Origin of the sequence: Caproicibacterium argilliputei (genome assembly GCF_029211325.2) — a bacterium.
Classification (GTDB): domain Bacteria; phylum Bacillota; class Clostridia; order Oscillospirales; family Acutalibacteraceae; genus Caproicibacterium; species Caproicibacterium argilliputei.
This window is the reverse complement of record NZ_CP135996.1, coordinates 288,356-516,601: the sequence shown is the minus strand read 5'-3', so window position 1 is coordinate 516,601 and position 228,246 is coordinate 288,356. Positions and strand designations below refer to the sequence as shown.

Here is a 228,246-nt window from a genome sequence, read left to right as displayed (position 1 = left end):
GGATGGAAAAGAATATCACAATTATCCGGACAACCACGAATTCCCCGCGCCGGATTTTTTTAACGCGCTGCGCAGCGGAAAGTGGGTCACCACCTCCCAGATTACAGAAGCGGAGTTTGAAGAAATGTTCCGCCCTTATCTGGAAGCGGGGCAGGATATCCTTTACATCGGTTTTTCCAGCGGACTTTCCGGCACTTGGGCCCGTGCCTGCGAGGCCATGGAAGCACTGCGCACGCAGTACCCGCAGCGCTGTATCGAGGGGGTAGACAGTCTGACCGCCACACTGGGCGAGGGACTTCTGGTGTATCTGGCCTGCTGCAAGCAGCAGGAGGAAAGCTACACGCTGCACGAGCTCAAAGCATGGCTGGAGTTGTACCGCTTCTGCATTTCCGGCTGGTTCATGGTCGATGACCTGAACCACCTCAAACGCGGTGGGCGTGTCGGCAGCGCAGCCGCGCTGGTTGGAACCATGCTCGGCATCAAGCCGATTCTACAGATTGACCGTGAGGGGCATCTGGTCGTACGCGAAAAAGTGCGCGGACGTAAACAGGCCATGAGCAATCTCTTAGACAAAATGGAAAGCCGTCTGACACAGGACACCACTCTGCAGACTGTTTTTATTGTACACGGTGACTGCCCGGCAGACGCAAAATACTTGGAAAAAGAAGTGAAGTCCCGCTGCAGACCACAGAAAATTTTTATTAATCAGTTGGGTCCTGTCATTGGGGCACACACAGGGGCAAATGCCCTGTCAATTTTCTACGTTGCAAAGAATCGGGAATGAGATATACACAAAAAAGCGAACCCCCTCGCGGTATCGGTTAACCGCAGTGGGTTCGCTTTTGTCCATTCTATTCGTCTCCGTTCGGATTGTCCGTAATCGCGCTGCTGTCTTGGCGCGGGACTGCATCCTTCGAGAAAATCTTTGTTAAAGTTTTGGAGTCTGCCACACCGGTGGTATCCAATCCGTTATACAGTTGGAAATCCTTCACGCACTGCACCGTACCATCCCCGTACAGACCAGTTGCGTTGACAAACAGATAGCCCAGTTCTTTCAGGCGGTCCTGCATGGCTTTCACGTAATCATTCTGGTCATTTTTTTTCAGCGTAGTTCCTGCTGGAATTGTGCTGTTCGGAATCACCGCACTGCTTGTGGAGGAACTTTCGGAAGCCGCAGAGGTTGTCTTCAGCAGCTGCGGGTAGGCGGTGCCGGCCATGAATGTCACGGCGTTGAGCATCCCCTCCCCCTGCGTTTTCATCAGAAGCGGGTCCATCTCATAAATCTTCTGACTTTTGACTGCCGAGAGGTCTTGATAGTCCGCCGACTTCAGCAGGGTGTCTTTGACACCCTTGGCACAGAAGATCAGCTTGGGGTCTGCTGTTTTCAGTGCGGACAGTTCGATTTTTCCTCCGGTGCTGCTTTCCGCCACATTGGTGATGCCCGCAGCGGGCAGCAGTGTTCCGGCAAAGGTGTCGCCGGTCGCGGCGCCCCCCTGCGCATCATACAGATAAACACCCGTTGTCACCGTCTTGGATTTGGGAACCAACCGCGTGATTTCGTCCATGGTCAGCAGCGCGCTTTGCGCTGCCTTTTTGCCGTGGTCCGCACCGGTCACTTTCCCTCTCAGTGCAGTGCCCACCGCGGTGTAAAGTGTCGCCAAATCTGCCCGGCTGGCAGCGGCGGGAATGGTGACTGCCTGCACACCGGCGCTGTCCAGTGCCTGCTGCTGGACTTCCGTTGGTTTCTGGTCTGTCAGCACCAGCGACGCGCCTTGGCTCTTGATTTGCTGTGCGTCGTCCAGCGTGACATCCGCCAGTGTGGAAAGCGCGCTTTGTGTGCAGGCTTTGCTTTTGCCTTTTAGCTGTGCCTCATAACCCAGCGAAAGCACCACGTCTGCAAGATTCGGGGAAACAACCGCCACGCCGGCAGGCTGCCCGCTGATTTTCACGCCATTCACCTGCGCGGGCCAGTCTTCCGGATTTGCGGTACTGGTGACGGAATCACCGGTTCCTAAGCCGCACCCCGAAAAAGACAGCACCGTGAGAACGGCGCACAAAAGTGCAGCCGTCAGTTTTTTCAGCATAATGATGGATTACTCCTTCCTAAGCAAAAACCTTTTCTCCGGTCGAAATGCCGGAGAAGCTCACACCTCGTCCAAGGACTGCCCCAGACGAACCTTAGCCTGCGCATCACGGATATACTGCTGCGCCACGCGTGGGGAACGGCCGCCGTGCACGGTTGCCCAACGCTCCGCGCCGATTTCCAGCTGCGGCAGGTACGCATCCAGTTGGCGCTGATGTGCCAGCTGTGCAATAATATCCAGAAAATGCGCCTTGTCCGGATTCATAAAATTCACCGCCAGACCAAAGCGATCTGAAAGCGAAAGCGACTCCTGCACTGTATCGTTGCGGTGCACATCATCGCCCTCACGGTCTGAAAAGCTCTCCCGCAGCAAGTGGCGGCGGTTGGATGTCGCGTAAATCAAGGCATTGGCAGGCTTTGCCGCCAAGCCGCCCTGTAACACCGACTTCAGCGCCGCATACGTGCCGTCCTGCTGCGAAAACGAAAGGTCATCGATGAAAATAATGAAATGCATCGGAATGGAGGCAATCTGGTCTACCAAATACGGAAAGTCCATCAGATACTCCTTGGGCATTTCAATCACGCGCAGCCCCTGCGCATCGTATTCGTTGAGAAGTGCCTTCACCGTAGAGGACTTTCCTGTACCACGGTCGCCGTACAGCAGACAGTTGTTGGCAGGCAAGTCATGCAGAAACGCCACCGTATTGTTTTCCACCAGACCACGCTGCACGTCGTATCCTTTCAGATCCGCCATTTTCTGCGGGTCTGGGTGCGCCACCGGCAGAATTTTCTTTTCGCGCCAGATAAACGCACGGTACCGGGCATACATTCCGCAGCCGTTTTTCCGATAGTATGCGGTCATACGCGCCAAATACGCGTTGGGGGCGCCTTCCAATATTGAAATTGGCTTTCCGCAGTTCCAGCGGGGCAGCTCCGGCAAGTTTTCATAGCCACAGTTGTCGAGCAGGTCATCCGGCGTCATGCGCGCCAGTTTCAGAATAATCTGCAGGTCGCGCTGCACCGCCTGCATCATGGAGGGCGCAAAGTTCGTTTCGCCTGCCGCAGCGGCCAGCGAAAAGCCGTTTTCGTCATATAGTGCCGTACCGGTCAGATGTTCCGCGAAACTCTCGCTGCATTCGCGCTCGCAGAGGGCGGCGAAAAAGTCGCCCCACGCACGCAAAAAAGTTTCCCGGTCTTTCGCCCACAGCAGCCGGTACAGTGCCTTTGGCACCGTACGCTGCAAAATGCCCCTGTAAATCGAAAGGGACGCCATTTCTTCCGCTGCCTGCCGCATTTGATTCATGCCCAATCCCTCATTCCCTGTGGTATGGATACTGTTATTGTACATAAATCGGCGGAAATCGTCAAGCGTTTGGTAAAATCCCCCGCTTCAGCCACGGCAAAAGCAGAATTACAGAAGGGCACGTTGGCATTTCGTTTTCCTATACCAAAAATAATTTTGCAGCAGCTTCCTGAAATTTGCCTTTGCCGGCGTTTTAAAACAAGCCCTTGACATTTGTCTGCTTTTTCTATAAAATAGTACTGTTCTGTGCATGGTACAGGCAATCGAAAATTTGGAAGCGTATCGAAGTGGTCATAACGGGCCTGACTCGAAATCAGGTAGCCCGCAAGGGCTCGTGGGTTCGAATCCCACCGCTTCCGCCAGTCGGGTTAACCCGACAATTTTTCGCGCACCCACAATGTGGGTGCGCTTTTCGTTTTCTCATACTGCAGAAAACAGTGACACGGACTTTTGACAGTAAAAAAATGCATCGGCTGAACAGCAGAAATACTGTTAAGCCGATGCACTTACAATTTGGTTGCGGGAGCAGGATTTGAACCTACGACCTTCGGGTTATGAGCCCGACGAGCTACCGGACTGCTCCATCCCGCGATATCTTTGCTCCTCAAAAGGTGCTCATATATAATAGCACGCGGAGCAAAAAAAGTCAACTGTTTTTTTAAAATTTTTCTTCTGCGGCAAAAAGGGCTTCTGTCGTCACTTGATACGCTCCTGCACAGCGGCCATCAGCGGCGGAATCAACTGCTTCTTGCGGCTCATCACGCCGGGCAGCACCGCCGTCTGCCCCTCCGGCTGGACGTGAAACGCGCTGGCAACAATTTCACCTGCGTCCGTTCCGGCAAACATTAAGTCGGTAAATTCGTTCGGCACATCAGTAAACATATAGAAAATCAGCGGCAGCCCCTGCTGCACGGAAACTCTCTGCAGGTACGGGCCAATAAGCTTTTTTGCCGCAGCACGGGACTTTTCTGTCATATAGATACTCTGTCCCACGCCAAAACGAACCTCTCCACTGCTGAAAATCTTAAAGTCAGAAAGGAAAACTTCCTCCGGTGTCTTGCCGGTCAGGTCGCCGCCCGCCTCAAACATCTGCTGCGCATAGGCGGGAATGTCCACCTGCGCGGTTTTGGAAAGCGCGGCAGCCGCCGCTTCATCTGCCGGCGTGCAGGTTGGGCTGCGGAACATCAGCGTATCGGACAGAATCGCGGAAAGCAGCAGCCCGGCAATTCTCTTAGGGATTTCCACCTGATTCTCCAAGAACATCTGATACACAATGGTGCAGGTGCAGCCCATCGGCACATTGCGAAAGTAAATTGGATTCACGGTTTCCACCGCGTTGAGCCGATGGTGGTCGATAATCTCCAAAATCTCCGCTTCGTCCAGCCCATCCACCGCCTGCGTCTTTTCGTTGTGATCCACCAGAATGACACGCTTCCGGTGCACATTGAGCAGGTTGCGGCGGCTGATGACACCGCAGTACAGTCCCTCCTCATCCAGAATCGGAAAGTAGCGCAGCCGCACGCTTGCCATCACCTTTTGCGCTTCCTCAACGGGTGTGTTCAGGTTAAACTTCAGGATATGCTCTGTTTTCATATAATGCCGAATGGGTGCCGCCTGGCTTAGCAGCTTTGCAACGTCATACAGCAGATACGGTGTCGTAATGACGCGGCAGCCCTTTTCCTGCGCCCGTGTCAAAATGGTCTGCGGCACGGTAACCCCGCCGCAGATGATAATGCACCCGGCGCCGCACTCCACCGCGTAAAGCTGGCTTTCAATGCGGTTGGACAGAATCACAATGTCGCCGGCGTGCACATACGCTTCCATTGCATCTGAAGATGCCGCGCCGATGTAAATCCGACCCTTGTCAATCACACCGCTGTCACTGCCGGTCAGCAGTTTGCCGTTCAGTGCGGAAAGCACATTTCGATAAGGTGTGCGCGCTTTCGCCAGCACCGCTGTGTCCAGCAAATCCATGTTGGCTGTTGCAATATCTTTAATGGTAATCACGCCGAGCAGTTCCTTCTGCTCGCTGGTTACACAGAGCGTGTCAATTTCCACACTGCGCATCAGTTCCCACGCCGCCTTTAGGGACATATCGCCATCCACACCCGGCTGACGGCGGATATCAATATCCTTAACCTGTGGGCGAACATCGGTGCACAGCCGCGGCGGCTGCGCGCCGAAATACTGCAGAACAAACTCCGTTTCGCGGTTCAGCTGCCCTGCGCGGCGCGCTTCGCAGTTGCCGCCAAGCTGATTTTTCAGGTATGTGTAGGCAATCGCCGAGCAGACAGAGTCGGTATCCGGGTGCCGGTGTCCAATGACATTGACCTTGCGCTGCATATCTATATGGGGCATACAAAGCCCTCCTTTTCACGAGATTCGCGCGAAACCGCTTCGCCGCAGTTCTGCGTTTCTTTACTATACAGAATAGCAAACCTGCGCGCGCGGCGCAACCCTTCCGCAAAATTCCATTAAACATTTAAAATCAGCAGCCAGGACGCCAAAATAATCAAGTCACCGCCGAACAAAACCTTTTTGGCTTTGCCGCAGCCCTGCCATTCGCCGGTTTTTAACCCCCACAGGTTGCTGATAATCAGTGCAAGCGCATTGAAAATCAGCCAGCAGACGCTGCTGCCGGAGCTGCCAATCATTTTCGCAGAAACGCCGTACAGCGCCAGTGCTGCCAGCCAAACCACAGAAGTCAGGAACAGAATCCCCGTGCGGCGGGCCGCCCCCTTCACCCGAAACGTATGCCACGTTTTCCGGCGAAAAATCATAACCGTGCAGCACACCATAGAAGCTGCCATACCGCCCACCAGCACCGGCAGCCACTGCACCGCCGCCGCAGCTGTCGGATTTGTCGCGTGCGCACCGAGCGGCGCCGCTTTGTCAAACCCGACATTCATAATGCCGGAGCACAGGCCGGAAAGAACCGCCAGACCAATGCCCGCCTTGGCATTTGCGGTTTTCTGCGCCTGTTCTTTCATCAGTCCGGCTTTGGTAATAACGCCGATGCCTGCCAGCGTTACCGCCAGACCACCCAGCAGAAAACCGACCGAAGCAGCAGACGGCTGTTTGCCGGAAAAGAAAAACGGAATCACCGAGCCGACCGCAGCGGAGGTACCCATATTGATACCGAAGCACAACGACATCCCAATCAACAGCACCGACTTGGAAAACGCAATGGTCGAAAGCCCCCAGACCACGCCGCAAAGAACCGGCAGCCAAAGGTCAGAAAAGCCTGCCTGCGCCAGAATGACGCCAAAGTCCGGCTGTGCAAATGCCGCCCACAGAACCGAAACCACAATACAGCAAAGGGAATACACCCACCAGAAGGCTTCCCAGGAAAACGGAGAATATTTTTTATACCCCAATCCGAAACTTCCCTGACAGATTCCCGATACCAAAAGTAATGCATACGCCGCACCCATTTTATAACCCCATTCCTCTCATTCCCGTCTGCCCAGTGGGCAGCAACTTTTATTATACACGCTTCACGCGGGACAGAAAAGGGGATTTTTTTCGCCTTTTCGTAATTTTAAGCGTAAAAAAACTGTGCCTGCACAGAATGGAACGCTGCAGACACAGTTTTTACCGAGCTTTTAATCTAAGAACGCTTCGTTCAGCGTTACGCCGAAGTCCCGTGCAATGGCACGCAGGTCATCGTCCGTAATGGTCTGACGGATTTTTCCCTGCCCGCCGGCCAAGACCTTCCAATAAATTTCCGCACTCTTCTCAATTGTGTGTGCCAGCCCGAATGCCGTATCAAAATCCGGCCCGGAAACAAACAGACCGTGCTGTGCCCAGACAGCAGCGTCATAGGTTTCCATTTTCTTGCTGGTTGCCAACGCAATTTCGCGCCCGCCAGGAACCATCCACGGCACCACACCCACGCCTGCCGGGAAAACCACCGGACACTCAGTCGCGCTTTGCCACAAAGCACGGGTAAAGTCACGGTCGGTCAGCGGCAAAAGATACGTCAGCGCAATCACATTGGTTGCGTGGCAGTGATAAATCACGCGGTTGGTTCCGCCGGAAGCGGTTTTGCGGACACTGTGGTTCAGAAAATGCGTTGGGAATTCGCTGGTCGGCTTCGCGCCGTTTTCCAATCCCCAGACAATACGGTAGCCGTTGCCGGCCGCGTTAATCTCCACAATACCGATATTTTCCGCCGGACTTAAAACAACATTGCGCAAGTACTTGCCGCTGCCGGTGGTCACAAAGAATTCGCCTGCCAGGTTCTTCGCCTGCACATCCATCTCCACCCACTCGCGCGGAGCGCCGAAAAACGGTCGGGCAGCCTCTGCTTCTTTAGCAGTCATGCGGTAAGTCAAGTTGCCGCCGTTGCGTTCGTGCCACCCCTGCAGCCAGCCGTCGTTGCACATCCGAATATATCCCTGCATAAATTTTAAATCTGTCATTTCCATCTTTTTATTCCCTCGATTTTGAAAAATTCGTTGGTTACCCACGCTTACTCTGGACTTCGTCTTCGTACCGCTGAACCTCGGCAAACCAGCTTTCATCCGCCGGCACGCCTTCGCGGCGGCAGTACTCTGCCCACACGTCTGAGAAAGGCATAATTTTGGCCTGCTCCATCAGCATCATTTTTTTGGTAAACGCCCCGGTGTCCTGCAGGCGCTTAAGTTCCTCGTCCGGCTGCAGAAGGGCATTGAGCAGCGCTTGCTCAAAGGCGCGCGTGCCGATGACCCACGCAGCCACACGGTTGATGGACGCATCAAAGAAGTCAAGCCCCACCAGCACTTTATCCAGCGCGCCGCAGCGGACAATCTCCTTGCAGATTTCACGGATTTCATCTGTGTAATTCACCACATGGTCGCTGTCCCAGTTCACTGGCCGGGTAACGTGCAGCGGCACTTTGTCAAAGAAGCAAAGCAGCGCCGGAATCTTGTCGCTGATGTACTCGGACGGGTGAAAGTGCCCGGCATCCAGCAGATTGTACACCCCGGGATGACGCGCCGCGTAGCTCATATAAAATTCATTGGAACCGGTGGTGTACGACTCCACGCCGATGGCGAAAAATTTGCTTTCCACAGAGTCGATGACGTGCGGGCACGGCTCTGCAAAAATTTCATCCAGCGCAGCCTTCAGCCGCATACGCGGCCCCAAGCGGTCGGCGGGCACGTCCTTAAAGCCGTCCGGAATCCAGACGTTGTTCAGCACCTGGTCGTTCAGTTCCGCACCCATGCGCTCCGCAATCCGGCGGCAGGCAATGCAGTGCGCAATCCAGAACCGGCGGACGGTTTCGTCCGGGCTGGAAAGTGTCAGCCCCTCCTTGACCATCGGATGGCTGAAAATGGTGGGGTTAAAGTCAATGCCGAAACCGTGTTCTTTAGCAAACGCGACCCACGGCGCAAAGTGGTCATAGGTGATTTGATCGCGGTCAACCCACGGGTGTGCTTCGGTAAAGACCGCGTAGCAGGCGTGCAGGTTGATACGTTTTTTGCCCGGAATCAGCCGGACCGCCTGCAGAAAATCCGCCTTGAGTTCCTCAAAATTCCGCGCGCGGCCGGGGTAGTTGCCGGTGGTCTGAATCCCGTTTCCCGCACCGCCGTCCTTGTTGTCAAATCCAACAACATCATCACCCTGCCAGCAGTGGATGCTGACCGCCTTGTCGGCGCACGCCGCCAGCGCCGCCTCCGTGTCGACTCCCAGTGCGGCATAGCGTTCTTTTGCTTCCTGATAGCTCATAACCTGGCTCCTTTCATTCCGTTCCTTCTTATGATTTGGACTGCTCTGCAAACGGTGCCGGAGCAAAACGCTGTATGGGGAAGCTTTCGGCAATCGCCGTGCGTGCTTCCACCAGCGAGGGGTACTCCCCTGCCGCAATCATCTGTACCAGCAGGTTCCCCAGTGCGGTTCCCTCCACCGGCCCTGCAAGCACCGGCAGACCGGACGCGTCTGCAGTCAGCTGATTTAGATATCCGTCCTTGCAGCCGCCCCCGACCACGTGAATCGTGCGATAGGTTTTTCCGGTCAGCTGCTCCAGTTGCCGGATGCTCTGCGCGTAGCAGCGGGCAAGGCTGCGGTAAACGCAGCGCATCAGGTCGCCCACCTGCTCCGGCACCGGCTGCCCGCCGGTGCGGCAGACTTCCCGAACCGCCTCGCACATACTCTGTGGGGCAAGAAAGCGCTCGTCATCCACATCCACCAAGCCGGAAAACGTGGAAGCCTGCGCCGCGGCAAGCAGGTCGTCAAAGCTCCATTTTTTCTCTGCCGCGCGGGTCTGTACGCCGCTGCCCTCCACATAGGAAACGCCGTTAAGCTCCCGGCGAATGGACTGAATCATCCACAGACCCATGATGTTTTTGAGGTAACGGAAGCGGTACCACGCGCCGCCTTCATTGGTAAAGTTCGCCGCGCGGGACGCTTCGTCGGTAATCGGCCGGGTGTTTTCCACCCCCAATAGGCTCCAGGTACCGGAAGAAAGGAACACCGAGCAGTCGTCCTGTGCCGGAACTGCCAGAAACGCGGAGCCGGTGTCGTGCGTCGCAGGCAGCACCACGGTACAGTCGAAGCCCACTTCCTGCTGAACCGCTTCGGTCAGGGAGCCGAGCCGCGTACCCGGCATGGCAAGCGGCCCGAAAATCCGCACGGGCAGCCGGTACGCCGCCAGCAGGTCACGGTCCCAGGTCTTGGTGCGCGCATTGACCAGATTGGTGCTAGTCGCATTGGTGTACTCATTCTGCAGGATTCCGGTTAAGCGCGCATGAAAATATTCCGGCAGCATGGCAAAATGCACAGCCTGCTCCAGCTGCTCCGGATGCTCCTTTTTCTGTGCCAGCAGTTGATAAAGCGTGTTGAACGGTTGCTTCTGAATGCCGGTTCTGCTGTAAAGCTGTTCGGCAGGTACCAGTGCTTCCGCCGCGCGGTCCACCCCAGCAGTGCGCTTATCGCGGTAAGCCACCGCGTCCCCCAGAATCTGGTTGTCGCAGTCCAGCAGAACATAATCCACTGCCCAGGTGTCAATGCCCATGGTCGCGGGCACCTTTCCCAGCTTTTTGCACGCCTGCATTCCCGCCAGAATGTGCTGCCAGAGTGCCGTCAGGTTCCAGCAGTCGTGACCGTTTCTGCGAATCTGCGTATTGTCAAAGCGGTAAACCTCCTCCAACACCATTTTGCCGTTTTCCACATGACCCAGAATGTGCCGGCCGCTGGAGGCGCCGATGTCCACCGCCAAATAATAGGTTTGCATACCCTGCTCCTTTTTGCTAAAATGACATTGTAAAAACGAATGAATTTTTTTGCTTTTTTGAGTATAACACAGGGCTTTTCGCCCATCCATCCGTATAATTCTTCTGTTCTTTTGCAAAATTCTATTTTTTCGGGAGGAACCCAAAATGCTCTCCTGCAATCTGGACTTTGAGCCGCGCAGCGTCTGGCTGCGCACCACGCCGGGCGCCGCCGCACTGGCGCAGCCCTACCGCTGCACAGAAGCCGGGCTTTTTTACGGCAACGCGCATTTTTCCACTGCACGTTCGGAAAAAAACAGTTTTCTGCTGTTTTTCACGCTGCGCGGTGCGGGGCTGATTGAGCAGGGCGACACCACCGTGCTGCTGCCGCCCGGACAGGCGCTGCTGCTTAACTGCCGACAGCCGCAAAGCTACTGCACCGCGCCGGAGGCAAGCTGCTGGCACCATTACTGGGCGCACATCGACGGCAGCGGTGTGCAGGCGATAGAGCCGGTTTTAAATCCACTGCACATCACCGCAGTGCCGCTTTCCGCGCTGACTGCGCGCGAGCCGTTTGAGCAGCTGCTTGCCTGCATTCCCACAGAAACCATGCCCTCCATCCTGCGGCAGGGGCTGGCGATTCACACCCTGCTTTCCGCCATGGCGGTGCAAACACTGGAAAATGACACGGCCGCCTCCAACCGTGCGCTGGTGCAGCGCGCGGCGGAGCACATTCGCACCTACTATGATGAACCGCTGGCACTGGACGACTTGGTTTCCGCCGCGCACATCAGCAAATCCTATTTTCTGCGTTTGTTCCGCCAGTACATTGGCACCACCCCGTACAATTTCCTGCTGCGCTGCCGGATTACACGCGCCAAGGAACTTCTGGTTACAACTGACCTGCCGGTCGGGGAGATTGCCCGCCGCACCGGCTTCGTAAATGAAGCGAACTTTTCCACACGTTTTTCCGCAATGGCCGCGCAAAGCCCCCTGCAGTACCGCAAGGCCGCGCGCCGTGCCCCCTGAACGCAAAAAGCCGCCGCAGAGCCTTTTCTCCGCAGCGGCCGAAAAGCCGGAGTCTGACGAAACCGTCAGTTCCTTTTCAATTTTCAGGTTCTTGCCATGCCGTCTACGTGCAGGACGGTGCCTGTCACATAGCTGGCCTTTTCGCTCGCAAGGAATACAAATGCATTCGCAATGTCTTCCGGTGTGCCGATCCGGCGCAGCGGAATGGTGGCAATCAGGGTCTGCATATACTCCGCAGGCACCGCGCGCATCATGTCCGTGTCGGTAATGCCGGGTGCAACCGCGTTGACACGAATACCGCAGGGGCCAAGCTCCCGCGCCAGAGAAAGCGTCAGACCGTTGACCGCGAACTTGCTGGCCGGATAAGCAATGCCGCCCGGCTGCCCGCAGACCGAAACCATGGAGCTGGTGTTCAGAATAACCCCCTTGCCGGCTGCCTGCATCATGGGCACCACGGCGCGCACGCAGTACATCACGCCCTTTACGTTTAAATCCAGAACGTTATCAATCTGCTCTGCGGTGTACTTTGCAGTCGGTGTTGAATCCGAAACGCCTGCGTTATTGACCAGAATGTCGATGGTGCCGTATTTCTTCTGCACTTCCGCAAACGCAGCCTCCACGCTTGCAAGGTCGGTCAGGTTCGGTGCGATGCCCTCCACTTTTGCGGCGGGATTTTCCGCTTTGAGCTTTGCCACCGCACGGTCTGCGCTTTCCTGCCGGGAACCGCACAGTACCACGGTGGCGCCTTCTGCCAGAAAGGCTCGTACGGTTGCAAGACCGATGCCGCGTGTGCCGCCGGTAACAACTGCCAGTTTGTTGTCCAGTAACATGATTATTTCTCCTTTAATTCCTCTTCGATTTTCTTTGTAATGTCATATGCGCTGTACTGCATCGGAATGCAGTAATCATCGTCCGCGTCATGCTGCGGATTCCAAACCTGCGCATAGAACGGATTGACCTTTGCCATGGCTGCGTAGTTCCACTCATGCGCCAAGCACTCCGGGCACCAGTGGCCGCCGTTGAGCACCGCGTTGACGCTGGAATGGAAAGTATGCCCGTCGGCGCACTTCCATGCGATTGGCTTGTAGATATCGCCGTGGTTGTCCTCCAGGCATTCGCCGCCGCGGAACGCCGCCGCTTTGTCCAAATCTGCCTTGGTAAGCTGTTCCAGCGGCTTGCTTTCATCGTAGCCGTGGTCCAAATACGTCGGGTGCTGATCATCCGGATGGTACAGCTTGAAGCCCTCTTCAAAACTCGGGATAGCTGCCTGCTTCTCGCGACTGCCGAAGAACGCGTGAATCCAGTCCTCCTGGTTTGTGTCGAACATCCAGCTGAAGCCCATCGGCTTTTTGGCAACCTGCGCGTTCCCCTGCTTCATCTGCTCTGCCGTGGGCATCATAGCGCGGATCATCGGGTTTGCCATCATCGCCTCCACCTCTGCATTCACGTTGGCCCAGTACTGGTCGAAATCGACGCAGCGGAAATGCAGAATGTCGTCCAGTGCCTGCGAATCGGTGTAGTAGTGCCCGTGGAAGTTGAAGCGTGACATTTGGCGCGGGTCAAACACATCCTCAAACTTCATGCCGAGCGGCTCCATGGATTTGTTGGAAAACTCCCAGCAGGTCAGGCGCCACTTCGGGCCGCTGGAAAGGTTGTAGCCCTTGCACCAGAAGCTTTCGGGCACCCAGTCCTCGACACATTTGCCATGCAGATGCCGGACTCCACCGCGGTGCTCCACTCCAGCACATTGTTCACCGGCTGATGGAAGATGATTGGCTCCTGTCCGGCGCTCTGGGCCGGCGGGTGCTGCCCGGTCTGCCGAATAGAAACCCAGTGCTTCAGACCGGAATCATAAACCGCGCGCTCGCTGAACACCTTGGAAAGCGCGTAGTAATCGAAAATAGAGGGATTCATCGGGTCACCCACACGGCCCCAATGCACCGGTGGCATTCGGCTGCCGGTCATGGCAACCGTACCGATGTAGCACAGGTGTACCTTGTCCGGGTCGGGCTGCGCCTTGATGGCCTTGATGATGGCCAGCGTAGAGCCAATGTTGGTGTACAGCGTTTTCTCCGGGTCTTTGTCCGCCGCCGGAGAAACCATGGCGCCGATGTGCAGCACGTAATCTGCACCAGTCACACCGCGCAGGATATCCTCATAGCTGGTCAGGTCGCCCCAGATGACCTGCAGGGCAGGGTGATTGTACTTTTTCATCAGCGCGCGGTTTTCTGGCTCGGCCGCACCAGCGCCCGCACACGGAAGCGCGAGGAGCGCGCCAGCAGCTGCTTCAGGGTTTCCTGCCCCATTGTGCCGGAAGCACCGGTCAGGAACACCACTTTTTTCGGCTTGCAGGCGTCGCGGTAAACCTCCGGCTTGTCAAAGGTCAGCGCCGCGTCAAACGCCTCGCGGGTTGCGTTCAGTGCTCTGCGCGCTTTCGCCGCGTCGCCGATGGCGAAATACGCAACGCCATTGTCATAGCATGCCTGCTCCAGCGCACTGCTGTCCAGAGAGCGCACCCCGATTGCCAGCACTGCGTAATCACAGGGGAATTCCACGGCTTTGCCGTCTTTCTCGCCCACAACCCTGCCCGGCTCAATCGCAGTCACTTTCACTTCCGTGACCGGGTTGATACCGTCTTTGAAAATATTTTCCGTTACGAAGATTTTACGCGGCGCGCCCAAATCCGCGCAGAATTCCTTCATCATTTCCAAGTCGGTCACTTTGCAGCCGCGCTCGCTCAGGTACTCTGCCACTTCCATGCCGACCATGCCGCCGCCGATGACGACCACATTGCCGGAAAGCTTGGCGCCGCCGCCCGCAATGAGCACCGTGCGCGGCGTTTCGGTCGGTTTCAGCTCGCACTCCGCCTCCCTGCCGACCGCAGGGTTGCGCAGGCAGGTGATGAACGGGGTATTTTCGTCGGCAAAGCCGTCGTAGCAGCCCTGGTTGCAGCCCACGCAGTAGTCGATATCCTCTGTTTTTCCTGCCTTGCACTTGTTGCAAAATTCCGGATCCGCGATTTGTGCCCGGCCCATCACGACCAGGTCTACCTTGTCTTCATCCAGAATCTGCTCGGCAAGATTCGGCTCGTTAATGCGTCCAACGCCGATGGTTGGCACGCCGGTTTCCTTGCGGATACGGGCGGCGTTGTCCACATTAAAGCCCTTCGGCAGATCCACCGGCGGCACCTCGTACTTCAGACCGGCGGTCAGGATATTGCCGCGGGAAACATCCAGCACATCCACACCATTTTCATGCGCAAGCTTGCAGAACGCAATGACATCCTCAATGGTCAGGCCATTTTCCAGATAATCGTCCTGTGCGTCAATGCGCATAAACAGCGGCATGGTGTCCGGCAGGTTGGCACGGATTTCGCGGATACACTCCAGTGGGAAGCGTGCGCGGTTTTCAAAGCTGCCGCCGTACTCGTCCGTGCGGTGGTTGATGCCGCCGGAAAGGAAAGAATGCGGCAGGTAGTTATGTGCGCAGCCTTGCCGTAGCAAATCACGACTTCCGCAATCTGCTCTTTCGTGATGCCGGGCAGCGTGATTTCCGGGCTGACCGGCATATCGCTCGCCACCAGAACCATGGCGGCTTTGTCCATGCCGACTGCCAGGCTGCCCTGCCAAAGCTGGATGCCCGCTTTGCCGCCCGCCGCGTGGATGGCGTCGGTCAACCGGCGCAGGCCGGGAATGTAGGAATCCTCACTGATAGAGAGAAAGTGCCGCGGCGCGCTGGGGGTGTGCACACTGGCCACCTCTACAAGGTTCAGTCCGCTTCCCCCTTTTGCACGGGCAACTTGATACTGAATCAGCCGGTCGGTCACTTCACGTCCGTTGCCGGAAAGCTTCGTCCCCATGGCGGGCAGGACAATGCGGTTTTTCAGCTGCAAACCACGAATCTGAAACGGCGAAAATAATTTTTCGTACATAATTCTGCTTCCTTTCTTTCGTGTGTTGGTCTTTCTTGAAAGACAGACTGCTGTCTTTTGTTAAAATCGTAACATATTGCCCGCTGCAACAGTCAAGTCTGCATTTTTGACGAAAGGGGGGGGGACTTGTTTTTCAGTAAAATTCCATATATAGTATATCTATCAGCGCTATTTCAGCATGATTTTATGAAAGATTCCCTGAAATCCGAGCAAAATGCATTCCCCTGGGGAACACTTCTTTTAAGGAGGCCGCAGCTTTGCGTATTCATGAAGTGGTTAAAAAAACCGGACTGACAAAAAAAGCAATCTATTATTATATCCAAGCAGGCATCCTTGCACCTGCATCTGAAAGCAAAAACGGCTATCTGGACTTTTCTGCAGAGGATTTGCAGAAACTGCTGGCAGTACGCAAATTGCGCCAGCTGGATCTTTCTGTGGAGGATATCCGCAGTATGCTGACTTACCCACACACCGCCAATTACTACCTGATTCGCAGGCTGAAAGCCCTTTCTGAGCAGGAAGCAGATCTGCAGCAGCGCCGGTACTGTTTGGAAAGCATCCTGGACAGTCTGGACATGGAGTCTGCCCTAAGCGACCTGCTCGGTCAAATTAACGCCGCTTCCCTCTCTGCGCCGAACCCCGCAGATAAACCTATCGATATGACGGACGCCAGACTGGTGGTTACCTACTTCTGGGGGACATTCATGCGCGGTTTGGAAATGACAGAATACCGCCGCTTCCCTCTCTGCGCCGAACCCCGCAGATAAACCTATCGATATGGCGGACGCCAGACTGGTGGTTACCTACTTCTGGGGGACATTCATGCGCGGTTTGGAAATGACAGAATACCGCCGCTTCCTGCTGCACCGCCTGATGAAGCAGATGGTCACCCACCAGAACCGCGAGCTGCTCTCGCTGCGCAACTTCCTGTACACCCTTTCCCCAAAGGAAACGCAGATGCTGTTCAGCCAACGCGATGAGCTGATTGAAGAAGTGGCTGCTCTAAAGGAAAGCGAATACCCGGCTTTTATAGAAAAGATGATTGCCTCCATCCGCCGCAACCTGCAGAATTCAAACTTTGTCCGCGACTGGAAGGCCAATTATCAGACGTTTCTGCATCCCTCCGCCTGCTTTTACGGCAGCTCCGTGCGGCAGATTCTGCAGGAATTTGCCCCGCGCTTTTCCAACTACCAGAAAAACATCAACAACTGCTGTGAGGGAGTGCGCGCGTACCTGTTTCAGACAGACGGCATCGCGCTGCGCACCGAACTGCTGCAGAAACTCGGCGGAAACATCGACCTGACTGGCAACCACAGCGGCGAGCTGGCAGCGTTTGTTTCCTTTTACCGGTAATGTTCCTGCTGGCCGTCCAAAAACTCCTGCACGCGATACTGTGCCCGGTACTGCCGCAGCGTTATGCCGGTTCGTTTTTTAAACTGTGTACCCAAATGACTTTGCGAGGAAAAGCCAAGGTAAGCGGCAATTTCACTGAACGAATATGGAGAATACATGAGCAGATTTTTTGCCAAGTCCACCTTTTTGTCCAAGATGAAGTCGCGCATCGGCACTCCTTCGCAGGATTTAAACAGCGCTGATAAGGAGTTAGGGTGCATTTGCAGCTTTTCGGCAATTTGCGCAATACTGATTTTTTCATGCAGATGCGTGTAAATATAAGCCTTGCATTGTTCCACGCGCGGATCGGAAGTTTTCCGGTGCGCGTGATTTTTTTTGCGCTCTTTCACCGCGTGCACCATGCAGGTGTATTGATACTCCGCCTGTCTGCCCACCTGTGTCACAAGGTCAGGGCTTTGCAGCTCTTCAATCTTCCGAATGTAGCTGTCACTCAGAGAAAACGCATCCTCCGGCAATATCCCGCCTTCAATAGCCGCGCGGCTTGCAAGCGTCACCAGTACAATCGCCAGATTCTTAAAGCTGCGCAGGCGGTTCTTCGCCAGCACGCCGAGATTACCGACGTAATCTTCCGCCCAGCTTTTTTTCAGCCGCTGCATATCGCCGCTGCGCACGCTGGACATTTCCCGCACCTCCTGGTCGTAAGGGTTGTGCTTCGTACCCGTCTCCTGCTGTTCAAAGACCAGTTCAGAAAATTCCTTCTGCACCTCCCGCATCGTGTCGCCGCCGTAATTAACCGCCAAAATTTCCCGCGAGGAAATCGTCTGCGTATGGAACAAATTATACAGCAGCAGCACTTCGCAAAACAGTGCGTTGCACGAGCAGCGGTACACCTGCTCCAGCCACGCCGACGGACTTTCCGGCACAGACAGCGCAAAAAGGCTTTCCTGCCCATCACTGAGCTGAAGCGGGCCAATCAGCAGGCAGCTGCTGCCCGCATCCACTGCCGCGTAAGTAACGGCCGCGCCAGTGCTGTAAATCAGCGGAACCCCGCCGACGGCACGCAGCGCAGCTTTACGACCGGCAGGCTCATGCAGCCTGTCCTGAAAACCGACCCGCTCGCAGATACACCGCGCACGCTCTCCCCGGCTGCCATACTGCCGCACAATGGTGTGCAGCTGCTGCGAAACGCGCCGCAGCAAATATTCTATATTCACAAAAAAGCGTTCCGTTCGCAAGAATTTACAGCTCATTATAACATATTTTCGTGAAAACATGAAAAAAATATTTAAGGCAACATGGTTTCTTCCATTTTCTACACCGGCATCAACGTGCCGTACGCCTCCCTCAACGGGCTGATGACCACCAACCAGTATGAACGCGGTCTGCTGGGCAACTTCCGGATGCTGCTGGCTACCGCCGGTACCATGACCGTAAACACCGTTGTTCTGAAAATGGTCACCGGCCTCGGCAACGGCAATCAGTACGACCCCGCCGGCTGGACGAAGACCTATGTGATTCTGTCACTGATTACCATCGGTCTCAACTTCTTTACCTTTTTCTTCTGCAAAGAACGCGTGGTTGAAAACACCACACAGGACGGCTCCGCACAGAAGATTTCCTTCGGCAAATCTGTTAAAGGGCTTTTCAAAAACAAATACTGGGTGCTCATGGTCATTGTTCTGTTCTCCATGTATTTCATGATGTCGTGCTTCTTCGGCTCCGCCGCTTACTTTGCACAGTACAACATGAACGATATGAACACCTACGCTCCCATCTCCAATGCACTGTCGCTCGCGCAGATCATCACCATGTTCGTCACGCCGTTCCTGATGAAAAAAGTCAGCAAACGCTACACCATGCTGTTCGGCATGGTGGTTTCGGTGGTTGGCTTTGTGGGCACCGCGATGGTCGGCAGCAGTCTGACCGCGCAGGTGGTCTGCTCCGTGATTAAGGGTATCGGTTTTGGCTGCGGCGCGGCAACCATGTTCGGTTTGCTGCAGGATGCCATTACATACGGACAGTGGCTCAACGGCTTCGGTACCACCGGCATGGGCAACGCCGCTTCTTCGTTCTGCACCAAGGTTGGCTCCGGCATCGGCACCGCCGCACTGGGCTGGATTTTAAGCGCGGGTGGCTTTGAAGCATCCGCCAAAGTGCAGTCCGCGCAGGCGCTGTCTGCCATCAATGTTGCATTTACCGTGGTTCCGGTGATTTTGGTCATCGTGGTTGTAGTTTGCATGATTTTCTTCGACTTAGACAAATTCTACGCCAAAATCATCGATGACCTGGAAAATGGCAGACACAAAGGAGACTCTTCCGCAGCACAAACACTGAAAAACTGATTGCAGCCATTCTTTGGACACAGCAAAAAACGGAGTATCCGGAAAATTACCGAATACTCCGTTTTTTGCTGCTCATTTTCAGCGGCTGAGCCTTGCACCTGCACCTTTCTGCATGACGGCCGCCACTTCCTGCTCTTTTACCAGATTGAGGTCGCCGCCAATCATCAGCTTCAGTACGCTGGCACTCAAGGCAAAATCGATAACCTCCTGCGGCTGCTTCCGGTGCAGAAGTCCGTGCACCAGACCGGCGCCGAATGCATCCCCGGCACCGACACCCTCCATCACATGGATTTTACGCACAGCCGTTTCCGTAAACTGCCCGTCCTGCAGCAGAATGCCCATCCACTCGCTTTCGTCCACAGAATGAATATTGCGCAGCACGCTTGCCACCGTCTTGCAGGCAGGGTAACGCTTGGTAATCTCTTGCATGGAGCTGCGGAATTGCGCAATCTGCTCAATGCCGCGGCTCATATCGCCGTCAAACGCAGCAATGCCCAAACTCGCCTCAAAATCCTCGTCGTTGGCAATACAGACGGTCACGTACTGCATGAGCCGATTCATGACCGGCTGCGCCTGCTGCGGTGCCCACATTTTTCCGCGATAGTTCAGGTCACAAACAACGGGAATATTGTTTTCCCGGCAGCAGCGCAGGGCGTCCTCCAGCGCCGCTGCCAGCTCCGGTGATACCGCCGCGGTGATTCCCGAAAAATAGAAGCAGCCCACATTCTGCAGCAACCGGGGCCAGTCAAACTCGGCACGCCTTGCCGTGGCAAAGGAACTGCCCGCGCGGTCATAAACGACATTGGTCGGGCGAATATCCGTACCCTTTTCAAAAAAGTAAATGCCGAGGCGCGGCCCGCCGCGCAGCACACGCGAGGTATCCACGCCGTAACGGCGCAGGGTGTTGCGCGCCGCGTCGCCCAGCGGGTTCTGCGGCAGCTTCGTCACACAGCCGACCGCATCCCCAAACTGTGCCAGTGAAACCGCCACATTCATTTCCGCGCCGCCAAAGGTGGCTTCAAAGCTGTTCGCCTGCAAAATGCGGCTGTAACCCGGCGTTTTCAGCCGCATCAGCATTTCTCCAAATGTCAAAACCTGTTTCATCCCTGTTCCTCCCAATCCAAATGGCATCTGCGCCCACCGCTCAACCGCCGCGCACGCTTTTCAAAACATCTTCCGGCAGCTGTTTGGTTCTGCCGGATACCTTTCCTAGTATAAACTCCTTTTTCGCCCCCGTCCAGCCCTTTTCGCACACTTTCCGCAAAGCAAAACCGCACCCGCTGCCTTTTGTTGCAGCAGCAGGTGCGGTTTTGCTTTGCATAAAATCTGGCGGCTAAGCGCAGCCACCGGACGTTTCCGGCAGCGCCCGCACAGAGTCCCGTGCGACCAGTGTTCCTTTCAGCAAAATCCGGTTTTTCGGCTTTTTGCTGCCGATGTCCTTGACAATCGCCTTTGCTGCGAGGAACGCCATCTCCTCCAGATTTACGTGTACGGTGGTAATGGTCGGGACGCTCATCAGCGAGTGGCCGGAGTCGTCAAAGCCTGTAACGGAAACATCCTCCGGCACGCGATAGCCGTGTTCTTTCAGGTTCTGGATAAACAGCATCGCGACTTCGTCACAGTTGCAGACAAACGCCGTCGGCATTTTCTGCGGCAGCTTTGCCACCACATATGTGCCGTTGCTCTCACGGTCGTCCAAAAGCCAACTGCGGTTCAACGGAATGCCGTGCTCCAGCAGCGACTTGCAGTACCCCAGAAAGCGGTCCTGGATGCTGCTGGTGTAGCTTAAGTTGCCAACAAAGCCGATTTTCGTGTGGCCTGCCCGAATCAGCAGGTTGGTCATCTCATACATATTGAAAAAGTTGTCGGTGTTGATGCTGGTCACATCAAAGCCATCGTAATAAAAGTCCAGAAACACCAGCGGAATCTGCAGCGCCGTCAAACCGGCCACATAGCTTCGGGAAAGCTGACCCATGATAATCACGCCGTCCGCCTCGCGGTTTTTCACCTTTTCGGGAATCACCAGATTCTCCTCGCTGAACTGGTCAACAATGCTGAGAACCGCATCAATGCTCATCTTTTCCAGTGCTTCGGACAGGTATTTGTACAGCTTCACATAGAAGCAGTTGTTGCCGCCGAAAAAGTGCTCTGCGGTGAGCACCGCGATTTTTGAAACCCCGTTTGGCGCCGCCTTTTTACTGTAAACATATCCCAGTCGGTCGGCCTCGCTGAGAATTTTCTGACACATGGTTTCGCTGACGTCGTTTTTGCCGCGCAGCACTTTTGACACGGTCACTTTTGACACGCCTACGCTGTCGGCAATGTCCTGCATACTGACCTTTTTTTTCATAGATCCGCTTCTCCTTACAGATTCCGCTCAGGCAGCGCCGGCAAATCTTCCGCAGAAACCAACAATTTGCTTAAAATTTTCCGATTTCCGCCCTAGCCCTTATCGATAACGTCACTTCTTGCGAATTTACGTTACACAATAAGTATAATAGAACCTGCCGGTTTGTCAAGGTCTGCGCCTGCAAAAAAGAAACCGGTGCACCTTTTACCGGTAAAGCACATCGTCCCCCGGCAGCAAGCGCGAATTGGCTTTCAGCCAACCGACCAGCTCTTCCGCCGTTGTATAAGCCACTGAAACAAACGTGTCGGCACAGCCGTAATAAATGGCAATGCGGCCGGTTGCGGCATCCTGCAGCGTTGCGCAGGGAAATACCACATTGGGCACAAATCCGGTGGTTTCATAGGGTTCCTCCGGTGTCAGCAGGTAATCGCGGCTGCGGTACAGCACCTTGCTCGGTTGTTCCAAATCCAGCAGCGCCGCGCCAAAGCTGTACACAAAGCCGTTACAAGTGCCGGAAACCCCGTGGTACAGCAGCAGCCAACCCTCGCTGGTTTCAATCGGCACCGCGCCCGCGCCGATTTTTACATTCTGCCACCAACCGCCGCCTTTGGTCATGACCCGGCGGTGACGGCCCCAGTACACCAGATCCGGGCTTTCACTGAGAAAAATATCCCCAAACGGCGTGTGTCCGCTGTCGCTCGGCCGGCTCAGCAGCAAGTAGTTTCCGTTGACTTTATGCGGAAAGAGTACGCCGTTACGGTTAAACGGAATAAACGGATTTTCCAGACGGACAAATGTGTGAAAATCATCCGTCACGCCCATGCCAAGCGCCGCACCGCCAAAGTCAGTGCACCAGGTAAAGTAATACCGGCCATCCAGTTCCACCAAGCGCGGATCATAGGCATAGTTTGGCTGATACGGCTTGCCCGCCTCATCCACCCAGTGAATTTCCTCATCCTCAATTTCCCAATTGAGGCCGTCCGCACTTCTGCCGAGGTGGATCTGCGGAATTCCATCTTTGTGGTCCGCGCGGAACGCGCCGATGAAAGCCCCCCGGTACGGAACCACCGCGCTGTTAAAAATCCGCGCGGATTTCGGCGTCGGTTCCCAATGCAGAATCGGGTTGCCGCTGTGCCGCCAGATGACGCCCCTACAGGACGCCGGTTTTTCCTGCCACGGGATATTCGGCAGGTCTTTTCCGATAATTTGAACAGATTGCATACGTAATTACCCTCCTAAAAATTCGGTTTATCCTTTCACTCCGCCCAATGTAATGCCCTTTACAAAATATTTCTGCATGAAGGGGTACACACATAGGATGGGGATGATGGAAACGATGGTCATGGTCGCGCGTGTCGACTGCGGGGTCACCACGTTGCGCAGTTTTTCCGGCAGCAGCGCATTGGCAGAGGAGTTCTGCTGCGAAATGGTCATGGAAGACTGCAGCACCTTCTCCAGTTCATACGACAGCGTGCTGAGCGACTGGTTATTGGCGCAGTACAGCATGGTGTCAAACCAGGAGTTCCACTGCCCCACTGCCACAAACAGCAGAATGCAGGCAATCACCGGCATACTCAGCGGAACCACGATTCGGAAAATCACCTTCAGCTCATTGGCGCCGTCAATTTTGGCGGACTCAATCAAACTCGCCGGCAGGCCGGCAATATAGCTTCTGACCACCATGATGTTCCATGCGCTGACAATCGCCGGAAGAATGTAAACCAGAAAATTGTTCATCAGGTGCAGATCCCGAATCAAGAAGTAACTGGGAATCAAGCCGCCGCTGAAGTACATGGAAAAAATGAAAAAGTAGGAATAGAACCTACGGAAGACAAAGTCTTTTTTGGTCAGTGTGTAAGCCACCACCACGCTGCACAGCGCGTTGAGCAGACAGCCGATGAACGCCCGCAGCACAGAAACCAGAGCCGCTGTGTAAATGCTCGGCTGCTTTAAAATGACCGTGTAGTTATTGAGCGTAAAAACCCGCGGCCAAAGGTACAGGTTTCCCTTCACAGAATCCAGCGGGTCGTTGAGCGAATACACCAGCGTGTTTAAAAACGGATACAGCGTCACCACCACCAGAAGCAAAAGCAGGACTGCATTGACGGTGTCGAAAATCAAATCCCCGGTCGTCTTTCTGGAGGTGAACTTTTTCCTTTTCATAGAATCCTTCCTCCTTTCGCCGCTTAAAAGGCGCTTTCGCCGGTCACGACCCGCGAAAGCTTATTAAACGTGGTCACCAGCACCAGAGAAACCACCGAATTAAAAATACCCGCCGCCGTTGCAAACGAGTACCGGCCCATTTCCATGCCGTAATTGTAAACATACAGCTCCAGCGTTTGGGAGTAATCCAATGTCTGCGAATTGGACAGCAGCAGGGTCTGCTCAAACCCCACATTCAAAATGCTGCCGATGCTCAAAATCAGCAGGATCTTAACCGTTGGCAGAATGCCCGGCAGCGTGATGTGAAAAATCTTGCGCAGCCGGCCGGCACCATCCATATCCGCCGCCTCATAAAGCGAGCTGTCAATGCCGGACATGGCTGCTATGTAGATAATAGAGTTCCACCCGACCTCTTTCCACAAGTCAGACCCTGCCATGATACCCCAAAACAGATTGGCAGTTCCCATGAAAGAAATCGGCTTGGAAATCAAATGCAGGTGCAGCAGAACCGTGTTGACCACGCCGCCGTCCGTGGAAAGGCAGCTGTACACAATGCCGGAAACCACTACCCAGGAGACAAAATGCGGCAGGTAGGAAATGGTTTGCACCGTCCGCTTAAACCAGCTGACACGCACTTCGTTGATGAGCACTGCCAGCAGGATGGAGAAAGCATAACCGGTAACCAGCTTTAAGATGCTGATGCCCAGCGTGTTGCGGATACCAATGTAAAACTCGGAGTCCCCGAACAGAGCCTTAAAGTTTGCCAGCCCCACCCACTCCGACTGAAAGATGCCCAGCCCCGGCTTGTAGTTTTGAAACGCCATAATCCAGCCCCAGAGCGGCACATAATTAAAAACAAAGAGCAGAACAACGAACGGCAGTGTCAGCAAAATCAGTTCCTTCTGCTCAAACACCCGCTCGGAAAATCGCTTGTGAGAGCCGCCGCAGGAGGCGGCAAATCCTCCGTTTCCGTTCCGTTTTCTTCCCGACAGCTGAGATGCGGCTGCGCCTGATTTTCCCATCTTCAATCCCTCCAATTACAAATGCAGCACGCAGTGCTGCGCTGTTTTCAAAAAAGGTTTGGATCCTGCCTGGATTTTGTCTGAAAGCCAAGACGAAAACCAAGCAGAACTCAAACCCTGCGTCAAACTTGTTTCTCCGTTTTGCTCAGGAACAGGAAGCGTGCGCAGCGACGCCTTAATTCCAATCCTGAATGCGTTTCTTCGCCTGTTCGGTCAGGTAGGCATCGGAAGCGTCATAGTGGCAGGCGGTCATATCCTTTTTATAAGACTCCCAAACCGACTCAAACTCGCCGCTTTTTGCAAAGATTAGCTTTGGCAGATACCTCTGCGTCAGCTCGCTGGATTTCTGGGAAGCGGTCTTTACGTCTGTCATGGAATCCGGAATGGTAATGTCCCAGCCAAACCCGAATTTGGAGTCCTGTGAGGGCTTAAACATCTCATAAAAAGTTGGGATGTTGTACGCCTTCAGCACTTCTTTTTCATAGGATTTATACTTGGAACTAACATATGTTTCCGTATTCTGCGGCGAAATAGCGTTGCCGTCGCTGAACTTCGTGTCGGCATCCAGATTGGGATGCGGGAAAACCCACCAGTAGCCGACTCCTTGCTTCTGTGCATAGTCCGTGTCGTCCATGCGTGCAAGCTGTTTATCGGTCAGGGTCATCTTGCCGTCTTTCATTTCATAATCCTGCCCCTCAATACCCCAATTGACCAGCTTCATGATGTCCTCGCTGCACATGGCGTCCAAAAACTGAAACGCCGCGACCGGGTCTTTACAGCTTTTGGAAATGCAGACGCCCTGTGAAGCTGTAATGCTGGAAATGCCGTTGTAGGATTCGTTGGTAGAGCCGTCAAACGTCACGTTAATGGCAATCGGCACTTCATCGTACATTTTCTGCTGTTCCAGTGACTGAATTTGCTGGGTAATAGACCATCTCTCGTCATAAAACGCCAGTGCTCTGCCGTTTGCGATGTTGGCGTGCTCCTGATCCTGCGTCTGCGCAAAAATGTTCGAATCCACAATGCCTTTAAGCGCTTCCTCATTCAGCTTTTTCAGGTAGTCGTGCGTGCAGGACGCCAGCGCGAAGTTGTGCGCGGTGCCGTCCGCGTCAAAGTAGGAACCGCCGGTGTTTGGGCGGCCCGCCAGATAATTGCCGACATTGCTGATGAGGTACAGGCCGTCTTTGTCGCCGCGCGCCTCAAAAGGAATCACCTGCTTACCCTGATAGGTGGGGTTCTTCTTCACGAAATTTTCAAGCATGGTAAAGAACTGATCCAGGGTCATGTTACGCGGATAATTATTCGCGGCCAGCACGCGCTTCTGGACATAAAATCCTGCCGTTGCATACAGCGGCGTCACCGGCTTGCGCGAAGGCGACAGTGTGTAGATATGGCCGGTCTTCGGGTCTTTCAGTTTTTTCAAGTCATTGCCGTACCATTTCTTAATGTTTGTGCCGTATTTCTCTATGTAGTCTTCCAGCGGAACCAGTGCGCCCGCGTCGCGGTAAACATCGAATTCGTTTCCACAGTTGAGGAAGTCGTCATAGTCGCTGCTTGCGGTCTGCGTGGTGGCAATGGTTGCCTGGTCGCCGCCGACTTGATAGTCACACTTGAGCTTGACACCGGTCTTTTTGGTGATTTCCTTGCCCACCGTGGTGTTAGAAAGGTCAATTGCGGTGGTTGCCCCCAGCTGGTAAAACGAAAAGGTCTTGATGCCGTTGGCGTCGGTTTTTCCGGATTCCCCGCCGGCATTTCCCTGACAGCCGGTTGCCATGGTGGTAACGGCTGCCAGAATCAAAGCAATGGAAACAGACTGTTTGACTGGCTTTTTCAAAAAAAGCGCCTCCTCCGTTTAATAACGTTATAATTACGTCATTATTTTACGAGGTAAAGTATAAGTCTTATGCGCTATATTGTCAATACTTTTCTATAAAATTAAATATTTTTGTGATAAATTTTAATATAGTCCGGTACAAAGCAAAATCGCGCCTGTTTTCTCGCCCCAGACGTATGAAGTGCCATACGATGCTTTTCACGTCACATATAAATAAGTAACGTAATTATTAAGTCATAAATCATAGAACTTAGGCGATTCCTGTGCAGAAGCGCCCGCAAAATGCCGCGTTTGCACACCGCGCCGTCTGCGCATAAAAAAAGCGTATCCCCCACCCAACGCAGCAAGCGAAGGGAGAGAGATACGCCGGAGGGAAATGCCCTCCTGTTTCTATTTTCTTTTTCTTGTGGTCAGCTCATGTCTTTCTTGCAGAAGAGAACGGTTCCCGCCACGTAAAACAGCACCAGCGTCGCCAGAGAAATCAGCACCGGCCGCAGCAGTTGATTCACCGGATTTCCGCTGACGGAGAGAATCTGCGTTTTCAGCAAATATGCCGTACCGCCGTCCAAACGCAGCAGCTTTAGCAGCAGGTCAGAAAACAGGAACGCGCCGTAAAACAGGAACAGCCACAGCGTATTGCGGCTGCACAGCGTACTGAAGAAAGCCGCCATGCCCAGACACGCCGCATAAACCACACAGGACGCGGCGATGCGGATAAAGAACTCGCCAAGCAGCGCGCCGGTCAGCGCTGTGTCGTGCTGCAGCAGAACCATGGAAGCAGCAAAATACAGACCCAGCACCACAGCCATCATGAGCACACCCAGCAAAAATGCCGTAATCAGCTTGGCACTGTAAAGCATCACCCGGTTGGTGCCATAGGCCATGGTGTTTTTTGCCGTGTGCTCGCGGTACTCCTCATTCAAAACAATATCCGTCAAGCATGGCAAGACCATGACCGGCATCACCAAATACTGCAAAGCCAGCTGCAGCGCCACACTGACCGTATCCGCCTGCGGTGAGCCAGTATGCAGCGATACCACCACGAAAACAGCGAGCGCAGCGAGCACCAGTGTCAAAACATAAAAATAAGTGCGGTGAAACACTTTATAAAAATCCGCAAAAATGAGTTTAAGCATTCGTTGTTCCCCCAATCAGCTGAATGAAGTATTCTTCCAGATTGATACCCGCGCGGTACACTTGCGAAACCGTGATGCCGTTTTCCACCAGTTCCTTGACAAACATACCCGCATCATCCATCCGTTCCCCGACGTGCAGCGTGTGTGCATTCACGATTTCCAAGTTGCGACAGCCGCACCGGCTTTGCAGCAGGTTTGCGGCGGTCTGCGCATTGTCGGTGTCAATCCGCAGATAACTGCGGCATTTTTCCTGCAGATTTTGCGCGCTGATGTGCTCCACCATCTCGCCGTGGCTGATGAACCCATAGGTCGTGGCAATCTGCGAAAGTTCACCGAGAATATGGCTGGAAATGAGAATGGTGGTTTTCCGTTCTCGATTCAGCTTGCGGATAATTTCACGAAACTCCTTAATCCCCATGGGGTCCAGACCATTAATCGGCTCATCCAGAACCAAAACATCCGGGCTGTCCACAATGGCGGACGCAAGGCCGAGGCGCTGCTTCATGCCCAACGAAAAGTCGCGGAACTTTTTGCTGCCCGCGTCCGCCAGCCCAACAAATTCCAGCACCTCGCCGATGGCAGCCTTGTTTTTACTGCCGCGCTGCATCTGGTAATACGCCAGGTTGTCTTTTGCGGAAAGATACGGGTAAAAGCCGGGCGTTTCAATCATCGTGCCCATGTGCGCGCGCGCCGCCGCCAGACTGTGGGGCGTGGTCTGGCTGAAAAGCTCCAGACTGCCGGAAGTCGGCGGGGTCAGGCCGCAGATCATTTTCAGCAGGGTGGTTTTGCCCGCGCCGTTCTGCCCAACCAGCGCGTAAATGTCCCCCTGTGTCACCTGAAGGTTCAGATTGGAAACCGCGGCGGTCTTTTTATAAACTTTTGTGATGTTGTTCGCTGTAATAACTGCTTCCGTCATGCTTCTCTCCTCACGTTTCCTGTTTAATTGTTCTACTGTACTAAGTGCGTAATACAATAATACATTCATACAGATGGCTTGTCAAGTCTTTTTTCTATTTTTTCCGGACAGCAAAAAAACCGGCACCCCGCCGCAAAGCAGGGTGCCGGTTTCATCGTTTCATTTTTAAGCCGTCTTACCGAAGCAGCGGCAGCATTTCCAGTGCAATCGGGCGCAGCTCCCCGGCAAAGTACAGGGAGCCGCAGACCACCACGGCGCCGTCCGCCCCCGCAAGCTGCACCGCATACGCCAGTGCCTGCGCCGCATAGCTGCCGGTATGTGTTTCCACACCGGCCCGCCGCCAAAGCGCCGCCAGCGCCTCTGCCTGCAGGGTGCGGGGATTTTGAATCGACAGTGTGACCGCCTGCGCGAACAGCGGCGCCAGCGTCTGCACAAAGTGTGCCGTGTCTTTGTCCGCGCACATACCGGTCAGCGCCACCAGATGCTTTCCAGGCAGATAGCGGCGCAGACTTTCCGCAAGTGCCCGCGCGCCGTCCGGGTTGTGCGCGCCGTCAATCACCACAAGCGGGCGGCGGCTGACCACCTCAAAGCGGGCAGGCATCCGCGCGGCGGCAAGTCCGGCGGCGACAGATGCCTTGGTCATGCGGCACAGCCCTTTTCGAGTACGCAGCACCTGCGCGCAGGTCAGTGCAGCCGCGGCGTTAGTCACCTGATACGCCCCCAGCAGGCTCATCTCCAGCAGTTCTGTGCCGTACAGCATCCGCGTTCCGGTAAGCGTTTCTTGCGCCACCTGCAGCAGCGCGGGGTCGGTTTCCGTCAGGCGGCAGTGCCTCTCCTGCGCCGTGCGGCGAATCACCGCCAGCGCCTCCGAATCCTGTCCGGCGGCTGTAACCACCTCGCAGCCCTCCTTGAGAATCCCGCATTTCTCCGTGGCAATCTGCGTCAGCGTATTTCCCAGAATCTCCGTATGGTCATAGGAAATATGCGTCAGCACCGCGCAGAGCGGCGCGCGGATGACATTGGTGGCATCCAGCCGGCCGCCAAGACCGACCTCCAGCACAACCACCTCGCAGGCCTGCTGTGCAAACCAATACAGTGCCAGTGCGGTAATCGCTTCAAACTCGGAAATTTCCTGCCCGCTCTGTTCCAGTTTCAGCAGCGGCGGAAAAACTTCCTCTGCCGCCTGGGCAAGATTCCTGTGGGAAATCGGGCGGTTGTTAAGCTGTATGCGTTCACAGAAATCCGTAACAAACGGTGAAACAAACAGACCGGTTCGGTACCCGGATTTGCGCAGCATGGACGCAATCATTGTACTGGTGGAACCCTTGCCGTTTGTTCCGGCAACGTGCACAAAGGAAAGCCGCTCCTGCGGGTCGCCCAGAATGTGCAGCAGGCTGCGCAGATGTGCAAGACCCGGCACCTTTTGAAAGCGGTGCAGCGCAAAAATCTTTGCAAGCGTTTCCTCGTACGTCATTTCAGTGCGTCCAGGCTGGATGCAATCAGTTCGATGTGTGCTTTCAGCTTTTCCGCATTGGCACGCACGCCCGCAACGACTTTTTCGGGCGCTTTGCTCATGAATTTTTCATTCTGCAGCTTCGCCTGCGCGTTTTGGTAGCCCTTCTGCGCGGTTTCCAATTCTTTGGTCAGCCGCTTGCGCTCGGCTTCCTTGTCGACCAGTTCATCCATCTGGATGAAAATCTTCGCATCCGGCGTCACAATGGTCACCGCACCCGAAAGGTCAAAGGCAGCCGCTGTTTCAATGCCGGTTGCATACGCAAGCCGCTTGAAGATTTCTTCCCCTGCGCGGAAGGTATCCGCTTTGTCCGAAGCAATGTACAGCTTCGTCTTGCGGGACGGCTCCACGTTCATTTCCGCACGGCGGTTGCGCACGCCGCGCACCGCCGCCATGATGGCCTCCATCTTTTCCGCATCCTGCACAAAGGTCAGCGACGTGTCGTACTGCGGGTACAGCGCAACCATCAGCGCTTCGCCGGTATGCGGCAGCGTCTGCCAGATTTCCTCCGTGATGTACGGCATGAAGGGGTGCAGCAGCGCCAGCGTGCGGTTCATCACCCACACCAGTACCTGGCGCACCTGCTGCGCCGCTTCTTCATCGCTGCCGTTCAGACGAATCTTGGCAATTTCAATGTACCAGTCGCAGAACTGCTCCCACAGGAAATCGTGCAGCTTCTGCGCGGCGATGCCAAATTCAAATTTTTCCAGATTGTCGTTAATCTCTCCGGCAAGCCGGTTAAAGGCGTGCAGAATCCACTTATCCTCCATAGAAAGCGCCTGCGGCAGGGCGTCCGGCACCGCTTTGCCCTCGATGTTCATCAAAATAAAGCGCGAAGCGTTCCAAATCTTATTGGCAAAGTTCCGGCTTGCCTGCACGCGCTCTTCCGAGTAGCGCGTGTCGTTTCCGGGGCTGATGCCCGTAATCAGTGTAAAGCGCAATGCATCCGCGCCGTAGCTGTCAACCACCTCCAGCGGGTCAATGCCGTTGCCCAGGGACTTGCTCATCTTGCGGCCCTGGCTGTCCCGAATCAAGCCATGGAACAGCACCGTGTCAAACGGAACCTCGCCCATCTGCTCAATGCCGGAGAAAATCATGCGCGCCACCCAAAAGAAGATGATGTCGTAGCCGGTGACCAGTGTGTTAGTCGGATAGTAATGCGCCAGCTCCGCGGTTTTTTCGGGCCAGCCCAAGGTACTGAATGGCCACAGCGCAGAGCTGAACCAAGTGTCCAGCGTGTCCGGGTCTTGGTGCAGGTGGGCGCCGCCGCACTTGGGGCAGGTGTCCGGCGCGGTACGGGCAACAGTCATCTCCCCGCAGTCCTCGCAATACCACGCGGGAATCCGGTGACCCCACCAGAGCTGCCGGGAGATGCACCAGTCCTTGATGTTTTCCATCCAGTTGAAATAAATCTTGTCCATACGTTCCGGAATCAGGCGGACTTTCTTTTCCCGCACGGCGGCAATCGCCGGCTTTGCCAGCGGCTCCATTTTGACAAACCACTGCTTGGAAACACGCGGTTCAATCGTGCTGTGGCAGCGGTAGCACGTGCCAACATTGTGCTGAATCGGCTCGACACGCACCAAGAAGCCCTGCTCGTCCAGCTCCTGCACAATCTGCTTTCTTGCTTCCAAGCCGGACAGACCGGCGTACTTGCCGCCATTTTCATTGATGGAACCGTCCTCGTTCATCACATTGATGACCGGCAGGTTATGGCGGCGGCCGACTTCAAAGTCGTTCGGGTCATGCGCGGGCGTAATTTTCACAACGCCGGTGCCGAAGTCCTGCTCCACATACGCATCCGCAACCACCGGAATCTCGCGCCCGACCAGCGGCAAAATCAAAGTTTTGCCAACGATGTCTTTATAGCGTTCATCGTCCGGGTGCACCGCCACGGCGGTATCGCCCAGCATGGTTTCCGGACGGGTCGTGGCAAGCTCCAGGTAGCCGCTGCCGTCTTTAAACGGATAACGCAAATGCCAGAAAGAGCCGTCCTTCTCCACAAACTCCACTTCCGCGTCGGAAATCGTGGTTTTGCAGTGGGGGCACCAGTTGATGATGCGCTCGCCACGATAAATCAAGTCCTTTTCATACAAGCGCACAAAAACTTCCCGAACCGCTTTGCTGCAGCCCTCATCCATGGTGAAGCGCTTGCGGTCCCAGTCACAAGAAACGCCCAGCTTGCGCAGCTGCTGCTCAATGCGTCCGCCAAACTTTTCTTTCCACGCCCACGCACGCTTCAAAAATTCCTCGCGGCCAATCTGCTCCTTGGTAATGCCCTCTTTGCGCATAGCCTCCACAATTTTTGCTTCCGTTGCAATGGAGGCGTGGTCGGTGCCCGGCACCCAAAGCGTGTCGCGCCCCTGCATCCGCCGCCAGCGAATCAAAATATCCTGCAGAGTGTTATCCATGGCGTGCCCCATGTGCAGCTGCCCCGTAATGTTCGGCGGCGGCATCACAATGGTGTACGGTTCCTTTTTCGGGTCCGGCTCCGCGTGGAAGTAACCGCCCTTCAGCCAGAAATCATAAATCCGGTCTTCCACTTCGCCGGGGTTGTAGGTTTTTGCAAGTTCCTTGCTCATTCCGTTTTCCTCCTTCAAAATTAAAAAAGCCCCGGGCAGAAGTAAAAAACTCCTGTCCGGGGCGAAATGTACAAACCCATTCCGCGGTACCACCCGCATTGACCCGAAGGCCCGCTTGTTCCGTTAACGCCGGCAAACGGGCAGCCTTACTCTGCGTTCAGGCTGCCGGCTCCGGGGTGACTTATCCGCACCGGCACACGCACAGGCTTTCACCGTTCCGCCTGCTCTCTGCAGCTATGTGCCGGTGTCTTTTTCCCCATCGCTGCTGTTATCGATATAGTTGCATTATAAGCGCGCCGCAGTGGAATGTCAAGCATTTGCCAACCGCAGAAGCAGCGGCGCAACTTCTGCCAAAGAGGGCAGTACTGCATCCGCCAGCACGCGGATTTCCGCGTCCGGCTGCAGCAGGTCGGGAATCATCACCGTGTACATCCCCGCCGCGTGCCCGCCGCGCACCCCGTTAAAGCTGTCCTCCAGCACCATGCATTCCGCCGGTGCGCAGTGCACTGCATCGGCGGCTTTCCGGTAAATGTCCGGCGCGGGCTTGCCATGTTCCACTTGGTCCCCGCCGATGACCACGTCAAAAAAGTCCGTCACTTCCGCGCGGCGCAGCTTTTCCCCAGCATTTTCGGTCAGCGAAGACGTGGCAAGCGCCATGCGGTAGTCCTGCTGGCGCAGGTGCTGCAGCAAAGCATCCAGACCGGGCTTTTTCGGTACCCCCGGCGCCAGCAGCCGCTTTGTTTCCGCATCACAGCGCTCATACAGCACTTGTGGCGGCACATCCATATGCTGCCGGAACATTTCCTGGATTTCCGCGTGGCCGCGGCCAATCATCTGCCAGTACAATTCTTCCGGCACACCGGCTGCCATCCAGGCATCATGGTAAATCCGCTCTGTGTCAAAAATGGTGCCGTCCATATCGAAAATAACCGCTTTTATCATATCTGTGCTCCTGTAGAAAGACCGGTAAGCTCCCTGATGACCGCGCCCGCCAGAATCAGCCCCGCCACGCTGGGTACAAAGCTCACGCTGCCCGGCGTGGTGCGCTTGCCGGGGGCTGGCGGCTCTTCACTTGGCCGCGGAACCTGCGCCGGCTCCTCACTGCAGACCACCTTGAGCTTCGGCACGCCCCGCCTGCGCAATTCCCGGCGCATCACGCGCGCCAGCGGGTCCATCTGCGTTTGGAAAATATCTTTCACGCAGAAGCGCGTGGGGTCCAGCTTATTCGCGGCACCCATCGCGCTGATGACCGGCACGCGCGCCTCATACGCGCGCTGCGCAATCAGCAGCTTGGTGCTGACTGTATCGACCGCATCAATCACATAATTGTAGTGTGCAAAGTCAAACTGCTCCGCATTTTCCGCTGTGTAAAACAGGCGACAGCTTTCCACCTGCACACGGGGGTTAATGTCCAGCATCCGCGCGCGCATCACATCGGTTTTGTACTGCCCGATGGTACTGTGCAGAGCGATAATCTGCCGGTTCAGGTTCGACAGGCTGACGGTGTCTTTATCCACCAGCGTAAAGGAACCGATGCCGCAGCGGCAAAGCGCCTCCGCGGCAAAGCCGCCCACGCCACCCACGCCAAACAGCAGCACGGAAGACGCTTGCAGCTCCTCCAGTGCCTGTCCGCCCAGCAGCAGTTCCGTCCTTGCCCATTCATTTTTCATGCGGTTTCCCACTCCTCTTTGCGGCGCACTTCGGGCACAGTCCGGAAAGTTCCAGGCTGTGTCCGGTGATTTGATACCCGGTTTTTGCCGCCCATTCTTTCTCCAGCTTTTCAACTGGACAGCCGTCCAGCGGGATAATCTCGCCGCAGCCGGTACAGCGCAGGAAGTGGCAGTGGCGGTGGTCGTTCAGCTGAAAGTACGCCTTGCCGTCCTGCCCCAACTCCTTTGACAGAATTTCCTTTTCCGTCAGCGTTGCCAGCGTGCGGTACGCCGTGGAAACGCTCATATGCATGACCGGCAGAACCGCCATGTAGACCGCCTCCGCCGTCATTGGCTTCTGTGCTGTGCGAAGCACCTCCAGAATTGCCTCGCGGCGGCGGGTGGTTTTCAGTTCTTTGGCTTTTAAAGTTTCGTCCGGCATACACACACCCCCTGTACTTGCTATCCATTTGCATTCATTATAGAATTTTGCGGGGCAAAAGTCAATTTTCCGCACGCTCCGGCGCAGCCAGCCAGTAATGCGGCCGCGCGGCAACAGAAAGCCCCAAAGTGCGCTGCAGCGCAAAAGAAGCCTCATTGCCGAGGATGACATCGCAGAAAGCGGTGTGCCCTGCCGCAAGGTTCCGGTTAACCGCATCCGCCTCCAGCGCAGAGGCCACTCCCATGCGCCGGAATTTTGGAAGCACCTCCAGCATTCCCATGGCGCCTTCGCTGTGCTCGCCAATAAATCCAGTCAGCTCCCCGCCGAGAAAGGCGCCGTAAAAGACGCCCGCCGCAATCCGTTCCTGAATATATGCCAAATCATCAAACAGGTGGTACTGCTTCGCGACCGCTTCGGCATACGCCGAACCCAGCCTGCGGATATCAAACGTTTCTGAAACGGGCAGCGGCTCGCTGTCCGTATAAACCGCCGTTCGGCAGGGATTGCACATTCCCGGCTCAAATGCGTCCCGCCCGCCGCAAAGCCGCTCGAAAAGTTCCTTTTCGTAATCTTCATGCGCAACAAACATCTGTGGAACCTGTGGCAGACGGTTCAGCAGGCGCTCTGCAGCCTGCGGCGAAACCGCGCTTTGCAACACTGTCTGACCCAGACGAATCTGCACGCCGTCCTCACCCGCGTAAAGGAGTTGCGCCGTCCCCCTGCGCAGCGGCTCCAAGATGCTGATATAGTGCAGTGGTTCCTGCTTCAGACGGGAAGTCGCCTTTTCTGTCGGATTCATTTGCTTTCCGCTCCCTGCTTTTTATGAGATTTCTTTGATTATAGCACAATTCCTCAAACTTCTAAAAAACATTTGCAGGAAGCGCTGTTTTTTGATAAACTATAAGGTACGGAAAATTTGAAAGTTTAGGAGGGGCCCCTGTGTAAAACAGATTCATTTCGCGCATACAAGTATTACAATCATTCGGAGGGACCCTCATTTATGCTGGATTATAAACAGGAAATCGAGCGGCGCCGCACCTTTGCGATTATCTCGCACCCAGACGCCGGTAAAACCACCCTGACCGAGAAGCTGCTGCTGTACGGAGGCGCCATTCAGCAGGCCGGCATGGTCAAGGGCAAGCGAAATATGCGCCATGCCGTTTCTGATTGGATGGAAATCGAAAAGCAGCGCGGCATTTCTGTAACCTCATCTGTCATGCAGTTTGCGTACAACAATTTCTGCATCAACATTCTGGACACCCCCGGCCATCAGGACTTTTCAGAGGACACTTACCGCACGCTGATGGCGGCAGACAGTGCCGTGATGGTCATTGACGCCGGCAAGGGCGTGGAAAAGCAGACCCGCAAGCTGTTTAAAGTCTGCACGCTGCGCAACATTCCGATTTTCACGTTCATCAACAAAATGGACCGCGACGCCCGCAGTCCCTATGACCTGACCGAACAAATTGAAGAAGAGCTGGGCATCAAGACTTACGCGGTCAACTGGCCCATCGGCAGCGGCCGTGACTTTCAGGGTGTTTATGACCGCGCCGCAAAGAAAATTCTGACCTTTACCGCCGAAGAAACCGCCAACGGCGCGCATCAGGTAGCAGAATCCGCCAGTGACCTTTCCGACCCGAAGCTTGCCGGTCTGCTTGGCGATGACCTACTCGCAACTCTGCGGGACGATGTGGAACTGCTGGACGGCGCGGGCGAAGAATTTTCACTGGAAGACGTGCGGCAGGGCAAACTTTCCCCGGTCTTTTTCGGCTCCGCGCTGACCAATTTCGGTGTGGAACCGTTTCTGCAGGAATTTCTGCGCATGACCACACCGCCGCTGCCGCGTGAGTCCACCGCCGGAACGGTAAACCCGACCGACCCGGACTTTTCCGCATTTGTGTTTAAGATTCAGGCGAATATGAACAAAGCACACCGCGACCGCGTGGCATTCATGCGTATTTGCTCCGGTGAGTTTGACCGCGGCATGGAAGTCATGCATATGCAGGGCGGGCGCAAAATGAAGCTGATGCAGCCGCAGCAACTCATGGCAGAGCAGCGGGAAGTCATTGACCACGCGTATGCGGGCGACATCATCGGCGTGTTTGACCCGGGTGTATTTTCTATTGGCGACACGCTGTGCTCCCCTGCCAAAAAATTCACGTTTGGCGGAATTCCGACCTTTGCGCCGGAACATTTCAGCCGTGTTTCTCCGGTAGACACCATGAAGCGCAAGCAGTTTGTCAAGGGCATTACGCAAATCGCACAGGAAGGTGCCATTCAAATTTTTCAGGAGCTGAACGGCAGCATGGAAGAAGTCATTGTCGGTGTTGTCGGTGTTCTGCAGTTTGAAGTTCTGGAGTATCGCCTGAAAAATGAATACAAGGTAGACATCCGCATGGAAAGTCTGCCGCACGAATATATCCGCTGGATTCAAAACGAAGATCTTGACCCCAAGACTTTGGATCTGACCAGCGACACCCGTTGCATTCAGGACTTAAAGGGCAGCCACCTGCTTCTGTTTGTCAGCGAATGGAACATCTCTTGGGCAATCGACCACAACAAAGGTCTGCATCTCAGTGAATTCAGCAACGGGGAATCCCCGCAGGCAGGCTGAGCCTGCACGCGGTGTGGCAGGCTCAGCCTGCACGCGGTGTGCTGAAGCTCACGGGAACTTTCCCCTTTTCTTTTATAATCTGCGTCAAAAGGACGCAGACACTTCGAAAACGTTGCTTTCCGTCGCTTTCTCAGAAAGCGACTAAGGTTTGGGGCAACGCCCCAAGGCAGGCTCAGCCTGCACGCAGTGTGCTGAAGCTCACGGAAACTTTCCCCTTTTCTTTTATAATCTGCGTCAAAAGAACGCAGACACTTCGAAGTCCTTTCAGCAAAAGTTCCGCCCGCCCTTTCAAGGGCGGTAGGGTTTGGGGCAACGCCCCAAAGCAGGCTCAGCCTGCACGCAGTGTGCTGAAGCTCACGGAAACTTTCCCCTCTTCTTTTATAATCTGCGTCAAAAGAACGCAGACACTTCGAAAACGTTGCTTTCCGTCGCTTTCTCAGAAAGCGACTAAGGTTTGGGGCAACGCCCCAAGGCAGGCTCAGCCTGCACGCAGTGTGCTGAAGCTCACGGAAACTTTCCTCTCTTCTTTTATAGTCTGCGTCAAAAGAACGCAGACACTTCGAAGTCCTTTCAGCAAAAGTTCCGCCCGCCCTTTCAAGGGCGGTAGGGTTTGGGGCAACGCCCCAAGGTCTTAAAGGAAGAAGCAGGCTGCATAAAAAAAGAACACCGCCTTTTTTGGCAGTGTTCTTTTTCAATAGGTCATTCATAAAGAATCAGGAAAATCGCTCCCGCTCCGGCACTGGTTCCACACGGTCGGTGCGGTCGGCCCCGCCGACCAGGCTCGGGAAAGGTGTGCGGGTTGCGCTGGGCACCACGCGGATTTCCTGGCGTACCACCGGCTCTCCGACTTTCACTCTGTCCGGACGGTCTGGTTTTGTAACAAACATAGCGGGTTCCTCCTTGCTTCTTTGGGTTCTGTTTGCTTCCTCTGCCAGTATCATAGCAGACGGACAGGGGCAGGTAAACCCTTTTGGAGAAATGCCGAATTACTTTTTGTTTTTTGCAGGTTCGGCTTTTAAAAAACACGAGGATTGCTAAAAAGCTTTCAATTATTTTGCTTGGTATTCTATGCGCCCCCTGTACGCTTTACTTTGCAGAATAAAATAAAGTTTTCGGCGCTTTCCCCACATTTTCAAAAGTCGCACCGTTTCAGCGCAGGTAGTGGTCAATCATCGGCTGTGTGACACCGTGGTTCTGAATAATCTCCTTGTAAAAACGAGCACTGCGGCGGATGGTGCGTTTTTGCGTTTGAAAGTCACAGCCGATTAAGCCGAATGCAGCAGTTTCGCCTTCCGCCCACTCAAAGTTATCCATAAAGGACCAGTGGTAGTACCGCTCCACTGGCAGCCCACTTTCCGCAATCTGCCGCAGATGGTCATACAGAAACCGGCAGCGGTATTTGTCATCCCGGTCTGCCACGCCGTTTTCTGTCACCCATATGGGTGCCGTGAAGCGTTTGTAACGATGGCGCATAAGAATGCCCAGCCCCTCCGGATAAATCTCCCAGCCAAGGTCGTTAACCGGCCGCCCCGGTCTGCCGGCCGTATTTACACCATGCACCCAAATGCGGGTGTAGTAATTGATTCCGATGTAATCGTAAAAGCGACCGTCCCCCAGTGGCGCCTCCACCCCCAAGGGCAGCGTCAGCCGACCGGTGTACATCGCTTCTGTCAGTCCCTGAAACAGGTACTCCATGCCGTTCGCAAGCGGTCGGTCTTTTGGCTGTGCCGGTGTAAACACGCGCAGGTGCTCCGCAAAGCCAACCATGGTTCTGCCTGGAAAACCGCGCTCCGCGCGAATCCGGTGAATCCGCCGGTAGGCGGTCAGGTGACAGTACACCAGATTGCGCATAACCCGCACCGCCTGCCCGGGGTTGTGCTTAGCCGGCGGCCATTGCGCCAGAAAATAGCTGAGCGTCACATAAACATTCGGTTCATTCAGTGTGACATAATCGCTGACCAAATCCCCGATGGCCTCTACCACATACGTCACATAGCGCAGAAAAATTGCTGGACTTTCTTTCAGCAAAAATCCGCCCCGGCTTTCGAACCAGGATGGATTGGAGAAGTGGTGCAGGGTAACCAGGACTTTAACACCCATCTTCTGCAAATCCTCGATTTCCGCCCGGTAATGGTTGACCGCCTGCCGGCAGAAATGCCCCTCTTCCGGCTCAATCCGGCTCCACTCCAAACTCATGCGGTACACCTGCAGGCCCATTTCTTGAATCAGCCGATTATCTTCGCGCCAGCGCTGCCAGTGCTGATTGGCATTCTTCGGGCTGGAGGCGTCCTTTAGCCTGCCGGATTCCTCTGCCCAGTCGTACCAGCTGTTTTTCGTAGGGCTCCCCTCAATCTGCGTGGCAGAAGTGGCGCAGCCAAGCAGTGTGCTTCCCAACGAATATGGTCTATCCAAATCAATTCCTCCCGCATCCCCAAAAGTCGCTTGCAGGCTGCAATGTATGCCTGCTTGTTTTTTATTTTATCGTGTACCGCTGAAAAATGCAAATTTCTGCCGGTGTGGACACCGCCCGTTTTTTGCACTGCTCACTTTACCTTTTTCGCATTCCGTGCTATAGTAAGGGTGTATCTGCTGGAAGGAGAAACAACATGAAAAAGAAACTGAAACAATGGCTCTGCACGACCTGTGCGGCGATTTTTGTTCTTGTAACAGTGACCATTCCCGTACAGGCAGTGAACCTGAACCCCGGCTTCATCCCGCAAAGCAAAGCGTTGGAACTTGTCAATCTCGACAGCGGCGACACCGTTTACGCCAAAAATGAAAATCTAAAAGTTCCACAGGCCTCTACAACGAAAATTATGACTTTTATTGTAGCGTCCCAGTTGATTAAAGACCCCAAAGGCACCATCGTCACCATTTCAAACGATGTGCAGGCACAACTGCCGAACCGTTCCTTTGTCACCGTGCAGCTGGCTGTGGGAGAAAAAATTTCCGCTCTGAACCTGATGTACTGTATGCTCATCCCCTCCGGCAATGATGCCGCCATCGCGCTGGCAGAATCCGCATCGGGCGGCAATCTGTCGCAGTTCGTACAGCTGATGAATCAAAAAGCCAAAGACCTCGGCTGTGCCAACACCAATTACACCAATGTATTCGGCAAGTACGATAAAGACCACTATACAACGGTCAGCGACCTTGCAAAGATTTACAAATACGCACAGACGCTGCCGCTGTTTAAGCAAATCACATCCACCGCATCCTACACCGTCCCTGCCACCAACTACACGCCGGCACGCAAACTGAAAACCTCTAACAAGCTGTTGGACAAAACCTCCAGTTATTACTATGCACCCTGCACCACCGGAAAAACCGGCACTTCTGACGAGGCCGGCTACTGTCTGGTATCCACTGCCTCCAAAGACGGCGTTAATTACCTTTGTGCAGCTTTAGGCGCACCAAGTGTCAAAAACGGGAAAGCAGTCGTGACCAACGGGGCATTTGAGGACTCACGCCAGCTTTACACCTGGGCGTTTGATTCGCTGAAAAAGCAGGACATCCTCTCAAAATCCAAAGCAGTGGCAACGGTGCCGGTGCAGCAGGCAAAAGACAAAAAGCAGCAGCTGTCGGTCGTGCCCGCTTCCGATTACAGCGCGATGCTGCCGACCGGCGGAACCAGTCCCACCACCAAGGTGTCCTTGCCGAAAAGTATTGCGGCGCCTGTGAAAAAAGGGCAGAAAATCGGCACGGTGACCGTACTGTACAATAACGAAACGCTGGCAACTGTCAGTCTGGTTGCCTCTGACGATGTGGAGCAATACGTTGCCTTTTACAAGACATCATGGTTCCGCACCGCCGCGACAGTCGTTGGCGTGGCAGCCGTTATTGTTTTGGCAGCCTTTCTACTGCGCGCCTTGCGCAGCCGCCACCGCCGGGGCGGCGGCAGCCGCAAATACCGTGGACGCCGCAGTGCCAGCAAAAACCGCAGCAGGCGCCATACAGGCAGTTACCACAACTACCATTGATGAATCCAAAAACCGGAGCAGGACACTCCTATGGGAGAGGTTCTGCTCCGGCTTTTTATGTCGGGCTTCGGTACTTTTCTGCACTGCGCAGTAAGCCGGTCCGGCACAGAACAAGGCCCTTCCGCTGCGAACGGCAGGGAGAGGCTTTGTTCTTATATTATAGCTACTGCTCAAACTTCTTTCAGGGACAGCTTGGCGCGCACGCTCTGCAGCACAAGGTTTGCCGCACAGTCCAGCCCTAGTGCCGACGTGTTCACAGCCAGATCATACAGGCGCACATCCAGGCGGTCAGACTTGGTAAATGTGCGGTTAAACGCAATCCGCTGCTGGTCATTCGTTTCAATTTTTGTCTTTGCGGCATCTTTGGAAATGTGGAAAAGCGCCGCTACACGTTCCACCCGTTCCGGCATTTCTGCCGTGACAAAAATGCGGACGTGCCGCGGTGCATCCCGAAGCAGATAGCGGCCGCCGCGACCCAAAATCACCGCAGAGGTTTTTTCCGCGATTTTCAGGATATACTCCGACTCCAAATAGAAAAGCTCCTTATCGCTCGGGTGGTACTGGGGCACCCAGCCCGCCGCCGGCGCCGTATACATCTGCTCCGTCAGCTTCTCCCATACGGAAGAAAGCCGCTCGTCACGGTTCTCCAAATCCGCTTCCGCCAGGTGCAGCTCATCGGCAACTCGCTTCAGAATATCGCGATCCACAAAAGGAATCTGAAATTCCTCCGCGATTTTCTGCCCGATGTACGCCCCTCCGCAGCCAAGCTGATGGCTGATGGTTACCACAAACCGCTGATTACTCATAAGTCAAACCTTCCTTCTTTACAGTTCATACAATCAATTTGTTTCTGCCTGCTGCAAAATTTACTCGCTTTCTTTACCGGCGGTGGTCTGTTCGGTTTTTGGCTCCAACTCCTGCGCAAGCTGCTCTTCCCTCTGCTTATCCAGCTTTGCGTTGCGCAGATACAGCAGCATATCGATGGTGATTTCCGTGATATTCAGAAAATAGAATACCCACCCCAGGTAAAACAGAAAGTCCAGCCCCTGGCCGGAAAAGTACTGCATAAACTCCCGAATAATACCGAACACATAGCCAACCCACAGGAACACCTCAAAAAAGAGGCTCTTTCCCTTTGCGGTTCTGGCCACGTACGAGCGGTAAATCGAAATCGGCCACGAAAGACCAAAACATAAAATCATCAGTGCTTCCAGAAGATTTGTCACAACCGTTCACTCCATTTCCTTATTTTTCTGTCAGAAAAAACAAGTACCCCACTGTACGCGCCCTGCGGCTTGCTTTTCCTTTCCCATTTTAGTATACTAGATAATCAGAAAGCTGTAAAAGGTATCTTTGAGATATTCGTCATATCAATTTTACATGGCAGAGGATCTAGAAAAATGAGTGTCAGTTATGAGTATTACCGCATTTTTTACTATGTTGCGAAGTATCAAAGCTTTACAAAAGCCGCAAATATCCTGCTGAACGGCCAGCCAAATATCACCCGCTGCATGAACAACCTGGAGCATGAGCTGGGCTGCAGGCTTTTTCTGCGCACCAACCGCGGCGTTACCCTTACGCCGGAGGGGGAAAAGCTTTACGCGCACGTCGCCGTCGCCTACGAACAGATTCGTGCCGGCGAAGAGGAACTTTCCACCGATAAGACCCTGCAGAGTGGCATCCTTTCCATCGGCACCAGTGAAACGGCGCTGTACGGTCTTTTACTGGAAAAGCTGCGCAGCTTTCACATGACTTACCCCGGTATCCGTCTGCGCATCTCCAATCAGTCTACCCCACAAGCGCTTTCCGCACTCAAAAACGGCATGGTCGACATTGCCGTGGTGACCACCCCCACCGGCGCCCACAAGCCGCTGCACGAAACCCCCTTAAAGTCGTTTCGCGAAGTCTTAATCGGCGGCCCGCAGTTCGCCTTTCTGGCAGAAAAATCCTTTCATCTGCACGAACTCACGCAGTACCCCTTCATCTGCCTTGGCAAAGACACCATGACGTATGCGTTTTACAACCGACTGTTTCTGCAGCATGGGCTGCCCCTGCAGCCGGACACAGAAACCGCCACCACTGACCAGATTCTGCTGCTGGTCAAAAATGATCTGGGCATCGGCTTTCTGCCCGAAAACATGGCGGAAGAAGCGCTTGCGCACGGCGATGTGTTTCAAATCTTTTTAAAAGACGTCATTCCGGAACGCTCCATCTGTCTGGTAGAGGACACCGACCGCCCGCTGAATATTGCCGCCGGCAGGTTCCGCAGTGTACTGCTGGACTCTGGCTGCCGACCGTCCGGCTCTCTTTAACCCCTGTACGAAAGAAGCCGCCGCCCTGCTGTTTTTTACAGCTAAGGCGGCGGCTTTCTTATGCTACTGAAATTTTACAGATTCACGGTTTTTTCTGCTGAGAAGTCTGTCGGTTCATCTTGCAGCAGTCCGGCACGCCGCTGCCATACGCTTGCTGATTGGCTTTCGCCATGCGGTTTAGCCAGCGTTTCCACGCGTTTTTCATGTTTACAAAAGGATTGGTCATGCTCCCTGCGCCTCTGTTCCGGTTTTATCAAATGCCTATTGTGCTTATATGTTTACTCCAGTATAAGCACTTTGCAGCGTTCTGTCAAGTCTGCACCGCCAGCTCACAGCAAACCTTGCAGTTTTTCCGCATCGCCAAAAATCTTCCGCCTGTCCACTTGCAGCAGCCCCTCCTGCTGCATTTTCATCAGTTCCCGCGAAACGGACGGCCGCGCGGCATTCAGGTAATCTGCCAGCTCCTCGCGGCTCATGTCTAGCGCCGCCAGCTTGCCCGCGCAGCGGTTCTGTAGCAGGGTCTGTGCAATCTTCTGGCGAAGCGTTGCACAGGAAACAACCTGCAGCCGCTGATTCAAAAAATATGCTTTGTGCGCAAGAATCGAAAGCATATTGGAAATCAGCTTTGCGTGGTACCCGCAGTTGTTTCCACAGGTATGGTACAAAAAATCCTTCGGAATCTGCAGCAAACGCACCGGTGTCACCGCTTGCGCATAATGGTCGTACGTCTGGCGGTTCAAAAACAGGAACACCTCCCCAAACAACTCGCCCGGCTGCTCAAACGCCGCCACAATGCTGCGCCGCCCCTCCCGCGAGTCGCTGCCGATGACCACCGTACCCTCCAGCAGCACCAGCAGCTTTTCCGGCCGGTCCGTCTGCAGAAAGATCATTTCCTCTTTTTGGTACACGGCGGTGCTGGCTTTGCTGCAGGTCAGGCATCCACGAATCTCTTCTTCTGTCATCTGCGCAAACAGTGCGCTCTGCTTCAGCTGTTCCACCATGCTGCTTCCTCCTGTCTGCTTTTGCATTTAGCATAGCACAAAACCGGCTGTGCCCGCAACCGCACGCGGTTGCCGCTCAAAATGCCTTTAAAATGCTGCTGACCGTCGTTTTCCCGTCAGCAGAACAGCAGACAAACACAACCGGCACCTAAAAGGAGAAAAGAGCATGAAAGCAGAATTAGACAGAAGCGGCTGCATTGGCTGCAGCCTATGCACACAAACCTGCCCGAAAGTCTTTCAGATGGCTGAGGACGGCTTTGCCGAGGTTTATCGAGAAGACGTTCCGGAGGAAGTCGCAGCAGCCGCTGTGGAAGCGCAAAACGGATGTCCCGTTTCCGTCATCACAGTTTCCTGACCCGCTTGTAAAACGTTTCCCGCAGGCGGTGCCGTTTTAAAAAAGTTTTATCCGTAACGTGTGTTACGGACTTTCCGCGTTCTCTCTGTTAGGATAGACCCAGAACAAAACGAACGAAGCACAGACAAGGAGGAACCATTCATGGAAGCTAAAATGTTTTGCTATCAGTGTCAGGAAACCGCAGGCTGCACCGGCTGCACACAGTCCGGCGTCTGCGGCAAAAAACCGGAAGTCGCCGCCATGCAGGACCTGCTGGTGTTTGTAACCAAGGGACTTTCCGCTGTGACCACACAGCTGCGCCGAGCGGGCAAACCCGTCGCGCCGGAAATCAACCATCTGGTGACGCTGAATCTGTTCACCACCATTACCAACGCAAACTTTGACCGCGATGCCATCGCCGCGCGCATCACCGACACCCTGCAGCAAAAGCAGGTGCTGCTGCGGCAGGTATCCGACCAAAGCGTTCTGCCCACCGCCGCCCTGTGGAACGGCAGCCGTGCGGACTACGAAGCAAAAGCCGCCGAAGTCGGCGTCCTTGCCACAAAGGACGAGGACATTCGCAGCCTGCGCGAGCTGATTACCTACGGGCTGAAAGGTCTTTCCGCTTACACCAAGCACGCCAATGCCCTGCTGCAGGAAGACAGCGAATTGGACGCGTTTCTGCAGAGCGCACTGGCAAAGACTTTGGACGATTCCCTTTTGGCTAACGACCTGGTTGCGCTGACGCTGGAAACGGGGCGCTGGGGCGTGCGGGGCATGGCGCTGCTGGACAAGGCCAACACCGAAGCCTACGGCAATCCCGAAATCACCAAAGTTCGCATCGACGTGGGCAATCGGCCGGGTATTCTGGTTTCTGGTCACGATCTGCGCGACCTGGAAATGCTGCTGAAACAGACGCAAGGCACAGGCGTGGATGTATACACCCACTCGGAAATGCTGCCCGCCCACTACTACCCGGCATTTAAGAAGTACCCGAACTTTATTGGCAACTACGGCAACGCATGGTGGAAGCAGCGTGAAGAATTTGAGAGCTTCAACGGCCCGATTCTGATGACCACCAACTGCATTGTCCCGCCGAAAGACAGCTACAAAGACCGCCTGTACACCACCGGTGCGGCAGGTTATCCCGGCTGCCGGCACATTCCGGGCGGCGTCGGCAAGGAAAAGGATTTCTCCGCACTGATTGCACACGCGAAGCGCTGCACGCCGCCAACAGAGATTGAGCACGGGGAAATCATTGGCGGCTTTGCCCATGCGCAGGTGTTCGCGCTTGCCGACAAGATTGTGGACGCGGTAAAGTCCGGCGCGATTAAAAAATTTGTAGTGATGGCCGGCTGCGACGGGCGCGCAAAGTCCCGCAGCTACTACGAAGACTTTGCCAAGGCACTGCCGAAAGACACTGTCATCCTCACCGCAGGCTGCGCCAAGTACCGGTACAACAAACTTGCCCTCGGCGACATCGGCGGCATTCCGCGCGTGCTGGACGCCGGGCAGTGCAACGACTCCTATTCTCTGGCGGTTATTGCGCTCAAACTGAAAGAGATTTTCGGTGTGGAGGACATTAACGACCTGCCCATTGTATATAATATCGCATGGTACGAGCAGAAAGCCGTCATTGTCCTGCTGGCACTGCTTTCTCTCGGTGTGAAAAACATTCACCTTGGGCCGACACTGCCGGCGTTCCTTTCCCCCAATGTGGCGAAAATTCTGATTGACACCTTCGGCATTGCGGGCATCGGCACCGTTGCGGATGACCTTGCTCTGTTTTTCGGCAATGACGCAGCGAAAAAGCCTGCTGTCACCGGGGAAATGCAAATCGGGGAAATTCTGCGCCAGCACCCCGCCGCCGCACCGATTCTGACCGCGTGCGGTATGCACTGTTTGGGCTGCCCGTCTTCCCAGATGGAAACTCTGGCTGATGCGTGTCTGGTACACGGTCTGGATCTTGCGGATGTTCTGGAGGAACTGAACCGCACGCTCCGCGCATAAACCCGCTTTGAGCGGGCATGAAAAGCAAAAGACTGCTTTTCATGCCCGTTTTTTGCGCGCCGCACCGCCGCAAAGCATTTGTGCCGGCTGCCGAAACGTTGTATAATGAATGCAGAAAGACGTGCGCGGCGCACTGCGCTGCCCTATTAGGAGGAAGAAACCGATGAAAATGGATTTTCCGATTGCACAGACCGTAAAAAAGCGGCATAGTGTTCGCTCCTATCTGCCGCAGCCAGTGCCGGACGATGAAAAAAAGCGCATAGAGGCATACGCCGCCGGTGTACAGAACCCCTTTTCTGTACCGGTTTCGTTCCACTTTGCCGAAAAGCAAGCGGCAACCGGCGGCGAAAAGCTTGGTACGTACGGTGTCATTCAAGGGGCGTCGTACTTCGTGGGGGTCAGCGCCGCCCCCTGTGCGCTGGGACTGGAGGCAATCGGTTACTCCATGGAGCAGGTTCTCCTGTACCTTACCTCCCGCGGATTCGGCACCTGCTGGCTTGGCGGAACCTTTGACCGCAGCGCCTTTTCTGCGGCGATGCAGCTGCCACCAAACCAGCTCTTTCCAGCAATTTCGCCCATCGGCTATCCGCGGGAAAAGCGGAGGATACTGGACTCTGCCGCCCGCCTGCTGGCAAAATCCGACCACCGGCTGGCGTGGGACACGCTGTTTTTCAAGGACGACTTTTCCCATCCGCTGACACAGGCTGATGCCGGCGACTATGCGTTTCCGCTGGAAATGCTGCGGCTGGCGCCCTCTGCGGTCAATAAGCAGCCTTGGCGCCTTGTAAAGGAAGCAGACACCTATCACTTCTACGCACGGATTCCCGCCAAAAAGGAACCGCCCGCAGTCGAAATTCAGCGCGTAGATTTGGGCATTGGCGCGTGCCATTTTCATCTGGCGGCACAGGAACGCGGTCTGTCCGGTTCCTTCGTGCAGCTGCCCGAACCGGCGATTGCCGCACCCGAACAGACACGGTATCTGTTTTCGTGGACGGCACAGCCCGCTGGCCGGTAAGTCAAGACCTCGCATTTGCTGTTCGTTTTCGCAAAGTGCATTGACAAAGCGCGGACGGGTGTTTATAATGATACCGTTTGTGCTCCCGTATTGGAATCGTTTGAAAGGAAACACTGTATGAAAAAAAACTATGACGTATTGGTAATTGGTGCCGGCCCGGCGGGGATTTTTACCGCACTGGAACTGGACCGCATCGCGCCGGAAAAAGCAGTGCTCGTTGTTGACAGCGGCAGCACCATTGCCGACCGCCGCTGCCCGGCACGCACGCAGGGACGCTGTATGCACTGCAAAACCTGCAGCATTATGAACGGCTGGGCCGGTGCGGGTGCTTTTTCCGATGGCAAGCTTTCACTCTGTGAAGATGTCGGCGGCAATTTGATTGATTATATGTCCCGTGAAAAAGCGCAGGAGCTTATTCACTACTGTGACGAAACCTACCTGCACTTCGGCGCACCGGAAAAGGTTTTCGGGTTAGGCGACCGCACAGCGGACAAAATCGCCTATGACGCGCGCCGCCAAAACATCCAGCTGATTCGCTGCCCGGTGCGCCACATGGGCACCGAGTATAGTTACCAAGTCTTAAAGGCCATGTACGACTACCTTGCGCAGAAGCCGCAGTTTACCTTCCTGCCGCACACCACCGCGGAAAGCATCATCGTGAAAAACGGCCGCGCTGCCGGTGCGGTGCTGACACTTGCAGACGGCTCCTCCTGCCAAGTCGAAGCAGAAAATGTGGTAGCTGCGCCCGGACGCGGCGGCGCAGCGTGGCTTTCTCACATGGCTGCCGAAACCGGTCTGCAGACCACCAACAACGAAGTGGACATCGGCGTACGCGTGGAAGTTCCCAACGGCGTGATGGATCACCTGACCAAAAGTCTGTACGAAGCCAAGCTGGTGTACTACTCTGACACCTTTGAAAACAAAGTACGCACGTTCTGCATGAACCCCGGCGGCATCGTCAGCGAAGAGCATTACGATGGGCCGAACGGCGGACTTGCCGTGGTAAACGGTCACTCCTATGCGGAGGACGACCGGCACAGTGACAACACCAACTTTGCCCTGCTGGTTTCCACCAAATTCACAGAGCCGTTTAATCAGCCCATCGAGTACGGCAGGTACATTGCCAAGCTCGGCAATATGCTGACAGGCGGCGGCATCATGGTACAGCGCTTAGGCGACCTGCTGCTGGGCCGCCGCAGCGACGCTTCGCGGCTTTCCAAATCCACCACAGTGCCCACCCTGAAAACCGCTGTGCCGGGCGACCTTTCCTTTGTTCTGCCGCACCGCCACCTGACCTCCATTGTCGAATCTCTCAAAGCCTTTGACGCACTGGCGCCGGGTCTTTACAGCAAGAACACCCTGCTGTACGGCGTGGAAGTGAAATTTTACTCCTCCAAAGTTGAAGTGGACAGCCACTTTTCCACGGTCATTCCCGGTCTGTACGCCATCGGAGACGGCGCGGGCATTACGCGCGGCCTGATGCAGGCTTCCGTGACCGGTGTCGTTGTGGCACGCACCATTCACGCCGACACAGCCGAATAAAAACAAACAAGAGTTTCAATAAGAAGCAGCACCCTACCTTCCCCACAGCTGGTGCTGCTTTTTGTCTGAAAGATCGGTTTTGACACTTTGGTGAAGCGCCGAACAAGGTTCCGCTCAACTGAAAAAATGCGCATTTCCCGGCGGCGATTGAAAAAAACTGTGTTATAATAAGAAAAACGACAACGGGGGGATACGGACATGACAAACATTCAAAAGCGTAAAATCGTCATTATCGGCGCAGGGCATGTGGGCTCACACTGCGGGTACAGCATTATGCTGCGCAACGGGGCCGACGAGCTGGTTTACTTGGATACGGACACAGAAAAAGCACGTATGCAGGCACAGGATCAGGACGACGCCTCCAGCCTGCTTGCCCACCGCGTGCGCGTGCGTGCGGGTACGTATGCAGACTGTGCGGATGCGCAGATTGTGGTGATGGCGGCCGGTGTGAGCCGCCAGCCGGGCCAGACCCGTCTGGATATGTTCGACAGCTCCATTGCCATTATGAATCGCATTGTCGTGCCGCTGAAAGCTTCCGGTTTCAACGGCATTTTAATCAGCATCTCCAACCCGGCAGACATTGTGGCAGACTTTCTGCGCAAGCGGCTCGACCTGCCGAAAGCGCAGGTATTCAGCACCGGCACTTCACTGGACTCCGCCCGGCTGCGCCGCATCCTCTCGGAAATTCTTGGTGTGGACCGCCGCTCCATTCAGGCTTACAGCATGGGGGAACACGGGGATTCGCAGATGATTCCGGCTTCTCATATTTTTGTCGGCGGCGTGCCGATTCGGGACTACGCGGCAGCGCAGCCGGAACTGCTGCAGAAACTGGATTTTGGCGCCATCTGCCGGCAGGACTGCGCCTCCGGCTGCGACATTGTGGATGGCAAAGGCTGCACGGAATTTGGCATCGGCATGGTTTGTGCGGATCTGGTACAGGCAATTTTTAACGATGAGAGGCGGATTCTACCCGTTTCCACTCTGCTGGAGGGCGAGTACGGTCAAACTGGTGTTCACGCGGGCGTTCCCGCTGTTATCGGTAAAAACGGTGTGGAACAGATTCTGGAAATTGACCTGACACCGGAAGAACAGAAGGCCTTTGCCCATTCCTGCGATGTCATCCGCGGATTTTTGGCACGCGCGGATCAGCTGTAAGGTCCCGCTTGTTTCCTTTTCTTAATCATGCTCTCCTAATTTCTGTGAATTTACGGGAAGCGTTTGCATATTGTGGTACAAAGAAGCCGGCTGTACTAGGTTTACAACAACCGGTCTGTGTATTATAATAGAAAACAGAAGCGCCTTATTCGCAAAAATCAAACGTCGATGCGGCTCAGTCGGCACCGCACGACAAAAAGCAAGCGCATTCCGCAGAGGAAAGGAGAGAATGGGATTTGATTCAGGATATGAATTATTTATCTATGCTTTTCATCAATTTGCTGATTGTGGGAGCCTGGCACGGAACGACGTTTTTGCTTTCTGTCAAATTGTCCAATTCCTATTTTCAGCCGGATTCCGCCCTGTACCGGCCGTGGAAATGGGAAAAGGGCGGTCGTTGGTACCGCGATGTCCTACATATCAACGAGTGGAAAGACCGCGTCCCGCAGTTTGTCGGCAGCGGTGGCTTTTCTAAAAAGCATATCACCGATGTTTCCCTGGATTACTTGGACAATTTCATAAGCGAAACCTGCCGTGCAGAGTGGATGCACACTTGGAACCTCGGCAGCATTTTCTTAACCTTAATTATCAACCAGTCCGTGGTGGGAGTTACCTTTACCGTCCTGATCTTCATGGGAAATGCACCGTTTGCCATGATTCAGCGGTACAACCGCTTTCGGCTGGAAATTGTACGCAAACGGCTGCAGCGGGACGCTTCCCGCGCGGTTGCCGCGGTTTGAAAAAGCAAAACAGAAAAAAGGAAAAGCAGGTGTGGTCATGAAACCTCTGCTTTTCCTTTTTTCTGTCCCAAGCGCTTTGCGGTCTGCGTCAAGGCTTTTCTTCTGGTACTTCCGATGCTTCTGAAGCTGTACTGCCCGCAGTTTCCGGCGCTGTCTTTTTTCGGCAGTAAGCGCGGGTGCCCAAAATGCCCGCCACTGCAGCGGAAGCTGCCAGAAACAGCACCAATATGCCGGTCTGAAATCCGGTAAAACCGTCATTTCCCGCCACAGTCAGCCCGCCTTGCTGCGCGGCTGTAACCGGGACCGCTGACGGTGTGTAGGCTTCCTCTCCCCGCGCAGCGGTCTTTGCGGATTTTGCAGTACCGGTACGGGAGGCAGACGACTTTCGCCCTGCGGAAGCCGCCTTTTTTGTTTTAGAAGCCGCCGCTGCACGGGACGCTTTCTTTGCGGCACTCTTGCCAGATGTTTTCACTTGCCCGGCGGCTCTGCGTGCAGCCGCAGAAGAAGTGCTTTGAGGCTCTGCAAGCCGATGCACCACAAACCGATACTGGGTTTTTCCGCTGCCGTCGGCAGCCGTGACCGTTAGCGTAATGACGGTATCGTTTCCCGCTGCAAGCAGGGTGTGTCGGTTGGCGGTCACGGCGGCATGGGTGTCGGTATCTGCCTGCAGGTAAACCTCCGAGCAGGAGGCAGGCACGGTCATTTCGTAATCATGAATGTCCGGCTGAAAAGAAGGCGTCAACCCGGTTCCTGCCGGCGCCGCTACGGTGACGGCCTCTGCCTGCGGTGCCGACACAGCCGAGGCCGAAACCGTGCTCTCTCCGCTGTGCTCCCGATGGACGACAATGGTATAAATTCGCTGGCCGCCGTCGGAAAGCGCTTTTGCCGTTACGGTAATCACCGTGTCGTTTCCCGCCGCCTGCAGGGTGTGCCGGTTGACTGTGACTGCCACACCGTCCGGCTGACCGGTCTGAAACCAAAGTTCCGCGCAACTTTCCGGCACTGTCATACGGTACGATGTAACTTCCGGTCGAAAAGCGGGCTGCAGCTGCCCCAGTGAGGTATCCTCCGGCAACAGCGCGGTTAAGTACGGCTGTCCGGCAGCAGCGGTCGACACAGACTGCGCAGACGAAAGCAAACCGGAAATTTCCGACTGTGTTTGGGAAAAGCTGACCTGCATCTGTACCGCGGCAGCGTCACTGTCTGCAAGCGGATTCCCGTCGTAATCACACACTTCGTCTGTTTTCGCGGAAAATGTATAGGTACCGGGTTCAGCATCCTCCCGCACACGAAACACATAAGCCGCCACCTCTCCGGAAAGCAACGCGGCGCCTCCCTGCTGTGTATCACAAGTATAAACGGAAACCAGCGGATTGGACTGCCGCACAAACAGGTCTGCCCCCTGAATCTGCGAAGCGTCCTCTTTGCGCACATAAGAAAAGGCAGCGGCATCATACGTCAGAGAAAATCGAAACGCCCCTGCCGTGGTGCGGCCAGGCGATGCCACCAACTCCACGCGCACTTCCTCCCCGGGCTGCACCTGCTGCGCCGCTGACCGGATTAGGAACTTCGGGCCAACTTGGGTGCTGAATGCCGCAAATGCAGGAATGCTAACCAACAGCAAAACGACCGCCGCTGCCAAAAGCAGCCGTCTGCGGCTTACCGGCCGTTTCATACTGCCGCCGCTTTCCCCCGACCGGGTCTTCCCGCCGCAAAGGCGCCGCTGTGCCACTGTGCTTCTCTCTCAATTTGTGGAATCACTCTGTAAATTTCTCCTTCCAAGCGTGAATTTTAGATTTTTCTACGATTTCTCTCATTATAGTACATTTTCTATGCCTTGTAAACCATAAAAAGGCAGTTCAGAACTGCCCAAAATCCCTGCCAAAATAAAAAAAGGCCGCAAAAAAGACGCAGTTTGTTAAAGACTGCGTCCGCTTGAATGCGACGTTTTCATTATAAATGAAGCCATATCAGATGTCAAATCCCTAAAAATGGCGTTTAAAACCGAATATCTGACATATCCTGCACAGAACGCGGCGTATTCTGCCCTGCTTTCAGTGATTTATCCGCCGTCAAAGTTTATGTCAAAAGGAGATTATGAGTATGCCGAGAAGGGGCGAAAACATTTACAAACGAAAGGACGGCCGTTGGGAAGGCCGTGTCCGTACGTCAGACGGAAAATACCGCTATGTTTATGCAAAAACATACCGGGAGGTCAAAGAAAAGCAAAGACTCTGCCAGGAAACCGGCGAAGTGCATTCCCTGCAGGTTTTGCCAGCCTCCACCAAAGCCGCGGGTCTATTCAGCACTTGGCTGTCAAAGGATATCCTTTATCAAGTGAAACCCTCTACGTATGAAAGCTACTACCGCTGTATGAAAAAATATGTGATACCGTTTTTCAGCCTCAGCGGAAACGAATTTCTTTCGGAGGCCAGCGCGGCGCGTTTTGCACGTTCCGTTCAGGATAATTCCTCACTGTCTGAATCCTCCAAGCGAAAAATCCTTACAATTTTTAAAACCTCTCTGAAAGGAATTGCAAAAGACACCCATTCCTCCGTACAGATTTTAGAAAGCGTGCGTCTGCCGAAAGAAGAAGATTCCGAAGTGCTGGTTTTCACCGTAAAGGAACAGCGCCAGATTGAACACGCTGTTTTTCAAGCAGGTGACCAGCGCCTGCTGGGAATCCTTCTGTGCTTTTACACGGGCATCCGCATTGGCGAGCTTTGCGCTTTGCGATGGAGCGATCTGGACGATGAAGCCGGCACCATTTCCGTGACCAAGACCGTCACACGCGTAAAAGACTTTTCTCAAACAGGCAGCAAAACCAAATTGATGACCGGCACTCCAAAGAGCAGAAAATCCATGCGCAAAATTCCTCTGCCGCAGTTTTTGCTGGCACAGTTGACCGCCTGCAAAGCCCGCTGCCCGAAAGACAGCGTCTATATGCTTTCCGGTACAGCTGTGCCGATTGACCCGCGTTACTACCAGAAACTTTACAAAAAGCTTCTGGCAGATGCACACGTGAAGTACCGCAAGTTTCATGCCATCCGGCATACCTTTGCAACCAGGGCGCTGGAGCTCGGGGTAGACATGAAGACTCTCAGTGAACTGCTGGGGCACGCCAATGTTTCTATTACCCTGAACATTTATGCACATTCCCTAATGGGGCAGAAAAAAATTGCCATGGAAAAATTCAACGAGATGCACAGTACCTGTATGCTCCAACCGCCAGCCGCCGTCACCACCTCTGTCAACCGTGCTTCAAAGGCAGACAGAACCACATGATTCTCCTCAAAGGACGCAGTCTTTAACAAACTGCGTCCTAAAATCTCCCTGCTTCCATAGTATCCCCGCCCCAAAGTAAGTGTATGCGGTCAGAATTTTTTGGCAAGTGTCCGCTGCCGGATAGTCAACCGGAGAAACGTCCGCCACAGCACGCAGAAGCTTTGAAAGGTTCTGCACCAGTCAGCCGCACAAAACGGCGTCCTGCAAATTTTTTTAAAGAGGGAAAGCGAATTATGAAGCGAAATCGGTTCGACGACATCAGCATCTCCAAAAAGCTCTCCGTTGGATTCACCTTTGTATCCACCATGGGCGCCATCATCGGACTTCTGGGAATTATCAGCCTGATCATTCTCATGAGCAATCAGCAGACCATGTACAACCAGTCGACCCTTGGAATCGAATACTCTTCCAATGCTGAAATTGATTTTAAGGATCTGCGCACCGCCGTCCGTGACCTGTATATGCACTATGATACAGACAAGGACAAATACAGCCAAACCATTTCAACTGATTTGCAAGCCGTACAAAAGCAGCTAGAAAAGTACAGCGGTACGCTGTCCAACAGCACGGATCAGGAACACTATGAATCCTTGAAAACCGCTTATGCGGCATATGAAACCGTCGTTAACAACATTGTGCAGACCGCAAGTTCCGGCGGCTCTCAGGAAGAAATTCTTACACTGATTAACGACACTTCTTCCAAAACGCAAGATGTAATCGATGCTTTCTCTGTACTCTCCAGCTTTAACGACGCGCAGGCACAGCAAAGCCTCTCAAACACCCAGACCAGCTCGATCATCGAAATATGCGTCATGCTTGCCATTGTCCTTTCCGCCGCTGCAGCCTCCTATAAATGCAGCCGCAGAATTTCTAAGAGCATTGTGCCGCCCATACAGAAATACGCAGCATTTGCCGCCATGATGGCCGTCGGTGATATGGACAAATCCAAACTCTTCAACGAAAAAGACAAGGTACTGAACAGCCGTCAAGATGAAATCGGTCAGCTCGCGGTTTCCTTTAATCAATTGATTGTCGGCACCAACAAACTCACTAGCGAAACCCTTGCGATTGCCGGCGGCGACCTGACTGTTTCCGTCACGGTTCGTTCTGACGAGGACATCCTCGGGAAAGCACTGAATAACCTTGTACAGAAATTCCATACGCTTGCCACTTCCATTGTGTCCTCTTCGGAACAGGTGGATGCCGGTGCCAGACAGGTTGCAAATTCCAGCACCATGCTGTCGCAGGGTGCCACCGAGCAGGCAAGCTCTGTGGAGGAACTTTCCGCTTCCATGGAGGAAGTCACTTCCCAAACCACGCAGAACGCACAAAATGCACAGAAAACTTACGAGCTTGCGAGAACCATTAAGTCCGACGCAGAAAACGGAAATACGAAAATGGGCGAAATGCTGCAGGCCATGGAGGATATCAACACCTCTTCCGGCAGTATCGGCAAAATCATCAAAGCCATTGATGAAATCGCGTTCCAAACCAATATTCTTGCTCTGAATGCCGCTGTAGAGGCAGCCCGCGCCGGTCAGTACGGAAAGGGCTTTGCCGTGGTTGCGGAGGAAGTCCGCAGCCTCGCCGCAAAATCAGCACAAGCTGCAAAGGAAACCACGACGCTGATTGAAACCTCCACACAAAAAGTCGGCAGCGGCACAGACATTGCCAATGAAACCGCCAGCGCGCTGCAAAAAATTACAGAGGGCATTTCCCAGGCGTCCGATTTGGTGGGTGCTATTGCTTCCGCTTCCAACGAGCAGGCCGCTGCACTGGAGCAAATTAACCAGGGCATTACACAGGTTTCGCAGGTTGTGCAAAGCAACGCGGCAGCCGCCGAAGAAAGTGCGGCTGCCAGTGAAGAACTTTCCGGTCAGGCAGATATCCTGAAAGAAAACGTCAGCATCTTCAAGCTGAAAAATGCACAGACACCGCCGCCTGCGGCACCGATTGCCCCCTCCACAAAAACGGACACTTCCAAGTATTCGACTTAACAGCGTTCTGCAAAAGGCGCAGGTTGCCTCCATTCGGCAGCCTGCGTCTCTCATTTGCACCGCACTTTCGGAAAGGAGAATGGAACCGTGCCAAATCCCTTAAACGGCGATTCTGAAATCAGCAGATGGATGCAGTCTTTGCCCAAGGAACAACGGCTGCATTCCGCCCATGTAAAGCTGTATACCGCCGCATTGGCAGAGACTTTGCGCAGCGCCAAAACAGGCTGCCCGGCTGATGAACTGTCCCGTTTGGGCAGCGCCGCCTATTTTCACGACATTGGAAAGGCATGGGTTCCCCGCGCGCTTCTGCTGAAAGCCGAAAAGCTGACGCCTGCCCAGCTTCAGGAAGTCCGCAGGCACCCCCTGTACGCAGAAAAGATGTTTGCCCTGATGCGGCAGGACATCCTGTGCGGAATGCCGGAGCCGCTTTTCCAGACGGCGCGCGCGTGTGCGGTTTTTCACCACGAGTGGTGGAACGGGCAGGGCTACCCCTATGGGCTCAGCGGCAAGCAAATTCCGTTTGCCGCGCGCGTCACCTCCCTCTGTGACGTTTACGATGCCATTACCAGCAGCCGGGTTTACCGCAAAGCGCACAGCCACGCATTCGCCTGCCGCGAAATCGAAACAAACGCAGGCGTGCAGTTTGACCCGGCTTTAGCCCGCATTTTTTTAGACCATGCGGAAGTATTTCGCGCCCAGCGCGAGGCTTTGGGCGGATGACCCCGTATCCTGTCTCCGCCGCAGCCAAAAAGCAAGCAGTCTGCCCTTGCAATTTGCAGATTCTGCGCGTGTCAACTGCCGGTTGCGGCGGTTTTCCGCCTGCCGCTGTTTACAGCAGGTGTGCTGCGTCGTATAATGGAGCCGACAGGAGGGTTTTTACCATGGCAAAAAAGAAAGACGAAAAAACAAACGTCATGCGGATTTTAGACAAGGAACACATTGCCTATACCCCGCATTTTTACGCGCATGAGGATGGAAAAATCGACGGCATTGCGGTTGCACAGAAACTGGGACAGCCCCTGCCGCAGGTTTTTAAAACACTGGTTACGCAGGGTGCCGACCGCGCCTACTACGTTTTTGCGGTGCCGGTGGCGGCGGAACTAAACTTGAAAGCTGCCGCGCGCAGTGTCGGCGCGAAAAGTGTCGAAATGATTCACGTCAAGGATATTAACAAAGTCACCGGCTACATCCGCGGCGGCTGCTCCCCTGTGGGCATGAAAAAGCAGTTCACAACGGTGTTTGACGAAAGCGCTCTGCAGTTCGGCACCATTTTCGTCAGCGGCGGAAAAATCGGCACGCAGGTCGAGCTTTCGATTCAGGACCTTTTAAAGCTGACCGGCGGCACAACGGCAGACCTCGTTTTGCATAACGCTTAGCTTGACACTTTTCCCTTTTTTCTTTTTCTTTGTGGAAAAGATTTAGAAAAATTACGGTTAGCAAATTTCTTACACGCTTCCCCTGTTATTCCGCGGCCGCTTGTTATATAATAAAAAGAGAGAAATTCACGCGGAACAGAATCAGGAGGATTTGTATGTATTACAGTTTTATCATGCTCAAACCGGACGCCGTAGAGCGGGGATTGACCGTACCGATTCTCAGCTACCTAAAAGAAGCCGACATCGAGCTGGAATTGATAGACTGTCAAAAGGTGAAAACAGGCACCCTGCTGAAACACTACGCACAGGCCATTGCCAAAATGGGGCACGACTTTGAGCGGAAATACGCGGACTTTTTCACCAACCGCTATGTGATCCCCATCATCGTCAAATCAGAACACGCCGACATCATCGAGCGCATCCGCAGCGTGGTCGGTGCCACCAATCCGGCGGAGGCACAAAAGGGTACCATCCGCGGAGATTTCGGCATCGACAGCTTCGCAAAATCCGCCGCGGAAAGCCGCAGCTGCCAAAACTTGATTCACGCCAGCGACAGCCCGGAAGCTGTTCGCCGGGAAATTGCCCTTTGGTTTGGAGAGTCCTATGCAGAAAAATATGCAAACTAAATTACTCGAACCGCTTGACGCGTTTCTCGCCCACCTTGCCGGCCGTCATGCTGCAAAAAGCAACCCTGCGCCGCGCGGCGGTTACCAACGCACAGCAATTGCCTGCCTTCTGCTTGCCGCTGTGCTGGCTGTCCTTTGGGCAGTTGACCTATTCAGCCGGCTGCGAGCCGGTGTGCAGATTGACGTTCTGCTCACTGTGGTAACCCTGCTTTTTGCAGGGGGCGCGGCACTTTGCAGTGCACGCTGTTTTTTCTTGCTTCGGCACAACTGAAACGCCGCAAAAGGCGCCGGAATCCTTGAAAACGGAATTCCGGCGCCTTGTTTATGATGGCTCTTTTATAAAGAGATAACGGCGCAAATCCGCCGGTGAATCCGCGAAGCAAACCGCGCCGCCGGCTTTCAGGTCTTCCTTGCCGCCGTATCCGTAAGCCGCCCCGACAAACGGCAGCCCCACTTCCGCCGCGCCCTCTGCGTCATAATGGGTATCCCCAATCATGACCGTATCTGTCAGGCTATTGGTACCGCACAGCGCCATCGCCTTGCGGATGACCTGGGCTTTCGCGGCATTGCCGCCGTCGTTGTCTGCCGCGCAGAGCTGGCTGAACAGCTGCTCCACCCCAAAATGCTGAAGCAACCGCTCCACCATCATAAAAGGCTTGGATGAAGCGGTGCAGACCACCGCACCGGCTGCGCGCAGATCCCGCAGCAACTCCGGAACGCCCGGATACATTTCCGTTTTCAGCCAGCCAGTCGAGTCATAATGCACCCGAAAGCGGCGCACCGCCTCAACCGCCTGCTCCGGCGTCATGCCGCAAAAATTTTGGTAGCAATCCTCCGCAGGCGGGCCGATGAACCGGCGCAGGGTTTCCCGCGGCGGCACCGGCACTCCCATTTCTTGCAGCGCCAGCGCCGCACAATGCATAATGCCCTCGCCGGAGGCGCAGATGGTACCGTCAAAGTCAAACAAAACTGTTTTGTAGCGTAACCGCAAACTGTGTTCCCCCTCTGCCTTTCTTCCAAAAGCCGCGCGCTTTTGTACCACCATTATATCGGTCAGCGCAAAAAAGCGCAAGTACGTCGGCTTTTTCGCGCCTTTTTCACAAAAATTGAGCACGCTGCGGCAAACGTTCTCTGCCCTGTCAATTGCACCGGCGCACAAAAACGTGTACAATAAAGAATAGCTTCGTTTGTGCAGAAAGGTGCACAAACGGAATTTTGAGCCGGGAGGTATTCTCATGGAGGATTACAAACTCATTGCACTGGATCTTGACGGTACACTGACAAACTCACAGAAAAAAATCAGCCCGGCCACCCGTGAAGTTCTGCTGCACGCTCAGCACGCCGGCATCCGCATCGCGCTGGTTTCCGGCAGACCGACCGCAGGGGTGCTGCCACTCGCGCGCGAGCTGGAATTGGATCAAAGCGACGGCTATATCATCTCTTTTAACGGCGGTAAAATCGTTTCCTGTAAAACCGGCGAAACCCTGTATGAGCGCTACCTGCCGAAAGAACTTCTGCCGCGGCTGTGCGGGCTGAACAAAAAACATCCGCTTGCCGTCATTATTTACAGCAGCGACACGATTATTACCGAAACTGCAGACAACAACTATGTGCGAGGCGACGCTTTCATCAATCATATGCCGGTGGAAGAGGTACCGAATATCCTGCCGCGCATTGACTTTCACGTCAATAAATTCCTGTTTCCTGGTGACCCTGCCTACATTGAAAAGCTGCTGCCGTCCCTGCGGCGGGAGTTTCCGACCTGCAGCATTTACTGCAGTGAACCGTACTATCTGGAGGTCATGCCCAACAACGTCGACAAAGCACAGGCGCTTGCGGTCCTGCTCGGTCGGCTGGGGCTGACCCGCAGCGCTTTAATTGCATTTGGTGACGGCTTCAATGACCAGTCCATGGTGCGCTTCGCCGGCATGGGGGTGGCTATGGGCAATGCCCAGCAGGTGGTCAAAAACGACGCGGACTTTGTCACGCGAACCAATGACGAGGACGGCGTGGCTTACGCGGTGCAGAAACTCGTTTTGCCCGGTGTGGAAACCCACGCCTGACCGCACAGAAAAAAGAATAGATTTTCGCCCTCTTTTCGTTTATAATGGTTACAGAATCTACAAAACTGTTTTTCATCCGGTCCTTTTGTTTTGTAGAAATGCCGAAACGAAAAGAGGGCTTTTGTTATGGACGAAAAAATTTTACGGGAATACCTGCAGGGACAAAGCTGCGAAGCTTACCTGGTCCTTGGTGCGCACAAAGCCGCTGAATTTGACCAGGACGGCGTGCGTTTCACCGTTTATGCGCCCGGTGCCCGCAACGTGTTTCTGATCGGCGAATTTTCCAGCTGGAATGCCTGGCAGATGGACCGCACGCCGGCGGGGTTCTGGACACTTTTCGCGGCAGGCGCGCAGGAAGGACAGATGTACAAATACCGGGTGCAGACCGCCGACGGCCTGCATGACCGCGCCGATCCGTTCGCTTTTTCTGCGGAACTGCGCCCCGCCACCGCCAGCCGCATCTGCTTTTTAGACGGCTTCACCTGGACTGACCAGGCGTGGATGGCGTCCCGTGACAAAAACTACAATCGCCCGCTTTCCATTTATGAAGTGCACGCTGGCTCCTGGCGCATCAAGGAGGAGCAGAAGGATGCCGACCGCTTCTACTCCTATGAAGAACTGATTGACACCCTGCTTCCGTATGTAAAGCAGCAGGGATTTACGCATATCGAGCTGCTGCCCCTCACAGAGCATCCACTGGACGCTTCGTGGGGCTACCAAACCGCCGGGTACTTTGCACCCACCAGCCGCTACGGCGCTCCCCGCCAGCTGATGCACTTCATCGACTGCTGCCATCAGGAGGGCATCGGCACTATCATGGACTTTGTGCCTGCACACTTCATCCGCGATGACTACGCCCTGAGCAAATTTGACGGCACATTCCTTTACGAAAGCGACGAGCCCGCGCTGCGGGACAGCGAATGGGGCACTGTCTTTTTCGACTTTGCAAAACCGCACGTGCTCAGCTTCTTAAAGTCTGCTGCCGACTTCTGGCTGACGTACTACCACTTTGACGGTCTGCGCTATGATGCCGTTTCGCGGATTCTGTACACCTGCGGTGACGAAAACCGCGGTGTCAGCGACGCCGGCGTTTGGTTTTTGCGCAGCACCAACTATGCGCTTCAGGCGCGCCACCCCGGTGCCATGCTGATTGCTGAGGACTCGACCAACTACCTGAAGGTGACCGCGCCGGTGCAGTACGGCGGGCTTGGATTCGACTACAAATGGGACCTCGGCTGGATGAATGACACGCTGGCTTACCTGCAGAAATCTCCGACGGAGCGGCGGCTCGCCGCTGACAGTCTCACCTTTTCCATGAGCTACTTTCACCGCGATATTTTCTTGCTGCCGCTTTCGCATGACGAAGTCGTACACGGCAAACATACCATCATTGACAAGATTTTCGGCTCCTATGAGGAAAAATTCCCGCAGCTGCGCCTGCTGTGGCTGTATATGTTCACGCATCCGGGCAAAAAGCTCAACTTCATGGGCAACGAATTGGCGGAGTTTAAGGAGTGGGATGAAAAGGCCGCGCTCGGCTGGAACCTGCTGACTTACCCCAATCACGATGCATTTCACCGGTATGTGCAGGCACTGCAGACATTTTATCGCCAGCACCCCGCGCTTTACCAAAATGACTACCACCCCAAAAGCTTTGTCTGGATGGATCTGACGCATACCGACAGCTGTGTGTTCGCATTTTGTCGGGACAGTCTGGAGGCGCCTGACCGCGAGGAACTTTACGTTGCGCTGAACTTTTCGGAACGTCCGGTTCCGGCGTATTTTTTGCCGGTACGGCAGGCGGGCACCTACCGCGAAATTTTCAATACAGAGGACGCCGCGTTCGGCGGAAGCAACCGCCGCAATCCGGCTGCAGAGGCTGTTCTGCAGGGCGGCAGGCAGGGCATTCGCGTGGATCTGCCCGCTTTCTCCGGTATCATTTTTCAACCGGCAAACAACTGAATGTGGAAAACCGGCCTGCTTCGGCAGGTCGGTTTTTTCTGTGTCCGGTTCCGAATCCGCATTCTGTATTAACTGTATGATTGACATTCGTACAGTTAAATGGTATACTCTGCGCAGACGGAAACAAAATTCAAAAGGAGGAATGCCTGTGCAGAAGCACACGCTTTTTCAAAACCCGCCGGCATCTTCCGACAGCCTGCCGGCATGGTCGCAGTGGCTGCAAGACCGGCTTTTTCCCATCTCCGTTGCAGTTGTGACCATACTGGCACTTGCCGTCCGGCTGTCGCTGTATCCCTTTCAAAGCGGCGACTATCTGATTTATCTGGAAAAATGGTACGCGCAAATCGCGCAGGGCGGTGGACTGCCCGCCTTGCGCCAACCACTGGCAGACTGCAACTACACCATCGCGTATCTGACACTGCTGACGCCGTTCACGGCACTGCACGTACCGGCACTGGCTGCTGTCAAAACCATTTCCGTTACGGCAGACTTCGCGCTTGCGTGCAGCTGTGCCCTTCTACAGAGTGCGGTTTGGCCGGACTGCGCACATCCGCGGCGCGCCCGCCTGCTGATTTACACGGCCGTGCTGCTGTTTCCGGAAGCGTTCTTCAACAGCGCGTTCTGGGCGCAGTGCGATGCCATTTACATCACCTTTCTGGTTCTGACCATTTTCTTTCTCGCACGGCACCGCAGCATTGCCGCCTGTGCCATGTTTGGTCTGGCTTTTGCCTTTAAAATGCAGGCGGTGTTTCTGCTGCCGCTGCTGCTCATTACCGCCGCCGGCTGCCGCTGGTTCCGACTTTCCGCCTTTCTGGCGGCGCCCGCCGCGCTGGTGCTGACCTGTGTGCCTGCCATGCTGTGCGGCACACCAATCTGGATGACCTACTGGCCCTATCTGGTGCAGCTCGGCTGCTGTGGTTCGTTATCTGTAAACTCTCCCGGCATCGGCATGCTGCTGGGACACCTGCCCTTTGTGCAGTGGAAATATGCCCTGCTTGCGGTAACTCTGCTCGCTCTGTATGCCGCGCTGACTCTTGCGCTGCAGCGCGGGGGCGGACTCTCTCCTTATGAACTGCTGTTGGTGGGAACGTGGACCTGCTTGTGCTGTGTCACGCTGCTGCCTTGTATGCACGAACGATACGCCTTTCCGGCAGATCTGCTTTTGCTGGTGCTAGCCCTGTTTTCTCATCAGCGGGGCGACCACCTGTGTTTTCTGGTAGAAAGCGCCGTCTCCCTGTTTTCGTGGATGCAGTACTTAGATCCGAAAACGCCGGGTGTCTCTTCACAAGCGCTGTCATGCCTGCGCTTCGCGTGCCTGCTCTGGCTGAGCCTGCATTTGTGGCGGCACTTTAACGCAGGGGATACCTGCACTTATACAACTACATAATCCATACACGGACGGCGTTTCCGCCTTTTGGGGGAGGAGCGCCGTTTTTTCTGCAAAATTTTAAAAAACACTTGACAGAGTGCTCCCCTGCGTATACTATATAATGCATACTATGTATTGTATAATATTATGTAAGGTACAGCATACGAAGGAGGACAGCCGCTATGGAATCGAAAACCGGCATCTGTATTGTGTTCGGCGCTAACCCGCATCCCAAAAAGGAGGCAAACCCATGGACGTACAGCGAAAAAAAGGAATCCTCGACATCTGCGTGCTCGCAGCACTGATGCACGGCCCGTCTTACGGCTACCGCATTGTCAGCGACATCTCCTGCTGCATTACGGTGTCAGAATCGACCCTGTATCCGATTTTGCGCCGTCTGGAAGCCAGCGGCTGTGTTTCCACCTACAAGCAGGAGCACAACGGCCGCACACGTAAGTACTACAAAATTGAAACGCCCGGTCTGCAAAAAGTGCAGGAATTTTTAGACGAAGCTGACGAAATGAAACGAATCTATGCATTTGTGGAGGGAGCACACTTATGAACCAGAAAACCTTTTTACAGCAGCTCGCCGCCGGTCTGACCGGTTTGAGCGAACAGGAGCGCAGCAGTGTGCTCGATTACTACCGGGAGCTAATCTGCGACGGCGTGGAAAACGGGAAGTCCGAGGAAGCCGTCATTGAAGAGTTTGATTCGCCGCAGGATATCGCCGCCCAAATCCGCGCGGAGTACCGGGCGCCGGAGCCGGAGCAGCCAGCCGCCGCGCCGGAGCCTCCGGCTGCGTTCGGGCCGCATACTTACACTGCACGCAATCCGATTGGGGCCGTTACCGTCAACGCGCAAAATGTCAGTGTAGAGGTGCAGCCGGTGCCGGACGGCCCCCTGCGCGTGCTGTTTTCCCCCGGAGAAAATGACTTTGTCACAGTAACAGAAGAAAACGGTGTTTTTACGTTTAATCACACCATGCAGCACCTGCTGTTTCACTGGCGCGACCTGTTTCGCAGCCCGCGCAGCATTCTGCTGCAGGTACCGGCGTCCTTTCACGGAGATATTTCTGTAAAAACCTGCAATGCCAAGATAACGGCTTCCGCACTGCACGATGTGGGCAGCGTCAACTTGGTCACTGGCAACGCGCGCATTTCGGTTTCGGATGTGGACTGCCACGCTCTGCAGATGAAAACCTCCAACGGCACCCTAGAAGCCTACGGTACCCGCGCGCAGACTTGCATCGGCACCACGGGGAATGGCAGAGTGACAGTAAAGGACTGCGTTTTTCCCGCGCGGCTGCAGCTGCGCACCAGCAACGGCTCCCTGCACGCCGAGCAGGTTACCTCCGACGACTTTGATTTTAAAACGTCAAACGGCCCCATCACAGGTCTGCTGACCGGCGACGCCAGGGAATACGCCATTCACAGCCACACCAGCAACGGTCAGAACAACCTGCCCACCGACTGGTCTTATCCGGGGCAAAGCAAGCACCTTTCCGCTGCGACCAGCAATGCACGCATCCATGTGGACTTTACCGTACCGACTGTGTAAAGAGAAACTGCGCAGTGCATATGAAATCGTTCCTTTTCTGGATACAGCAAAAGGACAGCCGCTGTCTGTACTTGCGGCTGTCCTTTGTAATGTCTTGGGAAACTTTTCTCCGTTCCGCCTCAACAAGTGCTTTTTACAGCTTTTACAGCATTCATTTTCCGCTTCGGACATCCCATGCAGACAATTTCATTCATCCTCCGCAGCTCTGCCATCCTTTATCCGAACCGTCCGTGGGCAGTGTTTTATGATGTAGGGATCATGGGAAACAATGATAACCGTTTTCCCCTCCGCATGAAACTGCTGTAACAGCTGAAAGACCACATCGCGGTTGTCTGCGTCCAAAGAGCCGGTCGGTTCATCTGCCAAAAGCAGGTCAAACGGCCGCAGAAATCCCCTGGCAATGGAAACCCGCTGCTGCTCACCGCCTGAAAGCTGATAGACTTTCTGTGACAGCGGTACGGAAAGCCCCACCTTTTCCAATGCCTGCCGCTTGAGAATCTCTTTTTCTTTCTTTGACTTTTTTACCGCCATCAAAGGAATCTCCAGATTATAAGAAATATCTCTGTCATCTACCAGCGCGTAGTTTTGGAATAAGTAAAACAGTTTGGACTGCAGCAATGCGCGGCCCTTTTTACTATTCAGCTTGGGCTGAGGCTGCTCAAACAGAGAAATCTCCCCGCTGTCAGCGCTTTCAAACATCCCGACAATATTTAAAATGGTGCTTTTTCCGCTGCCGCTGGCTCCGGCAATACAAAGCATTTCGCCGGCATTTACACAAAGGGAAAAGTCATTTAATACGACTTTGTTTCCAAACCGTTTTGCCAGCCGCTCCATTTTGCAAATTGTTTCCATTAGGAATCTCCTTTCAGCGTGTCGACTGTCTTTCGCGTTTCGGTTCTGATGATTGTGACGAAAGACACCAGACTTTCAACAATTAGCAGAACCGCACTGATGACCAAAAAGTATTGCCATTGCATACTTTGCGTAACCCATGCGAACACGCCGTACCCACACAGCACAAACAGCGAAACCAGAAGCCCGGGCAGCATATATTTGCAAAAGCGCCTGCCTGCGGGCCAGCCGAACAGCTTCTTTACAATTAAGTCCTTCTTGTTTTGGTCAAAAAGGATGACCATGTTTTGTGTGATCGTCAGCCACAGCATCAGCAGGAAAAAGCCTGCGATTAAGACATATAAATTGATTTGACTTTGTATCACAGTCGCCTGCCCGGTCATGTATTGGTCCGTTGCAATTAAGTGCGGCAGGTTTTCGTAAACACCGGTTTTTTTCAGCAGCGGCACCAACGCGTCATAGGTTTCTTGCGCGGTACCGTTCAGCTTTACTTTTAAGGGGTCACTGTCCCCGTTTCCGCGTATACCGTTCCGGTCAGAAATGCAGCTATTCTGCTCCGTCATGACTTCTACCAATACGCCGGAAAGCGTTCCCGCTGTTTTTGCGGAAACCTTTGGATTATAGGTGTATACTTTTTGACCGTCCGCAATCCAGATGATTTTTACATCGGTGCCTTTTTGAATCTTTTTCGAAACGCCATACACTTCCTGGTCTACCGTATTCATTCCCTGCCGCGTTTCCAGCAATTCCTTCCGCAGCGCTTGTTCCTGACTCTTGTAGCGCATCGGTGCCAGCAGCACCCAGCTGGTTTCGTTCTCCGAAACGGAAACAGGCTTTCCGGCGCTGTCCTGCAGCGGGTACTTTTTCAGATAATTGACGTTGACTTTAACAGATGGAAAGGATGCCGGAGCTGAACTGTTTAAATATTCCGGCTGAAAAAGTTCCGCGCCAATATATAGTGCACCCTGTCGGTTTAAAGTCGGATAAACCTCTTCTGCGATTTTCCCTTCCGCTGCAACAACTTCTGCGGTCGTTACAGAACTGCCGTGCGTAAGCGGATAGAAGACGCCGTAAGCTCTGGCATCACTCCATGCCTGATAGAGGCGCATACTCTGCTGATATGCATTCACATTGGTATACAGCAGCTGTCCCTCTGCCAAAATCAACAAAACACTCAATGCTTTCACGACATAGTTTAAGTACAGGACGCTTTTGGAGCCGGACTTCCCATTCAGATTCTGGTAAACCCGACAGGTGCGCACTGCAGCTGCCGCAGCCACCGCAATCAGTGCGATGGAAAACAGGTATGCCGCAACGGTGTTTTGCAAAACGCGCCAAACATAAACGAAATCTTGCGTATAAATGCCAATGCCCAATGCCACTGCCAGGAACGTGCCTGCAAACACACCGAACACCGAGCGCAGCAACAGCCACATGATTTTTCCGGTCTTTACGCCATGCAGCTTGCAAACAGCGATTTGCTTGGACTCCCGCAGGCAGATATATAACACAGACAGAACAACCAACAGCAGCAGCAACCCATACACACATTCAAAAAGGAATTCGTCCATTGTAGGGATGGTGATCTCCTGCGTATCTCCCTGCAGCTGTGCAACCGGAATTTCCGCTTGGAACTGCTGCTGTAAATTTTTCTGCAGACTTTTTAAAAACACGTCTTTCTGAACACCGGCGGGCAGCTCCACATAGTAGCGGCCACTTCCTTTTACCTCTGACGTCATTTGGTAAAACGGCTCTATGCGTAAGCTGGTTTTATACATATGATAACGCAGCTGCCCGACCTGTTCTGCACTTCCGGACTTCTGCGTGTCAAGAAACTGCCGATTGGTGCGGCTTTGTGTTTCTGCCGGTGTAAACGTCCTTCCGTTTTTGAGCGGAAACGTCTGCATATAACGGCTGCTTCCTGTCAGCAGACTGTATTTCACAACGGTTGTACGGTCATTTTTCACGGTCTCCGTTTCAGAGCCGGCCATGTACGTTCGGAAAAGATTGGTATGTGTTTCCTGTGCAGTTTTCAGCAACACGGAAAAGAGTTGATCCGTATCTGAAATTCTGGAATCATCCGGGATTGCAAACGGTTCGCAATACGTCTGTGCACCCGTTTGAAGCGTTTCAATTTCCCGGTCAGACTCAAACAGAAAACCGATGAATGCCTGAAAGACAACGGCAAGGATGATCATAACCGAAACGATTTTTTTCATCTCTCAATCCTGCTTTTCATAAAATGATAGATAGAAAGCGAACCCCTTCTGAGAAACGAAAACAGTCATTCCGCGTATTGCAGAATGACTGGGTTTTATCAGCAGGATGCGCCTATTTTTTATGTAAAACCATCTGTACTTTTCCAGCTGGTAAAAAGTGCAGATGATTTCCATTCGGCTGCAGTATACTCGGATATTTGCTCGATTGATTTTTAATGCTTTAGTAATAATTTGTATTTTATTCCTAGATATAGTTATATTATAGCACTTATTTTGGATTTTTCAAGACATTATTTGAATTTTAAGAAATTTTTTAATTTTTTAGTTATATGAAAACTTTTTCTTCCATTTCTACGTCCTGATGAAAAAGAACGCTTTACACCGGTTTATCGAACGCCGGATTCAGCGCATAGAAGTTCTTACTGTCCAAATGATCTGTGGTAATCCGTAGCGCTTCGCCAAAACGCTGGTAATGCACAACTTCGCGTTGGCGCAGAAAACGGATGGGGTCGCGCACATCCGGATCTTCCGTATACCGCAGGATGTTGTCATAGGTTGTGCGGGCTTTCTGCTCTGCCGCCAGGTCCTCGTGCAAATCGGTAATGGGGTCGCCAGAAACATCAATCGTCAGTGCGCTGAACGGCACACCGGAAGAATCCGACGGAAAAATGCCGGTCGTATGGTTGACAAAGTAATCTTCAAAGCCGCCGGCCTTAATCTGCTCCGGCGTCAGGTTGCGTGTCAGCTGATACACGATGGCACTGACCATCTCCAGATGACCCAGTTCTTCTGTCCCTATGTCGGTATCGGATTTGCACACGCGGGCAGAGCCGCCGCGAAAAGAGCATCCACCTCCACCCGGTAAGTATCCATACGCCCGCTCACGCGGTAGTGCAGGCGAATGCCAAACGGAACCCCTGCCAGCCGCAGCGTCAAAAAACTGCCAGGCTCCACGAGGATGCATTCCACGACTTCCCGGTACAGGGGCGTACAGGCAGTGCCGTCTGTCATCTGTTCCAGTGCCTCTGCCCATACCCGCAGGCAGTCCGCCGCTGTCGGCTGCGCCGCGCGCCGCGCTTCCAAAGCGCGGATTTGTCCGCGCAGGCGCGTTAGAGAAGCGTCATACAGCTGCTTCTGCCGTTTCAGTTCTTCCTGCGTCAGTGTGCCGTCCAAAGTCAGATCTACCGCGCGCAGCTTTTTGGCTTCCAGTTTGTCAATTTGCCGATACAGCCCCGCCGGGTCCGGCAGTTGTGCGGTCTGCGCGGTCTGCTCCAGTTCCTTGAGCAGTTCCTGCTTCCACGCGCGCTTGTCAGCCCACACGGCGTCCAGCGCACTGGCTGCACAGGCGAGCAGCACCTTTTCATAGACAGACGCACTGCTGCAGCCGATGGTTCCGCCGCGGCCGTCCGATTTGCAGGCGCCGTGCTCCGCGGCGGCACGACAGCGCCATGCCCGGTAAATCGTTCCGTCTTTCCGCTTTTTCGTTCGGCTGACGAAGTGCCGCCCACACACACCGCAGACAATTTTTCCCGAACACCAGTACCGATTGGCATATTGCTGTTTACGCGCCGGACAGGGCGAGCGGCGCGCAAGCTCCGCCTGTGCCCTATCCCACGTTGCGCGGTCTAGGATGGGTTCGTGGTGCGCCCGCAGATACACCAGCTCCGTCTTTTCGCGGGTGCGTGTCTTGGCGTGCGTCAGGTAATCCGGCGTGCAGGTTTTCTTCTGGCACAGGTCACCAACGTACTTCTCGTTGCGCAGCACGCGCAGAATGACCGTATTTGACCACACCCGCGCGCGCTTTGGCGGGATACCTGCCTCCTGCAGTTCCCGCGCAATCACGTGCGTGCCCTTCCCCTCGTCCAGATACTTGTGAAAAATCAGACGCACCACTTCCGCTTCTTCCTGATTCACAAACAGGTGCCCGTCCCTGACCGTATAACCCAGCAAGTCGCGCCCAAACACCACGCCTTGCTCCATACTGCGCCTTTGCCCCCATTTGACACGCTCGGAAATCTTGCGGCTCTCCTCCTGCGCCAGTGTTGCCATAATGGAAAGCCGCAGTTCGCCGTCGTTGTCGCGTGTGTCGATATTGTCGACTGTGAAAATTACCCCAACGCCCAGCTGGCGCAGCCTGCGTGTGTAAGACAGCGTATCCACCGTATTGCGTGCGAAGCGGCTGACCTCTTTCGTTAGAACCAGCGAAAACGCGCCGCACTCGGCGTCTGCAATCATTCGGTGAAAGCCGCTGCGGTGTTTTACGGTCGTACCGCTCAGCCCCTCGTCAAAATACACCTCATGCAGCGTCCAGCCCGCGTGCCGGTCAATCAACGCGGAAAAATACTGCCTTTGGTTCTGCAGGGAATTGACCTGGTCGTCTTTTTCCGTAGAAACACGGCAGTATGCGGCAACCCGCAGTTTCTCTTCCATACAGAAAAGGCTTCCCTTCTGAAAAAAATAGGCTGATACGGTTTCCGTATCAGCCTGCGGGCGCAGAACGGTTCAGAATTTCTGCTGCCCGAGGAGCGCATTGAGCTGCGCGCCCGATAATTTTCCTTGTCTGTACAATTCCTTACAGGCCGCCGCTTTCAACGCCCGGGAAAGCGCGGCTTTTTGCGGTTCCGTCAGTTGAAACGTCAGCCGTTCCGGTTTTCGCGCATCCGTTTTTGGGCTTCCGGCATGGTTGGTGTGTTCCATCCCCTTTCCCAGCAGTTTGGAAATCTTGAAGACCTGACACACCGTATGCGCGCCGCCGCGCCGTTAGAACCCTCAAAAACAAAAGCCGTATTTTTTACTCTTTTTTTCTAAATCACTATCTTATTCAACGAACATATGATATTTTTTGGAAAATTATGTTTACTTTTATGAACTCAATATTATAATAATAGTATATAAGGAACATATATAGGTGTATTCTTCGATTCTGTAGATGCAATTTATAGATCTTTAATCTGTATAACAAATCCAAATATCTTGTATGGAAGGCATCTGTTCCTTTTATCGGCCGGAAAGAAAAAGATGCTTTACATAATACGTGCCAAAATACAACCCATCAAACAAAATGAAGGAGTGAACAAACGTGAAAAGACACACAAGAGTTCTGGGAATTTTACTGGCAGGTATGATGGTCGTTTCGACCGCCGCAATGGTTCCTGCAAACGCAGCAAATACAACGGACGCCAATTCTAATTTCAATCTTCCAAAAGCAAAAGAGCTAAACGAAAATGAATGGCATCTGAACAGAATCTCTTTAAAGATGGAGTATAGCCACATGGAAAACGTCTTACAAGTCAGCAATCTAAAAAAAGAATACCCAGGCTTTGTGCTGGACAACCTTTCGTTTGCGATTCCCCGCGGAACCATCACCGGATTTATCGGGCGAAACGGCGCAGGAAAATCCACCACACTGAAGTGTATCCTCGGTCTGATGCCCTCCTATAATGGGAGAAGTGAATCTCTTCGGAGAAACGGAAAAGCTGCATTCTCCCGCAGTAAACGACCGCCTCGCGTTGTGCTTGACCCTGAGCAGCTGTACGAAAATCTCAAAGTGAAAGAAATGAACAAAATCCTTTCACGTGCCTATACCCAGTGGGACAACGACACCTGCAGCACCTACCTCAAGCGGTTTGGCATTGACCAAAACAAAACGATCTCAAAGCTTTCCAGTGGAATAAAAAAGCAGCTTTGCATTTTTATGCGCTCTCCCATCATGCAGACCTACTGATTTTAGATGAACCAACTTCAGGACTGGATCCCTATATGCGCAATCAAATTTATGCGCTTTTTATGGACTACATCAGTGGGCGCGACAAAAGTATTCTTTTTCCACACACATTACCTTCGATCTAGAAAAGGCTGCGGATCAGCTGTTGATTCTTAACCACGGCAAACTGGTTTATGACGGCAGCAAAGACGATCTACTTGCGCAGAATGAGGGACAGGGCACCTTGGAAAACTGTATCCTGCCTTACTTGGGAGAGGAGGAATTGTCATGAAGTCGATTCTTGATCTTGTCAAAAAAGACTGCATCATCATGAAATATTTCCTTCTAATTCCAATCGGCTGCGACGTATTTGCACTCGTCGTCATGCAATCCGTTTTAGACCCTGCTCCTACAATCCTGGTTCACTTCATGTCTATATTTCTTTCCACTGCCTATATGGTTTTCTTCGCGCATATCTACTTGACAAAAGTCAAATTCAAATACGATGGAGATACGCTTTTAAGCCTGACAAGTTATTCCCGCAGGCAGCTGGTACTTGCCAACTACCTGTTTACCTTGTGCAGCTTTCTTCTTTCCGTAGTCATAGCCCTAGTGGAATTCTGGGTTCGGCATCTGCTCCTTGGCACAGAACTCTTCTCATTCTGGATTATCAGCGTCAGTTTTTTCTTAGTCACTCTGATGATTGCTTTCCTATTCTCCCTGGAATATCAATTTGGGCTGATGAATGCGCCGTTTCTTTCTATGCTCGTTGTATTTGTCGTTCCCGTTTTGCTTACCTTGGATTTCTCACTGCGCTGGTCAATTACGATTTACGAGAAAAAAGACCTATAAAAAAACGCCGTATCCCGAAAGCGGAAGCTGCTGCTTCCTTTTTCATGGATACGGCGTTTTTGCGCGGTTGAAAAGCTACTCCATGTACCCGCCCTGCATGGGGGATACCGCGTGCTGCGTATAAAACTTCATCACACCGGAAGTGTACTTTGGCGGGTGCGGCTGCCATTTTTTGCGGCGCTCCGTCAAAACTTCGGCAACCGCTTCCGGCGAAAGCCGCTCGCCCTTGCAGCCAACAATCTCCAGTTTGCGCGCGGGAATGTCGATGGAAATAAGGTCGTCCTCCTCCACCAAGGCGATTGGTCCGCCGGAGGCAGCTTCCGGCGACACATGGCCGATGACCGGTCCTTTGGACGCGCCGGAAAAGCGTCCGTCCGTAATCAGCGCAATGGAAGCGGAAAGCTGCGGGTCAGAGGAAATGGCTTCTCCGGTATAGAACATCTCCGGCATTCCGCTGCCCCGCGGACCCTCGTAACGAATGAACACCGCATCGCCCGGGTGTATGCGGTGCTTGAGGATTGCGTCAATAGCGGCCTCCTCACTGTCAAACGGACGCGCGCGCAAAACCGCGCGGAACATTTCTTTCGGCACCGCGCTGTACTTCACTTCCGCGCCGTCCGGTGCCAAGTTCCCCCGCAGCACACCAATGGTACCGTCCCTGCCGATGGGATGGTCAAAACTGCGGATGATATCCGTGCGCTTCAAGCCGGTTTTTTGCAGGTAGCGGTCGCAGGTTTCGTAAAAGCCGGAAGCTTTCAGCTCCTCCAGATTTTCACCAAGCGTTTTTCCTGTAACCGTGCGCACATCCAAGTGCAGCATGGACCTGATTTCCTCCATGACGCGTGGTACACCGCCTGCATAGTAAAAATACTGCGCAGGCCAGCGCCCCGCCGGACGGATGTCCAGCAGGTAGTGGGCATGGCGGTGCAGGCGGTCAAATGTATCGGCATCCAGCTGCAGCCCGAATTCCTGTGCAATGGCAGGAATGTGCAGCAGACAGTTGGAAGAACCTGAAACCGCCGCGTGAACCATAATCGCGTTTTCAAACGATTCCATTGTCACAAAGTCGTGCGGTCGGAGGTTCTGTTTTGCAAGCCGCAAAACCTGCTGCCCTGCGCGGCGGGCAACTGCCTGCAGTTCCGCGCAGGTGGCAGGCATCAGTGCCGTGCCCGGCAGCATCAGCCCCAGCGCTTCACCCATAATCTGCATGGAAGACGCTGTGCCCATAAAGGAACACGCACCGCAGGATGGGCAGGCGTGTTGTTTGTACCAGTTGAATTTCTCTTCCGAAATCTCACCGCGCTGGTACATCGCGCTGTACTTGCCGATTTGCTCCAGCGTCAGCAGGTCCGGGCCGGCATCCATCACGCCGCCGGTTACTAAAACAGACGGTACATTAAGCCTGCCGATTGCCATTAAGTGTGCCGGCACCGCTTTGTCACAACTGGAAAGAAAGACCGCGCCGTCAAAAGGCGTTGCCTTTTCGTGAATTTCAATCAAGTCACAAAGAATATCCCGCGAAGCCAGCGAATAGTTAATACCATCGTGCCCCTGGCTCATGCCGTCACAGATGTCGGTTGCAAAGTAACGCGCGGCCTTGCCGCCCGCCTCCTGCACCCCGCCGCACACCTGCTCCACCAGCTGCAGCAGATGCGCGCTGCCGGGGTGGCTGTCGCCAAAGGTGCTTTCCACCAAAATCTGCGGCTTCGCCAAATCCTGCGGCGTCCAACCCATGCCGACGCGCAGCGGGTCAATTTCCGGTGCAAGCTTTCGGATTTCTTGACTAATCATATGCAGCACATCCTTCCCCGCGCTGTGCGGCAATAAAGTCCCGATAAGCAAAAAAGCTGTCTTTCGGAATTCGCCGCTGTGTCCGGTAGTCCACATACACCAGCCCAAACCGCTTGGAATACCCGCGCGCCCACTCTAAATTGTCCAAAAACGACCAGTAGTAATATCCGGCAACGTTCAGCCCCTCCCGGTTCGCCTGCGCAAGCACCTGCAGGTGCCGCAGCAGATAGTCCGCACGCTGTGGGTCATGCACTGCGCCGTCCGTAACCGTGTCCTGCCAGGCGGAACCGTTTTCCGTGATATAAACCGGCAGCTTCGTGTAGGTGCGGATACTGCGCAGCAGGTCTGTGAGCGTTTCCGGGCAGACATCCCAGCCCATCTCGGTTTTGGGTAAATCCGTATAGGCAGGATGCTGCAGCAGCAGCGCGGTCGGGTCAAATTCCACCACATTGCGCGTGTAAAAATTCACACCGAGGAAATCCAGCGGTGCCTGCATCACGGCGAAGTCGCCCGGCTGTACAAAGTCAAAATCCGTGGCACAGCGCGCGCTCAGCAACATACAGAAATCCTGCGGATACTGCCCGTGAAAAAGAGGCTCTAAAAACCAGCGGTTCTGGTACGCATCCTGTGCGGCGCAGGCAAGCCCGTCCGCGAAGGATGCCGTGGCAGGATACACCGGCGCTAAGTTTAAGGTAATGCCGATTTGGTGCCTGCCGCCCATCTTCCGGTAAGCCTGCACGGCAAGCCCATGTGAAAGCAGCAGATGATGCGCGGCGCGCAGCGCTTTCTCCAAATCACGGTTGCCCGGCGCATGGCGGCCCTCCAAATTGGAAACGAAGGACGCACAGAAAGGCTCATTGTGTGTAATCCACAGGGTAACCAAGCCGTCCAGTTCAGCAAAGCATTTTTGCGCGTAGTCTGCAAACCACTGCGCGCAGTCGCGGTTATCCCAGCCACCGAGGTTCTGCGCCCACTGCGGCAAATCCCAGTGGTACAGCGTAACCGCTGCCGAAATGCCCAGACGTCTGAGCTCCAGCAGAATTTCTTTGTAAAACTGCATTCCCTCCGGGTTATACACCCCTTGCTGTGGAAAAATGCGCGGCCACGCAATCGAAAAGCGATAGCTGTCAATGCCAAGCTGCTTCATCAGCGCCAGGTCGTCTTTCCAGCGGTGATAATAATCACACGCAACCTCGCCGGTTGCGCCGTCCTTCATTTTACCCGGCTGCCGACTGAACGTGTCCCAAATACTGAGGCCGCGCCCGCCCTCCTGCACACCGCCCTCAATTTGATAAGCGGCGGTCGCGGTTCCAAAAACGAATGGTTCCATACGGGTGCCTCCCTTTATTCGCTTTCAAGCTGCACAATCACCGTACCTGTCATTTTCTGCGGGGTAAGCAGCAGCCCCTCCGGCGTGGAAACAAACGCCGCACCGGTTACAGAAACGGCTTTTTCGACATAACGCAGCAAAAGCGTGAAAGGCTTGTTGCCCTGTGTCTGCACAGTAACCGCGCTACCGCTGCGGGTGACTTTTGCTGTCAAATCCACTGTGCCGTCCGCCGCATAAACGGTGCAGGCCGCTGTGCCGCCGTCTTCCAACCCCACCAGATGCAGGGTCACATCCTGTGCGTAGTCATAAACTACCTGCCGGGTTTCTCGGCCGATTGCCAGCAGCGTGTTTGGCCGCACCAAAAGCGGCAGGCTGAAGTAATCATACTGGTTCCGGTAACTGCGGCCGCCCTGCACCGGCTTTCCGGTGAAGAAGTCCAGCCAGGTGCCCTCCGGCACATAGTACTCGACAATGCCTTGCGAATTAAAAATTGGCGCTACTAACAGGCTTTCGCCCAACATATACTGGGTGTCCAAAAAGCGGCAGGGCGGGTCGCGGAACTCCAGAACCATCGGCCGCAGCATCGGCACGCCGGTTTGGGCGGTCTGCACCGCCTGTGCCCAGAGGTACGGCATTAAGCGGCAGCGCAGGTTTGTAAAGAAGCGCAGCACATCCACGGCCTCCTCATCAAACAGCCACGGCACCCGATAAGAGCTGCTGCCGTGCAGGCGGCTGTGCGTGGAAAGCAGCCCGAACGCCACCCAACGTTTATACAAGTCCGGCGTGGCAGTGTTTTCAAACCCGCTGATGTCGTGGCTCCAAAAACCGAAACCCGACAGTGCCAGCGAAAGGCCGCCTCTCAGGCTTTCTGCCATGGAGGGATAGGTGCCCCAGCTGTCGCCGCCCCAATGCACCGGAAACTGCTGACCGCCCGCAGTCGCGGAGCGCGCAAAGAGCACCGCCTCGCCCTCGCCGCGCTCCGCCTTGAGCAAGTCAAACACGCATTGATTATATAAATAGGTATAATAGTTATGCATTTTCTGCGGGTCAGCACCATTGTGCCAGACCACGTCGGTCGGAATGCGCTCGCCAAAGTCGGTTTTAAAGCAGTCGACACCCATCTCCAGCAGGGCACGCAGCTTGCTCTGGTACCAGCGGCAGGCATCCGGATTGGTAAAGTCCACAAGCCCCATGCCCGCCTGCCAGCGGTCCCACTGCCAAACATCCCCGTTTGCTTTTTCCACCAGGTAATGGTATTCCATGCCCTCCTGAAACAGCTTTGACTTCTGCGCAATATAGGGGTTAATCCACACGCAGATTTTTAAGCCCTTTGCCTTGAGACGCCGCAGCATGGCGCGCGGGTCGGGAAACGTTGCTTTGTCCCACTCGAAATTGCACCACTCACACGCTTCCATCCAGAAGCAGTCAAAGTGGAAAACGTGCAGCGGCAGGTCGCGCTGTGCCATGCCATCAATGAAGCTGTTCACCGTTTTTTCATCATAACTGGTGGTAAAGGAAGTGGTCAGCCACAAGCCAAACGACCACGCCGGCGGCAGGGCGGGCTTTCCGGTCAGACCGCAGTAGTTCTGCAGCACCTGCTTCGGAGAGTCCCCACCGATGAACACATAGTGCAGCTGCTCGCCAGAAACTGAAAACTGCACGCGCTCCACCTGCTCGCTTGCCACTTCAAACGATACCTTTTCCGGGTGGTCTACAAAAATACCGTAATTCCGGTTTGTCAAGTAAAACGGAATATTTTTGTACGTCAGTTCCGACGCGGTGCCGCCGTCTTCGTTCCACATTTCCACCTGCTGGCCGTTTTTGCAGAATGCGGTGAAGCGTTCGCCCAAACCGTAAACATACTCCCCCACATCCAGCGTCAGCTGCTCGCGCATATAGGTGTTCTCCTGCCGGTCGCTGATGCGCGCCATGGCGCGCGGCGCGCTTTGTGTGCGCACCTCGCCGTCCCAGGTGTACCGAATGGAAAACGGCGTGCGCGTAATAACCGCCGCCGCACGACCTGCGGTAAAGACCAGCTCCTGCGCATTTTCAGCAAAGCGCACCGGGCTGTCTTCATGCCGGCAGGCAAACGCCGGGCCTTTCGGCCGGATGCCCTCGTAATGGTTTGCCTGCACCCGGATGGTGTCCGGCAGGTCGGAAGTAAAGTGCAGGGTCAGCGTTGCCTGGTCAAGTGTCTGCCCGCGGCCGCTGACCGGCTTGGTGTACACAAACACCGTCAGTTCGTCGTCTGCAAAGCGCGCGTCAAACACCTGCTGCGGGTACAAAAAGTCAAACTCCGGCTTGGTCACCCACTGTCCGTCGGTAAATTTCATGAAAGGTCCTCCTTTATCCTTTGACAGCGCCGCTGGAAACGCCTCCGACAATGTACTTCTGTCCCAGAATGAATACCACCAGAACCGGCACAATGGTCAGCACAATGTCTGCGCTGACTAAGTTCCACGAGTTTTCAAAGGCGCCAAAGAAATTGTAAACCGCCAGCGTCATCGGCCACTTGGTGGACTTGTTAAGGTAGTACAGCGGCATGGTAAAGTCGTTCCACACTGCCATGAAGTTCAGCACAAACAGCGTCGCCATAATCGGCGTAAGCAGCGGGAGAATCACTCCGAAAAACAGCTTTGCCGGGGAGCAGCCGTCAATAATCGCCGCCTCATCAATGTCGCGCGGAATGGTGCCGATAAAGCCAAACGCCAGAAACAGGCTCAGCGGTATGTTAATGGCAGCATACAGCAGGATGATGCCCGGACGGGTGTTGACCAGATGCAGCACCTGCATCACTTTCATCAGCGCCACATTGTTCACCGGAATCGCGATACCGGAAATGATGAACGCATACAGGAACTTGTTGACACCGCGGTAGTTCCTCGAAATCACATAAGCTGCCGCGGCAACCACAACCACAATGATAATATCACTGGAGGCGGCGTACAGCAAGCTGTTAAAAAACGAAGAAATCAGCTTGCCCTGCGCAACGACCGTCTGGTAGTTCTGCGGCTGCCAGACCGTTGGCAACGAAAGCGACATGGTGTTGGACTCTCCCTGTGTTTTAAAGGAATTAAGCAACAGCACAATCAGCGGCAGGATGACCACCAGAGAGACCAGCACCGTCACCAGATTGCCCAACACCGTTGCAATCCCTTTGCGCAGCCCGAAGCCCGTTTTCTTTTCTTTGCGGGAAGCAGATACAGCCGGCATTATGACTCAACCTCCTTGTTTTCCATCGAATGAATAATGAGAAACAGCATTGCCAGCATCACATAGAACAGCACACTGGAAAGCGTAGTGCCCATGGCATAGTCACCGGTAGAGAAGGATTTGTACACGGCGGTGTTAATCACGCCGGTGGCGTTGCCGGGACCGCCGTTGGTCAATGCGTAAATCATATCGAACACGCGCAGGCCGTAGGTGACGTTCAGCACGGTGACATTCACAATCACCGGGCGCAGCAGCGGCAGCGTGATGTGCCGGAACTGCTGCCAAAATGACGCGCCGTCAATGCTTGCCGCCTCGTAGTACTCCGGCGCAATCGAGGTCAGGCCGGCGATGATGACCATCATGATGTAGCCCATACCCTTCCACGTATCCACCGCAATCACAGACGCCCACACATAGTGCAGGTCGGTCAGCCAGTTCTGCGCAAGCGCGCCCAACCCTATAGAGCGCAGAAAGTTGTTCAGAAAGCCGGTGGTGGGGTGCAGCATACTCTGGAACACCAAGCCCACCACCAGGTACGACATGACCTGCGGCGAGAAAATAATCATGCGGTGCATATTGCGCAGACGAATAAACGGACGCGTCAGCAGCAGCGCAAGCAGCAGCCCCAGCACGGTTTTTGTCACCGTGGTCGCCGCCGTAAACAGCAGCGTGTTTCCGATATACCCCAGGTACTCGGAGTGGCCGGTAAAAATCTGCTTGTAGTTTGCCAAACCCACAAAGTTCACCTGGTCGGTAAAGTTGTTCCAGTCCGTAAACGAATAGCCGATTCCCACGAGCCCCGGCAGCAGGCACAGCAGAAAGAAAATCACCGCAGCCGGCAGTGCGAACCACCATGGATAAACCTTATTTCGATTCATTCGAATCCCTCCAGTTTCATGTGAAGAATGAAAAAAGAGCTTTCAGTTTGAAAGCTCTTTTCCCCAGTCAGGAAGTAAAAGCCGGATCTTTCTGCAGTTTTGCCTGCTGTTGACGGCGCTTCATTGCACTCTTAATCACGTCGTCCGGCGTCATGGCGCCGGTAAACATAGCCTCAATGTCCTTACCGACATCCATGAACTGATTGTCAAAGTAATTTACACTGACCTGAAAAACACGAACGGTTTTGTGACTTTGAATATATTTTTGATCTTCCGTGCTGTAGCGACCCTTAATTTCCGGCCAGCAAACTTCGGAAATATCGGGCTGCCCGTCCAAGCGCTTCTGCAGATTTTCCGGCTTGGCGAGGAAATCAAAGAACTTTTTCGCGGCTTCCACGTTTTTGCTGTCCTTATTGATGAAGTAAGCGTTGCTGGCAGGGTTCACACCGATGGTCTGGTTGTCGCCCCACGGCTGCACAAAGATGCCGTAGGAATACTTGCAGTCCGGGTACTCGGTTTTAATCTGGTTGCGGAACGCGGACTCTGCAATATACATGGCAGCCTTTCCTTTCGCCATGGCTTCCTGTGCATTGGAGGTCGCATTGCTCAAATAGTCCTTGCCGTAGTAACCCAGACCCGCCAGTTCTTTTTCCTCATTCAGAATCGTTTTCATCATGGGAATATCATCTAAATCCTTTTTGTTGGCATTCAGTTCGTCAAAAAGATTGGGGTCGTCTTTCAGGTAAACTTCAGGGTTTTCCGCAATGGGCAGCACCTGATGCCAGCCGTCGGTTGTCGCCTCATAGATTGGCGTGACATCCGGCATTTTCGCGTGAATTGTCGCACAGGCATTCTTCAGTTCCGCATAGGTAGTTGGCACCTTGGTGATGCCGCATTTCTGGAAAATTTCCTTGTTATAAACGAAGAAATACATCTTCTTGCCGGGGAAAGTAATGCCATATACTTTGTTTTTAACAGAGATAGAGGGCAGCACATCTTTATCCATACGGCTGACCCAGGACTCGTTGGAAAGATCAACACAGTACTTTTCCGGATTGATGGTTGAGGGCAGTGTCAGCGGATTGGAATCGGCACAGATAATGTCGGGCGCCTCGCCAGAGTTAAGTTTTACTTTAATGAGGTCACGCCACTGGTCGTCCGGTGAAATCTGGAAGTCCACCTTGATGCCGGTTTCCTTTTCAAACTCTGTTGCAAGCTTCTGCACGATACCCGTATTCGGCAGACCAGACTGGTGGGAACCGAACGTCAACGTGACGCCGGTTGTCTTTCCACTCTGTGCCGATGAACCTCCAGATGCGCTTTTTTGCTCCCCGCACCCCGCAAAAAGACTGGCGGCCATGGCTGCCGCAAGGGTTGCGGCCAATACACGCTTTCTACCTTTTTTCATAACAGCTTCCTCCTTAAAACACACTAGATTTTTCCTGTGTACGCGCTTCTTTCTGGTACACTTCTATCATACGCGAAATGTGATTTGTTGGAAATAGACAAAATCAAACTGCCACTTGCATATTTTTGAACTCTATTGTAGAATGTTTTCCGGGGAGGAACGCCTTTATGCAGCAAAGAAAACATCGCATTTCACAGCGCACGCGTTTGTTTCTGGTGTATGGGACTTTCATCACAGTGGTGCTGGTTCTTCTTTTTTCGTACATTTACTACTTTAACCGACAAACAGTGCAAAAAGAAGCCGCTGTGAAGCAGGCAAACGTCTGCGCCTCTGTGCGCGACTCCGTGAAAACCGAACTGGACAATATGTCCACCATCTCTCTGAATCTGGTGTACTCCAGCGCAATTCGCGAAAACTTCAGCAGCTTTGCGGCATACACGGAAAAAAAGAACGTAAGTAAACAAGAAACCCTGCAGTCCTGGAACAACGCCAAGGCGATTTACGATGTCATCACCGCCATGATCGGCTCTTTCCAATCCGCATCGCAGGTCAATCTCTATACCATGGACGGCACCCGCGTCGGTTCCGGCTACCAGCAGGGCGTCGTGAAAATGAAGTTGTCCGACATTCCGTGGTATTCCCAAGTTTACGCACTGAACGGCTTCAAGTACATCAGTACGCCAACCGTCAACACTTACCTGCCGGCCTCCGGCCCCAACCAAAGCACCCACAAGTTTCTTTCGATGGCGCGCCTGTTTTTTAATGAAGGTGCTGAGCCGGAGGGAATTTTTGAGGTGGTGCAGGATTGCAACACTGTGTTTTCTCTGGCGACCAAAATGGAGCAGACCAACGAGGGTATGCATCTTTACGTTTACAATGCGTGTGGGGAACTGATGTACCCCTATGCAGCCGCAGCGCCGCAGGACAATTACCTGGCACTGGCACAGCAAAAACACCTGCCGAATGAAACCACCTGCACGGTGCAGGGGGCTGACCGCAGCAGCCAGATTCTGACCAAGGATACCGTGCCAAATTATGAGTGGACGGTTCTGGCTGTGGAATCCAAGGATTCGGTATTTACTTCCCTCTCGGTGTTTCGCAGCGTGTTCTTCCTGCTTGCCGCCGGCATTATTTTAGGAACCATGGTCGTGTGCTTTCTGTTTGCCAAGCAGATGACGCAGCCGCTGCTCAAGCTGACCCGCGCAACCAAAAAGCTGACCATGGCGCGCGTTTTGGACGACAGCAAGCCTGTGCTGACCTCCGCGGACAGCAGCATTGCGGAAATCTCAGACCTGTGCACCTCTTTCCTGACCATGTACGACCGGCTGCGAAAATCTTCACGTGACCTGCTGCTGTCCCGTTCGGAAGAAATCCGGGCAAATCTGCGCGCCACCCAAAGCCTGATTAACCCGCATTTCCTATACAACAGTCTGACCAGCATCAGCATCCTGGCGGAGGACGGCGAGGACACTTCGATTGTCCGGATGTGCAATGCGCTGTGTGACTACTTTCGCTACATCGCCGACACAGCACGAACCTTAGTTCCCCTGCAGGAAGAGCTTGCCTGCACCGGAAAGTACATTGCCTGTATGCAGATTCGTTTTGGAAAAACTTTCTCCTACACCTGTGAAGTGCAGCCACAGGCACAAAACGTTCTGATTCCTAAACTGATTGTCCAGCCGTTGGTGGAAAACGCTTTTAAGTACGCCTTTAACAATGCGCCGCCGTGGCGCCTGCACCTATGCGCCACCGCTGAAAACGGCCACTGGCAGATTCGTATCGAAGACAACGGCGGCAGTTTATCCGACCAAACGCGCGATGAAATTTTGCAGGAACTGGCGCAAATGGACTACACAGAAGAACTGCACAACCTGCACATCGGCGGCATGGGATTAAAAAGCACGTACTTGCGCCTTTCCCTGCAGTATGGGCAGGATGCTGTTTTTAACATTGATAATTCGCAAAAGGAAAAAACCGTTTTCCTGATTGGCGGATCAATTGAAAGAGAAGAGGAGGCGTGCCATGGCAGCACCATTGACGTATAAATATATCGTTGCCGAAGACGAACCGCTGATTCGGCACAATGTTCTGAAGAAAGTAGCGTCTTTACATCTGCCGCTGGAGGCGGTCGGCAGTTCCGGAGATGGGCAAACCGCGCTGGAGTTGGTCAAAACAGCCTACCCGCACTTTGTCATCACCGACATCCGTATGCCGGTGATGGACGGCTTGCGCCTGGCGCACTATCTTTACGACTTTTACCCGGCAGTCAAGTGTGTAATTTTGAGCGGTTACGATGATTTCAAATATGCGCAGGAAGCGCTGAAGTACGGCGTCAGCGACTTTTTGCTGAAACCGCTCAAAACAGACGAACTGCGCACCGCTCTGCAGAAAATTGTGCTAAACTTAGACGCTGAGCACCAAAACTGCAGCGCCATGGACACGCACGGTCTTTCTGCAGAGGAACTGAACCGCTTACTGACAGACTACCTGCGTACAAACTTCCGCACGGATATTTCGCTCTCTCGGTTGTCCGAACAATTCGGGTTTTCGCAGGAGTACCTGACCAAAGTGTTTAAAAAATATAATGGGGAAACCCCGTTGAAATTCATCAGCAGGCTGCGTGTTTCCGAAGCGCAGCAGCTGCTGGTTCGCGAACCGGAAATGGAGGTAAAGCAGGTTGGCGAGCACGTCGGGTATGCAGAGCCAGCGTACTTCAGCCGCGTATTCAAATCCTGCACCGGCGAGTACCCCAGCGAATACCGCCTGCACCATGTAAAAAGCTGAATAAAAGTACACAAAAAGCCGGAGTGGCTGTCCACGAGGACAGCCACTCCGGCTTTTCTGTTTCACTGTTAAAACGCCCAGCCGCCGTCACGGAAGACCGGGATTTCTTCCCCATCGGCTGTCACGCCGGTGATAGAAAGGTCGGGAGTGCCGAGCATGAAATCGACGTGCGTGCTGGAATCATTGATTCCGAGCGCCGCAAGCTGTTCTTTACTCATCTGCAAGCCGCCCTGCACGCACTCCGGAAAGCCCATGCCAATGGCAAAATGGCACGCCGCGTTTTCGTCAAACAGGGTATTGTAAAACAAAACGCCCATTTCCGAAATCGGGGACTGCTTGGGAATCAGCGCGCATTCACCCAGCATTTTTGCGCCGTCATCTGTAGCCAAAATCTCCCGCAGGGTATCCTCCCCTTGTGCGGCAGAGCAGCCGGTCACACGGCCTTTTTCAAATGTCAGGCTAAAGTCATCAATCAGTACGCCCTGAAAACTTAATGGCAGCGCGCTGTGTACCGTTCCGCTGGTGCGGGTACGGTCGGGCGAACAGAAGATTTCTTCTGTCGGCATATTCGGAAAGAAATACACACCGTCCACCGTTTCCGAACCGCCGCCCTGCCAGATATGGTCTTTGGGCAAGCCGAGGGTAATGTCTGTCCCGATACTGTTCTGATAAATCAGCCGGTCAAACTGCTTTTCATTCAGGAAAGCGCGACGCTTTTCAAAGCTTCTGCGGTGCACTTCCCACGCAGCAACCGGGTTCGGCGTATCCACGCGCGCCGCATGGAGAATTGCCTCCCAGAGCTTCCCGACGGCCTCTTCCTCTGTGCAGTCTGGGAAAACCCGCTTTGCCCACGCAGGCGCAGCCGCGCCGACAATGCACCACACGTTGCGCCCAAAGTCCATGCCCTCAAAAAATGGCTTGCAGGCAATGCGGCTTGCCTTCGTGCCGGCAAGCAGTTTCTTCGAGTCAACTCCGGAAAGCGCCTGCGGGTCATCGCTCAAAATGGAAAGGATTGCGCCGCCCCGCTGTGCAATGCCGTTCTGCTGTACCGCCTGCCACTCCGGAAAGTTGGTGAAGCACTCCATCGGCGCGTTTTCGTAGCGCAGGCGGGTAACACGCTCATCTGACCATGCCACAGTCACTTCCTTGGCACCCGCGCGGTAAGCTTCCTCTGTCACCAAGCGCACCAGCGGCGCCGCCTCCAGCCGCGCACGAATAAACAGCTCCTGGTCCTTTTGCAGGTTGCAGCCCGCCCGCACAATCAAGCGAGCATATTTTTGTAAATTTTCCGTTAAATTCATTTCACCTAAACTCCTCCGCTCAGTCCGCAAGCGTTCCCATCGGGTCCCACGGATTCAAGTGCTTCGGCGCAGTTTCCAGTGCCCTGCGCTGCTTTTCCGAAAGATACTTTTTGTTGACCACAGCCTGATAAACAAAGGTGTCAAACCAGGAAGCGCTCATCTGGTAGTATCCTTTATCACCGTGCTTATCACTCCAGCTGTTTTCAATTTTCCACTTAGTGGGTACTCCCGCTTCATTCAGGTTGACGCCGGTAATCACCATCGCATGGTTCATCGCGCTTTCGCGGTAATCCAAACGCTCTGCCTTGGTCATGGAGAAATCCATGCCAAACGTGCCGGAGAAATCAAACGCTTCGCCGCTCCACAGACCCTTTTCGCGGTCGCTGAGATGGCCGACATCGCTGCCAAACCAAACCGGCACACCGTCCTGAAGCTGCGCGACAATCAGCGTCTTTAACTCCTCCATGGGCAGGTTCAGGTAATGCACCGGGCTGCCGTCTGCCACATTGCCGAGATAATCTACCGTATAGGTCTGGTAAAACGGCTTATCGCCCGTAGGCGAGTTAATGAGGCTGACAAAGTCTTCACGCAGGTTCAGCCCGACATACGTTTGATAGAATGCCTTCGGTGTCAGGTTGTGTACTATGTGGTACTTCTTGTCTTTGTCCACATACTCAAAGTCAAACTGCTTGGGCGGCTCGCCAAAGCACATACAAAGGAACCGGTACAGCTCTTCCAACATTCCTTTTTTCAGCGTCTGCAGGTCTTTGCCCGCCTTCGCTGCCGCGCGCAGCTGAGCCGCATACCGGCGCAGCTTGGCATTGATTAGATGGTTCATATCTGCCGTATGGCTGCTCTGGTAGGTTTCCTCCATTGCCGCTTTTGGCACGACACCGTATTTCTCTACAATATTGACCAGCATATCCCACTGCCCGCCGTCCGCAATACCAGAGGAAAGAAGGAATTCCAACAGACGGTCGTCTGTCGGCCGGTCTGCAAGGTCAATCACACTTTCCAGAAAATAATTAATCTTTTCGAATTTGTCCCAAAACGCAACATAGTTCTGTGAAAGCTCAAATTTTTCGAGATTGCATTTTTTGGCAACCTGCTCGCGCAGAACGTTCAGCGCGGAGAAAATCCAGCAGCGGCCGCTGCGCATCTGGTCAGTCACTTCCATGGTGGGCAGGTCGATGGAAAATTGAAACTGTGAGTCCCGCAGCGCGGTGCTGTTAAAGGACACATCCTTCACACTGTTTTTATACAGTGCATTGGTCATTGCATGGCACAGTGCGCTGTCTTCGTAAGATTTACGGAATGCCTCTGTATCCTGTCCCGATATTCCCTGAAACTTTTCCATTTATAAACGAAGTTCCTTTCTCGTTTCATTCTCGCGTAAAGAAAAAATCACCGCACAAAAGCACGAATTTCCGCGTTTCTGCGGCGCGTTGCGGCAGCGAGTAAGCCGCTGGTAACTCTACCGAATTTAGTATAGCACAAGCGCGCGGCATTTGCAATTCACCGGTGTACCTGCTAAAATAAAATTGCCTATAGCGGTCAGCGCACACTTTCTTCTGTGCTAATTTGCGCAGTTTTTCCAACCTTATGACCTCTTCCAAAAACTGCGCACTCCCGCCGCCTGCGCCAAACCGCTGTGTGCAGACAGTTTTGAAACTTGATATCCCAACAGGAAAGGTACGGTGAGCGGCCAATGCGTGCTGACACAAAAGCGTTTGTTTATATGCTGCGCTGTGCTGACGGTACGCTTTACACCGGCTGGACAAACGACTTGACCCGACGGGTGCAGGCACACCAGTCCGGAAAAGGCGCCAAATACACCCGTTCGCGCCGCCCAATTACCTTGGTTTACTGGGAACAGCTTCCTGACAAACGTACCGCGCTTCGGCGGGAAGCCGCCGTCAAGCAGCTTCCCCGCGCGGAAAAGCTGCGCCTTGTCGCGAATGTGCAAACCTGCCAAAAGCCCTGATTCCCCGTTTGAAGAATTGGGAATTCCGTTGATTCTTACACACCCAGCGGAAAAAGACTTGCTTTTTTTGAATCCTTGTTCCATAATAGAAGCAGAACGCAACGGTGCGCGCCCTTTTCGGGCTGCGCGCCGTTTTTTATGAAGTTTTCGGCGGCGTACGAAAAAGCACTTATAAAAATTAAGTTTTTTGATGGATTTTGTAATTTTTCGCTTGCATCCGCCGGATTTTCATTTCATAATAAAGATGTCGCCCGAACAAACCGAATGTAAAATCTGCAGTTTAAAAAGTGAGATGATTTTCTTGGATAAAATTGATGCCACCCTTTTGGAAACCTTACAGGAAGACGCACGTGTCCCCATCAAGACGCTGACGAAAAAGGTGTTCCTTTCTGCACCGGCCATCTCTGCCCGCATTGAAAAACTGGAAAAGCAAGGCGTTATCCAAAGCTATCAGGCGGTACTGGATCCCATTAAGCTGGGGTACCACATCAAGGCCTACATCAACCTGCAAATGTCGCCAAGCCAAAAACCGGAGTTTTACCCGTTTATCCGCCAGTGCCGCAACGTACTGGAGTGTGACTGCGTAACCGGGGATTATTCCATGCTCATCAAAGTTGCATATCCCAGCACCGCCGAGCTGGATACCTTCATCGGTCAGCTGCAGCATTTCGGTGCGACTTCTACACAGATTGTCTTTTCCACGCCGGTAGAATCCCGCGGCGTTCAGGTAAACGCGGAACTCGCAGGCAGTTAAAGCGCCAAACAGAAATGCCCTCCAGCCTCCGCAAAATGCGGAAGCCGAAGGGCATTTTTTATATACTGTCAGGCAGATAAATCATTCTGCTGCGGGGCACCGGTGCTGCGCCAGTACGGCATGGCGCTGGGGCCATCCGGCACCGGTGCCGCTGTCTGGGGCAAAAAGACATAACCATCTTCCTCGCTGGCGGCAGCCGTCTGTATCTGCGTGTTTGGATGGTAAACTGCCTGCTGTGTAACCGCAGAAACTATGGGTCGCTGCGGGGCACCGAGTCCGCCCAAAATGCCTGCGGCAACCAGTACTAACAGGCTTTTCCCAAACCGCCCGGCTTTGCGCGAAGCACACATAAAACCAATCTCCTTCTGCATCTGCACATTCTGATAGAATCAGAATACCACTTCTGAAAAAAGAAATCAAGACTTCCGCTTAATCCCACAAAATCCGTTCCTCATGGCAGATACGCTGCACCGTATACTTCCCCTGCACCAGTGCCGTATGCAGACCCGCCGACCTTCCCAGCCACTGACCGGTCAGCAGCAGGTGTGACAGCCCCGGCAGACGGCCGGTCAGCTGTGCCGGGCGGGCTTTTGCCGTTTCCAGAAAGGCGGCACAGCTGCCGTGAAAGGCATTTAAACGGCGCGCATACGTCATCGGCGTGTGGCAGGTCAAAAACTGCAGCTTCCCCTTCATGTCCGGAAATCGCTTTTCCAGCGCGCGTTCCGCATCGGCAGCCAGCCTGTGTACTTCCTCATCATAAGCACGCGGACTGACCGAAAGCTTTTCCCAGTAGCGAAACGAGCGCTTGCCCGGCATGGGAATGTCTACAATCAGTTCCGCACAGCCTTTCTGTACAAACAGCGGGTCGTCGCTGAGCTGCGTCACAATCAGCCTGCTGCAGCCCTCGCCCGCTGCGGAAATGACCAAGTCCGTTGCAAAGGAAAACACCCGCGCCAGCGGCAGGCTGTCTGCCGGCGCGGAAAAGAACAGCCGAACCAGAGAAAAGGTTGGAAAAGCCTCCGGCTCCGAAAAACGCAGCTGCAGCTTTTTTTCCATGGAGTAGCGGTCCTGCAGCAGCACCCGGCAGGTATATGCCGGATCGCACGCGGAAACCACCCAGTGCGTCAGCAGACGCTCGCCGTTTTGCAGGCGGACGCCGCGCGCCGCGCCGTTTGCCGTGAGGATTTCCTGAACCGGCGCCTGCAGCTGCAGCTCCCCGTCATTTTCCAGGTAGCAGTCCACCATGCGCTGAATCATTTTATGCGAGCCGCCGATGGGTACCGCAACATCTCCGGCGGTAAACGCTGCGTAGCAAAGCGCCAGCTGCCCCAGCGTGCTGCCCGCAGGCAGCACCTGATTGAAAGCACAGCGCAGCGCCGGGTGATGAAACTGCTGTGCAAAGTCCGCAAGGGAAACCGTGTACAGCTTCGCAAGTACTTTGGCAACCTCCCCGCTGGCTGTGTTTGCACGCAGAGCCTCCAGCGGACTGCGCAGATCCGCCGGCTTGTCAACCGGCAGTTCATACGCTTGCGCCTTCCGCACCAACCCGCAGAAACGCTCCAGCAGGGGGGCGTCTTCCGGACTGATTTTCTCCGTATGCCTGAGAAAGGTGTCCAGGTCCTGACAGAGCGCGACTGTTTCCCCGGAATCCTCCGCCGTAAAAAAGCTGTCTGGATTCACGAACATCGTTTCCCGCAGGGCACCCACTTCGTTCCAGCAGTCATACAGCGGCGTGCCGTCCCGCACTCCCCAAAGATACCGCATACTGCCCTCCATGGGCAGATTTCCCTGCAGCCAGCTCATGCAGGCGCCGCCGGCGACACCGTTTTTCTCATAAATTGTTGTGCGGAACCCATGCAGCTGTGCATAAATGCCCGCCGAAAGGCCCGCCACACCCGCACCGATAATCGCGATTCGCTTCGGTCCGCCCATTTTCCTCCCTCTCTCTTCCGCCTGTGTGCGAAAAGGGCACTAGGCCAGCATTTGCGCCGCCTTTTCGCGGATTTCCTTCATGCGCTCCGGAATCGGAATGTGCTGCGGGCAGCGCTGCGCGCATTTACCGCACGCCACACAGGAGGATGCCCGCTGGCGCTCTTCCAATGCCTGATACCCCTGTAGGAAGGTGCCCTCTCTGCGGGAAACCGTAAATTCGTTGTAAAGCTTAAAGATGGTGGGAATCTCCACACCAGAAGGGCACTCCATGCAGTAGCGGCAGCCGGTGCAGGGGATGCTCAGATATTTTTTATACAGCTCACCGGCACGCTCCAAAATTTCCGCTTCCGAAGCGGTCAGCGGCTGAAAGTCTGAAAACGTTTTGATATTGTCCATCACTTGCTGCTCATCGCTCATGCCGCTGAGCACCGTCATAACGCCCGGCTTGGACGCCGCGTACCGCACTGCCCAGGATGCCAGGCTGGCCTGCGGATTTGCCGCTTTCAGCAAGGTTTCCGCTTCCGGGCACAGCTTGGCAAGCGCACCGCCGCGCACCGGCTCCATCACGATAACCGGTATCCCTTTTTCCTGCAGCAGCGCATACTGTGTCTTGGCGTCCTGTGCCTGCCAATCAATGTAATTCATCTGGATCTGTGCAAAGTCCCAGTCGTACAGCTTCAGAATTTCCTGCAGCACCTCTGGTGTATCATGAAAGGAAAAACCAAGGCGGCGGATTTTTCCCTCTGCCTTTTTCTGCTGCAGATACTCCAGAATATGAAAATCTTTGAGCTTTTGCAGTAAACCGCGGTTTAAGCCATGGCAGAGGTAGAAGTCAAAGTATTCCACACCGCAGCGCTTGAGCTGGTCTTGAAAGATTTCATCCACCTGAGATTCGCGCTCTGTCATCCACGCAGGCATTTTATCTGCCAGAAAGTAGCTGTCACGCGGATATTTGCGCAGTGCGCGGCCCACGAACGCCTCGGAAAGGCCGTCGTGGTACATATAAGCAGTGTCGAAATAATTCACGCCGTGCGCATAAGCATAGTCAATCAGTTTTTGTCCCTGTGCCTCGTCAATATCAGGCTTGTCTGCCTGCAGGCGCGGCAAGCGCATACATCCGAATCCCAGCAGGGACGGCTTTGCGTCCGTACCCCGAAACCCTCTTGAAATCACGCTGCATTCCTCTTTTCCGGTTCCCTTTATTGTGCACCGCGGTGCAAAGCGCACCCGATACTCTTGTACTCGTTATTGTATCGCGCGGCGGCGGTTTTTGCAAGCGTGCGGTTTGCTTTTTTCGTTTCTTGCATTATAATAATAGGAAAAGAACCATTTTACAATCATCGTTTTGCTTTGGAAAACGGAGGAAGGAATCATGTCGCAATCTGTCTGCGGCCGTTTTGCGCCGACCCCAAGCGGCCGTATGCACGCGGGCAACGTGCTGTGCGCCCTGCTCGCGTGGCTTTCCGCGCGGTCACAGGGCGGGCGCATGGTGCTGCGGATTGAGGATTTGGACCCGCTGCGCTGCCCGCCAGAAAACGCTGCCCTGCTGGAAGATGACCTGCACTGGCTCGGTCTGGACTGGGACGAGGGCGGCAGCGCCGGCGGCCCGCACGCACCTTATTATCAAAGTCAATGTACCGACTTCTATGAAGCAGCGCTGCAGAAGCTGCGGAATAAAGGGCTGCTGTATCCCTGCTTCTGCAGCCGTGCCCAACTGCACGTCGCCAGCGCGCCGCATCTTTCGGACGGGCAGGTGATATATAACGGACGCTGCCGCGGTTTGACCGCAGAGCAGATCCGCCGCCTGTCGCAGCAGCGCCCGGCGGCGCTGCGCCTGCGCGTGCCGCCGGAAACGATTCGCTTCACCGACGGCTGTACCGGCACTTATGCGGAAAACCTTGCCGAAGCCTGCGGTGATTTTCTGGTACGCCGCTCGGATGGCATTTTTGCGTATCAGCTTGCAGTGGTCGTGGATGACGCGCGCATGGAGGTCACCGAAGTGGTACGCGGGCGGGACCTGCTTGCCTCCACACCCCGGCAGCTGTACCTGTACCGGCTGCTGGGCTGCCGCCCACCGCGCTACTGCCACATTCCGCTGCTGCTTGCGCCGGACGGGCGGCGGCTTTCCAAACGTGACCATGATCTGGACCTCGGTCGTCTGCGACAGACACTGCCGGACGCGCGCCCGCTCATCGGTGCGCTTGCCTTCTTATGTGGTCTGCAGCCTGCGCCGGAGCCTGTCTGTGCGCAGGATCTGCTGCCGCACTTTCGCTGGAGCGCCGTGCGGAAAACATCCATCCGCATTCCGCAGGCATGGTACCAAGTCCCGCCAAACCGGTGGGCAGTTAGAACGGAGGAACTGTATGCAGAAAATCCTGCTTTATGAACAAATTTCGGAAATCCAGCCGATGCTCAGCAAACACGCGGCGGCTGTACTGGAAAACCGTCCGCTGGAAAGTCTAATTGGCGCAAACGGCTTCAATCTGCTGGTGTTTAACTGGTACGACATTCACCACCGCGTGCGGAAAAGCCCGCAGATTGCCGTTTACTTTGACCGAGAAAATCTCTTTTTTCTCTGCGAAAACACAGACTCGCTGGAAATGGTGCAAAAGCTTCTCAGCGGGCAGTCCTTTGCCAATGAGGAACTGCTGTACCACTTTTTCATGCGTCTGCTGAAAAATGATGGAAAACATCTGAACGATTATGAAATGCTGATTACCGAAACAGAGGACCGCATGGTCGCGGAAGAGCAGGAAGACTGCCTGCCGAAAATTTTCACCTATCGCAAAGAGCTTCTGCGGCTCAAGCGGTACTATGAGCAGCTCGGTTTCATCTTCGAAGAACTGGCTGGCAACGAAAACCGCCTGCTTTCCGAAAACGGCACGCGCCTGTGCACCATTCTGGACCACCGCGCTGACCGGCTGTATGCCGGTGCGGTCAACCTGCGGGATTACATTGCACAGGTACTGGAAGCGTACCAGTCGCAGCTGGACTACCATCAGAACCGGTTAATGAAAGTTTTCACTGTGGTCACTGCCATCTTTCTGCCGCTGACACTGTTGGTCGGCTGGTACGGCATGAATTTTGATATGCCGGAATTGCACACCGCTTACGGTTATCCTGTGGTCATTGGAATCAGCATTCTGCTGGTAGTTATCCTGATGATTCTTTTTCGGCGCAAAAAATGGATATAAAAGAGCTGCTGCCCGCTTTCAAAAGGGACAGCAGCTTTTTTTACAAAGCTCAGGCGCCGGGTGCCTGCTTTTCAGCCGCGTTTTTGGCATCCCGCACCGCATCCAGCGCAAAGGCGCGCGCAGCCGCCAGCGTTTCGGCGCTGGGTTCATCTTTGTTCATAAAGAGAAAGCTGCCCCTGCCACAAAACGCTTTTTCCGCAACGGGAACCCCCTGCGCCGTCAGCTGCCCGCGCACCGCGCCGGTCTGGTCATTTCCGCTGGCACTGGTGGTAAACAGCGCAACACGGCTGACCTGCTCCGGCGTCAAACGGGACAAAAAAGCAGTCAGTTCACGCGGCGGGTGCCCGGCGTAAATGCCGAACCCCAAAAATAAAAGGTCGGTTTTCTGTGAAAAATCTGCCTGCTGAATCCCCTGCGCAGACACGCCCAGCGCCTGCGCGATGGCTTCAGCGGCTTTTTTGGTGTTTTTCCTGCTTTGATAAAGCACCTGCACATGCATGGTACCGCTCCCTTTCCAAATCTATTTCTTCAAACTATAATGCATCCGTCCGCGTGTGTCAATGTGCAGTTCCGTTCATTACGCACAGAATTTTAGATTCCATGCTCTAATTTTTAGAGATACTCTGATGAAATTGTGGCTGTTACATTCTCCGGCACACACTTGTATAATAAAAACTAGAGATGGTTCCAGTTAAAAAACGAGTTTTTTCCCAGAAAGGACTTTTCACGCTTTATGTTCAACCCAAACCGTCTTCTGCAAATCTTTCACCAAACCAAGGTGCGCAAGCAGCTTTCCGCTGTATACCTAACCGCTGTGCTGATTCCCGTACTCGTCATCGCCGTTGTGATCCTGACCAGCTTTCAGTCTGTCATGGATCAGCAGTACCGCAGTTTAGCGGAGTCTGACAACCAGCGCGTCAAATCCATTCTCTTTAACGCCACCACCAACCTTTACAACCTTTCCGACAACATTGTAAACGACAGTCAGCTGCCCGCGCTGCTGCAGACCCGCTACGCCAGTACCGCAGATGCCGTGAGCGCCTGCAACAATTCGCCCACGTTTCAAACCCTGCTGCGCAACGAGACCTCCGTTTCCGCGGTCATGGTTTACTCCCAGAATACCTCGCTTGGAAACAGTCAGTACATCACGCAAGTCGACGACCAGATTCGCAAAACCGACTGGTTTCAGAAGGCCGCGCAGAGACCGGGCGCCTTCTGGCACACCGGCAAGCGCAGCGACCGCTACGGCAACACTTACTGGGAAGTGACGCTTTACCGGCGGATTACGCTGGTTAAAACCGGCAGCTTCGCAGTACTTGCCATTTCCATGAACAACAATTTTCTTGCCAACCAAATTGAAAACAACACGCTGTGCTCGATGATTTCCGTCAACGACGACCCCGTGTTTTACAGCACCTGGCGGCAGATGGTTTCTCACCCCCTGCCGCTTGCTGTGGATGAGCAAACGACCTATTACAAGGCCACCGGTCAACAAAAAATTGAAGGAAGAACTTGCCTTTACACGGTAAACACCCTGCTGCCCTACAACACGAATGACCAGTTTCACATTGTTTCCATCGACAGCGACGCCATCGCCGCCATGCGGAACGTAACATTGACGCATATCTTCCTGCTGGGATTCATCATCTTTATTTCGTGGCTGGTGTTCTTTTTGTTTACGCACAACTTCAGCGCACGCGTGGAGCTGCTGCGCAGCGCCATGCACCGCGCCCGCAACAACGACTACAACATTGTGGATTCCTTTCACGGCGATGATGAAATCTCCCAGACTTTTTCCGATTTAAAAGTGCTTGTGCAGCAGGTTAAGTTAAAAGAAGCGGAAATGTATCAGGAGCAGATTCGCGAACAAAAGCTGCTTAATGAACAGCAGGAAATGGAGTATAAGCTGCTGGCAAGCCAGATTAACCCCCACTTCCTGTACAACACACTGGAAACTATCCGCATGAAGGCGCTGACCGAGGGCAACCGCGGCGTTGCCAACGCTATCAAACTGCTGGGCAAGTCCATGCGGTATGTACTGGAAAACACCGGTACGACCTCCACCACGCTGCAGAAAGAGCTGGACTACATTGACACCTACCTGAAAATTCAAAAGCTGCGCTTCGGCGACCGCATCAATTACGCCCTGCATATGGCAGAAAATGTGCACGCCGACCAGTGTGGGGTTCTTCCGCTGCTGCTGCAGCCGATTGTGGAAAACGCTATTTCCCACGGATTGGAGCAGACCACCGACGGCGGCCTCATCACAATGGACATCCGCCTGCTGGGCAGTTCGGTGCTTTCCGTTACCATTTCAGACAATGGCGCCGGTATCCCGCCGGAAAGGCTGCAGGCACTGAAAGAGAGCTTCCGGCAGCCTCGCCAGCCCAAAACCGACAGCATCGGGCTTTACAACATCAACCGCCGCATCCGCTTGTGCTACGGCGAATGTTACGGTTTGTCGCTGCGCAGCCAAAAACAAAAGGGCACACAGGTAAATCTGACCATCCCCTACACTTTCACGGAGGAGGCTTTAAAATGAATGTACTCATTGCAGACGACGAATCCATCGTCAGACAGGGTCTGCACTATATCATTGACTGGCAGGCGCTCGGCTTCACCATCTGCGGCGAAGCCGCTGCCGGAGATGAAGCACTGGAAAAGATTTTGTCCCTGCAGCCGGACCTTGTCCTAATGGACATCCGTATGCCCGGGCTTTCTGGCATTCAGGTGGTCGAGCAGTCCCGCAGCCGGCAGTTTCACGGAAAGTTTATCATCCTCAGCGGCGTTTCCGACTTTCAATACGCCCAAACAGCAATCCGCTGCGGCGTGGAGTATTACCTGACCAAGCCGATTGATGAGGAGGAACTGGAGGATGCGGTCTGCACGGTGCGGGATGCCATTCAAAAAGAGCAGAAAGAAACCTGCGCCCTCAACCGCTACCGCGAAAAAGCCAAGGACACCATTCTGCGCGACCTTCTGGTGGGCAAGGCAGATCTCACCACACTGGATCTGCACGACCTCGGCCTGCAGGCAGATATCTATCAGGTGATTCTATATGAAAACTATGACCAGGAGCCGTTTCACAACACCTGGGACTTCGCAGACATCCTGCGGGTGACCGGGCAGGACAGCCAGACATTTGAGGCGGTGCGGTTTCAGGAAAAGAATCTGATTCTGCTCAAGGGCAGTCTGGCGGTGCGGCAGCTGCAGAAGCTGTGGGAGCACTACGCCCACTCCCCACAAAAAGGTTCTCCGCTGGATTCCCTGTTCCTTGCCTGCGGGCGGCAGGTTTCCCGACTGGAAGAGCTGCCCCGCTCCCTGCAGGATGTCATCCAGCTGGAAAAGCGGCGTTACTTCTGCGAACCGAACCAGCACGTGCTGGACATTTCCTGTCTGCCCTCCGCGGAAACGCTGCATCCCGTTGTGCAGAACGCGGAAGTCGACCACTGGAAACAGCTGTTTTCCGGCTACATACAAGCACACAGCCGCACGCAGATTATCGAAACACTCCAGTCCCTGCAGGAAACGCTGTTTCACGCTTCAGACCCCCTGAGCAGCATCCAGTATTTTCTTTCCGACATTTACCTGCAGGTCAAGCAGGACATTGCCCGTGCATACAGTTCCATCGACATCCCCTTTCCCTCCAATGCCACGGTGCTCAGCCTGCTTGAAAGCAAGTGCTATCTGTATGAGGTAATTCAGTTTCTGGCGGAGCAGTTTGAAATCTGGATGAATGCCATTGGCAGCCCCTCCAGCGACAACGTTCTGGACGACTTGGTCTATTACATTGCGCACAACTATCAGGAAAATCTGCGCCTGGAAACGCTGGCGCCGCTGTTTGGGTACAACAGCTCCTACCTCGGCAAGATCTTTACCAAAAAATTTGGCGATACGTTTAACGCCTATGTGGACAAAGTCCGCATCCGGTATGCCCGCGAGCTGCTGGCAGAGAGCAGCTGCAAGGTGTACGAAATCGCCGAAAAAGTCGGCTACTGCAACGTGGATTACTTTCACAAAAAGTTCCGTAAGTATGTAGGGCTCAGCCCCGCCGAGTACCGCCGGCAGTCCCAGCAGAAAAGTTCGTGACAAAAAGCCGAAGCAGGCCTTTCCCTTACGGGAAAGCTGCTTCGGCTTTTTCGGGCTGCCCTGCGGGCAAGCCCTTTCAAATGAAACTGCACAAACAAACATCGACACTGCGTTCTGACAAAGCCACTCTGCCGCAAAGCAGAAAGCCTGTCATACCGCCTGCACGGATCTGCGCCTGTTTTTCACACTGCCAAACAGAAGCATACCCGCAAGAACTGCCTGCGCCAGGCACAGGGCAAAGGCCGGGCGCTGCAGCCCCGCTGCAGCCAAACCGGCGGCAGCGGCGGTTTCGGCAAGCCAGAGCAGCCGGCTTGTCCGTTTGTAATGCCGGATTTCCTCACTGTCAAGCGGTTTATTGGCATCCTCTACAGGGGCTAACTGCAACACGGAGATGCCACACAGGAATACGAGGACGAAATCAACAGGAACTGTCCACTTTGCCTCTATGTACTTGACAACAAGCAGAACCGCGGCAACCACCAAACAGGACAGCAGGTAGCATTTGGCTGGAGAACCCGCGTGATATCCGCCGGCAAATCTGCGCAGCACCGCAAACCCCAGATAAAACAGGAGACATTCGGAAAGCATATGAAATGCCGCTCCAATCACAACGGTGGTTGCAATATGGAGACAGGCGTTCAGCATCAGAGAGATGCCGTACGCATACGTTTCACAGTTTTCCTGTGTGACGGCGCCGTACTTGACCAGCTTTTCTGCAATGCGGTACGACAGTTGCTTTTCCATCAGAACTTTCTGAACTTCTTCAGGTCTTTCGGAGCTTTCGGCTGATAGAAAACGTAGCAGGACGTTGAATTCGCGCTGCGGGACAGCGCGCCTCTTGCAGCCTTCTCGGCTGCGGATGCCACCTTAGCGCACACGGACTTTTTCACGTTCATCATAATCAGTACCTCCTTAAAATGTTTGATTAAAAATTATCTTACTCATTTTCCCGCAAAATGCAATAGGAAAACGATAAGTGATGGTAAATCGGCGATAAGTGATAGTGGTTTGCCCATTTGTCTACAAAATTTTCAATTTTTTAGCGTACTATTTTGCGCCGCTTTTTTCTGCACAGATGCCGGAAAAATGATATTTGTATGAAAAATTTTTTTGTCTTCCTCATAATAGTAATCCATGGTACCGTGATATTTTTTGATGGACTTTTCAATGCTCAGCATCCCAATGCCGTGTGCGGCACAGTCCTTTTTCCGCGAAACCAGCCGATGATTGCGAACCTGGGGGCGGCGGTCACAGCTGTTCTGCATACTGATGACCAGAAACGTATCATTCTTCCGGTAAAATGACACCGCGATGCTTTTGCCTGCAGAGGCGCGGCAGGATTCAATGGCGTTGTCCAAAAGGTTACCAAGCAATGCACACAGATCCACATCGTTCATAAAGTCCAGCCGAACCCCCTCGTTGCGAAACGTGATGGCAATGCCCTCGCGCGCGCACTGCGTCTGCTTTTGATTGCAGATGACGTCCATCATCCGGTTCCCGGAAAACGGCAGCCTGCTCGAAAGCTGATAGTGTTCAAAAATGGACTGCACATAGTCGTGTACTTCAGTGGGATTCGGTCCGCACGCCAGCGTGTCAATGGCGGTCAGGTGGTTTTTGATGTCGTGCACCAGCATCCGCGAATTCTCATACTGTTCCTGCAGAATGCTGTAATAGGCGTGGTCAATGGTTTCTTTTTGCGCCGCAAGCTGCAGCTCGGTCATTTTGCGGCTGCTTTGTATCAGGCTTTCATAAATCATAAAGACCACAATGTTGGCAAACATCAGTAGAATGGAAGACAGGCAGAGAGTCGCGTCATACTGCGCGGGAAGCCGCTCTTCCACCGACAGGCGGTAAATCGCGTTGAGCAGGATAAACGTCACCAGCGGCAGCAGGTAAAGCCCCAGGGAACGCGGCGGAAACTTAAGCCCTTTGTTTTCCCGCACAGCCACCCGCGCCGCAATCTGGCACAGAATCAAAAAAATCAGTTTGCTGAGCGCCGCATCCAAAACCAACGCATAAACGCTGTCAGAGGGCGTTCCGGTTGCTTTGCCCCACGCGGCCGAAAAGAACAGCAAAATCAGCTCGCTGAGAAACATAAACAGCGACAGAACTGCACTGTGAAAAATGGCCGACCACACCTTACAGGAATAATTCAGCAGAAGTAAACCCAAGTTAATCCCCGTAAAGACCGTAAAATTGACCGCCGGATTGTTGAGAAAATAAACGCCAAACAGCACTGCATAGCCAACGCATACACTGACTGCCGTCACCGCCGCGCTGCGCCGGCGCTGAAACACACAGTGAAAGTAATTGGTGACAATCACCGCTTCCACTGCATAAAGCAAAAATACAAACAGTGTTTTTATCATACTCGACCGCTCTCCATCCACTGAAAAAAATCATGCTTGAAAGGATAGTACTTCCTTTGCGAAATATAGATCTTAAGTTCCTGCTGCTGGCCGTACAGCAGCGTAACCGCATCCTTTTCAAAGAGGGATATGTAATTAAAATTGACAATGTAGCTGTTGTGCGGCTGTGCGAAATAGGGCTCATACAGATTTTCTTTCCAAAAAGAAAGCAGATGCGGCGTTCTGTAGGACTCCCCTTTGGTCACCAGCACAGTCTTTCCGTGTTCGGAGTACACGCAAACGATGTCACGCACAAAAATCTGCCGCAGCTGCCCCGCCGCCGTGCAGGTCAGCCGCCGGTTCCGCGTCAGCGCCGCGTCCAGCCCGCGGTACAGCCGCGCCTTTTCCACCGGCTTGCACAGATAGCGGAAAACGTGCAGGTCAAACGCATCGTCCAGGTACCTTTCGTACGCCGTAACTATAAACAAAAAAATGTCCGGATTCCGCTCTTTCAGCCAGTAGCCCGCCGTCAGACCACTGACATTTTTCATCTCGACGTCCAGAAACGCCATGTGGTACACTTTTGGCACTGCCGTCAGGGCTTCGCCGGAGTCAAACAGCGAAATTTCCACCGGAATCTTGGCGTGGCAAAAATATGCATCCAGATCCTCTTTCAAATGCGTCCGCAAAATCGCATTGTCGTCACAAACCGCAATCTTCAGTAGGGTATTCATAAAGGTGCTCCTCCTCATTGAAAGTTTACCATATTTTGTCGAATGCGTCCAGTATTCGCGGCGCATTCTTCCAGAAAAAGGGGAGCCGCGCAAAATTCCAATTCCCCTTTCCCCACTTTGGGCAGATAGAAAAAGCAGGCCGACAGAATTTCTCTGCCAGCCTGCTATACGAATCCGCAGGGGTTCCGGATTGTCCGTCCGAAAAACAAGCCTTACAGGTAGGTGTCCTGCAGGCAGGTTACGGTCAGCTGCTTTTCCACACTGCTGTCTGCAGGCAAAGTCAGCCCCTCGCGTTTGAGCAGAACGGTTTTGCTGTCGCTGCCGTTAAGCAAAAAGCAATTATCACTGAACACACCATCCCCTGCCGCAAGGTCCAGCCAGACAAACGGCGCCACACCGTTGGCACACAGGGTAATTTCCCAGCCTTCCGACGTTTCGCGAATCTGCCTTTCGATATGCACCCGTTCCAGCGCAAGGTGCTTATAGGGCACAAACGGCTCCGCGGCAAGGGTTTCCTCCAATCCGTCTCCGGAAAACGCGATTTCCGCGAGCACCTGCTCCTCACGCCCCACCAGCAGAGAAGCCCAGTCTTTCTGCCCAAGGCAGACCGCCGCATACGGCGCCGCCTCGCCGGACACCGTTTCTTCCGCCAGCAAGCTGCCGTTCACGCCGCGCAGGCGCAGCTTTGCCCGATACCGGCCGGTGTGCGCGGTTTCATTTTGGATATACGCCGACACCACGCTGCCCTCCCGCAGCAGACTGCACGCCACCGGCGCGTAAAAGTGTACCGCCAGGTAGTGCAGCGCTTTGTAGCGATGCAAGTAGTCCACCGCCGACCAGGAAATCACGGGCCAGTTATCATTCAGCTGCCAAAAAAGGCTGCCCATGCACTGACCGCGCTGCCGCCGCCAATGCTCCACACCATACTGGATGGCCATGCCCTGCAGAACCTGACTGAGATACACCAGACCCTCCAAGGTACCGGGATAGCGGAAATTTTCAGAAAGGTACGCAAGGATGGTTCCGTTGGCACTGCCGTTCTTCTGGTGTGCCTCCATGACTTTTGAAAAGGGATTGCGGTCTTTCGGTTCAGTAAAGGAACGAATCGTTTTTATGGAAGGAAACGACTGAAAGCCAAACTCCGAGCAAAAGCGGAACTTGTACTTGCGGTAATCCGTAAACGGCTTGCGCCCGTGCCAAACCTCCCAGTAGTGCACATCGCCGTCCGTTTCCGCATCGGGGGCCTGAAAGCAGCCGCCAGAACTTGGAGAGGACGGCCAGTAAAACGTCTGCTTGTCACACGCGCGCACAGCGCGCGGCAGCAGGTACTCGAAAATCTTGATATAATCTGCACGCAGGGCAGGCGGCTCCTCCTGAAAATTGCCCCAGTATGCCCACGCGGATTCAATCTCATTGTTGCCGCACCACAGCAGCAGGCAGGCATGGTGCCGCAGCCGGTGCACATTGTCGCGCGTTTCGGCGAGGATGTTTTCTTCAAATTCCGGCGTCAGCGCAAACGTGTCGTCTGAAAAAAGCAGATCCTGCCAAATTAGCAGACCCGCGCGGTCGCAAAGGTCATAAAACGCATCGGATGGAAAATAGCCGCCGCCCCAAAGCCGCAGGCAGTTCATATTTTCCTGCAGCGCCGTTTCCACCAGAAAGCGCTGCTTTTCCTCGGTAATGCGTGGATACACCGCATCTTCCGGAATGTAATTGGCGCCGCGGGCAAAAATTTTCAGACCATTGACACAAACGGTAAAGGACTTGCCCCACTCGTCCGGCTCATGCAGCACCGTGAGCGTGCGCAAACCAACGGACAGGCTCTTCCGCTGCCGTTCTTCGCTGCCGCACAGCAGGCTGACCTCCACCCGGTACAACGGCTGTGCGCCGTAGCCGTTCGGCCACCAAAGCTGCGGCTGACGCACGGTAAAGTGTGCTTCTGCTTTCGGCCGCCAAGCGATGTTCTGCCGTTCCAACAGCGCACCGTCCGGCGCATAGAGCGCCACAGAAAGCGCATCTTCCGCGCAGCCGCCTGCCTGCTCCGTTTCCGCAGCCACGGTCAGCCGCACAAGTCCGTCTTCATGGTGCTGCAGAATCTCCACATCCGAAACGCGCGGCTCCGAATATGTCTCCAGCCAAACGCTGCGCCAAATGCCCATATCCGGCAGTTGAATGCCCCAGTCCCAGCCGAACATGGACTGCGCTTTGCGCAGATAGTGCCCGCCGGGCATTCCGCCGGTCGGCGCGACATGGGACTCCTTTCCCAGCGCAGGGCGGTAGGTTTCAATGTACCGGATCGGCGAGTAAAAGCGCACGCGCAATTCATTTTCGCCGCTGTGCAGCAAGCTGCGGCAGTCAAAGCGATAGGTGCGGTGCATATCGGACGTATGCGCCAGCAGCGCGCCGTTTACAAAGATATCCGCAAGCGTGTCCAGACCTTCAAACACCAGTTCCACCGCACGCTGCCGCAACACTTCGTCTGTCACAGACACCGTTCGGCAGAATTCGCAGTCGTTCCGGCAGAGCTGCACCGCCTTTTGCTCGTTGCAGCGCCAGTACGGATCCTCTATTTGATTCTGCTCCAGCAAAACTGAAAGGAGGGAACACGGCACGCGCGCCGGCAGCCAGGTGTCCTCACCGCAGACGCGCATACGCCAGTCCTCATTCAGCAGTTGTTTCTCCATTTTCTGTTTCCCTTCTCATACCTTTTTATTCTCTTTTACTATAAAGGAGGCCCGCGCAAAATGCAACCGCAGGGAGCGTGTTTCCGCTGCTTCTCAAAACCGAAACGGCAGCGCGGGCAGCCCGCTGCCGCCGTAAAGCGGTGTCGGCCCATAGCTGTACCATGCGTAGCGCGCGTGCACCGGATACGGCACCTGTGCGCAGGAAAGGCAGACGCTGTCCTGCCCGACCTCCGCCTGTGCCGGAAAGAACCTGCCATCCTCGCCAGCCACCTCAAACGCACAGCCAAACGCATCGCGGCAAGCGCCGGACAGCCGCAGGCCGCCGGCGGTGTGTGCAAAACGAATCCGCAGACCGCCGCCCTCGGGAAAGCAGGACACCGCCGCGGGACTGTCCGCCTCCAGTGGTTTGCCGTACACTTTCTGCAGTGCCTGCAGGGCAAGCCTTTCTCCGACCGTCTGCTTTTCCAGCGGGTGGATGTTATCAAATTCCCCGCAGTCCAGCGCCGAGGCAAGGCCGGTGTTTTGCACGAACCGCGAAACCCGCGCCTGCTGTTCACGCAAATAGCAGAAGTGCCTGCCGTCCTCCCCTTTTTCCCAGTCTTCCTTGGCGATGTACATAGGCAGCTGCACAAACAGAAACGGCAGGGCGTCTTCTTGCCAGTCCGTGCGCCACTGGTCAATCAGATACCACATCATCTCGCCGTAGTCATGACAAGAAGCCCAGTCCTGCTCCCCCTGATAGTACAAAAAGCCGCGCAGTGTATAAGGAACCACGCGCTGAACCATGGTCGTGTACAGACCCGCAGGGCGAAACGGCGACTGCCTGCCCACTGGCTGCGGCCACGGGCAAGGCCCGCATATCTGATTCAACGCCTCCCATGGAATATCCGGATTTTGCACACGTGCGGCCTTGACACGTGCGTCCCAGCTCTGGTATGCCGCGTTGTACACCTGCATCTCTTGGTCGTATGCTTCGTCTGTCTTGTTCCCCACTTCCGCGGCAAAGTCCGTCAGGTATTTTTCCCCCGCCGCCGAACGCCGCAGCTGCGCTTCCGGCATCCAGCAGCTGATGGAAGTGCCGCCCCAATAGCAATCTATGATGCCAACCGGCACCTGCAGCTCCTGCTGCAGACGGCGCGCACAGAAGTACGCCACCGCGGATACATCCGCGCAGGCTTCCGTGCCCGACACGCGCCAGCGGTTCTTTTGCTCCGCCTGCACCGCAGCATCCAGAACCGCGCACTTGCTGACATTGTAGAAGCGCAGGGAAGCATTGGCGCAGGCGGCAAGCGCTGCTCTGCCGTTTTTGCAGTTCTGCAGCTCCAGTTCCATGTTGCTCTGCCCGCCGGCCAGCCAGACTTCACCGAACAGCACGTCAGAAAACCGGCAGGATGTTTCTCCGTCTGAAACAGTCAGCGTGAACGGCCCGCCCGCCTTGTGCGGCGGCAGGCAGAGGCGCCAGGCGCCGTCCCGCACCAGTGTCTGTGCCGCGCAGCCATCAATCTCTGCCGTAACGCAGCTGCCCGTGCGGCCGCTGCCAAAAATGCAGGCTGCTTTCTCTCGCTGCAGGACCATATGGTCCGAAAACACCGCCGCACAGCGCAGAGTCTTTTTCTCCATGGGTTTTGTCCCCTTTCATTTTTTACTTAAAAAATATTTTATTTGCTAAATAAGTTTCAGGTATATCTTTACAGTTTACCGATTATTTCGTAGAAAGTCATTATACAATCTTGTGAATAATAAAAAGATATTGGTTTTTCTATTCTTTTTGAAAGGTATCTATACCAGCAGTTTCGGGGAACTTACATCTTTTGTGAGGCTTCGCAGTTTTTAAGGCAACACCGCACAGAAAAAAAGCTGCGGTAAGAAGCGAGATATGATAAAATAGGTATATGGATAAGCAGATGAGTATGTCAGCTCTGTGCGATGAACTGGCACAGGCGCGTACGAAGAAAAAAGAATTTCTCGAGCAGATTGAGCGCATCGTTCCATGGGGGAAATGGGTGGCCATGATCAAGCCGTGCTACTACAAAGGAGAGCACGGAAACAAGCCCTATGATTTGGAACTGATGCTGCGGCTGTATCTGCTGCAAAACCTATATAATCTATCCGACGAAGCAACGGTGGCTGAAACGATCGACAGTCGTGCCTTTTCGGATTTCTGCGGCGTGGAATCAAGCAATCAGGTGCCGGACGGGGATACGCTGGGAAGATTTCGTAATATTCTCATACAAAACGGTTTGCAGGAGCAGTTGTTTGCGCAGGTGGCAAATTTGCTGCAACAAAAGGGACTGCTTCTGAAAAAGGGTACCATTGTGGATTCCACCATCATAGCCGCTCCGTCCTCCACGAAAAATCAGGAGAAGCAGCGAGACCCGGATGCACATCAGGTGAAGAAGGGCAATGCGTGGCACTTTGGCTACAAGGCACATGTTGGGGTGGATAAGGATAGCGGGCTTGTTCACACGGTTGAGGTAACGGCCGCCAATGTCCATGATGTCGCCATGACCTCCAAACTGCTGACCGGAGAGGAAAGCGTTGTATACGGAGACAGCGGATATTTGGGAGCGGAAAAGCGCGAGGATGCCATTATAAAGAACAATGCTGGCAAGCGTATCCGTTACAAGTTCAATCGTCGCCCATCGCAAATCAAAAAGGGTTCCAACAGGTCGCAAGCCCAACTCAAGCGCAGAGAGCACGAAAAGTCATCGGTTCGTGCCAAAGTAGAACATGTTTTTGCCGTTGTGAAAGGTCTGTTACGGTACCGAAAGACGCGATACCGAGGTCTGCAAAAGCAGACCGCCAAACTGAATATGATGTTTGCGTTGGCGAATCTGATTCTGGCTGACAGGCCCGGCCTGGCAGTCTGATTGCGTTTGCCTTCGCAGATATAATTGGGAGAGTTCCTCGCTGTTTGCCGCCTTTGGCAGATGGCGTGGATTTTTTATGCCATTGTGCGGTGTTGCCTTAAGTAAATTTCTTTTAGAAAATCCGTCATAAAGCCGCTTCCGACGAATCCTGTTGCATAGGTGCCGAACAAATTGCTATTTCTACGCAAAAGCATTATAATCAGGTTATAAACCGCACCGGAAACTTCAGGATTTTCTAAAAGGAGCCGAGCCGCCATGAATGAAAAGCAGCCCTCCCCCGCACCGCCGCAAGCCGAATGCCGCTTTCTGGGCAGTACACAGGGAACGATTGCAAACCAAATGCCGCTTTTCTGCCTTTCCCGTGATACCTTTTCCCTCTACTGTGTGCAGGCAGCGTGCTGTATGGAGGATCACCGGCGCAGCTGGCAGATTCCCGGCGGCTGCTTTCTGGTGGTGCGTGCCGGTCAGGCTCCGCTGCTGAAAGCCACCGTGCAGGCCGTTCCTGTTTTACAAATTGTCGGGTCTGGCACCTTGCCGCTGCTGGGAGATACAGGCCCTGCCGTGCGCATACCGGAACAGAACAGCACGCTTGCCGCACAATGTGCCGCCCTGACCGGTCAATGCACCGGAGGCGCAGACTGCCTGCTGACGCGACTTTGTCAGCAACTGCTGACGGAAACGCAGCCGCTTTCTCCGGCAGACGCCCTGCCGCCGGCTTCCATCCGCGCACTCAAACAGATTTTGGACACCCGCTACCGAGAAAAGCTGACCCTGGACGCCCTTGCCAAGGAACTGCACTGGAACAAGTACAAGCTGGATAAGGACTTCAAACTTTACTACGGCAGCTCCCCGTTTGCATACCTGCTGAATGTCCGTGTGGAAGAAGCCTGCTGCCTGCTGCGAAACACCAACCGCAGCGTTTTGGAAATCGGCGCGGCGGTCGGCATCGAAAATCCCTCTTACTTTATCCGGCTGTTTAAAAAGCGAGTCGGCCTTTCACCGCTCGCTTACCGGATTCATGTTGCCGAATCCCCCGAAACAGCTGCCAAAAAGGACGCGAAAGCCTGACAAAAGCTTTCGCGTCCTTTTTTATAGTTGTCCTCTTACAGCTGCCTCACACTGTCCCGGGTAACCAAGTGCCCGCTCACGATTTTGATGCCGGCGACCGGATGCTGATGGTGAATCTGCTGCTGCAGCGCATCCACGCAGGTGCGCGCCATGCCGGACATATTCACTGCGTAAGTCGTAATTTCCGGTACGGAAATATACGGCACCCGAAAATCATCGAACCCCGCCACGGAAATATCCGCCGGTACCTGCAAACCGCGCTCTTTCAGCTGGCTGATGAGCTGATACGCTGTCATGTCGCAGTTGCAGACATAGGCGCTCGGCAGTTCCTGCGGCAAGGCAAAGCGAAGGCTGCCGTGTTCGTCACGGTCAGGCAAAACCATCTCCGGCGTAACCGAAAGACCGTGCTCCATCATGGCACGGCAGTAACCGAAGTAACGGTCGCTGATACTGCTGGTCGCGTCCAGTGTCCCCACGAAATGCACCTTCCGGTGCCCCCGCGCCAGCACATAACTGGTCACCAAGTACATGCCGTAGTACCCGTCAGAAATGACTGAGCAGCCGGTATCACCGCTGTCGTAGGTGTCCAGAAACACCGTGGGAACCAGCATTTTTTCCTGTAGCATTCGGCGGTAATCGCTGCTGACCTGCCCGATGACAATGAGGCCGTCAATTTTCCCATCCTGCAAAACGTGCGGCAGTGCCAGCTGCCGCTCGGTTTCTTCCGGCAGCAGTTCCAAAATGCCGTAGTAGTTTGCCGTTAACAGGCGACTGACCACCCGCTGGTACAACTCCCAGTAAAATGAATTTGCGCCGTCATGCACAAACCGCGCCGCCACCAAGATGCCGATGTTGCCTGTGGAACCGGTACGTGCTCTGCGGGAAGCAGCGCCCTGCTGATAGCCCATTTCCTGTGCGGTTTCTTTAATTTTCGCGCGGATTTCCTCGCTGACACCGTCTTTGTCTGCCAGCGCTTTGGAAACGGTCACGGTGCTGACCCCGACTTTGCGGGCAATATCCGCCATCCGCACTGCTTTCGGCATCCTCATCTCTCCTTTTTCCCGCAGCAGAAGTGCGCAGCGTGATTGATTAGCTAATTAAAGTTTTGTTTACTTAACAAATGTATTGTACAAAACGAAAGCGAAAAAGTCAATGCTTTTTCGCTTTCGCCGCCATGCTCTGTGTCAGGAAAGCCGTTCCAAAACAATTCGGTCGCTTGCGAAATCTTCCGGCTCCAGGTGCAGCCGGATGCCGCGGCCCATCAGCACCGCACCGGTCACAACGCTGCCGTCCCGCAAGCAGCGATACTGCGCGTGCGGGTTCAGCCCCTGCAGGCGCAGCCAATGCGGCTCGCCCTTGGCATTGTACAGCCGGCGAACACAGGTTGCCACCACTTTTTTGCCGTCCGCAGAAATCTGCTGGAACGCCGCCATCCCTTCCAGCATGGGCAGACGGTAAAAACGACTGTCAAACAGGCTGTCCCGCTCCTGCTTATAGGCTGCAATCTGCTCTTTGACCGTTTCCGCTTCTTCCGCGCTGAATTTGGTCATGTCCAATTCATAGCCGAAGCCGCCGCCAAGCATGGCAACGTCCCAGCGCGTGGAAAGCGGCGTGCGGCGCCGCACCTGATGGTTCGGTACAGCGGAAACATGGCAGCTCATCATCGACGGCGGATACACCAGTGACGCTCCGCCCTGAATGTCCAGACGTTGAACCGCATCGCTGTCATCGCTGGTCCAGGTCTGCGGCATATAGTACAGCATCCCGGCATCAAAGCGGCCGCCGCCGCTGGCGCAGCTTTCAAACAGGATTTTCGGGAAACGGGAGGTCAGCGTTTCCAGCACCCGGTACAGCCCGAGCATATAGCGGTGCGCCAGCGCGCCGGCACTTGCGGTCAAATCCGCCGCGGAACCGATTTCCGACATATTGCGGTTCATATCCCACTTGACATAGGCAATCGGTGCGGAAGAAAACAGCTTCGTCATCGCGTCAATCACAGAGTCCTGCACCTCTTTGCGGGAAAGGTCCAGAATCAGCTGTGTGCGCTTCAGCGTTGCTGCACGGTCGGGGCGGCGAATCACCCAATCCGGATGCGCGCGGTATAAATCGCTGTCCGGCGAAACCATCTCCGGCTCCACCCAAAGGCCGAAGCCCATGCCCAGTTCGTTTACATTTTTGACCAATTCAGAAAGTGTGCAGCCCAGCTTTTCTTCCCAGGGTGTCCAGTCGCCCAAAGAGGAAGTGTCGTCCGCACGGTGACCAAACCAGCCGTCGTCAATGACAAACAGTTCAATGCCTTCCTGCGCAGCTGCTTTGGCAATGCGCAGCAGCTTGTCGCAGTTAAAGTCAAAGTAGACGCCCTCCCAGGTATTGAGCAGCACCGGCCGCGGGCGGTCGCGCCAGTAGCCGCGGCTCACCCGGCTGCGGTACAGCTTGTGGTATGTGCGCGACATTTCACCCAAGCCGCTGCCGGAGTACACCAGCACAGCCTCCGGCGTTTCAAAGGACTCGCCGGCAGCCAGCGGCCAGCGAAACGCGCGGTCAGACAGCCCGGCATTGATGCGCAGACGGTCGCTGGCATCCACATTGGTTTCCATGCAGAAATTACCGCTGTACACAAAGCTGCAGCCGTACGCCTCTCCGGCGGTTTCCGTGCAGTCCGGTGTCACAACTGCCAAAAACGGATTGTGCTGGTGACCGGAAGCGCCGCAGAAGCTGCCAATGCGCTGCTCCCCATGGCCCACGGGCAGCCGCTCACGTGTAAACTCCCGCGCCCAGCTGCCGTGCAGGTGCACCAGTTCCATGCGGCTTTCCGTAAGGTCCAGGCTGGCGCTCATCACACGTAGCACCGTCACTGTTTGGCTGCCCGCATTGCGCAGCACCGTGCGGCGCACCAGCGCATCGCTGTCTCGGAACACAGTGTAATACAGCTCCGCTTCCAATCCCTTTTCGTCCGCCAGTGTTACCACCAGCGTCTGCGCTTCCTCCTCCTGCTCCGTATAAACATGGGGCAGACCCTGCGGCGCGGGTTTTCCCGCCAGAATCCGGTGAGATTTATAACGCAAATCCGCCACATTGTCGCCGTCCTCCCACTGCACGCTGACTGCGCTGGGCCGCAGATCCGCCATACCCGCACCGGAAAACTCCAGCGGCACATGGTCCAGCAACGGCTCGCCGGCGCGCGCCGGGAACCACGGAGAATTTTCCGCACTGCACACGGCAGAGAAATCTCCTTCAAAAAGACGGGTACCATAATACAGATGCACCGCCAGGCCCTGCTCAGAAATGCCGAGCACATAGCTGCTGTTTGGGGTATCCAGTTGAAAAACGTGCGAATACAGGTTCGTTGCAGCGTGTTGAATTGCCATAGAAACTTCCTCCCGAAACCAAATTGAATTTTTTCTCCTTCATTAAAGCAACTATCCGCCGGTTTGTCCAGTCTTATTTTGTCCGGCTGACTCAAACACAGGAAAAACCAACATCGTACAATTCTCAGCAAGATTGTCTGATTGACACCGTAACTTTATTTGGATACGATAATTAAGTAAATAATAACGAAACAAAATGGAGGAATCGGTTTGCATACAGAAGCACTTTACGCACAGTGGCTGCGCTGCGCTGACGAAGACCCAGACCTGACCGCGGAGCTGCGCGCGGTGAAAGACCGGCCCGAAGAAATTGCCGACCGTTTTTATCGGGAGCTGGCTTTCGGCACCGGCGGCCTGCGCGGCGTGATCGGTGCGGGCACCAACCGCATGAACCTGTACACCGTCCGCCGCGCAACCCGCGGCATTGCCCGCTGGCTTTCCGACCGGCCGAACCCCAGCGCGGCGATTTCTTACGACAGCCGCATCAAATCCCGCCGCTTTGCGGAGGAAACCGCCCGCACCTTTGCCGCCTGTGGCATCACCGCTTACCTGTACCCACAGCTGATGCCCACACCCGCGCTTTCCTACGCGGTGCGGGCGCTGCACTGCAGCGTTGGCGTTATGATTACCGCAAGCCACAATCCGGCAAAGTACAACGGCTACAAAGTTTACGGCCCGGACGGCTGCCAGATTACCACCCGTGCCGCAGAGGAAATCACCACCTGCATTGACGCCGCCGGATACTTTGACCCGCTGCCAAACGTGCCCGGCGGCAGCGTGCAGAAAATTCCGGCGGCGGTCGCAGAAGCCTTTTACTGCGCCGTGCTGGCGCAGCGCCTGGAAAAAGCCGCGCCAGCCCAGCTGAAAATTGTCTATACACCGCTCAACGGCACAGGACTCGTTCCGGTCACCACCGTTCTTCGCCGTGCGGGTTTCACGGATATCACCGTGGTGCCAAGCCAGGAAAAACCGGACGGCAGCTTTCCCACCTGCCCTTTCCCGAACCCCGAAATACCGGAGGCACTGGCAGAAGGATTGACGCTGTGCCGGAAAATCGGTGCGGAGCTGCTGCTGGCCACCGACCCGGACTGCGACCGCATGGGTATCGCCGTAAAAACCGGAAAGGACTACAAACTGCTCAGCGGCAACGAAGTCGGCGTGCTGCTGCTGGACTACGTCTGCCGCCGCAGGCAGGCGCTCGGCACCATGCCCGAAAAGCCGGTTGCGGTCAAAACCATTGTCACAACGGAAATGGCGGCGAAAGTGGCCGCACATTACAGTGTGGAACTGCGCAATGTGCTGACCGGCTTTAAATTCATCGGCGAACAGATTGGTCTGCTCGAAAAGGCCGGTGAGACCGACCGCTACATTTTCGGTTTTGAGGAAAGCTACGGCTACCTTTCCGGCAGTCACGTCCGCGATAAAGACGCGGTCAACGCCTGCCTGCTGCTGTGCGACATGGCCGCCGCTTATCATGCGCAGGGGCTTTCCCTATACGATGCCATGCAGGCGCTGTACCGACAGTATGGCTGCTACCGGAACCGCCTGGATTCCTTTGCGTTCGAGGGGGAATCCGGCTTTTACCTAATGCAGGGCTTTATGACCTCTCTGCGAAAAAATCCGCCGCAGACGCTGTGCGGTCACCGCGTGGCGCAAGTGCGGGACTACCTGCACGCGCCGGGCAAACCGGCGCAGTTCCCCTCGCTGCCGAGCAGCGACGTCCTGCAGTACCTTCTGGACGACGACACCTGTCTAACCGTGCGCCCTTCCGGCACCGAACCAAAACTGAAGGTCTACTGTGCGGCAGTCGCCAAAACGGAGCAAAAAGCCGCGGATGCCTGTGACACCTACAGCCACGCGGTTTCACAGAAAATCAAAGAATTTACGGAAAGCGGGAAATAACCATGGCTATCATCAAACTGACACCGGCGTGCAAGTCCTACCTCTGGGGTGGGCAGCGCTTAAAACAGGATTTCCACAAAACCTTTAACGGCGATGTGCTCGCTGAAACATGGGAGCTTTCGTGCCATCCGGATGGCCCCAGCACCGTTGCCGCAGGGCCGTTTGCAGGAAAAACACTGGCAGCCTACTTACAGCTCAATCCCGCCGCCGCAGGCACCAACTGTGCCCGCTTTCAGGACTTTCCGGTGCTTATCAAGCTGATTGACGCACACAAGGATCTGTCAATTCAAGTGCATCCGGACAATACCTACGCACTGCAGAACGAGCGCCAGTTCGGCAAAACGGAAATGTGGTATATTGTGGACTGCGAGCCAGGCGCCTTTCTGTACCACGGCTTTAAAAGCGCCATTTCCAAAGAGGAATTCCGCGCCCGCATTGCAAACGGCACCCTCACCGAAGTACTGAACGCCGCGCCGGTGCATCCCGGCGATACCTTCTTTATCGAATCCGGCACCATCCACGCCATCTGTCAGGGCATTGTCATCGCGGAGATTCAGCAGAATTCCAATGTCACCTACCGCGTATTTGACTACAACCGTGTCGGCACAGACGGCAAACCGCGCCAGCTGCACGTGCAGAAAGCGCTGGATGTGACACGCACGGAGCCGGCACGCACGGATTACAACTTTGGCGGTCATCTGGGCTGCTGTGATTCCTTTGTAACGGATGTCCTGCAGCTGACCGGCGGCGAAACTGCCGGTCAGACGGACGGCTCCACTTTTCACTCCCTGCTCGCGGTCAAGGGCAGCGGCAGCGTCACCTGCGGCAATGAAACAGTTCCGTTCGTACAGGGCGAAAGCCTGTTTTTGCCCGCGGACAGCGGCAGCTACCGGATCAGCGGCACCGGCACGCTGCTTCGCACAACCGTGCCGCCGGAAAACACCTGCCTGCCCACGGGCGGCGTGACAGGAAAAGGAGTATTTTAATATGGAAACCACCCTTCTGCGTTTCGGCATCGACATTGGCGGCACCGGTATCAAAGCCGGTGTGGTAGACCATGAAAATCACATTCTTGGGCAGGCGTATGTGCCCACGGGCGCACAGCGCGCATGGCAGCAGGTGATACCAGATATTGCCAAAACCGCACAGGAAGCCCTGCAGAGCGCCGGTCTGTGCAGGGATGCCGTCGGCTCCGCCGGTGTCGGCTGTCCCGGTACGATTGACGCCAAAACCGGCACCGTCGTTTACTCCAACAACCTCAACTGGAAAGACGTTCCGCTTGCACAGGCGCTTCGCCGCCTGCTGGACGTGCCGGTGCGCATCAGCAACGATGCCAACTGCGCCGCGCTCGGCGAAGTCTGCGCCGGTGCTGCAAAGGGACTGCAAAACGTTTTCATGCTGACGCTCGGCACCGGCGTGGGCAGCGGCATCATCTTAAACGGAAAAATTTTTGAGGGCGGCGGCCCCGGCGGGGCGGAGTTCGGTCATACACTGCTGGTAGAAAACGGCGAACGCTGCACCTGTGGCAGGCGCGGCTGTCTGGAAAGCTACGCCTCCGCCACCGCGCTGATTCGGCAGGCGCGGCGTGCCGCCGAGGCGCAGCCGGATTCCTTGCTCTGCACCCTCTGCGAAGGCGACCTTTCCCGCATGAACGGGCGCATCCCGTTTCAGGCGGCGCGGCAGGGCGACCCCGCCGCACTGCAGGTGGTGCAAACCTACACCGCACATCTGGCAGCCGGCATCACCAATGCGGTAAACATCTTCCGCCCGCAGGCGGTTCTGCTGTCCGGCGGCATCAGTAAGGAGGGCACTTACCTGACTGACCCACTCACCGAGCGGGTGAAGCAGGAAGTCTTTGGCGGCGCAGCGTCCTTTCTGCCGGAAATCCGCACTGCGCAGCTCGGCAACAACGCCGGTCTGCTTGGCGCCGCAAATCTGTTTTAATGGCTCTGCACCGGCAAAGCGCCGGCTCTTTGGCTGCGGAAAAACCGCAGCCATTTTTAACGCTTTTCTCAAAATTTCTCGCAGAATGGTTGTATCCGCAAAACACAAATGTTATAATGACAAAAGAAGATCTTTTACAAAAATTCGACTGTTTTTATCTTTGTTTCCTACAATCTGTTCGCTTCAGACTGAAGGAGGAAAAAATGATGAACAAGCATTTTCACCTGTCTGTGAAAAACATGAGAGTCATGCTTTCCTGTCTGCAAAATCTCTTTGACCTGGTGCGTTTGGTTGATCCGGTGAGCACTTCTTTGCTCATTTTAGACGATGACCGTCACTTTCACCGTGAGCCATACACCTGCTTCCGCATCTGGGACAAACCGTATCGCTGCAGCAACTGCATCAGCATGGATGCCTGCCTACATAATACCGAAAAAATGAAATACGAGTTTGTGGGGAAGGACGTGCTGTGCATGACCTCCCGCCCGATTTATCTGGACATGGAAACCCAGTCTGTGAAAGTCGCGCTGGAGTTGGTTTGCTGTGTGTCTGACGCTTCCTTTCTGCACAAGCCGGACGGCGGGAAAAGCATGGCAGAGCTTCTGGATGAAACCAGCCGGCAGCTGTATCGGGATGAGCTGACCGGCGCTTATAACCGGCGGTATTTCAATGAGTTCCGCTTCCTGCACAAAGGGCAGAACCGGCTGTCCTCTCAGTTGGCGCTGCTGCTGTTGGATGTTCACAAATTCAAAGCCATCAACGATACGCTGGGGCATTTGTTTGGTGACCGTGTGCTGCAGCAGGTGGCAGATACCCTGCAAAGCAAAATCCGCCGGGAAGATTCGCTGATCCGTTTGGGCGGCGATGAATTTGTTATTATCCTGACCGGATGCGCAGAAGCAGAGGTTCTGCCAAAAATTGTGGAGTTGCAGGCTGCTGTCAGTCGGATTGCTTTTCCAGAAAGCGACGGTCTGCAGGTGACCATTGACTGTGGGTATGCATACACGGTTCACTTTCAAGCCAGCCAGTCTTTCCTTGCTTCCATGGTGGAAACAGCTGATAAATGGATGTACAAAAATAAAAAGGAAGCTATTCAATATATCACCCCCCCCCCCGCATCCATATAATTCCATTTTCTTTTCCTTTCCATATAAAAACAGCCGCTTTCCTAAGCGGCTGTTTTTATACCCATGCGCATCTTTTGACGCGCCCATCTTCTTTTTAAAGCGTTTTCCCGTTTTCCGAAATCACGCGCTGGTATGCGTAAAAACTGTCTTTCGGCGTGCGCTTTTGTGTGGCAAAATCTACATAAATCAAGCCAAAGCGCTCCCCATAGCCGCGCGTCCACTCAAAGTTATCCATCAGGCTCCAGTGAAAATAACCACGCACATCCGTGCCTTCTTCTATACCACGGCGCAGCTCCCGCAGATAGCGCTGTAGGAAATCCACACGGTTCGGGTCGTGCACCTGCCCGTCCAGAGAAACCGCATCGTGGCAGGACATTCCGTTTTCGGTAATCACAATCGGCGTGCGGTACCGTTCATACAAAAACTTCGGCTCCCAGTACAGGCTCTGCGGTGTCACCGGCCAGTCAAACGCGGTGCGCGCATACCCAACCGGACGCGGCACGCAGACATACCCGCCGTTTCCGTCTGCCCGCACCGGTGCGGAATTATAAATATTCTGCCCGTAAAAATCCAGCGGCTGCGAAATCAGCTGCAGATCCTGCTTGCCGATCTGCGGCATATCCTGCCCGAACATTCTAACGCCTGCTTCCGGATACTGCCCCAGCAGCACCGGGTCGCTCCACCAGCTGATGGAAAACGTCCACCGCTCCGGCACGTCAAACGTGGCCTTACGAGCCGCCTCCACATCTTCCGGCGCGTCTGTTGCCGGATAAAAACTGGAACCGGTCGGCGCATACCCCACCTGCACGCCGGGAATCACATCCCGCAGCACCTGCACCGCGCGGCCGTGCGCCAGCAGCACATGGTGTGCCATCTGCAGGCAGTCCTTCCGGCTGCAGTGCAGGCCGGGGGCGTGCTCGCCATTTTCATAGCCAAGACCAATGAAGCACTGCGGCTCATTCAAGGTGAAAAAGTGCTTGATTTTTCCGCCTAGCCGCTGTGCCACCACGCGTGTGTATGCCGCAAACCACGCCGGGCTTTCCGGGTTGAGCCAGCCGCCGCGCTGGTGCAGCGCGTAGGGGTAATCCCAATGGTACAGCGTAGCATACGGCGTAATGCCGTTCTGCAGCAGTTCATCCGCCAGCTCCTCATAAAAGCGAATGCCCGCCTCATTGACGCTGCCGGTACCGTTGGGCAGAATCCGCGGCCAGCTGATGGAAAAGCGATAGGCCCGAATGCCCAGCTGCTTCATCAGCTGCACATCCTCCCGAAAGCGGTGATAGTGGTCGCAGGCGGTGTCGGCTGTGTGCCCCTCAAAAATATGGCCGGACTGATGGCAGAACGCATCCCAGATGGACAGACCGCGCCCGCCCTCGTTCCATGCACCCTCCACCTGATAGGCCGCGGTAGCCGCGCCCCAAATGAATTCTTTTGGAAATCCCATAGTAAAAATACCTCCCGTTTCTGCAGCGCTGTTCCGAATACGCTGTTCGCTATGATTGTAGCGAAACCCGAAAAAAGATGCAAGACAAACTGTAAAAAAGATAAAGTTTTTTCTGCTTCTGTACGCGCCGGTGGCGGCTGTGCGCCAAAGCAGCGACTCCCATCCGGTTTCCCACAAGTTTTCAGGACAGCATGGTTTTTTTGTGTTATACTGGTTGTGCCATTTATTATCAATCGTAAGAGAGGACTCCACATGGGAACCACAACCAAAGAACTGGAAGAAACACAAACAAAGGACAGCGCCGTTCTGCACATCGGCGCTGTCCTTCCAAACCTGCGCAGCAACTTTCTCTCCCGCCTGATGAACGCTCTGATTCTGCAGGCGGAGCAGAACCGCTGCCGTGTGCAGATTGCCCTGCACGACAAAGATCCACAGCAGGAGTACCGGCTGATTCGCCGCATGGCCGCCGAACGCCCCGATGCCCTGCTGCTCTGCCCCATCAATCAAGGTGCCCGTTTCGAACAGTTTCTGAAGCGGCTTGCCATACCCACAGCCGCTGTCGGAAATTACATTTCGCCGGACTTTCCGTTCATCTCCTCCGACGAAAAGCAGGCGGCAGTCGATGCGGTGGCGCTTCTGGCTGCCAAAGGCTACCGCAAGCTTGTTTTTGTCTGCCCGCAGCTCGCGGTGCGCGCGCACGAAAACATTCATACGCACGAACAGCGCACCTACGGTTTCATTGAAGCCACACACAAGCAAAATCTGGAAGCCATCATCGTCGGCACGGCGGATTTTCTGACAGAGTTGGACATGGTACTGCAGAATGGCGGGCCACGCACCGCCATTCTTGCCTCCGGCGACACCTGCGCCCTGCAGGTCATGCAGCATCTGCAAAAAAAAGGGCTGCGCGTTCCGGCAGACATCGGTGTGATGGGATTTGGAAATATTGATGCGCTGCAGTATATTCACCCCTCGCTCGCCACGGTATCCCGCGACTTGGAGGCGGCGGGCCGCGCTTCCGCCGACGTTTTGCAGGCATTGATGGAAAACCGCCCCGCAGCGGCGGAAACTCTGCTGCCCTGCCATGTGATAGACGGCGGAACCCTTTAAAAAAAAGCAGGCGCGGAAAAGCTTTCCGCAGCCTGCTTTTTTATTCATCGGCGCGCCAAGTGGAAATTTGATTGCGTCCCCTGTCTTTGGCTAAGTACAGCGCATGATCCGCACAATCCACCTGCTTCACCCAGCCGTTCTCCGTCTGCGGAATGCGCGTGCAAAGACCGATGCTGACCGTTACAATACCGCCTACCGTTTGAATGTCTTCGTGGCGCACAGCGTGCAGCAGTTCCTCCGCATATGCCCGCGCCGCCTTATCGTTTGTGTTGGGCAGCACCGAAAGGAATTCCTCGCCGCCAAAGCGCGCCAGAAACGCATCGTTTCGGGCAGCCACCGCTTTCAAAGCGCGCGACACCCGTTGCAGGCACTCATCCCCCGCCAAATGCCCGTACCGGTCATTGTACAATTTAAAAAAGTCAATGTCCAGCATTAGAATGCCGCAGACAGACTGGCGCTGCATACACTGCGCATAGATTTCCGCAATGTAAACATCAAATCCGCGCCGATTGAACAGTCCGGTCAGTTCGTCGTGCTCACTGACATACTGCAGGCCGTACTGCGTGCGGTACTCCCGAATCCGCAAGTCTTGAATTAAAAAAGAAGCCATACATCCAAATACACACGCGGTCAAAGATGCCGGCATATCGTAGCACCAAACTGTTGAATCTTTGATAAGCCAGACAGCCAGCAAAAAGGCGCCTTCTGTCAGCAGCATCTGCAGGTTTAAAAGAGCGTGCGGCAGGAAAAAAAGAATTTCTAACAGCAGATAACTCAATGGAAACAGCGTTGCAGGACGGCCGGGAAACGGCTGCACCCCCACAAATATATTAAAGGACATCGTCAGCGCAACAAATAGATAGCAGCCCGCCTGCACCTTTTGAAAGGTCGGTGGTTGTGCACGCCGTGCATACAAAAATAAGGTTATGCACAGAAACAGTATCATATACCCTGCGTAACCTGCCAGCAAAGCCGTCTGCTTCTGCGCCGCCTGCGCAAACCAAATGCCAACCGGCAGAATAAAAACAGTCACTGCCACGCTCAGGCGCACCAGCTGCCGCCAATTTTCCTGCCGGATCCGTTCCTGCGTACGCATATGCGTCAGGCAAAACCGGCTGTTTTCTTTAAAATTTTTCTGAATCCGAAAAATAATCGTCATTCCGATGCCCCTCCAGACGCTGTGCCGCGCGCTCGTGCGCTCTTCGCACGCGTTTTAAGCCGATGTTGATTTCCGCGGCGTGGGGGCTGCCGTTTTGTCCACCAAGCTGTAAGACGGCATTTGCAGTCCCTGCTGCGCCTTTCCCCGAAGCTCCGCCGCCAGCGCACGCACCGCAAAAATCAACGCTTGCGGCGCCGCTTCGGACTGCTGATTCCAAATTTTTCGATCTATGCGAAACGCCCCATCTTCCGCAAAAACACCTACCTGCTGCAGTGCGGGCGCAACCGTGGAAAGCGCCAGCAGACGGTTTCTCTGCTGCAGAACGCCGCTGCCCACACCGGCATAGCTTTCCAAATACTGTAGCACTCGCGCATATGCCGCAGACAAAGCTGCCACTTCCTGTGCCAGCGCCTCGCTGTCACCGCCCACACGAATGCGTGCAGTTCCCGGTGACTGCAGTGTCACCGCCACGCGATAATCATCCAAGTTGATTTCATTGGCATCTGTGACGGCTTCCCTGCCGTTCACACGGTACACCGCGTCCTGCGCGGGCAGTGCTGCCGTATTGAAACCGGCGTACTCTGCAAACGTTCCTGTCAAAACAAATTCGGCTGCAGTGCCTGTTTCTTCTGCCTGTACCTGCAGTGCGGCACTGTCTTCGCTGCGCAGGACTTTTGCTGTCACGCCCATCTGTGCGCCATTGATTGCTTCGGCTGCTGCCGAAAGAAGCACCGCATTGGTTGGCGCTTCCGCAAAGTCGTGCATCTCCAGAGAAAGCCCACCGGACCGTGTCAAAAGCTGCAGCGAACCTTTGTCAAACAGCTGATTCGCTGCAGCTGCCCGCCAATGGCGGGAAAGATTGGTCTGCTTCTGCGCAAGCTGCAGCACAGTCACCTCATATGCAGCCGGTGAAGCCGTCCGCCAACGAGTCACCGCCTTTGCCACCTGCGGTGCGGAGGATGTGATCGAAAAATCCACCCCACTTTTCTCTAAAGCACGACCGGCCGCCGCCTGCAGCAAATGCATCTCTCGGGTGTACCCCAACAGGAATGCATGGGTTTCCGCATCAATGCCGGCGCCGCTGGGCGGCAAGTCTGCGGCAGCCGTTGCCTGCCGTTTATCTGTTTTCGGACGCGGACGCTTCGCAAAAGGGCGTCTGCCGCCGCCCTCGCCAAAACCTGAAAAGCGCCGGTATGGCCCCACGGCATTCCCAAATTCCCCCACGGATGAAATTCCGCTAGCTCCAAGCATTTTTCTCTTCCCCTTTGTGAAAAACCTCTTGACTGCTCCTCATTTAGCAGTTATATTCCTTTAATATTTCATTTTCCTGTGTTACAGAAAGTTTCAATGTGCTTTAAAAAGATTCTAACTTTCCAATCATCATTATCGCTTTTCTGAAAGAAAAATGCAACTGAATCCGGGAAAAATGCAGTCTAAACTCAGCCCCAATCTTCTCTCAAATTTTGTTGACAATCCTGGGCGTTCCCGTCGATTTTCAGTATAGCAGTCACACCACAAAAATTATCCTGCAAATAACTTTGCACGACTCACCGCACCAATCGTGAAAGGAGCCCCCATGCCACACACCATTCTTTATGAAACCACGTTTGGTTCCATAAAAATTTGCAGAACGACGCCCTATCCCTGCACGCAGCCACCGGAAATCCAGTATGACGCAACGGGAGCCGCCCAAAAAATCGTGACGGCGTCCACCCAAGTGAAAGTTTCCGCTGACGGAACGCAAACCGTATTTGCTCCCTCGCTGTATCAAAACTGCATGAGGCCGGAGGAAATCACGATTCTGCCGCTGACTCTGGAATTCCTGCCAAGCGGGCTTCTGCGCCTTTCCACGCGATATTCCCACGCCGAGGTGAGCATCGCTGCAGCAGACATCCAGACAGCGGATTGGCAGGCGGTCTTTCATCCGTCTGACTGCATACACTGCACAAACTGCGGCCGCTGTGGCTGGTGACAAGCCAAAACGCACAGCAAAGGCTCCCCTGCAAAAACGATACTGTCCTTGCAGGGGAGCCTAACTTCAATCTTTTTGTTTAATACTTGTCGTGTGCAAAGGAAGGTGTTTCTTCCTCAAATCCGGCTTCGTAAGCAGAATCATCTGTCTGCGTTTCTACCGACCGCGCCGGTGTCTGGTCTACAACAGACGGTACTTCCGCAGCCGTATCAGCCGCTTCCGTATGGTCTTCGGCAAGTTCTCGCAGCTTAAACTGCGAAACCAGATTCTTCAGCATCTGTGCCTGCTCGGAAAGTTCCTGGCTGGCGGCAGCGGATTCTTCTGAAGTTGCCGTATTGGTCTGAATGACATTGGAAATTTGTTCTACACCCTGTGTCACCTGCTCGATGGCCACCGACTGCTCCTTGGAGGCATCCGCAATGCTGCCGATTCCGTTTGTAATGCTCTTGGTTCCTGCCACAACTTCTGTCAAAGACTTTGCCGTTTCATCGGCAATCTGAGAGCCGTGCTTCACCGCCTTTAAAGAAGCCTGAATCAAGTCCGCAGTACTCTTAGAAGCTTCTGCCGACTTGCTGGCAAGGCTGCGCACCTCGCCCGCAACTACGGCAAAACCCTTGCCGGCGTCACCGGCATGGGCAGCTTCGACAGCAGCGTTCAGCGCCAGAATATTGGTCTGAAACGCGATGTCCTCGATGGTCTTGATGATCTCTCCGATTTTTGCGGAACTTTGGCGGATATCGCCCATTGCGGCAATCATTTCTTGCATCTGACGGTTGCTCTCCAGCAGCTGCCCGCTCACCTCGTGCACCTTAGAACTGGCAATATTGGCGCTGTCCGCATTGCCCTTAACGTGCTCGGAAATCTCGTTAATCGTTGCGGCAAGCTCCTCCACAGAGGAAGCCTGCTCGGTTGTCCCCTGAGAAAGTGCCTGCGAGCCGGAGGACACCTGATCGGCACCACCCGCAACCTGGTCTGCCGCAAGGTTAATCTGGCTCAGCGTATCATTCAAGGACACCGCTAAGTGGTCTAATGCTTCCTTGACTGCCGCAAATCTGCCGCGGTATTCGTAGGTCAGATGGAAGTCCAGATTGCCGTCTGCAATTTCGTTGAGCACTTGGGTGATTTCCTGAATATAGTTTCCATAGTTTTTGAGCTGCGCCGTCGTGTTGTTCAGGTTTGCCGCCAATGAACCCAGCTCGTTTTTCGCCTGATAATCAACAGAAACATCCAGCTCACCCTGTGCAACGCGGCGGGCGGTCTCGTCCATCTTCTTAACCGGACGTGTAATGCTTTCAATGATGTACACTTCCATCAGGAAGGAAAACAGCGCCATTACAATATCCAGCACAATTAGCGCCGAGCGGGCGCCCTCATAAACATATGTAGAGTTGGCGCTTGCATTGGAAATCTGCTGTTTGTAATCCTTCACCAGAGAGTCGCAGCGATCCTGTATGGTTTTATACTGGTTGTAGGAATTTCCCACCATGACCGACTGTGCCGAATCGCCATGATTCGAATTACTCTGGGAAATGACCTGTTCGTGTACCTCCAGGTAAGCATTCCAACCGTCTTCAATGGCAATGGTCAGCTGCTTTTCCGTCTGTGTTTCTGCTTCTTTCTTGCAGGTTTTCACATACTGATCCACCTGGGCTTTTTGGGTATTCATAATCTGTTCTGTTTCCTGCTTTGCCTGCGGCAGGTTGGAACTGACGTGCTTGTACTCATAGAGCCGATATTCCTTAATGTGATTGTTCAGGTCTTCGACATCAACAATTGCATTTACCCATTTGTCGGAAATCTCTTTGGTTTTTGCATTCATATTATTCATGGTTAGGAATGAAAATACATTGACAACCACAAAAGCCAGAAACATGATGGCACAAAGGATTGAAAGCTTTGCTTTTACCGTTAAATTCTTCATTTGACAAGCTTCTTTCCACTACTGTGCATCTTGAATCAAAGCGTCAAATTCATCTTCTCCCAGAATCTTTGCCGTATTGATTGTCAGCACCAGTTTGTCGCCCTTGTGTGCCACACCGGTCAGATACTGGTTGACGGTGTCGCTGTTCAGCTTCGGCGGCGGGGAAATCTGGTCGTCCGAAATGTCGGTGACCTCCTCAACCTCGTCCACAATGAAACCAAAATAAATATCGTGCACATTGGCCACAATAATGCAGGTGCGGTCATTGTACTCTGCTTCGGGCTTGCCCAAACGCAACCGCACATCAATCAGCGGCACAATGGCGCCGCGCAGATTGATAATGCCCTTGGCATAGTACGGGTACTCCGGAATCTGCGTAATCTCCTGCATACCGACAATCTGCACCACATCGGTAATCGGCACGCCGAAAAGCTGACCGTCTGTCCAGAAGGTCAGGTACTTCCCCTTCATCTCGTCGTTGTCGGCCTGCACCGCAACATTGACTGTTTCAAAATTCTCGTTTTCCATCACTCAGTACGCGCTCCTTTTTGCTGCTCTGCAGAAACCGCGGCTGCAGATTTTTATAGCCCTGCAAAAGGCAGGTCGGTTTGAATGCTTTATTATAGATATAGAAAAAATCAGGCAGCGAATATATAACTGTTATGATTATACACCAACAGTATAAAAAAGTCCACAGATGGAACGAAAAAGCAGCATATCTTTTTTACTTTTCCAAAAGCACTTTCTGCTTTGCACAATTGTCGGCAAAAAGCCGCCTACCGTCTGCCGCAGACGCAGGCGCCGGCGGAGGCACTGCGGTGCAGCAGCGCATCAATCCGGTCAATCAGCATCCGCAGCGCCACCTGGTTCTGCCCGCCCTCCGGCACAATGATATCCGCGTGCTTTTTGCTTGGCTCCACAAACTGCTCGTGCATGGGTTTGACCGTGCGCATATACTGGCTGATGACCGAATCCAGGCTGCGCCCGCGCTCCTTGACATCGCGCATCAGGCGGCGAATCAGGCGGATGTCGGCATCGGTATCTACAAACACTTTCATATCCATCAGACTGAGCAGTTCCTGATTTTCAAACAGCAGGATGCCCTCCAAAATCACCAGCGGTCTCGGCTCCACGTGCACGGTTTCCGGCAGGCGCGTATGCTCCACAAAGGAGTACTGCGGCCGGTCAATCGGCTCGAAGCGGCGCAGCTTCTGCACGTCACGAATCATTCGTTCGGTTTCAAAAGCATTGGGATGGTCATAGTTAAGCTTCTGCCGCTCCGCCAGCGGCAGCTCATCATGCGGCAGATAATAGTAGTCGTGGGAAAGAATGAGCGCCTCATCCGCAAAGGCACTCAGCAAATTGTTTGCCAAGGTTGTTTTTCCGGAGCCGGTACCGCCCGCCACACCGAGAATATAAGGGGTCTGTTGCATACTTCTCCTCCTGCAGTTTTCGGAAAGCCGAAAATTCTTTTTTACCTGACAGTATACCACAAAAACCGCCGCAGGACAAACCCGCAAAGCGATGGGGCAGGCAAAAAAGACCGGCTCCCTATTCAGAAGCCGGTCTCTCTTCTATGATGTCAGGAATTTTGGCTGCTCTCTGCCTTTTTCACCGCATCCTGCAGGGTGTGCCAACCCAGCACCGCGCACTTGACACGCGCGGGCATATGGGAAATATCGCGAAACGCCTGTGCATCCTCCAGTTCCTCCAGCTGGTCATCGTCTGTCACTTCGCCTTTGATCATACCGAGGAACATCTCTGCCAGGTGCTGTGCTTCCGGCAGCGTCTTGCCCTTAATCAGGTCAATCATCATGGAAACGGAAGCCTGCGAAATTGCACAGCCGTCCCCCAGAAACGCCGCATCCTCAATCACGCCGTCCTTTACGCGCAGCTGCAGGGAAATCTCGTCGCCGCAGGAGGGGTTGACCCCCTCTACCACCTGGGTTGGCTGATCCACCACATACTTGTGCTCTTTGGAACGGCTATTTTCCGTAATAATCTGTGTATAAATTTGTTCAAGCCCCATAGCCTAACCACTTCCTCACTTTCTGTAAGCTTTCCACCAGGGCGTCCACATCCGCGCAGGTGTTGTACACAGCAAAGCTTGCACGGCAGCAGGCGGTCATCCCCAGGTGGTGCAGCAGCGGCTGCGCGCAGTGGTGGCCGGCACGCACACACACCGCATCCGCATCCAGAATACTCGCGACGTCGTGCGGATGTGCACCCTCCACATTAAACGCAATGGCGCCGGCGTGCTCCCCGGACGGCGTACCATACAGTTTCACATGCGGTACGTGCGAAAGCGCCTGCCACGCATAGCGGTACACCACCTGCTCACGCCGAGCAATCGTATCAAAGCCAATGCCCTGCATCCAGCGGATGGCAGCGGCAAGTCCGACTGCGCCGCCGGCATTCTGTGTACCGGCTTCAAACTTTTCGGGCAGGGGCGCCCAGGTGGCGTCCTGCTCCCGCACAGACTCAATCATATCGCCGCCGGTCAAAAACGGCGGCATGGCCTCCAGCAGTTCCTTTCTGCCCCACAGCACGCCGATGCCCAGCGGCGCATACAGCTTGTGCCCGGAAAAAGCAAGAAAGTCCACGCCGAGTTTCGCCACATCCAGCCGCAGGTGCGGGGCGCTCTGCGCGCAGTCCAGCACGCACAATGCCCCCACTTCATGCGCCCGCGCCGTAATTTTTTCTACCGGCGTAACCATGCCCAGCACATTGGAAACGTGCGTAAACGCCACCAGCTTGACCTCTTTGGTGATTTTTTGCTCGATTTCGCGGTCAGAGAGCAGGCCGTCCGGCCCGGTGTACAGAAATATCAGTTGTGCGCCTGTTGCGCGGCATACCTGCTGCCAGGGAATCAAGTTGCTGTGATGCTCCAAAATGGTTACCGCTACCTTGTCCCCCGCTTTCAGGTTCTGCAGCCCCCAGCTGTAGGCGATTAAATTCAGAGTTTCCGTTGCATTGCGTGTAAAAATGACCTCCTCGCGAGGCGCATTCAGGAAAGAAGCCACCTCTGTACGCGCATCTTCATAGGCAGCGGTTGCACGCTCCCCAAGCGCATAAACGCCGCGGTGTGGATTGGCGTTGTTCTGTTCGTAAAAATCGCGCACTGCGTCCAAAACCGTCTGCGGGCGCTGTGTGGTTGCGGCGCTGTCCAGATACACCAGGCGTTTTCCGTCCTGCTGCCGCTGCAGAAGCGGAAACTGTTTGACAATTTCGTCAGTCAAGCTGCATCCTCCTCCCCAGATACGCTTTCATTTCCTGCTGCAATGCTTCGTCCGGCACTTTCTCAATGACCGGTGCGAACTGTGCCTCAATCATCAGCTGTTTTGCCTGCGGCTCCGTCAGGCCGCGTGACTGCAGATAAAACAGGCGCTGCGCATTGATTTTTCCGATGGTAGCCGCGTGCTGTCCCTGCACATCTTCCTCGCTGCACAGGATCAGCGGCACTGTGCGGTTGCGCGCCTGGGGGCTAAACAGCAGGGTTTCCTCCGCTTCGTGTCCCTCGGAGCGCGACGCGCCGCGGATGAAGTCGATGGTGCCACGGTAAATCTTATCGCTTTTTCCCAGCAGCGCACCCGCCGCGTGCATTTCGCTGACGGTCTTTTTGCCGGTGTGGCGCGCAACGTAGTTAAGGTCCAGCTTGCGCGCCTCATCTCCAAAGTAAATGGTATCTGCGTCAAAGCGGCTGCGGTATCCCTCCAGCAGTGCCAGACAACCGGCAAACGCGCGCGCCGCGCCCAACTCCGCCTGCACCACCTCTACCTGCGCATTTTCCGCAAGCTGCACGCCGACATCGTTAAAGGAACGGCTGCCGCCGTTGAGCAGCTGCACCTGCACCAGACGAACCTTGGCGCCCGCATCCGCAATAATTTTGGTCAGTCCGCCGTGGAAGCAGGCGGTGTCATCCCCCGCAGTGTAGGACTGCAGAACCGTTACACGGCTGCCCGCATGGGCGTGAATCAGTGTGACGTCCACTACCGGCGTTTCGCCGGTCAAGGCATACCGCATGGATGTGGTGTCGGTATATTCCGTATTTTCTTCTGCTTCAATGCTATGAGAAACCGTGCAGTTCTGCACGGCGAAATCTTCCGCTTCCCTGCCCATGCCGGTTTCCACCTGCTGAAAGGCGGCAGAAATCTGCGGGGCGGCTGTTTTCGCCTGCGGGCGCTGTGCCAGAAACACCGAGCGGTTTACGCCCAGATGGTTCCACGTCAGCGCGGGCAGCGTATTGATATTTTTCAGTTGCTGTTCCATGTTACTCCTCCAACAAACGCAGTCCTGTCAGTTTGGAGCCGCTGCACCCTGCGTCAAATATTTCCGTCCATCTCCAGCTTAATCAGGTTGTTCATTTCCACCGCATACTCCAGCGGCAGCTCCTTGGCAATCGGCTCCGCAAAGCCGCTGACAATCATCGCGCGCGCATCCTCTTCGCTGATACCGCGGCTCATCAGGTAAAATACCGCTTCATCGCTGATGCGGCCGATTTTTGCCTCGTGGCCCACATCTGATTCATCGTTTTGGATGTCCATTGCCGGAATGGTGTCGGAACGGGAAATGCTGTCCAGCATCAGGGAGTCGCAGGAAACCGCAGATTTGCTGCCGACCGCATCCTTTCCGATGGTCACAGCACTGCGGTAAGTACACTCGCCGCCGTCCTTGGAAATGGACTTGGTAACAATGTGCGAGCTGGTGTGCGGCGCGGCGTGCACCACCTTGGCGCCGGTGTCCAGCTGCTGTCCCTTGCCGGCAAAGGTGATGCCGGTATACTCCATGCGCGCACCCTCGCCCTGCAGAATACTCATCGGGTACAGGTACGACGTATGGGAACCAAAAGAGCCGGACACCCACTCGATGGCGCCGCCCTTTTTCACCAGCGCACGCTTGGTGTTGAGGTTATACATATTTTTGGACCAGTTTTCAATGGTAGAGTAGCGCAGACGCGCGCCCTCCTCCACAAACAGCTCCACGCAGCCCGCGTGCAGATTGGCAACGTTGTACTTCGGCGCGGAGCAGCCCTCGATGAAGTGCAGGTATGCGCCCTTGTCCACAATAATCAGCGTGTGCTCAAACTGACCCGCGCCCGGCGCGTTCAGCCGAAAGTAAGACTGCAGCGGAATTTCCACAGAAACGCCTTTTGGCACATACACAAACGAACCGCCAGACCAAACCGCACCGTGCAGCGCCGCAAACTTGTGGTCTGACGGGGGCACCAGCTTCATAAAATGCTCGCGCACCATGTCGGCATACTCGCCCTTGAGCGCGCTTTCCATGTCGGTGTAAACCACACCCTGTGCGGCAACTTCTGCGCGCACGTTATGGTATACAACTTCGGAGTCATACTGCGCGCCCACGCCTGCCAGCGACTTGCGCTCCGCTTTCGGGATGCCCAGCCGCTCAAACGTGTTTTTGATGTCGTCCGGCACTTCGCTCCATTTGCCGCGCATCGGCGTATCCGGGCGCACATAGGTGATAATATCTCTCATGTTAAGGTCGTCAATGGGCGGCCCCCACTCCGGCACGGAAAGTCGGTTGTACGCTTCCAGTGACTTGAGCCGGAAGTCACGCATCCAGTCCGGGTCACCCTTTTCGCGGCTGATCTGCTCCACGATTTCCGGCGTCAGACCCGCGTCGGTTTCGTAGGAGGGGTGCACCGCGTCTTTAAAATCATACAGGCTGCGGTCCACATCCGCAATCTGTGTTTTCAGCGGTTTGCTCATTGCGCGGCACCTTCTTCCAAACGGTGGAAGCCCTCGCGGGAAATCTCCTCAATGAGTTCCGGCCCACCGGTATGAATGATTTTTCCGTCTGCCAGCACATGGACGTAATCCACGTGCAGTCCCTCCAGAATCTTTGCATTGTGCGTAATAATCAGCAGAGCGTTTTCTTTGTTTTTGTAGCGGCGGATGCCCTCGGACACAACGCGCACCGCGTCCACATCCAAGCCGGAGTCGGTTTCGTCCAAAATTGCCAGCTTCGGCTGCAGAATCAGCATCTGCAGAATTTCCGCTTTCTTTTTTTCGCCGCCGGAAAAGCCGACGTTCAGGTAGCGGTGGGCGTAGGCTTCGTCCATCTGCAGTGCTTCCATGGTTTTCTTCAGTTCCTTCTGAAACGCAAACACTTTAAGCGGTTTGCCGGTAATGGCTGTTTTGCTGACGCGCAGGAAGTCCTCCAGCGTAACACCGGGCACCTCTTCCGGACTTTGGAAAGAATAGAAGATACCGCGGCGCGCGCGCGCGTCTGTTTTTTCCGCGGTGATGTCTGCGCCGTCAAACGTAATGGAACCGGCGTCCACCTGATACTCCGGATTGCCCAGAATCACATTACCGAGCGTCGATTTTCCCGCGCCGTTCGGCCCCATGATCACGTGGGTTTCGCCGGGGGCCACCGTGAGATTCAGCCCACTCAGGATTTCCTTTCCCTCCACGCTTGCGTGTACTCCGCTGACTTCCAATAAATTTTTCGACATATGCCTGCACTCCTCACTGCGATATATCAGTAATTTAATATGTACTAATTTAGTATATTATTATTGTACCCGCTTTCCGCAAAAAATCAAGTCCTTTTCACACTTTTGGCAAATTATTTTCGGGCTTATGCGCGCTTTTCCCCACAGCAGCATTTCCGTTTTTCCGCCCAAACATACAAAAAAAGCAGACGCGCCGCCTGTTCTGCGGAGTGCTGCCTTTTTGTATGTTTGGATGTACCGGAGCGCACACAGACAAACCGATGGATTTATTTGGTGAAATCCAGAACGATTTTTGTGACGTCCGCTTTGTGGTCGATGTTGTACTGCATGGCTTCCTGCGCATGGTCAAACGGGAAGGTGTCGGAAACAATTTTCTCAATCGGAATGTCGCCGCACGCAACCGCGCTGATGGCAGTCGGATACAGGTTGCAGTAGCGGAACACGCTTTTGATGGTTGCCTCTTTGTCCATAATATTGCCGAAATTATAAGAAAACTCCGGCTTCGGCGTCATGCCGACCAAAGTAATGGTGCCGCCGCGCCGAACCAGAAAGGAAGTCATCATCGCCGTAACCGGACTGCCGGCGGTTTCAAAGACCAGGTCAGCGCCCGCGCCATCTGTCAGCGAGAGAACCGCCTGCTCCACGTCCGTTTCCCCGCTGTTAATAACCGCGGAGGCACCCAGCTCTTTGGCTTTTTCCAGACGCTTGGGGAGAAGATCTGCCACAATCACCTTTTTGACGCCCATGCTGTGCAGCGCCATCATGGTCACCAGACCAATGCAGCCCGCGCCCAGCACAACGGCACTCTGCCCGACAGACGCGCCAGACTGCTTTGCCGCGTGGAAACCGACTGCCAGCGGCTCAATCAGCGCGCCCGCCATGGTGCTCATGCCGTCCGGCAGCAAAAAGGTCAGTGCCTCCGGATGCACCACATACTCCTGAAACGCCCCGTCATACGGCGGGGTCGCCATAAAACGGACATCCGGGCAAAGATTATACCTGCCCGAAAGGCAGTATTCGCACTTGCCGCAGGGAACCCCCGGCTCCAGCGCAACCCGGTCGCCCACTTTGCATTTTTTGACTGCCGAACCGACAGCCGTCACCGTACCGCCGCATTCATGCCCCAGAACGATTGGTTTTTTCACCACAAAATTTCCCACGCGCCCAAATTCAAAGTAATGCACGTCGGAACCGCAGATGCCCACGTATTCCACTTTGACCTGCACCTCATCCGGTTTGGGCTGGGGCCTTTCCCGCTGCTGCAATTCTATTTTTCCAATGTTTGTCAGAACAGCGGCTTTCATCATTTCCATATTCTAGTGACCTCCTGAAAGGAAAGATTGCGCGGGAACCCCCGCGCGGAAAATTCAAGGGGTACATCCGAACAGAGCATTTCGGGCAAGCACGTTTGCCTGCGCGGCGGCTGAAACAACGGAAAGAAGGAGCTTAGCCCTCCAACAGCACTTGTGCGGCAAGCACCGCTGTGCCGGTCAGTTCCTCGCTGCGCGGGTCAGGCTGGCTGCCGCCTGCGTAAACAGTAAACGCACCCGGCTCATAAACTCTACTGCCGTCCTCCTTGACCAGACGGAAAGCTTCCGGACAAACCGCAAAGTGCAGTGTCCGGCTTTCACTTGCTTCCAGATGGGTGTGCACAAATCCGCAGAGGCTGCAATTCGGCACACGCACGCTGGCTTCCTGATCCTTGATATAAAGTTCTGTCACTTCATCCGCGGCACGGCTGCCGACATTGGTCACCGTAACCTGCACCTGCACGCCCTCGCCAGGCTTGATGCGGTCTGCAGACAGCTGCAAGTCGCTGTAGCGGAACGTGGTGTAGGAAAGGCCGTAGCCGAACGGGTACAGCGGCGTACCGTGGAAGTATCGGTATGTGCGGTTTTCCATGGAGTAGTCCTCAAAGGCAGGCAGCTGGTCGTCACTGGCATAGAAAGTGACTGGCAGCTTGCCGCACGGCACGCTGGCGCCGAAGAGCAGTTCCGCCAAAGCCTGTCCGCCGTGGGAACCACTGTACCAAACCTGCAGAATCGCCGCGCAGTGTTTATCTGCCCAGCGCAGATCCAGCGCACTGCCACAGTTCAGCACCAGTACAACCGGCGTGCCGGTTTCACAGACGGCGCGCAGCAGCTTTTCCTGGGATTCCGGCAGCTGCAGCGTTTTTTTGTCGCCGGAGGCAAACGCATTGCCGGTGTCGCCCTCTTCGCCCTCAATGGTAGCGTCCAGCCCCAGGCACAGCACCACAACATCCGAGTGACGTGCCACGGTCAGCGCTTCGCTCATGCGGTCATCCTGCCGCGCCAAATTGGAGGTGCGGTCCTCAAACAGGTGGCAGCCCTCGGAATACAGCACGCGCGCTTTGTCCCCGACGAAGTCACGGATGCCGCGCAGGTTGGTTTCAAAGCAGGATGCCGTCCCGTAATAGTTGCCGCGCAGAGCTTCAATGCTGTCCGCGTTCGGGCCGATTACGCCGACGGTCTTCACGGTGTCGAGTGAAAGTGGCAGAACGCCGTCATTTTTGAGCAGCACTGCGGACTTGCGGCTCATGCGCAGGGACGCTTCGTTGTGCACCTTGCTGTCGTTGACTTCATACGGAATCTCATCATACGGGCAGTCCTTTGCAAACATACCCAGTTTGCAGCGCGTGGTCATCACATGAACGGCGGCGGTGCGGATTTCCTCTTCCGTAACCAGTCCTTTTTCATACGCTTCCATGATGTGCGGATAGGTGTCGCCGCAGTTGAGGTCGCAGCCCTTGTGCAGCGCCAGCGCGGCGGTTTCCCAAACATCCTTTGTCACCTGGTGGCCGTTATAAAAGTCACGCAGCGCCCACGCGTCCGAAACAAAATGACCCTTAAAGTGCCACTTACCGTACAGAGTGTCCTGCATCAGCTCGGTCTGCGCACAGCAAGGCTCGCCATTCGTGCGATTGTAAGCGCCCATGACCGCCTCGACACCGGCTTCGCACACCAGCTTTTCAAAAGCCGGCAGATAGGTGTCCCACAAATCCTGCTCGGAAACTTTGGCGTCAAAGGAATGCCGCACAGCCTCCGGGCCGCTGTGCACCGCAAAATGCTTGGCGCAGGCGGCAGCCTTCATGTACGGGCCGTCCCCCTGCAGCGCCTTGACGTATGCGGCGCCCAGCTGCGCGGTCAGATACGGGTCTTCGCCGTAAGTTTCCTGGCCGCGGCCCCAGCGTGGGTCACGGAAGATGTTGATGTTCGGCGCCCAGAATGTCAGGCCCTTGTAAATATCGCGGTCGCCGGACTTGGACTGCTCGTTGTACTTCGCGCGTCCCTCCTCGGCGATGATGCCCGCCATGTTTGCAATTTCTTCCTCGTCAAACATGGCTGCAAGACCGATGGCCTGCGGAAACATGGTTGCCGTGCCGGCGCGCGCAACACCATGCAGTGCTTCGTTCCACCAGTTGTAAGCGGGAATGTCCAGCCGCTCAATCGGTGCGGAGTCGAAAAAAATCTGAGAAGCGGCTTCTTCCAGTGTCATTTTTGAAACAAGCGCCTGTGCCTGTTTTTCAAACTCCTGCTGTCTGTCCTGATAGTTCATGCTTTACCTCCTGAAATGTTAGCCTGTAAAAAGGCCCTTCCGCCTGCGGCGGAAAGTACGTTTGTCCGCGGGGGCAGCGTTCTGCCGCCAGCTGTCCGTCTGACGTCTTTTTCTGTGCGGAACCCCCGCATTCCGCCGTCTGCGTGCAGGGTCTTTACACGGCGGTTTTTCCTTTGAAAAAAGACATTTTTCATTGTACACCAGGCGCAAATTTCTGTATACCTAATAATCTATACACTTTTCCCGGTAATTCAATAGAATTTTCTGTCATCCTGTGCGAAAATGCTGCACTCTCACGGATTCAGCCACATTTTGCGGACAAAAAAAGGGAGTGCGGCACACGCGCCCGTACTCCCCCATTCTCAGGCCTTTACAGACCGACAGCAGAGAAAAGCCGCCCTCAGTCTTTGTTCAGGACATCCTTGGTTTCGTCGTAAGTCTTGTTAATCATATCCACCAGCTTCTGGCTGCCCTTCTGCTCGCAGCTCTTTAAGAAGCTGTCCCAATCTTTGTTGATATCCGCTGTGCCCAAAATGAACTTCTGTGTCATGGAATCCACATAGTCAGTCAGCGGGTTGATAATGGAGTTAGCCTGCTCGCGCTCGTCATCAGTAAAGAGTACCGGAGGCGTTGCTTTCTTCAGCTTGAGCTTTTCGCTGTTGGTAGTAAAGTACGCTTTCTCCTGGTCGTTGCGCAGGCTGTTTTCCAGATCCAGAGAACCGCCGTAAGAGAACACGCCGCCGGAGAAGCCGTAATCCTTGCGCAGGTCCTTTTTGCCGGAAGGATTGATGCCGTTAAAGGTGATACCGGACTCCAGTGTTTTGGTATTGTTCTTTTCGGTGTAGGTAGTACCCTCGACACCCCACTTGGTCAGCGTCTGACCGGCATCGCTGTACCAGAGCCAGTCGATAAAGCCGAGAATATCATCGCAGCGCGGGTCGTCAGCAATGGAGGCATTCAGCATGATGCCGTTTTCCAGGCGGCTGCCGGAAACCTCCGCACCTGCTTCGCCGGTCGGCGGAACAATCTGCTCCAGCGAGAATTTACCCTTACCGAGCGATTCATTCATGGTGTCGGTCAGCTGCTGGGTAAACTGTGTGTTGGTGTTCATGACAAAGCTGTCACCCTTCGTGAACTTCGCGGTAGCCTGGTCGTCTGTTTGAGAGAAGCTTTCAGGATCCATCAGCTTTTCCGCAACCAGTTTGTGCATATAGGTGACAAAATCTTTGTAATTCTGCGTGGCGGGATTGAATACAGCCTTTTTGGTCGTCCAGTCATAGCCGCAGTAGTTTCCCTTGCTCCAGCCGGCGCCCACGTTAAAGGCATCTGCCACCAGACTCAGGGTGCTGTCGCCCTTGAAGCGGTCAGAGAACGGATACTTGTTCGGGTACTTCGCCTTGATAGCCTTCAGTACATTGTAAAATTCATCGTAAGTGGTCGGCACCTTTAGGTTCAATTCTTTGAGTACATCGGTGCGAATCAGGTAGGAATAATCGATTTTCGCCTTTTCATGCAAACCGGGCAGCACATAATACTTGCCATCGCGCTGCATGATACTCTTGAGTTCGTCCTTCATATCCCACTTTTCGACTTTTTCTTTGTAGTTCGGCATCTTGTCAATGTAATCGCTGACCGGCAGGATGGTGCCGGACGGAATGAACTGCGTTTCGCTGCCGGGATATGTTTTCGGGATAATCTGCGGGGCGTCACCGGAGCTGATGAGCAAGCTGCGCTTCGCGTCGTAGTCGCTCATGGCTACGCTCTGATACTTGATGGTGACATTGGTTGCCTTTTTGATGGCATTCCAAAGCAGCCAGTCGTTTTTCAGCGGATACGCCGGGTTGTCGTTGTACAGCATGGTCACGGTCAGCGGTTCATCCACCCAGAACTTGTCACCGGCCTTTCTGGTGGTGGTCGCCGAGGTGGTTGACGCGGCGGTTCCGCCGCTCTGGCTGCTTTCTGTTTTGCTGTCGCCGCAGCCCGCCAGCGTGCCCATTGTCATAACGGCGGCAAGCGCTAAGCTGACTGCTTGTTTCGTGCCTTTTCTCATGGCTAAAACTCCTCCTTAAGGAAATGTATGAAGACAGGCGTGCGGGTGCAGCGCCTGTTTCAGGCCAGACTCACTCTTTGACTGCGCCCAGCAGCACACCGGACACAAAGTATTTCTGCAGGAACGGGTAAATGCACACAATGGGCAGAACAGTCAGCACCATGGTGGTGGACTTGATGTTAGAGGCAATCTGCTGGGCCTCCATATCGTCCTGCACACCGCCGCTGGTCGCCGAAGCGCCTGCAATCAGGTTGCGCAGATACAGGGTAACCGGCTGCAGGTTTTTATCATCCAGATACAGCATGGGGCCAAACCAGTTGTTCCAGTTGCCAACGGCATAAAACAGCACCATCGTGGCGATAATCGCACTGGAAAGCGGAATCACAATGCGGAAGAAAATTCCGTATGTACTCAGGCCGTCCACAGCTGCGGCTTCTTCCAGCTCCTTGGGCAGCTGCTCAAAGGAAGTTTTCATAATCAGCAGGTTAAAGGTGCTGATGGCGCCGGGAATCACAATCGCCCAAATGGTATTTTTCATGTGCAGGCTGTTCACCAGCAGGTAGTTTGGAATCAAGCCGCCGCCAAAATACATGGTAAACACGGCAAACAGCGTAAAGAACCGGTTTCCGATCAGGTTCTTTTTGGAAAGCGGATAAGCAAACATCATGGTCATCGCCAAATTGATGGCAGTGCCAACCACGGTGTAAAGCACCGTGTTGCCGTAACCAATCCAGAACTGCTGGTCTGCCATCACAATTTTGTAAGTGTCTACGTTGAACCCTTTGGGTATCAGCGTAACCTCGCCGGCGTAAATATATTTCTGTGCGCTGAACGACTGCGCCACCAGATAAAGCACCGGATACAGGGTAATCATCACCACAAGCAGCAGAAGAATTACATTGAACACCTGAAACACCCGGTAGCCCTTTGTCGGCTTCATGCCGGAGTAGCCTTTTTCCCGTTTTGCGGTTTTTACCGCACTGATTGAAGGCATAAATCAAACATCTCCTTTACCAAAGACTGGAGTCCGTCAGCTTGCGCGAAAGGTAATTGGCAAGCGACACCAGAATCAGACCGATAATCGACTCGAACAAACCGATGGCTGCCGCATAGCTGTAGCTGTTCTGCGTAAGGCCGATACGGTACACATAAGAGGAAATCACGTCTGCCGTTTCGTAGGTAGAAGGATTGTACATCAAAATGATCTGCTCAAAGGAAACGCCCATGATGCTGCCGATGCTCAGCACCAGCAGGGTCACGATTGTCGGGCGGATGCCGGGCAGCGTTACGTGCAGCGTTTGTTTCCAGCGGTTGGCGCCGTCAATTCTCGCCGCCTCGTAAAGATCCGGATTCACCGCGGTCAGCGCCGCGAGGTACATAATGGTGCCCCAGCCGGTGGACTGCCACACCCTGGAAATGATATACACGCTGTGAAAGTACTTCGGGTCCTGCATAAAGGAAACGGCTGAGCCGCCCATTGCTTTCACCAGGCTGTTAATAGGGCCGCTGCTGGCTGTGAACTCAAAAATAATGCCGACCAGCATAACTGTGGAAACAAAATGCGGCAGGTAAGAAGCTGTCTGTACAAAGGACTTAAACTTCAGATTGCGCAGTTCGTTAAGCAGCAGCGCCAGAATAATCGGCGCCGGAAAGGTAAAAATCAGCGTTTCCACCGACAGCGTAATGGTGTTCAAAAAAATGTGCCAGAAGCTGGGGTCCTGAATGAACATATTGAAATACTTCAAGCCGACCCACTTAACGCCGAAAATAGACTTGGCGGGCACATACTTCCGGAAAGCAATTACGTTGCCGACCATCGGCAGATACTTAAAGATGAGAAAATAGACGACCGGAATCACCAGGAACGTATACAGCTGCCAATCCTTGCGGATTCGCTTCCACTTCTGCTTTCTGTCTGGCCCGCTTCCCCGCGCTCTGCCCGCAGGCTTCTGCACACGGCCGGCTGCAACTGACTGTGCCATGTTTCTTGTCCTCCCATCGGCAGCACCGCCCAATGGCTTTCGGCGTGCTGCAGGTTTATAGTAGTGTAAATGCATTTTCGCGGTGCGGCGGGCCGCCGTGCGTCCCCTGCACCGCTGATTTCAGCATAGCAGGCATTACGTTCAAATTCCAGTAACAGTTTCTTCACAGATTGCAGATTTCCGCCTACAGAACAAAGCAGTTTTCGCGCACATTGCATTTTCGTTTTTGGCAGATCTGCCGTTTTGATTGCAGCTTTCCGCCAGATAACAATTTTCTTTTTCATGTCTAGGAATTGACTTTTTCAGGGAAGTCCTTTATACTTTTCGTATATCTGCAACAAAAGCTGCCTGCGTATTGGTGGATTTCTTTACAAAATTACAGGCAGAATGCAATGCAAACGAAACTTTCCGCACATTTCTGCGGTATTGAGAGGGTTTTGCTAATGAAATTGCCGAAACTTCGGGGTCTGTGGAAAAAGGTGCGCAGCACGCTGGCGGGCTACCGACCGTACCGTTACTTTTTTATCTGCCTGCTGCTGCCCATTGCAATTCTTGCAACGTTTTCAGCTGTGTATTACTGCAATTATACCCTCCGCACGCGTGCAGACCTGCAAAGCGAAGCGCAGCACCGGCTGTCCAGTGCAAGCACGTTTTTGGACAATACCGTTAAAAAAATTCAAGTCAACTCTCGCCTGCTCATCAACACCGAAAGCTTTTACAACCTGTTCTACAACATGGCCAGCAAGGACGATGCCCCTACGGTTTACGACGCCACCAAAGCTCTGGTCAACTACAACGCCACCCTGGATCTGGTGGACAGTTCCTTTGTGTACTTGCGGGGGCAGAAGACGGTGCTCAGCGGCGAGGGGCTGACGAATGCGGACAATTTCTTTACCCAAAGCTGCATTTTCTCCGACTACAGCGCCCACTACTGGGCTACTTACGAAGGCGCCTCCTACTCCTTTGCCATCAACACCCCCACCACCATTGAGCACAAGCCCTCTACCAGTGCTTCCAGCATCACCTGGCACCGCGTCATTCCGGTGCTGACCGATGCGCTGACCGAATCCAAAAGTCAAAACCTGTTTGTTGTATGTCTGAATCAGGATATGGTAGAAAAGACCCTGCAGAGCTACCGAAAAAGCGAGGATGAAGTGCTGGTCGTTGCCGATAAAAAAGGAACCATCATAGCCTCGACAGATACAGACAAAGCCACCGCGTTCCTCGGCAATCAAACGGTGCAGCACCGCTTTTTGGATGCGGGCAGCACCGGCTGCCTGGAGCTTTCCCTGCAGGGAAAACGCTATGTCGTCAACTCCGGCGCTTCCAACTTCTCCTATGCTCACTACCGCTTTTTGTCCTTTACACCGAAGACTTCATTTTACAGCACCATGCAGTCCATGAATCTGTTTTTCATTACAATTATCCTGCTGACTGCCGCCATTTTCGGTGCGTTGTTCTATGTTTTTCACAGCTACATCCTCCGCCCGATGAAAACGCTTATCGGCAGCATTGCCCACAAAGGAAAAGAAGCCGGCACCGGCGATGCAAACATTGTGGACTTTCTGGCAGACCGCGTTGGCGATATGCAGAAAGACATCTCCACATTTGTTCCCATTCTCTCCGAGCAGCATCTGGTCAACCTCATGACCAATCCGGATGCTGCCGCGCGGGAGCTGCCCTACGGAGACAACAGTGTAGACAGCCTGCCGCACGCGCACTTCTGCGTTGCCGTATTGCAAACGCAGTTCAGCAACGCGTTCCGCAGTGCCTTTACGGATGAAGATCGGCACAAAATTCTGAAGTTTCTGCTGCAGGCTTTAAAGGTGCAGCTGAGCAAGGGCTACGTTTGCCACGTAATCAACCTGCAGAAAAACCAGATTGGCATCATTCTGAACATTGCCGACCAGTTTCAGGCGGAGCAGCTGGTACCGGAGCTTGCCACTGTTTTCGGCTTCTTTCAGTATGACAGTGCCCTAATCAGCTTTTCCGCCGGCATCAGCCGCAGCTGTGTGGAACTTTCGCGCCTGCACGAAGCTTATCAGGAAGCACGCGCCGCCCTAAACACCGTGCCGGACGGCAGCCCGCCGGAGCGCTGTGTGCAAATCTACAGCGGCAGCGGAGACCGCGTGTACTTTTCCTTTACGACTGCACAGGACAACCAACTGTACTACGCCGTTTTGCAGGGACACTGTGCAGAGGCACACGCGGTTCTCGACACCATTTTAAAGCAGAACGCCGCCCGCAGCCTGCCGCACAGCGAGTCTGTGAAACTCTGGCAGTATCTGTTTGCCTGTATTCTGCGCGCGGTCAAAACCGGCAGTCTGCCCCTGCCGTGGAGTAAGGACTTTCCCGACCTTTCCGGAGAATTTGATTTTGCCGACTCCGGTACGACCGCACAGTTCCTGCATGAGCTGATTGACCGCACCGCACAGAAAGCCGATGCTCACCGGCAGTTTTCTATCGACGAAGTCACCGACTTCATCGACACACACTACCAGGATGACCTGTATCTAGAGGCAGTCGCGGAAAAATTTGGCGTTACGGACAAATACCTTTCCAGAGCCTTCAAGGAAAGCGTCCACATCAATTTTCACGATTACCTCAACCGCGCGCGCATGGATGCCGCCAAAAAGCTGCTGGTCACCACCAGAAAAAGTGTCACAGAGGTTGGGCAGGCAGTGGGCTTCAACACGCACAGCACCTTTTTCCGTGTATTTAAGGCGCTTGAGGGTGTCAGCCCCACGGATTACCGCCGGTTGAACCGCCCCTGACCGCACCCGCACATAAAAACATCCCCGCCAAAGTGAAAGTTCACCTTGGTGGGGATGTTTTGATTCTGTTTTGCAAAGCAGGTACAGCCTCTGCGTCAGTATTGGTACCGTTTAATAGCCATGCTCAGCTGCCCTTCCATCAGGGTGCCCAGTTCCTGCACCAGCGCTTCCGGTTTCGCCTGCATACCCGAGCGCATCCAGTCGGTCAGCATCCCGGTAATGGCAAATGTGAAGAATTGAACAATAAAGGTTTTGTCCGTTTCACGAAGCCGATAGCCTTCCGAAAGTTCGTCCATCACACTGGAAAGCAGCGCGGAGGTCGCATTGTTTAAAAAGGACTCCAGCTGCTCACGCCCCAACGAGCGAAACGCATTCACACAGAATGCACTGTTTTTCTGCACGTACTGCAGGATTTTAAGCAGGCCCTTCTGCCAAGTGTCATAGCTCTGACAGTCCAGAATGGCATCATAAGCCTCGGTCTGAAAAATCCAGCCGAGCAGGTCGTAAATATCGCGGAAATGGTAGTAAAAGGTCTGGCGGTTCACACCGCAGTTCTCCACTAACTCTTTTACGGTGATTTTGTCCAAAGGCCGGTGAAGCATCAGTTTTTTCAGCGAATTGGCAAGCGCCAGTTTGGTAATGCTGGACAACCGGCCACCTCCTTTTGCATATCCTCTGCGGAGAAAGGAAACACGCGCCCCAACCGGTGCAGACAAGCCTTACTGGCGGGCGCGCACCTGGCGAACAGCTTCCCGGATTGCCTCTGCCAGGCGGGTGTTCTCCTTGGGGGTCTGGCTGAGCAGCAGCTGCAGCTTTGCCGTGGTATGATCGTCTGCCACTTTGCCGAGCGACTCCACCGCAGCCACCTGCACATCGGCGTCCTCGTCCTGCATCAGCGCCACCAACATATTGACGGTTTCGTCCGCAGAAACCAGCCCACATGCCTTCGCAAGTTCCAAACGTTCTTCCTGGCTGCCGGTCAGATATTTTTTCTTAAGCTTGTCCCAGTGTTTCTTTTCTACCAGTTTTTCAATATCAGCCATCTTGAACCCTCCAAATTATAATAAAATTTTTAGAAAGATGCAACCGTACCGGCGGAAAAGTATTGTTTTTTCCGTGCGACTGCAATTAAGGTTCAGAATACCACTAAATATCACATGATTTTTGAAGATACTTTATACATTTTATGAACACTGCATCACTCACATGAAAGAATGGGAAAATAAGCAAATCTGTCTGTACGAAGCCCGTGGTTTGTGCTAAGATAATGTGGTTACGATAATGCAAGTAAAAATCAGGAGGCCATTTCTATGCTGTCAAAGATAAAAATGCGGCTGCACCGGATTCCGCCCGTGCGGCTAATCGTCATCAGCTTTGCAGTCATCATCCTCGTGGGCGCGTGCCTGCTCTCGCTGCCTTTCGCCACCAAGGGCGGGCAAAGCACCACTTTTCTGGACGCCCTGTTCACTGCCGGCTCCGCCACCTGCGTAACCGGACTGGTGCTGTTCGACACATACTTTCACTGGACCACCGCCGGGCAGGTCATTATTCTGACCTTGATTCAGCTGGGCGGGCTGGGACTGGTCACCTTTACCACCGGCATGAGTTTGCTGCTGCGAAAGAAGCTGGGGCTGCGCAACTTGCAGCTTGCCGTGCAGAATACCAACGGTGACAGCGGCGAAATCGGGAGCCTAATCCGCATGATTATTACCTTTACCTTCGCGTGTGAAGCAGTCGGTGCGCTGCTGCTCATGATTCGTTTCATCCCCATGATGGGGGCGCACGGCATTTGGGTTTCCGTGTTTCTGGCGGTTTCCGCATACTGCAACGCGGGGTTCGACATTGTGGGAAACATCATGAAAGATGGCAACCTCATCCCCTTTGCCGCCGACCCATTGGTCTGCCTGACCATCGGCGCGCTGATTGTCATAGGCGGGCTGGGCTTTGTTGTAATCAGCGATATTTTCCACGCCAAGCTGCAGCCGCTGGCACATCACAGCCAGCGCCGCGGGCTGAACTTTCACTCCCGTGTTGTGCTGCTCATGGCGGCACTGCTGATTGTGCTGGGCACCCTTGTCTTTTTCATTCTGGAGTACGACAATACGCTGAAAAATCTGCCGGACTTCGGCGCAAAGCTGAATGCCGCTCTGTTCCAGTCCATTTCCGCGCGCACCGCCGGCTTCGCCTCTGTTAATATTGCACAGGAACATGACTTTACAAAGCTCTTCACCGTACTGTTGATGTTCATCGGCGCGGCGCCCGGCTCCACCGGCGGCGGCATTAAGACCACAACTGTCCTGGTGTTGGTCTGCACCGTTGTTTCCATCCTGCGTGGCAAGGAAGACACCATCTTCATCCACCGCCGGATTGACAAATTCACTGTGTACCGCGCGCTTGCCATCACCAGCGCCTCCATGTGCCTGCTGCTGATTGTCACCGGCATCATCACCACATTTGACCCACAGATTAACGGTGTTGACGCGCTGTTTGAAGCGACCAGTGCATTTGGCACTGTAGGATTATCTGCCGGTGTGACACCGCGTTTGTCGGCTGTGTCTAAAATTGCGCTGATTCTCATGATGTACATTGGCCGTGTGGGGCCGCTTTCCCTCGGCCTTGCCATTTCGCTGCGGCGCGGTCATCTGCACGCCGACAGTGTTCTGCCGGAAGGAAAAATTATCGTCGGCTGAAAAAGCCGCAAAACAGCAAAAAAGTCCGCTGCAGGTTCGGAAGAACCGCAGCGGACTTTTATATTTCTTTTTAAATAGAACCGTTTCGCCTCAACCGCGGGTGGCGGTCAGCAGCGCCTGCAGTTTCCTTTGTGAAGCACCCTCGCAGACCGCAACGATTTCGTCGCCCGGCTGAAACATGGTGTCGCCGTTAGGAACCATCATGGTTTCGCCGCGCACCACAGAAATGAGCAGCGAACCGGCGGGCAGGCTCAAATCTTTCAGCGCCACGCCCTCCAGTTCCGTGTTGTCTGGCAGGGTAACTGCGGAAATCGCCGCGCGACCCTTGTTCAGGGTAGCCAGCATATGCATTTCTGCCATATCCACTTCCTGTTCAATCAGGTTTGTAATAATTTCCGTGCTGCTGACAACAAGCTCTGTGCCGAGGGTGCGCAGAACAGGCAGGTTGCGCGGGTCGTTCGCGCGTGCAATCACCTTCTGCGCGCCAAACTCCTTCTTGGCAAGCTGGCACGCCACCAGATTGTCCTGGTCGCTGCCGCCGACCGCCAGGAAGCAGTCCGCGTGCTCTGTCTGCGCCCGGCGCAGCACCTCGATCTCGGTGCCGTCCCCACAAATAATCTCAATGTCCAGCTCATTGGCAAGATGCATACAGCGCAGCTTATCCTTTTCAATCAAGTGCACGGTGTTCTTGCGGTCCAACATATTGCGGGCAAGCTGACGGCCCAGTTTGCCGCCCCCTAAAATGACAACATTCATGTCTGTGCCCCCTTAATCCGTAACGGAGGCCAGAAGTACGTGGTCCCCCTCATTGAGCTTTTGGTCAAACTGATTCGGCTGTGCCAGCTCCATGCTGCCGTTTGCCCGCACAACCGCGAAAACCGCTTCCTCCGAAAAATGCGGTGCCTCCTGCAGCAGCCTGCCTTGATGCGCATGGTCTGCTTCCCACACACGGAAAGCCACCGACGCTGTGCCAAAGGTCAGCTGACGGTTTTCCCACGGCTCGGTAATGGCATTATAAATGGATGTCGCCGCCATTTTGGTTGGGCACACCGTGTGCAGGCCAAACGCCGCAAAAACGCTTTCGCGGGAAGGGTCACTAATGCGCGCCACCACATTGTCGATATGAAAGAACTCCCGTGCCACTTGAGAAATGGTAATGTTCAGATTATCATCCGGCGTGACAACCGCCACCGCGTCACAGTTTTCGATACCGGCGCTTTTCAATACCGCCATGTCCATGGGCATACCGGTTACCGCCAGTCCGCTGAAATCTTCCGGCAGATGGGCAAGCATGGCAGCAGACTCATCCACCACAGCCACCTCGTGTCCGCGCTCATCCAGCAGCGCAGCAAGCCGCACACCCAAGCGGCCGCACCCAATCACCAAAACGTTCATTTCGTCTCGTTCCTCCTCTGCCGGATTTCCGCACGAACGAAAATCCGGCCACAAGATACATAGCCGGCAAACCAGTTTTGTTCGGCGGCTTTTTTCGGATACTGCACTTCACTTAAAAGTAGACTCCATCATAGCATAGGCATACAGAAATGGCAAGACCTCATGTATGCTCCGCCTGCAGCCAGCTGATCATGCCCGGGCCAAGTTCTGGCGTTGGGCGCGTAAGGAACCCACAGTTTTCGTAAAATCCCTCGCGGCCCAGTGCGCACATCAGACACAGCCGCATGGTTTCGCCGCCGGTCACCAGCGTGCGCACATACGCCCGCAGGCGGTGTATCAGCTCGGTGCCAATGTGCCGGCAGCGGCACGCCGGCACCACCACCAGATCCTGCACATAGCAAATGGTGGCACCGTCGCCGACAATGCGCCCCATGCCGACCGGCTCCCCCGTTTCCGTGCGCGCGCACAGCACATACAGGCTGTTCTGCAGGGCAGCGGCGGACTGCCGCCGGGTAAAGGGCTTCCACTGCACCTGCGCACGCAGGGATTCATATTCTTCCACACGCAAATCATTTTCCGTATAGGTGATTTTCACAGCCCTGCACCCTCTTTTCTGTTCCGTGTTCTCTTTGGGAACAAGGAGAAGTATAGCACATCCTGCCGTACGGAACAAGTCGCGCACCGCACAACGCAAAAAGCGCTCCGTTTCACGCGGAAACGGAGCGCCGGATTCTTGTGTCAGCCTTTGTCCTCGTGGTCGTCCAGCCCCAGCAGCCAGTCGACAGAAACATTGAAGATTTTAGCGAGCGCAACTAGCTCATGGTCTGTAACATAGCGAATCTGCCCTTCCAGCTTGGAAAGACCGGAAGCATTCATGTCGATTCCCTGTACCTGCAGCTGCGCGAGCAGCTCTTTCTGCTTCATTCCCTCGCTCTTGCGAGCGGCCTCCACGCGGGCACCAACTAAGTTGCGGTTGCCCAGTGCCTGCTTGCGTAATCTCAATTTGGTTCATCTCCTAAAAAATAAACTCCGTGGTTTGCCGGGCGCACTGGCCGCACCCGGCTGCAAAAAGCATCTTCTTTTTTCAGGACATATGAAACAGGGGAATGCGTCAGCTGTTTCTGAAAAGCCGGTCTGCAGCCAACCATCCCCGCTCTCCCGGATACACCCCATGCGCCAGGGTCACGACGCCTGTGCAGGCATACAGCAAAACAGTTATATTTCCCAATTATATTTATAGTATAACCGATTTCTTATCTCGTTGCAATAAAATAAGAAATAAAGCTAGGCTTTTTTACACAAATATTGAAAGAAAAGAACACACGCCCTGCACAGACCGGTCTGCGGCGGGGCAGGCACCCCTTTCGTTTCGGTTCGAGCTTTTCTGGCCATATCGCTGAAAAACGGTTTGTTATTTGCCTTTGTGTTTGTTATAATAGGGATATCATCGTTTCCCTTCCATACTATGTCACAGCATGGGGATACAGTGACAGAATTTTTTATAATAGAACATGGAGACGTGCAAAATGAACAATACGCGGGAAAAAACGAACCTGACGATGCTGACGGACTTCTATGAAATCACCATGGCAAACGGTTACTTTGCCAACGGCTTCCGTGACCGAATTGCGTACTTTGATATGTTTTTCCGCCAGGTACCGGACAACGGCGGCTTTGCCATCATGGCCGGCGTTCAGCAGGTGACCGATTACCTGCAGAAGCTGCACTTTACACCGGAAGATATTGCCTATCTGCGCGGCTGCGGCATTTTCAGCGAAGCGTTTCTGCAGTATCTTGCCGACTTCCATTTTGTATGCGACGTCTGGGCGGTTCCGGAGGGCACGCCGATTTTCCCCGGCGAGCCGATTCTGACAGTGCGCGGCCCGGTCATTCAGGCACAGTTCGTCGAAACCATGATTCTGCTGACCATCAATCACGAAAGCCTGATTGCCACCAAGGCAAACCGCATCGTGCGCGCGGCGCAGGGCAGGCCGGTCATGGAGTTTGGCTCACGCCGCGCACAGGGCGCGGACGGTGCCACATTGGGCGCGCGTGCAGCTTACATCGGCGGCTGCTGCGGCACCGCCTGCACCATCTGTGACCGCGACTTCGGCGTGCCGGCGCTGGGCACCATGGCGCACAGCTGGGTACAGCTGTTTGACACGGAGCTGGACGCTTTCCGCGCCTATGCGCGCGAGTATCCTGACAGCTGCACCCTTTTGGTGGATACCTACAATGTTCTAAAATCGGGCATTCCCAATGCGATTCAAACATTTAACGAAGAGGTTGTTCCGCGCGGCTTTCGCCCCGCCGGTATCCGCATTGACAGCGGCGACATCACCTACCTTGCCAAAAAAGCGCGCCGGATGCTGGATGAAGCCGGCTACCCGGACTGCAAAATCTGTGTAAGCAACTCACTGGATGAGTACATCATCCGCGATATGCTGATTCAAGGCGCGCCGGTAGACTCCTTCGGTGTCGGCGAGCGGCTGATTACCAGCAGCAGCCATCCGGTTTTCGGCGGTGTGTACAAGCTCTGCGCAGTGGAAGCAGGAAACGGCACCATCATTCCGAAAATCAAGGTCAGCGAGAATGTTTCCAAAATCACCACCCCCTGCTTCAAAAAGCTGTGGCGGCTTTATGACCGCGAAAGCGGAAAAGCCATCGCCGATGTGGTCACTCTGCACAACGAAACCATTGACGACACCAAGCCCTACGAAATCTTTGACCCCATCCATGTCTGGAAGCGCAAGCACGTGACAAACTTCCGTGCGGTTCCCCTGCGCAGGCAGCTGTTTGACCATGGCAAGTGTGTGGCAAAGGAAAAGACCCTGCGTGAGCTGCAGGCGGACTGCAAGCGTGAAGTGAGCACCCTTTGGGACGAAGTGCTGCGTTTTGACAACCCGCACCGCTACTATGTGGATCTTTCGCGCCCGCTGTGGAACATCAAACAAAAAATGCTGGACGAATACACCTACTGAATCCAAAATCTGCCGCTGTAAAGGAGAAAAGCCATGGAATATCTCGGCGTCATTGCCCTGCTACTGTTCCTGTGCTACAGCAGCTACCCCGGACGGTTACGCAATCTGGAACGAAAAGTAAGGAAGCTGAAATCGAAACTTGAGGGAGGAACCGCCATGTCCAAACTTTTTTCAGAATTAACCGGAAAGACCTGCCTGCTGGAACTGGACGACGACCTGTCCTCAACTAGCGCGCCGGACACCGACTGCCCGGTGACCATCTTGGATACCGATGAGGAGTGGGTTAAAATTCGCTTCACCGATAAAAAAGGAACGGTAAAAACGCAGATGCTGCGTCTCGAAAGCATTCTCCATGTGGAGCTGCTCCCCGAAGCGTCCGCACCAACCGCCCTCTTATAACCGAAAGGAATTTTTTATGCTGGAATTTCGCTATGATACACAATTACTGATTGACGGCCAAAACCTGTCCGAAGACACCGTAAACGATTATCTGCGCACAAATATTCCGGGTGACTGCCTGCTGGCGGTCGGCGGCGAGGATGTGCTGAAAATCCACTACCATACCAACACGCCGTGGAAGGTACTGGAGTACTGCGCCACGCTGGGCGAGATTTATGACATTGTCGTTGAGGACATGGAGCGTCAGGCAAAGGGGCTGCATGGCTAACGCTTCTTTGCCTTTCACATACTCTATCATTTTTATTGAGGGGATGAACCACCATGCCAACCTTGTGCACAGAAAATGACCGTGCCCGCATCTACCAGTACATCGCCAAGGAACCGGAAATGAACCTGTTCTTTTACGGAGATCTTGAAAACTTTGGCGTACAGGGCGGCCCTATAAAAGTCTGGGCTTTCCCCGGCGCGCAGGATTGGGACTGCCTGCTGCTGCAGTTTTACGATTCTTATATTGTCTACAGCCCATCAAAAGACTACAACGCCGCAACCGTCGCGGAATTTCTGAAAGGCCGCACCTGCGACTGCATCAGCGGCAAGCTGGAGCTGGTGCAAAAGCTCACGCCGTTTTTCCCCAAGCTCGAATTGCAACCGACCTATATGTGCCGTTGTAACCAACTGCGGGACGAAGCTACTGCACCACTGCCGCAGGACGTACAAATCCGGCTTTTAGAGGAAGCGGACTTTCCGCAGCTGCTGGAGTTGCTTTCGGGCATTCAGGAATTTGAAAAAAGCGATCTGGGACCGGAAAAAGCCATGGAACGGCAACTGGAGAACTACCGCCACGGCAGCCTGACCTACGGTGTTTACCGTGGTGAGCGTCTGCTTGCCACAGCTGCCACCACAGCAGACAACAGCCAGAACGCCATGGTGGTGTCGGTTGCCACCCGCCCGGAGGAGCGCGGCCACGGCTACGCCAGCGCGGCTGTTGCGGCGCTGTGCCAGGCAAGCTTCGCAAAGGGGCGCAAGTTCCTGTGCCTCTTTTACGACAATCCGGCCGCAGGCCGCATCTACCTGCGGCTGGGCTTTGAAAAAATCGGTCAGTACGCGATGCTGCACTGAAACGCTTTCAGAAAGGAAGCCAAAATGCCGAAAGTCAAGCTGACCATCACCGAAAGCCGCTGCCGGAGCGGCTGCCATAAAACCGGCGATACCTTTCTGGTAGAAGACTTATGTCCGCCCATTTGCCATGAACTGTGGAACTGCGCTTATCCCATGGTTTATGCCCTGCTCAACGGCGGTACGCTGGACTACGGCTCCGACAAAACGCCTGCATTCGACCTCAAGTGCCCGGACGGTGGCCGTGTGACCCTGCACGGAGAACTTCTTGCGGAGCAGAGTCCGCAGACAAAAGAAAGCAGAAAAAGACAGGACAAATGACCGCCTTTCCGGTAAAATATGAGCAGGAGGTGAGAAACATGGAGTGGACGCAAAGCTTAAAGCTGACAATTTCATACATCGAATCACATTTGCTTACGGAAATGACCATACAGGAAATCGCCGACACGGTATGCCTGTCACCGTTTTACTTTCAAAAAGGATTTCGGATAATGACCGGTTACTCGGTCGGAGAGTACATCCGTCAGCGACGGCTGTACCTTGCCGCACTGGAATCCCTGTCCGGTCAGGAAAAAGTCATTGACTTGGCATACAAGTACGGCTACCAAACGCCAGAAAGCTTTACAAAAGCATTTATTCGCTTTCACGGCGTGTCCCCGGCACAGCTGCGCGGCAATGCATCCAAAATCAAAGTGTTTCTCCCCCTGAAAATTACTGTAACCATACAGGGAGGCAATGACATGGATTTTACTGTTCAACACATGGACCCCGTACAGGTAATCGGATTTGAAAAATCTTTTTCCGAAGACAGCTCTTACAAGGAGATTCCACAGTTCTGGAGCGCGTTCAGCGAAAAATGCACTTCCAAGTCCAATTCATCAGAGGTACAGCAGGTAATAGATAGCTGTATGGTCGGCGAGTTCGGCATCTGCATCGATGACCTGAACGACGGCAAACAGTTTCGCTACATGATTGCGGGAACTTATAAGGGCGGACCTGTTCCGGATGGGATGCAGCTTTACACCCTGCCCGCCGGGTCTTGGGCAAAGTTCCGCTGCGTTGGCCCGATGCCCGGTGCTCTGCAGTCCGTCAACACGGAGATTTTTAAAAATTGGCTTCCCGGCAATCCGGACTACGAAATTGCGCAGGGTATCAGTGTGGAATGGTATTCACTGGGTGAAATGAGCTCCCCAGACTACGAAAGCGAGATCTGGATTCCGGTCAAGGAAAAATAAACAATTGAAAAAATCTTCGCTTCGGGAAACCCCGAAAGCGAAGATTTTTTAGGTTCCTTTTTAAACGGTACCCCGCAGAACCGGCGCCAGCAGCACTTTGCCGGTGCCGCGGTAAACATTGACCAGCCCCTCGCCGGAGGCGGCAGAGCCAATCAGCGACTTGCCGGAACGTTCGACGGTAAAGTCCAGGCTGCCGCTCCACGCGATAGCCATATTGCCGTCCACCTTGAGTACGTCGTCCTGCAGGTCTATGGTTATTAGTTCTTCCTGCGGGCAGTGGGATTCCAGACAAAGCACGCCCTCGCCCTGCACACTCAGGTTAAACAGTCCCTCGCCGCCGGCAACCGCAGAGGAAAAGTTAGAACGCATGACCGCTTTCTGCTTCAGGCTGGATTCGCACGCCAGGAACAGGCCATCATCCAGCACCACAGAACCGTTCCAGTCTTTCAGATTCATCAGTAGAATGTGGCGATAGGTCGGCTCCAAAACCAGAGTCCCGTCCCCCACATACTCTGGTTTAATGGCAGATTCACCAGTCACCTTGCCGCGCACGGCCTTGCCAAACAGGTCGCCAACGCTTTTGATGCCGGTGGTTGCCTGCACATTTCCCACCATCCACTGCATGGCACCTGCCTGCACGGTAACGCCACTGGTTTTAGAAAGATCACAGATCACCTGCCGCTTGCGCACGTGCATTTCATTTGCAAAGTATGCTTGCTGGGCAGTGTCCGGCATCACGCTCAAGTCGCGCTGGTACTCCGCAACTGTAAAAGGCCCCATGGCCGCCAGGGTGTCCACATCGTCGTTCTCCAGAAAATTTGAAATACGATACATAGGGAAGTCTCCTCTCCATTTGTGAAAATCTCACCGTTGCTGCGGCGCCGATCTTCCTTTTACTATACGGAAATTCCCCTGCAAAGTCAAGAAAATCCTTTTTGCGCCGCGCCGCACCCGCCGCTTCCAAAGTCCTGTACTTGACGGAAGCACCGGATTCCACTATAATAGAAGAATTGTGAGCAAGCTGGACGGCCGCGGGAGATGCGCGAAAGCAAACTTCCGAGGAAAGTCCGGGCTCCGCAGGGCAGGATAACGGCTAACGGCCGCCGGGGGCAACCCCAGGGAAAGTGCAACAGAAAAGTACCGCCGCGGCTTTGCGGCCGCGGTAAGGGTGGAAAGGCGAGGCAAAAGCTCACCAGCGTCAGGGAGACTTGACGGCTGTGCAAACCCTATCCGGAGCAACACCGCAGAGGGACACGAGCGCTGGCCCGGCGCGTCCCGGGGAGGTGGCACTGAGCCGTGGCGGCAACGCCCGGCCAAGATAGATGGTCGTCTACAACAGAACCCGGCTTACAGGTTTGGTCACAAAAAACTGCCGCATGGTTTTTCCATGCGGCAGTTTTTTCTTGTTCAGGCGTTCTGCAGGGCGTCCAGCAGGCGTTCCAGCGCCTCCTGCAGCACCGCTGTGGGGCACGCAAGGTTCAATCGCTCAAAGCCGCGCCCCTCTTTTCCAAACACATAACCTTCGTCCAGAAACCATTCTGCTTTCTGCTGCATGAACGTTTCCAGTTCCCTGTAGTCCATGCCCAAGCCGCGGAAGTCCATCCACTGCAGATACGTGCCCTCCAGCGGAAACACCTTGACCTGCGGCAGGTTCTGCGCCATAAAGTCCCGCACCAGCTCGTGGTTCTGCTGCAGCAGCTCACAAAGCTGCCGCAGCCACTCATCACACTCCGTGTATGCAATCTGGCAGGCTTTCAAACCGAGAATGCCGACGCCGCCCATGGCTGCCTTTGCAAATTCCTGCTCAAAGCGTTTACGGCGCTCCGCATTGGGAATAAAAATATTAGAAGTCTGCATTCCCGCCAGATTAAAGGTCTTGCTCGGTGCGGTACAAACGATACAGTTCTGCGCCGCTTCTTCGGACAGTGTGGCAAACACCGTGTGCTCCACACCGGGCAGCAGCAGATCCGAGTGAATCTCATCGGAAACCACAAACACGTGATTTGCAAGGCAGATTTCCGCAACGCGGCACAGTTCCTCCTTGCTCCATACGCGCCCGACCGGATTGTGCGGACTGCAGAAAAGCAGCAGCTTGTTTTTCGGGTCCCGCGCTTTCCGCTCCAAATCCGCAAAGTCAATGGTGTAGCGGCTGCCCTGCAGCAGCAGCGGGTTTTCGACCGCGGTGCGGCCGTTTTTTTCAATCGCGCCCAAAAAGGGATAATACACCGGCGGCATTAGAATCACGCCGTCGCCCGGTTCGGTAAACGCCCGCACCGCATTGAAGAAAGCCGGCACCACACCCGGTGAGGTAACCATCCAACTCTCCTGCGGTTCCCAGCCGTGGTGGCGCTTCATCCAGCTGACAACCGCCTGCCGGTACGCCGGCGTCATGCCCGTGTAACCCAGCACTGCAGAGTCCAAAAAACTCTGCAGTCCCATAATGATTTCCGGAGGATTCATCAGTTCCATATCCGCCACGGAAAAGGGGATGGTGTCCGGTGAAACATCCGGCTTTTTTCTGTACATCTCGTCCCATTTATAAGAACCCGTATTCCGGCGTTCTACTTTTGAGGAAAAATCATACCGCATTCTTCGCTGCTCCCTTCGCTGTCTACAAAATATATGTTACCTGTCCGAAAGAAGCTTGTCAATGTTTAATTTTTCGTTGCACCTGCACAGGAACACGTCTGCACTGCCCATTTTATACAAATTGTATAAACACTCGAAACATTTCTATTAGTACAGTCCTTTGTAAGCAGGGCGGTTGCATTTTGTGCGGCAAATCTGCTATGCTTTGCTTGCAGAAAAAACAGGAAAAGCCCTGAAAAGGAGAGACCTTTTATGACCTTACAGCAAATTCATTATCTTATCACCATTTCGCAGGCTGGCTCTTTCAATAAAGCAGCCGAGCAGCTCTATGTTTCCCAGCCCTCGCTGACCAGCGCCATTCAGGAAGTTGAAAAAGAAATCGGCATCACCCTTTTTAACCGCAGCGGCAAAGGCGTCACACTGACCAACGACGGGGCAGAGTTTCTGCTGTACGCGCGCCAGGTGTACAGTCAGTACGAAAACCTGCTTGAGAAATTTGGAAAAAACAGCAGCCTCAAAAAGAAATTCGGCGTTTCTACCCAGCATTATTCCTTCGCGGTCAAAGCGTTTGTCGAGATGGTCAAGGCGTTTGACACCTCCAAGTACGAATTTGCCATCCGTGAAGCGAAAACACAGGATGTGATTCGCGATGTCAGCACCCTGAAAAGCGAAATCGGCATCCTGTATCTGAGCGACTTTAACCGCAAAGCCATCCGGAAACTGCTCACGTCCAACAATCTGGAGTTCCACAAGCTGATTGACTGCAGGGCATACGTGTACCTGTGGAAGGGACACCCGCTGGCTAAGGAGCCTTCCATCCATTTTTCGCAGCTGGACCCCTACCCCTGCCTTTCCTTTGAGCAGGGCGACAACAGTTCCTTTTATTTTGCCGAGGAAATTCTCAGCATGAATGAGTATCCACGCACCATTAAAGCGTGTGACCGCGCCACCATGCTGAACCTGATGGTCGGTCTCAACGGCTACACCCTTTGCTCCGGTATCATCTGTGAGGAGCTGAACGGCACCGATTTTGCCGCTGTACCGTTTGAAGCCGATGACTTAAATCCCAACAGCGTTATGGAAATCGGGTACATCGTGCGAAAAAATGTTTTGCTGAGCCAAATGGGCAGCCTGTACATTCAGAACATTGAAACCTACCTGAACGCACACGCAGCGCCGGAAGCGTGAAAACCGCTTTGCGGATTCATGCTGATTAAACTTATAGGAATAATCAATGATTGCCTATCACTTTCCTGTATTGGACAAAAAGCCGTTCCTGCCGTACCATATTGTTAACATCAGGGAGGAGGAAACAGCCGTGCGAAACAACCATAAAAGCAGACTCGACCCGCGGAAAGACCGCACCGGCTATTCCGTACTGCTCAGCCGGAACCGAATGTGCCGGCGCCCCGCAAGGCGTTCTCTTCCGAAATAAAACAAAAAACAGCAGCGGTCAGCCGCAGGAGGTAACTATTATGGCAGATATCAGAGATTCTAAAACATGGGGATTTGAAACCAAACAAGTACACATCGGGCAGGAGCACGCCGACCCGGCAACCGATTCGCGCGCTGTGCCTATTTACGCAACAACTTCTTACGTCTTTCATAACTCCAAGCACGCCGCAGACCGTTTCGGTCTGCGCGACCCCGGCAATATTTACGGCAGACTGACCAACACAACACAGGGCGTTTTTGAGGAACGCATCAACGCACTGGAGGGCGGCGCCGGCGCCGTAGCAGTCGCATCCGGCGCTGCGGCAATCAACTATGCACTTTCCGCCCTGGCGCGCAGCGGCGAACACATTGTGGCGGCAAAAACCATCTACGGCGGAACCTATGACCTGCTCGCCCACACCCTTCCGCTGACTTCCGGCATTACCGCCACCTTTGTGGATCCGGAGGAGGAAGGCTCCTTTGAAGCGGCGATTCAGCCGAACACCAAGGCGATTCTCATTGAAACACTCGGCAACCCGAACTGCAACATTATTGACATCGAAGCGGTGGCGGCAATCGCCCACCGGCACCACATTCCGCTGGTTGTAGACTCTACCTTTGCAACCCCCTACCTGGTGCGCCCCATCGAATACGGCGCAGACATCGTGGTGCACTCTGCTACCAAATTCATTGGCGGCCACGGAACCGCCATCGGCGGCGTGATTGTGGACGGCGGTCACTTTGACTGGAAAGGCTCCGGTAAGTTCCCGTGGATTTCCGAAGCAAATCCCAGCTATCACGGCATTTCATTTGTAGATGCCGCCGGCGCCGCCGCCTTTGTCACCTATGTGCGTGCCATTCTGCTGCGTGACACCGGCGCAACGCTTTCGCCGTTTCACGCGTTCCTGTTCCTGCAGGGATTGGAAACTCTCTCGCTGCGGGTAGAGCGCCATGTACAGAATGCGCTGAAGATTGTATCTTATCTTTCCCAGCACCCGCAGGTAGAGGCGGTGCACCATCCGTCCCTGGAAAGTGACCCCAGCCACCAGTTGTATTTGAAGTACTTCCCGAACGGCGGCGGTTCCATTTTCACCTTTGAGATTAAAGGCGACGCAGAAACCGCGCAGAATTTCATTGACCATCTGCCCATTTTCTCCCTGCTTGCCAATGTGGCGGACGTCAAGTCGCTGGTTATCCATCCCGCCAGCACCACCCATTCGCAGCTGACCGAAGAGGAACTGTTGGATCAGGGCATTAAGCCGAATACCATCCGGCTTTCCATCGGCATTGAGCGGGTTGAAGACTTGATTGCCGCTTTGGATGCTGCGTTCCAAGCCATTCAATAAAGACCCAAAAAGACAGAGCCGCCTGCAAAATTTACAGGCGGCTCTGTCTTTTATTAGGTGCGCTTCCTGCAGCTCTCCCGGCGGGCTGCCTCTAAAAAACAAAGGGCAGTTGTATTTGCTTGGTTTGGACTCAGCCGCTGACCTGTGTGAGCATAAACAGCGGGTGTGCGGCGGTATAAGCTTGTCTCTCTGTCGAATATTTTTTGGCCATTTTATCATATGCCGCTTGATTCTCCGGTGTCCGGTGTCCCGACTTATCACACGGATATTTGTCACATTCCTTACTCCACTGATCACATATTTTTCTATCCTGCTCCCTTCGTTGCAAAAAAGCCTCCCGTGACACCGGCGCAATCCGATACTTTTTCGTCTGCTTGGTTCCATCTGTGAATGTCGCTGTCATGACCAAGCGGGACTGCGCCAGAACCTGTGCAAGCTGATATTCATATGCGTCTATGCGTGGTTCAAACTGCGCTTCATACTGCTTTTTTTCTGCTTCTGTCTTGATTGGCTCATGAAAGTCGTAAGATTGTATCCAAGCTTTTGCCTCCTCTGCCGGAATCGGCATTTTAATGCGAATGCTGCGGTCTAACGACTTACTGTTCTGCACACTGTACGACACTGTAAAGGACGGCGAAAAGGCCTCACTTTCTGAACCATCTGCTCCAGTTTCCCAAATATCAAAATCGACGCTCTGCCCTTTGGCCAGTCCGGAATTGTCGAATGAATACTGAATACTCTTGATGTTTTTCCCCGTGCAGGCCACATTTAAACCATACTGAAACTCATTGTACGCCTTGTCAAACTCATAGTTTTCCAGCCGACAATCCTGCGTTTTGGCATCGTAAGGTGCCGTTGGGCCGTTGCCACTGCGGTAAGACCAGCCAAAATCCAGCAATCTCACCGTTGTATTTTGCGCTTGCGGATTTTGACCGGAGGTTGACGAACCGGTCGATTTTTTCTCCCGTTTTACACCCGCCGCGTAAACCGCAAGGTCAAAGGTATTTTTGGGCGCGGCGGCTGAGCTTGCGCTTTGCGCACTGCCCGCGGATGTGGGCACCGCCGAATGCTGACCGCCGGAAAAGACAAAGCCGCCCGCAACGAGAGCCAGCGCACAGCACACCGCTGACGTGCGCATGGCTGCCTTTTTCCAGCGAACGGGCACCGGCGGCTTCTGCTTTTCGCGTTCACGGTCGGCTGCTTTCAGCACGCGCTGCTTTAGTTCCTGCGGCGCATATACTTGGTGCATCAGCCTGCCGTACTCGTTCAAATCTCTCTTCATCCTGATCTCCTCCTAACAATCGTTTTAATGCCTTGCGCGCACGGTGCAAACGGGTGCGTACGGTAGCCGGGCGGCAGTGCAGCAGCGAAGCAATTTGCTCTGTCGTGCGGCCTTCCTCGTAAAACAGGTGAATCACCGTCAGTTGTTTGGGTGGCAAAGCCGCCACTGCCTGCCACAGCTCCTCCGCGGCGGGGTCAGGGGGGCTGTCCGGAATACACGCAGGAAGTTCCTGCGTGCTGTGCCGCTGCAAATGCCGTGCGTGGTCACAGCAACGGTTCTGTGTCACATGCAGCAGCCATGCTTTCAAATGCTCCTCTGTTTGAAAGTCTGTGGTATCCCGCAGCAAGCGCAAAAATACATCCTGGTAAATATCCTCAGCATCCGCGATGTTTCGCGTATGTCCCAGTGCAAGGCGATATACCATATCGCCCCAGCGCTCCATCGCGTCCTGCAGGAACGCGTCTGAACGCAATTCTTTTTTCATCTCTCCGCCTCCTTTCACCTGTAACACGCTTTGTTGGGAGGAAATGTTCCCTAATTTGAAAATTTTTTCTTTTCTTTTGCAAGTTTTCGACGAAAAAAACGTTCGTTTGCGCTGCTCATCCCGCCAAAGTGCGCTACACCTGCGGCAGCGGCACTGTACCGCACAAACGCGGCGTAACACATGAAAAACAAATGCCGCCTGCTTCCATTCGAAGCGGGCGGCATTTGTTACGCTTCCTCTGCGGCAGCCTGCTGTTTTATACAGACCTGATACTGCTCCTCCAGCCATGCCAGTGCTTTGTCACAGCCATCGCTGTCCTTTGAAAACTCTCTGCTGGCTGCAGGCTCGCTTTTGGCAAGGCACAGTTTGCCGTACCAAACCGTCACCTGAATGGTGTCACCGCTTGCATCCATACGGTAATTAAACGGCAGCAGGCTTCCTGTGTAAAAATTGCTGTTCTCTGTAAAGTAGTCTGCTTTCGGTATTCCGAACCGGTTTTCCACATTTTCCACATCCTCGTTCATACTTTCAACTAGCACTGTAGCACGTTCCGGCAGGCGCGTCAACCTGCTCTGTTTTCTTACTCTATTTTATGGTATAGTAAGTACAACTGAATAACAAGGAGAATACAGAATGTTTCGTTTTGAATGTGACTACTGCGAGGGTGCGCACCCGCTGATTTTGCAGGCGCTTGCTAAAACCAATCTGGAACAAACCCCCGGCTACGGGCTGGACCCCTACTGCACACGCGCGGCGGCGCGGATTCGCCAGATATGCGAAGCACCGAAGGCAGATGTCCACTTTCTGGTGGGCGGCACACAAGCCAACACAACGGTTATCGCTGCCGCCCTGCGCCCGTGGCAGGGTGCCGTAGCGGTCAGCGAGGGGCACATTGCCGTACACGAAACCGGCGCCATTGAAGCTGCCGGACACAAAGTGCTGACACTGCCGCCGCACAACGGAAAAATGGACGCACAGGACCTGCGGGCACTCTGCAAAGCACACTTTGATGATAGCTCCAGAGAGCATACGGTGCAGCCCGGAATCGTGTACATTTCCCACCCCACTGAAACCGGCACACTTTACACCCTGCACGAACTGGAGGCACTCCGTGCTGTCTGCGACACGTATGGGCTGCCCCTGTTTTTAGACGGTGCACGGCTGGCATACGGCCTTGCCGCAGAGGGCACAGACTTGACGCTTGGCAACCTTGCGCGCCTGTGCGATGTTTTTTACATCGGTGGTACAAAGGCAGGCGCATTATTTGGCGAGGCAGTTGTCATTACAAACGATTCCCTGAAAAAGGACTTTCGCTACAACATCAAGCAGCGCGGCGGTATGCTGGCAAAAGGCCGTCTGCTGGGCATCCAGTTTGACACGCTGCTGCGGAACAGCCTTTATCTGCAAATTGGGCAGCACGCCGACCGGCTTGCCCTGCAAATTCGCCGCACTTGTCTGGAAAAGGGACTTCCCATGGCGGTTGATTCGCCGACCAACCAGCAGTTTTTCGTCTTTCCCGACACCGCGCTTGCCAAATTGGAGCAGAATTTTACCTTCTCTCCAATCTGCAAACCGGACGCCAGCCACACGGAAGTGCGCATCTGTACAAGCTGGGCAAGCACCGACACAGCTGTAAACGCGCTTTGCTCGGCAATTTCCGCACTGTAAGTTCTGCAATCATTTTCCCGCCTGCGCATACAATATTGCGGAGGTGTTTACAATGGAAACAAAAGTTTATAACTGCAAAAACCCAACGGAAAACCCCCTGCCGGACTGGCTGCGTCAGCAGTTTTCCGGCAGTGCGGAAGCCGCCGAGCCCCTTTCCGCAAACCCCGTGGAGGCGTTTAAACAAAATCCAGACGCCTTTTTCCCGGATTTCGTCAGCAAAAGCTAAAACAAAAAGGACTGCTGTTTTACAAAACAGCAGTCCTTTTCTTTGTATAAAAATGTGGTGTTTACTTGCTTTCTGCGGGGGCAGCTTCGGCAGCAGGCGCTGCTGTTTCTACCGGCATCAGCTCAATAATCGCCATTTCAGCGGCGTCGCCGCGGCGCGGCCCGATTTTCGCAATGCGGGTGTAACCGCCGTTGCGCTCTTTATACTGCGGCGCAATTTCGGTAAACAGCTTGTTGGCAACCGCTTCTTTCGTAATGAAAGCCATTACCATGCGGCGGTTGTGCAGCGTGTCTTCTTTTGCGATCGTGATCATCTTCTCGGCCATGGAGCGAACCTCCTTGGCGCGAGTGACGGTCGTTTCGATCTTGCCGTTCTCTAAGAGAAAGGTTACCATGGCACGCAGCATCGCGGTGCGGCTGTCTGTCGCTCTGCCGAGCTTTCTGGTTCCTGGCATCGAATGTCACTCCTTTAACCTATGGGGATAGGGAAATTATTCATCTTCCTTGCGCAGATTGTATCCAAGAGAAGCCATCTTCCAGATGACCTCTTCCAGCGATTTACGTCCAAGGTTGCGTACCTTCATCATGTCCTCTTCAGACTTGTTGACAAGGTCACCCACCGTGTTGATACCAGCGCGCTTCAGGCAGTTAAAGGAACGTACAGACAAATCCAGCTCTTCGATGGTCATTTCGAGCACCTTTTCCTTGTCCTTGTCGTCCTTCTCCACCATAATCTCCGCATTGCTGCCTTTATCAGACAGGTTTACGAAGAGGTTGAGATGCTCGGTGAGGAACTTCGCCGCCAGAGAAACCGCCTCCTGGGCAGTAATGACGCCGTTCGTCCATACCTCAAGGGTCAGCTTATCATAATCGATGCGCTGACCGACACGGGCATTCTCCACGCTGAAGTTTACCCGGTACACCGGGGTGTAGATCGAATCTACGGGGATATCGCCAATCACATTGGCGGTCATGTTCTGCTTGTTGCGGTCGGAGGGGACGTATCCACGCCCTTTATCCAGCGTGATCTCCATATACAGCTTTGCGCCCTCGCCCAAAGTTGCAATGTGCAGGTCGGGGTTGAGTATCTCGACTTCGCTGTCACACTTGATAGAATCCGCCGTGACCTCACAGGGACCTTCCGCACAAATTTCAACGGTTTTGGGGCCGTCGCAGTGCAGCTTTGCCGTAAGGTTCTTGATGTTCAGAACGATCTCTGTAACGTCTTCCTTCACGCCAGGCACGGTAGAAAATTCGTGCACCACGCCGTCAATTTTAATGGACGTGGGCGCCACGCCTGGAAGGGAGGAAAGCAGCACACGCCGCAGGCTGTTGCCGAGAGTCGTGCCGAAGCCGCGCTCCAGCGGAGCCACAACGAACTTGCCGTAGTTGCCGTCATCAGATACGTCTGCAGTTTCAATTTTGGGCTTTTCTATCTCGATCATTAAGCAACCTCCTTAGACATATAGCGGAAAGAAACTCTGCCATGATGTGTCATGTGCCTGCAGGGCATTACTTGGAGTACAACTCAACGATAAGCGTTTCGTTGATATCAAAGTCAATATCGCTTCTTTCGGGCATTGCAACAACCTTGCCCTCAACTGCATCGTGGTTCACAGTAAGCCACTTCGGCACAACGGTCGCGGCATTCTTCTCCAGAATGTCCTTTACGTGCTGAGAAGAGCGGCTCTTTTCTGCAATGGAAATCAAGTCGCCCTCACTGATGAGATAAGAGCAGATGTCCACCTTTTTGCCGTTTACTGTGATGTGGCCGTGGTTCACCATCTGGCGCGCCTCACGGCGTGTGTTGGCAAAGCCGAGGCGGTACACGCAATTGTCCAGGCGGCGCTCCAGCAGACGCAGCAGGTTTTCGCCGGTCACGCCGGAAGTTTTGGTTGCCATTTCATAGTAATGGCGGAACTGCCGCTCCTGTACGCCGTAAATGAACTTTGCCTTCTGCTTTTCGTTAAGCTGCATGGCATATTCACTCTGCTTGCGGCGGCCCTGCTTCGGGTTGCGGATTGAGTTTTTATTGACGCCCATCGCAGCGGGGCTGATACCCAGGGTTTTGCACCGCTTCAGGATAGGCTGCATATTTCTTGCCATTCGTCGTATTCCTCCTTTTTGAATTCCTGTTTGCTATACACGTCTTCTTTTGGGAGGACGGCATCCATTGTGGGGAACCGGGGTCACATCTTTGATCAACGTGACCTCCAGACCGGCGTTCTGCAGCGCACGGATGGCAGCCTCGCGGCCTGCACCCGGGCCCTTCACGTAGACATCCACCGTCTTCATACCGTGGTCGATGGCCACCTTTGCGGCAGTTTCGGCGGCGGTCTGTGCGGCAAAGGGGGTGGACTTTCTGCTGCCGCGGAAACCCAGCTCGCCAGAGCTTGCCCAGGAAACCGCATTGCCCTGCACATCGGTGATTGTTACAATCGTATTATTGAAAGTAGACTGGATATGCGCCGCACCGCGGTCAATGTTTTTCCGTTCCCGACGGCGGCGAGTCGCAGCAGTCTTTTTTGCTGTGCCTTTAGTTGCTGGCATGTGATAGACCCTCCTTTACTTCTTCTTGTTGGCCATGGTCTTACGGGGGCCTTTACGAGTCCTCGCGTTAGTCTTGGAACGCTGGCCGCGCACCGGCAGTCCCTTACGGTGACGGATGCCGCGGTAGCAGCCGATTTCCGTAAGCCGCTTGATGTCAAATGCCACATCGCGGCGAAGGTCGCCCTCCACGCGGCAGTTGTGGTCAATATATTCTCTGAGCTTTGCGGCGTCGTCCTCGGTAAGGTCGCGCACGCGCAGATCAGGGTTCACGCCGGTTGCGGAGCAAATATCCGTGGCGGTCTTGCGGCCGATACCAAAGATATAAGTCAGGGCGATCTCGACGCGTTTGTCTCTTGGCAAGTCAATACCTGCTATACGAGCCATACTGGTTGCACCTCCAAAATGATAATCGCGTCACTTAGCCTTGACGCTGTTTGTGCTTCGGGTTCTCACAGATCACCATGACTTTGCCCTTACGCTTGATGATCTTGCACTTTTCGCACATTTTTTTAACAGAAGGTCTTACTTTCATGGGTGTACCCTCCTTGTGGGAATGTTTCCGTTTTCTTACTTGGTACGCCACGTGATGCGGCCCTGTGTCAGATCGTAGGGAGACATCTCTACGGTGACCTTATCTCCAGGCAGAATGCGGATAAAGTTCATACGCAGTTTGCCGGAGATATGAGCCAGGATCGTGTGGTGATTCTGCAGCTCTACCTTAAACATAGCATTCGGCAGAGCCTCAACAACGGTGCCTTCGGTTTCAATTACGTCCTGCTTTGACATTACAAATCAGCCTCCTCTGGCGTGGAACTGCCCTTGCCGCAAAACGGCCGAAGAGCCGCCCGCAGCGCTCGGTTGCTGTGCAGGGCTTCCTCCGGTAAAATCGTGCGGGTCGGAAAAAGGTGGATAAGCTTTTTCTTTTTCGGCTTTTCCAGTGTGCGGCGCTTTCCGTCGCTCACCAGGGCATACGACCCTGCAAGGGAAAGCACAGTGCAAAAGCTGCCTTTATCGCGGCCTGCTGCACTGCGGGCCACTGTGCCGCGCTTTATTTCCATCTGGCGACCTCCTCAGTCGCCCTGTGTCAAAATGACGGGGCCGGATTCCGTAATGGCCACGGTGTGCTCATAGTGTGCTGCGAGCTTGCCGTCTTTCGTCAGAGTTGTCCAGCCGTCAGACAGGGTTTTTACCTCGTAAGTGCCCTGACAGATCATTGGCTCAATGGCAATGACCATGCCGGGCAACAGGCGCACGCCGCGGCCGGGCGTGCCGTAATTTGGAACACTGGGATCTTCATGCATATTCGCGCCTACTCCATGGCCGGTATAATTCCGTACCACCGAGTAACCGCGAGCTTCAGCATACCGCTGAACCGCGCTGCCCACATCACCAATTCGGTTGCCGGGCTTTGCGGCCTCTATGCCTTGAAACAGGCACTCGCGGGTTGTATCCATAAGACGCTGCGCCTCATCGCTGACCTTTCCAACCGGAAAAGTCCAGGTATTGTCACCGATAAAGCCTTCGTAAGTGGCGCACAGGTCAATGCTGACGATGTCGCCCTCCTTGAGGATTTTCGTCTTACTCGGTATGCCATGGACAACCACATCGTTGACGGAAATACAGCAGGTCGCCGGAAAACCGCCGTAGCCAAGACAGGACGGAACTGCGCCCTCGCCCACAATGTAATCATGAGCCGCCTTGTCGAGTTCCCAAGTGGAAACTCCCGGCCTGACCAGCGAGCCGGCCAGCTTCAATGCGTTCTGCGCAATCCGGCCCGCATGCTTCATGCAGGTCAGCTCACGGCTGGTTTTTAGAATGATCATAATTACGCCTCGATTGCTGCAAGTGTCAGGCGGGACGTGTCTGCCACATCCTCCTGACCATCCACGACGACCAGCTTGCCCTGCTTCTCATAGTAAGCCTTGAGCGGCTCTGTCTTCGCGTGATATTCCTTCAAACGTGCATGAACCGTATCCGGGTGGTCATCCGTGCGCTGAACCAAGGCGCCTCCGCAGAAGTTGCACTTGCCCGCCACCTTCGGCTTTTTGTACACCAGGTGGTAGCTTGCGCCGCACTCCGCGCAGACACGGCGTCCGGACATACGCGTTACAATGGTTTCATCCGGGACATCAATTTCGATGACCTTGTCAATCCGAACGCCCATTTTGTCCAGAGCCTCGGCCTGGGGGATGGTGCGCGGAAAGCCGTCCAGCACAAAACCGTTTTTGCAGTCGTCCTGCTGTAAGCGGTCTTTCACAATGCCAATAACGACTTCATCGGGCACCAGGTCGCCTTTGTCCATATAGGACTTGGCGGCCAAACCCATCTCCGTACCGTTTTTCAGCGCCTCTCGAATCATGTTGCCGGTCGAAATGGCAGGAATGTGCAGTTTGGCACAGATAGTTTCTGCCTGTGTACCTTTTCCGGCGCCGGGCGCGCCCAATAGAATCAGGTTCATAGTTAAAACTCCTTCTTAATCGAGGAAGCCTTTATAATGACGCATCATCATTTGGCTTTCCAGCTGTTTCACTGTTTCCAAAGCAACACCCACAAGGATGATGATGGAAGTGCCGCCCATCGAAAGGTTGCTCATGCCGGTCGCATTTGCAAAAACGATTGGCAGCAGGGCGATGCACGCAAGAAAGACTGCACCGATCAGTGTAATCTTAGAAAGAACCTTGCCAATGAAATCAGAGGTCGGCTTGCCGGGGCGGATACCCGGGATGGTGCCGTTGCTTTGACGCAGGTTATTTGCCATCTCTACCGGATTATACTGAATTGCCGTGTAAAAATATGCAAATGCCAGAATCAGAAGCACATAAAGCACACAGTAGACCCAGCCTGTATTAGAAAAAGCAGTGAAAAATGCGTTTCCGAAGCTGCCCATGTCTTTGTTGCCGATGAAGAAACGAATCGTCGTCGGAATGGACAAAATGGAGCTTGCGAAAATGATTGGCATAACACCGCCGATTCCGACTTTAATCGGAATATGGCTGGCCTGGCCACCGTACTGCTTGCGGCCGACAACACGTTTTGCGTACTGCACCGGAATCCGGCGCTCCGCATCGTTCATAAAGACAATGACCCAAATCAGAGCCAGGAACAGAATCACCCACAACGGCACCAGGAAGAAGTACTTGCCGTTTGCGGAGCCGTCTTTCCAAGCCATCTGCACATAGTTTGCCAAGTGACCGATGATGCTCGGAATACGGGACACAATGCCGGCAAACAGCAGAATGGAAATACCGTTGCCAATACCGAACTGGTTAATCTGCTCGCCCATCCACATGATCAGTGCCGTGCCGGCCGTAAAGACCAGTACAATGACGAACGCGGTAAAAATGCCCGCGCTGCCGGTGGTAAATTTCACGATTGGCGTGCTGCCATAGCTGCTGTTACGCAGATAGAAGTAGTACGCCAGACCCTGTACTAAACCGAGTGCCACGCCCACATAACGGGTGATGGCGCTCATCTTTTTACGTCCCTCTTCGCCGCCGTCCTTCACCATGCGCTCCAGCGCCGGAATGGCCACTGCAAGCAGCTGCATAATGATCTGGGCATTGATGTAAGGCGTAACACTCATTGCAAAAAGCGTTGCATTGGAAAATGCACCGCCGGAAAGCATATCCAGATACCCGAGCGCAGTGCCGCTGACGGCGCTGCTGTTCATGATACCGTTGAGTGCGGTCGAATCCAAAAACGGAACCGGAATCACCGAACCAAAGCGGAAGATAACGATGATTACCAGTGTAAAGATGATTTTCTTGCGAAGATCGGGAATTCCCCAGGCATTCTTTATTGTTTTAAACAACTCAGATCACCTCTGCCTTCCCACCTGCAGATTCAATCTTCTCTTTTGCAGCGGCGGAAAAAGCAGCGGCTTTCACAGTGAATTTTTTTGTAACATTGCCATTGCTGAGGATTTTCACACCATCCAGAGCGGACTTAATGACGCCTGCGTCCAGCAGAGCCTGTGTGTCCACAGTGGCACCGTCTTCGAATTTTTTGTCCAGCGTACCGACATTGACCGTAACAATCGACTTCGCGAAAATATTGTTGAAGCCGCGCTTCGGAACACGGCGCTGCAAAGGCATCTGGCCGCCTTCAAATCCCGGACGCATACCGCGACCTGCACGTGCCTTCTGGCCCTTGTGACCTTTGCCGGCGGTTTTTCCCTGACCGGAGCCGTGGCCGCGGCCAATGCGTTTTGCGGTCTGCGTTGCGCCCTGAACTGCTGTCAAGTCATTCAGTTTCATTTACTCGCACCTCCTTGCTGTTTTAAGCGTTTGTAACCTCGATGAGGTGGGTGATTTTACGCACCTTGCCTTTTGTCTGCTCATTGTCGGGCTGAACGGTGGTGTCACCGATCTTGTGAAGGCCCAGAGACTGAGCAGTGGCGATCTGGTCTTTCTGTGCGCCGATCAGGCTTTTGACCAGCTTAATATTTACCTGTGCCATGGTTGCGCCCTCCTTACAGAATTTCGCTCACAGAGCGGCCGCGCAGCGCTGCAACCTGCTCGGCTGTGCGCAGCTTGGAAAGACCCTCGATGGTGGCGCGCACAACGTTGCAAGGATTGTTGGAACGCAGTGCCTTCGTACGAATATCGCGGATACCGGCTGCTTCAATAACAGCACGCACCGGACCGCCGGCGATAACGCCGGTACCGGGAGCAGCGGGCTTCATGAGAACGCGGCCCGCGCCAAATGCGCCGATAATTTCATGCGGAATCGTAGAGCCGCGAGTGGAAACCTTAATGAGGTTTTTCTTCGCGTCTTCGATGCCCTTGCGGATGGCATCCGGAACTTCGCCGGATTTGCCAATGCCGAAGCCCACAGTGCCCTTGCCGTCGCCGACCACTACCAGCGCAGCAAACTTGAAAATACGGCCGCCTTTAACTGTCTTGGAAACACGGTTGATGGCAACTACGTGCTCCTTGAACTCGTCGTCTTCTTTACGTCTTGCGTCGAATCTAGCCAATCGTTTTTCCTCCTTTATCAGAACTTGAGGCCGCCCTCACGGGCGCCGTCGGCCAGTTCCTTGACACGGCCGTGGAATAAATAACCGCCGCGGTCAAACTTGACCTCTTTGATGCCTTTATCCGCGGCACGCTTTGCGATCAGCTCGCCAACCTTGCGTGCAGCGTCTTTATTGCCGCCGTTACCGTCGAACTCTTTGTCCAGAGTGGAAGCCGCGCACAGCGTGACCCCATTGATATCGTCAATGACCTGGGCGTAGATGTTCTTGGTAGAGCGAAACACATTCAGGCGGGGGCACACCGATGTGCCGGAAATCTTACCGCGCACACGGCGGTGGCGGCGCAGTCTGGCAGTGCTTTTGTCAGCCTTGTTCACCATTTGTATTTTTCACTCCTTCAGTTACTTCTTAGCGCCCTTGCCGGCTTTGCCTTCCTTATGACGGACAAACTCGCCGACGTAGCGGATGCCCTTGCCCTTGTAAGGCTCCGGCAGACGTTTCTCACGGACTTCCGCAGCAAACTGACCAACCTGCTGCTTGTCAGGGCCGTGGATGGTAATCAGGTTCGCAGACGGGCACTCAATGGTGATGCCGTCAATTTCCGGAACGATCACCTGGTGAGAATACCCCAGGTTCATAACCAGTTCCTTGCCCTTTTTCTGCACACGGTAACCGACGCCGCGGACTTCCAGCTCCTTTTTGAAGCCTTCTGTCACACCCAGCACCATGTTGTGAATCAGTGTGCGGGTAAGTCCATGCAGGGACTTGTTTTCCTTTGTATCGTTCGGACGGGTTACGAGGATCTCGTTGCCCTCCACCGCGATTGTCATGTTCGGGTGGAATTCTTTGGTCAGGGTGCCCTTCGGGCCCTTTACCGTCACAACGCTGCCGCTGACTTTGACATCAACGCCTGCGGGAATATTTATAGGTTTTCTTCCAATTCGAGACATTTCTGCGCCCCCTTCTTACCAAATAAATGCGAGGACTTCGCCGCCGACGTTGGCCTTGCGAGCCTCACGGTCGGTCATTACGCCGTGGCTGGTGGAAATCACCGCAACGCCGAGTCCCTTCATCACACGCGGCAGTTCCTCTGCGCTGGAATAAATGCGCAGGCCGGGCTTACTGACGCGCTTCAGACCGGAAATAACCGGTGTATGGTCTTCTGTATACTTGAGGTCTACCTTGATAATACCCTGTTTGCCGTCGTTCGCAACTGTAAAGTTCTTAACATAGCCTTCATCCTTCAGGATCTGGCAGATCGCCTTCTTCATATTGGAAGCGGGGATCTCGACAGTGGCATGTTTGGCGGAACTTGCGTTGCGGATGCGGGTGAGCAGGTCTGCAATCGTATCTGTAATCTGCATTCCGTTTCCTCCTTAGCTCTTTACCAGCTTGCCTTTTTTACGCCCGGAATCTCGCCCTTGTAGGCAAGCTCGCGGAAGCAAATACGGCAGATACCGAACTTACGAAGGTAGCCGTGCGGCCGACCGCAGATTTTGCAGCGGTTGTACTGGCGAGAAGCATACTTCGCAGGGCGGCGCTGCTTGACTTTCATAGATGTTTTTGCCACAGGAACCCCTCCTTATTTCTCGAACGGGGCGCCCATGAGCGTAAGCAGCTCGCGGGCTTCCTCGTCGTTCTGCGCGGTTGTAACGAAGCAGATGTCCATGCCGCGTACCTTATCGACCTTGTCAAACTCGATTTCCGGGAAGATCAGCTGTTCCTTCACGCCGAGGTTGTAGTTGCCGCGGCCGTCAAACGCGTTCGGGTTAATCCCGCGGAAATCGCGCACGCGGGGCAGCGATACGTTGAAGAAACGATCCAGGAATTCGTACATCCGGTCGCCGCGCAGCGTAACCTTCACGCCGATGGGCATACCTTCACGCAATTTAAAGTTTGCAACGCTCTTGCGCGCTTTGCAGATAGCCGGCTTCTGGCCGGTGATCGCCTTCAGGTCGCCGATAATGGAATCAATGACCTTCGCGTTCTCTTTTGCTTCGCCCGCGCCGACGTTGATGACAATCTTGTCAAGCTTCGGGATCTGCATCACACTCTTGTAAGAGAATTTCTTCATGAGGGCGGGCGCGACCTCGCTCTTGTAATATTCTTTCAGTCTAGCCATGATGTCCTCCTCCCTTACAGCGTTTTCCCGCATTTTTTGCAGATGCGGGTCTTCGTGCCGTCCTCAGCAATCTGGTGGCCGACACGGGTGGGTTTCTTGCAGTTCGGGCAGACCACCTGAACCTTGCAGGCGTAAACGGCGCCTTCGCCCTTTACAATACCGCCCTCTTCGCCCATTTTGCGGGGCTTGACGTGCTTGGTGACCATGTTGAGCTTTTCAACAATGACCTTGCCCTCTTTGGGGCTGACAGCCATGACCTTGCCCTGCTTGCCGGCATCGCGGCCGGAAAGCATGACAACAGTGTCACCGGTTTTTACTTGCAGTTTGTTTGCCATTTCCTGTGACACCTCCTTACAGCACTTCCGGGGCAAGGCTCAGAATCTTCATGTAGTCGTGGTCACGCAGTTCGCGCGCCACAGGCCCGAAGATACGGGTTCCCCGCGGATTTTTGTCGTCTTTAATCAATACGGCTGCGTTTTCGTCAAAACGGATGTAGCTGCCGTCCTCACGGCGCACGCCGGAAGCTGTGCGGACGATGACCGCCTTTACAACTTCACCTTTTTTTACAGTTCCGCCCGGGGCCGCTTTCTTTACGGAAGCGACCACGACATCACCGATATTTGCATACCTTCTGCCGGTACCGCCGAGTACGCGGATGCACATAAGCTGCTTCGCGCCGGTGTTATCGGCAACATTGAGGTAAGTCTGCTGTTGAATCACAGTGCGTTCCTCCTTTGCATGGGCAAAGTCTTACTTCGCCTTTTCGATAATCTCCACAAGACGCCACCGTTTGTCCTTACTGAGGGGGCGGGTCTCCATCACACGCACGCGGTCACCGATGTTGCACTCGTTTTTCTCGTCATGTGCTTTCAGTTTAACAGTACGCTTAATAACTTTATTGTACAGCGGATGCTTGACGCTGTCCTTAATGGCAATGACAATGGTTTTGTCCATTTTATTGCTGACAACAGTGCCAACCTCAGTTTTCCGGTTGTTTCTCTGTTCGCTCACGATGTTTCCTCCTTCCGGTTACGCGTTCGCGCTGTCGTTGAGTTCATTCGCACGCAGAACGGTCTTAACGCGGGCAATGTCCTTTTTGACAGCGGAAATACGCATCGGGTTGTCGAGCTGATTGATCGCAAGCTGGAAACGGAGGTTGAAGAGCTCCTCTTTCAGGTCCTTGAGCTTGCTCTCGAGCTCTGCAGTTGTCATCTCCCGAACTTCAGAAGCTTTCATTACTGGGCAACCTCCTCTTCCTTCGCAATTACCTTTGTCTTGATGGGCAGCTTGCTTGCCGCCAGACGCAGGGCTTCGCGCGCAGTTTCTTCCGGCACGCCGCCGATTTCGAACATCACGCGGCCGGGCTTTACCACAGCCACCCAGTACTCGGGGGCGCCTTTACCTTTACCCATTCGGGTTTCAAGCGGTTTCTTGGTGTAAGGCTTGTCAGGGAAAATCTTAATCCAGACCTGACCGAAGCGTTTGCAGTAACGGGTCATGGCGACACGAGCCGCCTCAATCTGGTTTGCGGTGATCCATGCAGGCTCCTGTGCCTGAATGCCGTAATCACCGTACACAACCTTGTTGCCGCGGTAAGCCTTGCCGGTCATACGACCGCGGTGCGTGCGGCGGTGTTTCACGCGTTTAGGCATTAACATTACTTGCGGCCTCCTTCCCGACGGGGCGCACGGCGGTCGCTGCGCTGCTCTGTGCGGTTCTCAGCGGTGCGGCGGGTGTCGTGCAGAACTTCGCCCCGATAAATCCAAACTTTTACGCCGATGCGGCCGTAGGTGGTCGCAGCCTCGGCAAAGCCGTAGTCGATATCGGCACGCAGAGTCTGCAGCGGGATGGTACCGTCGTGGTACTGCTCTGTGCGGGCAATTTCAGCGCCGCCCACACGGCCGGAAACCTGCGTTTTGATACCCTTTGCGCCAAGCTTCATGGCGCGGCCGATGCACTGCTTCATGGCGCGGCGGAAAGAAGTGCGCTTCTCCAGCTGCTGAGCAATGTTTTCGGCAACGAGCTGTGCGTTGAGGTCGGGTGTTTTGACCTCGACAATATTGATGGTGACAGGTTTGCCCAGCATCTTTTCGCACTGCAGGCGGAGCTTTTCGATTTCAGCGCCGCCCTTGCCGATGACCATGCCCGGCTTTGCGCAGTGGATGTGGATGCGGACTTTCGATGCGTCACGTTCAATTTCAATCTTCGGGACGCCCGCGGAATAAAGCTGCTTTTTCAGCGTTTTGCGCAGTTTGTAGTCTTCCACCAAGGTATCGCCAAAGTCTTTTGCATTGACGTACCAGCGGGAATCCCAATCTTTGATAACACCGACACGTAAACCGTGCGGATTCACTTTCTGGCCCATTGTGTAACCTCCTCTGCTTTATTCCTTTTCCTTAAGCACCAGCGTCACGTGGGAAGTCCTTTTCAGGACACGGTACGCGCGGCCCTGGGCACGCGGACGGATGCGCTTGAGGATCGGGCCCGGGCATGCGTAACATTCCGAAACGTACAGCCGGGAAACGTCCATGCTGTGATTATTCTCAGCGTTCGCCATAGCCGACTTGAGCAGCTTTACCAGATACTCTGTAGCGGCCTTGGGCGTATTCTTAAGGATAGCCATAGCCTCATCCACCGGCTTGTTGCGGATCAAGTCCAGCACAATGGATACTTTACGAGGGGAAATACGGGCGTATTTCAGGTTAGCCCTTGCTTCCATTTGATACACTCCTTTCAGCCGTTATTTTGTCGGGGCAGTCGTTTTGCTGCCGGAATGGCCTTTAAAAGTACGGGTCGGTGCAAACTCGCCGAGATGGTGACCGACCATGTCTTCCGTAACGTACACCGGAACGTGTTTGCGGCCGTCATGAACTGCAATGGTGTGGCCGACAAAATCCGGGAAAATGATGGACGCGCGGCTCCAGGTTTTGACGATCTTCTTTTCACCCGCAGCGTTCATCGCTTGGATCCTCTTCAGCAGACCAGGCTCTACAAAAGGACCCTTCTTTAAGCTTCTGCTCATGGTTTAAAAGCTCCTTTCTTATGCCTTATTTGTCGTTTCTGCGCTTGACGATAAACTTATCGGAAGCCTTGTGATGATCACGCGTCTTGTAGCCAAGAGCAGGCTTGCCCCAAGGCGTCATCGGGCCGGGATGGCCGACAGGAGATTTGCCTTCGCCGCCGCCATGCGGATGGTCGTTCGGGTTCATAACAGAACCGCGGACGGTCGGGCGCCAACCCATGTGGCGCTTGCGGCCTGCTTTGCCGAGTTTGACGTTCTCGTGGTCAATGTTGCTGACCTGGCCGATGGTGGCCATGCAGGAATCGGGTACATTGCGCAGCTCGCCGGAGGGCAAACGGAGCAGTGCCATGCCGTTTTCCTTAGCCATCAGCTGTGCCATAATGCCAGCGGCACGTGCCAGCTGAGCGCCCTTGCCCGGATACAGTTCCACGTTGTGGATGTAGGTACCGGTCGGGATGGCGGAAAGCGGAAGTGCGTTGCCGGGCTTAATGTCAGCATTCACACCGGAAACAATGACATCGCCGACTTTCAGGCCGTTCGGCGCAATGATATAGGCTTTTTCGCCGTCTTCGTACTTCACCAGCGCGATAAACGCGGAGCGGTTCGGGTCGTACTCAATGCTCTGCACAGTGGCAGGCACGTCCGCCTTCTGACGCTTAAAGTCGATCAGGCGGTATTTGGTGCGGTTGCCGCCGCCGCGGTGGCGGACGGTGATGCGGCCGTAGCTGTTGCGGCCAGCGTTCTTTTTATTGGTGTCCAGCAGGCTCTTTTCCGGGCCTTTCTTGGAAAGACCGGAGTAATCCGTCGTCGACATATTGCGGCGGGAAGGCGTGCTGGCGGTATAGTTCTTAATAGCCATTCTCTGGTTTCACACTCCTTAAACTAGGCTTTGCGGGGCGCTCCCGCAGGAGCGGCTGTCTGCAGCCGGCCGAAAGGAACGAAGCCCTTTCGCGCCCCATACGTTGCCGGAAGGCCGGTTTCATTCGGCAGCTTACAGCATTCCCTCGAAGAATTCGATGGTCTTGCTTTCCTCTGTCAAAGAAACAACAGCTTTCTTCCAGGCGGGGGTGAAGCCCTGGCTGCGTCCCTGACGGCGCAGATGGCCGCGGACGTGCAGGGTGTTCACTTTACGCACCTTAACGCCGAAGAGTTCTTCAACGGCTCTTTTGATGTCAACTTTCGTTGCATTCGGCGCGACCTGGAACGTATAAGCTTTATTTGCGATGCCGGCCATGGATTTCTCCGTGATGACCGGGCGCAAAATAATCTCATGTGCAGTCATTATGCATATACCTCCTCGATCTGTGCCACGGCATCCTTCACAACGATGAACTTGTCAGCATTGAGAATGTCGTAAACGTTGAGGGTGTTGGTCAGGGCTGTCTTCACACCCGGAATGTTATGGGCGGAAGCAATGACAGTCTTGTTGTTTTCCGGCAAAACCAGCAGAACAGTTTTGTCGGCGCCCAGTGCCTTGAGCATATCGGCCACAGTCTTGGTCTTGTAAGTGTCCAGAGAGATGCTGTCAAGGACGATCATCTCGTTGTCTTTCACCTTACTGGAAAAAGCGGACTTCAGGGCCAGGCGGCGAACCTTTTTGTTCAGGGTGTAGCTGTAATCACGCGGCTTCGGCGCAAACACGATGCCGCCGTGGGTCCACTGGGGAGCCCGCGTGGAGCCCTGGCGTGCGTGGCCTGTGCCTTTCTGGCGCCACGGCTTTCTGCCGCCGCCGGAAACCTCGCTGCGGGTCAGGGCGCTCTGGGTGCCCTGACGGCGGTTAGCGAGCTGGTTCTTTACAACGTCATGCATGACGCTAACGTTGGGTTCGACGCCAAAAACGGCATCGGACAGGTCGATTTTGCCGACCTCTTTACCTGTCATATCTTTCACTGCGATTGTAGGCATTGCGGTTCCTCCTTCCCTTACGCTTTCTTCGCTTTGACGCTGTCGCGGATGCAGACGATACCGCCGTTCGGGCCAGGTACGGCGCCCTTAATGGCGATCAGGTTGTTTTCCGCGTCCACCTTAGCCACTGTCAGGTTCTGTACAGTGGTGGTGACGGCGCCCAGATGGCCGGAGCGGTGCTTGCCCGGGAACACACGGGACGGGTCGGAGCAGCAGCCGGTGGAGCCGCCCATACGGCCGACAGGACCGGTACCGTGTGACTCCTTCAGGCGGCTGAAGTTCCAGCGCTTAATCACGCCGGCCCAGCCTTTACCTTTGCTGGTTCCCTGTACGTCCACACGGTCGCCCTCGGCGAACACGTCTGCTTTGACAATGTCGCCGATGTTCAGAGCGGAAGTGTCGTCCAGACGGAATTCGCGCAGTGCCTTCTTCGGGGCAACGTCGCCCTTGTCGAAGTGGCCTTTAAGGGGCTTGTTCACGCGCTGTGCTTTCAGCTCGCCGAAGCCCAGCTGAACGCTCTGGTAGCCGTCGTTTTCAACGGTTTTTTTCTGGGTAACTGCGCAGGGGCCTGCCTCAATGACCGTTACCGGCACGACATTGCCCTGTGCATCGAAGATCTGCGTCATGCCGATCTTCTTGCCGATGATTCCTTTTTGCATATTTGTTCCTCCTATGCAGGTTATTGGTTGGCGTTGTGCCAACATGACCTCGGCCGCACGCAGCCGCAAGGGCTGCTCGGTAGGTTGAGGGTCGATTACTTATAAAGCGGTGCCTTACAGTTTAATCTCAATCTCAACGCCGGCGGGGAGCTCGAGGCCCATCAGAGCCTCAACGGTGGTGTTGGACGGTCTGAGGATATCGATCAGGCGCTTGTGCGTGCGCATTTCGAACTGCTCACGGCTGTCCTTGTACTTATGCACAGCGCGCAGGATGGTGATGATCTGCTTTTCAGTCGGCAGCGGGACAGGGCCGCTGACGCGGGCACCTGTGCGCTTTGCAGTCTGCACGATTTTCTCGGCGGACTGGTCGACCAGCTGGTGGTCATAACCCTTGATACGGATCCTCATTTTTTCTTTGACTGCCACTTTGGATCGCCTCCTTGTTGTAGTAGGCGGACAGAGCCTTTCAGGCGGCATTCTTTTCAAACACTGAGCCGGGTGTTTCTTCCCAGCCCATTGAAAAACCGGACCCTCCGCTTTGGAAGATCCGGGTGCAATCAAAAACGCCTGTGCGCGCAATTCCCCGCAGGGAGCAACGTGCACGTTTGATTCTCTCTCGCCCGGTTTAAAATCGGACATACTCCACGGAAAAACCGGCCATGTGGCCGCAACCTCCCGCTTCAACGCATATCTGTCGCAGTCGTACTTAAGCATAATACCATAGAGTGTGCGGGAATGCAAGCGTTTTTTTCAGTTTTTCAAATTATTTTTCCGGCAGGTTTTGCACGCTGGAACCCCAGCCGTGCAGCTTCTGGTACAGGCTCACCAATGCGCCCATGCCCGGTGTGTCCCAGGTCTTTGAAAAGTCTGTCACAAAAGCTTCTTTCCAGTCTTTTCGCGGCCAAGTTCGCAGTGGTTCCTCGCGCCACGGCGTATGCGCGCGGTACTTGATATAATCGACCCGCAGCGGCGACCGATACTCCGCAAACCACGGTTTGGTCGGCAGGGAACCGCCTATATAATGGATCAGGCGCAAATCCGACAGCGCATCGTTCAGCTGCACTGCCGAAAAAGTCCGCTTTTCGGGCGTGTCTCGCAGCGAAACGCACTGCATAGCGGCACGGCTCACGCCGGCCGGATAGTTCCAGCGCAGATCCAAGCGGTGCACCAACCGCGGCGGCAGCGCAAGGTTCAGCATGGACTGGTCACAGTAAGCCAGCTTTTTTCCAAATCCGCGCAGTACATTGCGGCAGCGCTGCTGCAGTTCGTGGCGGTAACAATTGTTCAGGTCAAACAGCAGTACGCCGGCATTGAAGTAAAACGGCGTGTTGTAAAAGGGTTTATCCACCTGCAGGGCAAGAAACGGCGTGCAGTCCAGTCCCGCCGCCACGCAGGTATCACCCATATCGGTTTCCCACAGTTCCCGCAGCGAACCGCAGCAAACCACATCGCCGTCCAGCCAAAGGATGCGGTCCAAACGTGGAAACGCGTCACAAATGCAAGCGTAGATATACTGCACGCTGCTGCCACGCCAGTTTCGCATTTGAAACGCTTTCTCTAAAGGCTCCAGAAAGGGCTGCGGGTTCAAACAGGTAACTTGCACATTGTCAAAATCATCCGCAACGCTGCACATCTTCCGGCGCAATTCGGCAGGCACCTGCTCACACAGAAGAAAGACCTGAATTTCCAGATCGCGGTTGTTTTCAAAAACCGACCGCATGGAAACCGCCGTTTGCTCACAGTAGCCCGCATTCGTTCCGTAAAGTAAATTCATCGTATTCCCCCTGCTGTATTTCTGTGGGCGTGCAAAACTGCCCGCGCCCCTGCCGCGCAGACGTGCGCGACCGTACCTGCCGCTGTATGTGGCGTCAGTCCGCCGCAGGAAAATACAGCCACCGGTTTCTTTTTCCTTTTCAATGTGATTTTGCAGTCCGCACCGGTCACGGCAATGGACGTCGGCTGCTTTCCCAGTCGGCTGCAGACGGCAGCGGCTGCCGCAGCGCCCAGCAATCCGCCAGCAACTAGGCGGGCTGCGTGTTTTTCAATCATCAGGCTTCCTCCTTCCGGTGTTCGCATATTCAATTTGCGCAATTGCATTTCAAAAAATTCATTTTGCGCGTTTTCAGTGGATACGCGCATTTTTCTTATTGTCGCTTTACTATGAAGAAGTCCGCATTTTTTTCGCAATTTTATCAATAAGGCTGAATGAATCCGTGTTTCTATGGCGAAGCATCCCTTTTTATGTTATACTATAAAAAACTCGTTTGCATAGCAAAGCCTATGCAGGTTCATTTTTTAGGAAAAGGGGCGTTTTATGGCATTTACCTCGTACATTCTTTTGATTGCTCTGGTGCTGATTCTCTGCATCGCGTTCAGCAAGCTGCTGTTTAAGTTTGGTATTCCGTCACTGCTCATATTTGCCATCTTGGGAATGCTGTTTGGCTCCGATGGAATCGGTGGGCTGTGGTTTGACAACTACAGCTTCGCGGAAAATCTGTGCGAAGTGGGTCTCGCCGTAATCATGTTTTTCGGCGGCTTCAGCACCAACTGGAAAACTGCCCGCAAGGTTGCCGCACCGTCGCTGCTGCTTTCCACCGTGGGCGTCATAGCCACCACTGCGCTGGTCGGTGTTTTCTGCCGATATGTGCTGCAAATGCCGCTGCTGGAAAGCTTTCTGGTTGGTTCTGTTTTAAGCAGCACTGACGCGGCAAGTGTTTTCTCCATCCTGCGCTCCAGAAAGCTGAACCTAAAAACCGGCCTTGCGCCGCTGTTGGAGGTAGAGTCCGGCTCTAACGACCCCTGCTCCTACATGATCACCGCCCTGCTGCTGTCGCTGATGGGGACTTCCCAGCAGGAAAATATACCGCTGCTGATTGCAGAGCAGATCGGGTTCGGGCTTTTGCTGGGTGTCGGCATCGGGCTTCTATCAGAACGGGTACTGGCGCACATTCATTTTGAAGTCATGGGTCTTTACCCGATTCTGGTGGCAGGCATCGCGCTGCTCTCCTATGCGCTGACTGAAACCCTGCACGGCAACGCTTATCTGGCGGTGTACCTGACCGGTATTCTGCTGGGCAACGGCCGCACGCCGCGCAAGCGCAGCCTGCTGCGGTTTTTCGACTCCATGTCGTGGGTCATGCAGATTTTCATGTTCTTTACGCTGGGGCTGCTGTGCTTTCCGTCGCGCCTGTTTCAGGTATTTGGCATCTCGCTTGCCATCTTCCTGTTTCTCACGTTTGTCGCGCGGCCGGCAGTGGTGTTTGCCATTCTCAGTTTTTTCCACTATTCGCCGAAGTCCATGGCGTTCGTTTCGTGGGTGGGGCTGCGCGGGGCGGCGTCCATTGTATTCGCCATTTTCGCGGTTACACACGGCACTGCCGTACAGAACGACATCTACCACATTGTCTTCTTCGTTTCCATGTTCTCTGTCACCATACAAGGCACCTTCCTGCCGCTTATCGCCAACAAACTGGATCTGATTGACGACACCCACGTCAATGTGCTGCAGACGTTCAGTGACTACGGTGAAGAAATCACCGCCAACCTCAAAAGGGTCCACATTGACGCGCAATACCCCTGGGCACACAAAAGTGTGGCGGAGGCGGGCATTCCGGATGACATCCTGCTGGTGCTGATTCAGCGCGGCAAGGAGGAACTGGTTCCCAATGGCAGCACAGAAATTCTGCCGGGCGATGTGCTCATCCTTTCCGGCAGCGACTTTGACGAGGTGCCGGGCATCCGCTTGGAATAAAGGAACGCAGCCGCAAAAACGGCTGCGCTTTTTATTAGTATTGACGGCCCCAGTACAGCATATGCTTGGCAGGCTTGCCGCAGCACACGCAGGTGTCGCTGAGGTGTTCCTCCTCAAACGGAATGCAGCGGGACTTCACGCCGCCGGTTTCGTTTTTGAGCTGCTCCTCGCAGGCAGGGTCACCGCACCACATGGCCTTGATAAAGCCAGGCTTGTTCTGGGCAATATCCAAAAACTCCGCGTGGTTATGCGCAGCGTAAATCTTGCTTTCCAGATTATCCTTCGCATTGTTATAGAGAATATCGTGCACCATCTGCAGTTCCGCCTTGACGGAATCCACAAGGTTGTCCAGCGGCGTAAACGCCTTGTTGCGGTCGGGGCGGCGCACCAGCACGCACTGATTTTTCTCAATATCCTTCGGGCCAATTTCCAGACGCAGCGGAACCCCCTGCATCTCATATTGGGCAAACTTCCAGCCGGGGGACTGTTCGCTGTCGTCTACCTTGACGCGCAGGCCCGCCGCTTTCAGCTGCTCAAACAGCTCGTTTGCCTTTTCCAGAACGCCGGGCTTATGCTGGGCAACCGGCACAATGACCACCTGAATCGGCGCGATGGCCGGAGGCAGTGCGAGGCCGCTGTTGTCACCATGCGTCATAATAATGCCGCCGATCATGCGGGTGGAAACCCCCCAGCTGGTCTGGAACGGATGCTGCAGCTGATTGTTTTTATCGGTAAAGGTGATGTCAAAGCTCTTTGCAAAGCCGTCGCCAAAATAGTGACTGGTGCCGCCCTGCAGCGCCACGCCATTGTGCATCATGGCCTCGATGGTGTACGTTTCCTCCGCGCCCGCGAATTTTTCGCTTTCGGTCTTCTGCCCGATAACCGGCGGAATGGCAAGCACATCCCGGTAAAAGTCCGCGTAAACCTGCAGCATCTGCCGCGTTTCGGCTTTCGCCTCCTCGGCGGTGGCGTGCATGGTGTGCCCCTCCTGCCAGAGAAACTCACTGGTACGCAGGAACGGGCGGGTGGTTTTTTCCCAACGAACCACACTGCACCACTGATTGTAAAGCTTCGGCAGGTCACGCCAGGAGTGAATCACCTTTTTATAGTGCTCACAGAACAGCGTTTCACTGGTCGGGCGAATGCACAGGCGCTCCTCCAGTTTGTCGTTGCCGCCCTGCGTCACCCACGCGACTTCGGGCGCAAAGCCCGCCACGTGCTCCTTTTCCTTTTCCAGCAGGCTTTCCGGAATCAGCAGCGGCATATACACATTCTGGTGCCCCAATTCCTTGAAGCGTTTGTCCAAAATTGCCTGCATATTCTCCCAAATTGCGTAGCCGTACGGTTCAAAGATCATGCAGCCCTTGATGCTGCTGTAATCCATGAGCTCCGCTTTTTTAACCACATCCGTGTACCAGCGGGCAAAGTCCTCCTCCATCGGCGTGATTTCTTCCACCATTTTTTTCTGCTGTGCCATACCCTTAGTTTCTCTCCTTTTACAGACAATTCCGCCACAGGAATACCCGCTGCGCAATTTTATTCTTTTCGGCTGTTCTCCCCATTGCCGCGGTGCGCGCCGGTCGTCCTGCCCAGCACCACAACCACCAGCAGAATCACCAGCATCACAAGGAAGATGCCCACCATGCCCTGCAGCAGAAGCCACAGCGAGCCAAGCAGGTCGCTTTCCTTTACGATTCCCATAATACTTGAAAAGTCCAACGTGTTCATCAGCATACGCATTGTGTCACACCCCCAGCATACTGTGCGCAAGGTTCAAAACGATACCGCCTGCAACCACCGAGCCAATCTGCCCGGCCACATTGGCGCCCACCGCGTGCATGAGCAAATGGTTCTGGTTGTCCTCTTTGAGCGCCATTTTCTGAATCACGCGGGCACTCATTGGAAACGCGGAAATGCCCGCCGCGCCGACCATCGGGTTGATTTTTTTGCCTTCCGGCAAAAACAGGTTCATAAACTTCGCGAACAGAACGCCGCCGATGGTGTCAAAGACAAAGCCGAACAACCCCAGCCCCATCACCAAAAGCGTACCCAGACTAAGGAACTGCTCCGCGCGCATCTGAAACGCGATGGTAATGCCCAGAAAAATCGTAATCAGATTGGCAAGCGGGCCGGCGGCCGTTTCCTTAAGGCTGTCCAGCTTGCCGCACTCGCGCAGCAGGTTGCCGAACATCAGGAAACCGACAAGCGCCACGCTCGCCGGTGCAATCAGCCCCGCAATCACCGTTACGATAATCGGGAACAGAATCCGCGTGGTCTTGGAAACCGTCTCGGGATGGTACGGCATACGGATGGTGCGCTCCTTATGCGTAGTCACCAGCTTGATGGCGGCGGGCTGTATAATCGGCACCAGCGCCATGTAACTGTACGCCGCCACCGCGATGGCGCCTTTGTAACTGGAGTTGAGCGTCTGGCTGACATAAATCGCCGTCGGGCCATCCGCCGCGGCAATGCTGCCGGTGCTCAGCGCATCGTTGAGTGGAAAGCCCAAAAGTACCGCCAGCACCACCGTCATGAAAATGCCGAACTGCGCCGCCGCGCCAAACAGAAGCATCCGCGGATTGCTCAGCAGCGGACCGAAATCAATCATCGCGCCGATGCCGACAAACAGCAGCAGCGGCATCGCCTCGCTGGCTTCAATCCCCACATGAAACAGCCACTGCACAATGCCGCTGTCCCCCAGCACACCACTGTACGGCAGGTTCACCAAAATGGCGCCGAACCCCATCGGCAGCAGCAGCGACGGCTCAAAATCCTTTTTGACTGCCAGCCAAATTAGCAGACCGCCAATGCCCCACATGACAAGCATTTTCCAGTCGATTGCCTGAATGCCGCTGATTAAAAAGTGAAAGTCTCCCAAACTTTGCACGCTCCTTCCCCGGTGCCCCGCCCGAATTTGCGGGACGCGCCAGTTCCCGGTATGCCGCAGGGCGCATTTTCCGGGTGAATGCATCTATTATAAAGAAAATCGAAAGGAAATGCAACCTTTCGCGCCCGGTGCGGCGGCGGTTGCGCCGCTGCGCCCGCATTCTGGATTTTTCGCGGCAAACTGCGCTTTTCCGCAGACGCCGCAGACAGAAAAAAGGCCGCGAACCTAAAAAAGGCCGCGGCAAAAACGAAGCGCTTTACATATGCTCTTCAATATAATTGACAAGATCCCCAACGGTTTTGATGTTGTCAATCTCTCCATCCGGGACTTCAATTTCAAATTCGTCCTCAATAGACATCAGCAAATCCACCACATCCAGTGAATCGGCGCCCAGATCGTCGGCAATGCTCGTCTCTGCGTTGATGTTTTCTTCCTCCACATCAAACTGTTCGGCGAGAATGTGCTTGACTTTTTCCAGTACCACTTCGTTTCCCTCCTCCTGCTTTGGGTGTATAGACAAACCCGACCTACCGGCGGTATAATAGAAAACAGCGGTAGGAGAGCCTGCATTTATTCTATCCACAATACTATTAGCAAAGCCTGTCTTTGTCAATATCTTTCTTGAAATTTTCTCAGAAACTTTGATTTTCTTTTAGGGGGGCAGCATTATGCCGCAGAAAAGATTTGCCGTCATCGGGCACCCGATTGGCCACACCATGTCGCCGTACATCCACCAAAAGCTGCTGAAACTGTGCGGTGTCAATGGAACCTATGCTAAAATGGACATTCCGCCGCAGGAACTTGCCGAGCGCTTTGCCGACACGCTCCGGCTGCTGGACGGCTTTAATGTGACCATTCCGCACAAGCAGGCGGTCATCCCGCTGCTGGACGAACTGGACGGCGACGCGGCCGCTTTCGGCAGTGTCAACACTGTTTCCCTGCGCGGTGGAAAAGCCGCCGGCTGCACCACGGACGGCATCGGCTTCCGCCGTGCGCTGTCCGCTGCGGGGCTGCCAGTCAAAGGGCGCGTCCTGCTGCTGGGCACCGGCGGCGTTGCACGCGTCCTTGCAAATGAAATTCAAGCCGCTCCAAACTGGAACACCCTGTACATCGTCATGCGGCGGCACGAAGACGAGCGTCCCCATGCATCGGACACACTGCGGCAGGCGCAGGAGCGGCAGGCACGCCGCGCCGCCCGCGAGCAGGCATTTTTAAACAGTCTGAACCGCCGTTTGCAGGCGCCCGACAAAAAGGACGGTGCCGCGCTGTCCCGCAAAATCTGCATTACCGACGAAGAAACTGTGGAGCAGTCCTGCGCTGATGGGCTTTCCTTTGATCTGCTGGTCAACGGAACCAGCGCCGGAATGTACCCAAACTTGGCGGACTGCCCGGTTTCCGCGCAGACAGTGCGCGCCTGCCATGCTGTGTTTGACGCGGTGTACAACCCCGGCGTCACCATGCTGATGCACTACGCGCAGGAAGCCGGCATTCCCTGCGCGGGCGGCATGGGTATGCTGGTCTGGCAGGCCGCCGCTTCTGAGGAAATCTGGCTCAAACACCACTTCGCCCCGCAGGAGGTTGCCCCCATTGTCGCGGATGCCGAGCAGACCATGCGCCGCCGATTCGGCAACGTCATTCTGTGCGGCTTCATGGGCTGCGGCAAAAGTACGGCAGGGCGTCTGCTCGCGCAAAGTCTGGGGCGCGAATTTGTGGATTTGGACACATTTATCGAGCGGAAAGAGGGAATGAGCATTTCTGACCTGTTCCGTGAAAAGGGCGAAGCGTATTTCCGCCGGTGTGAAACCGAAGCGTGCCGTACGCTGTCCCGCCGAAGCGGGCTGGTACTTGCCGCGGGCGGCGGCACGCTGCTGCATCCGGAAAACACGCGGCTGCTGCGAGAAACCGGCGTAATCGCGCTGCTGCACACCCCGTATGAAAGCATTGCGCAGCGGCTGTCAGGCGACCACAGCCGCCCACTTTTGGAGCGTGCTGACAAAGCCGCATTCATGCGCAGCCTGTACGAAACGCGGATGCCGGTTTACCAAAGCGCGGCGGATTTGACAGTGCAAGAGGCGCAGAGCGACGCGGCTGCGCAAAAGCTGCAGGCGCTGCTGACAGCAGAAGATGATAATTCGCTTTAAATCGGTAAAACATATTGACAAGCGCCTCCCTTCTGTATTATGATAAGCACAGACTTTTCTTTACGACTTTCGCGTCCTTTTTCTGGAAGGAGCTTTCTTCATGCAGATTTTCGGCACACATCGATTTAGCGTTTCCCTGTTTCCCGGCTGCTTTTTTACCCGGGCTTTTTCGCTGTGTGCAGATTCCTGCCGGAAGCTTCCCTGTTAAAGGCGCAGACTATTTTTCTCATGTTTGCATAGGCTTTTGGACGGAGCGCATCAGCAGCTCCGTCTTTTTTTATAGCAAACTGGATACTGGAGGGTAAATCAATGATTATCGTTTTGAAGCCGGACTGCACAAGGGTGCAGCGCGACACGTTCATTGCGGAACTGGAAGACACCTACGGCGTTGCCGTCAACACCTGGGTTGGCACACAGAGCACCGTGCTCGGCTTAATCGGCGACACAGCCTGCATTGACATTGACAACATCGCCGCCAATGAAATTGTCGAGTCTGTCAAGCGTGTGCAGGAACCGTACAAAAAGGCAAACCGCAAGTTCCACCCAGATGACACCGTGGTCACCCTGCCGAACGGCTTGCAAATTGGTGGCGAAAAACTAGCGCTGATTGCCGGCCCGTGCAGTGTCGAGTCCGAAGCGCAGATTACGGAAGTTGCCAAACGGGTGCAACACGCCGGCGCGCAGTTTTTGCGCGGCGGTGCGTTTAAGCCGCGCACCAGCCCCTATGCATTTCAGGGGCTGAAGGCACAGGGGCTGGATCTGCTCAACGCCGCCAAAAAAGAAACTGGGCTGCCCATTGTCACCGAGCTGATGAGCGTGCGGCAGATTGACCTGTTCCTGCAGGCAGGTGTTGACATCATTCAGGTCGGCGCACGCAATATGCAAAACTTCGACCTGCTGCGGGAACTGGGACATCTGCAAACGCCGATTCTGCTCAAGCGCGGTCTTTCCGCCACAATTGAGGAACTGCTCATGAGCGCAGAGTATATCATGGCAGGCGGCAACAGCAACGTCATCCTTTGCGAACGCGGCATCCGCACCTACGAAACCTACACCCGTAACACACTGGATATTTCCGCTGTGCCGATTCTGAAAAAGATCTCCCACCTGCCGGTTGTGGTTGACCCCAGCCATGCGGGCGGCATTGCCTGGCTGGTAGAGCCGCTGGCCATGGCGGCGGTCGCCGCCGGAGCGGACGGTCTGATTATTGAAGTGCACAACAATCCGCCAAAAGCGCTTTCCGATGGTGCGCAGTCCCTGACACCGGACCAGTTTGACCATGTGGCGGGCCGCATTCGGGAGATTGCCCCGTTCTTCGGAAAGTCGCTGTAGCCCTGCGTGCCGCGCAAAACACAAAAACCATGCCGGGAGGAATCTGCTGTGAAAAAAAACATCGTAATTGTGGGGCTTGGTCTGATTGGCGGCAGTCTCGCAAAGGCATTTACGCAGTATACCGACTGCCGCGTGGCCGGAATCGACACCGACCCCGCCGCGCTGGAAGCCGCGCTCGCCTGCGGCGCGGTGACCAAAGTCGGGGATGACAACGACCTGCGCAGTGCAGACATTGTGTATCTTTGCCTGTACCCGCAGGCGGACATTGATTTTGTAAAGGGTCATCTTTCTGCTTTCTCCCCGCACACCATCGTCACCGACGTCTGCGGCATCAAAACGGAGGTCTGCCGTGCGCTGACCGCGTTGTCAAAAAAAGGCGGCTTCCCGTACTGCGGCGCGCACCCGATGGCGGGCACGGAAAAGCACGGCTTTTCCGCCTCGCGCGCTGACCTGTTTCAAGGGGCAAGTTACATTCTGGTACCCTGCAGTGCTCCTGCACAAGTACAGGAACTGCTGCGGCAGACCGCGTTTACGCTGGGCTTTGGGCGCTCGGTCACCACAACGCCGGAAGAACACGACCAGATGATTGCTTTTACCAGCCAGCTGCCGCACGCGCTGGCGTGCGCTTATGTGATGAGCCCGCGCTGCCTGGGACACCGCGGCTTTTCCGCAGGCAGCTACCGCGATGTTTCGCGCGTGGCAAACATCAACGAAGTCATGTGGGCAGAGCTGTTTTTGGACAACCGCGCCGCGCTCACCGCAGAGTTGGACACGCTGCTGGAAAACCTTTCGGATATCCGCAGTGCCGTGGCGGAAAACGACCGGAACAAGCTGGAGGCGCTGCTGCGGCAGGGCCGCCTGATTAAGGAGGAACTGGGAGAATGAATCTGACTGTACACACACAGCCTTCCTACGAAATCATCATTGAAAGCGGCTGCCTTTCACAAATTGGAACACGTGCCAAGGCACTGCTGCCGGCGGCGGAACGCGCTGTCCTCGTTACCGACACCAATGTTGCCCCGCTGTACGTGGAAACCGTTCGCTGTGCGCTGGAAGCTGCAGGCTTTCGGACGTCCGTTTCCGTATTTCCTGCAGGTGAGCAAAGCAAAAATCTGGCGTCCATCTCCTCTCTGTACACGGCATTTGCCGAAGCGGAGCTGACGCGCACAGATTTCGCCGTGGCGCTCGGCGGCGGCGTGTGCGGTGATATGACCGGCTTTGCGGCGGCCACCTGGCTGCGCGGCATTCCATTCATCCAACTACCAACCACACTGCTTTCGCAGGTGGATTCCTCCGTTGGGGGCAAAACCGGCGTTGACTTGCCGGAGGGAAAAAATCTGGTTGGGGCGTTTCATCAGCCCGCACTGGTGCTGATTGACCCGGAAACCCTAACTACCCTGCCCGCCGCATACTTTGCAGACGGCATGGGAGAAGTCATTAAATACGGCTGTATTCGCGACAAGGCGCTGTTTGACCGTCTGGCGGCAGAAGACTGCCGCGGCTGGCTTTCCGAAATGATTTACACCTGTGTTGACATCAAACGGCAGGTGGTGGAACGCGATGAGCACGACACCGGTGAGCGCGCCGTCCTGAACTTCGGACACACCCTCGGGCACGCACTGGAGCGCGTACAGCACTACGGCGGTCTTTCCCACGGCAAGGCGGTGGGCATCGGTATGCTGCTGATTACACAAATCGGCGAAAAAGCCGGACTAACCGAAGCAGGCACTGCCGAAAAAATTGCGGTGGTTCTGCAAAAGTACGGTTTGCCGACCACCTGCGCCGAAACACTGGAAGTCCTGCTGCCCGCAACCGCACACGACAAAAAGAGCAGCGGCAGCAGCGTGAACCTTATTTTTCTAAAAAATATCGGCACCAGCTTCATTCGGAAAGTTCCGCGTGCCGAGCTGCCTGCTCTCTGTGGGGTGCAGCCATGAGCCGCGCACGGATTCTGCCCGGCACCCTGCACGGAACCGCCGCGCCTCCGCCCAGCAAAAGCGCCGCGCACCGCGCCATTCTTTGCGCAGGGCTTGCGCAGGGCACCAGTACGCTGACGCCCATCGGCAGCAGCGCAGATATGGAAGCCACCATCGGCTGTATGCACGCACTGGGGGCAACGCCGGTACGGGACGGTACTGCCCTGCAGATGACCGGCATTTCCGTACCGCCAGCCGAACCGGTCACACTGGACTGCGCCGAAAGCGGCTCTACCCTGCGCTTTTTCATCCCGGTTGCAGCGGCACTCGGCGTTACGGCAACATTTGTCGGACACGGGCGGCTGCCGCAGCGCCCGCTCGGCATTTATCTGGAACTGCTGCCGCAGCACGGCGTTTCGTGTGACTCCGCCGGTGGACTGCCGCTGACAGTTTCGGGCAGGCTGCAACCCGGCCTTTACGACCTGCCCGGCGATGTTTCCAGTCAATTTATCACAGGTCTGCTCTTTGCGCTGCCGCTGCTTTCGGGTGACAGCGAAATCCGGCTGACCACGCCGCTGCAGAGCGCCGCTTATGTGGAAATGACCGTGCACACCCTGCAGAAATTCGGCGTGCAGGTCCTTTGTACCGAAACCGGCTGGAAAGTGCCGGGTAACCAAACTTACCAGGCAAACAATCTGGAGATTGAGCGGGACTGGAGTCAGGCGGCGTTTCTGCTCACAGCGGGCGCGCTCAGCGGTGAAGTATCACTCACCGGTCTGGACCCTGCCTCTGCGCAGGGGGACCGCGCCATTGTGGATTTGCTGTGCCGCTTCGGCGCGGATCTGCACTGGAAGGACGGCGTTCTGACTGCGCGCCCCGGTGAACTGCACGGCATTGACATTGACGTGGGGCAGATTCCCGACCTTGCGCCCGCACTCGCGGTCATGGGTGCCTGCGCGCCGGGACACACCCGCCTGCTCAACGGTGCACGGCTGCGTCTGAAGGAAAGTGACCGGCTGGCTGCCCTGCACCGGATGGTCTGCTCGCTGGGCGGACGCGCTGAAGAAACGGCAGACAGTCTGATTCTGTACGGTTCCGGTCTGCGCGGCGGCACAGCAGACGGATATAACGACCACCGCGTTGTGATGGCGGCGGCAGTTGCTGCGCTGCACGCAGCCCACCCGGTGGTGATTACAGATGCGGAAGCCGTGCGCAAAAGCTGGCCGGACTTTTTTGAAGTGTTCGGTTCGTTAGGAGGAAAAGCAGATGTCATCCTGGGGTAATCAGGTAAAAATCAGTATTTTCGGGGAAAGCCACGGCCCTGCCATCGGCTGTGTACTGGAGGGACTGCCCGCCGGTGAGACAGTGGATTTAGAAGCGGTGCGCCTGCAGATGGCACGCCGCGCACCGGGGCAAGACCGCACCAGCACACCACGCAAAGAAGCCGACACGCCGCAGGTGCTCTCCGGCCTTCTACATGACACCACCACCGGTGCGCCGCTGTGCGCGGTGATTGCCAATACCAACACACACTCCGGCGACTACCAAAATCTGCTGGCCGTTCCGCGTCCCGGCCATGCGGACTATCCGGCGTGGGTCAAATACCACGGTTTTCAAGACGTACGCGGCGGCGGGCATTTTTCCGGCAGGCTGACCGCGCCGCTGGTCTTTGCGGGCGCTGTTTGCCGCCAGATTCTGCTCCGGCGGGGCATCGTGCTTGGGGCGCACGCGGCGGCAGTCGGCGCTGTGGAAGACCTGCCGCTGAACCCGCTGCCGGAAGTGCTGCAAAACCTGAGCGGCGCGTACTTTCCAGTGCTTTCCGCCGAAAGGAAAGACGCGATGATTCGTGAAATCGAAGCTGCGCGCACCGCACAAGACAGCATCGGCGGCATTGTGGAGTGCGGCATTACCGGCGTGCCGGCAGGACTTGGCGGCGAGGGGATGTTCGGCGGCGTTGAAAGTATTTTCTCTTCGATTCTGTTTGGCATACCCGCGTGCAAAGGCGTTGCGTTCGGCGCGGGATTTGACGCTGCCAAGCTGCACGGCAGCGAAAACAACGATGCTTATTTTTATGACGAAAGCGGTGCGGTCAAAACGCGCACCAATCACGCCGGCGGCATTCTCGGCGGCATAACCACCGGTATGCCGATTCTGTTCCGTGCGGCGTTTAAGCCAACGCCCTCTATTGCCAAAGAGCAGCAAAGCATTGACCTTGCCGCCCGGCAGAACACCACGCTTGCGGTGCGCGGGCGGCACGACCCCTGCATTGTGCCCCGCGCCGTGCCGGTGGTGGAGTCTGCCGCCGCGCTGGCGCTTCTAAATCTGCCCGGTATTCTGAATGGTTCTGCGGAGGTGTAACCGATGGAATTAAGCGAGATTCGTAAGGAAATCGACGCGATTGACGCGCAGTTGCTGCCGCTGTTTATACGGCGCATGGACTGCGCCAAAAAAGTGGCGGAAGTAAAGCGGCGGGACGGCACCCCGGTTTTTAATCTGGAACGGGAACAGGAAATTTTAAACCGCATTGCGGCGCAGGCGGGCGAGTACGGCGGCGCGGCGCGCATTGTTTATAACACCATTATGAGTGAGAGCCGCGCGCTGCAGCACACGCTTCTGGGGGCAGGCAGCCGTCTGCGCACGCGCATTGCCGCCGCGCCCGAAGCCCCGCGCCGGACAGCCGCCATCGCCTGCCTCGGCGGGAAAGGGTCTTACAGCCACGATGTGGTGTCACAGCTGTATCCGCAGGCGGTTCCCAGCTTCTTCAGCCGCTTTGGGGATATTTTCCGCTGTGTGGAGCAAGGCGAGGCCGACCTTGCCGTAATTCCGGTAGAAAACTCCAGTGCGGGCAGCGTCAGCGAAGTGTACGGTCTGCTGATGCAGTACTGCTTCTCAATTATCGCCGCAAAAACGCTCGGCGTACATCACTGCTTGGCAAACCGCACCGGAAAATTCGAGGATATCCGCTGCGTGCGCTCCAAAGACATTGCGCTGATGCAGTGCTCGCAGCGTTTGGCTGCCCTGCAGGTGCCGCTTTCTGACAGCAGCAGCACCAGCGCCGCCGCCGAACTGGCGGCGCGGGACGCAGGCGTCGCCGCGGTGTGCAGCGAAAGCGCCGCCAAAGCACACGGCCTGCACATTTTGGAGCGCGACATCCAGAATACCGACAATAACGCCACACGCTTTGTGGTCATCAGCAAGGAACTGTGCATTCCGCGCACCGCGGAAAAAATCAGTCTTTGCTTTAATGTGCCGCACACCACCGGCAGCCTGAACGCTGTGCTTTCCCGCTTTGCGGCGGCAGGCATGAATCTGACAAAAATTGAATCCCGACCGATTGCCGGTAAAACGTTTGAATACGACTTTTATCTGGACTTTACCGGCAATGTACACGACCCGAAAGTCCTGGAGCTGCTCTGCTCGCTCGAAGACGAACTGCCGCGCTTCCATTTTCTCGGCAACTACTGCGAATGCAAATAAGGGTATGGGCAGGCACTGCTCCGGCTGCTGCTTGCAGCGTGTGAGCAAAGGTATATTCAGGATGTGCAGATCGGCGCAAACAAGGAAAGTACCCGTTCAAAACGCGTGATTCTGCATAGCGGCGGTATCTTGACCCGAACCACCGATACGAAAAATATTGATCCGCTGCACAGGGCATAAAAAGGACCGGATTTTCAAAATGAAAATCCGGTCCTTTTTAGTTTCGTACCTTTGCTGCCAGCGCCACCCAGCCGCGTTCCTCTTTGCGCTGCAAAATCTCAAAATGCGGCTTTAAGCCTTCCAGTACATCTGCCTCGCGCTCATCAATAATGCCGCTCATCAAATAAACCGCACCCGGCTTAAGAAAATTTTCCACATCTGCCGTCAGCGCAAGAATCACATCCGCAACGATATTGGCAACCACCACGTCGTAAGTACCGCTGACCTGCTCGGTCAGACTGCCGCAGATACCGGTGAAGCGGTTCCCGACATGGTTGCGGTTTGCGTTCTCAATAGCGGTTTTGACTGCCAGCTCGTCAATATCCACGCCGACTGCGGACTTCGCCCCCAAGAGCAGCGCCGCCACACTCAAAATGCCGCTGCCGCAGCCGACATCCAGCACCTGTGCATCTGGCCGCACATAGGTTTCCAGCAATTCCATGCACAGCCGCGTGGTTTCGTGTGTGCCAGTGCCGAATGCTAAGCCCGGCTCCAGATGCAGCACGGTGCGGCCGCCGCTTTCCGCCGGCTCCTCCCAAGAGGGCTGAATCAGCAGCTTTTCACCCACCGGCATCGGGTGAAAGTATTTCCGCCAGTTATTAATCCAGTCCTCCATTTTGCAGGAGGATTCGCCGATATGATGGTCAATCCCCGCCGCACTAAGGTGTTCCGACAAAAACGCTACTGCCTCCGAAGGGTTTTCCTGCGGCTCCAGATAAATGTGAATCACCGTATGCGTGCGGTCTTTTTTCAGCAGTTCCTCGTCAATCAGGTCAATGTGCGCAATCTCCCGCGCGCCCTCTTCCAAATCCGAGTAATCCTCAATATAAATGCCGTATGGCACCACCATCTGTGCAATGGCTTCGGCTTTTTCGCCGTCTGCCTGTGCCACGGTCACGGTCACGTCTGTCCAATCCATGTTTGCTTCTCCTGTCCGCAATTTGCAAGTCTCTTTCTATGTATCTTACCATGCCGCCTATGGTTTTTCAACCAAAGCGGCCTTCCGGATTGGGCGCAATCAGCGATACGCCGAAAAATCATGGTGTAAAACAGTATTTGCCCCTCCATACCGCAGAATTTTCCCGCATAACCGCTTCCGAAACATTCTATCATTTTCCAAGGTTCGTTTCAATATATATGGAAAAGGATGTCCAAAGGGAGGCAGGCGGATGAACAAACGCGCATTCATCAGAAACACGTTTTGGCTGACACTGGAAAGCACCGCCGTGCGCCTTTCGGGCATTTGGTTTAAAGGCTGGGTGTGCGACGCACTCGGCTCTGTACAAATGGGCATTTACCAGCTGGTTTTCTCCGTCTTTTCGCTCGGCGTGGTGCTTTCCGCCTCCGGCGCAAACTTTGCCGCAACGCGCCTGACTGCGGAGCGCGGCCCCAACCGTCAAACCCTGCGTCGCTGCCTGCTGCTGAGTCTGGCAGTCAGCGCGGCGGCGGGCGCCGGACTTTACTTCTGTGCGCCGCTGCTGGCGGGCACGCTCGGCGGCACCACGCCCCTGCGCGTGCTGATTCCCGGCCTGCCGTGCATCGCGGCTGCCGCCACGCTGAAGGGCTGCTTCGTTGCGGAAGGACACACCGGCTCTCCGATGGCGGCGGAACTTCTGGAACAGGCGGTGGGGATCGCCCTGAGCATTTTCCTAGTGCGACAGATGCAGAATCCCCTGACAGCCTTGATGCTCGCCTCTACCCTTTCGGAGGGCTGCTCCTGCTTGTTTATGGTGCTCGCCTACCTGCGGCGGTACGTGCGGCACGTCGCGCCGGAAACGCAGCCGCCCGCCCCATGGAAAGAAGCTGTGCGCATCGGCGGGCCGGTCATCGGCGGCACCGGACTGCGCAGCCTGCTCTTTTCGGTGGAAAACCTGCTGATTCCGCGCGGGCTTGCTGTGCGGGCCGGCAACACCGCCGCTTTGTCGCAGTACGGGCTGGTACAGGGCATGGTTTTGCCCATGCTGCTGTTTCCAAACGCGATTCTTTCCGCCGCCATCACCCTTTTGGTACCGGAACTTGCCCGCTGCTGTGCCGACCGCCGCAAAGTGCGGATTCAGCTGGTGGCTGGCCGTGCTTTCCGGCTGACGCTCTGCTTTTCCTTTTCCGCCGCCGCCTTTATTGCCGCCTTTGCCGCTCCGCTGTGCCGTATATTTTACGGCAGCACAGACGGTGCGTTTCTGCTGCGTATCATGGCACCGCTCATGCCCTTAATGTATGTGGACAGCGTGGTGGACGGAATGCTCAAGGGACTGGACCAGCAGTCCTACTCCCTGTTTTACAACATTGTGGATGCCTGTATGCGGGTGACATGGTGCGCGTTTGTCCTGCCGCACCTCGGTCTGATGGGGTACATCCTGCTGCTGTTCCTCAGTGAAATCTTCAACGCCGCGCTTAGCATTTCCCGCCTGCTGAAAGTCGCCGAAGTAGAGATTTCCCCCGTCTGGGTGTTTCTGCCCGCCTGCGGCGCGGTTGTGCTGTATGCGCTCTTCACCCAATTCCTGCCGTACTGAAAACACGCGAAAGCCGCTGTGAGGAATTCACAGCGGCTTTCGTTTGGAAACCAATCAACAAGTGAAACAGGCAACGGCGCCTGTGCCCGCCTCACTTTTCTTATACTCATTAGGAAACGCAGATATGGTACCCGGCGTCCGCGATCGCCTGGCGGATTTGCTGAACGTGCTCCCAGTTGCGGGTTTCCATCCGGATTTTCAGGTAGCAGCCGGAAACATCCGCATCCTCATCCGCGCGGTCATGGAACACGCTGACCACGTTACCGCCAAGGTCGGCGATGATGGCGGAAATCTCCTTCAGCTCGCCAGGGCGATCCATCAGCGTGATGGTCAGGTCGGTATTGCGGCCGGCTTTCAGCAGCCCACGGCTGATCACCTTGCTGAGGATGGTCACGTCGATGTTTCCGCCGGAAAGCACGCACGCCACCTTTTTGCCCTTTAAGTCCAGCTTGCCTGCCATAACCGCCGCAACCGACACCGCGCCGGCACCCTCGGTAATCAGCTTGTGCTGCTCAATCAGCGACAGCACCGCCGCGGCGATTTCGTCCTCTGTGACGGTCACCACGCCGTCCACGTATTTTTGGCAGAGCTTGTAGGTCAACTCGCCCGGGCACTTCACCGCGATGCCGTCCGCAAAGGTGTGCACCTGTGCCAGTTCTTCCGGCTTGCCGTCTTTGAGTGACCGCACCATGCTGGGAGCGCCTTCCGCCTGCACCCCGTAAACTTTGCAATTCGGATTTAAGGATTTGACAGTAAACGCAATACCGGAAAGCAGACCGCCGCCACCCACCGGCACCACCACCGCGTCCATTTCCGGCAGCTGCTCCAACAGTTCCAGACCAATGGTGCCCTGTCCGGCAATGACATCTGAATCGTCAAACGGGTGAATCATCACGCGGCCGCTTTCTTTCTGCAGCTGCTCCGCTTTATTGTGCGCGTCGTCATACACACCCGGAACCAGGCAAACCTGCGCGCCGTAGCTTTTGGTCGCCTCTACCTTGCTGATGGGTGCGGTGGCCGGCACACAAATGACCGCGTCAATGCCGTTGCGCGCCGCCGCAAGCGCCACGCCCTGCGCATGGTTGCCGGCGGAGCAGGCAATCACACCTTTTTTCTTATCTTCCTCAGACAGCTGGCTGATTTTGTAGTACGCACCGCGCACTTTAAACGAACCGGTCACCTGCAGGTTCTCCGTTTTTAGATAAACCTCGCAGCAGTCCGAAAGCTTCGGTGCAGGAATCAAATCCGTCTTTCGGGCAACTTCCTTCAGTACAAAAGCCGCATGATATACTTTATCCAGTGTCAGCATGATCGTACCCTCTTTCCGCAAATTGAAGTGCAAAAATAGACGTTTTCCAGAATCGTTCCGAACTTTTTATTTTCCCATCGCCATAGCGCCGGTGCGCAGAATTTGCAGGACGCCATAAGGATCGGCAAGCTCAATAAAGGAATTGATGGCGGCAGCATCGCCGGTCAGCTCCAGAATCATGGAAACCGGCTCCACATTTAAAATTTTGGCATGAAACACATTTGCAAGCTCAACCAGCTTTTCGCTCGTCTGCGGTGTGCGGCTGACTTTGAGCAGCAGGTGCTCCCGAATGACCGCCTTGTCACGCTCCAGCACCGTCACGTTTTCCACATCCATCAGCTTGCTCACCTGCTTGTCGACCTGGCGGATAATCCGGTCATCGCCCGAAACGACAATCAGAATCCGTGAGTAGCCGGTATCTTCCGTCTGGCAGGCGACAATGGACAGAATGTTGTAACACCGGCGGCTGAACAATCCGGCAATCCGCAGCAGCACGCCGGGATTGTTTCGCGCCAAAATGGACAGCACATATTCTTTTTCGTTTTGATCTTCATACATGGCGTATTCCTCCTGTCTTTGCCCTGCTACATTTCCAGCATCGGCTCTTCTACGCTTGCGCCCGCCGGAACCATCGGCAGCACGTTGACATCCTGATCCACCCAGCAGTCCACCAGCACAGGGCCGCTCTGCAACAGCGCTTCTTTCAGCACCGGTTCGATTTCCTCTTTGGTCTTTATGCGGTACGCCTTCACGCCGAAGGCTTCCGCCAGCTTGCAGAAATCGGTGTTGGTATCCAGCGTTGTTTCAGAGAAGCGGCTGCCGTAAAACAGCTTCTGCCACTGACGCACCATGCCGAGCACGGAATTATTGAGCAGCAATTCCACCACTGGCAGGCGGTAATGCGCCGCAGTGGCAAGCTCATTGCAGTTCATGTGCAGGCCGCCGTCCCCCGCCACATTGATGACTTTTTTGTCCGGATTGCCGACCTGCGCCCCCAGTGCCGCGCCAAGGCCATATCCCATGGTGCCCAGCCCACCAGAGGTCAGGAACTGCCGCGGACGGCGAAATTTGTAAAACTGCGCCGCCCACATCTGGTGCTGCCCGACCTCTGTGGTCAAAATCGCATTGGAATCCGTCAGGCGGTCCAGCGTTTCCAATACATCTTTGGGCAGAACGCCTGCTTTCGCGGTCTGCGTGAGCGGATACGCCTTCTGCCATGCATGAACCTGCTGCATCCACGCGGCGTGATTCTGCTGCGGCAGGCGCGAAAGCAGCGCCTGCAGAACCTGCCGCGCATCCCCCTCCAGACGCAGATCCACATCAATGTTCTTATTAAACTCCGCCGCGTCGATGTCAATCTGAAGAATCGGACAGTTGCGGGCAAACAGTCCCGCATTGCACAGCACGCGGTCCGAGAAGCGGGTGCCGACTGCCACAAATAAATCACAGTTTTTAATGGCTTCCGCGCTGGTTTTCGTGCCGTGCATACCCAGCATCCCCATGTGACGCGGGTTGTGTGCATCAAACGCTCCCTGTGCCATCAGCGACTCGCTGACCGGCGCGTCCAGGCGCTCCGCCAGCGCCGCCGCTGCTTCTGCCGCGCCGGAAAGGACGGTGCCGCCGCCCAAATACAAAAACGGCCGTTCGCTTTTTTGCAGCATCTGCGCCGCCTGCTGCAGGCGCTCCTCTGACGGTACGTGCGCCGAAAACAGCGGCAGCGGTTCCCGCTTTTCGTAGTCATATTGTTTCGCGGTCACATCTTTCGGAATATCCACCAGCACCGGACCGGGTCTGCCAGACTGCGCAATCTGAAATGCCTGACGCAGCACATCCGCAAGGTCTTCAATATGCTTCACCAGAAAATTGTGCTTGGTAATCGGCATGGTAATGCCGGTGATATCCACTTCCTGAAAGGAGTCCAGCCCCAGCAGTTCGACGTTGACGTTGCCGGTAATGGCAACCACCGGCACGCTGTCCATATACGCTGTCGCAATGCCGGTCACCAGGTTGGTCGCCCCCGGGCCGGAAGTCGCGATGCAAACGCCCGGTTTCCCCGTAGAGCGTGCGTAGCCATCCGCAGCGTGCGCCGCCCCCTGCTCATGCGCCGTGCGCACATGGCGGATGCGGTCGCGGTACTCATACAGCGCGTCATAAATATTCAGCACCGCGCCGCCGGGGTAACCGAAAACCGTATCGACGTTCTGTTCCAAAAGACACTCCATTATGATCTGTGCACCCGTTCGTAACATCCTGCGATTCCTCCATTCTTACAATTCGCCTGCATATAAAAAAGCCCCCGCCTCCGGCTTTTTAAGCTCAGAGGCGGGAGCGCCAAAGCTTCCGCGGTACCACTCTGCTTCGCCGCTTTCGCGGCCTCATACGCATCCAGCAATGCGTGTTCCTGTAACGGGGAAAACCGGGCGCGCTTACTGGCCTTCAAAGGCTTTCAGCCGCCTGCTCCAGGGTGATTGACCGCCGGACTCCCCGCCGCCTTGCACCAACCGGCGGCTCTCTGCAGAGGAGTATTCCTGCGGGCTGTCCCTTTCCTTGCATTTCGAACAGAATTGAATTTCTTTATATTTTACTCGCCTAAAGCAGAAATGTCAAACAGCATTTTCAAAAAATTTGCGGGCGCTGCGCATCAAATTATTGGGGATTCTGCAAAGCGAGCCGTGTTTTTCTGCACAAAACCGTCTGCCACACAGGGGAAAGTGCCCGAATACAATCTCAGCCATTGCGGTCTGCGGCAATTGGTGCCGCTTTCCAAAGGTCAATTTCCTGCTTTTCCGCTTGCGAACCGTCACGGCTTGACCAGGTATTGCATATCCCCCAGATGATAAATTTCCATTTTACATTCATATGTACAACCGTCCTCTGCAGAAAGAAAACCGTCAAATTTTGAAAGATGAAAACCATAAGTTTCATCGACCAAGTCAAATCGAGTCGTTCCATACATCTCCAAAAATACTTCCAGCGCCATCTTTTCGCCGAAAAAGCGGCCGGTGTTTCCACAAAAAGCATCCGGATAGGAAAGGAGATAGACCGAGCTGAAATCCCAATCCACATGCGCAAAGACAAGTTCCCCTTCGACCTGCGGGTACGGCTCCGTGGCCGCAACAAACCCGTTTTGAAACCGTACTGTCAGTTGATCTTCGGATTTTACAAGTTCTGTCACAATACTGTCGTGTAAGCTGTAGGGCAGCTGCGTTTGATTGCGGCGAATCGTCTGCTTCATCATTCCTCCCGGAACTCTCTGAATATTGCAGCCCTTCCGCGCGGCCGCATCGAGTTCTTTCTGTTCATCATAACAAAAAAGGAGCTGTCCTGCAACAGTTCGGCAGACTTTCAAGCGGCTCCGGCAAACTGCCGCTTGACATTTCCAGACAGGCAGGAGTATTATATAGACTAGTTATACTATAAAAAAGGAGGTGAGCATATCAGCAGTCAAACAGACTCCCGCACAAAGATTGTTGAGACCGCTTCGAGGTTGTTTCAGCTGAAAGGCTATACTGCTACCGGACTGAACGAAATTCTGCGGGAAAGCGGAGCGCCCAGAGGCTCTCTGTATTACTACTTTCCAAACGGAAAAGAGCAGCTGGCTTTAGCCGCCGTGGAGCTGGCGGGCAAGTCCATGCGGGAAAAGGTCAGCTCCAGCCTAAGCCGACACCGCGAGCCCGTTCGTGCCATCGCCCAGGTGATTCAGGATATGACCGCCGCCCTGCGGGACGACGGAAAGCTGCAGACCATGTCCCTGAGCATGATAGCTCTGGAAACCTGCCAAACCAGCGATTTGCTGCGGGAAGCCTGCGCCCGCTCCTTTACAAAGATGGCGGCGCTTTACTCTGAAAAGCTGCAGAAAAGCGGCTTCGACGCCGAGCAGTCCGCGAATCTCGGCAGCCTTCTGCAGTCCATGATTGAGGGTGCCATTACGCTTTCCATCACAGAAAAGGACACGGCGCCATTGGACACGATTCTGCAGTTTCTGCCCACGTTAATTCGATAGAAACGTTTCCACCCTGAAAAATGGAAACGTTTCTTTTTGTGTCAAATATACAGACTGGTCTATTAAAGGAGTGTGCAAGATGTCTGAAAAAAAACGTTCCAAGCCCGCCCCGCTGAAAGCCATGATGGCGCTATTGCTGTTTGGCGGCTTTCTTTCTCTATTTAACGAAACCATTCTCAATGTTGCACTTTCACAAATCATGGCAGACCTGCACGTGACCGCCACAACGGTTCAGTGGCTGTCCACCGGCTATGTTCTTATTGTTGCCATCATGGTTCCCATCTCTGCTTTTTTACTGCACACCTTTACCACAAAGCAAATCTACACCGGCGCAATGGGCTTTTTTCTGCTGGGCACTGTGATTGCCGCTGCTTCGGGCAATTTTGCGGTTCTGCTGGCAGGAAGAATGGTGCAGGCCATTGGAACCGGCCTTTTGGCACCGATTATGATCAACACCGCCCTGACCCTGTATCCACGCGAAAAGCACGGCTTCATTATGGGAATCTGCACTTGCGTCGTTTTGGTCGGCCCTTCGGTCGGGCCCATTGTGTCCGGCGTTGTGCTGCAGGTCTTCAGCTGGAGAGCGTTGTTCATCATGCTCATTCCTTTGGCGGGTGCCTGCATCGTTGGCGGACTGCTGGTTTTGGGAAGCACCATCGAACTGACAAAGCCGAAACTCGACGTTCCTTCCATCGTGTTTTCTTCCGCAGGCTTCTCCCTCCTTGTATTTGGCATGAGCGTCATTGGTTCCGACACAAGCATCCTCGTAACCATGCTGCTGTTTGCCGGCGGAGCACTGTCCTTGATTTGTTTTACAGTACGCCAGCTCAAACTTTCGCAGCCCATGCTGAATATCCGTGTATTTCGGAAGCCGTATTTTACAGTAGGCGCCGTGCTTGTCATCGTCATGCAAATGGTGCAGTTTTCTTTGAACATCCTGCTCCCTATGCTGTTTGAAAGCGGAATCGGGCTGTCCTCCCTGCTGTCTGCGCTCCTCCTGTTTCCGGCTGTACTGGTGTGCAGCCTCATGACCATTTTTTCAGGAAAGCTGTATGACCGCATTGGCGGAAAGCTTCTCATCCCGCTGGGGTTGCTGCTCATGTGCGTTTTTCTCGTCATGATGACCGGAATCCAGCCGTCCACACCGATTGCCTGGATTGCGGTAATAAACACGCTGATTTATTTCGGTATCGCCCTTGCATGGTCGCCTGACCAATCGAACGCGCTGCGCCAGCTGCAGCCGGAGGAGCAAACCGACGGTGTTGCCATTATCAACACATTTATACAGCTTGGCTCCGCGCTTGGCACACCGCTCTTTGTGGGGCTTCTCTCTGCCGGACAGAGCCGTTATCTGGCAGCGGCCGCCACTGCGGACGCTGCTGCCAAAACACAGGCGCTGTACGCCGGATTCCGCAGTGCCACGCAGGTCGCCGCAGGTTTGATTGCAATCGCTTTCCTGCTTTCCCTGACCCTGCGAAAGGAACGACAGAACCCGTAAAGCACGGTTCCGGATACCATGGGACGTGCCTGACACTTTTTTAGTGCCGCTTGCTATTTCCGAAAAACAGTGTACAATATAGTTTAGCAGCTAAACTATATTGTACACTGTTTTCTAGAAGGTGTTTTCCTATGGATGAAAAGGATTTTTTTGAGGCTGTATACCGCGTAATCAACAAATACAACCAAAAGACCAAGCAGCCGAGGCAGTACCCCACCGGACAGCTGCTCTACGGCTCCGAAGTACACACGATGACCGTCATCGGCGGGCGCGGCCGCGTAACTGCCAAGCAGCTCGCCGCCCTGCAGGGGATTACGAAGGGTGCCGTTTCGCAAATGACCCAGAAGCTGCTGCAAAAGGGGCTGATTCAGAAAGAGCCATCCCCCGCCGGTAGGGGCGAAGTCTTTCTCAGCCTAACAGCTGCCGGAAAAACCGTTTACGACAGTCATCTCGCCTTTCACGAAAACCTGCTGGCGGAACTCGCCGTGCTGGTACGGGAACTCCCGCAGGAAAGCCGCGAAACCTTAGAAAAAATGCTTTGTGTGGTAGAGCATGCGCTGGATCAATACGAATAGCGTCACTGCGCGGAAAGGATGATGAAAATGGAAGCAATCAAAATTTCGGCAGAAAAAGAAGGCTTTGACGGCATTTTTTATCCGGCAGGCACGCCAAACAGCGCCGTCATTTTTGTATCAGGTTCAGAAGGCGGCCTTGCCACCGGAAAAAGGCTCGGCGCGTATTATCAATCCCACGGCTTCTCGGCGTTGGCACTGGCGCTGTTTGGCACCAAGCACACGAATCCGGTACTGTCCGAAGTTCCGCTGGAGTATCTGGAGCACGCCGCCGCGTGGCTAAACCGGCAGGGATACAGTAGGATTGTGGCAGACGGCATTTCCAAAGGGGCGGAATACGTGCTGTGCGCAGCGGCCGTCATGCCGGAAATCTGCGGCGTTATTGCGCGTGCACCATCTTACTTTGTCGGCGAGGGACTTGCGGGCAAAGCCCCCAGCGGCTGTTCCTCTTGGTCATACCGCGGAAAGCCGCTTGCCTGTACGCCCTACACGGTGCGCAAGATTAACAAACTGAAAATCTGGCGGACGGAAAGGCAGTTTTCCCTGCTGCCCCTGAACGAAAACAAAACCGTCACGCCCGAATCTATCATTCCGGTAGAAAAAATTCACGGGCCGGTTCTCTTACTGTCAACACAGGCGGACACCATCTGGCCCTCCGCTGTGTATCTGGAACATCTGCAGAAGCGGTTTGCTGAAAAGCATTTCCCGTATGCGGTGCAAACGGTTGTCTTTTCGCACATCAGCCATCTGATGGTACCGATTCTCCATCAAAAATCACAGCGGCTGCTCCGCCTGCTGTTTCGCTCAGAGCGACTGTACCCCACGAAATGTGCAGCAGAACGCCGGGAAATGGAGCAGACTGTCCTGCGGTTTTTGCAGAAAGTATTTGCGCAGGAATCTGCCCCCCTTGCTTTGAAGCGCTAAAAGGAACCGCTCTGTGTGCTGAAAGGACAGCCGCCGCGCGGTTTTCCGGTGCCTTGGGCACGTTAACTGACACAAACGATTGACAAACCGGAAGAGTTGCCAAAAAGTCACCGGAGGCGAGGCGATACACGGAAAAGTTTCTCCGTCTTTTCTGTGGAAACGGTGTCATGTCCTTTGTGCAAAAGCAAAGCGTATACAATCCATTTTACTCAGATCTTGTTACGCCGGTTGGAGAAAACATTTCTGCTCCCGGCACCACCATTCATTGTTTTTATGCCGCTAAAATGGGCGAAAAGTATCAGGCACGCTATCAGCTTCATTTTAAAAACCCGGATATTCGGCGCTACGAGCTCCAGCATGAAGAACTGCTGATCCGCTACCCGGAAAAATGGGCAGCGGAAGTGCGTGCCTGCTGCAGCGCCATAGGCGCAAAACATCCCCGCCCCGATTCCTGCAGGCAAGCCACAAGATAGAATCGCATTTTTGTCCGTGCTTTCCACGGCGGTTGACCGCCATGTGCGCAGTTTGACAGAATGGATTTTGCGAATTGGTAAGGCCACGTCTGTCAGAAAAGAGAGGCTGAAAACGCCTGCGCCGCCCAAACAGGCTGCCCTTTCTCGGCAGAATCCATTGAAAAAGTATCCGGATGATTTCAGGCGCGAAGCGCAAAAAGGCATGAAAAAGGAGCAGCCCGAAAGCCGCTCTTTTCACGCCTTTTTTTGAGGAGGCAGCCAGAGAATGATTTCGCTCTGAAAATCGTTTGGCCGCTTTCCTAAAATACAGCTTTTTCAGCCTGCCTTCCGCTTCTTGATTGCATCAATCATAAGCGGGAGCACCTGCATCACGTCTCCCACAATGCCAACATCGGCAATGTCAAAAATGGAAGCATCCTCATCACTATTGATGGCTACAATATATCCGGAATTCACCACACCGGAAACGTGCTGAATGGCGCCGGAAATTCCACAGGCAATATACAGTGCCGGAGCAACGCTCTTGCCGGACTGCCCAATCTGATGCACACGGGAAATCCAGCCACTTTCGATTGCCGGTCGTGTTGCACCCACAACACCGCCCAATACATCCGCCAGCTGCTGAACGAGGGCAAAATTTTCTTTGCTGCCCATGCCGCGTCCGCCGGAAACAATAACCTTTGCGTCTTCCAGGTTAACCGCTTCCGCAATTTCTTTAACAGATTCCAGAACCTTTGTGTGCAGCGCATCCTGCGGTACAGAAACGGTTTCCTGTACCACCGAAGCCGCAGCGCCGCCTGCTTTTGCCTTGCGGAACGCACCGGAACGCACCGTCGCAGCAAAAGGAACCGTATCCGGAACGACATCTTCCCGAATCGTGCCGCCATAAGCCGAAACAGTCCAAACCGGCGTATTGTCTTCCATCCGAAGAGCCACTGCATCTTGTATACTGCCCAGTTGTTTATGGGCACACAGCCGCGCGGTCAGTTCTCTGCTCAAAGGCGTATTGGCTGCCAAAATGACCCCCGGATGGTATTTCTCGGTCATCTGTTCCAGCGCGCAAAGGAAAGCGTCCGCGCAGCCCTCGCCGAAAGCATCCCCTTGTACGGATAAAATCTGATCAGCCCCGAAAGCAGCGGTGTCCTTTTCCGCTTCCGTATTATCTTTGCCCACCAGCAAAGCGAGCACCTTGCCACCAGAAGTTTCAGCCAGGGTGCGTGCCGGTGTCAAACTTTCAAGACCCGCACCGACCGGCTTACCATCTTTTTGTTCTACAAAAACGAGGATATTTTTCTGACTGCCCCAGTCCATATTCACTCTCTCCTTTACAGCAGTTTGGCATCCGCCATCATGCCGATGGCTTTCCGCACGGTGTCCTCAACGTTTTTCTCCTGAAGTTTGACCCCTGCCTGCCGCTTTTGTGGTTCAAAGGTTTGCACAATGTGGAAACCGGGCTTCCTGACAGAAACATCCCCAAGCTGTTCTTTAGTTACAACCGGAATGGTCATTTTGCGTGCGGCCAATTTGCTCCGGATGGTTGGGTAACGCGGATCATATTCCGGTTTGCTGACTGTCACAACACATGGCAGCGGACTCTCAACACGGCGATAGCCGTCTTCTGTCTGCTGTTTGCAGCAAACGCCGGTATCCGTCTTTTCCACATCGACAAGGTCAGTAATGACCCCGGTGCCAAGCGTTTCTGCTAGCTGAGAACCGACCTGACCATTCACATGGTCCGTTGCTTCCCTGCCGCAGAAAACCAAATCGAACGGTTTGCCGCTGTCTTTTTCCAAATACCGAACTGCAGCGGCAAGAATCTGGCTTCTTCCAAGCGTATCTGTCCCCGCAAAAGATGAATCATGAAGAACAAAGCCATGATCCGCACCAACCGCCAGGCAATTTTTAATGGAAGCCTTTGTCTCTTCATCGCCAACTGTAATAACCGTAATTGTGCCGCCGACCGCTTCTTTTAGGCGGGCGGCCATTTCAAGGGCATATGTATCAAATGCATTGACGACCGGAGTAACCCCTTCAAGCTCAACTTCCTGCGTGCCCGGTTTCAGATGGACTGCTACTGCGTCATCCGGAACCTGCTTTATACATACCAGAATTTCCATTGTATTCTCCCCCCGGCTTAGAATTTACCGATGACATTGCCGGCAATTACAATGCGTTGGATTTCGTTGGTACCTTCAAAAATCTGGAAAATCTTTGCATCGCGCATCAGCTTTTCAACCGGATATTCTCTGCTGTATCCGTAACCGCCAAACATCTGCACTGCTTCAGAAGCCGCCTTCATTGCCACATCGGAGCCATAGCATTTCGCAATGGCAGATTCCTTCACATGCGGCAGACCCTTATCCATCAGAGTCAGGGAATGGGCAACCATCTGGCGTGCTGTTTCAATTCCAATGGCCATATCCGCAATCTTAAACTTCATGACTTCATTTTTCAGGATTGGCTTACCAAACTGGCAGCGTTGCTTGCCGTAGGCAATCGCTTCTTCCATGCAGCGCTGCGCGATTCCGGTTGCTACACAGCCCATCCAAGTACGTGCCTGATCCAATGTCATCATGGCAATCTTAAAGCCGTGGCCTTCTTCACCAATCCGGTTCGCGGCCGGAATCCGGCAGTTTTCCAAGACAACGTCGCAGGTGTTGGAAGTGCGGATTCCCATCTTGTCTTCTTCATGACCGGTTGAAAGGCCAGGGGTGCCCTTTTCAACGTAGAACATGGACATTCCCCGTGTTCCCTGGCTCTTATCCGTCATAGCGGTAATACAGTAAAAAGAAGCGACTCCGCCATTTGTAATGAAGCATTTCCGTCCGTTCAAAACATAACTGTCCCCGTCCCGTACGGCGGTTGTCTTTCCTGCACCTGCGTCAGAACCGGCACCCGGTTCCGTCAAAGCAAACGCACCAAAGCCGCCATCCATAACGAGTTTGCAGACGTGCTTTTTCTGCGCCTCCGTTCCGCCGATCAGTACCGGCTTCATGCCAAGGCCACTTGCGGAAATGGTTGTGGCAAAACCCGCATCTGCTTTTGCCATTTCTTCAATCAAGGCTGCAACCGAAACACGGTCAAGGCCCGGGCCTCCGTATTCCTTTGGCACTTCCAGTGTCTGCAGCTGCATATCAACTGCCTTTTGGTAGAGTTCTTTCGGCCATTCCCCGGAGCGGTCGTATTCTTTGCACGGTTCCTTGACTTCTTTTTCGCAGAATTCATGAACATCCTTTAATAAATCTTTTGCTTCATCAGAAATTAAGTATGCCATCAGAGTTCCTCCTTATAAAAACAACAAAACTTCTGTGTCCGATCTTCCTAAAAAGCCCGCGTCCTGTTTGCGTCACAGTTTGCAGCAGACCTTGCCCGGGTTAAGAATCGCATTCGGGTCAAAAACTTTCTTTATATCGCGCATCAAGCGCATCTTAACCGGCCCGGCAACCTCGGCGAGGTAATCCAGCTTTCCATGGCCAATGCCGTGTTCCCCGGAAATCAGGCCGCCCATTTCTGTTGCGGTCGCATAGGCCCTGCGCATAAAGTCGGCAACCTGCCGGTTAAACACATCCACTTCCATATCATTGGAACAGCAGTAAATATGCAGATTGCCGTCACCTGCGTGGCCAAAGTCCTGCAGGTGAAATTTGTACGCTTTGGCCGTTTCCTTAATAGAAGTCAGGTAATCCGGAATTTTGCTGACCGGAACAACAACATCACACTCATCGACCAGCTTTGTGCTGGAATCAATGGCATCCAGAAACGTGCTGCGGGCAGCCCATGCATCCTTTTTCAGTTGTGGTGTATCCGCAACCAATACATCAAGGGCGCCGGCTTCCAGTACAACATCAGAAGCTTTTTCAATGATATCGGTCAGTTGGTCATCGCTGTCCCCCTCAAAGGAAACCAGCAGATACGCATTCACATCCTTGCCCTGAAATTTCTGTGGAAATGTCTTCTTTCCCAGATAATCCTCAGAAACTTGAATGATATCATGTTCCATAAACTCCAAAGTCTGCGGATGCAGATTTGCACGCATCAGCTTGGGCACAGTTCCAATACAGTCCTTAAGATTTTCATACAGCACAATAAGGCTGATGACCTGCTTGGGCCTCGGCAGAAGTTTTAAGGTCAGTTCTGTAATAATGCCAAGTGTTCCTTCCGAACCAATCATAAGATTTAAAAGGGAGTAACCGGAACTGCTCTTGGAAACAGAGGCGCCCAAATGGATGACCTCACCCGTAGGGAGCACGACCGTCATTGCACGCACATAGTCACGTGTTGTTCCATATTTTACTGCGCGCATACCGCCGGCATTGGTAGAAACATTGCCGCCAAGTGTAGCAAATTTCTCGCCCGGATCCGGCGGATAAAGGAACCCGCGCTTCGCAGCGTCTTCTGAAAGATCCTGAAACAGAACGCCTGCCTGTACGCTGACCATCATGTTGTCCTCATCATAGCCGAGAATTTTGTTCATCTTTTCCAAAGAAAGGACAATGCCGCCGTGCATGGCGACCGCACCGCCTGCAAGACCGGTTCCGGCGCCCCGCGGCGTCACCGGGACGTGGTGCTCATTACACAGCCGCATAACCGCGGCGACTTCTTCGGTTGTACGGGCTTCCACAGCCACCTCTGGCATGGCTGCGCCATAAATCGGCATCTCGTCATGAGAATAATCAGCATTGATCTCCGCACCTGCCTGCACCCGTCCCGGAACAGCGGCTTTCAGTGCTTCCAGCAACTCTGGCGTGACTTTTTCATACTGGCCCATGACACATACCTCCTTTATAAAATTATTTACAGCATAATTGGTACTACCTATTTGTAAGTTGTAGCTTTTCCGTACCTGCAGATATGTCTGCAGATTTAAAATCCTGTTTTTAAGATAGACCGTTATAGATAAAAAGTCAACTGATTTTTGAATATTTTTATTCTAATATTGATATATTGTCATAATCAATAAGAATATAAATAAATTATTGTTGACTATTTGGTAGTACCATTTTGGCCGAGATTATCTTGCAGTTCATACAGTCCATGCTATATAATAGAGAAACAAAAACTGACAGCGACCGCTTTGCAGGAAAGTGAGGAACCGCTTATGCCGTTTCATCAAAAATCCTATCAAAAAGTTCTGGACTATTTGGAAAACGCCCTGATGACCGGAGAACTATCAGCAGGGGAGAAAATTTTACCGGAGCGAAAATTGGCGGAATCCCTTGGTATCAGCCGCAATTCCGTGCGGGAAGCAATCCGCCAGCTGGAGCATATGGGCTTTCTTGCATGCAACCGAGGCGCCGGAACCTTCATCAGCTGTGACATCCAACAGAACCTGCAGGATTCCTTTGACCTGCTGATTTTGCTGCACAAAATTAGCTATCGGCAGCTTTCCGAACTGCGAACCGGATTAGAACTCCAAGCGGGTTTTCTTGCCGCAGAGCGCATTACGGCCGAGCAGCTCTCTCTCTTGCTGCAGATTGTGCAGGAAATGCAGACCTGTTCCGCTGCTCGCGGTGACCAGTTGGACAAGCACCTGCATGACACGATTGCGGAAGCGTCGGGAAACGAACTGATCATTCAAATTCTGCGCGCACTTTCCGGCACGATTGACCGTTTTATCAGCGATATGCGAAAAAAAATTTTCCAAGACTCGGAAACAGCCAATCAACTCCAGTATGCACATGAGCAAATTGTGGATGCACTCAGCCGCCGCGATAAAGTACAGCTTTCCCTTGCTATCACGCACCATTTCAATATTGTGAATGCCAGTATGTACGCAGAAACAGAGGAGCCGAAAGCAGCCGTCTCTCCCCAAAAATAGCAACGAGTCCACGCTCACCCCCGCTGGGTGCAGGCAGATGCTTGCCTGTGCGGAGCAGCTTGCACGTGCGCAGTCCGTGCGCGCCATCCGTCTGAATGTATCTGACAAAAATCTGCCCTCCGTCAGGCTTTACGAAGCCTGCGACTACCGGTACATCGGCGACGCAGACCTGGGGCTTGGTGCCTACGGCTTAACTAACTTTCTGTTGTACGAAAAGGGCTTGTAGCAGCCATTTTTTCGCTGTCAAAACCTTTTGACACGCTCTTTTCCGGCCATATAAAAGCATTTTGCTTGTTCCGTTTCGCTTGAAAATATAGAATGAGCACGTGGTCAGGAGATTCCCCTTGCAGGAAAGGAGGCACGCCCTTGGAATTGGGCAGGCAAATTAAAAAATACCGCACAGAGGCAGCCCTTTTACAAGAAGCGCTGGCGGAACATATCTACGTCACCCGGCAAACCATTTCTAACTGGGAAAATGACAAAAGCTATCCGGACATTCACAGTCTGCTGCTGCTCAGCGATTTGTTTCACATCTCTCTTGACCAACTCATTAAAGGAGATATCAAGCAAATGAAACAAGAAATCAAACACTCGGAAATTCAGAAGTTCAATCACTACGAAAATCTTTTTGCTGTATCCTTCTTGATTACCATAGTGTCGGCGGTTCCCCTTGCCGTTTTCTTAAAGTTTTACGGCGTCCTGCTCTCTGCTCTGCAGTTTGCAGTCTGTATGTACCTTGCCCTGAAAGTTGAAAAATGCAAAAAGTCAAATGATATACAGACGTATAAAGAAATTGTGGCATTTTCCGAAGGCAGGCATTTGGATGCCATTGAAAAGAATCAGGAAATTGGCAAACGTCCGTATCAGAAAGCCTTCCTTGTCTTGGGCTGTGCGGGCATTACGCTGGTTCTCTCTTTGGTGTTGTTATGGATTCTAAAGCCATTTCTTTGAGTGGTTCCTTTTTCAGCCTGCGGCCGCCGCAGGCTTTTTTCATGCTGTTTGGCGTTTTATCAGGGAATCTTTAGAAATTTCAATCTTTTTCTCCGCATCGATTGACTTTCGCCTAAGAGTCTCTATAATATGAGAAGCAATGAACGTTATTTTTTTTTATCAAGGAGGCTCTCCTATTATGTCCAGACTCAGACTGATGCGTGCCCCGCAGAAATACGTGCAGGGCAAAGATTCCCTCTTAAAATTCCACGAAGAAATGCAGTTCCTCGGCACCAAATGGCTTTTCATCTGCTCTCACAGCGGGCACAATATGTGCCACGACAAAATTGAGCAAAGCTTTGCCGGCACACAGGACACCCGCCGCTATGAAATTTTCGGCGGTATTTCCAGCGTCGGTGAAATCGAAAAAATGCGCAAAATCGTCAAGGAAGACGGCATTCAAGTCGTTGTCGGTGTCGGCGGCGGCTCTGCCATCGACACCGCAAAAGCCACTGCCTACTATGAGCACCTGCCGGTTGCCATCATCCCAACCGTGGTTGCAACCGACGCACCCTGCACCGGCCTTTCCGTTATCTACAACGACGACAAAACCTTTAACAGCTACCTGTTCTACCCGAAGAATCCGGAAGCCGTCATTGTGGACAGCGACGTGATTGCCAAGGCACCGGTTCGCTTCCTGGTGGCAGGCATGGGCGACGCGCTGGGCACCTACTTTGAGGCACGCGCCTGCGAGCGCACCGATGCACCGAGTTTGGAGTTCGGCGGTATCACCCGCTCTGCCCTGGCACTGTGCAAGCTGTGTTACGAAACACTGAAAGAGTACGGCCCCGCAGCAAAAACCGCCTGCGAAAAGCAGATTGTCACCCCCGCGCTGGAGGCAGTCATTGAAGCCAATGTCTACCTTTCCGGCGTCGGCGCAGACAACGGCGGCCTTGCGGTTGCACACTCGTTTTACAACGGTCTGACCGCGCTGGGCGGACACTCCGCACCGCACGGCTGCTGCGTGGCATTCGGCACGCTGGTACAGCTGGTGCTGGAGAACGCCCCCACAGCAGAATTTAACGAAGTACAGGGCTTCTGCCGCAGCGTTGGTCTGCCGGTCACGCTGGAGGAAATCGGAATTACCACGGACGAGCAGATCCAGACGATTGCCGAGAAATCCTGTGTGGAGGGTGAGTCCATCCACAACATGGTTGGCGATGTGACCCCCGAACAGCTGTATGCAGCCATTGTGGCGGCTGACGCACTGGGCAAGAAAGCATAAAGAAGCGGTTTTAGGCATATAAAAGCCTGTATAAAGGGGAGTCTGCCCCTTTTTGCAGGCTTATTTTTTATGCTTGACAATCCCACGGAAATGCGCTATTGTATGAAACAATTAGTACAGTCATACACAAGCCCGTCCATGTGGAAAACTTTGAAAGTGCCGTTCCCTTTTGCAGGAACACATGGTATAATGAAACCGTTTTTTGAAAATTTGGGCCGTAAGGAAAGGAACGTTGTATGCAAATTTTTGAATTTTTCAAAGCCATTTTGCTCGGTATCATTGAGGGCATTACCGAATGGCTGCCGGTCAGCAGCACCGGCCACATGATTCTGTTTGACTCCTTCTGGTCGATGGATCCGGTCTATTACCGCGGAAAAAGCGCCTTCATCGATCTGTTTCTGGTGGTGATCCAACTGGGCGCCATTCTGGCAGTCATAGTGCTGTACCGGCACAAGCTGAACCCTTTCAGCCGCCGCAAAACCCCGCAGCAGAAAAAGAGCACCTGGGACCTTTGGCTGAAAGTCTTTATCGGTTCCATTCCCTGCGGCATTGTGGGCGTGCTGTTTGAAAAGAAAATTAAGTCCTATCTTTTTAATGCGCAGGTTGTCGCGGCCATGCTCATCCTGTACGGCATTCTTTTCATCGTCATTGAAAATATGCGCAAAAAATCGCGCTTTTCCTCCACGGATGTGCTGCCGTACCAGACTGCGCTTTACATCGGTCTGTTTGAGTGTCTTTCTCTGGTGCCCGGCACCTCCCGCTCCGGCGCAACCATCCTCGGCGCCGTTTTGCTGGGCTGTGCGCGCCCTGCCGCTGCGGAATTTTCCTTCTTCCTTGCGATTCCTGCCATGATCGTGGCAAGTCTCAAGGATATTCTGGACTATTTTCAAGCGTGGGGATTCGGTTTCTCTTCCATGGAAGCAGGCATCCTGCTGACCGGCATGGCAGTTGCTTTCATCGTTTCCATCTTTGCGGTCAAGTCACTGATGAAGTTCGTGCGCCGGCACGACTTTAAGCCGTTCGGCTGGTACCGGATTGCCTTGGGCGCAGTGGTAGTTATCCTCTCCTTTACGCCAATCCTGAAAGTCGGTGTCTGAACAGCATCTGAATACGGGCGGCAGCTGTCGAAGGCTGCCGCCCTTTTTTACGATTTGTTCATCCGTTGTTCAGACAGGCATGCTATACTCTAAAAAACCAACAGGAAGGGTGCGGCGCCGACAAAACGAAACGCGCCGCAGAAAAGGTATTTTTCGTTATGGAGTTCGTCCGAAATCTACTGTGCGGGGCAGTCATGGGCATCGCTGAAATCATTCCGGGAGTCAGCGGCGGCACCATGGCTGTGCTTCTGAATATCTACGACAAACTCATCGGCAGCATCAGCCACATACGAGAGCAGTTCCGGAAAAGTGTACTGTATCTGCTGCCCATTGTCCTCGGCATGGGGTTGGCGCTGGTTGCCCTGAGCCATGTCATCAGCCCACTGCTGGAAAACTACCCGATGCAGGTCAACTTCCTTTTCATCGGCCTGGTAACCGGTATCATTCCCATGCTGCTGCGCCGCGCACGTGCGGGCTGTGTCCGCCCCGCCGCCACGGTGCCGTTTTTTGTGATGCTGGCGGTCATGATTCTGCTGGCGTGCTTTTACGCGGTTACGAACAGCGGCGTCATCCTTACCATGGACTTCGGTACGTTTATACGCTTTGCCGCGGTCGGGTTTCTGGCGGCGGTCTGCCTAATGCTGCCGGGCATCAGCGGCTCCATGATTATGGTCATCTTCGGCACCTACGCATCTGTGATTGCCGCCATCACCCGCATGGACCTTCTGATGCTGCTGCCGGTGGCAATCGGCATTCTGTGCGGTCTGCTGTTCGGCGCCAAAGCAATTGACCACTGTATGCACCACTATCCACAGGCGACTTACTTTGCCATTCTCGGTCTGGTCAGCGGATCGGTCATTTCTTTGGCGCAGCGTGCGCTGCTGCCTGAAGCAAGCGGAAAGGTCTTTACCCTGCCGGGGGCGGGCGGCATGGCCGCTTCTCTGGTTCTGCTGGCGGCAGGCGTGGGCGTTTCCCTGTTCTTTACTTCCGAGCGTATGATGCATCTGAACGAAGACAGTGCGGAAGCCCTGCCGGAAGAGTAAACCGTCTCCCTGCGAAATCAACCAAAGCCGTGCGGCAGCGCATGGCTTTTTTGCTGCTTTTTTTGCGCAGCGGTTAAAAAAAACTGCAGCGGAGAATTTGTTTTGTCACAGCTGCATAAATTTTACTTTTGAGCGTGCGTGATGAATTGACAGCCGGTCAAAGAACGTGTACACTATACCCTTAGTGACTCCGTGCGGCTTTTTTCGCGTACGCAGCACTTTTTTCGAGTGCAAAAGCAGGGGCGCAGCCCCTGCTGCCAGGAGGATGATCCGATCATGAAACAAAAGCTGTTACTGTTTGCCGACAATGCGGAAGGGCGGCATCTGGCCGAAGTGCTGTGTGCACTTCCCTTGGAAGTAACAGCCTGCGTCGCGGCAGGCTGCGGCGGCTTCTCAGAGCCGCACGGGGTGCGTTTGCGCCCCAAACTGACAGACGGGCCGGAAATCTGCCGCTACCTGCGGCGGGAACACTTCGGTTGGGTGATTGACGCCACCCACCCCTGCACCGTCAAAGTTACTCAAACCATTCGCGCGGCGGCGCGCTCTTCTGGTACGCCGTACCTGCGGCTGCTGCGTACCAAAACCGCCAAGCACCGCATTTGCTACGTTGCCAGTGTGGCAGAAGCAGCTGCACGGCTTTCCAACACCACAGCGAACATTCTGCTTTCCGTCTGCAGCGACGACATCCGCTGCTTTTGTGACGTGCCGCGAGCGCAGCTGTACGTTTCCGTACCACACACATTTCCTGCCTTGCAGGCTTGTGAAACCGCACAGATTCTCCCCAGTCGGATTTTCGCCGCGCAGGAACCATTCTGCCGGAAAGACGGCCCTGACCTGCTCCGGCAGCTGCAAATTGGTTGGCTGGTAATCAACGGAAATCAGCAGGACGAAAACTTTGAAGCGAAAGTCACCGCCGCCGAGGAAGCCGGTGTGAATGTGTTGGTTGTCGGCAAATCGGTTGAAGAAACCGGCTATCCCTACGGTGAAATTCTGGAGCTGCTTGCCAGTGAGCTTGGGGAATCCTGAAGCGCAAACCCGATTTTTTCAGTGAAGTTTTCCACAGGAACCTGCTTTTCCGTGGAAAGCCTCTTTTTATTTTGAAAGGAGCTGCCCTTATGCCTGCTTATCCACGCCTGCTGTTTACCGGCGCACAGCCTGACAGCGGAAAAACCGACATTACCTGCGCGTTTCTGCAGGCAGCCGTCCGCCGTGGACTGCACCCCGACGCCTTTTCCTGCGGTGCGCAAGCCGGCAGTTCCCTGTACCACCTGCAGGCTGCCGGTGTCAAAAGCCGCTGCTTGGACCATTTCCTGATGCAGACGGAAACCATCCAGTCACTGCTGTTTGCTGATGCAGCCGCAACGGATCTTGCGGTTGTGGAAGGAACGGAAGGACTGTTTGATGGCAGCGCAGGCACAGACCTCTCCAGCAGCTGGGACCTTTGCCAAAGCACCGGAACACCCGCTGTGCTGATTCTGCGCCCGCAGCAGGCGCTGCTTACCCTGGCGGCACAGGTCAAAGGTCTGCTGCAGTTCCGCAGGGAAAGCGGTGTGCGCGCGCTGCTGCTGAGTGGCTGCACCGCAGCACAGTATCAAGCCGCCGCACCGCTGTTGGAGCAGGAAACCGGACTGCCCTGCGTTGGCTATCTGCCCGCTATGCCGGACTGCTCCCTGCAGAATTTTCCCATGCGACCGGTTCTTTCCGCCGCGGAAACCGCCGACCTGCACAGCCGCCTTGACCGCTTGGCGTGTCAGTTGGAAAGAACCGTCAACGTCGCATTGCTGCTGCAAATTGCCAAAAGTGCAACGGCACTGGAGCCGGCGCCGTTTGCCCGGCAACCGGTCACGCACGAGGGGCCGCGCATTGCGGTGGCAAGCGATAATGCTTTCTGCCGCGTCTGCACGGAAGATCGCGAACTGTTCGAGCAGCTCGGCGCCGAGCTGCTGCTGTTCAGTCCACTTGGGGATGCCGTGCTGCCGCCCTGCGAGGGCCTTTTTCTGGGCGGCGGCACACCGGAGCAGTTTGCCGATGGGCTTTCCCGCAATATTTCCATGCGCGAAAGCATCCGCCGCGCGGTTCTGGACGGAATGCCCACCCTTGCGGAGGACGGCGGCTTCCTGTATCTTGGGCAGTCCATGGAAAACACAGAGGGACTTTCCCGCCCGATGGCAGGCGTGCTGCCGGGCCGCGCATTCCGTACGGTGCGCCCGCGCGGCGGCTGCACGCGCCTGACCGTTTGGCAGGACAACTTTCTCTGCCCCAAGGGCACCACGCTGCGCGCTTACACGGCGGCAGGCCCGGACACCGACGCGCGCGGCGCGGATCTGCTGTTTCAAACCGAACAGGAAGAAAAGTGGACCTGCGGTTTCGCCCACGGCAGTCTATTCGCCAGTTTTGCCAGCCTGTACTTTCTCAGCGAACCAACACTGGCCGCACGGTTTGTACTGGCAGCCGCAAAGCGCCGTCGCAAACATTAACCAATCTGCGCGACCACCTGCCGGTGCTCCTTGCAGCCGAGCAGGCGCTCATCCGCCGGTTCCTGTTTGGAAAAAAGGTCGTATTTCTCTTTAAGCGTCAGAATCCGCTGCACGGACGCCGCAATGCGTGCCTTTGAAAGCTTTCCTGACCGAACCGCCTGCAACACCGCCTGATAGGCCGCGTGCGGATTTTCCGGCATCAGCAGCATATCCGCGCCTGCCTCAACCGCGCGGACTGCCGCTTCTCCGGAGCTGTAGTGCTGGGTTATGGCGCCCATATCCAACGCATCTGTGACGATGACGCCGGTAAAGCCCAGCTCTTTTCGCAGCAGCCCCTGCAGCACCTTTGCGGAAAGCGATGCCGGTGTATCGTCTCCATTGACTTTCGGCAGGCTGATGTGCGCCGCCATGATCATTTCCGCACCGGCGCGAATCTGCGCCTGAAATGGCACCAATTCCGTTTTGCGCAGTTCCTCCAGTGTTTTATTCACAACGGCATACCCCTGGTGCGTATCCCCGGTGGTATCGCCATGACCGGGAAAATGCTTGCAAACCGGCACAACCCCCTGTCCGCGCAGCCCTGCACTGAGCGCTTTGGAATACACTGCCGCCTGCTGCGGGTCACTAGAAAACGCGCGCGTGCCGATTACCGTGTTTTCCGGATTGGAAAAGACATCGCAGACCGGTGCAAAGTCTAAGTTAAAGCCAAATACGCGCAACTCGCTGCCGAGCAAACCGCCAACCTGCTGTGCCAGCGCAGGGTTGCCGGTTTGCCCCACTTTCCACATGGGCGGCACAACCGTGGCGGAAATCCGGCTGCTTCTCGCAACGCGCTGCACGCTGCCGCCCTCCTGATCCACACCAATAAACGGCGGCGTAGCACAAACCTGCTGAACCTGCTGAATCAGCTGGCGCACCTGCTGCACCGTCGCAATGTTTTCTCCGAACAGAGCAACACCGCCGGGCTGAATCTCCTGCACAAGTTTTTTTTCGCTGTCGCCGCATGTATACACATTGGCGCCTTTTTCGTCCTTTCGGAAGCTTAGGAAAAAAAGCTGCCCCACCTGCTGTTCCAAAGTCATGTTTTTCGCTTCTTCTGCCGTACTGGACGCCACAGAAGAAGATACCGTCGGGCGGCTTGCGTAGTCCTGTGTTACCGCAGCCGGCTGTGTATTCTGCTGCGACGGTGCGGAACATCCTGCCAAAAGACACGCCAGTGCCAACACCACACCCATTCGTTTCTGTCTGCTTTTTTTCATTCTGACCGCCTCTCGTTTTATCCCATAGTTCCAGTATAACCGTTTACGCGAATCGCGCAAGCCCCCGCCAGTTCATATGCGGCGGGGGCTAAAGGCGGATTCCGGTTTCATAGATTTCAAAAAGACGGAGAAATGGCCGCCTTTTGATACTTCCGTTTGTCCAAAGGAGGGTTTCCCATGAAGAAATTTCTCATGACACTTTTGCTGCTTCTGACCTTTTTTATCGGTCTGTGGAAGCTACTAATCGGCTGCAAGCACGTCCGGCTGATTTCCGATCTTTCCGAATTTCCGCCGAAACAGCGTTAACCCTGCAAAAGCGCTTCCGACACAAAAAGACGAGACAAAAAACAGCTTTTTCGCGCTGTTTCTGCCTCGTCTTCTTTGATTTCTGCCTCGTCTGCGCTCAAAGCAGTTTATAGTGCGGGCGCTCCTCCCCAAAAAGCAGCCACGCAAGCGTATCGTACAAAAGCACGGCGGCCATACCCACTACGCACCAGCCTAAGGACGCAAGCAGGCTGACCTGCCCCCAGAGGTTATACGGCTCATCGGAATAATCCCACACGTGCATCTGCAGGCCCAGGTTCACCACACAGCCTGCCACAAACTCCCCCACCGTAATGGTCATACCCGCCAAAATTGACTGTGTGACCAGCGACCAGCTTTGCCGGTGCTTCCCCCGCTCCACGCCAATCAGCAAAAACAGCGTGCCGCCCGCCAAAAACATGGTCCAGTGCGTCCATCCGCGCCAGGCAACCTCCAGCAGACAGTAAAAGCCGCCGCCCATCAGCCACATACCCAGATGTTCCAACGCCATACTCTGCTGCGCCGCTGCAGGCTGTGCGGCGACAAGCCTGCCCGCGCCCGCAGTTCTTACAGTTTCCATCCTTTTGCCGCCTTTCTTTTCCCCGCGCGGATTTCTTTATCGTAAATTTAGTATGACGCAAAAACGAGTGTCTTATTACGGAAAGCGACGTCGTTTTTCCCGGTAATTTTCGCCAAAAAATCGCCTGCGCAAAAACTGCACAGGCGGTTTTCTTTTGTTTTCAGCCGATGACCACCGGTTCTGCGGTCATCGAATACTTGACGCAGGCCGCATCCTCAATCGCAAAAACTTCAAACGTTTTGTCGCCGGGCTTGTACAGCTTGCTGGGGCCGGTAGGGTCCGCCAGCATCGCTGCACGGGATTCGTCACGGTCGTCGCGCACCAGACGGCCGGTCACGCGAATCCATGTTCCGTCCTTTTCCATGCCGCTGATTTCCACCTTCGGGTTCTGCATCATCTGTGCAAAGCACTTCTTTTTGTTGTTGGTGCAGATATACGGCTTGCCGCCAATCTCTGTGACCGCACTGAACGGCCGCACACGCGGCTGGTCGCCCTCCTCTGTTGCCACAAAAAAGACGCCTGTTTTTTTAAGCTCCGTTACAATCGCGTTCACGATTTTTCCCTCCGTTTTTTCAGTTTTCGGTTTTTGACTGCACGCTTCTGCTTGCAAATCCGGCTCAGTGATTGGAAAGATGTTCCCAAGCAGCCGGCTGAAATTCTTCCGTATCCTCCGCGCTCAGGTCCTCGTAACGCCGGTGGGCATGGCGCAGGAACAGCACCACGGCAATATTCAGCACGCCGTCTGCAATCAGCACAACGTAGGTGTACTGCAGGCGCAGCTGGTCGCTGCCAAACGGGTTTGCCAGTGCAATCATCGCCAGCAGGATACTGGCACCCGCTGCAAGCAGCACCACCCACCACTTCTGTTCTTTAAGCCGCAGCAGGTCTGTGGAATTCTGCAGCTTCAGCAGACTGTCGCCCAGCACCAGCAGGGCAAGAATCTGGCTGAACGCAAAGGCGACCTCCTGGGTGCGCATCAGCGAAAAAATGCCCAGCAGGATGCACGCGGCACCACCCGCAAACTCAAAGTGTCCGGGTGTCAGGTAGCGCTTGCGCAGAAAGTAGGCAAACACCAGCACAATCCCCACAATGATGAGCAGAATGCCCATCGCCTGGCACAGCGCCGGCAGGGAAACCTGCGGAAACAGCAGCAGCAAAACACCGCCGGCGATATACGCCACGGAAACGCAGACCAGCATCACCCAAGTGCTTTCAAAGGTTTTCTCTTTCTGTTCCATGGGCAGCTCCTTTTTCCAAACAATTTCGCGTAAATCATCTATTCTTCATTATAAACGCTTCCCCGAAAAATGGTAGTGCCTATCAAAAGTTTGAGGAAAGTTTTTCGTTTTATACATGACAAAGAAAAAGAGCCCGCGTACGCGCGGACTCAAAAAAAGCAAGATTCAAGTGATTGGCATCTGATTCGTTAAGGCAGGCCAAATCATGTAGAGCAGCGTAAAGACCGTAACAGCACTGCACACAAGCCCCCCTGCCAAAAAAACGTGTGACCTCCGTTTTTGCGCCTTAATGCGCCGCGCGTACCAGAACAGCGGAATCTGCAGCAACGCCGCCACCAGTTGAATTCCGCCCTCCCACAGCAGACTGCCCCGCCACAGGGGAGCAAAGGGTTTGCTGGATGAATCCGACATTCCGGCACCAACGCCGTACAGCATTGCGAAAAATAAAACCGTAAATAAAAGCGCGGCAAACAAACCGAGAATGACTCCGGCAATTTGAAATCCCTTTTGCTTTTTGTGATAGGAGACCGTAAGCAGCACCGGCGCCGCAAACGTTGCAAGCAATGGAACCGTAAATACAAAGTTCGACAGCACCCATAAGCCAAAATTGCCCATGTTCAATCACTTCTTTTCAGTACTACAGCAAACTTGCAGCCATCTATTCCTCCGAAAAAGGAAGAACCGGCTTGCGTCGACTGGGGCAGGTTCGTCCGACTCAAGCCCGCAGACAAATCCTAAAAATAATAATGTTTTTACGTCTCAACATTACCACATATGTCATGATTTGTCAAATATTATTATGCATTTTACTGCTTGGTTTTATAAAATGCACCGCAAAAAAGACTTCCCGCAGCGGCGGAAAAGCCTTCCTGATTTGTTTTTTTATTCTTCTGTACGCAGGGCACGCATGGAATTGAGGATGGCAATGACCGTCACACCTACATCCGCAAAAACCGCCGCCCACATATTGGCAAGCCCCAACGCCGAGAGTACCAGCACCAACAGCTTTACTGCAAGCGCAAACACAATGTTCTGCCGCACAATGCGCAGTGTCCTGCGCGAAATGCGTACCGCCGCCGCCAGCTTTGCCGGGTCATCGTCCATCAACACGATGTCCGCGGCTTCAATGGCGGCGTCGCTGCCGAGCGCACCCATCGCCACGCCCACGTCCGCACGCGCCAGCACCGGCGCATCGTTAATGCCATCCCCCATAAAGACCAGGCTGCCGGACTTCTGCCCCATCAGCTTTTCCACTTCTCCGACTTTGTCACCCGGCAGCAGTTCCGCGTGTACCTCGTCAACGCCGAGCTGCTCCGCCACTGCCTGTGCCACGGTGCGGTTGTCGCCGGTGAGCATCACTGTGCGCCTGATACCCGCCGCTTTCAGCTTGGCAATGGCTTCTTTTGCGTTTGGCTTTACTTCGTCGGAAATCAGCAAGTACCCCAGATACTTGCCGTCCGCGGCAACGTGCACCACGGTGCCGGGCAGGGAGACATCCTGAAACGTCACGGATGCCTGCTGCATCAGCTTGGCATTGCCCGCCAGCACCGTGCGGCTGTCCACCTGCGCCTGCACGCCGCGCCCGGCAATTTCTTGAATCTCCCCCACACGATCCGGCGGTACCTGCTGCCCCCACGCCGCACGCAGCGACTGAGAGATGGGGTGATTGCTGCCGCTTTCCGCAAGCGCGGCGATTTCCAGCAGAGTTTCGGGCGCCACACCTTCCTGCGGCACTGTCTGCGTCACACGAAACGTCCCTTTCGTCAAGGTGCCGGTCTTATCAAAAACAGCCACTTCCGCGTCCGCAAGGGTTTCCATGTAATTGCCGCCCTTGATGAGGATTCCGCTGCGGGAAGCACCGCCGATGCCGCCAAAAAAGCTGAGCGGAACGGAAATGACCAGCGCACAGGGACAGGACACCACTAAGAAGTTCAGCGCACGCATGAGCCAATCTTCAAACGGCTGGCGAAACAGCAGCGTTGGCAGTGCCGCCAGCGCAACTGCGGCAAACACAACAATCGGCGTGTAGTAGCGGGCAAACTTCGTAATGAAGTTTTCAGCGCGCGCTTTTTTGCTGCTCGCATTTTCGACCAAATCCAGAATCTTTGACACCGTAGAGGCGCCAAATTCTTTCGTCACGGTAATGCGCAGCACCCCGCTCTGGTTGATGCAGCCGCTCATTGCCTCGCCGCCCGGTGCAAGCTGGCGCGGTACACTTTCGCCGGTCAGCGCGGAGGTATCCACCAAACTGCTGCCCTCCAGCACGGTGCCGTCCAACGGAATTTTTTCGCCCGGCTTCACCACAATCACGCTGCCCACCGGCACTTCCTCCGGGTCCACAACGGCCACGGTGCCGTCTGCCTGCTCCAGATTGGCGCTGTCCGGCCGAATATCCATCAGCGCGCTGATGCTCTTGCGGCTGCGCCCCACGGCGTAGCTCTGGAATAACTCGCCGACCTGGTAAAACAGCATAACCGCCACCGCTTCCGGATACTCGCCAACCGCCAGCGCCCCGATGGTTGCCACGCACATCAGAAAGTTTTCGTCAAACACCTGCCCGTGGGCAATGTTGCGCACAGCTTTCCACAGCACATCGTATCCCACCAGGAAGTACGGCGCCAGAAACAGCAGTAGGCGCGGCGTCCCCCTTACGGGAAGCAGCGCACACGCAAGCAGCAGCGCCGCAGAAATCAGGATGCGCAGGAGCATCCGTTTTTGTTTTGCCGTCATGATGAGTTCCCCATTTCTCCTCAAAATTCACGAAGCTGAAGTCGGTGCTCAGTGCAGCAGGATTCTGCAGTCCGGCTCCACCTTTTTGCAAACCTTCACCGTCTGCTTTACGATTTCGTCAAAGCGTGCGTCGTCCGCCTCCAGCGTCAACTTCTGCGAAAGGAAGTTCACATCCGCACGGTTGACACCGTCAATTTTTTGAATGGCATCTTGCATTTTTGCGGCGCAGTTGGCACAATCTAAGTCTTCAAGGCGATACTGTTTTTTCATGGGAAGTTCCTCCTGTTTTCAAATAAGATTACGTCTTGCTTTCAAAAAAATCGCTCAGCCCAGCTCTGTCAGGTGCTCCATACCGGTGCCGAGAATGGTGCGCACATGGTCATCTGCTAATGCGTAAAACACCGTTTTGCCCTCGCGCCGGTACTTGACCAGCTGGTTCTGCTTAAGCACGCGCAGCTGGTGCGAGATGGCGGATTGGTTCATATGCAGCAGTTGTGCAAGATCGCACACGCACATTTCGCTTTCAAACAGCACATAAAGAATCTTGATACGAGTGCTGTCGCCAAAGACTTTAAAAAGCTCCGCCAAGTCATACAGCACCTCTTCATCCGGAACCACGCTCTGCACTTTTTTTATGATATCCTCGTGCACATGAATAAAGTCACAGCATTCCATTCCATTTTTATCCGGCATCGTGTATCCTCCTTCTTTGCACATATGAACATATGAATTGTTGTTCATATGTTCATTATATACACACTGTATGCGCTTGTCAAGAAAAAAGTGCTTGACTTTTATCTTTAGTAAGCCTATACTAACGATACACCCCCTGGGTGGGGTATAAACGCTATCCCTTTGGCGGCCGCGCAAAAACTGCCGTGTGCCGCTAATTCGAAATAACAAAAAGGAGGGCTTTATGAAACAGGAAAAATTCACGGTGACCGGTATGACCTGCGCCGCCTGTCAATCGCACGTGCAAAAGGCAGTCAGCAACCTGCCCGGTGTGCAGGACTGCGCGGTCAACCTGCTTTCCGGCACCATGACCGCACAGTTTGACGATGGCGCACTCAGTGATGCCGAAATCTGCGAGGCGGTCAAAAAAGCGGGCTACGGCGCCCAGCCGGCAGGCAAAAATATGGCGGCACAGGAAAAAAGCGCGCGCCAGCGAGCGGCAGAGGAACTGCACGCCATGAAAAACCGTCTGGTTTTCTCCATTATTTTCTTCGTGCCGCTTTTGTACATTTCCATGGGCAGTATGCTTGGCCTGCCGCTGCCGCCGTTTTTGACCGGTATGCAGAATGCTATTACCTTCGGCATGGCACAACTGCTTCTACTGCTGCCGATTCTCTACCTGAATCGCAGCTACTTTATTAACGGCTACCGCACGCTGTTTCACCGGGCGCCAAATATGGACAGCTTAATCGCCATTGGTGCAACGGCTGCCATCGTATACGGCATCTTTGCAATCTGCCGCATCGGCAACGGCCTTGCCGCCGGAGATTTTGCACTTGCACAACAGTACCATATGGATTTATACTTTGAATCAGCGGGCACCATCCTGACGCTGATTACTGTCGGCAAATATCTGGAAACCCGCTCGCGCGGGCAGACCACCGAAGCGGTCGAAAAGCTGATGGATTTAAAGCCGCAGACAGCCGTTGTGCTGCGCGGCGGCAGCGAGCAGCAGATTCCCGTGGAGGAAGTGCAGCTGAATGACCTGGTGGTGGTGCGCCCCGGCGAAAGCATTCCAGTGGACGGCGTGGTCACCGACGGCCTTTCCGCTGTGGACCAGAGCGCCATCACCGGCGAAAGCATTCCCGTAGAAAAGGAAACGGGCGATGAAGTCATCACCGCAACTATCAACGGCAACGGGCGGCTCGTGTTCCGTGCAACAAAGGTCGGCGATGAAACCACGCTGGCACAGATTATCCGCCTGGTGGAAGACGCCGGAAACAGCAAAGCGCCGATTGCACGCCTGGCAGATAAAATTGCGGGCGTTTTCGTGCCGGTCGTTATCACCATCGCCGCTGTGACCGCACTGGTCTGGCTGCTGCTGGGCTATGCGCCGGAGTTCGCTCTGCGCGCGGGCATTGCAGTGCTGGTCATTTCCTGCCCTTGCGCACTCGGCCTTGCCACACCGGTTGCCATTATGGTTGGCACCGGCAAGGGTGCCCAGCTTGGTATCCTTTATAAATCCGCCGAAGCATTGGAAACCGCACACACCGTGGACACGGTGGTGCTGGACAAGACCGGCACCCTGACACAGGGCCGTCCGGTGGTCACCGATGTTGCCGCACAGGCGCCATTTACCGAAGCCGAATTGCTGCAAACGGCAGCGGCTCTGGAAAAGCCAAGCGAGCATCCGCTGGCGCAGGCAGTTCTACAGTATGCGGAAGAACACGGTGTTGCGCCCGCAGCGGCAGAAAAATTTGAAGCCGTACCCGGTCGCGGGGTACACGCACAGCTGAACGGCACCATGTACAGTGCAGGCAACGCCGCATGGATGGCAGCCTGCGGTGCGGACGTTTCGGTACTGGAGGCACAGGTACACCATATGGCGGAAACAGGAAAAACGCCGTTGTACTTTGCCAAGGGAAACCAGCTGATGGGCGTAATTGCCGCCGCAGACCCGGTGAAACCAACCAGCAAGGCTGCTGTAGAAGCACTGCGGCACATGGGACTTTCGGTGGTTATGCTTACCGGCGACAACCGCCGCACAGCGGAGGCTATCCGCACCCAGCTCGGCATTGACCGCGCCGTGGCGGAGGTGCTGCCGCAGGATAAGGAACGCGAAGTCCGTGCACTGCAGGAGTCCGGTCACAAGGTCGCCATGGTGGGTGACGGCATCAACGACGCACCTGCGCTTACCCGCGCGGATGTCGGCCTTGCTATCGGTGCGGGAACCGACGTCGCCATTGCCAGCGCAGATGTTGTGCTGATGAAAAGCGACCTGCTGGACGCGGTTTCCGCCATTGAGCTTTCCCGTGCAGTCATCCGCAACGTAAAAGAAAACCTGTTCTGGGCGTTTTTCTACAATGCCTGCGGCATCCCGCTGGCAGCGGGTGTGTTTTACCCCCTGCTCGGTTGGCAGCTGAACCCGATGTTCGCGGCGGCCGCCATGAGTCTGAGCAGCTTCTTTGTGGTAACCAATGCACTGCGCCTGCGCTTTTTCCGGCCCAAACAGCGGGCACAGGTTTCTGACCTGCCTGCGCCTGCGGCGGCTGTTGCCGTAAAAACCCCGTCTATCAATTCTAAAGGAGTGGATTCCATGAAAAAAACAATTTCCGTAGAAGGCATGATGTGCGAACATTGCCAGGCACACGTTACTAAGGCGCTGCAGGAGGTTCCCGGCGTCACTGAAGTCAGCGTCAGTCTGGAAAAGAAAAACGCCGTTATTTCCTGCGGCGCAGAGGTTTCTGACGAAGCTCTGAAAAAGGCTGTTACCGACGCGGGCTACCAGCCCGGCCGTGTGGAGAACGCCTGATGCAGGCGGATAAAACAACCGTCCAGCGCCTGCTGAAAACCGCCGTTGGTCAGATTAACGGTGTTATGAAGATGGTGGATGACGATCGCTACTGTATCGACATCAGCAATCAGCTGCAGGCTGCCGTGGCGATTCTGCAGAAAGCAAACCGCGAGGTGCTGCACGCTCATATGCGCTGCTGTGTCACCGAAGCGGTGGAAAGCGGCAATCCGGACAAAAAAATTGACGAATTGCTCGACCTGTTTGACCGAACCGGAAAGTAAAAAAGGAAGGACGCGGCAATGCCTGCGTCCTTCCTTTTTTGCGCTTTTCAATTTAAGCTTTGTGCCACTTAACACCCTGCGGCGTGTCTTCCAGTACAATCCCGCGCGCCTTAAACTCGTCGCGGATTCGGTCAGCCTCCGCCCAGTTTTTCTCTTTGCGTGCCTGCGCACGCTTGGCAATGAGCGCTTCAATCTCGGCGGCTTCACCATCCTGTTCCGCTTCTCCGGCGGTCGGGCGGCTGTACAGCAAGCCAAGAATCCCTGCCAACCCGGTGAACAGATCGTAAGCGTACCCGCAAAGCTCCGCGCCGGGTGCTTTGTCTGCTGCCAGTTCTGTGTTGATGACTTTCGTCATCTCAAACAGCGCGGCAACTGCGTTCGGGGTATTGAGGTCATCCTCCATCGCCGCCTCAAATGCGGTGCGGCAGGCTTCCAGCTTTTCCTTCACGGCAGTATCGCTGTCTTTTTTGCCAGGCTGTGCGTTTTTCCGCACAAAGGCAAGATTGTCGCGGCAGTTGTACAGACGGTCCAGCGACGCCTTGCACTGCGACAGCATTTCTTCGCTGTAATTGACCGGCATCCGGTAATGCGCGGAAACCATCAGATACCGAATCGGCTCATAGCCGTACCGCTCGGCAACCTCGCGCACGGTAAAGAAATTGTGCAGGCTCTTGCTCATCTTTTTGTTGTCCACATTGATGTAGCCGTTGTGCAGCCAGTAGTGCGCAAACGGTACACCATTGCAGCACTCACTCTGGGCAATCTCATTTTCATGGTGCGGGAAAATCAAATCCTGTCCGCCGCAGTGGATGTCGATGGTTTTGCCCAGGTACCGGCGCACCATGGCGGAGCACTCAATATGCCAGCCGGGGCGGCCGTGCCCCCAGGGGGAATCCCAGTACGGTTCGCCGGGCTTTGCGCCTTTCCAAAGGGCAAAGTCCATTGCATCCTCTTTGATTTCGCCGGTGGCAATGCGCGCGCCTGCCTGCAAATCTTCTAACGGCTGATGGCTCAGCTTGCCGTATTCTTTGTCTTTGCGCGTGCGAAAATAAACGTCGCCGTTTTCCACTGCATAGGCATACCCTTTTTCAAGCAGCGTGGAAATAATCTCCTGAATGCCCTCGATATTTTCCGTCGCCAGCGGGTGCACCGTTGCAGGACGCACATTCAACCCCGCAGCGTCCTTTTTGTATTCCTCCATGTAGCGGCGGCTGATGGTTAGGTAGTCGGTGCCCTCCTCGTTTGCGCGGTTGATGATTTTGTCGTCAATGTCGGTGAAATTTTGCACAAACGTAACGGCATAGCCGCGGTACTCCAGATACCGGCGCAACACGTCAAACACGCACATCGGTCTGGCATTGCCGATATGAATGAAATTATACACCGTGGGACCGCAGGCATAAATTTTTGCCTGCTTCGGTACCATCGGCACGAATTCTTCTTTCTGACGGGAAAGGGTATTATACAGTTTCATGGACGTTTTATCCTCCTGCTGATTTTCATTTTCCGGCTGTATACCGCGCGTTTTGCCGGTCAAACGCCTCTTCGTACTGCCGGTCGTCGGCAGCCTGCTGTGCACCCAGCTTCTTTTCCATGCGCTCCAGCATTTGATTCATGCGGCAAAGCTCCTGTGCAACCGGGTCGGTCACGTGCACCTGATCCAGGTTGTCGGGTCGGACACCGTTGATCCGCACCACGCGCGCCGGCACGCCGACGGCGGTGGCATTGGCAGGCACTTCATCCAGCACAACCGCGCCCGCGGCGATGCGCGCGTTGTCGCCGATTTTCATCGGCCCCAGGATTTTTGCCCCGGAACCCACCAGCACATTGTTGCCCAAAGTAGGGTGGCGCTTTCCCTTATCTTTTCCGGTTCCACCCAAGGTTACCCCCTGGTACAGTGTACAGTAATCGCCGATTTCCGTGGTTTCGCCAATCACAACACCCATGCCGTGGTCAATGAACAACCCCTTGCCAATTTTCGCACCGGGGTGAATTTCAATGCCGGTTTTGTGCCGTGCACGCTGACTGACCCACCGCGCCAAAAACGGATGCCCTTTTTCCAAAAGCCAGTGCGCCCGCCGGTAGCTGCGCACCGCTTTAAATCCACTGTACAGAAAATAAACCTCCAGCCGGCTTCGCGCGGCCGGGTCCCGCTCCATGATGGAGTCAATCTCCTCTTTCAGTCTGCAAAACATGGTAACACTCCTTGTTTTCGCACACGCAGAACCGGAGAAACGAAAAAGCCCCCGTCTGTACAGGACGCTGCCCATACAGACGGAGGCGAAAAATTCCGCGGTTCCACTCCGGTTTCTTGCTCAATGGAGGATAACGGCTCCCGCCGTGCAGGGATTTCCCCCCTGCCTGCTCCCGGACGCATTCTTCGCACGGTTTCTGCGAAAAGCACTTTCAGCCTCTGGTGCTTTCTCTCTGCCGCTGCCGCCGCGCTACTTTTTCCGTTCATCGCATTTTATACTTGGATATAGATTTATTATATGTTTCCGGTTTTAAAAAGTCAACTGCCGGTTTTACTTCATGGTGCTGATCACCTGGTAGTTCTGCCGAATGTACACCACACCGCTGACAATCGTCAGCAAGCACGAAATGCCCACAAACAGATTGCCAACCAGCAAAAACGCACCTGCGGCAGCACCTGTGCCGGCAAGCTCCTGCACGCTCTGCAAAATCAGCACAACCATCACCGCAATCATCTGCGACACCGTTTTGGTCTTGCCCCATTTGTTTGCGGCGATCACCTTGCCGGACTCTACTGCCACCAGCCGAAGGGAGGTCACTGCAAATTCCCGCAGCATAATGATGAGTACAAACCAGATATTACAAAGCCCCATGCTCGCAAAGCAGATGAGCGCCGTCATAACCAGCACCTTATCCGCAAGCGGGTCCAAAAACTGCCCGAAGGTCGTAATCATGTTGCGCTGGCGGGCAATTTTTCCGTCCAGGTGGTCGGTGTAGGAAGCCACTGCAAACAGCACCAACGCCCACAGAAAGTGCCCCTGTACGGAAGAAGCCAGCAAAAACGCCGCAAACACCGGCACCAGAAGGATACGCAGCAGCGACAGTTTATTGGGCAAATTCATGTTTGTTTATGCCCCCTTTGACGGACAAAGTTCTCCAATCAGGTCTCCATCCATACACTCTGTAATCTTTACCTGCACAAAGGTACCCATAACCGGCTTTTGAGCGCCGGTGGGTACGGTGAAATACACTTTTCCGTCAATATCATCCGGCGCCTGCGCCGCGGTGCGGCCAAACCAGCACTCCGCGTAGCGATCCCAGCCCTCACACAGCACTGTCTGCACCTGCCCCGCCATCGCCTCACCGGCGGTCTGGTCGCGATCCATCTGCCCTTCCATAATCAGTTCCATACGGCGCTGCTTGACATCTTCATCAATCTGGTTCGGCATTTCCGCGGCGGCGGTGCCCTCTTCCTGCGAGTAAGCAAAGCAGCCCATGCGGTCAAATTTCATTTCCTTGACAAATTCGCAAAGCGCGGTAAAGTCCGCTTCCGTTTCTCCGGGAAAGCCGGTAATCAGCGTGGTGCGCAGCGTAACGCCCGGCACTTTTTCACGGATATGCGCAATCAGCTTTGTCAGCTCCTCGCGGCTGCCCCAGCGGCGCATGGCCTTTAAAATGGACTGGCTGCAGTGCTGCAGCGGCAGGTCAATGTACTTGAGCACCTTTGGCTCGGACGCCATCACGTCCAGCAGCTCATCGGTCATATAGTCCGGGTAGCAGTAGAGCATCCGAATCCAGACCAGCCCGTCAATTTTGCACAGGCGGCGCAGCAGCTGCGGCAGCATCAGTTTGTGGTCGTAAAGGTCCCAGCCGTATTTGGTGGTATCCTGCGCGATTAAAATCAGTTCCTTGGCACCGTTTTGCACCAGCTTGCGCGCTTCGGCTTCAATGTCCTCCATGGTGCGGCTGCGGTACCTGCCGCGAATCATGGGAATGGCACAGTAGCTGCAGCGGTTGTCGCAGCCCTCTGCAATTTTGAGGTAGGCAAAGAAGCTGGGGGTCAGCAGTTTGCGCTCGCCGCAGAGCGGCAGCTTTTCCTT

General features: G+C 54.5%; 225 protein-coding genes, 2 tRNA genes, 1 other RNA gene, 1 pseudogene and 1 other annotated feature (2 of these 230 only partly in view). Of the genes and pseudogenes, 81 read left to right on the top strand and 148 right to left on the bottom strand.

Translation table 11 applies throughout. The features are described from left to right. Nucleotides 1-784 carry the 3' portion of a DegV family protein gene (locus PXC00_RS02430; protein WP_275845735.1) on the top strand. The gene continues 101 nt to the left of window position 1, outside the view, so only the last 784 of its 885 coding nucleotides appear in the window; its start codon lies off the left edge, out of view; the stop codon is at nt 782-784. Nucleotides 785-851: 67 nt separating this feature from the next. Here PXC00_RS02430 and PXC00_RS02425 read toward each other — a convergent pair whose 3' ends face one another. Beyond that, nucleotides 852-2,084: a peptidoglycan-binding protein gene (locus PXC00_RS02425; protein ID WP_275845736.1), complete on the bottom strand. Its 1,233-nt coding sequence runs from the start codon at nt 2,082-2,084 to the stop codon at nt 852-854. Nucleotides 2,085-2,144: 60 nt separating this feature from the next. Next, the gene (locus tag PXC00_RS02420) at nt 2,145-3,386 is read right to left on the bottom strand and encodes an ATP-binding protein (protein ID WP_275845737.1); all 1,242 of its coding nucleotides are present in this window, start codon (nt 3,384-3,386) and stop codon (nt 2,145-2,147) included. Nucleotides 3,387-3,659: 273 nt separating this feature from the next. On the opposite strand from PXC00_RS02420, the gene PXC00_RS02415 reads away from it, so the two are divergent. After that, nucleotides 3,660-3,748: transfer RNA gene (locus tag PXC00_RS02415), tRNA-Ser, on the top strand. A gap of 152 nt (nt 3,749-3,900) precedes the next feature. Here PXC00_RS02415 and PXC00_RS02410 read toward each other — a convergent pair. From PXC00_RS02410 to rhaB, 6 genes are all read right to left on the bottom strand, one after another. After that, nucleotides 3,901-3,977, bottom strand: a tRNA-Met gene (locus tag PXC00_RS02410). A gap of 105 nt (nt 3,978-4,082) precedes the next feature. After that, nucleotides 4,083-5,744, bottom strand: a complete 1,662-nt coding sequence (locus PXC00_RS02405; protein WP_275845739.1) for a putative manganese-dependent inorganic diphosphatase — start codon at nt 5,742-5,744, stop codon at nt 4,083-4,085. 116 nt (nt 5,745-5,860) lie between these two features. After that, nucleotides 5,861-6,820, bottom strand: coding sequence for an L-rhamnose/proton symporter RhaT (locus tag PXC00_RS02400; RefSeq protein WP_275845740.1), 960 nt, complete (start codon nt 6,818-6,820; stop codon nt 5,861-5,863). Nucleotides 6,821-6,991: 171 nt separating this feature from the next. Further along, nucleotides 6,992-7,816 carry a rhamnulose-1-phosphate aldolase gene (rhaD, locus tag PXC00_RS02395; RefSeq protein ID WP_275845741.1) on the bottom strand — a complete coding sequence of 275 codons (825 nt, stop codon included), beginning with the start codon at nt 7,814-7,816 and terminating at the stop codon, nt 6,992-6,994. A 34-nt stretch (nt 7,817-7,850) separates the two neighbouring features. Then, nucleotides 7,851-9,098 carry an L-rhamnose isomerase gene (locus tag PXC00_RS02390; protein WP_275845742.1) on the bottom strand — a complete coding sequence of 416 codons (1,248 nt, stop codon included), beginning with the start codon at nt 9,096-9,098 and terminating at the stop codon, nt 7,851-7,853. A 28-nt stretch (nt 9,099-9,126) separates the two neighbouring features. Further along, nucleotides 9,127-10,602: a rhamnulokinase gene (gene rhaB, locus PXC00_RS02385; protein ID WP_275845743.1), complete on the bottom strand. Its 1,476-nt coding sequence runs from the start codon at nt 10,600-10,602 to the stop codon at nt 9,127-9,129. 145 nt (nt 10,603-10,747) lie between these two features. Here rhaB and PXC00_RS02380 point away from each other — a divergent pair, with 145 nt between their 5' ends. Then, on the top strand, nt 10,748-11,608 hold the full coding sequence (locus PXC00_RS02380) for an AraC family transcriptional regulator (RefSeq protein ID WP_275845744.1): 861 nt from the start codon (nt 10,748-10,750) through the stop codon (nt 11,606-11,608). Nucleotides 11,609-11,691: 83 nt separating this feature from the next. Here the strand turns inward: PXC00_RS02380 and PXC00_RS02375 are convergent, their stop codons facing one another. The 5 genes and pseudogenes from PXC00_RS02375 to PXC00_RS14105 all read right to left on the bottom strand — a co-directional run. Further along, complete coding sequence (locus tag PXC00_RS02375; RefSeq protein WP_275845745.1) at nt 11,692-12,438, bottom strand: SDR family NAD(P)-dependent oxidoreductase; 747 nt, start codon at nt 12,436-12,438, stop codon at nt 11,692-11,694. Nucleotides 12,439-12,440: 2 nt separating this feature from the next. Then, on the bottom strand, nt 12,441-13,292 hold the full coding sequence (locus tag PXC00_RS02370) for a hypothetical protein (RefSeq protein ID WP_316935054.1): 852 nt from the start codon (nt 13,290-13,292) through the stop codon (nt 12,441-12,443). Further along, a complete protein-coding gene (locus PXC00_RS02365; protein WP_275845747.1) occupies nt 13,232-13,822 on the bottom strand; it encodes an NAD-dependent epimerase/dehydratase family protein in 591 nt (196 codons plus the stop codon). The genes PXC00_RS02370 and PXC00_RS02365 overlap by 61 nt, the downstream gene beginning before the upstream one ends. Beyond that, the gene (locus tag PXC00_RS14110; protein ID WP_407654324.1) at nt 13,822-14,367 is read right to left on the bottom strand and encodes an FAD-dependent oxidoreductase; all 546 of its coding nucleotides are present in this window, start codon (nt 14,365-14,367) and stop codon (nt 13,822-13,824) included. The genes PXC00_RS02365 and PXC00_RS14110 overlap by 1 nt, the downstream gene beginning before the upstream one ends. Nucleotides 14,368-14,646: 279 nt before the next feature. Next, a pseudogene (locus tag PXC00_RS14105) lies at nt 14,647-15,539 on the bottom strand (NADH:flavin oxidoreductase); the annotation flags it as partial. A gap of 257 nt (nt 15,540-15,796) precedes the next feature. Here PXC00_RS14105 and PXC00_RS02355 point away from each other — a divergent pair. After that, nucleotides 15,797-16,306 carry a MerR family transcriptional regulator gene (locus PXC00_RS02355; protein WP_275845748.1) on the top strand — a complete coding sequence of 170 codons (510 nt, stop codon included), beginning with the start codon at nt 15,797-15,799 and terminating at the stop codon, nt 16,304-16,306. A gap of 10 nt (nt 16,307-16,316) precedes the next feature. After that, complete coding sequence (locus PXC00_RS02350; RefSeq protein WP_316935053.1) at nt 16,317-16,892, top strand: hypothetical protein; 576 nt, start codon at nt 16,317-16,319, stop codon at nt 16,890-16,892. Here PXC00_RS02350 and PXC00_RS02345 read toward each other — a convergent pair. Further along, nucleotides 16,883-18,106 (bottom strand): helix-turn-helix domain-containing protein, encoded by a 1,224-nt coding sequence (locus tag PXC00_RS02345; RefSeq protein ID WP_316935052.1) that lies wholly within the window; start codon nt 18,104-18,106, stop codon nt 16,883-16,885. The two genes, PXC00_RS02350 and PXC00_RS02345, sit on opposite strands and share 10 nt — an antisense overlap. 81 nt (nt 18,107-18,187) lie before the next feature. Here PXC00_RS02345 and PXC00_RS02340 point away from each other — a divergent pair, with 81 nt between their 5' ends. Continuing rightward, nucleotides 18,188-19,234, top strand: a complete 1,047-nt coding sequence (locus PXC00_RS02340; RefSeq protein WP_275845752.1) for an MFS transporter — start codon at nt 18,188-18,190, stop codon at nt 19,232-19,234. Nucleotides 19,235-19,312: 78 nt separating this feature from the next. On the opposite strand, the gene PXC00_RS02335 is transcribed toward PXC00_RS02340, so the two are convergent. The 14 genes from PXC00_RS02335 to PXC00_RS02270 all read right to left on the bottom strand — a co-directional run bounded on the left by PXC00_RS02335 (nt 19,313) and on the right by PXC00_RS02270 (nt 35,640). Next, the gene (locus tag PXC00_RS02335; RefSeq protein WP_275845753.1) at nt 19,313-20,338 is read right to left on the bottom strand and encodes a sugar kinase; all 1,026 of its coding nucleotides are present in this window, start codon (nt 20,336-20,338) and stop codon (nt 19,313-19,315) included. Between the two features lie 229 nt (nt 20,339-20,567). Beyond that, complete coding sequence (locus tag PXC00_RS02330; RefSeq protein WP_275845754.1) at nt 20,568-21,584, bottom strand: LacI family DNA-binding transcriptional regulator; 1,017 nt, start codon at nt 21,582-21,584, stop codon at nt 20,568-20,570. A 204-nt stretch (nt 21,585-21,788) separates the two neighbouring features. Further along, nucleotides 21,789-22,805, bottom strand: a complete 1,017-nt coding sequence (locus PXC00_RS02325) for a glycoside hydrolase family 130 protein (protein ID WP_275845755.1) — start codon at nt 22,803-22,805, stop codon at nt 21,789-21,791. Nucleotides 22,806-22,832: 27 nt separating this feature from the next. After that, entirely contained in the window at nt 22,833-23,747 is a 915-nt protein-coding gene (locus PXC00_RS02320; protein ID WP_275845756.1) for a carbohydrate ABC transporter permease, read from the bottom strand. A gap of 23 nt (nt 23,748-23,770) precedes the next feature. Beyond that, entirely contained in the window at nt 23,771-24,769 is a 999-nt protein-coding gene (locus PXC00_RS02315) for an ABC transporter permease (protein WP_275845757.1), read from the bottom strand. Nucleotides 24,770-24,944: 175 nt separating this feature from the next. Beyond that, nucleotides 24,945-26,603 (bottom strand): type 2 periplasmic-binding domain-containing protein, encoded by a 1,659-nt coding sequence (locus PXC00_RS02310; RefSeq protein WP_275845758.1) that lies wholly within the window; start codon nt 26,601-26,603, stop codon nt 24,945-24,947. Nucleotides 26,604-27,013: 410 nt separating this feature from the next. Beyond that, entirely contained in the window at nt 27,014-27,739 is a 726-nt protein-coding gene (locus tag PXC00_RS02305; protein ID WP_275845759.1) for an ABC transporter permease, read from the bottom strand. Next, on the bottom strand, nt 27,732-28,655 hold the full coding sequence (locus tag PXC00_RS02300; RefSeq protein ID WP_275845760.1) for an ABC transporter ATP-binding protein: 924 nt from the start codon (nt 28,653-28,655) through the stop codon (nt 27,732-27,734). Before PXC00_RS02300 ends, PXC00_RS02305 begins: the two co-directional genes overlap by 8 nt. A 175-nt stretch (nt 28,656-28,830) precedes the next feature. Then, nucleotides 28,831-30,129: a bifunctional folylpolyglutamate synthase/dihydrofolate synthase gene (locus PXC00_RS02295; protein WP_275845761.1), complete on the bottom strand. Its 1,299-nt coding sequence runs from the start codon at nt 30,127-30,129 to the stop codon at nt 28,831-28,833. Continuing rightward, a complete protein-coding gene (locus PXC00_RS02290) occupies nt 30,126-32,750 on the bottom strand; it encodes a valine--tRNA ligase (protein WP_275845762.1) in 2,625 nt (874 codons plus the stop codon). The genes PXC00_RS02295 and PXC00_RS02290 overlap by 4 nt, the downstream gene beginning before the upstream one ends. Nucleotides 32,751-32,804: 54 nt before the next feature. Next, nucleotides 32,805-33,022: a binding site (T-box leader), on the bottom strand. 37 nt (nt 33,023-33,059) lie between these two features. Next, the gene (locus PXC00_RS02285; protein WP_275845763.1) at nt 33,060-33,692 is read right to left on the bottom strand and encodes an HAD family hydrolase; all 633 of its coding nucleotides are present in this window, start codon (nt 33,690-33,692) and stop codon (nt 33,060-33,062) included. Next, the gene (locus PXC00_RS02280) at nt 33,689-34,420 is read right to left on the bottom strand and encodes a tRNA threonylcarbamoyladenosine dehydratase (protein ID WP_275845764.1); all 732 of its coding nucleotides are present in this window, start codon (nt 34,418-34,420) and stop codon (nt 33,689-33,691) included. Before PXC00_RS02280 ends, PXC00_RS02285 begins: the two co-directional genes overlap by 4 nt. After that, complete coding sequence (locus PXC00_RS02275) at nt 34,410-34,841, bottom strand: Fur family transcriptional regulator (protein ID WP_275845765.1); 432 nt, start codon at nt 34,839-34,841, stop codon at nt 34,410-34,412. The genes PXC00_RS02280 and PXC00_RS02275 overlap by 11 nt, the downstream gene beginning before the upstream one ends. Before the next feature lie 61 nt (nt 34,842-34,902). Beyond that, nucleotides 34,903-35,640, bottom strand: a complete 738-nt coding sequence (locus tag PXC00_RS02270; protein ID WP_275845766.1) for a GNAT family N-acetyltransferase — start codon at nt 35,638-35,640, stop codon at nt 34,903-34,905. A 201-nt stretch (nt 35,641-35,841) separates the two neighbouring features. On the opposite strand from PXC00_RS02270, the gene PXC00_RS02265 reads away from it, so the two are divergent. Further along, entirely contained in the window at nt 35,842-37,455 is a 1,614-nt protein-coding gene (locus PXC00_RS02265; protein ID WP_275845767.1) for a peptide chain release factor 3, read from the top strand. A gap of 713 nt (nt 37,456-38,168) precedes the next feature. Here the strand turns inward: PXC00_RS02265 and PXC00_RS02260 are convergent. Together PXC00_RS02260 and PXC00_RS02255 are read right to left on the bottom strand one after the other, a co-directional pair. Continuing rightward, nucleotides 38,169-38,342: a hypothetical protein gene (locus PXC00_RS02260; protein WP_275846860.1), complete on the bottom strand. Its 174-nt coding sequence runs from the start codon at nt 38,340-38,342 to the stop codon at nt 38,169-38,171. A gap of 262 nt (nt 38,343-38,604) precedes the next feature. Then, nucleotides 38,605-39,867, bottom strand: a complete 1,263-nt coding sequence (locus PXC00_RS02255; RefSeq protein WP_275846862.1) for a glycoside hydrolase family 1 protein — start codon at nt 39,865-39,867, stop codon at nt 38,605-38,607. 194 nt (nt 39,868-40,061) lie between these two features. Here PXC00_RS02255 and PXC00_RS02250 point away from each other — a divergent pair, with 194 nt between their 5' ends. Next, on the top strand, nt 40,062-41,435 hold the full coding sequence (locus PXC00_RS02250; protein WP_275846864.1) for a D-alanyl-D-alanine carboxypeptidase family protein: 1,374 nt from the start codon (nt 40,062-40,064) through the stop codon (nt 41,433-41,435). Nucleotides 41,436-41,605: 170 nt separating this feature from the next. On the opposite strand, the gene PXC00_RS02245 is transcribed toward PXC00_RS02250, so the two are convergent. Both PXC00_RS02245 and PXC00_RS02240 read right to left on the bottom strand, forming a co-directional pair. Then, nucleotides 41,606-42,241 (bottom strand): cytidylate kinase-like family protein, encoded by a 636-nt coding sequence (locus tag PXC00_RS02245; RefSeq protein WP_275846866.1) that lies wholly within the window; start codon nt 42,239-42,241, stop codon nt 41,606-41,608. A 60-nt stretch (nt 42,242-42,301) separates the two neighbouring features. Beyond that, nucleotides 42,302-42,661, bottom strand: a complete 360-nt coding sequence (locus PXC00_RS02240) for a hypothetical protein (RefSeq protein ID WP_275846868.1) — start codon at nt 42,659-42,661, stop codon at nt 42,302-42,304. A 174-nt stretch (nt 42,662-42,835) separates the two neighbouring features. On the opposite strand from PXC00_RS02240, the gene PXC00_RS02235 reads away from it, so the two are divergent. After that, nucleotides 42,836-43,747: a LysR family transcriptional regulator gene (locus tag PXC00_RS02235; RefSeq protein WP_275846870.1), complete on the top strand. Its 912-nt coding sequence runs from the start codon at nt 42,836-42,838 to the stop codon at nt 43,745-43,747. An 82-nt stretch (nt 43,748-43,829) separates the two neighbouring features. On the opposite strand, the gene PXC00_RS02230 is transcribed toward PXC00_RS02235, so the two are convergent. Both PXC00_RS02230 and PXC00_RS02225 read right to left on the bottom strand, forming a co-directional pair. Beyond that, nucleotides 43,830-43,973 (bottom strand): LDCC motif putative metal-binding protein, encoded by a 144-nt coding sequence (locus PXC00_RS02230; protein ID WP_275846873.1) that lies wholly within the window; start codon nt 43,971-43,973, stop codon nt 43,830-43,832. 103 nt (nt 43,974-44,076) lie between these two features. Beyond that, nucleotides 44,077-44,748, bottom strand: a complete 672-nt coding sequence (locus PXC00_RS02225; protein WP_275846875.1) for a Crp/Fnr family transcriptional regulator — start codon at nt 44,746-44,748, stop codon at nt 44,077-44,079. A gap of 166 nt (nt 44,749-44,914) precedes the next feature. Here PXC00_RS02225 and PXC00_RS02220 point away from each other — a divergent pair, with 166 nt between their 5' ends. From PXC00_RS02220 to PXC00_RS02195, 6 genes are all read left to right on the top strand, one after another. Then, nucleotides 44,915-45,103, top strand: coding sequence for a ferredoxin (locus tag PXC00_RS02220; RefSeq protein WP_275846876.1), 189 nt, complete (start codon nt 44,915-44,917; stop codon nt 45,101-45,103). A 141-nt stretch (nt 45,104-45,244) separates the two neighbouring features. Further along, nucleotides 45,245-47,092 (top strand): hydroxylamine reductase, encoded by a 1,848-nt coding sequence (gene hcp, locus PXC00_RS02215; RefSeq protein WP_275846878.1) that lies wholly within the window; start codon nt 45,245-45,247, stop codon nt 47,090-47,092. 163 nt (nt 47,093-47,255) lie between these two features. Then, nucleotides 47,256-48,107, top strand: coding sequence for a nitroreductase family protein (locus tag PXC00_RS02210; RefSeq protein WP_275846879.1), 852 nt, complete (start codon nt 47,256-47,258; stop codon nt 48,105-48,107). 117 nt (nt 48,108-48,224) lie between these two features. Next, the gene (locus PXC00_RS02205; RefSeq protein ID WP_275846881.1) at nt 48,225-49,649 is read left to right on the top strand and encodes an NAD(P)/FAD-dependent oxidoreductase; all 1,425 of its coding nucleotides are present in this window, start codon (nt 48,225-48,227) and stop codon (nt 49,647-49,649) included. A gap of 198 nt (nt 49,650-49,847) precedes the next feature. Then, entirely contained in the window at nt 49,848-50,804 is a 957-nt protein-coding gene (locus tag PXC00_RS02200) for an L-lactate dehydrogenase (protein WP_275846883.1), read from the top strand. A 236-nt stretch (nt 50,805-51,040) separates the two neighbouring features. After that, nucleotides 51,041-51,544, top strand: coding sequence for a glycosyl-4,4'-diaponeurosporenoate acyltransferase CrtO family protein (locus tag PXC00_RS02195; RefSeq protein ID WP_316935051.1), 504 nt, complete (start codon nt 51,041-51,043; stop codon nt 51,542-51,544). A gap of 88 nt (nt 51,545-51,632) precedes the next feature. Here PXC00_RS02195 and PXC00_RS02190 read toward each other — a convergent pair whose 3' ends face one another. Continuing rightward, nucleotides 51,633-53,219: a cadherin-like beta sandwich domain-containing protein gene (locus PXC00_RS02190; RefSeq protein WP_275846888.1), complete on the bottom strand. Its 1,587-nt coding sequence runs from the start codon at nt 53,217-53,219 to the stop codon at nt 51,633-51,635. Nucleotides 53,220-53,647: 428 nt separating this feature from the next. Between PXC00_RS02190 and PXC00_RS02185 the strand changes: the two genes are divergently transcribed. From PXC00_RS02185 to PXC00_RS02160, 6 genes are all read left to right on the top strand, one after another. Then, nucleotides 53,648-54,829 (top strand): site-specific integrase, encoded by a 1,182-nt coding sequence (locus PXC00_RS02185; protein ID WP_275847126.1) that lies wholly within the window; start codon nt 53,648-53,650, stop codon nt 54,827-54,829. A gap of 233 nt (nt 54,830-55,062) precedes the next feature. Further along, entirely contained in the window at nt 55,063-56,826 is a 1,764-nt protein-coding gene (locus PXC00_RS02180; RefSeq protein WP_275846211.1) for a methyl-accepting chemotaxis protein, read from the top strand. An 87-nt stretch (nt 56,827-56,913) separates the two neighbouring features. Continuing rightward, on the top strand, nt 56,914-57,546 hold the full coding sequence (locus tag PXC00_RS02175) for an HD-GYP domain-containing protein (RefSeq protein ID WP_275846209.1): 633 nt from the start codon (nt 56,914-56,916) through the stop codon (nt 57,544-57,546). Nucleotides 57,547-57,707: 161 nt separating this feature from the next. Then, nucleotides 57,708-58,202 carry a Cys-tRNA(Pro) deacylase gene (gene ybaK / locus PXC00_RS02170; protein WP_275846207.1) on the top strand — a complete coding sequence of 165 codons (495 nt, stop codon included), beginning with the start codon at nt 57,708-57,710 and terminating at the stop codon, nt 58,200-58,202. Nucleotides 58,203-58,357: 155 nt separating this feature from the next. Next, entirely contained in the window at nt 58,358-58,828 is a 471-nt protein-coding gene (locus tag PXC00_RS02165; RefSeq protein ID WP_275846205.1) for a nucleoside-diphosphate kinase, read from the top strand. Continuing rightward, nucleotides 58,806-59,099 (top strand): hypothetical protein, encoded by a 294-nt coding sequence (locus PXC00_RS02160; RefSeq protein ID WP_316935050.1) that lies wholly within the window; start codon nt 58,806-58,808, stop codon nt 59,097-59,099. The genes PXC00_RS02165 and PXC00_RS02160 overlap by 23 nt, the downstream gene beginning before the upstream one ends. 51 nt (nt 59,100-59,150) lie before the next feature. Here the strand turns inward: PXC00_RS02160 and PXC00_RS02155 are convergent, their stop codons facing one another. Then, nucleotides 59,151-59,819 carry an HAD hydrolase-like protein gene (locus PXC00_RS02155; protein WP_275846201.1) on the bottom strand — a complete coding sequence of 223 codons (669 nt, stop codon included), beginning with the start codon at nt 59,817-59,819 and terminating at the stop codon, nt 59,151-59,153. Between the two features lie 244 nt (nt 59,820-60,063). Here PXC00_RS02155 and PXC00_RS02150 point away from each other — a divergent pair, with 244 nt between their 5' ends. The 5 genes from PXC00_RS02150 (at nt 60,064) to PXC00_RS02130 (ending at nt 65,779) form a co-directional block, all read left to right on the top strand. After that, nucleotides 60,064-60,891 (top strand): Cof-type HAD-IIB family hydrolase, encoded by an 828-nt coding sequence (locus PXC00_RS02150; protein ID WP_275846199.1) that lies wholly within the window; start codon nt 60,064-60,066, stop codon nt 60,889-60,891. A 126-nt stretch (nt 60,892-61,017) separates the two neighbouring features. Further along, nucleotides 61,018-62,853, top strand: coding sequence for a 1,4-alpha-glucan branching protein GlgB (gene glgB, locus PXC00_RS02145; protein WP_275846197.1), 1,836 nt, complete (start codon nt 61,018-61,020; stop codon nt 62,851-62,853). A gap of 148 nt (nt 62,854-63,001) precedes the next feature. Continuing rightward, nucleotides 63,002-64,240: a glycosyltransferase 87 family protein gene (locus PXC00_RS02140; RefSeq protein WP_275846195.1), complete on the top strand. Its 1,239-nt coding sequence runs from the start codon at nt 63,002-63,004 to the stop codon at nt 64,238-64,240. Nucleotides 64,241-64,472: 232 nt separating this feature from the next. Then, nucleotides 64,473-64,784, top strand: coding sequence for a PadR family transcriptional regulator (locus PXC00_RS02135; RefSeq protein ID WP_275846193.1), 312 nt, complete (start codon nt 64,473-64,475; stop codon nt 64,782-64,784). Continuing rightward, nucleotides 64,781-65,779: an HAAS signaling domain-containing protein gene (locus PXC00_RS02130; RefSeq protein WP_275846191.1), complete on the top strand. Its 999-nt coding sequence runs from the start codon at nt 64,781-64,783 to the stop codon at nt 65,777-65,779. Before PXC00_RS02135 ends, PXC00_RS02130 begins: the two co-directional genes overlap by 4 nt. A gap of 186 nt (nt 65,780-65,965) precedes the next feature. On the opposite strand, the gene PXC00_RS02125 is transcribed toward PXC00_RS02130, so the two are convergent. The 4 genes from PXC00_RS02125 to PXC00_RS02110 form a co-directional block, all read right to left on the bottom strand. Next, entirely contained in the window at nt 65,966-66,631 is a 666-nt protein-coding gene (locus PXC00_RS02125) for an ATP-binding cassette domain-containing protein (RefSeq protein ID WP_275846189.1), read from the bottom strand. After that, nucleotides 66,631-68,850 carry a DUF1430 domain-containing protein gene (locus PXC00_RS02120; protein WP_275846187.1) on the bottom strand — a complete coding sequence of 740 codons (2,220 nt, stop codon included), beginning with the start codon at nt 68,848-68,850 and terminating at the stop codon, nt 66,631-66,633. The genes PXC00_RS02125 and PXC00_RS02120 overlap by 1 nt, the downstream gene beginning before the upstream one ends. A gap of 376 nt (nt 68,851-69,226) precedes the next feature. Further along, nucleotides 69,227-69,670: a manganese catalase family protein gene (locus PXC00_RS02115; protein ID WP_275846185.1), complete on the bottom strand. Its 444-nt coding sequence runs from the start codon at nt 69,668-69,670 to the stop codon at nt 69,227-69,229. Further along, a complete protein-coding gene (locus PXC00_RS02110) occupies nt 69,646-71,280 on the bottom strand; it encodes a recombinase family protein (protein WP_275846183.1) in 1,635 nt (544 codons plus the stop codon). The genes PXC00_RS02115 and PXC00_RS02110 overlap by 25 nt, the downstream gene beginning before the upstream one ends. A gap of 649 nt (nt 71,281-71,929) precedes the next feature. Between PXC00_RS02110 and PXC00_RS02105 the strand changes: the two genes are divergently transcribed. Together PXC00_RS02105 and PXC00_RS02100 are read left to right on the top strand one after the other, a co-directional pair. Then, nucleotides 71,930-72,574, top strand: coding sequence for an ATP-binding cassette domain-containing protein (locus PXC00_RS02105; RefSeq protein WP_275846181.1), 645 nt, complete (start codon nt 71,930-71,932; stop codon nt 72,572-72,574). 267 nt (nt 72,575-72,841) lie between these two features. After that, the gene (locus PXC00_RS02100; RefSeq protein WP_275846177.1) at nt 72,842-73,405 is read left to right on the top strand and encodes an ABC-2 transporter permease; all 564 of its coding nucleotides are present in this window, start codon (nt 72,842-72,844) and stop codon (nt 73,403-73,405) included. Between the two features lie 75 nt (nt 73,406-73,480). Here PXC00_RS02100 and ilvD read toward each other — a convergent pair whose 3' ends face one another. The 6 genes from ilvD to PXC00_RS02070 all read right to left on the bottom strand — a co-directional run bounded on the left by ilvD (nt 73,481) and on the right by PXC00_RS02070 (nt 82,025). Beyond that, the gene (gene ilvD, locus PXC00_RS02095; protein ID WP_407654292.1) at nt 73,481-75,196 is read right to left on the bottom strand and encodes a dihydroxy-acid dehydratase; all 1,716 of its coding nucleotides are present in this window, start codon (nt 75,194-75,196) and stop codon (nt 73,481-73,483) included. Continuing rightward, nucleotides 75,189-76,526 carry a GH1 family beta-glucosidase gene (locus PXC00_RS02090; RefSeq protein ID WP_275846175.1) on the bottom strand — a complete coding sequence of 446 codons (1,338 nt, stop codon included), beginning with the start codon at nt 76,524-76,526 and terminating at the stop codon, nt 75,189-75,191. The genes ilvD and PXC00_RS02090 overlap by 8 nt, the downstream gene beginning before the upstream one ends. A gap of 14 nt (nt 76,527-76,540) precedes the next feature. Then, nucleotides 76,541-78,859: an alpha-xylosidase gene (gene yicI / locus PXC00_RS02085; RefSeq protein WP_275846172.1), complete on the bottom strand. Its 2,319-nt coding sequence runs from the start codon at nt 78,857-78,859 to the stop codon at nt 76,541-76,543. Between the two features lie 13 nt (nt 78,860-78,872). Beyond that, nucleotides 78,873-79,739: a carbohydrate ABC transporter permease gene (locus PXC00_RS02080; protein ID WP_275846170.1), complete on the bottom strand. Its 867-nt coding sequence runs from the start codon at nt 79,737-79,739 to the stop codon at nt 78,873-78,875. Beyond that, nucleotides 79,739-80,617 carry a carbohydrate ABC transporter permease gene (locus tag PXC00_RS02075; protein ID WP_275846168.1) on the bottom strand — a complete coding sequence of 293 codons (879 nt, stop codon included), beginning with the start codon at nt 80,615-80,617 and terminating at the stop codon, nt 79,739-79,741. Before PXC00_RS02075 ends, PXC00_RS02080 begins: the two co-directional genes overlap by 1 nt. Nucleotides 80,618-80,684: 67 nt before the next feature. Next, on the bottom strand, nt 80,685-82,025 hold the full coding sequence (locus PXC00_RS02070) for an ABC transporter substrate-binding protein (RefSeq protein WP_275846166.1): 1,341 nt from the start codon (nt 82,023-82,025) through the stop codon (nt 80,685-80,687). A gap of 167 nt (nt 82,026-82,192) precedes the next feature. On the opposite strand from PXC00_RS02070, the gene PXC00_RS02065 reads away from it, so the two are divergent. Continuing rightward, complete coding sequence (locus PXC00_RS02065; RefSeq protein ID WP_275846163.1) at nt 82,193-84,070, top strand: sensor histidine kinase; 1,878 nt, start codon at nt 82,193-82,195, stop codon at nt 84,068-84,070. After that, nucleotides 84,048-84,809 carry a response regulator transcription factor gene (locus PXC00_RS02060; protein WP_275846160.1) on the top strand — a complete coding sequence of 254 codons (762 nt, stop codon included), beginning with the start codon at nt 84,048-84,050 and terminating at the stop codon, nt 84,807-84,809. Before PXC00_RS02065 ends, PXC00_RS02060 begins: the two co-directional genes overlap by 23 nt. A gap of 68 nt (nt 84,810-84,877) precedes the next feature. Here PXC00_RS02060 and PXC00_RS02055 read toward each other — a convergent pair whose 3' ends face one another. From PXC00_RS02055 to PXC00_RS02045, 3 genes are read right to left on the bottom strand one after another with little or no spacing between them, the layout of a single operon-like run. Then, nucleotides 84,878-86,110, bottom strand: a complete 1,233-nt coding sequence (locus tag PXC00_RS02055; protein WP_275846158.1) for an aminopeptidase — start codon at nt 86,108-86,110, stop codon at nt 84,878-84,880. Between the two features lie 19 nt (nt 86,111-86,129). After that, complete coding sequence (locus tag PXC00_RS02050; RefSeq protein WP_275846156.1) at nt 86,130-87,467, bottom strand: C1 family peptidase; 1,338 nt, start codon at nt 87,465-87,467, stop codon at nt 86,130-86,132. Between the two features lie 25 nt (nt 87,468-87,492). Next, on the bottom strand, nt 87,493-87,708 hold the full coding sequence (locus tag PXC00_RS02045; protein ID WP_316935049.1) for a hypothetical protein: 216 nt from the start codon (nt 87,706-87,708) through the stop codon (nt 87,493-87,495). 110 nt (nt 87,709-87,818) lie between these two features. Between PXC00_RS02045 and PXC00_RS02040 the strand changes: the two genes are divergently transcribed. Continuing rightward, nucleotides 87,819-88,094, top strand: a complete 276-nt coding sequence (locus PXC00_RS02040; protein WP_275846154.1) for a GIY-YIG nuclease family protein — start codon at nt 87,819-87,821, stop codon at nt 88,092-88,094. A 301-nt stretch (nt 88,095-88,395) separates the two neighbouring features. Next, complete coding sequence (locus tag PXC00_RS02035) at nt 88,396-88,848, top strand: Lrp/AsnC family transcriptional regulator (RefSeq protein WP_275846152.1); 453 nt, start codon at nt 88,396-88,398, stop codon at nt 88,846-88,848. Between the two features lie 68 nt (nt 88,849-88,916). Here the strand turns inward: PXC00_RS02035 and PXC00_RS02030 are convergent, their stop codons facing one another. From PXC00_RS02030 to PXC00_RS02020, 3 genes are all read right to left on the bottom strand, one after another. Beyond that, on the bottom strand, nt 88,917-89,198 hold the full coding sequence (locus tag PXC00_RS02030; protein WP_275846150.1) for a hypothetical protein: 282 nt from the start codon (nt 89,196-89,198) through the stop codon (nt 88,917-88,919). Nucleotides 89,199-89,277: 79 nt separating this feature from the next. Further along, nucleotides 89,278-90,780, bottom strand: coding sequence for a phytoene desaturase family protein (locus PXC00_RS02025; RefSeq protein WP_275846148.1), 1,503 nt, complete (start codon nt 90,778-90,780; stop codon nt 89,278-89,280). A 39-nt stretch (nt 90,781-90,819) separates the two neighbouring features. After that, nucleotides 90,820-91,953, bottom strand: coding sequence for an aldo/keto reductase (locus PXC00_RS02020; RefSeq protein ID WP_275846146.1), 1,134 nt, complete (start codon nt 91,951-91,953; stop codon nt 90,820-90,822). Nucleotides 91,954-92,152: 199 nt separating this feature from the next. Between PXC00_RS02020 and gluQRS the strand changes: the two genes are divergently transcribed. Together gluQRS and PXC00_RS02010 are read left to right on the top strand one after the other, a co-directional pair. Continuing rightward, a complete protein-coding gene (gluQRS, locus tag PXC00_RS02015; protein WP_275846144.1) occupies nt 92,153-93,166 on the top strand; it encodes a tRNA glutamyl-Q(34) synthetase GluQRS in 1,014 nt (337 codons plus the stop codon). Beyond that, entirely contained in the window at nt 93,144-93,974 is an 831-nt protein-coding gene (locus PXC00_RS02010) for a magnesium transporter CorA family protein (RefSeq protein WP_275846142.1), read from the top strand. Before gluQRS ends, PXC00_RS02010 begins: the two co-directional genes overlap by 23 nt. A 49-nt stretch (nt 93,975-94,023) precedes the next feature. On the opposite strand, the gene PXC00_RS02005 is transcribed toward PXC00_RS02010, so the two are convergent. Then, nucleotides 94,024-94,473 carry a flavodoxin family protein gene (locus PXC00_RS02005; RefSeq protein ID WP_275846140.1) on the bottom strand — a complete coding sequence of 150 codons (450 nt, stop codon included), beginning with the start codon at nt 94,471-94,473 and terminating at the stop codon, nt 94,024-94,026. 234 nt (nt 94,474-94,707) lie between these two features. Here PXC00_RS02005 and PXC00_RS02000 point away from each other — a divergent pair, with 234 nt between their 5' ends. Both PXC00_RS02000 and PXC00_RS01995 read left to right on the top strand, forming a co-directional pair. Continuing rightward, a complete protein-coding gene (locus tag PXC00_RS02000; protein ID WP_275846139.1) occupies nt 94,708-96,516 on the top strand; it encodes a sensor histidine kinase in 1,809 nt (602 codons plus the stop codon). Next, nucleotides 96,513-98,063 (top strand): response regulator transcription factor, encoded by a 1,551-nt coding sequence (locus PXC00_RS01995; protein ID WP_275846138.1) that lies wholly within the window; start codon nt 96,513-96,515, stop codon nt 98,061-98,063. The genes PXC00_RS02000 and PXC00_RS01995 overlap by 4 nt, the downstream gene beginning before the upstream one ends. A gap of 150 nt (nt 98,064-98,213) precedes the next feature. Here PXC00_RS01995 and PXC00_RS01990 read toward each other — a convergent pair whose 3' ends face one another. From PXC00_RS01990 to PXC00_RS01965, 6 genes are all read right to left on the bottom strand, one after another. Then, entirely contained in the window at nt 98,214-98,807 is a 594-nt protein-coding gene (locus PXC00_RS01990; protein WP_275846137.1) for an accessory gene regulator ArgB-like protein, read from the bottom strand. Continuing rightward, the gene (locus tag PXC00_RS01985) at nt 98,807-98,962 is read right to left on the bottom strand and encodes a cyclic lactone autoinducer peptide (protein ID WP_275846136.1); all 156 of its coding nucleotides are present in this window, start codon (nt 98,960-98,962) and stop codon (nt 98,807-98,809) included. Before PXC00_RS01985 ends, PXC00_RS01990 begins: the two co-directional genes overlap by 1 nt. 132 nt (nt 98,963-99,094) lie before the next feature. Further along, nucleotides 99,095-100,432, bottom strand: a complete 1,338-nt coding sequence (locus PXC00_RS01980; protein ID WP_275846135.1) for a sensor histidine kinase — start codon at nt 100,430-100,432, stop codon at nt 99,095-99,097. Next, the gene (locus PXC00_RS01975; RefSeq protein ID WP_275846134.1) at nt 100,429-101,145 is read right to left on the bottom strand and encodes a LytR/AlgR family response regulator transcription factor; all 717 of its coding nucleotides are present in this window, start codon (nt 101,143-101,145) and stop codon (nt 100,429-100,431) included. The genes PXC00_RS01980 and PXC00_RS01975 overlap by 4 nt, the downstream gene beginning before the upstream one ends. 212 nt (nt 101,146-101,357) lie before the next feature. Next, on the bottom strand, nt 101,358-103,829 hold the full coding sequence (locus PXC00_RS01970; RefSeq protein WP_275846133.1) for a beta-mannosidase: 2,472 nt from the start codon (nt 103,827-103,829) through the stop codon (nt 101,358-101,360). Between the two features lie 93 nt (nt 103,830-103,922). Then, entirely contained in the window at nt 103,923-105,449 is a 1,527-nt protein-coding gene (locus PXC00_RS01965; RefSeq protein ID WP_275846132.1) for a sialate O-acetylesterase, read from the bottom strand. Nucleotides 105,450-105,733: 284 nt separating this feature from the next. On the opposite strand from PXC00_RS01965, the gene PXC00_RS01960 reads away from it, so the two are divergent. Then, nucleotides 105,734-106,699, top strand: coding sequence for an IS5 family transposase (locus PXC00_RS01960; protein ID WP_316935198.1), 966 nt, complete (start codon nt 105,734-105,736; stop codon nt 106,697-106,699). A gap of 255 nt (nt 106,700-106,954) precedes the next feature. Further along, nucleotides 106,955-107,767, top strand: coding sequence for a helix-turn-helix domain-containing protein (locus tag PXC00_RS01955; protein WP_275844480.1), 813 nt, complete (start codon nt 106,955-106,957; stop codon nt 107,765-107,767). Nucleotides 107,768-107,802: 35 nt separating this feature from the next. On the opposite strand, the gene PXC00_RS01950 is transcribed toward PXC00_RS01955, so the two are convergent. Together PXC00_RS01950 and PXC00_RS01945 are read right to left on the bottom strand one after the other, a co-directional pair. Then, complete coding sequence (locus PXC00_RS01950; RefSeq protein WP_316935048.1) at nt 107,803-108,810, bottom strand: LacI family DNA-binding transcriptional regulator; 1,008 nt, start codon at nt 108,808-108,810, stop codon at nt 107,803-107,805. 141 nt (nt 108,811-108,951) lie between these two features. Further along, entirely contained in the window at nt 108,952-111,135 is a 2,184-nt protein-coding gene (locus PXC00_RS01945; RefSeq protein WP_275844482.1) for an alpha-galactosidase, read from the bottom strand. 204 nt (nt 111,136-111,339) lie between these two features. Here PXC00_RS01945 and PXC00_RS01940 point away from each other — a divergent pair, with 204 nt between their 5' ends. The 4 genes from PXC00_RS01940 to PXC00_RS01925 all read left to right on the top strand — a co-directional run bounded on the left by PXC00_RS01940 (nt 111,340) and on the right by PXC00_RS01925 (nt 116,108). Next, entirely contained in the window at nt 111,340-113,037 is a 1,698-nt protein-coding gene (locus PXC00_RS01940; protein ID WP_407654323.1) for a phospho-sugar mutase, read from the top strand. Nucleotides 113,038-113,039: 2 nt separating this feature from the next. Further along, nucleotides 113,040-114,023: a type I phosphomannose isomerase catalytic subunit gene (locus tag PXC00_RS01935; RefSeq protein WP_275844484.1), complete on the top strand. Its 984-nt coding sequence runs from the start codon at nt 113,040-113,042 to the stop codon at nt 114,021-114,023. Between the two features lies 1 nt (nt 114,024). Further along, a complete protein-coding gene (locus tag PXC00_RS01930; protein ID WP_275844485.1) occupies nt 114,025-114,981 on the top strand; it encodes an ROK family protein in 957 nt (318 codons plus the stop codon). Nucleotides 114,982-115,184: 203 nt separating this feature from the next. Beyond that, nucleotides 115,185-116,108, top strand: coding sequence for a GGDEF domain-containing protein (locus tag PXC00_RS01925; protein WP_316935047.1), 924 nt, complete (start codon nt 115,185-115,187; stop codon nt 116,106-116,108). Between the two features lie 94 nt (nt 116,109-116,202). Here the strand turns inward: PXC00_RS01925 and PXC00_RS01920 are convergent, their stop codons facing one another. After that, nucleotides 116,203-117,552 (bottom strand): GH1 family beta-glucosidase, encoded by a 1,350-nt coding sequence (locus PXC00_RS01920; protein ID WP_275844487.1) that lies wholly within the window; start codon nt 117,550-117,552, stop codon nt 116,203-116,205. A 252-nt stretch (nt 117,553-117,804) separates the two neighbouring features. Between PXC00_RS01920 and PXC00_RS01915 the strand changes: the two genes are divergently transcribed. Continuing rightward, complete coding sequence (locus PXC00_RS01915; RefSeq protein ID WP_275844488.1) at nt 117,805-118,662, top strand: LacI family DNA-binding transcriptional regulator; 858 nt, start codon at nt 117,805-117,807, stop codon at nt 118,660-118,662. Nucleotides 118,663-118,702: 40 nt separating this feature from the next. Here PXC00_RS01915 and PXC00_RS01910 read toward each other — a convergent pair whose 3' ends face one another. Beyond that, nucleotides 118,703-119,821, bottom strand: coding sequence for a GGDEF domain-containing protein (locus PXC00_RS01910; protein WP_275844489.1), 1,119 nt, complete (start codon nt 119,819-119,821; stop codon nt 118,703-118,705). A gap of 54 nt (nt 119,822-119,875) precedes the next feature. Then, complete coding sequence (locus tag PXC00_RS01905; RefSeq protein ID WP_275844490.1) at nt 119,876-121,072, bottom strand: hypothetical protein; 1,197 nt, start codon at nt 121,070-121,072, stop codon at nt 119,876-119,878. Between the two features lie 325 nt (nt 121,073-121,397). Between PXC00_RS01905 and PXC00_RS01900 the strand changes: the two genes are divergently transcribed. Beyond that, a complete protein-coding gene (locus tag PXC00_RS01900; RefSeq protein WP_275844491.1) occupies nt 121,398-121,793 on the top strand; it encodes a hypothetical protein in 396 nt (131 codons plus the stop codon). 79 nt (nt 121,794-121,872) lie between these two features. On the opposite strand, the gene PXC00_RS01895 is transcribed toward PXC00_RS01900, so the two are convergent. From PXC00_RS01895 to PXC00_RS01835, 13 genes are all read right to left on the bottom strand, one after another. Then, nucleotides 121,873-123,714, bottom strand: a complete 1,842-nt coding sequence (locus tag PXC00_RS01895; protein WP_275844492.1) for a methyl-accepting chemotaxis protein — start codon at nt 123,712-123,714, stop codon at nt 121,873-121,875. Between the two features lie 18 nt (nt 123,715-123,732). Beyond that, nucleotides 123,733-124,242: a chemotaxis protein CheW gene (locus PXC00_RS01890; protein ID WP_275844493.1), complete on the bottom strand. Its 510-nt coding sequence runs from the start codon at nt 124,240-124,242 to the stop codon at nt 123,733-123,735. A 248-nt stretch (nt 124,243-124,490) separates the two neighbouring features. Continuing rightward, nucleotides 124,491-125,147 (bottom strand): uridine kinase, encoded by a 657-nt coding sequence (gene udk / locus PXC00_RS01885; protein WP_275844494.1) that lies wholly within the window; start codon nt 125,145-125,147, stop codon nt 124,491-124,493. 149 nt (nt 125,148-125,296) lie between these two features. After that, on the bottom strand, nt 125,297-125,743 hold the full coding sequence (sufU, locus tag PXC00_RS01880; RefSeq protein ID WP_275844495.1) for a Fe-S cluster assembly sulfur transfer protein SufU: 447 nt from the start codon (nt 125,741-125,743) through the stop codon (nt 125,297-125,299). Then, nucleotides 125,733-126,953 carry a SufS family cysteine desulfurase gene (locus PXC00_RS01875; protein WP_275844496.1) on the bottom strand — a complete coding sequence of 407 codons (1,221 nt, stop codon included), beginning with the start codon at nt 126,951-126,953 and terminating at the stop codon, nt 125,733-125,735. The genes sufU and PXC00_RS01875 overlap by 11 nt, the downstream gene beginning before the upstream one ends. After that, nucleotides 126,946-127,983, bottom strand: a complete 1,038-nt coding sequence (locus PXC00_RS01870; protein ID WP_275844497.1) for a SufB/SufD family protein — start codon at nt 127,981-127,983, stop codon at nt 126,946-126,948. Before PXC00_RS01870 ends, PXC00_RS01875 begins: the two co-directional genes overlap by 8 nt. A 53-nt stretch (nt 127,984-128,036) precedes the next feature. Further along, on the bottom strand, nt 128,037-129,446 hold the full coding sequence (gene sufB, locus PXC00_RS01865; protein ID WP_275844498.1) for a Fe-S cluster assembly protein SufB: 1,410 nt from the start codon (nt 129,444-129,446) through the stop codon (nt 128,037-128,039). Further along, entirely contained in the window at nt 129,443-130,195 is a 753-nt protein-coding gene (sufC, locus tag PXC00_RS01860; protein ID WP_275844499.1) for a Fe-S cluster assembly ATPase SufC, read from the bottom strand. Before sufC ends, sufB begins: the two co-directional genes overlap by 4 nt. A 266-nt stretch (nt 130,196-130,461) precedes the next feature. Then, nucleotides 130,462-131,508 (bottom strand): NAD(P)-dependent alcohol dehydrogenase, encoded by a 1,047-nt coding sequence (locus PXC00_RS01855; protein WP_275844500.1) that lies wholly within the window; start codon nt 131,506-131,508, stop codon nt 130,462-130,464. Between the two features lie 133 nt (nt 131,509-131,641). Continuing rightward, the gene (locus PXC00_RS01850) at nt 131,642-133,771 is read right to left on the bottom strand and encodes a glycoside hydrolase family 3 C-terminal domain-containing protein (protein ID WP_275844501.1); all 2,130 of its coding nucleotides are present in this window, start codon (nt 133,769-133,771) and stop codon (nt 131,642-131,644) included. A gap of 400 nt (nt 133,772-134,171) precedes the next feature. Further along, on the bottom strand, nt 134,172-135,821 hold the full coding sequence (locus PXC00_RS01845; RefSeq protein ID WP_275844502.1) for an ABC transporter substrate-binding protein: 1,650 nt from the start codon (nt 135,819-135,821) through the stop codon (nt 134,172-134,174). 70 nt (nt 135,822-135,891) lie between these two features. Then, nucleotides 135,892-136,815, bottom strand: a complete 924-nt coding sequence (locus tag PXC00_RS01840; RefSeq protein ID WP_275844503.1) for a carbohydrate ABC transporter permease — start codon at nt 136,813-136,815, stop codon at nt 135,892-135,894. Nucleotides 136,816-136,831: 16 nt separating this feature from the next. Beyond that, entirely contained in the window at nt 136,832-137,803 is a 972-nt protein-coding gene (locus PXC00_RS01835) for an ABC transporter permease (RefSeq protein ID WP_275844504.1), read from the bottom strand. Nucleotides 137,804-138,246: 443 nt separating this feature from the next. Here PXC00_RS01835 and PXC00_RS01830 point away from each other — a divergent pair, with 443 nt between their 5' ends. Continuing rightward, nucleotides 138,247-140,577, top strand: coding sequence for a helix-turn-helix domain-containing protein (locus PXC00_RS01830; RefSeq protein WP_275844505.1), 2,331 nt, complete (start codon nt 138,247-138,249; stop codon nt 140,575-140,577). A 95-nt stretch (nt 140,578-140,672) separates the two neighbouring features. Here PXC00_RS01830 and PXC00_RS01825 read toward each other — a convergent pair whose 3' ends face one another. Further along, nucleotides 140,673-141,227, bottom strand: coding sequence for a TetR/AcrR family transcriptional regulator C-terminal domain-containing protein (locus tag PXC00_RS01825; protein WP_275844506.1), 555 nt, complete (start codon nt 141,225-141,227; stop codon nt 140,673-140,675). A gap of 69 nt (nt 141,228-141,296) precedes the next feature. After that, complete coding sequence (locus PXC00_RS01820) at nt 141,297-141,620, bottom strand: HEAT repeat domain-containing protein (protein ID WP_275844507.1); 324 nt, start codon at nt 141,618-141,620, stop codon at nt 141,297-141,299. A 267-nt stretch (nt 141,621-141,887) separates the two neighbouring features. Between PXC00_RS01820 and PXC00_RS01815 the strand changes: the two genes are divergently transcribed. Continuing rightward, nucleotides 141,888-143,267 (top strand): TrkH family potassium uptake protein, encoded by a 1,380-nt coding sequence (locus PXC00_RS01815; protein WP_275844508.1) that lies wholly within the window; start codon nt 141,888-141,890, stop codon nt 143,265-143,267. 90 nt (nt 143,268-143,357) lie between these two features. On the opposite strand, the gene PXC00_RS01810 is transcribed toward PXC00_RS01815, so the two are convergent. The 4 genes from PXC00_RS01810 to PXC00_RS01795 all read right to left on the bottom strand — a co-directional run bounded on the left by PXC00_RS01810 (nt 143,358) and on the right by PXC00_RS01795 (nt 145,664). Beyond that, the gene (locus PXC00_RS01810) at nt 143,358-144,023 is read right to left on the bottom strand and encodes a potassium channel family protein (RefSeq protein WP_275844509.1); all 666 of its coding nucleotides are present in this window, start codon (nt 144,021-144,023) and stop codon (nt 143,358-143,360) included. 12 nt (nt 144,024-144,035) lie between these two features. Beyond that, nucleotides 144,036-144,662, bottom strand: coding sequence for a potassium channel family protein (locus PXC00_RS01805; RefSeq protein WP_275844510.1), 627 nt, complete (start codon nt 144,660-144,662; stop codon nt 144,036-144,038). 160 nt (nt 144,663-144,822) lie between these two features. After that, the gene (locus PXC00_RS01800; protein ID WP_275844511.1) at nt 144,823-145,257 is read right to left on the bottom strand and encodes a GNAT family N-acetyltransferase; all 435 of its coding nucleotides are present in this window, start codon (nt 145,255-145,257) and stop codon (nt 144,823-144,825) included. A gap of 143 nt (nt 145,258-145,400) precedes the next feature. Further along, a complete protein-coding gene (locus PXC00_RS01795; RefSeq protein WP_275844512.1) occupies nt 145,401-145,664 on the bottom strand; it encodes a helix-turn-helix domain-containing protein in 264 nt (87 codons plus the stop codon). 524 nt (nt 145,665-146,188) lie between these two features. Between PXC00_RS01795 and PXC00_RS01790 the strand changes: the two genes are divergently transcribed. The 6 genes from PXC00_RS01790 to PXC00_RS01765 are packed head-to-tail and all read left to right on the top strand — an operon-like array spanning nt 146,189 to nt 150,393. After that, nucleotides 146,189-147,643, top strand: a complete 1,455-nt coding sequence (locus PXC00_RS01790; RefSeq protein ID WP_275844513.1) for a nicotinate phosphoribosyltransferase — start codon at nt 146,189-146,191, stop codon at nt 147,641-147,643. A 33-nt stretch (nt 147,644-147,676) separates the two neighbouring features. Further along, nucleotides 147,677-148,042 (top strand): hypothetical protein, encoded by a 366-nt coding sequence (locus tag PXC00_RS01785; RefSeq protein WP_275844514.1) that lies wholly within the window; start codon nt 147,677-147,679, stop codon nt 148,040-148,042. Nucleotides 148,043-148,058: 16 nt separating this feature from the next. Continuing rightward, nucleotides 148,059-148,310 carry a kinase to dihydroxyacetone kinase gene (locus PXC00_RS01780; protein ID WP_275844515.1) on the top strand — a complete coding sequence of 84 codons (252 nt, stop codon included), beginning with the start codon at nt 148,059-148,061 and terminating at the stop codon, nt 148,308-148,310. Nucleotides 148,311-148,363: 53 nt separating this feature from the next. Further along, the gene (locus PXC00_RS01775; protein WP_275844516.1) at nt 148,364-149,161 is read left to right on the top strand and encodes a GNAT family N-acetyltransferase; all 798 of its coding nucleotides are present in this window, start codon (nt 148,364-148,366) and stop codon (nt 149,159-149,161) included. A 24-nt stretch (nt 149,162-149,185) separates the two neighbouring features. Continuing rightward, nucleotides 149,186-149,479, top strand: a complete 294-nt coding sequence (locus tag PXC00_RS01770) for a TIGR04076 family protein (RefSeq protein WP_275844517.1) — start codon at nt 149,186-149,188, stop codon at nt 149,477-149,479. A 38-nt stretch (nt 149,480-149,517) separates the two neighbouring features. Beyond that, complete coding sequence (locus PXC00_RS01765) at nt 149,518-150,393, top strand: AraC family transcriptional regulator (RefSeq protein ID WP_275844518.1); 876 nt, start codon at nt 149,518-149,520, stop codon at nt 150,391-150,393. A 60-nt stretch (nt 150,394-150,453) separates the two neighbouring features. Here PXC00_RS01765 and PXC00_RS01760 read toward each other — a convergent pair whose 3' ends face one another. Further along, nucleotides 150,454-151,227, bottom strand: a complete 774-nt coding sequence (locus PXC00_RS01760; protein WP_275844519.1) for an AIM24 family protein — start codon at nt 151,225-151,227, stop codon at nt 150,454-150,456. A gap of 179 nt (nt 151,228-151,406) precedes the next feature. On the opposite strand from PXC00_RS01760, the gene rnpB reads away from it, so the two are divergent. Continuing rightward, nucleotides 151,407-151,759: RNase P RNA component class A (rnpB, locus tag PXC00_RS01755), an RNA gene on the top strand. Between the two features lie 41 nt (nt 151,760-151,800). Here rnpB and PXC00_RS01750 read toward each other — a convergent pair. Continuing rightward, entirely contained in the window at nt 151,801-152,982 is a 1,182-nt protein-coding gene (locus PXC00_RS01750; RefSeq protein ID WP_275844520.1) for a MalY/PatB family protein, read from the bottom strand. 252 nt (nt 152,983-153,234) lie between these two features. Between PXC00_RS01750 and PXC00_RS01745 the strand changes: the two genes are divergently transcribed. Both PXC00_RS01745 and PXC00_RS01740 read left to right on the top strand, forming a co-directional pair. Beyond that, complete coding sequence (locus PXC00_RS01745) at nt 153,235-154,170, top strand: LysR family transcriptional regulator (RefSeq protein ID WP_275844521.1); 936 nt, start codon at nt 153,235-153,237, stop codon at nt 154,168-154,170. 287 nt (nt 154,171-154,457) lie between these two features. After that, nucleotides 154,458-155,762, top strand: a complete 1,305-nt coding sequence (locus tag PXC00_RS01740; RefSeq protein ID WP_275844522.1) for an O-acetylhomoserine aminocarboxypropyltransferase/cysteine synthase family protein — start codon at nt 154,458-154,460, stop codon at nt 155,760-155,762. Nucleotides 155,763-155,892: 130 nt separating this feature from the next. Here PXC00_RS01740 and PXC00_RS01735 read toward each other — a convergent pair whose 3' ends face one another. The 3 genes from PXC00_RS01735 to PXC00_RS01725 all read right to left on the bottom strand — a co-directional run bounded on the left by PXC00_RS01735 (nt 155,893) and on the right by PXC00_RS01725 (nt 158,067). After that, nucleotides 155,893-157,044, bottom strand: coding sequence for a hypothetical protein (locus PXC00_RS01735; RefSeq protein ID WP_275844523.1), 1,152 nt, complete (start codon nt 157,042-157,044; stop codon nt 155,893-155,895). Continuing rightward, the gene (locus tag PXC00_RS01730) at nt 156,950-157,528 is read right to left on the bottom strand and encodes an RNA polymerase sigma factor (protein WP_275844524.1); all 579 of its coding nucleotides are present in this window, start codon (nt 157,526-157,528) and stop codon (nt 156,950-156,952) included. The genes PXC00_RS01735 and PXC00_RS01730 overlap by 95 nt, the downstream gene beginning before the upstream one ends. A 227-nt stretch (nt 157,529-157,755) precedes the next feature. Next, on the bottom strand, nt 157,756-158,067 hold the full coding sequence (locus PXC00_RS01725; protein WP_316935046.1) for a hypothetical protein: 312 nt from the start codon (nt 158,065-158,067) through the stop codon (nt 157,756-157,758). A gap of 94 nt (nt 158,068-158,161) precedes the next feature. Between PXC00_RS01725 and PXC00_RS01720 the strand changes: the two genes are divergently transcribed. Both PXC00_RS01720 and PXC00_RS01715 read left to right on the top strand, forming a co-directional pair. Beyond that, a complete protein-coding gene (locus tag PXC00_RS01720; protein ID WP_275844526.1) occupies nt 158,162-159,196 on the top strand; it encodes a threonine aldolase family protein in 1,035 nt (344 codons plus the stop codon). A 52-nt stretch (nt 159,197-159,248) separates the two neighbouring features. Further along, nucleotides 159,249-159,422 carry a hypothetical protein gene (locus tag PXC00_RS01715; RefSeq protein WP_275844527.1) on the top strand — a complete coding sequence of 58 codons (174 nt, stop codon included), beginning with the start codon at nt 159,249-159,251 and terminating at the stop codon, nt 159,420-159,422. A 61-nt stretch (nt 159,423-159,483) separates the two neighbouring features. Here PXC00_RS01715 and rplQ read toward each other — a convergent pair whose 3' ends face one another. From rplQ to PXC00_RS01545, 34 genes are all read right to left on the bottom strand, one after another. Beyond that, nucleotides 159,484-159,876, bottom strand: coding sequence for a 50S ribosomal protein L17 (gene rplQ, locus PXC00_RS01710; RefSeq protein WP_275844528.1), 393 nt, complete (start codon nt 159,874-159,876; stop codon nt 159,484-159,486). A gap of 36 nt (nt 159,877-159,912) precedes the next feature. Next, entirely contained in the window at nt 159,913-160,866 is a 954-nt protein-coding gene (locus tag PXC00_RS01705) for a DNA-directed RNA polymerase subunit alpha (RefSeq protein ID WP_275844529.1), read from the bottom strand. A gap of 67 nt (nt 160,867-160,933) precedes the next feature. Next, nucleotides 160,934-161,527: a 30S ribosomal protein S4 gene (rpsD, locus tag PXC00_RS01700; protein WP_275844530.1), complete on the bottom strand. Its 594-nt coding sequence runs from the start codon at nt 161,525-161,527 to the stop codon at nt 160,934-160,936. A 33-nt stretch (nt 161,528-161,560) separates the two neighbouring features. Continuing rightward, the gene (gene rpsK, locus PXC00_RS01695) at nt 161,561-161,971 is read right to left on the bottom strand and encodes a 30S ribosomal protein S11 (protein WP_275844531.1); all 411 of its coding nucleotides are present in this window, start codon (nt 161,969-161,971) and stop codon (nt 161,561-161,563) included. A gap of 15 nt (nt 161,972-161,986) precedes the next feature. Further along, nucleotides 161,987-162,355, bottom strand: a complete 369-nt coding sequence (rpsM, locus tag PXC00_RS01690) for a 30S ribosomal protein S13 (protein WP_275844532.1) — start codon at nt 162,353-162,355, stop codon at nt 161,987-161,989. Between the two features lie 34 nt (nt 162,356-162,389). Then, nucleotides 162,390-162,503, bottom strand: a complete 114-nt coding sequence (rpmJ, locus tag PXC00_RS01685; protein WP_004824776.1) for a 50S ribosomal protein L36 — start codon at nt 162,501-162,503, stop codon at nt 162,390-162,392. A gap of 35 nt (nt 162,504-162,538) precedes the next feature. Then, on the bottom strand, nt 162,539-162,757 hold the full coding sequence (gene infA, locus PXC00_RS01680; protein WP_275844533.1) for a translation initiation factor IF-1: 219 nt from the start codon (nt 162,755-162,757) through the stop codon (nt 162,539-162,541). Beyond that, nucleotides 162,757-163,029 carry a KOW domain-containing RNA-binding protein gene (locus PXC00_RS01675; RefSeq protein WP_275844534.1) on the bottom strand — a complete coding sequence of 91 codons (273 nt, stop codon included), beginning with the start codon at nt 163,027-163,029 and terminating at the stop codon, nt 162,757-162,759. Before PXC00_RS01675 ends, infA begins: the two co-directional genes overlap by 1 nt. Before the next feature lie 12 nt (nt 163,030-163,041). Further along, entirely contained in the window at nt 163,042-163,794 is a 753-nt protein-coding gene (map, locus tag PXC00_RS01670; RefSeq protein ID WP_275844535.1) for a type I methionyl aminopeptidase, read from the bottom strand. Nucleotides 163,795-163,796: 2 nt separating this feature from the next. Then, the gene (locus PXC00_RS01665; RefSeq protein ID WP_275844536.1) at nt 163,797-164,429 is read right to left on the bottom strand and encodes an adenylate kinase; all 633 of its coding nucleotides are present in this window, start codon (nt 164,427-164,429) and stop codon (nt 163,797-163,799) included. A 15-nt stretch (nt 164,430-164,444) separates the two neighbouring features. Then, a complete protein-coding gene (gene secY, locus PXC00_RS01660) occupies nt 164,445-165,782 on the bottom strand; it encodes a preprotein translocase subunit SecY (RefSeq protein ID WP_275844537.1) in 1,338 nt (445 codons plus the stop codon). A gap of 1 nt (nt 165,783) precedes the next feature. Further along, nucleotides 165,784-166,227, bottom strand: a complete 444-nt coding sequence (rplO, locus tag PXC00_RS01655) for a 50S ribosomal protein L15 (protein ID WP_275844538.1) — start codon at nt 166,225-166,227, stop codon at nt 165,784-165,786. 22 nt (nt 166,228-166,249) lie between these two features. Then, a complete protein-coding gene (gene rpmD / locus PXC00_RS01650) occupies nt 166,250-166,429 on the bottom strand; it encodes a 50S ribosomal protein L30 (protein WP_275844539.1) in 180 nt (59 codons plus the stop codon). 13 nt (nt 166,430-166,442) lie between these two features. Continuing rightward, nucleotides 166,443-166,949 (bottom strand): 30S ribosomal protein S5, encoded by a 507-nt coding sequence (gene rpsE, locus PXC00_RS01645; RefSeq protein WP_275844540.1) that lies wholly within the window; start codon nt 166,947-166,949, stop codon nt 166,443-166,445. A 17-nt stretch (nt 166,950-166,966) separates the two neighbouring features. Beyond that, a complete protein-coding gene (rplR, locus tag PXC00_RS01640) occupies nt 166,967-167,326 on the bottom strand; it encodes a 50S ribosomal protein L18 (protein ID WP_275844541.1) in 360 nt (119 codons plus the stop codon). A 21-nt stretch (nt 167,327-167,347) separates the two neighbouring features. Beyond that, complete coding sequence (gene rplF / locus PXC00_RS01635) at nt 167,348-167,896, bottom strand: 50S ribosomal protein L6 (protein WP_275844542.1); 549 nt, start codon at nt 167,894-167,896, stop codon at nt 167,348-167,350. 15 nt (nt 167,897-167,911) lie between these two features. After that, nucleotides 167,912-168,310: a 30S ribosomal protein S8 gene (gene rpsH / locus PXC00_RS01630; protein WP_275844543.1), complete on the bottom strand. Its 399-nt coding sequence runs from the start codon at nt 168,308-168,310 to the stop codon at nt 167,912-167,914. Nucleotides 168,311-168,330: 20 nt separating this feature from the next. Beyond that, complete coding sequence (locus PXC00_RS01625; RefSeq protein WP_275844544.1) at nt 168,331-168,516, bottom strand: type Z 30S ribosomal protein S14; 186 nt, start codon at nt 168,514-168,516, stop codon at nt 168,331-168,333. 12 nt (nt 168,517-168,528) lie between these two features. Then, complete coding sequence (gene rplE / locus PXC00_RS01620) at nt 168,529-169,068, bottom strand: 50S ribosomal protein L5 (RefSeq protein ID WP_275844545.1); 540 nt, start codon at nt 169,066-169,068, stop codon at nt 168,529-168,531. Between the two features lie 14 nt (nt 169,069-169,082). Beyond that, on the bottom strand, nt 169,083-169,403 hold the full coding sequence (gene rplX / locus PXC00_RS01615) for a 50S ribosomal protein L24 (RefSeq protein ID WP_275844546.1): 321 nt from the start codon (nt 169,401-169,403) through the stop codon (nt 169,083-169,085). A gap of 16 nt (nt 169,404-169,419) precedes the next feature. Beyond that, the gene (gene rplN / locus PXC00_RS01610) at nt 169,420-169,788 is read right to left on the bottom strand and encodes a 50S ribosomal protein L14 (protein ID WP_275844547.1); all 369 of its coding nucleotides are present in this window, start codon (nt 169,786-169,788) and stop codon (nt 169,420-169,422) included. A gap of 30 nt (nt 169,789-169,818) precedes the next feature. Next, nucleotides 169,819-170,079 (bottom strand): 30S ribosomal protein S17, encoded by a 261-nt coding sequence (rpsQ, locus tag PXC00_RS01605; RefSeq protein ID WP_275844548.1) that lies wholly within the window; start codon nt 170,077-170,079, stop codon nt 169,819-169,821. 18 nt (nt 170,080-170,097) lie between these two features. Next, nucleotides 170,098-170,304, bottom strand: coding sequence for a 50S ribosomal protein L29 (gene rpmC, locus PXC00_RS01600; RefSeq protein WP_275844549.1), 207 nt, complete (start codon nt 170,302-170,304; stop codon nt 170,098-170,100). Continuing rightward, on the bottom strand, nt 170,304-170,726 hold the full coding sequence (gene rplP, locus PXC00_RS01595; protein ID WP_275844550.1) for a 50S ribosomal protein L16: 423 nt from the start codon (nt 170,724-170,726) through the stop codon (nt 170,304-170,306). The genes rpmC and rplP overlap by 1 nt, the downstream gene beginning before the upstream one ends. Then, nucleotides 170,726-171,433, bottom strand: a complete 708-nt coding sequence (gene rpsC, locus PXC00_RS01590) for a 30S ribosomal protein S3 (protein WP_275844551.1) — start codon at nt 171,431-171,433, stop codon at nt 170,726-170,728. Before rpsC ends, rplP begins: the two co-directional genes overlap by 1 nt. An 18-nt stretch (nt 171,434-171,451) precedes the next feature. After that, complete coding sequence (gene rplV, locus PXC00_RS01585; RefSeq protein WP_212507384.1) at nt 171,452-171,787, bottom strand: 50S ribosomal protein L22; 336 nt, start codon at nt 171,785-171,787, stop codon at nt 171,452-171,454. Between the two features lie 21 nt (nt 171,788-171,808). Next, nucleotides 171,809-172,090, bottom strand: a complete 282-nt coding sequence (gene rpsS, locus PXC00_RS01580) for a 30S ribosomal protein S19 (protein ID WP_275844552.1) — start codon at nt 172,088-172,090, stop codon at nt 171,809-171,811. A gap of 25 nt (nt 172,091-172,115) precedes the next feature. Then, nucleotides 172,116-172,949, bottom strand: a complete 834-nt coding sequence (rplB, locus tag PXC00_RS01575) for a 50S ribosomal protein L2 (protein WP_275844553.1) — start codon at nt 172,947-172,949, stop codon at nt 172,116-172,118. A gap of 132 nt (nt 172,950-173,081) precedes the next feature. Beyond that, nucleotides 173,082-173,372: a 50S ribosomal protein L23 gene (gene rplW / locus PXC00_RS01570; RefSeq protein WP_275844554.1), complete on the bottom strand. Its 291-nt coding sequence runs from the start codon at nt 173,370-173,372 to the stop codon at nt 173,082-173,084. Beyond that, complete coding sequence (gene rplD / locus PXC00_RS01565) at nt 173,372-173,995, bottom strand: 50S ribosomal protein L4 (RefSeq protein ID WP_275844555.1); 624 nt, start codon at nt 173,993-173,995, stop codon at nt 173,372-173,374. The genes rplW and rplD overlap by 1 nt, the downstream gene beginning before the upstream one ends. A 17-nt stretch (nt 173,996-174,012) precedes the next feature. After that, nucleotides 174,013-174,654 (bottom strand): 50S ribosomal protein L3, encoded by a 642-nt coding sequence (gene rplC, locus PXC00_RS01560; protein WP_275844556.1) that lies wholly within the window; start codon nt 174,652-174,654, stop codon nt 174,013-174,015. Between the two features lie 114 nt (nt 174,655-174,768). Then, on the bottom strand, nt 174,769-175,080 hold the full coding sequence (rpsJ, locus tag PXC00_RS01555; protein ID WP_086036534.1) for a 30S ribosomal protein S10: 312 nt from the start codon (nt 175,078-175,080) through the stop codon (nt 174,769-174,771). Between the two features lie 337 nt (nt 175,081-175,417). Continuing rightward, entirely contained in the window at nt 175,418-176,428 is a 1,011-nt protein-coding gene (locus PXC00_RS01550) for a glycosyltransferase family 8 protein (RefSeq protein ID WP_275844557.1), read from the bottom strand. Continuing rightward, the gene (locus PXC00_RS01545) at nt 176,425-176,703 is read right to left on the bottom strand and encodes a hypothetical protein (RefSeq protein WP_275844558.1); all 279 of its coding nucleotides are present in this window, start codon (nt 176,701-176,703) and stop codon (nt 176,425-176,427) included. The genes PXC00_RS01550 and PXC00_RS01545 overlap by 4 nt, the downstream gene beginning before the upstream one ends. 265 nt (nt 176,704-176,968) lie before the next feature. On the opposite strand from PXC00_RS01545, the gene PXC00_RS01540 reads away from it, so the two are divergent. Then, nucleotides 176,969-178,405, top strand: coding sequence for a potassium/proton antiporter (locus tag PXC00_RS01540; protein ID WP_275844559.1), 1,437 nt, complete (start codon nt 176,969-176,971; stop codon nt 178,403-178,405). A gap of 34 nt (nt 178,406-178,439) precedes the next feature. Here the strand turns inward: PXC00_RS01540 and proS are convergent, their stop codons facing one another. From proS to acpP, 4 genes are all read right to left on the bottom strand, one after another. Further along, nucleotides 178,440-179,882 carry a proline--tRNA ligase gene (gene proS, locus PXC00_RS01535; RefSeq protein ID WP_275844560.1) on the bottom strand — a complete coding sequence of 481 codons (1,443 nt, stop codon included), beginning with the start codon at nt 179,880-179,882 and terminating at the stop codon, nt 178,440-178,442. A 59-nt stretch (nt 179,883-179,941) separates the two neighbouring features. Beyond that, entirely contained in the window at nt 179,942-180,145 is a 204-nt protein-coding gene (locus PXC00_RS01530) for a hypothetical protein (protein ID WP_316935045.1), read from the bottom strand. 4 nt (nt 180,146-180,149) lie between these two features. After that, nucleotides 180,150-181,232 carry a sodium ion-translocating decarboxylase subunit beta gene (locus PXC00_RS01525; protein ID WP_275844663.1) on the bottom strand — a complete coding sequence of 361 codons (1,083 nt, stop codon included), beginning with the start codon at nt 181,230-181,232 and terminating at the stop codon, nt 180,150-180,152. Nucleotides 181,233-181,548: 316 nt separating this feature from the next. Then, the gene (acpP, locus tag PXC00_RS01520) at nt 181,549-181,776 is read right to left on the bottom strand and encodes an acyl carrier protein (protein ID WP_275844562.1); all 228 of its coding nucleotides are present in this window, start codon (nt 181,774-181,776) and stop codon (nt 181,549-181,551) included. A gap of 184 nt (nt 181,777-181,960) precedes the next feature. Here acpP and PXC00_RS01515 point away from each other — a divergent pair, with 184 nt between their 5' ends. From PXC00_RS01515 to PXC00_RS01485, 7 genes are all read left to right on the top strand, one after another. Next, the gene (locus PXC00_RS01515; RefSeq protein WP_275844563.1) at nt 181,961-183,433 is read left to right on the top strand and encodes a shikimate kinase; all 1,473 of its coding nucleotides are present in this window, start codon (nt 181,961-181,963) and stop codon (nt 183,431-183,433) included. A 309-nt stretch (nt 183,434-183,742) separates the two neighbouring features. Further along, nucleotides 183,743-184,765: a 3-deoxy-7-phosphoheptulonate synthase gene (aroF, locus tag PXC00_RS01510; RefSeq protein ID WP_275844564.1), complete on the top strand. Its 1,023-nt coding sequence runs from the start codon at nt 183,743-183,745 to the stop codon at nt 184,763-184,765. Between the two features lie 48 nt (nt 184,766-184,813). Further along, on the top strand, nt 184,814-185,650 hold the full coding sequence (locus tag PXC00_RS01505) for a prephenate dehydrogenase (protein ID WP_275844565.1): 837 nt from the start codon (nt 184,814-184,816) through the stop codon (nt 185,648-185,650). Continuing rightward, nucleotides 185,647-186,702, top strand: coding sequence for a 3-dehydroquinate synthase (gene aroB, locus PXC00_RS01500; protein WP_275844566.1), 1,056 nt, complete (start codon nt 185,647-185,649; stop codon nt 186,700-186,702). Before PXC00_RS01505 ends, aroB begins: the two co-directional genes overlap by 4 nt. Beyond that, entirely contained in the window at nt 186,699-187,964 is a 1,266-nt protein-coding gene (aroA, locus tag PXC00_RS01495; RefSeq protein ID WP_275844567.1) for a 3-phosphoshikimate 1-carboxyvinyltransferase, read from the top strand. Before aroB ends, aroA begins: the two co-directional genes overlap by 4 nt. Further along, nucleotides 187,948-189,039, top strand: coding sequence for a chorismate synthase (gene aroC, locus PXC00_RS01490; RefSeq protein WP_275844568.1), 1,092 nt, complete (start codon nt 187,948-187,950; stop codon nt 189,037-189,039). The genes aroA and aroC overlap by 17 nt, the downstream gene beginning before the upstream one ends. Nucleotides 189,040-189,042: 3 nt before the next feature. Beyond that, nucleotides 189,043-190,158, top strand: a complete 1,116-nt coding sequence (locus PXC00_RS01485) for a bifunctional chorismate mutase/prephenate dehydratase (RefSeq protein WP_275844569.1) — start codon at nt 189,043-189,045, stop codon at nt 190,156-190,158. 217 nt (nt 190,159-190,375) lie between these two features. Here the strand turns inward: PXC00_RS01485 and prmA are convergent, their stop codons facing one another. After that, nucleotides 190,376-191,296, bottom strand: a complete 921-nt coding sequence (gene prmA, locus PXC00_RS01480; RefSeq protein WP_275844570.1) for a 50S ribosomal protein L11 methyltransferase — start codon at nt 191,294-191,296, stop codon at nt 190,376-190,378. Nucleotides 191,297-191,546: 250 nt separating this feature from the next. On the opposite strand from prmA, the gene PXC00_RS01475 reads away from it, so the two are divergent. After that, on the top strand, nt 191,547-192,887 hold the full coding sequence (locus PXC00_RS01475; RefSeq protein ID WP_275844571.1) for an oligosaccharide flippase family protein: 1,341 nt from the start codon (nt 191,547-191,549) through the stop codon (nt 192,885-192,887). A gap of 109 nt (nt 192,888-192,996) precedes the next feature. On the opposite strand, the gene ilvA is transcribed toward PXC00_RS01475, so the two are convergent. From ilvA to PXC00_RS01455, 4 genes are all read right to left on the bottom strand, one after another. After that, complete coding sequence (ilvA, locus tag PXC00_RS01470) at nt 192,997-194,196, bottom strand: threonine ammonia-lyase (protein WP_275844572.1); 1,200 nt, start codon at nt 194,194-194,196, stop codon at nt 192,997-192,999. Nucleotides 194,197-194,262: 66 nt separating this feature from the next. Further along, nucleotides 194,263-194,754, bottom strand: a complete 492-nt coding sequence (gene ilvN / locus PXC00_RS01465; protein ID WP_275844573.1) for an acetolactate synthase small subunit — start codon at nt 194,752-194,754, stop codon at nt 194,263-194,265. Nucleotides 194,755-194,780: 26 nt separating this feature from the next. Next, a complete protein-coding gene (gene ilvB / locus PXC00_RS01460) occupies nt 194,781-196,445 on the bottom strand; it encodes a biosynthetic-type acetolactate synthase large subunit (RefSeq protein ID WP_275844574.1) in 1,665 nt (554 codons plus the stop codon). A 551-nt stretch (nt 196,446-196,996) separates the two neighbouring features. Then, nucleotides 196,997-197,434: a hypothetical protein gene (locus PXC00_RS01455; RefSeq protein WP_275844575.1), complete on the bottom strand. Its 438-nt coding sequence runs from the start codon at nt 197,432-197,434 to the stop codon at nt 196,997-196,999. A 198-nt stretch (nt 197,435-197,632) separates the two neighbouring features. On the opposite strand from PXC00_RS01455, the gene PXC00_RS01450 reads away from it, so the two are divergent. From PXC00_RS01450 to PXC00_RS01435, 4 genes are all read left to right on the top strand, one after another. Continuing rightward, complete coding sequence (locus tag PXC00_RS01450; protein ID WP_316935226.1) at nt 197,633-198,199, top strand: TetR/AcrR family transcriptional regulator; 567 nt, start codon at nt 197,633-197,635, stop codon at nt 198,197-198,199. Nucleotides 198,200-198,278: 79 nt separating this feature from the next. Beyond that, on the top strand, nt 198,279-199,697 hold the full coding sequence (locus PXC00_RS01445) for an MFS transporter (protein WP_275844576.1): 1,419 nt from the start codon (nt 198,279-198,281) through the stop codon (nt 199,695-199,697). 131 nt (nt 199,698-199,828) lie between these two features. Then, on the top strand, nt 199,829-200,272 hold the full coding sequence (locus PXC00_RS01440; RefSeq protein WP_275844577.1) for a MarR family winged helix-turn-helix transcriptional regulator: 444 nt from the start codon (nt 199,829-199,831) through the stop codon (nt 200,270-200,272). 27 nt (nt 200,273-200,299) lie between these two features. Then, on the top strand, nt 200,300-201,193 hold the full coding sequence (locus tag PXC00_RS01435; protein ID WP_275844578.1) for an acyl-CoA thioester hydrolase/BAAT C-terminal domain-containing protein: 894 nt from the start codon (nt 200,300-200,302) through the stop codon (nt 201,191-201,193). Nucleotides 201,194-201,402: 209 nt separating this feature from the next. On the opposite strand, the gene PXC00_RS01430 is transcribed toward PXC00_RS01435, so the two are convergent. From PXC00_RS01430 to PXC00_RS01410, 5 genes are all read right to left on the bottom strand, one after another. Then, entirely contained in the window at nt 201,403-201,795 is a 393-nt protein-coding gene (locus PXC00_RS01430) for a hypothetical protein (RefSeq protein ID WP_275844579.1), read from the bottom strand. Between the two features lie 186 nt (nt 201,796-201,981). Further along, a complete protein-coding gene (locus PXC00_RS01425; RefSeq protein WP_275844580.1) occupies nt 201,982-202,977 on the bottom strand; it encodes an electron transfer flavoprotein subunit alpha/FixB family protein in 996 nt (331 codons plus the stop codon). Nucleotides 202,978-202,991: 14 nt separating this feature from the next. Further along, entirely contained in the window at nt 202,992-203,783 is a 792-nt protein-coding gene (locus tag PXC00_RS01420) for an electron transfer flavoprotein subunit beta/FixA family protein (protein WP_275844581.1), read from the bottom strand. A gap of 17 nt (nt 203,784-203,800) precedes the next feature. Next, the gene (locus tag PXC00_RS01415; protein WP_275844582.1) at nt 203,801-204,940 is read right to left on the bottom strand and encodes an acyl-CoA dehydrogenase family protein; all 1,140 of its coding nucleotides are present in this window, start codon (nt 204,938-204,940) and stop codon (nt 203,801-203,803) included. 72 nt (nt 204,941-205,012) lie between these two features. Next, on the bottom strand, nt 205,013-206,434 hold the full coding sequence (locus tag PXC00_RS01410) for an FAD-binding oxidoreductase (RefSeq protein ID WP_275844583.1): 1,422 nt from the start codon (nt 206,432-206,434) through the stop codon (nt 205,013-205,015). A gap of 330 nt (nt 206,435-206,764) precedes the next feature. Here PXC00_RS01410 and PXC00_RS01405 point away from each other — a divergent pair, with 330 nt between their 5' ends. The 8 genes from PXC00_RS01405 (at nt 206,765) to PXC00_RS01370 (ending at nt 214,316) form a co-directional block, all read left to right on the top strand. Continuing rightward, nucleotides 206,765-207,484, top strand: coding sequence for a FadR/GntR family transcriptional regulator (locus tag PXC00_RS01405; RefSeq protein WP_275844584.1), 720 nt, complete (start codon nt 206,765-206,767; stop codon nt 207,482-207,484). A 37-nt stretch (nt 207,485-207,521) separates the two neighbouring features. Further along, nucleotides 207,522-207,710: an N-acetyltransferase gene (locus tag PXC00_RS01400; RefSeq protein WP_275844585.1), complete on the top strand. Its 189-nt coding sequence runs from the start codon at nt 207,522-207,524 to the stop codon at nt 207,708-207,710. 140 nt (nt 207,711-207,850) lie between these two features. After that, on the top strand, nt 207,851-208,435 hold the full coding sequence (locus PXC00_RS01395) for a helix-turn-helix transcriptional regulator (RefSeq protein ID WP_275844586.1): 585 nt from the start codon (nt 207,851-207,853) through the stop codon (nt 208,433-208,435). 178 nt (nt 208,436-208,613) lie between these two features. Then, nucleotides 208,614-209,699 carry a glycerol dehydrogenase gene (locus PXC00_RS01390; protein WP_275844587.1) on the top strand — a complete coding sequence of 362 codons (1,086 nt, stop codon included), beginning with the start codon at nt 208,614-208,616 and terminating at the stop codon, nt 209,697-209,699. A gap of 236 nt (nt 209,700-209,935) precedes the next feature. Then, nucleotides 209,936-210,796 carry an undecaprenyl-diphosphate phosphatase gene (locus PXC00_RS01385; RefSeq protein ID WP_275844588.1) on the top strand — a complete coding sequence of 287 codons (861 nt, stop codon included), beginning with the start codon at nt 209,936-209,938 and terminating at the stop codon, nt 210,794-210,796. Between the two features lie 158 nt (nt 210,797-210,954). Beyond that, on the top strand, nt 210,955-211,839 hold the full coding sequence (locus PXC00_RS01380; RefSeq protein ID WP_275844589.1) for a DUF368 domain-containing protein: 885 nt from the start codon (nt 210,955-210,957) through the stop codon (nt 211,837-211,839). Nucleotides 211,840-212,115: 276 nt separating this feature from the next. After that, nucleotides 212,116-212,865 carry a precorrin-6A/cobalt-precorrin-6A reductase gene (locus PXC00_RS01375; RefSeq protein WP_275844590.1) on the top strand — a complete coding sequence of 250 codons (750 nt, stop codon included), beginning with the start codon at nt 212,116-212,118 and terminating at the stop codon, nt 212,863-212,865. A gap of 89 nt (nt 212,866-212,954) precedes the next feature. Beyond that, nucleotides 212,955-214,316 carry a cobyrinic acid a,c-diamide synthase gene (locus tag PXC00_RS01370; protein ID WP_275844591.1) on the top strand — a complete coding sequence of 454 codons (1,362 nt, stop codon included), beginning with the start codon at nt 212,955-212,957 and terminating at the stop codon, nt 214,314-214,316. On the opposite strand, the gene nagZ is transcribed toward PXC00_RS01370, so the two are convergent. Continuing rightward, nucleotides 214,313-215,575, bottom strand: a complete 1,263-nt coding sequence (gene nagZ, locus PXC00_RS01365) for a beta-N-acetylhexosaminidase (RefSeq protein ID WP_275844592.1) — start codon at nt 215,573-215,575, stop codon at nt 214,313-214,315. The genes PXC00_RS01370 and nagZ overlap by 4 nt on opposite strands. A gap of 177 nt (nt 215,576-215,752) precedes the next feature. Between nagZ and PXC00_RS01360 the strand changes: the two genes are divergently transcribed. Next, complete coding sequence (locus PXC00_RS01360) at nt 215,753-215,881, top strand: hypothetical protein (protein ID WP_275844593.1); 129 nt, start codon at nt 215,753-215,755, stop codon at nt 215,879-215,881. A 97-nt stretch (nt 215,882-215,978) separates the two neighbouring features. Here PXC00_RS01360 and PXC00_RS01355 read toward each other — a convergent pair whose 3' ends face one another. From PXC00_RS01355 to PXC00_RS01325, 7 genes are all read right to left on the bottom strand, one after another. After that, the gene (locus PXC00_RS01355) at nt 215,979-216,458 is read right to left on the bottom strand and encodes a putative ABC transporter permease (RefSeq protein ID WP_275844594.1); all 480 of its coding nucleotides are present in this window, start codon (nt 216,456-216,458) and stop codon (nt 215,979-215,981) included. A gap of 160 nt (nt 216,459-216,618) precedes the next feature. Continuing rightward, nucleotides 216,619-217,011: a pyridoxamine 5'-phosphate oxidase family protein gene (locus PXC00_RS01350; protein WP_275844595.1), complete on the bottom strand. Its 393-nt coding sequence runs from the start codon at nt 217,009-217,011 to the stop codon at nt 216,619-216,621. A gap of 64 nt (nt 217,012-217,075) precedes the next feature. Beyond that, on the bottom strand, nt 217,076-217,696 hold the full coding sequence (locus tag PXC00_RS01345; protein ID WP_275844596.1) for an HdeD family acid-resistance protein: 621 nt from the start codon (nt 217,694-217,696) through the stop codon (nt 217,076-217,078). Between the two features lie 165 nt (nt 217,697-217,861). Further along, on the bottom strand, nt 217,862-218,311 hold the full coding sequence (locus PXC00_RS01340) for a hypothetical protein (RefSeq protein WP_275844597.1): 450 nt from the start codon (nt 218,309-218,311) through the stop codon (nt 217,862-217,864). 267 nt (nt 218,312-218,578) lie between these two features. Next, on the bottom strand, nt 218,579-220,426 hold the full coding sequence (locus PXC00_RS01335) for a heavy metal translocating P-type ATPase (protein ID WP_275844598.1): 1,848 nt from the start codon (nt 220,424-220,426) through the stop codon (nt 218,579-218,581). A 48-nt stretch (nt 220,427-220,474) separates the two neighbouring features. Continuing rightward, nucleotides 220,475-220,696 carry a heavy-metal-associated domain-containing protein gene (locus PXC00_RS01330; RefSeq protein ID WP_275844599.1) on the bottom strand — a complete coding sequence of 74 codons (222 nt, stop codon included), beginning with the start codon at nt 220,694-220,696 and terminating at the stop codon, nt 220,475-220,477. Nucleotides 220,697-220,750: 54 nt separating this feature from the next. Next, entirely contained in the window at nt 220,751-221,119 is a 369-nt protein-coding gene (locus PXC00_RS01325) for an ArsR/SmtB family transcription factor (RefSeq protein ID WP_275844600.1), read from the bottom strand. A 223-nt stretch (nt 221,120-221,342) separates the two neighbouring features. Here PXC00_RS01325 and PXC00_RS01320 point away from each other — a divergent pair, with 223 nt between their 5' ends. Next, entirely contained in the window at nt 221,343-223,910 is a 2,568-nt protein-coding gene (locus tag PXC00_RS01320; protein WP_275844601.1) for a heavy metal translocating P-type ATPase, read from the top strand. Then, the gene (locus tag PXC00_RS01315) at nt 223,910-224,173 is read left to right on the top strand and encodes a metal-sensing transcriptional repressor (protein WP_275844602.1); all 264 of its coding nucleotides are present in this window, start codon (nt 223,910-223,912) and stop codon (nt 224,171-224,173) included. Before PXC00_RS01320 ends, PXC00_RS01315 begins: the two co-directional genes overlap by 1 nt. 52 nt (nt 224,174-224,225) lie before the next feature. Here PXC00_RS01315 and cysS read toward each other — a convergent pair whose 3' ends face one another. The 4 genes from cysS to rimO form a co-directional block, all read right to left on the bottom strand. Next, the gene (cysS, locus tag PXC00_RS01310) at nt 224,226-225,647 is read right to left on the bottom strand and encodes a cysteine--tRNA ligase (RefSeq protein ID WP_275844603.1); all 1,422 of its coding nucleotides are present in this window, start codon (nt 225,645-225,647) and stop codon (nt 224,226-224,228) included. Nucleotides 225,648-225,672: 25 nt separating this feature from the next. Then, a complete protein-coding gene (gene epsC / locus PXC00_RS01305; RefSeq protein ID WP_275844604.1) occupies nt 225,673-226,368 on the bottom strand; it encodes a serine O-acetyltransferase EpsC in 696 nt (231 codons plus the stop codon). A gap of 330 nt (nt 226,369-226,698) precedes the next feature. Next, a complete protein-coding gene (pgsA, locus tag PXC00_RS01300; protein ID WP_275844605.1) occupies nt 226,699-227,268 on the bottom strand; it encodes a CDP-diacylglycerol--glycerol-3-phosphate 3-phosphatidyltransferase in 570 nt (189 codons plus the stop codon). Between the two features lie 6 nt (nt 227,269-227,274). Then, on the bottom strand, nt 227,275-228,246 hold the 3' portion of the coding sequence (gene rimO / locus PXC00_RS01295) for a 30S ribosomal protein S12 methylthiotransferase RimO (protein WP_275844606.1). Its footprint extends 384 nt past the window's final position; 972 of the gene's 1,356 nt are visible here — the last part of the coding sequence; the start codon falls outside the window, past its right edge — the gene reads right to left on this strand; it ends in the stop codon at nt 227,275-227,277.

Bases quoted from the DNA above. Each gene is read 5' to 3' on its own strand.
- PXC00_RS02425 (WP_275845736.1), bottom strand. From the start codon at position 2,084: ATGCTGAAAAAACTGACGGCTGCACTTTTGTGCGCCGTTCTCACGGTG.
- PXC00_RS02420 (WP_275845737.1), bottom strand. From the start codon at position 3,386: ATGAATCAAATGCGGCAGGCAGCGGAAGAAATGGCGTCCCTTTCGATT.
- PXC00_RS02405 (WP_275845739.1), bottom strand. From the start codon at position 5,744: ATGCCCCATATAGATATGCAGCGCAAGGTCAATGTCATTGGACACCGG.
- PXC00_RS02400 (WP_275845740.1), bottom strand. From the start codon at position 6,820: ATGGGTGCGGCGTATGCATTACTTTTGGTATCGGGAATCTGTCAGGGA.
- rhaD (WP_275845741.1), bottom strand. From the start codon at position 7,816: ATGGAAATGACAGATTTAAAATTTATGCAGGGATATATTCGGATGTGC.
- PXC00_RS02390 (WP_275845742.1), bottom strand. From the start codon at position 9,098: ATGAGCTATCAGGAAGCAAAAGAACGCTATGCCGCACTGGGAGTCGAC.
- rhaB (WP_275845743.1), bottom strand. From the start codon at position 10,602: ATGCAAACCTATTATTTGGCGGTGGACATCGGCGCCTCCAGCGGCCGG.
- PXC00_RS02380 (WP_275845744.1), top strand. From the start codon at position 10,748: ATGCTCTCCTGCAATCTGGACTTTGAGCCGCGCAGCGTCTGGCTGCGC.
- PXC00_RS02375 (WP_275845745.1), bottom strand. From the start codon at position 12,438: ATGTTACTGGACAACAAACTGGCAGTTGTTACCGGCGGCACACGCGGC.
- PXC00_RS02365 (WP_275845747.1), bottom strand. From the start codon at position 13,822: ATGAAAAAGTACAATCACCCTGCCCTGCAGGTCATCTGGGGCGACCTG.
- PXC00_RS14110 (WP_407654324.1), bottom strand. From the start codon at position 14,367: ATGGAAGTGGCAGAGTACCTGAGCGAGCGCGGCTGCAAAGTGACCGAC.
- PXC00_RS02350 (WP_316935053.1), top strand. From the start codon at position 16,317: ATGGCGGACGCCAGACTGGTGGTTACCTACTTCTGGGGGACATTCATG.
- PXC00_RS02340 (WP_275845752.1), top strand. From the start codon at position 18,188: ATGGTTTCTTCCATTTTCTACACCGGCATCAACGTGCCGTACGCCTCC.
- PXC00_RS02335 (WP_275845753.1), bottom strand. From the start codon at position 20,338: ATGAAACAGGTTTTGACATTTGGAGAAATGCTGATGCGGCTGAAAACG.
- PXC00_RS02330 (WP_275845754.1), bottom strand. From the start codon at position 21,584: ATGAAAAAAAAGGTCAGTATGCAGGACATTGCCGACAGCGTAGGCGTG.
- PXC00_RS02325 (WP_275845755.1), bottom strand. From the start codon at position 22,805: ATGCAATCTGTTCAAATTATCGGAAAAGACCTGCCGAATATCCCGTGG.
- PXC00_RS02320 (WP_275845756.1), bottom strand. From the start codon at position 23,747: ATGAAAAGGAAAAAGTTCACCTCCAGAAAGACGACCGGGGATTTGATT.
- PXC00_RS02315 (WP_275845757.1), bottom strand. From the start codon at position 24,769: ATGGGAAAATCAGGCGCAGCCGCATCTCAGCTGTCGGGAAGAAAACGG.
- PXC00_RS02305 (WP_275845759.1), bottom strand. From the start codon at position 27,739: ATGCTTAAACTCATTTTTGCGGATTTTTATAAAGTGTTTCACCGCACT.
- PXC00_RS02300 (WP_275845760.1), bottom strand. From the start codon at position 28,655: ATGACGGAAGCAGTTATTACAGCGAACAACATCACAAAAGTTTATAAA.
- PXC00_RS02295 (WP_275845761.1), bottom strand. From the start codon at position 30,129: ATGACGTACGAGGAAACGCTTGCAAAGATTTTTGCGCTGCACCGCTTT.
- PXC00_RS02290 (WP_275845762.1), bottom strand. From the start codon at position 32,750: ATGAGCAAGGAACTTGCAAAAACCTACAACCCCGGCGAAGTGGAAGAC.
- PXC00_RS02285 (WP_275845763.1), bottom strand. From the start codon at position 33,692: ATGATAAAAGCGGTTATTTTCGATATGGACGGCACCATTTTTGACACA.
- PXC00_RS02280 (WP_275845764.1), bottom strand. From the start codon at position 34,420: ATGAAAAATGAATGGGCAAGGACGGAACTGCTGCTGGGCGGACAGGCA.
- PXC00_RS02275 (WP_275845765.1), bottom strand. From the start codon at position 34,841: ATGCCGGACGAAACTTTAAAAGCCAAAGAACTGAAAACCACCCGCCGC.
- PXC00_RS02270 (WP_275845766.1), bottom strand. From the start codon at position 35,640: ATGAATCCGACAGAAAAGGCGACTTCCCGTCTGAAGCAGGAACCACTG.
- PXC00_RS02265 (WP_275845767.1), top strand. From the start codon at position 35,842: ATGCTGGATTATAAACAGGAAATCGAGCGGCGCCGCACCTTTGCGATT.
- PXC00_RS02260 (WP_275846860.1), bottom strand. From the start codon at position 38,342: ATGTTTGTTACAAAACCAGACCGTCCGGACAGAGTGAAAGTCGGAGAG.
- PXC00_RS02250 (WP_275846864.1), top strand. From the start codon at position 40,062: ATGAAAAAGAAACTGAAACAATGGCTCTGCACGACCTGTGCGGCGATT.
- PXC00_RS02245 (WP_275846866.1), bottom strand. From the start codon at position 42,241: ATGAGTAATCAGCGGTTTGTGGTAACCATCAGCCATCAGCTTGGCTGC.
- PXC00_RS02235 (WP_275846870.1), top strand. From the start codon at position 42,836: ATGAGTGTCAGTTATGAGTATTACCGCATTTTTTACTATGTTGCGAAG.
- PXC00_RS02230 (WP_275846873.1), bottom strand. From the start codon at position 43,973: ATGACCAATCCTTTTGTAAACATGAAAAACGCGTGGAAACGCTGGCTA.
- PXC00_RS02225 (WP_275846875.1), bottom strand. From the start codon at position 44,748: ATGGTGGAACAGCTGAAGCAGAGCGCACTGTTTGCGCAGATGACAGAA.
- PXC00_RS02220 (WP_275846876.1), top strand. From the start codon at position 44,915: ATGAAAGCAGAATTAGACAGAAGCGGCTGCATTGGCTGCAGCCTATGC.
- hcp (WP_275846878.1), top strand. From the start codon at position 45,245: ATGGAAGCTAAAATGTTTTGCTATCAGTGTCAGGAAACCGCAGGCTGC.
- PXC00_RS02210 (WP_275846879.1), top strand. From the start codon at position 47,256: ATGAAAATGGATTTTCCGATTGCACAGACCGTAAAAAAGCGGCATAGT.
- PXC00_RS02205 (WP_275846881.1), top strand. From the start codon at position 48,225: ATGAAAAAAAACTATGACGTATTGGTAATTGGTGCCGGCCCGGCGGGG.
- PXC00_RS02200 (WP_275846883.1), top strand. From the start codon at position 49,848: ATGACAAACATTCAAAAGCGTAAAATCGTCATTATCGGCGCAGGGCAT.
- PXC00_RS02190 (WP_275846888.1), bottom strand. From the start codon at position 53,219: ATGAAACGGCCGGTAAGCCGCAGACGGCTGCTTTTGGCAGCGGCGGTC.
- PXC00_RS02185 (WP_275847126.1), top strand. From the start codon at position 53,648: ATGCCGAGAAGGGGCGAAAACATTTACAAACGAAAGGACGGCCGTTGG.
- PXC00_RS02180 (WP_275846211.1), top strand. From the start codon at position 55,063: ATGAAGCGAAATCGGTTCGACGACATCAGCATCTCCAAAAAGCTCTCC.
- ybaK (WP_275846207.1), top strand. From the start codon at position 57,708: ATGGCAAAAAAGAAAGACGAAAAAACAAACGTCATGCGGATTTTAGAC.
- PXC00_RS02165 (WP_275846205.1), top strand. From the start codon at position 58,358: ATGTATTACAGTTTTATCATGCTCAAACCGGACGCCGTAGAGCGGGGA.
- PXC00_RS02160 (WP_316935050.1), top strand. From the start codon at position 58,806: ATGCAGAAAAATATGCAAACTAAATTACTCGAACCGCTTGACGCGTTT.
- PXC00_RS02150 (WP_275846199.1), top strand. From the start codon at position 60,064: ATGGAGGATTACAAACTCATTGCACTGGATCTTGACGGTACACTGACA.
- glgB (WP_275846197.1), top strand. From the start codon at position 61,018: ATGGACGAAAAAATTTTACGGGAATACCTGCAGGGACAAAGCTGCGAA.
- PXC00_RS02135 (WP_275846193.1), top strand. From the start codon at position 64,473: ATGGACGTACAGCGAAAAAAAGGAATCCTCGACATCTGCGTGCTCGCA.
- PXC00_RS02130 (WP_275846191.1), top strand. From the start codon at position 64,781: ATGAACCAGAAAACCTTTTTACAGCAGCTCGCCGCCGGTCTGACCGGT.
- PXC00_RS02125 (WP_275846189.1), bottom strand. From the start codon at position 66,631: ATGGAAACAATTTGCAAAATGGAGCGGCTGGCAAAACGGTTTGGAAAC.
- PXC00_RS02120 (WP_275846187.1), bottom strand. From the start codon at position 68,850: ATGAAAAAAATCGTTTCGGTTATGATCATCCTTGCCGTTGTCTTTCAG.
- PXC00_RS02110 (WP_275846183.1), bottom strand. From the start codon at position 71,280: ATGGAAGAGAAACTGCGGGTTGCCGCATACTGCCGTGTTTCTACGGAA.
- PXC00_RS02100 (WP_275846177.1), top strand. From the start codon at position 72,842: ATGAAGTCGATTCTTGATCTTGTCAAAAAAGACTGCATCATCATGAAA.
- ilvD (WP_407654292.1), bottom strand. From the start codon at position 75,196: ATGATTAGTCAAGAAATCCGAAAGCTTGCACCGGAAATTGACCCGCTG.
- PXC00_RS02090 (WP_275846175.1), bottom strand. From the start codon at position 76,526: ATGGAACCATTCGTTTTTGGAACCGCGACCGCCGCTTATCAAATTGAG.
- yicI (WP_275846172.1), bottom strand. From the start codon at position 78,859: ATGAAATTTACCGACGGACAGTGGGTGACCAAGCCGGAGTTTGACTTT.
- PXC00_RS02080 (WP_275846170.1), bottom strand. From the start codon at position 79,739: ATGCCGGCTGTATCTGCTTCCCGCAAAGAAAAGAAAACGGGCTTCGGG.
- PXC00_RS02075 (WP_275846168.1), bottom strand. From the start codon at position 80,617: ATGAATCGAAATAAGGTTTATCCATGGTGGTTCGCACTGCCGGCTGCG.
- PXC00_RS02070 (WP_275846166.1), bottom strand. From the start codon at position 82,025: ATGAAAAAAGGTAGAAAGCGTGTATTGGCCGCAACCCTTGCGGCAGCC.
- PXC00_RS02065 (WP_275846163.1), top strand. From the start codon at position 82,193: ATGCAGCAAAGAAAACATCGCATTTCACAGCGCACGCGTTTGTTTCTG.
- PXC00_RS02060 (WP_275846160.1), top strand. From the start codon at position 84,048: ATGGCAGCACCATTGACGTATAAATATATCGTTGCCGAAGACGAACCG.
- PXC00_RS02055 (WP_275846158.1), bottom strand. From the start codon at position 86,110: ATGAATTTAACGGAAAATTTACAAAAATATGCTCGCTTGATTGTGCGG.
- PXC00_RS02050 (WP_275846156.1), bottom strand. From the start codon at position 87,467: ATGGAAAAGTTTCAGGGAATATCGGGACAGGATACAGAGGCATTCCGT.
- PXC00_RS02040 (WP_275846154.1), top strand. From the start codon at position 87,819: ATGCGTGCTGACACAAAAGCGTTTGTTTATATGCTGCGCTGTGCTGAC.
- PXC00_RS02030 (WP_275846150.1), bottom strand. From the start codon at position 89,198: ATGTGTGCTTCGCGCAAAGCCGGGCGGTTTGGGAAAAGCCTGTTAGTA.
- PXC00_RS02025 (WP_275846148.1), bottom strand. From the start codon at position 90,780: ATGGGCGGACCGAAGCGAATCGCGATTATCGGTGCGGGTGTGGCGGGC.
- gluQRS (WP_275846144.1), top strand. From the start codon at position 92,153: ATGTCGCAATCTGTCTGCGGCCGTTTTGCGCCGACCCCAAGCGGCCGT.
- PXC00_RS02010 (WP_275846142.1), top strand. From the start codon at position 93,144: ATGCAGAAAATCCTGCTTTATGAACAAATTTCGGAAATCCAGCCGATG.
- PXC00_RS02005 (WP_275846140.1), bottom strand. From the start codon at position 94,473: ATGCATGTGCAGGTGCTTTATCAAAGCAGGAAAAACACCAAAAAAGCC.
- PXC00_RS02000 (WP_275846139.1), top strand. From the start codon at position 94,708: ATGTTCAACCCAAACCGTCTTCTGCAAATCTTTCACCAAACCAAGGTG.
- PXC00_RS01995 (WP_275846138.1), top strand. From the start codon at position 96,513: ATGAATGTACTCATTGCAGACGACGAATCCATCGTCAGACAGGGTCTG.
- PXC00_RS01990 (WP_275846137.1), bottom strand. From the start codon at position 98,807: ATGGAAAAGCAACTGTCGTACCGCATTGCAGAAAAGCTGGTCAAGTAC.
- PXC00_RS01985 (WP_275846136.1), bottom strand. From the start codon at position 98,962: ATGATGAACGTGAAAAAGTCCGTGTGCGCTAAGGTGGCATCCGCAGCC.
- PXC00_RS01980 (WP_275846135.1), bottom strand. From the start codon at position 100,432: ATGATAAAAACACTGTTTGTATTTTTGCTTTATGCAGTGGAAGCGGTG.
- PXC00_RS01975 (WP_275846134.1), bottom strand. From the start codon at position 101,145: ATGAATACCCTACTGAAGATTGCGGTTTGTGACGACAATGCGATTTTG.
- PXC00_RS01970 (WP_275846133.1), bottom strand. From the start codon at position 103,829: ATGGAGAAACAACTGCTGAATGAGGACTGGCGTATGCGCGTCTGCGGT.
- PXC00_RS01965 (WP_275846132.1), bottom strand. From the start codon at position 105,449: ATGGAGAAAAAGACTCTGCGCTGTGCGGCGGTGTTTTCGGACCATATG.
- PXC00_RS01960 (WP_316935198.1), top strand. From the start codon at position 105,734: ATGAGTATGTCAGCTCTGTGCGATGAACTGGCACAGGCGCGTACGAAG.
- PXC00_RS01955 (WP_275844480.1), top strand. From the start codon at position 106,955: ATGAATGAAAAGCAGCCCTCCCCCGCACCGCCGCAAGCCGAATGCCGC.
- PXC00_RS01950 (WP_316935048.1), bottom strand. From the start codon at position 108,810: ATGCCGAAAGCAGTGCGGATGGCGGATATTGCCCGCAAAGTCGGGGTC.
- PXC00_RS01945 (WP_275844482.1), bottom strand. From the start codon at position 111,135: ATGGCAATTCAACACGCTGCAACGAACCTGTATTCGCACGTTTTTCAA.
- PXC00_RS01935 (WP_275844484.1), top strand. From the start codon at position 113,040: ATGGCTATCATCAAACTGACACCGGCGTGCAAGTCCTACCTCTGGGGT.
- PXC00_RS01930 (WP_275844485.1), top strand. From the start codon at position 114,025: ATGGAAACCACCCTTCTGCGTTTCGGCATCGACATTGGCGGCACCGGT.
- PXC00_RS01925 (WP_316935047.1), top strand. From the start codon at position 115,185: ATGATGAACAAGCATTTTCACCTGTCTGTGAAAAACATGAGAGTCATG.
- PXC00_RS01920 (WP_275844487.1), bottom strand. From the start codon at position 117,552: ATGGGATTTCCAAAAGAATTCATTTGGGGCGCGGCTACCGCGGCCTAT.
- PXC00_RS01915 (WP_275844488.1), top strand. From the start codon at position 117,805: ATGGGAACCACAACCAAAGAACTGGAAGAAACACAAACAAAGGACAGC.
- PXC00_RS01910 (WP_275844489.1), bottom strand. From the start codon at position 119,821: ATGACGATTATTTTTCGGATTCAGAAAAATTTTAAAGAAAACAGCCGG.
- PXC00_RS01905 (WP_275844490.1), bottom strand. From the start codon at position 121,072: ATGCTTGGAGCTAGCGGAATTTCATCCGTGGGGGAATTTGGGAATGCC.
- PXC00_RS01900 (WP_275844491.1), top strand. From the start codon at position 121,398: ATGCCACACACCATTCTTTATGAAACCACGTTTGGTTCCATAAAAATT.
- PXC00_RS01895 (WP_275844492.1), bottom strand. From the start codon at position 123,714: ATGAAGAATTTAACGGTAAAAGCAAAGCTTTCAATCCTTTGTGCCATC.
- PXC00_RS01890 (WP_275844493.1), bottom strand. From the start codon at position 124,242: ATGGAAAACGAGAATTTTGAAACAGTCAATGTTGCGGTGCAGGCCGAC.
- udk (WP_275844494.1), bottom strand. From the start codon at position 125,147: ATGCAACAGACCCCTTATATTCTCGGTGTGGCGGGCGGTACCGGCTCC.
- sufU (WP_275844495.1), bottom strand. From the start codon at position 125,743: ATGGGGCTTGAACAAATTTATACACAGATTATTACGGAAAATAGCCGT.
- PXC00_RS01870 (WP_275844497.1), bottom strand. From the start codon at position 127,983: ATGGAACAGCAACTGAAAAATATCAATACGCTGCCCGCGCTGACGTGG.
- sufB (WP_275844498.1), bottom strand. From the start codon at position 129,446: ATGAGCAAACCGCTGAAAACACAGATTGCGGATGTGGACCGCAGCCTG.
- sufC (WP_275844499.1), bottom strand. From the start codon at position 130,195: ATGTCGAAAAATTTATTGGAAGTCAGCGGAGTACACGCAAGCGTGGAG.
- PXC00_RS01855 (WP_275844500.1), bottom strand. From the start codon at position 131,508: ATGGAAATGATGAAAGCCGCTGTTCTGACAAACATTGGAAAAATAGAA.
- PXC00_RS01850 (WP_275844501.1), bottom strand. From the start codon at position 133,771: ATGAACTATCAGGACAGACAGCAGGAGTTTGAAAAACAGGCACAGGCG.
- PXC00_RS01845 (WP_275844502.1), bottom strand. From the start codon at position 135,821: ATGAGAAAAGGCACGAAACAAGCAGTCAGCTTAGCGCTTGCCGCCGTT.
- PXC00_RS01840 (WP_275844503.1), bottom strand. From the start codon at position 136,815: ATGCCTTCAATCAGTGCGGTAAAAACCGCAAAACGGGAAAAAGGCTAC.
- PXC00_RS01835 (WP_275844504.1), bottom strand. From the start codon at position 137,803: ATGGCACAGTCAGTTGCAGCCGGCCGTGTGCAGAAGCCTGCGGGCAGA.
- PXC00_RS01830 (WP_275844505.1), top strand. From the start codon at position 138,247: ATGAAATTGCCGAAACTTCGGGGTCTGTGGAAAAAGGTGCGCAGCACG.
- PXC00_RS01820 (WP_275844507.1), bottom strand. From the start codon at position 141,620: ATGGCTGATATTGAAAAACTGGTAGAAAAGAAACACTGGGACAAGCTT.
- PXC00_RS01815 (WP_275844508.1), top strand. From the start codon at position 141,888: ATGCTGTCAAAGATAAAAATGCGGCTGCACCGGATTCCGCCCGTGCGG.
- PXC00_RS01810 (WP_275844509.1), bottom strand. From the start codon at position 144,023: ATGAATGTTGTCATTTTAGGGGGCGGCAAACTGGGCCGTCAGCTTGCC.
- PXC00_RS01805 (WP_275844510.1), bottom strand. From the start codon at position 144,662: ATGAACGTTTTGGTGATTGGGTGCGGCCGCTTGGGTGTGCGGCTTGCT.
- PXC00_RS01790 (WP_275844513.1), top strand. From the start codon at position 146,189: ATGAACAATACGCGGGAAAAAACGAACCTGACGATGCTGACGGACTTC.
- PXC00_RS01785 (WP_275844514.1), top strand. From the start codon at position 147,677: ATGGAATATCTCGGCGTCATTGCCCTGCTACTGTTCCTGTGCTACAGC.
- PXC00_RS01780 (WP_275844515.1), top strand. From the start codon at position 148,059: ATGCTGGAATTTCGCTATGATACACAATTACTGATTGACGGCCAAAAC.
- PXC00_RS01775 (WP_275844516.1), top strand. From the start codon at position 148,364: ATGCCAACCTTGTGCACAGAAAATGACCGTGCCCGCATCTACCAGTAC.
- PXC00_RS01770 (WP_275844517.1), top strand. From the start codon at position 149,186: ATGCCGAAAGTCAAGCTGACCATCACCGAAAGCCGCTGCCGGAGCGGC.
- PXC00_RS01765 (WP_275844518.1), top strand. From the start codon at position 149,518: ATGGAGTGGACGCAAAGCTTAAAGCTGACAATTTCATACATCGAATCA.
- PXC00_RS01760 (WP_275844519.1), bottom strand. From the start codon at position 151,227: ATGTATCGTATTTCAAATTTTCTGGAGAACGACGATGTGGACACCCTG.
- PXC00_RS01750 (WP_275844520.1), bottom strand. From the start codon at position 152,982: ATGCGGTATGATTTTTCCTCAAAAGTAGAACGCCGGAATACGGGTTCT.
- PXC00_RS01745 (WP_275844521.1), top strand. From the start codon at position 153,235: ATGACCTTACAGCAAATTCATTATCTTATCACCATTTCGCAGGCTGGC.
- PXC00_RS01740 (WP_275844522.1), top strand. From the start codon at position 154,458: ATGGCAGATATCAGAGATTCTAAAACATGGGGATTTGAAACCAAACAA.
- PXC00_RS01735 (WP_275844523.1), bottom strand. From the start codon at position 157,044: ATGAAGAGAGATTTGAACGAGTACGGCAGGCTGATGCACCAAGTATAT.
- PXC00_RS01730 (WP_275844524.1), bottom strand. From the start codon at position 157,528: ATGAAAAAAGAATTGCGTTCAGACGCGTTCCTGCAGGACGCGATGGAG.
- PXC00_RS01720 (WP_275844526.1), top strand. From the start codon at position 158,162: ATGTTTCGTTTTGAATGTGACTACTGCGAGGGTGCGCACCCGCTGATT.
- PXC00_RS01715 (WP_275844527.1), top strand. From the start codon at position 159,249: ATGGAAACAAAAGTTTATAACTGCAAAAACCCAACGGAAAACCCCCTG.
- rplQ (WP_275844528.1), bottom strand. From the start codon at position 159,876: ATGCCAGGAACCAGAAAGCTCGGCAGAGCGACAGACAGCCGCACCGCG.
- PXC00_RS01705 (WP_275844529.1), bottom strand. From the start codon at position 160,866: ATGATCGAGATAGAAAAGCCCAAAATTGAAACTGCAGACGTATCTGAT.
- rpsD (WP_275844530.1), bottom strand. From the start codon at position 161,527: ATGGCAAGAAATATGCAGCCTATCCTGAAGCGGTGCAAAACCCTGGGT.
- rpsK (WP_275844531.1), bottom strand. From the start codon at position 161,971: ATGCCAGCAACTAAAGGCACAGCAAAAAAGACTGCTGCGACTCGCCGC.
- rpsM (WP_275844532.1), bottom strand. From the start codon at position 162,355: ATGGCTCGTATAGCAGGTATTGACTTGCCAAGAGACAAACGCGTCGAG.
- rpmJ (WP_004824776.1), bottom strand. From the start codon at position 162,503: ATGAAAGTAAGACCTTCTGTTAAAAAAATGTGCGAAAAGTGCAAGATC.
- infA (WP_275844533.1), bottom strand. From the start codon at position 162,757: ATGTCAAAGCAGGACGTAATTGAAACCGAAGGCACCGTTGTTGAGGCT.
- PXC00_RS01675 (WP_275844534.1), bottom strand. From the start codon at position 163,029: ATGGAAATAAAGCGCGGCACAGTGGCCCGCAGTGCAGCAGGCCGCGAT.
- map (WP_275844535.1), bottom strand. From the start codon at position 163,794: ATGATCATTCTAAAAACCAGCCGTGAGCTGACCTGCATGAAGCATGCG.
- PXC00_RS01665 (WP_275844536.1), bottom strand. From the start codon at position 164,429: ATGAACCTGATTCTATTGGGCGCGCCCGGCGCCGGAAAAGGTACACAG.
- rplO (WP_275844538.1), bottom strand. From the start codon at position 166,227: ATGAAACTGAATGACTTGACAGCAGTTCAGGGCGCAACGCAGACCGCA.
- rpmD (WP_275844539.1), bottom strand. From the start codon at position 166,429: ATGGCACAGGTAAATATTAAGCTGGTCAAAAGCCTGATCGGCGCACAG.
- rplR (WP_275844541.1), bottom strand. From the start codon at position 167,326: ATGGTGAACAAGGCTGACAAAAGCACTGCCAGACTGCGCCGCCACCGC.
- rplF (WP_275844542.1), bottom strand. From the start codon at position 167,896: ATGTCTCGAATTGGAAGAAAACCTATAAATATTCCCGCAGGCGTTGAT.
- rpsH (WP_275844543.1), bottom strand. From the start codon at position 168,310: ATGCAGATTACAGATACGATTGCAGACCTGCTCACCCGCATCCGCAAC.
- rplE (WP_275844545.1), bottom strand. From the start codon at position 169,068: ATGGCTAGACTGAAAGAATATTACAAGAGCGAGGTCGCGCCCGCCCTC.
- rplX (WP_275844546.1), bottom strand. From the start codon at position 169,403: ATGGCAAACAAACTGCAAGTAAAAACCGGTGACACTGTTGTCATGCTT.
- rpmC (WP_275844549.1), bottom strand. From the start codon at position 170,304: ATGAAAGCTTCTGAAGTTCGGGAGATGACAACTGCAGAGCTCGAGAGC.
- rplP (WP_275844550.1), bottom strand. From the start codon at position 170,726: ATGTTAATGCCTAAACGCGTGAAACACCGCCGCACGCACCGCGGTCGT.
- rpsC (WP_275844551.1), bottom strand. From the start codon at position 171,433: ATGGGCCAGAAAGTGAATCCGCACGGTTTACGTGTCGGTGTTATCAAA.
- rplV (WP_212507384.1), bottom strand. From the start codon at position 171,787: ATGGAAGCAAGGGCTAACCTGAAATACGCCCGTATTTCCCCTCGTAAA.
- rpsS (WP_275844552.1), bottom strand. From the start codon at position 172,090: ATGAGCAGAAGCTTAAAGAAGGGTCCTTTTGTAGAGCCTGGTCTGCTG.
- rplB (WP_275844553.1), bottom strand. From the start codon at position 172,949: ATGGCTATTAAGAACTATACCGCCAGCACGCCTTCCCGCCGCAATATG.
- rplW (WP_275844554.1), bottom strand. From the start codon at position 173,372: ATGACTGCACATGAGATTATTTTGCGCCCGGTCATCACGGAGAAATCC.
- rplD (WP_275844555.1), bottom strand. From the start codon at position 173,995: ATGCCTACAATCGCAGTGAAAGATATGACAGGTAAAGAGGTCGGCAAA.
- rplC (WP_275844556.1), bottom strand. From the start codon at position 174,654: ATGCAAAAAGGAATCATCGGCAAGAAGATCGGCATGACGCAGATCTTC.
- PXC00_RS01550 (WP_275844557.1), bottom strand. From the start codon at position 176,428: ATGAATTTACTTTACGGAACGAATGCGGGCTACTGTGAGCAAACGGCG.
- PXC00_RS01545 (WP_275844558.1), bottom strand. From the start codon at position 176,703: ATGATTGAAAAACACGCAGCCCGCCTAGTTGCTGGCGGATTGCTGGGC.
- PXC00_RS01540 (WP_275844559.1), top strand. From the start codon at position 176,969: ATGGCATTTACCTCGTACATTCTTTTGATTGCTCTGGTGCTGATTCTC.
- proS (WP_275844560.1), bottom strand. From the start codon at position 179,882: ATGGCACAGCAGAAAAAAATGGTGGAAGAAATCACGCCGATGGAGGAG.
- PXC00_RS01530 (WP_316935045.1), bottom strand. From the start codon at position 180,145: ATGCGTATGCTGATGAACACGTTGGACTTTTCAAGTATTATGGGAATC.
- PXC00_RS01525 (WP_275844663.1), bottom strand. From the start codon at position 181,232: ATGCTTGTCATGTGGGGCATTGGCGGTCTGCTAATTTGGCTGGCAGTC.
- PXC00_RS01515 (WP_275844563.1), top strand. From the start codon at position 181,961: ATGCCGCAGAAAAGATTTGCCGTCATCGGGCACCCGATTGGCCACACC.
- aroF (WP_275844564.1), top strand. From the start codon at position 183,743: ATGATTATCGTTTTGAAGCCGGACTGCACAAGGGTGCAGCGCGACACG.
- aroB (WP_275844566.1), top strand. From the start codon at position 185,647: ATGAATCTGACTGTACACACACAGCCTTCCTACGAAATCATCATTGAA.
- aroA (WP_275844567.1), top strand. From the start codon at position 186,699: ATGAGCCGCGCACGGATTCTGCCCGGCACCCTGCACGGAACCGCCGCG.
- aroC (WP_275844568.1), top strand. From the start codon at position 187,948: ATGTCATCCTGGGGTAATCAGGTAAAAATCAGTATTTTCGGGGAAAGC.
- PXC00_RS01485 (WP_275844569.1), top strand. From the start codon at position 189,043: ATGGAATTAAGCGAGATTCGTAAGGAAATCGACGCGATTGACGCGCAG.
- prmA (WP_275844570.1), bottom strand. From the start codon at position 191,296: ATGGATTGGACAGACGTGACCGTGACCGTGGCACAGGCAGACGGCGAA.
- PXC00_RS01475 (WP_275844571.1), top strand. From the start codon at position 191,547: ATGAACAAACGCGCATTCATCAGAAACACGTTTTGGCTGACACTGGAA.
- ilvA (WP_275844572.1), bottom strand. From the start codon at position 194,196: ATGCTGACACTGGATAAAGTATATCATGCGGCTTTTGTACTGAAGGAA.
- ilvN (WP_275844573.1), bottom strand. From the start codon at position 194,754: ATGTATGAAGATCAAAACGAAAAAGAATATGTGCTGTCCATTTTGGCG.
- ilvB (WP_275844574.1), bottom strand. From the start codon at position 196,445: ATGTTACGAACGGGTGCACAGATCATAATGGAGTGTCTTTTGGAACAG.
- PXC00_RS01455 (WP_275844575.1), bottom strand. From the start codon at position 197,434: ATGATGAAGCAGACGATTCGCCGCAATCAAACGCAGCTGCCCTACAGC.
- PXC00_RS01445 (WP_275844576.1), top strand. From the start codon at position 198,279: ATGTCTGAAAAAAAACGTTCCAAGCCCGCCCCGCTGAAAGCCATGATG.
- PXC00_RS01440 (WP_275844577.1), top strand. From the start codon at position 199,829: ATGGATGAAAAGGATTTTTTTGAGGCTGTATACCGCGTAATCAACAAA.
- PXC00_RS01435 (WP_275844578.1), top strand. From the start codon at position 200,300: ATGGAAGCAATCAAAATTTCGGCAGAAAAAGAAGGCTTTGACGGCATT.
- PXC00_RS01425 (WP_275844580.1), bottom strand. From the start codon at position 202,977: ATGGACTGGGGCAGTCAGAAAAATATCCTCGTTTTTGTAGAACAAAAA.
- PXC00_RS01420 (WP_275844581.1), bottom strand. From the start codon at position 203,783: ATGGAAATTCTGGTATGTATAAAGCAGGTTCCGGATGACGCAGTAGCA.
- PXC00_RS01415 (WP_275844582.1), bottom strand. From the start codon at position 204,940: ATGGCATACTTAATTTCTGATGAAGCAAAAGATTTATTAAAGGATGTT.
- PXC00_RS01410 (WP_275844583.1), bottom strand. From the start codon at position 206,434: ATGGGCCAGTATGAAAAAGTCACGCCAGAGTTGCTGGAAGCACTGAAA.
- PXC00_RS01405 (WP_275844584.1), top strand. From the start codon at position 206,765: ATGCCGTTTCATCAAAAATCCTATCAAAAAGTTCTGGACTATTTGGAA.
- PXC00_RS01400 (WP_275844585.1), top strand. From the start codon at position 207,522: ATGCTTGCCTGTGCGGAGCAGCTTGCACGTGCGCAGTCCGTGCGCGCC.
- PXC00_RS01390 (WP_275844587.1), top strand. From the start codon at position 208,614: ATGTCCAGACTCAGACTGATGCGTGCCCCGCAGAAATACGTGCAGGGC.
- PXC00_RS01385 (WP_275844588.1), top strand. From the start codon at position 209,936: ATGCAAATTTTTGAATTTTTCAAAGCCATTTTGCTCGGTATCATTGAG.
- PXC00_RS01380 (WP_275844589.1), top strand. From the start codon at position 210,955: ATGGAGTTCGTCCGAAATCTACTGTGCGGGGCAGTCATGGGCATCGCT.
- PXC00_RS01375 (WP_275844590.1), top strand. From the start codon at position 212,116: ATGAAACAAAAGCTGTTACTGTTTGCCGACAATGCGGAAGGGCGGCAT.
- PXC00_RS01370 (WP_275844591.1), top strand. From the start codon at position 212,955: ATGCCTGCTTATCCACGCCTGCTGTTTACCGGCGCACAGCCTGACAGC.
- nagZ (WP_275844592.1), bottom strand. From the start codon at position 215,575: ATGAAAAAAAGCAGACAGAAACGAATGGGTGTGGTGTTGGCACTGGCG.
- PXC00_RS01360 (WP_275844593.1), top strand. From the start codon at position 215,753: ATGAAGAAATTTCTCATGACACTTTTGCTGCTTCTGACCTTTTTTATC.
- PXC00_RS01355 (WP_275844594.1), bottom strand. From the start codon at position 216,458: ATGGAAACTGTAAGAACTGCGGGCGCGGGCAGGCTTGTCGCCGCACAG.
- PXC00_RS01345 (WP_275844596.1), bottom strand. From the start codon at position 217,696: ATGGAACAGAAAGAGAAAACCTTTGAAAGCACTTGGGTGATGCTGGTC.
- PXC00_RS01340 (WP_275844597.1), bottom strand. From the start codon at position 218,311: ATGGGCAATTTTGGCTTATGGGTGCTGTCGAACTTTGTATTTACGGTT.
- PXC00_RS01335 (WP_275844598.1), bottom strand. From the start codon at position 220,426: ATGACGGCAAAACAAAAACGGATGCTCCTGCGCATCCTGATTTCTGCG.
- PXC00_RS01330 (WP_275844599.1), bottom strand. From the start codon at position 220,696: ATGAAAAAACAGTATCGCCTTGAAGACTTAGATTGTGCCAACTGCGCC.
- PXC00_RS01325 (WP_275844600.1), bottom strand. From the start codon at position 221,119: ATGCCGGATAAAAATGGAATGGAATGCTGTGACTTTATTCATGTGCAC.
- PXC00_RS01320 (WP_275844601.1), top strand. From the start codon at position 221,343: ATGAAACAGGAAAAATTCACGGTGACCGGTATGACCTGCGCCGCCTGT.
- PXC00_RS01315 (WP_275844602.1), top strand. From the start codon at position 223,910: ATGCAGGCGGATAAAACAACCGTCCAGCGCCTGCTGAAAACCGCCGTT.
- cysS (WP_275844603.1), bottom strand. From the start codon at position 225,647: ATGAAACTGTATAATACCCTTTCCCGTCAGAAAGAAGAATTCGTGCCG.
- epsC (WP_275844604.1), bottom strand. From the start codon at position 226,368: ATGTTTTGCAGACTGAAAGAGGAGATTGACTCCATCATGGAGCGGGAC.
- pgsA (WP_275844605.1), bottom strand. From the start codon at position 227,268: ATGAATTTGCCCAATAAACTGTCGCTGCTGCGTATCCTTCTGGTGCCG.